211 protein-coding genes (2 of these 211 only partly in view) are annotated in these 229,803 nt (G+C 67.4%); 109 read left to right on the top strand and 102 right to left on the bottom strand.

The window, feature by feature from the left end; genetic code table 11:
* The 3 genes from purD to AC1REM_RS01870 form a co-directional block, all read left to right on the top strand.
* Positions 1-1,068, top strand: the 3' portion of a protein-coding gene (gene purD, locus AC1REM_RS01860) for a phosphoribosylamine--glycine ligase (RefSeq protein ID WP_492513050.1). 210 nt of this gene lie to the left of the window's left edge; the window shows 1,068 of its 1,278 coding nt (coding positions 211-1,278); its start codon lies off the left edge, out of view; it ends in the stop codon at positions 1,066-1,068.
* Between the two features lie 75 nt (positions 1,069-1,143).
* Positions 1,144-1,629, top strand: coding sequence for a winged helix-turn-helix transcriptional regulator (locus AC1REM_RS01865; protein WP_492513051.1), 486 nt, complete (start codon positions 1,144-1,146; stop codon positions 1,627-1,629).
* Positions 1,626-2,969: an MFS transporter gene (locus AC1REM_RS01870; protein ID WP_492513052.1), complete on the top strand. Its 1,344-nt coding sequence runs from the start codon at positions 1,626-1,628 to the stop codon at positions 2,967-2,969. Before AC1REM_RS01865 ends, AC1REM_RS01870 begins: the two co-directional genes overlap by 4 nt.
* On the opposite strand, the gene AC1REM_RS01875 is transcribed toward AC1REM_RS01870, so the two are convergent.
* The 3 genes from AC1REM_RS01875 to AC1REM_RS01885 form a co-directional block, all read right to left on the bottom strand.
* On the bottom strand, positions 2,933-4,819 hold the full coding sequence (locus AC1REM_RS01875) for a heavy metal translocating P-type ATPase (RefSeq protein ID WP_492513053.1): 1,887 nt from the start codon (positions 4,817-4,819) through the stop codon (positions 2,933-2,935). The genes AC1REM_RS01870 and AC1REM_RS01875 overlap by 37 nt on opposite strands.
* Before the next feature lie 22 nt (positions 4,820-4,841).
* Complete coding sequence (locus AC1REM_RS01880) at positions 4,842-6,380, bottom strand: APC family permease (protein WP_492513054.1); 1,539 nt, start codon at positions 6,378-6,380, stop codon at positions 4,842-4,844.
* A gap of 65 nt (positions 6,381-6,445) precedes the next feature.
* Positions 6,446-7,945, bottom strand: coding sequence for a DHA2 family efflux MFS transporter permease subunit (locus AC1REM_RS01885; RefSeq protein WP_492513055.1), 1,500 nt, complete (start codon positions 7,943-7,945; stop codon positions 6,446-6,448).
* A gap of 80 nt (positions 7,946-8,025) precedes the next feature.
* Here AC1REM_RS01885 and AC1REM_RS01890 point away from each other — a divergent pair, with 80 nt between their 5' ends.
* Entirely contained in the window at positions 8,026-8,889 is an 864-nt protein-coding gene (locus AC1REM_RS01890; protein WP_492513056.1) for a phosphoribosylaminoimidazolesuccinocarboxamide synthase, read from the top strand.
* Here the strand turns inward: AC1REM_RS01890 and AC1REM_RS01895 are convergent.
* Positions 8,879-10,567 carry an FAD-dependent oxidoreductase gene (locus AC1REM_RS01895; RefSeq protein ID WP_492513057.1) on the bottom strand — a complete coding sequence of 563 codons (1,689 nt, stop codon included), beginning with the start codon at positions 10,565-10,567 and terminating at the stop codon, positions 8,879-8,881. The genes AC1REM_RS01890 and AC1REM_RS01895 overlap by 11 nt on opposite strands.
* A 224-nt stretch (positions 10,568-10,791) precedes the next feature.
* On the opposite strand from AC1REM_RS01895, the gene AC1REM_RS01900 reads away from it, so the two are divergent.
* Together AC1REM_RS01900 and AC1REM_RS01905 are read left to right on the top strand one after the other, a co-directional pair.
* Positions 10,792-12,120, top strand: coding sequence for a uracil-xanthine permease family protein (locus tag AC1REM_RS01900; RefSeq protein WP_492513058.1), 1,329 nt, complete (start codon positions 10,792-10,794; stop codon positions 12,118-12,120).
* A gap of 178 nt (positions 12,121-12,298) precedes the next feature.
* Complete coding sequence (locus AC1REM_RS01905) at positions 12,299-13,123, top strand: VOC family protein (protein WP_492513059.1); 825 nt, start codon at positions 12,299-12,301, stop codon at positions 13,121-13,123.
* Between the two features lie 16 nt (positions 13,124-13,139).
* Here AC1REM_RS01905 and AC1REM_RS01910 read toward each other — a convergent pair whose 3' ends face one another.
* Genes AC1REM_RS01910 through AC1REM_RS01945 form a run of 8 tightly spaced genes read right to left on the bottom strand, consistent with a single transcriptional unit; the run spans position 13,140 to position 21,584 of the window.
* The gene (locus AC1REM_RS01910) at positions 13,140-14,714 is read right to left on the bottom strand and encodes a 5-oxoprolinase subunit B/C family protein (RefSeq protein WP_492513060.1); all 1,575 of its coding nucleotides are present in this window, start codon (positions 14,712-14,714) and stop codon (positions 13,140-13,142) included.
* A 5-nt stretch (positions 14,715-14,719) separates the two neighbouring features.
* On the bottom strand, positions 14,720-15,481 hold the full coding sequence (locus tag AC1REM_RS01915; protein WP_492513061.1) for a LamB/YcsF family protein: 762 nt from the start codon (positions 15,479-15,481) through the stop codon (positions 14,720-14,722).
* Between the two features lie 20 nt (positions 15,482-15,501).
* A complete protein-coding gene (locus tag AC1REM_RS01920; RefSeq protein WP_492513062.1) occupies positions 15,502-16,263 on the bottom strand; it encodes an ATP-binding cassette domain-containing protein in 762 nt (253 codons plus the stop codon).
* Entirely contained in the window at positions 16,260-17,504 is a 1,245-nt protein-coding gene (locus AC1REM_RS01925) for an alanine racemase (RefSeq protein ID WP_492513063.1), read from the bottom strand. Before AC1REM_RS01925 ends, AC1REM_RS01920 begins: the two co-directional genes overlap by 4 nt.
* Before the next feature lie 3 nt (positions 17,505-17,507).
* The gene (locus tag AC1REM_RS01930) at positions 17,508-18,479 is read right to left on the bottom strand and encodes an ABC transporter permease (RefSeq protein WP_492513064.1); all 972 of its coding nucleotides are present in this window, start codon (positions 18,477-18,479) and stop codon (positions 17,508-17,510) included.
* A complete protein-coding gene (locus AC1REM_RS01935) occupies positions 18,476-19,384 on the bottom strand; it encodes an ROK family protein (RefSeq protein ID WP_492513065.1) in 909 nt (302 codons plus the stop codon). Before AC1REM_RS01935 ends, AC1REM_RS01930 begins: the two co-directional genes overlap by 4 nt.
* The gene (locus AC1REM_RS01940) at positions 19,381-20,391 is read right to left on the bottom strand and encodes a phosphotriesterase family protein (protein ID WP_492513066.1); all 1,011 of its coding nucleotides are present in this window, start codon (positions 20,389-20,391) and stop codon (positions 19,381-19,383) included. Before AC1REM_RS01940 ends, AC1REM_RS01935 begins: the two co-directional genes overlap by 4 nt.
* A 59-nt stretch (positions 20,392-20,450) precedes the next feature.
* Positions 20,451-21,584, bottom strand: a complete 1,134-nt coding sequence (locus tag AC1REM_RS01945) for a substrate-binding domain-containing protein (RefSeq protein WP_492513067.1) — start codon at positions 21,582-21,584, stop codon at positions 20,451-20,453.
* A gap of 234 nt (positions 21,585-21,818) precedes the next feature.
* Here AC1REM_RS01945 and AC1REM_RS01950 point away from each other — a divergent pair, with 234 nt between their 5' ends.
* Positions 21,819-22,958 carry an ROK family transcriptional regulator gene (locus AC1REM_RS01950; protein WP_492513068.1) on the top strand — a complete coding sequence of 380 codons (1,140 nt, stop codon included), beginning with the start codon at positions 21,819-21,821 and terminating at the stop codon, positions 22,956-22,958.
* Between the two features lie 4 nt (positions 22,959-22,962).
* Here AC1REM_RS01950 and AC1REM_RS01955 read toward each other — a convergent pair whose 3' ends face one another.
* The 5 genes from AC1REM_RS01955 to AC1REM_RS01975 all read right to left on the bottom strand — a co-directional run bounded on the left by AC1REM_RS01955 (position 22,963) and on the right by AC1REM_RS01975 (position 28,763).
* Positions 22,963-23,958 (bottom strand): LacI family DNA-binding transcriptional regulator, encoded by a 996-nt coding sequence (locus AC1REM_RS01955; protein ID WP_492513069.1) that lies wholly within the window; start codon positions 23,956-23,958, stop codon positions 22,963-22,965.
* A gap of 27 nt (positions 23,959-23,985) precedes the next feature.
* Positions 23,986-25,416, bottom strand: coding sequence for a glycoside hydrolase family 1 protein (locus tag AC1REM_RS01960; protein ID WP_492513070.1), 1,431 nt, complete (start codon positions 25,414-25,416; stop codon positions 23,986-23,988).
* 5 nt (positions 25,417-25,421) lie between these two features.
* Positions 25,422-26,309 carry a carbohydrate ABC transporter permease gene (locus AC1REM_RS01965; protein ID WP_492513071.1) on the bottom strand — a complete coding sequence of 296 codons (888 nt, stop codon included), beginning with the start codon at positions 26,307-26,309 and terminating at the stop codon, positions 25,422-25,424.
* Complete coding sequence (locus AC1REM_RS01970; protein WP_492513072.1) at positions 26,306-27,340, bottom strand: carbohydrate ABC transporter permease; 1,035 nt, start codon at positions 27,338-27,340, stop codon at positions 26,306-26,308. Before AC1REM_RS01970 ends, AC1REM_RS01965 begins: the two co-directional genes overlap by 4 nt.
* A 112-nt stretch (positions 27,341-27,452) precedes the next feature.
* Positions 27,453-28,763: an ABC transporter substrate-binding protein gene (locus AC1REM_RS01975; RefSeq protein WP_492513073.1), complete on the bottom strand. Its 1,311-nt coding sequence runs from the start codon at positions 28,761-28,763 to the stop codon at positions 27,453-27,455.
* A 180-nt stretch (positions 28,764-28,943) separates the two neighbouring features.
* Between AC1REM_RS01975 and AC1REM_RS01980 the strand changes: the two genes are divergently transcribed.
* Positions 28,944-29,474 (top strand): adenine phosphoribosyltransferase, encoded by a 531-nt coding sequence (locus tag AC1REM_RS01980; protein ID WP_204938359.1) that lies wholly within the window; start codon positions 28,944-28,946, stop codon positions 29,472-29,474.
* Between the two features lie 6 nt (positions 29,475-29,480).
* Here the strand turns inward: AC1REM_RS01980 and AC1REM_RS01985 are convergent, their stop codons facing one another.
* A complete protein-coding gene (locus tag AC1REM_RS01985) occupies positions 29,481-31,469 on the bottom strand; it encodes a BCCT family transporter (RefSeq protein ID WP_492514464.1) in 1,989 nt (662 codons plus the stop codon).
* 173 nt (positions 31,470-31,642) lie between these two features.
* On the opposite strand from AC1REM_RS01985, the gene purS reads away from it, so the two are divergent.
* Both purS and purQ read left to right on the top strand, forming a co-directional pair.
* The gene (gene purS / locus AC1REM_RS01990) at positions 31,643-31,891 is read left to right on the top strand and encodes a phosphoribosylformylglycinamidine synthase subunit PurS (RefSeq protein WP_492513074.1); all 249 of its coding nucleotides are present in this window, start codon (positions 31,643-31,645) and stop codon (positions 31,889-31,891) included.
* A complete protein-coding gene (gene purQ / locus AC1REM_RS01995) occupies positions 31,888-32,595 on the top strand; it encodes a phosphoribosylformylglycinamidine synthase subunit PurQ (RefSeq protein WP_492513075.1) in 708 nt (235 codons plus the stop codon). The genes purS and purQ overlap by 4 nt, the downstream gene beginning before the upstream one ends.
* A gap of 53 nt (positions 32,596-32,648) precedes the next feature.
* Here the strand turns inward: purQ and AC1REM_RS02000 are convergent, their stop codons facing one another.
* The gene (locus AC1REM_RS02000; protein ID WP_492513076.1) at positions 32,649-33,077 is read right to left on the bottom strand and encodes a DUF1761 domain-containing protein; all 429 of its coding nucleotides are present in this window, start codon (positions 33,075-33,077) and stop codon (positions 32,649-32,651) included.
* 116 nt (positions 33,078-33,193) lie between these two features.
* Between AC1REM_RS02000 and AC1REM_RS02005 the strand changes: the two genes are divergently transcribed.
* From AC1REM_RS02005 to AC1REM_RS02015, 3 genes are all read left to right on the top strand, one after another.
* Positions 33,194-34,855: a glycoside hydrolase family 13 protein gene (locus tag AC1REM_RS02005; RefSeq protein WP_492513077.1), complete on the top strand. Its 1,662-nt coding sequence runs from the start codon at positions 33,194-33,196 to the stop codon at positions 34,853-34,855.
* Between the two features lie 50 nt (positions 34,856-34,905).
* Positions 34,906-35,922, top strand: a complete 1,017-nt coding sequence (locus tag AC1REM_RS02010) for a LacI family DNA-binding transcriptional regulator (RefSeq protein WP_492513078.1) — start codon at positions 34,906-34,908, stop codon at positions 35,920-35,922.
* 106 nt (positions 35,923-36,028) lie between these two features.
* Entirely contained in the window at positions 36,029-36,712 is a 684-nt protein-coding gene (locus tag AC1REM_RS02015) for a DsbA family protein (RefSeq protein WP_492513079.1), read from the top strand.
* Here AC1REM_RS02015 and AC1REM_RS02020 read toward each other — a convergent pair.
* Positions 36,709-37,233, bottom strand: coding sequence for a flavin reductase family protein (locus AC1REM_RS02020; protein ID WP_492513080.1), 525 nt, complete (start codon positions 37,231-37,233; stop codon positions 36,709-36,711). The genes AC1REM_RS02015 and AC1REM_RS02020 overlap by 4 nt on opposite strands.
* Positions 37,234-37,351: 118 nt before the next feature.
* On the bottom strand, positions 37,352-38,077 hold the full coding sequence (locus AC1REM_RS02025; protein WP_492513081.1) for an alpha/beta fold hydrolase: 726 nt from the start codon (positions 38,075-38,077) through the stop codon (positions 37,352-37,354).
* A gap of 73 nt (positions 38,078-38,150) precedes the next feature.
* Here AC1REM_RS02025 and AC1REM_RS02030 point away from each other — a divergent pair, with 73 nt between their 5' ends.
* Both AC1REM_RS02030 and AC1REM_RS02035 read left to right on the top strand, forming a co-directional pair.
* Entirely contained in the window at positions 38,151-38,849 is a 699-nt protein-coding gene (locus AC1REM_RS02030; protein WP_492513082.1) for a helix-turn-helix transcriptional regulator, read from the top strand.
* 33 nt (positions 38,850-38,882) lie between these two features.
* Positions 38,883-40,097: an amidohydrolase gene (locus tag AC1REM_RS02035; RefSeq protein ID WP_492513083.1), complete on the top strand. Its 1,215-nt coding sequence runs from the start codon at positions 38,883-38,885 to the stop codon at positions 40,095-40,097.
* Positions 40,098-40,105: 8 nt separating this feature from the next.
* On the opposite strand, the gene AC1REM_RS02040 is transcribed toward AC1REM_RS02035, so the two are convergent.
* Both AC1REM_RS02040 and AC1REM_RS02045 read right to left on the bottom strand, forming a co-directional pair.
* A complete protein-coding gene (locus AC1REM_RS02040) occupies positions 40,106-40,843 on the bottom strand; it encodes a GTP pyrophosphokinase (RefSeq protein ID WP_492513084.1) in 738 nt (245 codons plus the stop codon).
* A 54-nt stretch (positions 40,844-40,897) separates the two neighbouring features.
* Complete coding sequence (locus tag AC1REM_RS02045; protein WP_492513085.1) at positions 40,898-41,776, bottom strand: intradiol ring-cleavage dioxygenase; 879 nt, start codon at positions 41,774-41,776, stop codon at positions 40,898-40,900.
* A gap of 305 nt (positions 41,777-42,081) precedes the next feature.
* Between AC1REM_RS02045 and erm the strand changes: the two genes are divergently transcribed.
* Together erm and AC1REM_RS02055 are read left to right on the top strand one after the other, a co-directional pair.
* Complete coding sequence (gene erm / locus AC1REM_RS02050) at positions 42,082-42,843, top strand: 23S ribosomal RNA methyltransferase Erm (protein WP_492513086.1); 762 nt, start codon at positions 42,082-42,084, stop codon at positions 42,841-42,843.
* A gap of 71 nt (positions 42,844-42,914) precedes the next feature.
* On the top strand, positions 42,915-44,990 hold the full coding sequence (locus tag AC1REM_RS02055; RefSeq protein WP_492513087.1) for an APC family permease: 2,076 nt from the start codon (positions 42,915-42,917) through the stop codon (positions 44,988-44,990).
* A gap of 49 nt (positions 44,991-45,039) precedes the next feature.
* Here AC1REM_RS02055 and AC1REM_RS02060 read toward each other — a convergent pair whose 3' ends face one another.
* Positions 45,040-45,648 (bottom strand): hypothetical protein, encoded by a 609-nt coding sequence (locus AC1REM_RS02060; protein ID WP_492513088.1) that lies wholly within the window; start codon positions 45,646-45,648, stop codon positions 45,040-45,042.
* 148 nt (positions 45,649-45,796) lie between these two features.
* Between AC1REM_RS02060 and AC1REM_RS02065 the strand changes: the two genes are divergently transcribed.
* From AC1REM_RS02065 to AC1REM_RS02095, 7 genes are read left to right on the top strand one after another with little or no spacing between them, the layout of a single operon-like run.
* Positions 45,797-45,937, top strand: coding sequence for a hypothetical protein (locus tag AC1REM_RS02065; RefSeq protein ID WP_492513089.1), 141 nt, complete (start codon positions 45,797-45,799; stop codon positions 45,935-45,937).
* Entirely contained in the window at positions 45,934-46,023 is a 90-nt protein-coding gene (locus AC1REM_RS02070) for a potassium-transporting ATPase subunit F (RefSeq protein ID WP_492513090.1), read from the top strand. The genes AC1REM_RS02065 and AC1REM_RS02070 overlap by 4 nt, the downstream gene beginning before the upstream one ends.
* On the top strand, positions 46,023-47,702 hold the full coding sequence (kdpA, locus tag AC1REM_RS02075) for a potassium-transporting ATPase subunit KdpA (RefSeq protein WP_492513091.1): 1,680 nt from the start codon (positions 46,023-46,025) through the stop codon (positions 47,700-47,702). Before AC1REM_RS02070 ends, kdpA begins: the two co-directional genes overlap by 1 nt.
* A gap of 1 nt (position 47,703) precedes the next feature.
* Positions 47,704-49,836 (top strand): potassium-transporting ATPase subunit KdpB, encoded by a 2,133-nt coding sequence (kdpB, locus tag AC1REM_RS02080; RefSeq protein WP_492513092.1) that lies wholly within the window; start codon positions 47,704-47,706, stop codon positions 49,834-49,836.
* A 10-nt stretch (positions 49,837-49,846) separates the two neighbouring features.
* The gene (kdpC, locus tag AC1REM_RS02085) at positions 49,847-50,458 is read left to right on the top strand and encodes a potassium-transporting ATPase subunit KdpC (protein ID WP_492513093.1); all 612 of its coding nucleotides are present in this window, start codon (positions 49,847-49,849) and stop codon (positions 50,456-50,458) included.
* A 14-nt stretch (positions 50,459-50,472) separates the two neighbouring features.
* Entirely contained in the window at positions 50,473-53,007 is a 2,535-nt protein-coding gene (locus AC1REM_RS02090) for a DUF4118 domain-containing protein (protein WP_492514465.1), read from the top strand.
* A complete protein-coding gene (locus AC1REM_RS02095) occupies positions 53,004-53,675 on the top strand; it encodes a response regulator (RefSeq protein ID WP_492513094.1) in 672 nt (223 codons plus the stop codon). The genes AC1REM_RS02090 and AC1REM_RS02095 overlap by 4 nt, the downstream gene beginning before the upstream one ends.
* Positions 53,676-53,915: 240 nt before the next feature.
* Here AC1REM_RS02095 and AC1REM_RS02100 read toward each other — a convergent pair whose 3' ends face one another.
* The gene (locus AC1REM_RS02100) at positions 53,916-55,025 is read right to left on the bottom strand and encodes a fatty acid desaturase family protein (protein ID WP_492513095.1); all 1,110 of its coding nucleotides are present in this window, start codon (positions 55,023-55,025) and stop codon (positions 53,916-53,918) included.
* Positions 55,026-55,199: 174 nt separating this feature from the next.
* On the opposite strand from AC1REM_RS02100, the gene cmtR reads away from it, so the two are divergent.
* Both cmtR and AC1REM_RS02110 read left to right on the top strand, forming a co-directional pair.
* On the top strand, positions 55,200-55,559 hold the full coding sequence (cmtR, locus tag AC1REM_RS02105; RefSeq protein ID WP_492513096.1) for a Cd(II)/Pb(II)-sensing metalloregulatory transcriptional regulator CmtR: 360 nt from the start codon (positions 55,200-55,202) through the stop codon (positions 55,557-55,559).
* On the top strand, positions 55,556-56,239 hold the full coding sequence (locus AC1REM_RS02110) for a cation diffusion facilitator family transporter (protein ID WP_492513097.1): 684 nt from the start codon (positions 55,556-55,558) through the stop codon (positions 56,237-56,239). Before cmtR ends, AC1REM_RS02110 begins: the two co-directional genes overlap by 4 nt.
* Before the next feature lie 18 nt (positions 56,240-56,257).
* Here AC1REM_RS02110 and AC1REM_RS02115 read toward each other — a convergent pair whose 3' ends face one another.
* The 6 genes from AC1REM_RS02115 to AC1REM_RS02140 all read right to left on the bottom strand — a co-directional run bounded on the left by AC1REM_RS02115 (position 56,258) and on the right by AC1REM_RS02140 (position 61,519).
* Positions 56,258-57,199 (bottom strand): siderophore-interacting protein, encoded by a 942-nt coding sequence (locus AC1REM_RS02115; protein WP_492513098.1) that lies wholly within the window; start codon positions 57,197-57,199, stop codon positions 56,258-56,260.
* Positions 57,189-57,989 (bottom strand): ABC transporter ATP-binding protein, encoded by an 801-nt coding sequence (locus tag AC1REM_RS02120; protein WP_492513099.1) that lies wholly within the window; start codon positions 57,987-57,989, stop codon positions 57,189-57,191. Before AC1REM_RS02120 ends, AC1REM_RS02115 begins: the two co-directional genes overlap by 11 nt.
* Positions 57,986-59,056, bottom strand: coding sequence for a FecCD family ABC transporter permease (locus AC1REM_RS02125; protein ID WP_492513100.1), 1,071 nt, complete (start codon positions 59,054-59,056; stop codon positions 57,986-57,988). Before AC1REM_RS02125 ends, AC1REM_RS02120 begins: the two co-directional genes overlap by 4 nt.
* Positions 59,053-60,096 carry a FecCD family ABC transporter permease gene (locus AC1REM_RS02130; RefSeq protein ID WP_492513101.1) on the bottom strand — a complete coding sequence of 348 codons (1,044 nt, stop codon included), beginning with the start codon at positions 60,094-60,096 and terminating at the stop codon, positions 59,053-59,055. The genes AC1REM_RS02125 and AC1REM_RS02130 overlap by 4 nt, the downstream gene beginning before the upstream one ends.
* A complete protein-coding gene (locus AC1REM_RS02135; RefSeq protein ID WP_492513102.1) occupies positions 60,093-61,124 on the bottom strand; it encodes an iron-siderophore ABC transporter substrate-binding protein in 1,032 nt (343 codons plus the stop codon). The genes AC1REM_RS02130 and AC1REM_RS02135 overlap by 4 nt, the downstream gene beginning before the upstream one ends.
* A gap of 191 nt (positions 61,125-61,315) precedes the next feature.
* Positions 61,316-61,519: a cold-shock protein gene (locus AC1REM_RS02140; protein ID WP_204938382.1), complete on the bottom strand. Its 204-nt coding sequence runs from the start codon at positions 61,517-61,519 to the stop codon at positions 61,316-61,318.
* Between the two features lie 189 nt (positions 61,520-61,708).
* Between AC1REM_RS02140 and AC1REM_RS02145 the strand changes: the two genes are divergently transcribed.
* The 4 genes from AC1REM_RS02145 (at position 61,709) to AC1REM_RS02160 (ending at position 65,544) form a co-directional block, all read left to right on the top strand.
* On the top strand, positions 61,709-61,945 hold the full coding sequence (locus tag AC1REM_RS02145) for a hypothetical protein (protein WP_492513103.1): 237 nt from the start codon (positions 61,709-61,711) through the stop codon (positions 61,943-61,945).
* Between the two features lie 332 nt (positions 61,946-62,277).
* Positions 62,278-63,591 carry an ABC transporter substrate-binding protein gene (locus AC1REM_RS02150; RefSeq protein ID WP_492513104.1) on the top strand — a complete coding sequence of 438 codons (1,314 nt, stop codon included), beginning with the start codon at positions 62,278-62,280 and terminating at the stop codon, positions 63,589-63,591.
* Positions 63,592-63,742: 151 nt separating this feature from the next.
* Positions 63,743-64,618, top strand: a complete 876-nt coding sequence (locus AC1REM_RS02155; protein WP_492513105.1) for a carbohydrate ABC transporter permease — start codon at positions 63,743-63,745, stop codon at positions 64,616-64,618.
* On the top strand, positions 64,615-65,544 hold the full coding sequence (locus AC1REM_RS02160) for a carbohydrate ABC transporter permease (protein WP_492513106.1): 930 nt from the start codon (positions 64,615-64,617) through the stop codon (positions 65,542-65,544). The genes AC1REM_RS02155 and AC1REM_RS02160 overlap by 4 nt, the downstream gene beginning before the upstream one ends.
* Positions 65,545-65,600: 56 nt before the next feature.
* On the opposite strand, the gene AC1REM_RS02165 is transcribed toward AC1REM_RS02160, so the two are convergent.
* Entirely contained in the window at positions 65,601-67,403 is a 1,803-nt protein-coding gene (locus AC1REM_RS02165) for a glycoside hydrolase family 35 protein (protein ID WP_492513107.1), read from the bottom strand.
* 95 nt (positions 67,404-67,498) lie between these two features.
* Here AC1REM_RS02165 and AC1REM_RS02170 point away from each other — a divergent pair, with 95 nt between their 5' ends.
* Positions 67,499-68,527, top strand: coding sequence for a LacI family DNA-binding transcriptional regulator (locus tag AC1REM_RS02170; RefSeq protein WP_492513108.1), 1,029 nt, complete (start codon positions 67,499-67,501; stop codon positions 68,525-68,527).
* 32 nt (positions 68,528-68,559) lie between these two features.
* Here AC1REM_RS02170 and AC1REM_RS02175 read toward each other — a convergent pair whose 3' ends face one another.
* Positions 68,560-71,409: a helix-turn-helix transcriptional regulator gene (locus AC1REM_RS02175; protein WP_492513109.1), complete on the bottom strand. Its 2,850-nt coding sequence runs from the start codon at positions 71,407-71,409 to the stop codon at positions 68,560-68,562.
* A gap of 44 nt (positions 71,410-71,453) precedes the next feature.
* A complete protein-coding gene (locus tag AC1REM_RS02180; RefSeq protein ID WP_492513110.1) occupies positions 71,454-71,669 on the bottom strand; it encodes a hypothetical protein in 216 nt (71 codons plus the stop codon).
* 125 nt (positions 71,670-71,794) lie between these two features.
* On the opposite strand from AC1REM_RS02180, the gene AC1REM_RS02185 reads away from it, so the two are divergent.
* The gene (locus tag AC1REM_RS02185) at positions 71,795-72,202 is read left to right on the top strand and encodes an HNH endonuclease (protein WP_492513111.1); all 408 of its coding nucleotides are present in this window, start codon (positions 71,795-71,797) and stop codon (positions 72,200-72,202) included.
* On the opposite strand, the gene AC1REM_RS02190 is transcribed toward AC1REM_RS02185, so the two are convergent.
* Positions 72,203-73,258, bottom strand: coding sequence for a DUF998 domain-containing protein (locus AC1REM_RS02190; protein ID WP_492513112.1), 1,056 nt, complete (start codon positions 73,256-73,258; stop codon positions 72,203-72,205). It lies immediately after the preceding gene.
* A gap of 64 nt (positions 73,259-73,322) precedes the next feature.
* On the opposite strand from AC1REM_RS02190, the gene AC1REM_RS02195 reads away from it, so the two are divergent.
* From AC1REM_RS02195 to AC1REM_RS02205, 3 genes are read left to right on the top strand one after another with little or no spacing between them, the layout of a single operon-like run.
* Positions 73,323-74,360, top strand: coding sequence for an FUSC family protein (locus tag AC1REM_RS02195; RefSeq protein ID WP_492513113.1), 1,038 nt, complete (start codon positions 73,323-73,325; stop codon positions 74,358-74,360).
* A 32-nt stretch (positions 74,361-74,392) separates the two neighbouring features.
* Positions 74,393-74,743 carry a zinc ribbon domain-containing protein YjdM gene (locus AC1REM_RS02200; protein ID WP_492513114.1) on the top strand — a complete coding sequence of 117 codons (351 nt, stop codon included), beginning with the start codon at positions 74,393-74,395 and terminating at the stop codon, positions 74,741-74,743.
* Positions 74,744-74,745: 2 nt separating this feature from the next.
* A complete protein-coding gene (locus AC1REM_RS02205) occupies positions 74,746-75,414 on the top strand; it encodes a DNA alkylation repair protein (RefSeq protein WP_492513115.1) in 669 nt (222 codons plus the stop codon).
* Between the two features lie 3 nt (positions 75,415-75,417).
* Here AC1REM_RS02205 and AC1REM_RS02210 read toward each other — a convergent pair whose 3' ends face one another.
* Positions 75,418-76,425 carry a GGDEF domain-containing protein gene (locus AC1REM_RS02210; RefSeq protein WP_492513116.1) on the bottom strand — a complete coding sequence of 336 codons (1,008 nt, stop codon included), beginning with the start codon at positions 76,423-76,425 and terminating at the stop codon, positions 75,418-75,420.
* A 130-nt stretch (positions 76,426-76,555) separates the two neighbouring features.
* Between AC1REM_RS02210 and AC1REM_RS02215 the strand changes: the two genes are divergently transcribed.
* Positions 76,556-77,272, top strand: a complete 717-nt coding sequence (locus tag AC1REM_RS02215) for an EAL domain-containing protein (protein ID WP_492513117.1) — start codon at positions 76,556-76,558, stop codon at positions 77,270-77,272.
* Here the strand turns inward: AC1REM_RS02215 and AC1REM_RS02220 are convergent.
* Positions 77,234-77,455 (bottom strand): hypothetical protein, encoded by a 222-nt coding sequence (locus AC1REM_RS02220; RefSeq protein WP_492513118.1) that lies wholly within the window; start codon positions 77,453-77,455, stop codon positions 77,234-77,236. The two genes, AC1REM_RS02215 and AC1REM_RS02220, sit on opposite strands and share 39 nt — an antisense overlap.
* The gene (locus AC1REM_RS02225; protein ID WP_492513119.1) at positions 77,452-78,894 is read right to left on the bottom strand and encodes a glycosyltransferase family 2 protein; all 1,443 of its coding nucleotides are present in this window, start codon (positions 78,892-78,894) and stop codon (positions 77,452-77,454) included. Before AC1REM_RS02225 ends, AC1REM_RS02220 begins: the two co-directional genes overlap by 4 nt.
* A 171-nt stretch (positions 78,895-79,065) precedes the next feature.
* Here AC1REM_RS02225 and AC1REM_RS02230 point away from each other — a divergent pair, with 171 nt between their 5' ends.
* Positions 79,066-81,582 (top strand): DEAD/DEAH box helicase, encoded by a 2,517-nt coding sequence (locus tag AC1REM_RS02230; protein WP_492513120.1) that lies wholly within the window; start codon positions 79,066-79,068, stop codon positions 81,580-81,582.
* On the opposite strand, the gene AC1REM_RS02235 is transcribed toward AC1REM_RS02230, so the two are convergent.
* Positions 81,554-83,155: an ABC transporter ATP-binding protein gene (locus AC1REM_RS02235; RefSeq protein WP_492513121.1), complete on the bottom strand. Its 1,602-nt coding sequence runs from the start codon at positions 83,153-83,155 to the stop codon at positions 81,554-81,556. The genes AC1REM_RS02230 and AC1REM_RS02235 overlap by 29 nt on opposite strands.
* 68 nt (positions 83,156-83,223) lie before the next feature.
* Entirely contained in the window at positions 83,224-84,882 is a 1,659-nt protein-coding gene (locus tag AC1REM_RS02240) for an ATP-binding cassette domain-containing protein (protein ID WP_492513122.1), read from the bottom strand.
* 65 nt (positions 84,883-84,947) lie between these two features.
* Here AC1REM_RS02240 and AC1REM_RS02245 point away from each other — a divergent pair, with 65 nt between their 5' ends.
* The 3 genes from AC1REM_RS02245 to AC1REM_RS02255 are packed head-to-tail and all read left to right on the top strand — an operon-like array spanning position 84,948 to position 87,870.
* A complete protein-coding gene (locus AC1REM_RS02245; protein ID WP_492513123.1) occupies positions 84,948-86,057 on the top strand; it encodes a FecCD family ABC transporter permease in 1,110 nt (369 codons plus the stop codon).
* A complete protein-coding gene (locus tag AC1REM_RS02250; RefSeq protein WP_492513124.1) occupies positions 86,054-86,866 on the top strand; it encodes an ABC transporter ATP-binding protein in 813 nt (270 codons plus the stop codon). The genes AC1REM_RS02245 and AC1REM_RS02250 overlap by 4 nt, the downstream gene beginning before the upstream one ends.
* Positions 86,863-87,870, top strand: coding sequence for an ABC transporter substrate-binding protein (locus tag AC1REM_RS02255; protein ID WP_492513125.1), 1,008 nt, complete (start codon positions 86,863-86,865; stop codon positions 87,868-87,870). Before AC1REM_RS02250 ends, AC1REM_RS02255 begins: the two co-directional genes overlap by 4 nt.
* Here AC1REM_RS02255 and AC1REM_RS02260 read toward each other — a convergent pair.
* From AC1REM_RS02260 to AC1REM_RS02275, 4 genes are read right to left on the bottom strand one after another with little or no spacing between them, the layout of a single operon-like run.
* Positions 87,824-88,861 carry an acyltransferase family protein gene (locus tag AC1REM_RS02260; protein WP_492513126.1) on the bottom strand — a complete coding sequence of 346 codons (1,038 nt, stop codon included), beginning with the start codon at positions 88,859-88,861 and terminating at the stop codon, positions 87,824-87,826. The two genes, AC1REM_RS02255 and AC1REM_RS02260, sit on opposite strands and share 47 nt — an antisense overlap.
* Positions 88,858-89,859 carry a D-alanine--D-alanine ligase gene (locus AC1REM_RS02265; protein ID WP_492513127.1) on the bottom strand — a complete coding sequence of 334 codons (1,002 nt, stop codon included), beginning with the start codon at positions 89,857-89,859 and terminating at the stop codon, positions 88,858-88,860. The genes AC1REM_RS02260 and AC1REM_RS02265 overlap by 4 nt, the downstream gene beginning before the upstream one ends.
* Positions 89,856-90,992: an alanine racemase gene (gene alr / locus AC1REM_RS02270; RefSeq protein ID WP_492513128.1), complete on the bottom strand. Its 1,137-nt coding sequence runs from the start codon at positions 90,990-90,992 to the stop codon at positions 89,856-89,858. Before alr ends, AC1REM_RS02265 begins: the two co-directional genes overlap by 4 nt.
* Positions 90,989-91,612 (bottom strand): M15 family metallopeptidase, encoded by a 624-nt coding sequence (locus AC1REM_RS02275; protein WP_492513129.1) that lies wholly within the window; start codon positions 91,610-91,612, stop codon positions 90,989-90,991. Before AC1REM_RS02275 ends, alr begins: the two co-directional genes overlap by 4 nt.
* Before the next feature lie 86 nt (positions 91,613-91,698).
* Between AC1REM_RS02275 and AC1REM_RS02280 the strand changes: the two genes are divergently transcribed.
* A complete protein-coding gene (locus AC1REM_RS02280) occupies positions 91,699-92,373 on the top strand; it encodes a response regulator transcription factor (RefSeq protein ID WP_492513130.1) in 675 nt (224 codons plus the stop codon).
* A complete protein-coding gene (locus tag AC1REM_RS02285; protein WP_492513131.1) occupies positions 92,366-93,442 on the top strand; it encodes a sensor histidine kinase in 1,077 nt (358 codons plus the stop codon). The genes AC1REM_RS02280 and AC1REM_RS02285 overlap by 8 nt, the downstream gene beginning before the upstream one ends.
* A 7-nt stretch (positions 93,443-93,449) precedes the next feature.
* Here AC1REM_RS02285 and AC1REM_RS02290 read toward each other — a convergent pair whose 3' ends face one another.
* On the bottom strand, positions 93,450-94,967 hold the full coding sequence (locus AC1REM_RS02290; protein ID WP_492513132.1) for an SDR family NAD(P)-dependent oxidoreductase: 1,518 nt from the start codon (positions 94,965-94,967) through the stop codon (positions 93,450-93,452).
* 97 nt (positions 94,968-95,064) lie between these two features.
* Here AC1REM_RS02290 and AC1REM_RS02295 point away from each other — a divergent pair, with 97 nt between their 5' ends.
* From AC1REM_RS02295 to AC1REM_RS02365, 15 genes are all read left to right on the top strand, one after another.
* Positions 95,065-96,672, top strand: coding sequence for a PucR family transcriptional regulator (locus AC1REM_RS02295; RefSeq protein WP_492513133.1), 1,608 nt, complete (start codon positions 95,065-95,067; stop codon positions 96,670-96,672).
* 146 nt (positions 96,673-96,818) lie between these two features.
* The gene (locus tag AC1REM_RS02300; RefSeq protein ID WP_492513134.1) at positions 96,819-98,408 is read left to right on the top strand and encodes an ABC transporter substrate-binding protein; all 1,590 of its coding nucleotides are present in this window, start codon (positions 96,819-96,821) and stop codon (positions 98,406-98,408) included.
* Between the two features lie 24 nt (positions 98,409-98,432).
* On the top strand, positions 98,433-99,431 hold the full coding sequence (locus AC1REM_RS02305) for an ABC transporter permease (RefSeq protein WP_492513135.1): 999 nt from the start codon (positions 98,433-98,435) through the stop codon (positions 99,429-99,431).
* A gap of 3 nt (positions 99,432-99,434) precedes the next feature.
* On the top strand, positions 99,435-101,240 hold the full coding sequence (locus tag AC1REM_RS02310) for a dipeptide/oligopeptide/nickel ABC transporter permease/ATP-binding protein (RefSeq protein ID WP_492513136.1): 1,806 nt from the start codon (positions 99,435-99,437) through the stop codon (positions 101,238-101,240).
* Positions 101,237-102,031 carry an ABC transporter ATP-binding protein gene (locus AC1REM_RS02315; RefSeq protein ID WP_492513137.1) on the top strand — a complete coding sequence of 265 codons (795 nt, stop codon included), beginning with the start codon at positions 101,237-101,239 and terminating at the stop codon, positions 102,029-102,031. The genes AC1REM_RS02310 and AC1REM_RS02315 overlap by 4 nt, the downstream gene beginning before the upstream one ends.
* A gap of 11 nt (positions 102,032-102,042) precedes the next feature.
* On the top strand, positions 102,043-105,384 hold the full coding sequence (locus tag AC1REM_RS02320; RefSeq protein ID WP_492513138.1) for a serine hydrolase: 3,342 nt from the start codon (positions 102,043-102,045) through the stop codon (positions 105,382-105,384).
* A complete protein-coding gene (locus AC1REM_RS02325; RefSeq protein ID WP_492513139.1) occupies positions 105,377-106,528 on the top strand; it encodes a M20/M25/M40 family metallo-hydrolase in 1,152 nt (383 codons plus the stop codon). Before AC1REM_RS02320 ends, AC1REM_RS02325 begins: the two co-directional genes overlap by 8 nt.
* Complete coding sequence (locus AC1REM_RS02330; RefSeq protein ID WP_492513140.1) at positions 106,521-107,297, top strand: GNAT family N-acetyltransferase; 777 nt, start codon at positions 106,521-106,523, stop codon at positions 107,295-107,297. Before AC1REM_RS02325 ends, AC1REM_RS02330 begins: the two co-directional genes overlap by 8 nt.
* On the top strand, positions 107,297-108,448 hold the full coding sequence (menC, locus tag AC1REM_RS02335) for an o-succinylbenzoate synthase (protein ID WP_492513141.1): 1,152 nt from the start codon (positions 107,297-107,299) through the stop codon (positions 108,446-108,448). The genes AC1REM_RS02330 and menC overlap by 1 nt, the downstream gene beginning before the upstream one ends.
* Before the next feature lie 73 nt (positions 108,449-108,521).
* Positions 108,522-109,583 (top strand): M4 family metallopeptidase, encoded by a 1,062-nt coding sequence (locus AC1REM_RS02340; RefSeq protein ID WP_492513142.1) that lies wholly within the window; start codon positions 108,522-108,524, stop codon positions 109,581-109,583.
* Positions 109,576-109,893, top strand: coding sequence for a protealysin inhibitor emfourin (locus tag AC1REM_RS02345; protein ID WP_492513143.1), 318 nt, complete (start codon positions 109,576-109,578; stop codon positions 109,891-109,893). The genes AC1REM_RS02340 and AC1REM_RS02345 overlap by 8 nt, the downstream gene beginning before the upstream one ends.
* Before the next feature lie 68 nt (positions 109,894-109,961).
* Positions 109,962-110,681 (top strand): ribonuclease H family protein, encoded by a 720-nt coding sequence (locus AC1REM_RS02350; RefSeq protein WP_492513144.1) that lies wholly within the window; start codon positions 109,962-109,964, stop codon positions 110,679-110,681.
* A gap of 72 nt (positions 110,682-110,753) precedes the next feature.
* The gene (locus AC1REM_RS02355; protein WP_492513145.1) at positions 110,754-111,665 is read left to right on the top strand and encodes a VOC family protein; all 912 of its coding nucleotides are present in this window, start codon (positions 110,754-110,756) and stop codon (positions 111,663-111,665) included.
* 42 nt (positions 111,666-111,707) lie between these two features.
* Entirely contained in the window at positions 111,708-111,917 is a 210-nt protein-coding gene (locus AC1REM_RS02360) for a hypothetical protein (RefSeq protein ID WP_492513146.1), read from the top strand.
* Entirely contained in the window at positions 111,910-112,377 is a 468-nt protein-coding gene (locus AC1REM_RS02365; RefSeq protein ID WP_492513147.1) for a hypothetical protein, read from the top strand. The genes AC1REM_RS02360 and AC1REM_RS02365 overlap by 8 nt, the downstream gene beginning before the upstream one ends.
* A gap of 6 nt (positions 112,378-112,383) precedes the next feature.
* Here the strand turns inward: AC1REM_RS02365 and AC1REM_RS02370 are convergent, their stop codons facing one another.
* The 3 genes from AC1REM_RS02370 to AC1REM_RS02380 all read right to left on the bottom strand — a co-directional run bounded on the left by AC1REM_RS02370 (position 112,384) and on the right by AC1REM_RS02380 (position 114,623).
* Positions 112,384-113,082: a GntR family transcriptional regulator gene (locus AC1REM_RS02370; protein WP_492513148.1), complete on the bottom strand. Its 699-nt coding sequence runs from the start codon at positions 113,080-113,082 to the stop codon at positions 112,384-112,386.
* Between the two features lie 181 nt (positions 113,083-113,263).
* The gene (locus AC1REM_RS02375) at positions 113,264-114,241 is read right to left on the bottom strand and encodes an SRPBCC family protein (RefSeq protein ID WP_492513149.1); all 978 of its coding nucleotides are present in this window, start codon (positions 114,239-114,241) and stop codon (positions 113,264-113,266) included.
* A 1-nt stretch (position 114,242) separates the two neighbouring features.
* On the bottom strand, positions 114,243-114,623 hold the full coding sequence (locus tag AC1REM_RS02380; protein WP_492513150.1) for an ArsR/SmtB family transcription factor: 381 nt from the start codon (positions 114,621-114,623) through the stop codon (positions 114,243-114,245).
* Positions 114,624-114,774: 151 nt separating this feature from the next.
* On the opposite strand from AC1REM_RS02380, the gene AC1REM_RS02385 reads away from it, so the two are divergent.
* From AC1REM_RS02385 to AC1REM_RS02420, 8 genes are read left to right on the top strand one after another with little or no spacing between them, the layout of a single operon-like run.
* On the top strand, positions 114,775-115,866 hold the full coding sequence (locus AC1REM_RS02385) for an ABC transporter substrate-binding protein (RefSeq protein ID WP_492513151.1): 1,092 nt from the start codon (positions 114,775-114,777) through the stop codon (positions 115,864-115,866).
* A gap of 7 nt (positions 115,867-115,873) precedes the next feature.
* Positions 115,874-116,914 carry a FecCD family ABC transporter permease gene (locus AC1REM_RS02390; RefSeq protein WP_492513152.1) on the top strand — a complete coding sequence of 347 codons (1,041 nt, stop codon included), beginning with the start codon at positions 115,874-115,876 and terminating at the stop codon, positions 116,912-116,914.
* Complete coding sequence (locus AC1REM_RS02395) at positions 116,911-117,984, top strand: FecCD family ABC transporter permease (RefSeq protein WP_492513153.1); 1,074 nt, start codon at positions 116,911-116,913, stop codon at positions 117,982-117,984. The genes AC1REM_RS02390 and AC1REM_RS02395 overlap by 4 nt, the downstream gene beginning before the upstream one ends.
* Positions 117,981-118,814 (top strand): ABC transporter ATP-binding protein, encoded by an 834-nt coding sequence (locus tag AC1REM_RS02400; protein WP_492513154.1) that lies wholly within the window; start codon positions 117,981-117,983, stop codon positions 118,812-118,814. Before AC1REM_RS02395 ends, AC1REM_RS02400 begins: the two co-directional genes overlap by 4 nt.
* Entirely contained in the window at positions 118,811-120,115 is a 1,305-nt protein-coding gene (locus AC1REM_RS02405) for an enterochelin esterase domain-containing protein (protein ID WP_492513155.1), read from the top strand. Before AC1REM_RS02400 ends, AC1REM_RS02405 begins: the two co-directional genes overlap by 4 nt.
* Positions 120,116-120,128: 13 nt before the next feature.
* Positions 120,129-121,946: an SIP domain-containing protein gene (locus AC1REM_RS02410; RefSeq protein ID WP_492513156.1), complete on the top strand. Its 1,818-nt coding sequence runs from the start codon at positions 120,129-120,131 to the stop codon at positions 121,944-121,946.
* Positions 121,943-123,463 carry an ABC transporter transmembrane domain-containing protein gene (locus AC1REM_RS02415; protein ID WP_492513157.1) on the top strand — a complete coding sequence of 507 codons (1,521 nt, stop codon included), beginning with the start codon at positions 121,943-121,945 and terminating at the stop codon, positions 123,461-123,463. Before AC1REM_RS02410 ends, AC1REM_RS02415 begins: the two co-directional genes overlap by 4 nt.
* A 26-nt stretch (positions 123,464-123,489) precedes the next feature.
* A complete protein-coding gene (locus tag AC1REM_RS02420) occupies positions 123,490-125,196 on the top strand; it encodes an ABC transporter ATP-binding protein (protein ID WP_492513158.1) in 1,707 nt (568 codons plus the stop codon).
* Between the two features lie 12 nt (positions 125,197-125,208).
* Here the strand turns inward: AC1REM_RS02420 and AC1REM_RS02425 are convergent, their stop codons facing one another.
* Positions 125,209-126,150: a LysR family transcriptional regulator gene (locus tag AC1REM_RS02425; RefSeq protein WP_492513159.1), complete on the bottom strand. Its 942-nt coding sequence runs from the start codon at positions 126,148-126,150 to the stop codon at positions 125,209-125,211.
* A gap of 119 nt (positions 126,151-126,269) precedes the next feature.
* Between AC1REM_RS02425 and AC1REM_RS02430 the strand changes: the two genes are divergently transcribed.
* Genes AC1REM_RS02430 through AC1REM_RS02440 form a run of 3 tightly spaced genes read left to right on the top strand, consistent with a single transcriptional unit; the run spans position 126,270 to position 128,886 of the window.
* Positions 126,270-127,256: a putative oxygenase MesX gene (locus AC1REM_RS02430; RefSeq protein WP_492513160.1), complete on the top strand. Its 987-nt coding sequence runs from the start codon at positions 126,270-126,272 to the stop codon at positions 127,254-127,256.
* Positions 127,257-127,276: 20 nt separating this feature from the next.
* Positions 127,277-128,311, top strand: a complete 1,035-nt coding sequence (locus tag AC1REM_RS02435) for a methionine synthase (protein ID WP_492513161.1) — start codon at positions 127,277-127,279, stop codon at positions 128,309-128,311.
* A gap of 2 nt (positions 128,312-128,313) precedes the next feature.
* Positions 128,314-128,886: a flavin reductase family protein gene (locus AC1REM_RS02440; RefSeq protein WP_492513162.1), complete on the top strand. Its 573-nt coding sequence runs from the start codon at positions 128,314-128,316 to the stop codon at positions 128,884-128,886.
* A 20-nt stretch (positions 128,887-128,906) separates the two neighbouring features.
* On the opposite strand, the gene AC1REM_RS02445 is transcribed toward AC1REM_RS02440, so the two are convergent.
* Positions 128,907-129,443 (bottom strand): pyridoxamine 5'-phosphate oxidase family protein, encoded by a 537-nt coding sequence (locus tag AC1REM_RS02445; protein WP_492513163.1) that lies wholly within the window; start codon positions 129,441-129,443, stop codon positions 128,907-128,909.
* Positions 129,444-129,586: 143 nt separating this feature from the next.
* Here AC1REM_RS02445 and AC1REM_RS02450 point away from each other — a divergent pair, with 143 nt between their 5' ends.
* Positions 129,587-130,252: a hypothetical protein gene (locus AC1REM_RS02450; RefSeq protein ID WP_492513164.1), complete on the top strand. Its 666-nt coding sequence runs from the start codon at positions 129,587-129,589 to the stop codon at positions 130,250-130,252.
* A gap of 28 nt (positions 130,253-130,280) precedes the next feature.
* Here the strand turns inward: AC1REM_RS02450 and AC1REM_RS02455 are convergent, their stop codons facing one another.
* From AC1REM_RS02455 to AC1REM_RS02465, 3 genes are read right to left on the bottom strand one after another with little or no spacing between them, the layout of a single operon-like run.
* Positions 130,281-130,901, bottom strand: a complete 621-nt coding sequence (locus tag AC1REM_RS02455; protein WP_492513165.1) for an NADPH-dependent F420 reductase — start codon at positions 130,899-130,901, stop codon at positions 130,281-130,283.
* Positions 130,898-132,118, bottom strand: a complete 1,221-nt coding sequence (locus AC1REM_RS02460) for an FAD-dependent monooxygenase (protein WP_492513166.1) — start codon at positions 132,116-132,118, stop codon at positions 130,898-130,900. Before AC1REM_RS02460 ends, AC1REM_RS02455 begins: the two co-directional genes overlap by 4 nt.
* A 58-nt stretch (positions 132,119-132,176) precedes the next feature.
* Positions 132,177-133,550, bottom strand: coding sequence for an MFS transporter (locus AC1REM_RS02465; protein ID WP_492513167.1), 1,374 nt, complete (start codon positions 133,548-133,550; stop codon positions 132,177-132,179).
* A gap of 148 nt (positions 133,551-133,698) precedes the next feature.
* On the opposite strand from AC1REM_RS02465, the gene AC1REM_RS02470 reads away from it, so the two are divergent.
* Positions 133,699-134,631: a LysR family transcriptional regulator gene (locus AC1REM_RS02470; RefSeq protein ID WP_492513168.1), complete on the top strand. Its 933-nt coding sequence runs from the start codon at positions 133,699-133,701 to the stop codon at positions 134,629-134,631.
* A gap of 6 nt (positions 134,632-134,637) precedes the next feature.
* Here the strand turns inward: AC1REM_RS02470 and AC1REM_RS02475 are convergent, their stop codons facing one another.
* Positions 134,638-136,344: an ABC1 kinase family protein gene (locus AC1REM_RS02475; protein ID WP_492513169.1), complete on the bottom strand. Its 1,707-nt coding sequence runs from the start codon at positions 136,342-136,344 to the stop codon at positions 134,638-134,640.
* Between the two features lie 21 nt (positions 136,345-136,365).
* Entirely contained in the window at positions 136,366-136,950 is a 585-nt protein-coding gene (locus AC1REM_RS02480; RefSeq protein WP_492513170.1) for a PadR family transcriptional regulator, read from the bottom strand.
* A gap of 169 nt (positions 136,951-137,119) precedes the next feature.
* Here AC1REM_RS02480 and AC1REM_RS02485 point away from each other — a divergent pair, with 169 nt between their 5' ends.
* From AC1REM_RS02485 to AC1REM_RS02500, 4 genes are read left to right on the top strand one after another with little or no spacing between them, the layout of a single operon-like run.
* Positions 137,120-137,455, top strand: a complete 336-nt coding sequence (locus AC1REM_RS02485) for a PadR family transcriptional regulator (RefSeq protein WP_489968135.1) — start codon at positions 137,120-137,122, stop codon at positions 137,453-137,455.
* A gap of 1 nt (position 137,456) precedes the next feature.
* On the top strand, positions 137,457-137,822 hold the full coding sequence (locus tag AC1REM_RS02490) for a DUF1048 domain-containing protein (protein WP_204938436.1): 366 nt from the start codon (positions 137,457-137,459) through the stop codon (positions 137,820-137,822).
* Positions 137,819-138,592, top strand: a complete 774-nt coding sequence (locus tag AC1REM_RS02495; protein ID WP_492513171.1) for an ABC transporter ATP-binding protein — start codon at positions 137,819-137,821, stop codon at positions 138,590-138,592. Before AC1REM_RS02490 ends, AC1REM_RS02495 begins: the two co-directional genes overlap by 4 nt.
* Positions 138,589-139,356: an ABC transporter permease gene (locus AC1REM_RS02500; RefSeq protein WP_492513172.1), complete on the top strand. Its 768-nt coding sequence runs from the start codon at positions 138,589-138,591 to the stop codon at positions 139,354-139,356. Before AC1REM_RS02495 ends, AC1REM_RS02500 begins: the two co-directional genes overlap by 4 nt.
* 36 nt (positions 139,357-139,392) lie before the next feature.
* On the opposite strand, the gene AC1REM_RS02505 is transcribed toward AC1REM_RS02500, so the two are convergent.
* Positions 139,393-140,085, bottom strand: coding sequence for a DUF899 domain-containing protein (locus tag AC1REM_RS02505; protein ID WP_492513173.1), 693 nt, complete (start codon positions 140,083-140,085; stop codon positions 139,393-139,395).
* Between the two features lie 39 nt (positions 140,086-140,124).
* A complete protein-coding gene (locus AC1REM_RS02510) occupies positions 140,125-141,387 on the bottom strand; it encodes a class I SAM-dependent methyltransferase (RefSeq protein WP_492513174.1) in 1,263 nt (420 codons plus the stop codon).
* A gap of 93 nt (positions 141,388-141,480) precedes the next feature.
* Between AC1REM_RS02510 and AC1REM_RS02515 the strand changes: the two genes are divergently transcribed.
* Positions 141,481-142,425 (top strand): ABC transporter ATP-binding protein, encoded by a 945-nt coding sequence (locus AC1REM_RS02515; RefSeq protein ID WP_492513175.1) that lies wholly within the window; start codon positions 141,481-141,483, stop codon positions 142,423-142,425.
* Positions 142,418-143,215 (top strand): ABC transporter permease subunit, encoded by a 798-nt coding sequence (locus tag AC1REM_RS02520; RefSeq protein ID WP_492513176.1) that lies wholly within the window; start codon positions 142,418-142,420, stop codon positions 143,213-143,215. Before AC1REM_RS02515 ends, AC1REM_RS02520 begins: the two co-directional genes overlap by 8 nt.
* Positions 143,216-143,271: 56 nt before the next feature.
* On the opposite strand, the gene AC1REM_RS02525 is transcribed toward AC1REM_RS02520, so the two are convergent.
* Both AC1REM_RS02525 and AC1REM_RS02530 read right to left on the bottom strand, forming a co-directional pair.
* Positions 143,272-144,531 (bottom strand): TRAP transporter large permease, encoded by a 1,260-nt coding sequence (locus AC1REM_RS02525; protein WP_378786603.1) that lies wholly within the window; start codon positions 144,529-144,531, stop codon positions 143,272-143,274.
* A 2-nt stretch (positions 144,532-144,533) separates the two neighbouring features.
* On the bottom strand, positions 144,534-145,235 hold the full coding sequence (locus AC1REM_RS02530) for a TRAP transporter small permease (protein WP_492513177.1): 702 nt from the start codon (positions 145,233-145,235) through the stop codon (positions 144,534-144,536).
* A 195-nt stretch (positions 145,236-145,430) separates the two neighbouring features.
* Between AC1REM_RS02530 and AC1REM_RS02535 the strand changes: the two genes are divergently transcribed.
* From AC1REM_RS02535 to AC1REM_RS02575, 9 genes are all read left to right on the top strand, one after another.
* Positions 145,431-146,384: a 3-hydroxyacyl-CoA dehydrogenase family protein gene (locus tag AC1REM_RS02535; protein WP_492513178.1), complete on the top strand. Its 954-nt coding sequence runs from the start codon at positions 145,431-145,433 to the stop codon at positions 146,382-146,384.
* Positions 146,381-147,133 carry a FadR/GntR family transcriptional regulator gene (locus AC1REM_RS02540; protein ID WP_204938446.1) on the top strand — a complete coding sequence of 251 codons (753 nt, stop codon included), beginning with the start codon at positions 146,381-146,383 and terminating at the stop codon, positions 147,131-147,133. Before AC1REM_RS02535 ends, AC1REM_RS02540 begins: the two co-directional genes overlap by 4 nt.
* Before the next feature lie 125 nt (positions 147,134-147,258).
* Complete coding sequence (locus AC1REM_RS02545; protein ID WP_492513179.1) at positions 147,259-148,284, top strand: TRAP transporter substrate-binding protein; 1,026 nt, start codon at positions 147,259-147,261, stop codon at positions 148,282-148,284.
* A 79-nt stretch (positions 148,285-148,363) separates the two neighbouring features.
* On the top strand, positions 148,364-149,629 hold the full coding sequence (otnK, locus tag AC1REM_RS02550; RefSeq protein WP_492513180.1) for a 3-oxo-tetronate kinase: 1,266 nt from the start codon (positions 148,364-148,366) through the stop codon (positions 149,627-149,629).
* Complete coding sequence (locus AC1REM_RS02555) at positions 149,626-150,258, top strand: class II aldolase/adducin family protein (RefSeq protein WP_492513181.1); 633 nt, start codon at positions 149,626-149,628, stop codon at positions 150,256-150,258. The genes otnK and AC1REM_RS02555 overlap by 4 nt, the downstream gene beginning before the upstream one ends.
* A complete protein-coding gene (locus tag AC1REM_RS02560) occupies positions 150,255-151,061 on the top strand; it encodes a TIM barrel protein (RefSeq protein ID WP_492513182.1) in 807 nt (268 codons plus the stop codon). Before AC1REM_RS02555 ends, AC1REM_RS02560 begins: the two co-directional genes overlap by 4 nt.
* Before the next feature lie 117 nt (positions 151,062-151,178).
* Positions 151,179-151,559 carry a GntR family transcriptional regulator gene (locus AC1REM_RS02565; protein ID WP_378786590.1) on the top strand — a complete coding sequence of 127 codons (381 nt, stop codon included), beginning with the start codon at positions 151,179-151,181 and terminating at the stop codon, positions 151,557-151,559.
* Positions 151,556-152,452, top strand: a complete 897-nt coding sequence (locus tag AC1REM_RS02570) for an ABC transporter ATP-binding protein (protein WP_492513183.1) — start codon at positions 151,556-151,558, stop codon at positions 152,450-152,452. Before AC1REM_RS02565 ends, AC1REM_RS02570 begins: the two co-directional genes overlap by 4 nt.
* Positions 152,452-153,138, top strand: coding sequence for a hypothetical protein (locus AC1REM_RS02575; RefSeq protein ID WP_492513184.1), 687 nt, complete (start codon positions 152,452-152,454; stop codon positions 153,136-153,138). The genes AC1REM_RS02570 and AC1REM_RS02575 overlap by 1 nt, the downstream gene beginning before the upstream one ends.
* A 66-nt stretch (positions 153,139-153,204) precedes the next feature.
* Here AC1REM_RS02575 and AC1REM_RS02580 read toward each other — a convergent pair whose 3' ends face one another.
* Genes AC1REM_RS02580 through AC1REM_RS02600 form a run of 5 tightly spaced genes read right to left on the bottom strand, consistent with a single transcriptional unit; the run spans position 153,205 to position 157,708 of the window.
* Positions 153,205-153,981: a DeoR/GlpR family DNA-binding transcription regulator gene (locus tag AC1REM_RS02580; protein ID WP_492513185.1), complete on the bottom strand. Its 777-nt coding sequence runs from the start codon at positions 153,979-153,981 to the stop codon at positions 153,205-153,207.
* Positions 153,978-154,823 carry a class II fructose-bisphosphate aldolase gene (locus AC1REM_RS02585; RefSeq protein WP_492513186.1) on the bottom strand — a complete coding sequence of 282 codons (846 nt, stop codon included), beginning with the start codon at positions 154,821-154,823 and terminating at the stop codon, positions 153,978-153,980. The genes AC1REM_RS02580 and AC1REM_RS02585 overlap by 4 nt, the downstream gene beginning before the upstream one ends.
* Entirely contained in the window at positions 154,820-155,785 is a 966-nt protein-coding gene (locus tag AC1REM_RS02590) for a 1-phosphofructokinase family hexose kinase (RefSeq protein ID WP_492513187.1), read from the bottom strand. Before AC1REM_RS02590 ends, AC1REM_RS02585 begins: the two co-directional genes overlap by 4 nt.
* A complete protein-coding gene (locus AC1REM_RS02595) occupies positions 155,782-156,783 on the bottom strand; it encodes an ROK family protein (RefSeq protein ID WP_492513188.1) in 1,002 nt (333 codons plus the stop codon). The genes AC1REM_RS02590 and AC1REM_RS02595 overlap by 4 nt, the downstream gene beginning before the upstream one ends.
* Positions 156,784-156,811: 28 nt before the next feature.
* On the bottom strand, positions 156,812-157,708 hold the full coding sequence (locus AC1REM_RS02600; RefSeq protein ID WP_492513189.1) for an SIS domain-containing protein: 897 nt from the start codon (positions 157,706-157,708) through the stop codon (positions 156,812-156,814).
* 284 nt (positions 157,709-157,992) lie between these two features.
* On the opposite strand from AC1REM_RS02600, the gene AC1REM_RS02605 reads away from it, so the two are divergent.
* Genes AC1REM_RS02605 through AC1REM_RS02615 form a run of 3 tightly spaced genes read left to right on the top strand, consistent with a single transcriptional unit; the run spans position 157,993 to position 161,182 of the window.
* Positions 157,993-159,243, top strand: coding sequence for an extracellular solute-binding protein (locus AC1REM_RS02605; protein ID WP_492513190.1), 1,251 nt, complete (start codon positions 157,993-157,995; stop codon positions 159,241-159,243).
* A gap of 32 nt (positions 159,244-159,275) precedes the next feature.
* Positions 159,276-160,253: a carbohydrate ABC transporter permease gene (locus tag AC1REM_RS02610; protein ID WP_492513191.1), complete on the top strand. Its 978-nt coding sequence runs from the start codon at positions 159,276-159,278 to the stop codon at positions 160,251-160,253.
* Between the two features lie 2 nt (positions 160,254-160,255).
* Positions 160,256-161,182, top strand: coding sequence for a carbohydrate ABC transporter permease (locus AC1REM_RS02615; RefSeq protein ID WP_492513192.1), 927 nt, complete (start codon positions 160,256-160,258; stop codon positions 161,180-161,182).
* Positions 161,183-161,272: 90 nt separating this feature from the next.
* On the opposite strand, the gene AC1REM_RS02620 is transcribed toward AC1REM_RS02615, so the two are convergent.
* Complete coding sequence (locus tag AC1REM_RS02620; RefSeq protein WP_492513193.1) at positions 161,273-162,418, bottom strand: ROK family protein; 1,146 nt, start codon at positions 162,416-162,418, stop codon at positions 161,273-161,275.
* Between the two features lie 177 nt (positions 162,419-162,595).
* On the opposite strand from AC1REM_RS02620, the gene AC1REM_RS02625 reads away from it, so the two are divergent.
* Positions 162,596-163,714: an ROK family transcriptional regulator gene (locus AC1REM_RS02625; protein ID WP_492513194.1), complete on the top strand. Its 1,119-nt coding sequence runs from the start codon at positions 162,596-162,598 to the stop codon at positions 163,712-163,714.
* Positions 163,715-163,717: 3 nt separating this feature from the next.
* On the opposite strand, the gene AC1REM_RS02630 is transcribed toward AC1REM_RS02625, so the two are convergent.
* Complete coding sequence (locus tag AC1REM_RS02630) at positions 163,718-164,017, bottom strand: chorismate mutase (RefSeq protein WP_204938464.1); 300 nt, start codon at positions 164,015-164,017, stop codon at positions 163,718-163,720.
* Between the two features lie 93 nt (positions 164,018-164,110).
* Between AC1REM_RS02630 and AC1REM_RS02635 the strand changes: the two genes are divergently transcribed.
* From AC1REM_RS02635 to AC1REM_RS02650, 4 genes are all read left to right on the top strand, one after another.
* The gene (locus AC1REM_RS02635) at positions 164,111-165,316 is read left to right on the top strand and encodes an AI-2E family transporter (RefSeq protein WP_492513195.1); all 1,206 of its coding nucleotides are present in this window, start codon (positions 164,111-164,113) and stop codon (positions 165,314-165,316) included.
* A gap of 156 nt (positions 165,317-165,472) precedes the next feature.
* Entirely contained in the window at positions 165,473-166,045 is a 573-nt protein-coding gene (locus tag AC1REM_RS02640; RefSeq protein ID WP_492513196.1) for a hypothetical protein, read from the top strand.
* A gap of 494 nt (positions 166,046-166,539) precedes the next feature.
* Entirely contained in the window at positions 166,540-167,685 is a 1,146-nt protein-coding gene (locus tag AC1REM_RS02645) for an ROK family transcriptional regulator (RefSeq protein WP_492513197.1), read from the top strand.
* Positions 167,682-169,952 carry a glycoside hydrolase family 3 N-terminal domain-containing protein gene (locus tag AC1REM_RS02650; RefSeq protein ID WP_492513198.1) on the top strand — a complete coding sequence of 757 codons (2,271 nt, stop codon included), beginning with the start codon at positions 167,682-167,684 and terminating at the stop codon, positions 169,950-169,952. Before AC1REM_RS02645 ends, AC1REM_RS02650 begins: the two co-directional genes overlap by 4 nt.
* Before the next feature lie 55 nt (positions 169,953-170,007).
* On the opposite strand, the gene AC1REM_RS02655 is transcribed toward AC1REM_RS02650, so the two are convergent.
* The 9 genes from AC1REM_RS02655 to AC1REM_RS02695 form a co-directional block, all read right to left on the bottom strand.
* Entirely contained in the window at positions 170,008-172,518 is a 2,511-nt protein-coding gene (locus tag AC1REM_RS02655; RefSeq protein WP_492513199.1) for an NHL repeat-containing protein, read from the bottom strand.
* 93 nt (positions 172,519-172,611) lie between these two features.
* Complete coding sequence (locus tag AC1REM_RS02660) at positions 172,612-173,541, bottom strand: carbon-nitrogen hydrolase family protein (protein WP_492513200.1); 930 nt, start codon at positions 173,539-173,541, stop codon at positions 172,612-172,614.
* 2 nt (positions 173,542-173,543) lie between these two features.
* Positions 173,544-174,383 carry a carbohydrate ABC transporter permease gene (locus AC1REM_RS02665; protein WP_492513201.1) on the bottom strand — a complete coding sequence of 280 codons (840 nt, stop codon included), beginning with the start codon at positions 174,381-174,383 and terminating at the stop codon, positions 173,544-173,546.
* Between the two features lies 1 nt (position 174,384).
* Positions 174,385-175,314 (bottom strand): carbohydrate ABC transporter permease, encoded by a 930-nt coding sequence (locus AC1REM_RS02670; protein WP_492513202.1) that lies wholly within the window; start codon positions 175,312-175,314, stop codon positions 174,385-174,387.
* 79 nt (positions 175,315-175,393) lie between these two features.
* Positions 175,394-176,677 carry an ABC transporter substrate-binding protein gene (locus AC1REM_RS02675; protein ID WP_492513203.1) on the bottom strand — a complete coding sequence of 428 codons (1,284 nt, stop codon included), beginning with the start codon at positions 176,675-176,677 and terminating at the stop codon, positions 175,394-175,396.
* Between the two features lie 149 nt (positions 176,678-176,826).
* The gene (locus AC1REM_RS02680; RefSeq protein WP_492513204.1) at positions 176,827-177,843 is read right to left on the bottom strand and encodes a Gfo/Idh/MocA family oxidoreductase; all 1,017 of its coding nucleotides are present in this window, start codon (positions 177,841-177,843) and stop codon (positions 176,827-176,829) included.
* 2 nt (positions 177,844-177,845) lie between these two features.
* Positions 177,846-178,841 carry a hydroxyacid dehydrogenase gene (locus tag AC1REM_RS02685; protein ID WP_492513205.1) on the bottom strand — a complete coding sequence of 332 codons (996 nt, stop codon included), beginning with the start codon at positions 178,839-178,841 and terminating at the stop codon, positions 177,846-177,848.
* Positions 178,841-179,905: a dihydrodipicolinate synthase family protein gene (locus AC1REM_RS02690; RefSeq protein ID WP_492513206.1), complete on the bottom strand. Its 1,065-nt coding sequence runs from the start codon at positions 179,903-179,905 to the stop codon at positions 178,841-178,843. Before AC1REM_RS02690 ends, AC1REM_RS02685 begins: the two co-directional genes overlap by 1 nt.
* On the bottom strand, positions 179,905-180,939 hold the full coding sequence (locus tag AC1REM_RS02695; protein ID WP_492513207.1) for an NAD-dependent epimerase/dehydratase family protein: 1,035 nt from the start codon (positions 180,937-180,939) through the stop codon (positions 179,905-179,907). The genes AC1REM_RS02690 and AC1REM_RS02695 overlap by 1 nt, the downstream gene beginning before the upstream one ends.
* Positions 180,940-181,021: 82 nt before the next feature.
* Here AC1REM_RS02695 and AC1REM_RS02700 point away from each other — a divergent pair, with 82 nt between their 5' ends.
* On the top strand, positions 181,022-181,408 hold the full coding sequence (locus AC1REM_RS02700) for a helix-turn-helix domain-containing protein (RefSeq protein ID WP_492513208.1): 387 nt from the start codon (positions 181,022-181,024) through the stop codon (positions 181,406-181,408).
* A 1,276-nt stretch (positions 181,409-182,684) separates the two neighbouring features.
* Here the strand turns inward: AC1REM_RS02700 and AC1REM_RS02705 are convergent.
* The 17 genes from AC1REM_RS02705 to AC1REM_RS02785 all read right to left on the bottom strand — a co-directional run bounded on the left by AC1REM_RS02705 (position 182,685) and on the right by AC1REM_RS02785 (position 203,365).
* Positions 182,685-183,047 (bottom strand): cupin domain-containing protein, encoded by a 363-nt coding sequence (locus AC1REM_RS02705; RefSeq protein ID WP_492513209.1) that lies wholly within the window; start codon positions 183,045-183,047, stop codon positions 182,685-182,687.
* Positions 183,044-184,447, bottom strand: a complete 1,404-nt coding sequence (locus AC1REM_RS02710) for an NAD(P)/FAD-dependent oxidoreductase (protein ID WP_492513210.1) — start codon at positions 184,445-184,447, stop codon at positions 183,044-183,046. Before AC1REM_RS02710 ends, AC1REM_RS02705 begins: the two co-directional genes overlap by 4 nt.
* Positions 184,448-184,490: 43 nt before the next feature.
* Complete coding sequence (locus AC1REM_RS02715) at positions 184,491-184,862, bottom strand: hypothetical protein (RefSeq protein WP_492513211.1); 372 nt, start codon at positions 184,860-184,862, stop codon at positions 184,491-184,493.
* 95 nt (positions 184,863-184,957) lie between these two features.
* Positions 184,958-185,878, bottom strand: coding sequence for an ABC transporter substrate-binding protein (locus tag AC1REM_RS02720; RefSeq protein ID WP_492513212.1), 921 nt, complete (start codon positions 185,876-185,878; stop codon positions 184,958-184,960).
* Between the two features lie 30 nt (positions 185,879-185,908).
* Entirely contained in the window at positions 185,909-186,679 is a 771-nt protein-coding gene (locus AC1REM_RS02725; RefSeq protein ID WP_492513213.1) for an ABC transporter permease, read from the bottom strand.
* The gene (locus tag AC1REM_RS02730; protein ID WP_492513214.1) at positions 186,676-187,374 is read right to left on the bottom strand and encodes an ABC transporter permease; all 699 of its coding nucleotides are present in this window, start codon (positions 187,372-187,374) and stop codon (positions 186,676-186,678) included. Before AC1REM_RS02730 ends, AC1REM_RS02725 begins: the two co-directional genes overlap by 4 nt.
* A gap of 1 nt (position 187,375) precedes the next feature.
* Positions 187,376-188,194 (bottom strand): ABC transporter ATP-binding protein, encoded by an 819-nt coding sequence (locus AC1REM_RS02735; RefSeq protein WP_492513215.1) that lies wholly within the window; start codon positions 188,192-188,194, stop codon positions 187,376-187,378.
* A 40-nt stretch (positions 188,195-188,234) separates the two neighbouring features.
* Positions 188,235-189,656, bottom strand: a complete 1,422-nt coding sequence (locus AC1REM_RS02740; RefSeq protein WP_492513216.1) for a dihydrolipoyl dehydrogenase family protein — start codon at positions 189,654-189,656, stop codon at positions 188,235-188,237.
* A 125-nt stretch (positions 189,657-189,781) separates the two neighbouring features.
* Positions 189,782-190,882 carry a lactonase family protein gene (locus tag AC1REM_RS02745; protein ID WP_492513217.1) on the bottom strand — a complete coding sequence of 367 codons (1,101 nt, stop codon included), beginning with the start codon at positions 190,880-190,882 and terminating at the stop codon, positions 189,782-189,784.
* Positions 190,883-190,994: 112 nt separating this feature from the next.
* Complete coding sequence (locus AC1REM_RS02750; RefSeq protein ID WP_492513218.1) at positions 190,995-192,281, bottom strand: adenylosuccinate synthase; 1,287 nt, start codon at positions 192,279-192,281, stop codon at positions 190,995-190,997.
* Between the two features lie 230 nt (positions 192,282-192,511).
* Complete coding sequence (locus AC1REM_RS02755; protein ID WP_492513219.1) at positions 192,512-193,936, bottom strand: trimethylamine monooxygenase; 1,425 nt, start codon at positions 193,934-193,936, stop codon at positions 192,512-192,514.
* Positions 193,937-194,087: 151 nt separating this feature from the next.
* Positions 194,088-195,017: a class C sortase gene (locus tag AC1REM_RS02760; RefSeq protein ID WP_492513220.1), complete on the bottom strand. Its 930-nt coding sequence runs from the start codon at positions 195,015-195,017 to the stop codon at positions 194,088-194,090.
* 85 nt (positions 195,018-195,102) lie between these two features.
* Complete coding sequence (locus AC1REM_RS02765) at positions 195,103-196,641, bottom strand: SpaH/EbpB family LPXTG-anchored major pilin (protein WP_492513221.1); 1,539 nt, start codon at positions 196,639-196,641, stop codon at positions 195,103-195,105.
* A gap of 74 nt (positions 196,642-196,715) precedes the next feature.
* Positions 196,716-200,591 (bottom strand): SpaA isopeptide-forming pilin-related protein, encoded by a 3,876-nt coding sequence (locus tag AC1REM_RS02770; protein WP_492513222.1) that lies wholly within the window; start codon positions 200,589-200,591, stop codon positions 196,716-196,718.
* A 198-nt stretch (positions 200,592-200,789) separates the two neighbouring features.
* Positions 200,790-201,731, bottom strand: a complete 942-nt coding sequence (locus AC1REM_RS02775; protein ID WP_492513223.1) for a helix-turn-helix domain-containing protein — start codon at positions 201,729-201,731, stop codon at positions 200,790-200,792.
* A gap of 165 nt (positions 201,732-201,896) precedes the next feature.
* Positions 201,897-202,430 carry a hypothetical protein gene (locus AC1REM_RS02780; RefSeq protein WP_492513224.1) on the bottom strand — a complete coding sequence of 178 codons (534 nt, stop codon included), beginning with the start codon at positions 202,428-202,430 and terminating at the stop codon, positions 201,897-201,899.
* A gap of 53 nt (positions 202,431-202,483) precedes the next feature.
* Entirely contained in the window at positions 202,484-203,365 is an 882-nt protein-coding gene (locus tag AC1REM_RS02785; protein ID WP_492513225.1) for a sulfurtransferase, read from the bottom strand.
* A 163-nt stretch (positions 203,366-203,528) separates the two neighbouring features.
* On the opposite strand from AC1REM_RS02785, the gene AC1REM_RS02790 reads away from it, so the two are divergent.
* The 7 genes from AC1REM_RS02790 to AC1REM_RS02820 are packed head-to-tail and all read left to right on the top strand — an operon-like array spanning position 203,529 to position 209,924.
* Entirely contained in the window at positions 203,529-204,713 is a 1,185-nt protein-coding gene (locus AC1REM_RS02790; protein ID WP_492513226.1) for an AAA family ATPase, read from the top strand.
* A 6-nt stretch (positions 204,714-204,719) separates the two neighbouring features.
* A complete protein-coding gene (locus AC1REM_RS02795; RefSeq protein ID WP_492513227.1) occupies positions 204,720-205,607 on the top strand; it encodes a DUF58 domain-containing protein in 888 nt (295 codons plus the stop codon).
* The gene (locus tag AC1REM_RS02800; protein WP_492513228.1) at positions 205,591-206,076 is read left to right on the top strand and encodes a hypothetical protein; all 486 of its coding nucleotides are present in this window, start codon (positions 205,591-205,593) and stop codon (positions 206,074-206,076) included. Before AC1REM_RS02795 ends, AC1REM_RS02800 begins: the two co-directional genes overlap by 17 nt.
* Complete coding sequence (locus AC1REM_RS02805; RefSeq protein WP_492513229.1) at positions 206,067-207,059, top strand: VWA domain-containing protein; 993 nt, start codon at positions 206,067-206,069, stop codon at positions 207,057-207,059. Before AC1REM_RS02800 ends, AC1REM_RS02805 begins: the two co-directional genes overlap by 10 nt.
* Entirely contained in the window at positions 207,056-208,063 is a 1,008-nt protein-coding gene (locus AC1REM_RS02810) for a VWA domain-containing protein (RefSeq protein ID WP_492513230.1), read from the top strand. Before AC1REM_RS02805 ends, AC1REM_RS02810 begins: the two co-directional genes overlap by 4 nt.
* Entirely contained in the window at positions 208,060-208,833 is a 774-nt protein-coding gene (locus tag AC1REM_RS02815) for a hypothetical protein (protein WP_492513231.1), read from the top strand. Before AC1REM_RS02810 ends, AC1REM_RS02815 begins: the two co-directional genes overlap by 4 nt.
* Positions 208,827-209,924 (top strand): hypothetical protein, encoded by a 1,098-nt coding sequence (locus AC1REM_RS02820; protein ID WP_492513232.1) that lies wholly within the window; start codon positions 208,827-208,829, stop codon positions 209,922-209,924. Before AC1REM_RS02815 ends, AC1REM_RS02820 begins: the two co-directional genes overlap by 7 nt.
* Before the next feature lie 12 nt (positions 209,925-209,936).
* Here AC1REM_RS02820 and AC1REM_RS02825 read toward each other — a convergent pair whose 3' ends face one another.
* Positions 209,937-210,125 carry a hypothetical protein gene (locus tag AC1REM_RS02825; RefSeq protein ID WP_492513233.1) on the bottom strand — a complete coding sequence of 63 codons (189 nt, stop codon included), beginning with the start codon at positions 210,123-210,125 and terminating at the stop codon, positions 209,937-209,939.
* A gap of 38 nt (positions 210,126-210,163) precedes the next feature.
* Positions 210,164-210,352, bottom strand: coding sequence for a hypothetical protein (locus AC1REM_RS02830; protein ID WP_492513234.1), 189 nt, complete (start codon positions 210,350-210,352; stop codon positions 210,164-210,166).
* A gap of 167 nt (positions 210,353-210,519) precedes the next feature.
* On the opposite strand from AC1REM_RS02830, the gene AC1REM_RS02835 reads away from it, so the two are divergent.
* The 7 genes from AC1REM_RS02835 to AC1REM_RS02865 all read left to right on the top strand — a co-directional run bounded on the left by AC1REM_RS02835 (position 210,520) and on the right by AC1REM_RS02865 (position 221,711).
* A complete protein-coding gene (locus AC1REM_RS02835) occupies positions 210,520-210,777 on the top strand; it encodes a hypothetical protein (RefSeq protein ID WP_492513235.1) in 258 nt (85 codons plus the stop codon).
* 238 nt (positions 210,778-211,015) lie between these two features.
* Positions 211,016-211,756 (top strand): Pr6Pr family membrane protein, encoded by a 741-nt coding sequence (locus AC1REM_RS02840; protein ID WP_492513236.1) that lies wholly within the window; start codon positions 211,016-211,018, stop codon positions 211,754-211,756.
* A 47-nt stretch (positions 211,757-211,803) separates the two neighbouring features.
* Entirely contained in the window at positions 211,804-213,249 is a 1,446-nt protein-coding gene (gene argG, locus AC1REM_RS02845; protein WP_492513237.1) for an argininosuccinate synthase, read from the top strand.
* 153 nt (positions 213,250-213,402) lie between these two features.
* On the top strand, positions 213,403-214,017 hold the full coding sequence (locus AC1REM_RS02850) for a TetR/AcrR family transcriptional regulator (protein WP_492513238.1): 615 nt from the start codon (positions 213,403-213,405) through the stop codon (positions 214,015-214,017).
* On the top strand, positions 214,014-216,797 hold the full coding sequence (locus AC1REM_RS02855; RefSeq protein ID WP_492513239.1) for a YhgE/Pip domain-containing protein: 2,784 nt from the start codon (positions 214,014-214,016) through the stop codon (positions 216,795-216,797). Before AC1REM_RS02850 ends, AC1REM_RS02855 begins: the two co-directional genes overlap by 4 nt.
* The gene (locus AC1REM_RS02860; RefSeq protein WP_492513240.1) at positions 216,794-218,977 is read left to right on the top strand and encodes a YhgE/Pip domain-containing protein; all 2,184 of its coding nucleotides are present in this window, start codon (positions 216,794-216,796) and stop codon (positions 218,975-218,977) included. Before AC1REM_RS02855 ends, AC1REM_RS02860 begins: the two co-directional genes overlap by 4 nt.
* A 103-nt stretch (positions 218,978-219,080) precedes the next feature.
* Complete coding sequence (locus AC1REM_RS02865; RefSeq protein ID WP_492513241.1) at positions 219,081-221,711, top strand: penicillin acylase family protein; 2,631 nt, start codon at positions 219,081-219,083, stop codon at positions 221,709-221,711.
* Between the two features lie 114 nt (positions 221,712-221,825).
* Here the strand turns inward: AC1REM_RS02865 and AC1REM_RS02870 are convergent, their stop codons facing one another.
* Positions 221,826-223,406 carry a carbohydrate-binding protein gene (locus AC1REM_RS02870; RefSeq protein ID WP_492513242.1) on the bottom strand — a complete coding sequence of 527 codons (1,581 nt, stop codon included), beginning with the start codon at positions 223,404-223,406 and terminating at the stop codon, positions 221,826-221,828.
* A gap of 157 nt (positions 223,407-223,563) precedes the next feature.
* On the opposite strand from AC1REM_RS02870, the gene AC1REM_RS02875 reads away from it, so the two are divergent.
* Positions 223,564-224,325 carry an alpha/beta fold hydrolase gene (locus AC1REM_RS02875; protein ID WP_492513243.1) on the top strand — a complete coding sequence of 254 codons (762 nt, stop codon included), beginning with the start codon at positions 223,564-223,566 and terminating at the stop codon, positions 224,323-224,325.
* An 85-nt stretch (positions 224,326-224,410) separates the two neighbouring features.
* Here AC1REM_RS02875 and AC1REM_RS02880 read toward each other — a convergent pair whose 3' ends face one another.
* The 7 genes from AC1REM_RS02880 to AC1REM_RS02910 all read right to left on the bottom strand — a co-directional run.
* Positions 224,411-225,184, bottom strand: coding sequence for an endonuclease domain-containing protein (locus AC1REM_RS02880; protein ID WP_492513244.1), 774 nt, complete (start codon positions 225,182-225,184; stop codon positions 224,411-224,413).
* 340 nt (positions 225,185-225,524) lie between these two features.
* Positions 225,525-225,917: a monovalent cation/H(+) antiporter subunit G gene (mnhG, locus tag AC1REM_RS02885; protein WP_492513245.1), complete on the bottom strand. Its 393-nt coding sequence runs from the start codon at positions 225,915-225,917 to the stop codon at positions 225,525-225,527.
* Entirely contained in the window at positions 225,914-226,183 is a 270-nt protein-coding gene (locus AC1REM_RS02890) for an MrpF/PhaF family protein (protein ID WP_204938515.1), read from the bottom strand. Before AC1REM_RS02890 ends, mnhG begins: the two co-directional genes overlap by 4 nt.
* A gap of 1 nt (position 226,184) precedes the next feature.
* Positions 226,185-226,772, bottom strand: coding sequence for a Na+/H+ antiporter subunit E (locus AC1REM_RS02895; protein ID WP_204938516.1), 588 nt, complete (start codon positions 226,770-226,772; stop codon positions 226,185-226,187).
* Positions 226,769-228,328, bottom strand: a complete 1,560-nt coding sequence (locus tag AC1REM_RS02900; RefSeq protein WP_492513246.1) for a Na+/H+ antiporter subunit D — start codon at positions 228,326-228,328, stop codon at positions 226,769-226,771. The genes AC1REM_RS02895 and AC1REM_RS02900 overlap by 4 nt, the downstream gene beginning before the upstream one ends.
* Positions 228,325-228,939, bottom strand: a complete 615-nt coding sequence (locus AC1REM_RS02905; RefSeq protein ID WP_492513247.1) for a Na(+)/H(+) antiporter subunit C — start codon at positions 228,937-228,939, stop codon at positions 228,325-228,327. The genes AC1REM_RS02900 and AC1REM_RS02905 overlap by 4 nt, the downstream gene beginning before the upstream one ends.
* Positions 228,939-229,803: the 3' end of a Na+/H+ antiporter subunit A gene (locus AC1REM_RS02910; protein WP_492513248.1), read on the bottom strand. It continues 2,090 nt past the right edge of the window; only the last 865 of its 2,955 coding nucleotides appear in the window; its start codon lies off the right edge, out of view; the stop codon is at positions 228,939-228,941. Before AC1REM_RS02910 ends, AC1REM_RS02905 begins: the two co-directional genes overlap by 1 nt.

Genomic DNA, 229,803 nt, shown 5'->3' on the forward strand with positions numbered 1-229,803 from the left:
GAGGCTCCGCTGGTCGCGGGTGTCGCCGACCCGCTGCGTGAGCGCGGCATCCCGGTGTTCGGTCCGGGAAAGACCGCCGCCCAGCTCGAGGGCTCGAAGGCGTATGCGAAGCGGATCATGGATGCCGCAGGCGTGCCGACTGGCCGCGCCGTGCGGGCCACCTCGACGGCCGATGTCGAGGCCGCGTTCGAGGACTTCGGGGCGCCCTACGTCGTGAAGGCCGACGGGCTCGCCGCAGGCAAGGGTGTCATCGTCACGTCCGAGCGCGCGGACGCTCTCGCGCACGCCGAGCAGTACCTGCCGAACGGCCCCGTGCTCGTCGAGGAATTCCTCACGGGCCCGGAGGTCTCCCTCTTCTTCCTGAGCGACGGCGACACGGTGCGCGCGCTCAGCCCCGCACAGGACTTCAAGCGCGCATTCGACGGTGACGCCGGTCCGAACACGGGCGGGATGGGCGCCTACTCGCCCCTGCCCTGGCTCTCGGAACAGTTCGGCAGCGTCGAGGACTTCGTTGCCGAGGTGACACGCGATGTCGCCCTCCCGGTCATCCGCCAGATGGACTCCGAAGGCACCCCGTTCATCGGCCTGCTCTACGCCGGGCTCATCCTGACGCCCGCCGGCGTGCGCGTGATCGAATTCAACGCCCGCTTCGGCGACCCCGAGACCCAGGTCGTGCTGCCGCGCCTGCAGACGCCGCTGTCGCAGCTGCTGCTCGCCGCGGCATCCGGAAACCTGGAGGACCAGCCTGAGCCGGTCTTCAGCGACGATGTCGCGATCACGGTCGTCCTCGCGAGCGAGGGCTACCCGGAGGCTCCGCAGACCGGCCGTCAGATCGAGGGGCTGGCCGAAGCGGCCGCGGTCCCGGGCGTGCGCATCGTGCACGCGGCGACCGCAGGTCCGGATGCTCCGGGCGGTGCGCTCATCGCGACCGGTGGCCGTGTGCTCAGCGTCGTGGCGACCGGGCCCGACTTCCGCGAGGCGCGCGCCCGCGCGTACGAGGCGATCCGGCACATCTCGCTCGAGGGCTCGCACTTCCGCCACGACGTCGCCGCCCGCGTCGCCGAGTAGAACCACTTTCCGCTCAAGGAGCGGACGCCTCGCCCCAGCCTTGACAGCAGAGACTTTCTTTAAGAAAGTTAACGCATGCCGCTCCGCTCTGACTGGTCGTCTGCGACCTGCCCCATCGCGCGCTCCGCCGATGTGCTCGCCGATCCGTGGGTGCTGCTGATCCTGCGCGAGCTGTTCTCCGGCCGCACTCGCTTCGACGAGCTGCGAGAGGCGACCGGTGCCGCCGACTCGGTACTCGCACGACGGTTGAAGGGCATGGTCGAAGCGGGCCTCATCGACGCTGAACACAACGCCCGCGCCGGCTACCGCCTCACGAGCGCCGGGCGCGAGACCTTGCCGATCCTCCACGCCTACGCGCGCTTCTCCCACGCGACCGACCCCGACAACCCCTGGGGCCTCACGGTGACATGCGGCCGGTGTGGGGCGCCCGCGACATCCGTCGACTGGTGCGCGACCTGCGCTGCCCCACTTGATGCCGGCAGCACCCGCTGGGCGCGACGCAGCATGGGCAATGAGCCCTTCGCGCTTTCCCTGACGACCTCCGGCGAACGCAACGCATGACCACCGAATCCGTGCACGCGCGCCGCCGCATCCACCCCGCCTGGACTGTCGCGTTCGTCGCCCTCATCGCGTTGATCGGCGCGGCCGGCTTCCGCGCGGCCCCCGGCGTGCTCATGGTGCCACTCGAGGAGGAATTCGGCTGGACGACCGCCGACCTCTCGCTCGCAGTGTCGATCAACCTGCTGCTCTACGGGCTTGTGGCTCCGTTCGCCGCCGCACTCATGCAGCGTTTCGGCATCCGCCTGGTCACCGTGCTGGCACTCGTCGTGATCGGCGCGGGCTCCGCATTGAGCATCTTCGTGGCATCGCCCGGTCAGCTCATCCTCACGTGGGGCGTGCTGATCGGGGTCGGCACCGGATCTATGGCTCTCGTGTTCGCTGCGACCATCACCGACACCTGGTTCGCAACCCGACGCGGGCTCGTCTCGGGTGTGCTCACGGCCGGCAGCGCGACCGGGCAGCTGATCTTCCTGCCGATCATCGCCTCCGCGGCGCACGACCTGGGCTGGCGCACCGCCTCGCTCATCATCGCGGGCGGCGCGTTCACGGTCATCCCGCTCGTCCTGCTGTTCCTGCGCAACCGTCCCAGTGATCTGGGGGTGCGGCGCTATGGCGACGTCACCGAAGAAAATGCTCCGGATTCTGCCGAGCCGCTGCTCCCTACGGCAGCGGCGACTCCTGCCGAACGGCGCCGGTCCGATCCGTGGGCAGCCGCGCGGTTGGCACTCTCGACCCTGCGCGACGCCGCCCGACAGCGCACATTCTGGGCGCTGGCTGCAGGCTTCGCAATCTGCGGAGCGACGACGAACGGCCTGATCGGCACCCATTTCATCCCGAGCGCCCACGACCACGGCATGCCCACGACCACCGCCGCCGGGCTGCTCGCTGTCGTCGGCATCTTCGACATCGTCGGCACCGTGCTCTCAGGTTGGCTGACCGACCGGGTGAACCCGCGCATCCTGCTCGCCGCCTACTACGCCCTCCGCGGTGTGAGCCTGTTGTTCCTGCCGAGCCTGCTCGCCGCCGATGTGCGCCCGAGCATCGTCGTCTTCATCGTGATCTACGGGCTCGACTGGGTCGCCACGGTCCCGCCGACGATCGCCCTCTGTCGTGAACTCTTCGGCGACCGCGGCCCGCTCGTGTTCGGCTGGGTCTTCGCCGCGCACCAGGTGGGCGCGGCGATCGCCGCGATCGGCGCCGGCATCATTCGCGATGAGACCGGCCAGTACACGATCGCGTGGTTCGCGGCGGCAGGACTCTGCGCGGTCGCGGCGATCGTGAGCTTCACGATCCGTCGCTCGCACTACCGTGCAGACAGCACCTCCGGCGTCGCAGGCTGACGGTCACCGTCCCGCTTCGCCTTCGGCCCGGTGAGGGCGCGCAGCGCGTACAGGATCGTCGCGAGGTCGACGAGCTCCTGCGTGAACGCACCGACGACGGCCGGGATCACGCCCGTAGTCGCGATGAGCATGAGGCCGACGCTGAGTACGATGCCAATCCAGATCGCCGTGTAGGCGACCTGCAGCGTGTGCCGCCCGATCGCCGCGGCGCCCACGACCGGAGCGAGCGAATCCTTCAGCACGACGGCATCCGCGGCTTCGCCCGCCGCCGTCGATCCGCGTGCTCCCATAGCGATGCCGACGTCCGCCGCCGCGAGCACCGGGGCGTCGTTGACGCCGTCGCCCACCATCATCATCGGCCGGGGCGCCATCTCCACGGCGAGCGCGACCTTCTCCGCGGGCAGAAGCTCCGCGTGGACCTCGGTCACGCCGAGCTCAACGGCGACGGCGGATGCTGTGGCGTCGGCGTCTCCTGTGAGGATCGCGATGCGCTCGACGCCGTGGGCGCGGAGTGCGGTGATGACGTCCGCGGATTCGGGGCGCACGGCGTCCGCGAGCACGAGCGCTCCCGCGTATCGCCCGTCGATCGCGACGTACGCCGCCAGCTGGCCGGCCTGCAGGTCGGTGCGCGTGGCATCGGAAGCGAGCGCGGCGATGTAGGCAGGCTTCCCGACGACGACCGTACGGCCGTCGATGTGCGCGGTGACGCCATTCGTCGCAATCTCCTCGGCGTGCGCCGCCGGGGCGAGGGTCAGTCCGCGTTCGACGGCCGCGCGGCGGATGCCCTGGGCGAGCACGTGACTGGAGTACTGCTCCGCGGATGCGGCGAGGAGCAGCAGCTCATCCGCATCGACCCCGCCCGCGGGGCGCACCTCGACGAGGACCGGACGCCCCTGTGTGAGTGTTCCCGTCTTGTCGAACGCCACCGAGCGGATGCGCGCGAGCTGCTCGAGCACCGCACCGCCCTTGACCACGAGCCCTTCCTTCGCGGTGCGAGAGAGCCCGCCGAGGAAAGCGACGGGCGCCGCGATCAGCAGCGGACACGGCGTCGCGAGCACGAGCACCTGCGCGAAACGGACCGGGTCACCGGACACCGCCCACGCGATGCCGGCGATCGTGATCGACACGATCGTGAACGGCACAGCGAAGCGATCGGCCAGCCGCACGACCGGTGCTTTCGTCTGCTGCGCCTCATGCACAAGGGCCACGATCTGCTGGTACTGGCTGTCGGCGCTGCGACGCACCGTGCGGATTCGCACCGCCGCCGAGCCGTTCACCGCACCGGACATCACCTCATCGCCCGTCGTACGCGCCACGGGCACGCTCTCACCCGTCAGCGACGATTCGTCGAAGCTCGCCTCGGCGCTGAGCAGCGTGCCGTCGACCGGCACGATCTCGGCCGGTCGCACCAGCAGCACGGTGCCGGGTTCCACCTCGTCGACCGGCACATCGCGTGTCTGCGTCTCTTGACCGTCGACCATCACATGCGCAGTCTGCGGCGACCTGTCCAGCAGTGCGGTGAGATCACGTGCGGCCCGTCGCTGCGCGTAGTCCTCCAGTGCCTCCCCGCCGGAGAGCATCAGCACGATCACAAGCGCGGCGATGTACTCGCCGACCGCGAGAGTCGCCACCATCGCGACGACCGCGAGAATGTCGAGACCGTAGTGGCCGCGAAGGATGTCGCGCAGCATTCCCCATGCGGTCCACGCGATGACCGCGCCGACGGCGATCGTCGCGGTCCAGCGCGCAGCATCCGACATCCTCGCGATCTCAAGGACGATCACCGCGGCTGTCGCCAGCAGCCCTCCGCTGAGCAGTGGATAGCGACGCGCCAGAGCAAGGAGCTTCATATGCTCATGATGCCTCGGATGCTCAGATACCGCCGTCGATCGACCGGATGAACTCCGACGGGTCCTCCGGCACCATGACCTGCGTGTCACGGTTGAGGCTCTCACCGGCGAAGAAGCGCTTCGACCGCGGGAAGAAGTACCAGATCACCATGAGCACGACACCGACAGCCAGCGACCCGATGCCGACGACGAAGGTGCCGCCGATGCCGAAGAGCACCGTGTATCCATAGTCGGGATCCCACATGTCGATCGCCGACTGCACGAAGGCGTAGGTGAGCATGAGCGCACCCAGCAGCGGCAGCAGCCCCTTCGTGACGAACGCCTTGCCCGAGGTGAACAGCTCACGACGGAAATACCAGACGCACGCGTAGCCGGTGATCGCATAGTAGAACGCGATCGCGAGGCCCAGCGAGAGGATCGAGTCCTGCAGGATGTTGTCGCTGATCAGCGTCATCCCGATGTAGTACAGCGAGGCGACGACTCCCATGACGAGCGTCGAGAACGACGGGGTCTTGTAGCGCGGGTGCACCTCTTTGAACTTCGCGGGCAGCGCGCGGTAGACGCCCATGGCGAGGGTTCCGCGCGCCGTCGGAAGGATCGTCGTCTGTGTCGACGACACCGCAGAGATGAGAACTGCGACCACGAGAACCCATCCGAACGGGCCGAGGAGGCCGTCGCGGATCGCGAGGAAGAAGTCATCGGCGTTCGCCTCGTTGCCGAGACCCACGCCGTCTTCACCGAGGCCTGCGTACATCATCGCCGCGACCGTGACGCCGACGTAGGTGACGAGCAGCAGCACGCAGGTGAGCAGCGCTGCCGTGCCGGGGATGCGCTTGGGATCCTTCGTCTCCTCGTTGAGTGCGAGGCAGGTGTCCCAGCCCCAGTAGATGAAGAGGGCGAGCAGGACCGCCTGCGTGAATCCGGACCAGGACTCGAACGCGAACGGGTTGAGCCACTCCCACTCGAACGGCGTGGGGTTCGGGGCGCTGCCCGCGAAGAACTGCCAGAGCGCCGCGATGACGAAGACGGCCAGCGCGACGTACTGGATGCCGAGCAGAAGGTTCTGGATCTTCTCGCCGATCTCGACGCCCCGCCAGCTCACCCAGGTCATCGCCGCGATGAACACGACGGCCATGAGGATGATGCGCCAGTCGTTGTTCTCCAGAGAGAGGCCGAAGAGCGCCCAGAAGTAGATGCTGGCAATCTGGGCGAGGTTGGCGAGCACGACCATACCCGCGACCGCGACGCCCCATCCGCCCATCCATCCGACCCAGGGTCCGAACGCCTTCGTGCCCCAGGTGAACGTCGTACCGCAGTCGGGGATCTCTCTATTGAGCTCCCGGTAGGCGAACGCGATGAACAGCATCGGAACGAACGCGATGATGAACGCGATCGGCGCCTGGGCGCCGACGGCGAGCACGACCCAGCCGAGCGTTGCAACGAGCGAGTACACGGGCGCCGTCGAGGCGAGACCGATGACGGTCGAGCCCCACAGCCCCAGCGTTCCTGCTGCCAGCCCCTTGCCGTCGGGTCGGCCGAGGTGGATCGGAGTGGTGGTCATTGCTGCTCCTGACACCAAGTGCCGCAGCCGATGCGACTCTGCAGCGGAGGACACCTGGTGACGCGTCAGCCTATCGACGCGTCCGAGCGCTGTCTAGAGTCGTAGCGGCCGACGAAGAGCGCGGCGACGATGGCGATCACGAGCACCGCGGCGGGCAGCAGAATCGTCTGCGCCATTCCTGCCGAGAAGCCGCCGACGATCTCCGGTGGCAGGGCACCGCCCGAGCCGACGGAGCCGGATGCCTCGGAAAGCCCGGGAAGGTTCGCCTCCAGTCGCGCCTGCATGAACGCCGCGATGGCTGCGGAGCCGATGACCGACCCCATCGTGCGCATCGTGTTGTAGATGCCCGAGCCTGCGCCGGCCATGGCCGGAGGGAGGTTGCGGGTCGCCGTCGTGGCGAGCGGACCCCACATGCCCGCGTTGCCGACGCCCATCAGCGCCGACGGCAGGAGGAACATCCAGATCGGCGTCTCCGGCGTCATGAGCGCCGCGTACCAGAGCAGCGCGATGCCGTTCGCAAACAGCCCCGGAATCAGGATGAAGCGCGGATCGACGCGGTCGAGGAGCTGACCGGCGAGCGGCGCAAGAACACCCGACAGCACGGCCATCGGGATCAGCAGCATCGCCGACTGCGTCGGAGTGAGCCCCCGCCCGAGCTGGAGGAAGAACATCATCGGCAGCGACATGCTCGTCACCGCGAACCCGACCGCGGCGACACCGACGGTCGCACCGGCGAAGTTGCGGTCGCGGAAGAGCACGAGCGGCACGAGCGGCTCACTGCGCGTCCGGGCCTGCTGCCAGATGAACAGGGCCAGCAGCAGGATGCCGACGCCGATCATGCCCCACACCGTGATAGGTCCCCAGATGACGCCCCAGTTGTGAGCTTCACCCTCCTGCAGGCCGAACACGATGAGGAAGAGCGCGACGGCGCTGAGGACCACGCCGAGCACGTCGAAGCGGTGCGGGTGCGTTTCGAGCTTCGGCACGAGGACCCAGGCCATGACGAACGCGACGACGCCGACGGGCAGGTTGACGAAGAAGATCCACTCCCAGCCGAGGCCGTCGACGAGGATGCCTCCGAGCAGCGGTCCCACGAGGGTGGCGACGCCCGCCGTCGCACCCCACAGTCCCATCGCCGCGCCACGACGGGTCGGCGGGAAGGTGCGGGTGATCACGGCCATGGTCTGCGGGGTCATGCATGCCGCGCCGATGCCCTGCGCAGCACGAGCGGCGATCAGCCCTTCGAGAGAGGTCGACAGCCCGCACCACAGGGAGGCGAGGGTGAAGATCGCGAGCCCGACCAGGTAGATGTTCTTCGGCCCGAAGCGGTCGCCGAGGCGGCCCGTGATCAGCAGCGGCACCGCATAGGCGAGCAGGTAGGCGCTCGTGACCCACACGACGTTGTCGAGATTGTTCGTGTCGGGGTCGAGCGCGGCCTTGATCGCCGGGTTCGCGACCGACACGATCGTCGTGTCGACGAGGATCATGAAGAAGCCGATCACCAGCGCCCAGAGCGCAGGCCACGGGCTGTGCGCGGTCGAGTCCGCACGTGCGTCAGAGGTCACGAGGCAACGCTACTCCTGCGAACCCGCGACCTTCTCCTTGACGGGTCGGAGGAGTCCGGCACGGATGGGAAGATGTTCGTGTGAGCGAAGCACTGAACATCCCCGGCTGGCAGCACACCTATTCAGGCAAGGTGCGTGATCTGTACATGCCGGAAGACCCCGCCGACGCTCGACTGCTGGTGGTCGCATCCGACCGCGTGAGCGCGTTCGACTTCGTGCTGGAGCCGGGCATTCCTGAGAAGGGCGCGCTGCTCACACGCCTCAGCCGCTGGTGGTTCGCACAGCTGGATGACGTTCCGAATCATCTCGCCGAGGGCGAGATCCCGGATGTCGTCGCCGACCGCGCCATGCTCGCCATGTCACTCGACATGCTCCCGGTGGAGTGCGTCGTTCGCGGCTACCTCACCGGATCTGGATGGCTCGAGTATCAGGCATCCGGAACCGTCTGCGGCATTCCCCTTCCCGCGGGTCTGACCGACGGCGACCGCCTGCCCGAGCCGCTGTTCACCCCCGCCTACAAGGCCCCGATGGGCGAGCACGACGAGAACATCTCCTTCGAGAAGACGGTCGAACTGGTCGGCGCCGAGCGCGCTGCCCAGCTGCGCGACGCGTCGCTGGCGATCTACACGCGCGCCGCCGCGATCGCCGAGGCGAAGGGGCTCATCCTCGCCGATACGAAGTTCGAGTTCGGTCTCGACAGCGATGGCGTGCTGCGCCTGGCCGATGAGGTGCTCACGAGCGACTCATCGCGCTACTGGGATGCCGCGGCGTGGGCGACGGGCACGACGCCCGCCGAGCGCATGGCCTCCTTCGACAAGCAGATCGTGCGCAACTGGCTCGCCGCCCACTGGGACAAGCAGGGCACGCCACCCGCGCTGCCCGACGAGATCGTCGCGCAGACGGCGGCACGCTACCGCGAATTGATCGAACGCCTCACGGCGTAAGAACGGGCTCGCGAATGGCGGTGCCGGCACGCCACGTCAGGTAGCCGCCGTCGAGGTTGCGGGTATCGCGCCCCAGCTGGCGCAGGATGCGCACCGCGGTGTGGCCGCGCTGACCGACCTGGCAGTGCACGATGAGCTCGCCCTCAGGCAGCTCAGCAACGCGTGCACGCAGTTCATCCACCGAGATGTTCAGGCTGCCCGGGATGCCCCCGCGCTCGTACTCACCGGCGGATCGCACGTCGATCACGGTCGCTCCGGCGTCACGCGCAGCATCCAGCTCATGCCATTGGATGCTGTCGGTCGTGCCACTGGCGTGGTTGTCGGCGATGTAGCCGAGCATGTTGATCGGATCCTTCGCGGAGCCGTACTGGGGTGCGTAGGCGAGCTCGAGTCGTGAGAGCTGCGAGGCCGTGAGACCGGCCTGCATCGCGGTGGCGATCACGTCAATGCGCTTGTCCGCGCCCGCGCGTCCGATCACCTGCGCGCCCAGGATCAGGTCGGTCTCGGGATCGACGAGCAGCTTCATCGTGAGGCGCTCGGCTCCCGGGTAGTAGGCGGCGTGGTCGACCGGGTGGGCATGGATGACGCGGTGCGGCCGGCCTGCGGTGCGCAGCCGGGTCTCACTCCAGCCGGTCATCGCGACGGCGAGTCCGAAGACGCCGACGATCGCGGTGCCCGTTGCCGGCGTCGCATCCGCTGGCCGCTCATCGAGCAGACCCGCCTCCCAGGCGATCACGTCGGCGATCGTGCGGCCGTGCCGGTTGGCGAGCCCCGCCATCGTGACAAGCGTGGGCTCCTCGGAGATCTGGTCGATCTTCTCGACCGCGTCGCCGACAGCGAAGATGCGCGGGTCACTCGTGCGCTGATGCCCGTCGACGGCGATGCCGCCGGTGGGGCCGAGCCGCAGGCCACTGGCTGCCGCGACGGATGCTGCCGGCTGCACACCGCGCGCATCGATGACGAGGTCGGCGGCGAGCGTCGTGCCGTCGTCGAGGTGCACGCCGTCGGCATCGATTGCGGTGACGGTCGTGCGAGTGCGGAGATCGACGCCCTCGGCGCGAAGCGCGTCGACGACGACGCTGGCCATCTCAGGGTCGAGGGGGCTGAGCGGATACGCGCCGTGCTGCACGAGCGTGACCGCGAGTCCGCGGTGGGCGAGATTCTCGACCGCTTCCAGGCCGATGAATCCGCCGCCGACGACGACCGCGTGACCGGTGTCGGTGAGCCCTTCGAGCGCAGCGGTGATGCGGTCGACATCGTCGATCGTGCGCAGTGTCGCGATGGGGGCGGCGCCGTCGACATGCGGATAGATCTCGCGTGAGCTCGCCCCCGTCGCGAGGATCAGTGCGTCGTAGTACTCGACGGAGTCGACGCCCGTGCGCAGGTCACGGACCGTGACCGTCTGGGCGTCGCGATCGATCGCCGTGACCTCGTGGCCGACGCGCACATCGAGGGCGAAACGTGCCCTCAGCGACTGCGGCGTCTGCAACAGCAGAGACTCGCGCTCGGGGATCACGCCGCCGACGTAGTAGGGCAGGCCGCAGTTCGCGAAGCTGACGTAGTCGCCGCGTTCGATCACGACGATCTCGGCGTTCTCGTCGAGACGACGAAGGCGGGTGGCGGCCGACATCCCTCCGGCGACACCACCGACGATGATCACGCGCGTGCTCTTGCTCACTTCTGCGACTCCTCTTCCGGGTGGAACTTGAGCCTAACAGATACCCCTGGGGGTATCTGTTAGGGGCCTGGATGCGCCAGCCCTTGCCGCACGACCTCGCAGAGCGCGGATGAATCGCAGAAGCCGCACCGAACCGCATCCGAGCCGACGCATGCGCACAGGAAACGCTCAGGAATCGCTAGTGTTTTCCCAGCATCCTTCATCCCCGACTCTGAGGAGCCCCCATGCCCCTGTGGACCCTGCACGGAAACGGGCGCACGGTCGAACCCGGCGCCGTCGTGCGCCCCGAAGAACGCCTGAACTGGCCTGCGACGATCGCGATCGGCGTGCAGCACGTCATCGCGATGTTCGGCGCGACGTTCCTCGTTCCGATCCTGACCGGCTTCCCCGTGCCCACCACCCTGCTCTTCAGCGGTGTCGGTACGATCCTGTTCCTGCTCGTCACGCGCAACAAGCTCCCCAGCTACCTGGGCTCGTCGTTCGCCTTCATCGCCCCGGTGACGGCAGCGACCGCCTCGGCCGGCATGGGCTCAGCCCTCGCCGGCATCGTCGCTGTCGGCCTGCTGCTCGCGCTCATCGGTGTCGTCGTGCACACGGTCGGAGTCAAGTGGGTCGACCGCTTCCTGCCGCCCGTGCTCGCGGGCACGATCGTCGCGCTCATCGGCTTCAACCTCGCCGGGGCCGCACACGGCAACTTCGTCAAGGCCCCGGTCACGGCGACAGTCACGCTCGCCGTGACGATCCTCTTCGCGGTGCTGTTCCGTGGGTTCCTCGGGCGCATCTCGATCTTCCTCGGCGTGATCGCGGGCTACATCTTCGCCGCGTTCCGTGGCGAGCTCAACTTCGAGGCCGTCGAGAAGGCAGATTGGATCGGCCTGCCGACCTTCCAGCTTCCCGACTTCGCCTCCCCCGGCACCTGGACGGCGATGGCCATGTTCCTGCCCGTCGTGCTCGTGCTGATCGCCGAGAACGTGGGGCACGTGCGCGGCGTCGCGACGATGGTCGAAGACCCCGAGATCAACAAGCAGACCGGCAAGGCGCTCATCGCTGACGGTGTCTCAACCTCGCTCGCCGGCTTCTTCGGCGGATCCGGCACGACAACCTACGGTGAGAACATCGGCGTCATGGCGTCGACCCGCGTGTACTCGACGGCCGCCTACTGGGTTGCCGGCATCGCCGCGATCCTGCTCAGCATGTCGCCCAAGTTCGGCGCGATCATCAACTCGGTTCCGGCCGGTGTACTCGGCGGCATCACGACCGCTCTGTACGGCCTGATCGGTGTCATCGGCATCAAGATCTGGGTCGATGCGAAGGTCGACTTCTCGCGCCCGGTCAACCAGTACACGGCAGCGGTCGCGCTGATCATCGCCGTCGGCGGCTTCATGATCAAGGACGAGGGATCCGGCTTCGAGCTCGGCGGCATCGTGATCGCGACCCTCGCCGCCATCGTGATCTACCACGGCGGCAACCTGATCGCCCGCGCACGCAAGACCGGCGCCGACGACCCCAAGCCGCTGGAGGCTGTGGGCCCGCTGGGCGGCGACCCCGCGTAACCCCTGCGCACTGGCGCTACCCTGAGCGGTCCCAGAAACTCCCCCTCACGGCGTTCCCGTGGCGGGGTTTCTGGGACCGTTCGACGTTGCGCGGACACGGCGGGCTCGACAGAGGAATAGGCGCACCCTCCAAGACGTTGTGACGGTCATGCGCGAAAAACTTGCCGAGGCAACTTCCATGGGTGCGGTGACCCTTCTCGTCGCCGACCTCGACGCCATGACCGCGTTCTATCGCGAAGTTGTCACGCTGCAGGTGCTGCGTGCGGACGGCGATGCCGTCGCTCTGGGTCGCGCCGGGCGCGAGCTCGTCGTCCTGCAGCACAGTCCCGCGCTCCGCCACGCGCAGCCGGGTGCGGCCGGGCTCTTCCACACCGCGATCCTGTTCGAGTCGCAGGCGGCGCTCGCGTCCGCCCTGTTCTCGGTCGCACAGCACGCCCCGCGCACGTTCACGGGCAGCGCCGACCACCTCGTCAGCCAGGCGTTCTATCTGACCGACCCGGAGGGCAACGGCATCGAGCTGTACTGGGATCGCGCGCGCACCGACTGGTCCTGGACGCACGGCCAGGTCGAGATGGCGACCCTCTACCTTGACCCGAACATGTTCTTGAGCGAGCACCTGCGCGAGGATGCGCCCCCGACGACGGCCGACCCCGCCCAGATCGGCCATGTGCACCTGTCCGTCGGCGATATGGCGACTGCCCGCGCGTTCTATGTTGACCGGCTCGGCTTCGATGCCACGGCCTCGCTCGGCGATCAGGCACTGTTCGTCAGCGCGGGCGGGTATCACCACCACATGGCGATGAACGTGTGGAATTCTCGCGGCGCCGGACCCCGCATGCCGGCGCTCGGCCTCGGTCAGGTCGACCTGTTGCTGCCGAACAGCGATGCACTCGGCGAGCTCGGCGAACGACTGGCGCACTTCGGCACAGCCGTGCGCGACGACGGGCAGACCGTGCACTTCGAGGATCCCTGGAACAACGCCATCCGCGCGACCATCACCTGAGCGGAGAAGCAGGAGGCTAGGCGTCGCGGACGGTGAACCGCACGCGCGCGCCGGGCGGGAGCTGCGCAGCCAGGTCCAGGAACTCATCCGTCACGGCGCCGATGATCGGGTACCCGCCCGTGAGCGGATGGTCCGGCAGGAACAGCACGGGCTGTCCGTCGGGCGGCACCTGCAGCGCACCCGTCACCGCCCCCTCGCTCGGCAGTTCGCCCTGTACCGACCGCTGCAGTGGCACCGCGCCCGCCAGGCGGATGCCGACGCGATCGCCACGGGCCGTCACCTCCCAATCCTGACCTGTGAGCGCCTGAAGAGCATCGGCAGTGAACCAGTCATCGCGCGGCCCCAGGGTGATCTCCAGCGTGACGGTCTCGCCGGGTGTCGGAAGATCACGCGGCAGCGCTACGGGATCGACCAGATCCGGCGCGCTGCGCGGATCCCCCAATCCAATCGTGTCCCCCGCCCGCAGCGGCGCAGGACCGAGGCCCGCGAGAGTATCGGTCGCGAGGCTACCGAGGACCGGCACTGAGCGGATGCCTCCGCGTGCCGCGAGCACGGAACGAAGACCTCTTTCGGGCGCGCCGACGTGCAGCACGTCGCCGTCGAACACGGCGAAAGGTGCCCCGTGCGGGACGGGGCGCTCTTCGCCGGTGCGATCTGTGACGACGAGCTCGCCGACCGCACCGGTCACGGCGACGACCAGCGCGCCGGTGAGCTTCAGTGCGGCTCCACCGGCTGTGATCTCGAGCACCGCCGCATCCGGGGCATTGCCCACCGCGCGGTTCGCCGCCCGCATCGCCGTGCGATCCGCGACCCCCGAAGCCGAGACGCCAAGGGCCGCGTGGCCCGGGCGACCGAGGTCCTGAATCAGGATCGGGAAGGGTGCGGAGAGGATGTCGATACGGCGCTGCGCATCGTCACGGTGCAGCCGGCGCGGACGAGCAACGGGCGACTCGTCTCGGTGCGAGGCCGGGCCGGCGAGGAGGGACGCCCGCACGAACCGCACCTGCGTCCCGGGGGCGAGCAGTGCCGGCGGTTCGCGCTCCGCGTCCCACATCACCGCATCCGTGCGGCCGATGAGCTGCCACCCTCCGGGACTCTCACGCGGATAGATGCCACTGAAGCGTCCTGCGAGCCCGACGGCTCCGGCGGGAACCCGCGTACGCGGGGTCGCGCGGCGCGGCACGTCGAACAGCGGATCATCCCCGATCAGGTATCCGAATCCGGGAGCGAAGCCCGCGAATGCCACAGTCCACGACGCGGCCAGGTGCCGGACGATCACGTCCTCTGCGGAGATGCCCAGCAGGTCGGCGACGTCGGCCAGGTCGTCGCCGTCGTAGTGCACGGGAATCTCCACGAGCACAGCGTCGGCGGAGGCATCCGCGGACGCTTCGATCGTCCCGACGATCTCGGCCAGCGCCTCCGCGGTCACTCGTCGCGGATCGAATCGGACCAGCACCGTCCGCGCACCGGGCACGAGCTCCAGAAGCCCAGGCACGGCCGCGGCGGTGAGTGCCCGATTCAGCCGCATGGCCTCATCGAGGTCGGCGGTCTCGACGAGCAGCGCCCGATCCGAAGCTCGGAGGATGCGCATGGCCGTCACTTCGCGAAGGGGGCAATGCGGACTCCGGCTGCGTCGAGCCGTCGCCGCACCTCACGGGCCATGGCGATGGATCCCGGGCTGTCGCCGTGCACGCAGATCGACTCGGCGCGCACCGGCACCAGCGTCCCGTCGACAGCGTCGATCATTCCGGTGTCGACGAGGCGCAGCATCCGCTCGGCCACCGTCGCCGGGTCATGCAGCAGGGCACCGGGGTGCGTGCGAGGCACGAGACGACCGTCCGACAGATATCCGCGGTCGGCGAAGGCCTCTGCGGCGACCGCGAGTCCCGCTCGCTGCGCCCGCTCCAGGACAAGGCTTCCCGCGAGCCCCAGCAGCACGAGTCCGGGGTCCACAGCGCGCACCGCCGCGATGACCGCTGCCGCCTGCGCCTCGTCGTGGGCGATCGTGTTGTAGAGCGCACCGTGCGGCTTGACGTAGGCGACTCGGCCACCGGCCGCGGCGGCCCATGAGGAGAGCGTCGCGATCTGCTCTTCGACCTCGGCCTGGAGGACAGCCCCGGTGACGTCCATCGCGGTGCGCCCGAAGCCCTCGAAATCGCGGTAGCTCGGATGCGCACCGACCACGACACCGCGCGTGATCGCGTTCCTCAGGGTCGCCTGGATGCCCGCCGGCGTGCCGGCGTGGAACCCGCACGACACGTTCGCGCTCGACACGACCTCGAGCATGCCCTCGTCGTCGCTCACGATCCGACCTGGGGAGTTCTCCCCCAGGTCGGAGTTCAGATCGATGGATGCCATGCCCCCACCGTAGGCGACGTCTACCCGGCGAGGCCCGTGATCATCGAGACCAGCTCATTGTGCGAGGTGTCAGCCACGCGCATGGTGCCCACCTGGGTGCCGCGGCGCAGCACGGTGACACGGTCGGCGATGCGGAAAACCTGCTCCATGTTGTGGCTGACAATCACGACAGCGGTGCCGCGCTCGCGCAGACGCAGGATGAGCGACTCGACTTTCGCGGTCTCGGCCACGCCGAGTGCGGCGGTCGGCTCATCCATGAGCACGAGGTTGCTCGCCCAGTGCGTGGCGCGCGAGATCGCGATCGCCTGACGCTGACCACCCGAGAGGTCCGACAGGGTCGCCTTCGCACTCGGGATGCGCACGTCGAGGTCGTCAACGAGCTTCTGCGTCTGCCGTGCCATCTCGGCGCGGTCGAGCACGGTGAACGGCCACACGCCCCGAGTCAGCTCACGCCCCAGGAACAGGTTCATGTACACGGGCTGCTGATCGACGAGCGCGAGGTCCTGGTAGACGACCTCGATGCCCTGCGCCTGTGCGGCCGAGGCATCCGCCAGCGACACTTTCTGCCCGCGCAGCAGGATCTCACCGCCGCTGGGCTGATAGACACCCGCGATGATCTTCATGAGTGTCGACTTGCCTGCGCCGTTGTCACCGACGAGCGCGACGATCTCACCCGGTTCGACCCGCAGATCGAAGTTGTGGATCGCGGTCACCGCGCCGAAGCTCTTGGTGATCCCGCGCAGTTCGAGGGGCGCGTCGATGGCGGTGTCGTTGATGCTCATGCTCCGACCTCCTGCTGCGCGACCGCGACCGCGGCCGTCTCGGCGGTGGCGCGCAGCGGCGGCGCGCCGTTCGACGACCAGATGTCCGCGAGCTGCGGGGATCCGGTCGAAAGCCCGCGGATGCCGGCGGTGAGCCCGCGGCTCACGAACACCTGCGGTCGGAACCCGAAGATCACGGTGTCGCCCTCGGCGGCGTCGGCGGGAGCGTCAAGCGGAATGCGCGCGTAGTAGTCGATCGCCTCCGGCGCGGGCATCTCGACCGGACGAGCGGTGAGGATCGCGGGGTCTTCGCCATCGCGCACGATGAGCGCCGACGTCGCGGGGATCCCGTGTACGGGGTCGACATAGAGTCCGCCGCCGAAGACGTAGGCGCGGTCGTCCCAGAGGTGGGAGACCTCGGTCACGTAGGCGATTGCCGGCTCTTCGAGCAGGTCAACGCGTGCGTGCAGCGGGGTCGTGCCGGTGAGTCCATGCCCCGGCTCGACCTGCGTCGCGCCTGCCTCAGCGAGACGCGCCAGGGTCGCGGTCGATGTCGTGCCCGGGGCATTCATCTGCACGTCTTCGAACCCGGCATCCTGCAGTCGCCGCTTCGCCTGAGCCAGCGTCTGCAGGTTCGGAGTCGTCTGCGCCTCGCCGCTCTCGCCGTCGACGAGCGTCGCCGGGAAGGTCGTCACCCCGGCCACCCGCACACCGGGCAGTGCGTCGATCACCCGCGCGTGCTCAACGATGCGCTCGGCATCGAAGCCACCCTCGTGCCCCGTGTAGAAGCGGTCGCCGGGGGCGACGACGCGCAGCAGCACGTCTTGCACCCGTCCGTGTGCGAGGGCGGCAGCTCCCGCCTCGCGTGCCTTCTGCTCCGAGAAGACCGTCCAGTAGCGGGGGTGGAGAGCGGATGCCTCGGCGGCCCGATGCCGCGGAATCTGCACGAGGTGCCCCAGGTGGCCCGTGGCGAGTCCGCCCGTCGCGGCGGCGACCGCGCACTCAAGGTCGACGCCGACGGCCTCGCTGATTCCGCCGCGGCGGATCGCGCGCGACGCATCCGGATTGCGACCGATCTGCTTCGTCATCGCAAAAGGACGAAGGCCCAGCCGTGCCGCTTCGGCGCTGATCGTGCGCGCGTTGCGCTCCACCGCGTCGAGGTCGATCACGAAGGTGTTGGGAGGCAGCTCACCGCTGCGGTGGAACGCGGCCGCGGCCTGCAGCAGTGCGGCGTTGCGACGCTGAAGAAGCGAGAGGAACATCGGTCACTGACCTTTCTTGCCGCGCAGCGACAGGGTGACGGCGAGAAGGATGATGACACCGCGCACGATCATCTGCTGCGCCACAGTGAGGCCTCCCAGCAGAAGTCCGTAGTTGATCATGCTCATGAACAGGCTGCCGACGACGGCACCGATGATCGAGCCTCGACCTCCGGCGAGCGCCGTGCCGCCGACGATCACGGCGGCGAGGACGCTCATCAGGTCCGCGGTGCCGAGTGTGTAGGTGGCACCCGCGAGGCGTCCGGCGTAGAGGATGCCGGCGAGCGCCGCCGCGACACCCGAGAAGGTGAAGACCATGAGGCGCACCCGCGCCACCTTCACACCGCTGACGCGGGCGGCCTGCGCGTTGTTGCCGACCGCGAGCACGTGCGCACCGGCGCGACGCTGGCGCAGCACGTGCCAGCCGAGGACCGCGATCACGAGTGACCACCAGATGAGAATCGGCACCCCGGCGAGCGTTCCGCCGCCGAAGATCCAGACGAATGTGGCATCCGTCACCGGCACCGACTGCAGGTTGGTGATCTGCTGCGCGAGGCCTGCGACCAGGCCCATCGTGGCGAGGGTCACAAGGAACGACGGCAATCGGAACGCGGTGATGAAGACGCCGTTGACGAAGCCGACGAGCGCACCGACGAGGAGGCCCGCGAGCGCGCCAGCCCACCACCAGCCGGTGACCTGCAGGGCGACCGCCGCGGAGAGCGCCGAGAGCGCGACCGTCGACCCGATCGACAGGTCGATCTCGCCCAGGCTCAGCACGAACACCGTGCCGACAGCCATGATCGTGATCGGTGCCGCCTGCGTGGCGATGTTCACGAGCGTCGTGAGGTTGAGGAAGTTCGCGCCCTGCGTGATCGCGAAGAACACGAACACGAGCACGAAGCCGATGTAGACGACGTACTTCTGCCAGTCGTGTCGCATCCTCTGCAGCAGAGGGGCCGGGGTGGCAACGGTGGTCATGCGGATGCTCCTGTCAACGATGACATCGAACGACGAGCCAGCTCGATCGCTCCGAGGACGGCTCCGGCGGAGCCCAGGGTAGAGATGCGCAGCGGCACATCGGGGTGGCCGAGACGGGCGAGCCACTGCTGGATCGGGGCGCGCAGCTCTGCACGAGAGCCGATTCCGCCGCCGAGGACGAAAGCGCCGGGGTCGACAACGGCGATCACGGATGCGAGTGCGTACGCGATCCACTGAGCCTGTGCGTCCATAGCAGCCACCGCATCGGGCTGACCTGCTGCGGCGCGGTCGAATACTTCGCGCACGTTCCGGGCGCCCGGGTCGCGCGCGGCGAGAACATCACCGGCGACGGCCTCTTCCAGCGCCCCGCGCCGGTGATGGGCGGGATCCAGCGGGTCGGCGCCCAGGGGGAGGTAGCCGATCTCTCCGGCCGCACCCCGCGCACCACGGACGAGCTCCCCGCCGAGGACGAGCCCCATGCCGATGCCGGTTCCGACAGCGACGTAGGCGAAAGAGTCCGTCGTCGCCGCAGCGACGAGCTCTCCGATGGCAGCGACGTTGGCGTCGTTGTCGAGCGTGACGGGGCACGCGAAGTGGACTCCGAGTGCGGCAACGAGATCGAACTCGACGTCTCCCAGATTGGGAGCATCTGAGAAGCCGCCGTCTGCCTGCGGCACCCCGGCACCGCCCAGGCCGATCGCCACGATGGGCCCGGCGCCCACCTCATCCCGCAACGCCGAGACCGTCGTCACGAGAGCGTCGAGCAGACCCGCGCCGCCGCCGCTCGGCGTCGGAACCACGCGCTCCGCCTCCAGTGAGAGCCGCTGCGCGGTCGCATCCGCCCTCACCGCTCCGACGTGCATCTTCGTGCCGCCGAGATCGATGCCGATCAGCAAGCCGGTCATGCGATCACCTCCAGCATGCGGACGGGGGTCGTGCGTGTCATCGCATCGATCGCCGCCTCGTCGACGCCCCGCTCGCGCAGCATCGGCAGGAAGACGTCGGCGAGATACATGTAGCCGCGTTGTCCGTGGGTGTCGGGGTTCATCCAGACTTCCGCGCCGGTGAGGTCCTGCGCCAGCAGAATCCGCTCGCCGTAACCCTCTGCGACGAGCTGCGCGACCATGTCGGCCCGCCCCTCGTCGCTGCGTGCGAATGCGTGCTTCACGAACTCGCCATCCGGGCGCCGCGCAGGTGCGGGCTCTAGGAAGAAGTCCCAGGTCTCTTTGCCGATCGTGTCGACAGCGATGAGTGCGCCGCGATCCAACACGGCCCGGGCGACATCGAGGCTCAGCTGCGTATCGATGTGCCCGATCACGACACGATCGAGATCGGCGCCGTCGGACTGCAGGATGTCGAGCTGCTCCTGCGTCATCGTCCCGTGCGTCGTATGCGTGAAGATCGCCAGGCCGTTCTCGGCGTGCGCGCGAGCGACCGCGCGCAGCATCCGCTCCTCGAACGGGGTGATCTCGCCCAGACTCGTGGCCTGCTCGCCGTAGACACCGGCGCGCACGTCGGTGGTGCCGATACCAGTGGCCGCGTCGGCCACCAGTCGAGCCACGAGCTGACCGAGCGGAGCCTCACGCGCCCATTCCGGCGCATAGGCCTCCAAGTAGATCGAGGTTCCTGCGACGATGTCGACTCCGCTCTGCCGCGAGATCTCACGCAGCTGGGTCACATTCGCACCGTCGGCGCTGCGGCCCACGACTCCGTACGGCGACAGGTCGACGACCGCGCCGAAACCGGCGGAGTGCAGGCCATCGAGCGCCCCGATCGCCAGGTCGACCTGGTTGTCGACGCGACCCGCCGTCAGCCACGGACCCGGCACCAGCGACAAAAGGTGCTCATGGGGCATGACGCGACCGAGATCGGCCGACGGCACGGGTCCGAAGACCGTCATCACAGAGGACATGGGCTCTCTTTCGAGGAAGGAGGGAGCGGTGAGTGCACACCGCCCCCTGGCTGCTGAGGCTACTTTCCGGTGACGCTCGCCGGAGGCTCGACGCCGTAGTCGGCGAGCCATCCTGCGTCGAGATTGTCGGCGCTGACCTTGGTCGGGTCGCTCGCGACCAGCGCAGGTGCCGTCTTGCCCAGCACACCGTACGCGCCCGCGCGGGCGAGGCCGACACCGATGTCGATCGATCCGTTTCCGACCATGCCTGCGACGTTCGACCCGTTGAGCATCGCCGCGGCGACGGTCGTGTCGAGATCGTTGGTGACGACCTGGATGTCGGTGCGACCGGATGCCTTGATCGCCGCGAGCACGCCCTGCGCAGCCGTCGCCCACGAGACGTAGATGCCCTTGAGGTTCGGGTTCTTCGCGATCATCGCGGCAGCGATGGTCTGCGTATCGGTCTCCTGCGCGAAGCCCTGCTCCTCGACGATCGTGATGTCGGGGTACGAGTACGCCGTCCATGCCTTGAACGACTCGTCGCGCTGGTTCGTGAACCAGAAGTTCGCGTTGTAGCTCAGGTACCCGATCTCGCCCGTGCCGTCGAGCGCGTCACCGAGGATCTCCGCGTTCGCGCGACCCGCCTTGGCGAGGTCTTCCGTCACGATCGAGACGAAGTCGGTCCCGGCTTTCCACCCCGCGGGCGGCGTTGTCATGATGACGAGCTTCGCACCGGCATCCTTGATCGGCTGGAACGAGGTGGCCGCCGAGGTGGGGTCGACGGCGATCGCCACGACGATGTCGGGCTTGAGCGCCATCACGGTCTGCACGTTGTTCGCCTGGGTCGCGGCGTCGAAGCCCGCCTGGGTGCTCGCGACGACCTCGACGCCGAGGCGCTCGAACTCCTGGCGCGCGCCCTGTTCGACGGCGGCGACGAAGTCTCCGGAGGTGTGCCAGATGAAGGCTGCGGTGAGGTCGCCGTCGGCGATCTGCTTCTCTTCGTCCGCGGTGAGAACGACATCGGCCAGGGGACCGGGGGTCTCGCCGTTGGGGCCGGTGAACTCGAGGCTGGGCTCAGCGGCGGGAGTCTTCGGCTCGGCGGCGGAATCACCGGAGGTTGCTGCGGGGGCGGCGCAGCCGGTGAGCAGAAGTGCACCGGCAACGATGCCGGTGAGAGCTACGTGCGCGCCGCGGCGAGCGATTCGGGTAGTCATGAGAAAGCCTTTCAACCTGCACAGCGGGAGGGCTGACCCCTGGGTGGGGTGTCGCCGTTGACATGCCTATTTGATTGCATTGCGAAATCAAAGTCAAGCCGGAATCGCCAAGAAGTGGGAAATTCCCCAGGGGGAGCGCTGCCGACGACGCTCCGGCGCCCTTATTGCAATCTCGGTGACGCGAATATGGAAGTATGGTCGAACCAGTCGATTTCGCCGCGCAGAGGGGGTTCCGTGGTCCACGACACACGTGAGATCAACCGCAACACGGTGCTCGCACACCTGCTGCGTCACAGACCCGTCACGCGCAAGCACCTCGCCGACCTCACCGGCATCTCGGCCGCCACCGTCACCCGTGCGATCGATCAGCTCATCGCCGACGGCCTCGTGTACGAGGTGTCCGAGCTCGTCTCCGAGCAGCGGGGGCGCCGAGCTGTCCTCCTCGACATCCACACCCCGCACAGTGAAGTCATCGGAGTCGACCTCGGAGCATCCAACACCCGGCTCGTGACCGCCGACCTCGGAGGGGCGATCCGCGCGCAGACCAGTCTGCCGACACCACAGGGCGCCGACGCACACGAACTCGCGCGGTGGGTCGCGAACGAGATCCGCAGCCTCGCCGGCACCGAGCATTCGTACCTTCGGTGCGCTTTCGTCGGCCTGCCCGGGGCCGTGAGCAGCGACGGCCACACGATCACCAACGCCCCCAACATGCCGCAGCTCGAGCGCTCCGAGTTCATCGACCTGCTCACACAGGAACTCGGCTTCCCCGTGCGCGGCGACAACGACGCGAACCTCGCCCTCCTCGGCGAGCAGCACTTCGGTGCCGCTCGTGGCATCCCCACCGCCGTCATGCTGACGATCGGCGCCGGTCTCGGTGCGGGCGTCGCCGTCGATGGGCGCATCCTGCGCGGCAAGCAGGGCGTGGTCGGCGAGTTCGGCCAGCTTCCTGCCGGCCCGCTCGGTACGCGCCTCGAGCTCATGGTGACAGGCCCCGGCCTCACGCGCCTCGCCGCCGAATCCGGGATCGCCATCACCTCCCCCGCCGAGATCTTCGCCACAGATGCCCCCCAGCCGCTGCGCTCCCTCCGGGCGCACTTCGATCAGGCGCTGCTCATCGTCCTGACCGCCGCGACCGTCTCCTGCGAGCCCGAGGTCATCGTGCTCGGCGGCGGCGTCTCCGCATCGCTCGTCGACGACCTGCCGCGCTACGAGACGATGCTCACGCACCATCTCGGGCTCGCCCCTCGGCTGGTGTTCTCCGCACTCGGCGAGTACGCCGGCGCACACGGGGCGGCCGTGGCCGCCCTGCACGAGCGCTACCTCACGCTGGGCGTGCACGAGTCAGAGCTCGCCACCCTCCCGGCCTCCTGAACGACTACGCCGACTCGCGCACGACGAGTTCGGTCGACAGGATCGTCGTCTGCGGCGGTGTGCCTCCAGCGAGGCGCGCGAGCAGCACGTTCGCCATCTCCTCGCCCTGGGCGTACATCGGCTGCCGCACAGTCGTGAGCAGTGGCGTCGTCGTCAGCGCGATGGGCGAATCATCGAAGCCGATGAGCGCCACATCTTCCGGCACGCGAATCCCCGCCGCGTTCAGCACACTGAGCGCACCGCGCGCCATCAGGTCGCTCGCCACGAAGACCGCGTCCGGGCGTCCGACGGCGAGGATCTGTCGCATCGCGGCGGCGCCGCTGGCCTCCGTGTAGTCGCCCTCTGCTTCAGCGAAGGCCACGAGTCCTGCGTCCGCCAGCGTTGCGTGGAAGCCCTGCGCACGATCCGCCGCCGCAAGCATCGTGCGCGGCCCGTTGATCACCGCGATGCGCGAATGACCCGCCCGGACGAGGTGTGCGGTGGCCGTGCGACCGCCCGCGACGTTGTCGATGTCGACCACGTAGTCGTTGTCACCCACCGCCGCAGGACGGCCGCCGAAGACCACGGGAACGGCATCGGCGATCTGATCGATGAAGGCGTCGCTCGTGTGGTGCGACACGATGAGCGCACCGTCGACGCCGCCGTTGCGGATGAAGCTCGTCATCTTGTTGCCGGGGTCATTGCTGGCGATGAGCAGGTTGAGCAGATAGTCGGATCCGCCCAGCGCCCCGGTGATCCCCGCCACGATCGCGGCGAAGAACGGGTCGCCGAAGAACGTGGTGGTGTCTTCGGGAACGATCAGCGCGATCGCGTGGGTCTGCCGCGAGGCCAGCGATCGCGCCGCGCGGTTGGGTACGTAGTTGAGGCGCTGGATCGCCGCGTTCACCGCGTCCAGTGCCTCCGGGCTCACAGCAGTCGAGCCGTTGACCACCCGCGACACCGTCGACCGCGAGACCCCCGCAGCGGAGGCCACTTCTTCGATCGTCGCCCGAGACGGCACAGCTCCCCCTTCGTGCACCGCCGGGTGCTACAACGAGCGGGCGGTGATGATGCGAGCGTACTCCCGACCGCTGTCTTTCACCGAACGCTCCTGGGTCTCATAGTCGACGCGCACGATGCCGAAGCGCTTCGCGTAGCCCCACGACCATTCGTAGTTGTCGAACAGCGACCAGTAGAAGAACGCACGGACATCCACGCCGGCATCGAGCGCGTCGAGCGTGGCGCCGAGGTGTCCACGGAGGAAGTCGGTGCGCTCGACATCATGCACGCGGGTCTGTCCGTCTTCGATCACGACCGTGTCGTCGTAGGCGGCACCGTTCTCGGTGACGGCGAGCGCGACCCCAGCCGGTTGGGCGTATTCGGTCCAGAGGCGCTGCAGCAGGCGGGTCAGCCCCTCGGGCTGCACCTCCCAGCCCTGTGCCGTGCGAGCCAGCCCGCGCTCGACATTGTGCACGCTGTCGGCCGCCGGGAAGGGGTTGCGCCCCGGCCAGTCGGTCGCGGGAGCGACGTGCACCGGCGGGACCTCCTGCGCCTCGCCCGAGACGAGGTCGCCGTGGTAATAGTTGACGCCCTGAGTGTCGATGGGCTGCGAGATGAGCGCGAGGTCGCCGTCGTGCACGGCCGCCTCGAAGGCGTCGACAGCCGCAGCATCCACCGCGCGGATGTCGTCCACGACGTCGGCGGGGTACTCGCCCCGATAGATCGGGTCGAGGAACCAGCGGTTGAACTGTCCGTCGAGGCGACGCGCCGCATCCACGTCCCCCGGGTTCTGCGGGTCGGCCGGATCGGCGACCGTGTGGTTGAGGGTGATGCCGAGGTCGAGGGATGCGTCGCGCCCGCGGAGCTCCCGGATGGCGGCGCCGTGTGCGAGCAGCAGGTGGTGTGAGGCAAGCAGACCTTCTGCGACGCTGTTGTGACCGGGAGCGTGCTCTCCGCCGATGTACGAGAGGAACGACGAGCACCAGGGTTCGTTGAGGGTCGTCCACACGTTCACGCGGTCGCCGAGCGCGTCGTGCATCGTGCCGGTGTACTCGACGAAGCGCTCGACGACATCGCGGTTCGTCCATCCGCCCTGCTCCTGCAGCGCCTGCGGCAGGTCCCAGTGGTAGAGAGTGAGCCACGGAAGGATGTCGGCCGCGAGCAGTTCATCGACGAGGCGCTTGTAGAAGTCGACGCCCTTCTGATTCACCGCGCCGCCGTCGGGGCGCACGCGCGCCCACGACGTCGAAAAACGGTACGTCTGCAGGCCGAGCTGCTTCATGAGCGCCACGTCCTGCGGGTACCGGTGGTAGTGATCGCAGGCGATGTCGCCGTTGTCGGCGTTCTCGACAGCTCCGGGCATTCGCGCGAAGGCATCCCAGATCGATGCCGTGCGTCCGTCCTCGAAGGCCGCGCCCTCGATCTGGTACGCCGCGGTCGCGGCTCCGAAGAGAAAACCATCCGGGAAGGAACGTGTCATGCGAGTCATCCTTTCACTGCGCCTTGCATGATGCCACTGACCAGCTGCCTGCCTGCCACTGCGAAGAGGATAAGCAGCGGAAGTGTGGCGAGCACCGCTCCCGTGAGCACGATCGAGTAGTCGATGTAGTAGCCGGACTGCAGCTGGCTGAGCGCCGTCTGCAGAGTGGGGTTCTGGGGAGAGAGCACGATCAGCGGCCACAGGTAGTCGGTCCACGCCGTCATGAACGTGAACAGTCCGAGGATCGCCATGGCCGGCCGTGCGGCGGGAACGCCGACAGTGAGGAAGGTGCGGAACTGGTTCGCACCGTCCATCCGCGCGGCTTCGATCAGTTCGTCGGGGATGACGTCGACGAGGTACTGCCGCATGAAGAACACGCCGAACGCCGTCACAAGGGTCGGCACGATCACCGCCCCGATCGAGCCGGTCCAGCCGAGCTCGCGCATCACCATGAACAGGGGGATGATTCCGAGCTGCGTGGGGATGGCCATGGTCGCGATCACGAAGATCATCAGCCCGTCGCGTCCTCGGAAGCGGAGTTTGGCGAAGGCGTAGCCGGCGAGAGTCGAGAAGGTCACGACCGAGATCGTGATGATCGCGGAGATCAGGAACGAGTTGCCCAGCGCCAGCCAGAAGGGGATCGCGTCGAGCACGGTGGCGGCGTTCGCGAGGAAGTTTCCCCCTGGGATGAGCGGCAGGGTCTCGCCGCGTGTGGCGTTGGTGCCGCTGGCGACGACCACTGACCACCACAGCGGATAGACACTGCCGATGAGGAACGCGGCGAGGAGCCCGTAGGTGAGGAAGCCCGGGCGGCTGCCGATGCCGGCCGTTCCTCCTGAGCCGCCACGACGACGGACCTTCGCGGGCACGCTGAGAAGCTCGGTGGCGGTCATCGGCCCTCCTCCTTTGCAGCGGATCGGATGCGGCGGCGGGCCGCCCGGTTCTTCGGGGCGTCTCCGGTGGAGATCCGCCGTGAGAGCAGGAAGTTGATCACGCCGATCCCGACGATGAGCACGAAGAGCAGGATGGCGACGGCGGATGCTTCGCCGAGGTCTCTGCGGAAGAAGGCGAGCTCCCAGAGGAACAGCACCGTGGTCTGGAACTGGCGATCGCTGCCGCCGATGCCGCCCGCCGTGGATGCGTCGAACAGCTTCGGTTCGGCGAAGATCTGCAGCCCGCCGATCGTCGCGGTGATGATGACGAAGATGAGGGTGGGACGGATCGTGGGAATCGTGATCGAGAAGAAACGGCGCACGGGGCCCGCCCCGTCAAGCGCGGCCGACTCGTAGAGGTCGCGCGGCACCGCCTGCATGGCGGCGAGCAGGATGAGGGCGTTGTATCCCGTCCAACGGAAGTTGACCATGACGGCGATCGCCACGTGCGACAGGAAGGTGTTGTGCTTCCATTCCTGGTCGGCGATACCGATCAGATTCAGCAGGTTGTTGGCGAGGCCGTCGGCCTCGTTGAAGATGCTGGAGAAGATGAGAGCCACCGCAACCGGTGTGACGACGAACGGGATCAGCACGCTCATCCGCCAGAAGGTCGGCGCGCGCAGGCCGCGGTCGAGCAGGTACGCGACGACGAGAGCGACCGTCAGCTGCGGGATGGCAGAGAGCACGAAGATGCTGAGCGTGTTCCCGATCGAGTTCCAGAACATGTGATCGCCGAGGATCTCGACGAAGTTTCCGAGGCCCACGAACCCGCCTTCGCCCTTGAGCAGGTCCCACTCGTGCATCGCGACGTAGACCGTGTACACGAGGGGGAACAGGCCGACCAGGCCGAACAGGAGGAAGAACGGGGCGATGTAGAAGTACGGCGATGCGCTGTGGTCGAACCGCGAGAGGCGGTGACGACGACGGCGCGGAGCGGGTGCCGTGGGCGACGGGGCCGCAGGGGCGGATGCGCGGGGCGCGGTGAGCGTCATGGTGTGTCCTTGCAAGCGAGAGGGCGTTTCGCCTCGCCCGCGCTCACGCGCCGACCGGAGGCCGGCGCGTGAGCCCAGAGCGGGGCCGAGCGAGGCGAAACGCTCCGGCGGGTCAGCCGACGAGGTCCTTCAACAGGGTGAGGGCCTGGTCCCAGGCGCCCTGGGTGTTCGTCTCGCCGCGGTCGAGTGCGTTGAGGGCGGGGCCGAAGACGTTCTCCTGGATCACGGAGTCATCCGCGCCCTTGAACTGCGCGACGACACCCTTGGCTCGCTCGGCGAGGATGGCACCCGTGGGCGCGTCGTTGAAGAAGGCGTTCGGCGTCGCGTCCGCGGCGAGGGTCTCCTGCGCCTTGATGGTCGAGGGGAAGTTGCCGGCCGCGGCGGACTGCTTCACCTGCTGCTCGGGCTGCGTCAGCCAGTCGGCGAGCTTCGCGGCAGCCTCCTTGTTCTTCGAGGTCTCCGGGATGGAGAGGAACGCGCCGCCCCAGTTGGCTGCGCCACCGGGGAACACGTCAGCGAAGTCCCAGCCCGTCGATGCATCGCCGCCGCCGGCTTCCACCTGACCCTGCACGACGCCGAGCATCCACCCGGGGCAGACGAACGTCGCGAACGTGCCGTCGACGAACGACTTGCCGCCGTTCCAGTCCCAGGCCGCCTGCGCAGCGGACTGACCGCCCTCGGCGGCTGCGCCCAGCAGCTCGAAGCGCTTCTTGAGTTCGGCGTTGCCTTCGACGTTGAGCTCGCCGTCGGCGGTGTAGTACCCCTCGTCGAGCTGGTTGACCATGGCGTTCCAGACGAAGCCGGAGTGGTCGTACCAGGCCTTGCCGGTCTTGGCGGTGTAGTCGGCGCCGACGGCGAAGAAGTTCTCCCAGTCGCCGTTGAGAAGCTCGGCGACAGAGTCGCGATCCTTCGCGAGACCGGCGGCTTCGAACGCGGCACCGTTGTAGCAGATGCCCGCAGGCCCGATGTCGGTGCCGTAGCCGATGACGCGGCCTTCGGCATCCGTCGCCTGACCGTACTTCCAGTCGACCCAGTCGCCCTTGCGGTCTTCGATGCCGTAGTCGCGCAGGTCGGCGAAGGTGTCAGAGACGTCCATGATGGCGCCGAGCCATCCCTCTTCGATCGCGACGACATCGCTGAGGCCGGAGCCTGCGGCGATCTTCGTGAAGGCATCGGTGCGTGCGTTGCCGCCGGTGTCGATGTTGGTCGCCTCGATCGTGACGTTGGGGTTGAGCTTCTCGTACTCCTTGTAGAGGTCGTCGTAGCCGAAGGTGCCGAAGGTGGTCACGGTGAGTGTGACCTTCTCGTCGCCGGCGGCGGCGTCGTCGCCGGGCGCTGCGGGAGAGCAGCCGGCGATGGCGAGGGTGGAGACGGATGCGACGGCGGCGACAGCCAGGATCCGTCGGCGTGCAGGTGCGTTCACGGGATCACTCCTTTGTGTGGTGAATGGTGCGGGGTGTGGTGCTCGGGTCGTGCGCAGCGTCGTGGGAGCGCTCCCACGACGTGAGACCCCACTGTATGGGAGCGCTCCCACGATGTCAAGGCGTCAGGGACGACCTCACCGCAGGAAGAGCCCTCACCTCACCCGGCGTACCCTTAGGAGGTGCCCGAAGCCCCACTCAGCCCTGCCCTCACCCGCGCCGCGTCTCTGATCCGCGAGATCCCCGACTACCCCGAACCCGGGATCCTGTTCCGCGACATCACGCCGCTCCTCGCCGACGCTGAGGCTCTTCGCGTCACGACCGAGGCCCTGATGGAACCCTTCCTCGGAACCTTCGACGTCGTCGCCGGCATCGAGGCACGCGGCTTCATCCTCGCCGGTGCCGCCGCGATCTCCGCGGGCGTCGGCCTCGTGCCGATCCGCAAGGCCGGCAAGCTTCCGCGACCCGCCGCATCCGTCGACTACGCCCTCGAATACGGCACCGCGACCATCGAGATGCACGACGATCTGCCCCGCGGCACGCGGATGCTGCTGATCGACGACGTGCTCGCGACCGGCGGCACGCTCGCCGCCGGACGCCACCTCGTCGAGACCCTCGGTCACACCGTGGCCGGCGTCAGCGTGCTGTTCGAGATCGAGGGCCTCGGCGGGCGCGAGATCGTGGGCGACCTGCACACGGTCTTCCACTCCTGACGGACGCTACTCGGCGGAGGGCTTCTTCTTCCGCTCCTCGCCCACGGTGAGCGACGCCTCCCCCGATGCCGAGTGATCCGGACGCTCCGGCCCCTTGGGCTGGATGCGCCCGGGCTCGAGCGTGCGGTCGACATCGTCCGCGGTGATGACATCGATCTGTCCGGTAACGGCCTCGACGTACCACTCGGTGAGCGCGGGATCCTCGGTGTCGAGGAACGCCCCGGCACCTTCGCCCTCCTTGGTCGCCTGCGCCTCGAACACGAAGTCGTCGCCGTGCTCCTCGATGCCGCGGCGCACACCCTGCGCGATGGCCGCGCGCGCGAACTTCTGCCGCAGCACGTAGGGGTCGGTGCGCAGATCCTGCACCCACGCGAACATCATCCCGATGAGCACGAACGCGAACGGCAGCGCCGAGACGACCATGAGCGACTGCAGCCCGGACAGCGCATCCTGACCGCCCGCGAGCAGGAGCGAGACGGCGATCAGACCGAGCATCACACCCCACACGATCGTCACCCACGTGGCGGGTTCGGGGCGTCCGCGCTGACTCATCGAGGCCATCACGATCGAGGCGGAATCCGCGGATGTCACGAAGAAGATGACGATCGCCACCAGGGCGACGATCGAGGTGATGACCCCGAACGGCAGGTTGCCGAGCATGGTGAACAGCATCGCCTCGGGCGAGCCGGAATCGCTGATCCCCAGCCCCTCCGACTCCATCCACATCGACGTGCCGCCGAAGATCGCGAACCACGTGAAGCACACGGCCGACGGAACGATGATGACGACCGTGACGAACTCGCGCAGCGTGCGGCCGCGGGAGATCTTCGCGATGAACATGCCCACGAACGGCGACCACGACACCCACCACGCCCAGTAGTAGGTCGTCCAGGCCTGCATGAACTCCGCGGTCTCCTCGCCATGGATCGGGTTGCGTACGAGCATCGTGCCGAGTTCGTTGAAGAAGTCGATGGCGGCGGCCGGCAGGAAGTTCAGCAGCAGCATCGTGGGTCCGGCGACGAACACGAAGAGCGCAAGAACACCGGCGAGCACCATGTTGATGTTGGAAAGCAAGCGGATGCCGCGCTTGAGCCCCGACACGGCGGAGAGCACGAAGAGGGCCGTCAGAATCGACATCGTCGCGATGAGGAAGACGTTGCCGACTTCGCCGATGCCCGTGACGACCTCGACGCCGCGGCCGATCTGCAGTGCCCCGATCCCGAGGGAGATCGCGGTGCCGAACAGGGTGACGACGATCGCGAAGACGTCGATGACCCAGCCGATCGGTCCGTTCGTGCGTTCGCCGAAGATGGGCGTGAAGATCGCCGAGATCAGCGGTGCACGCCCGCGACGGTACGCGGAGTAGGCGATCGCCCCTCCGACGAGCGCGTAGAACGCCCAGGCGATGGGCCCCCAGTGCAGGGTGGTCTGCGCGAGCGCCGAGTGCATGGCGTCGGCGCTGCCCGGCGCATCGTCGAAGCCGTGCGGCGGGTTGAGGAAGTACGTGAGCGGCTCGAACGGTCCGTAGAAGAGCAGCCCGATGCCGATGCCGGCGGAGAACAGCATCGCCACCCAGGAGACTGTGGAGAACTCTGGTTCCTCGTCGTCGGCTCCCAGGCGGATTCCACCCGTACGGCCGTAGCCGATGATGAGCATGAACACGATGACGACGACCGCGAGAGCACCGAAGAGCCATCCGAAGTACTCGGTGGTCCATGAGAGAGATGCCGCCCCGACGGTGGAGACGCCGTCGGGATCGATGAACGCCCACACGATCACGCCGAGAGCCAGCGCGGCGGCGATCGCGAAGACGCCCCAGTTCATCGGGAAGATCTTGCCGGTGCGCTCCACACCGATGCCGGGGATGAGCGCAGGATGCACGAGTCCGGGCTTGGTGACCTCTTCGAGAAGCCGTTTCGCTGCGGTGCTGCGGCGCGACTTCGTCGTCGCTGTGGAGGCGGTTTCGGCTGGTTTCGGCTCAATCGGGCTGGTCATCGTCATCTCGCGTTTCGTAACGCCGTCGGATGCTTCAGCGACCCGGCGGTCCTTTCCACGGTAGTCAGGTGCACATCGCTGCGCGATTCCGTGGTGCGACGCATGCCCCGGGCGTGCCTCCCGCAGGCGGTAGACTGAACATACTCTTCCGCCCGCGACTTCCGGAGCCGTTCATGCCCAAAATCGTCGTTGACGTCATGCCCAAGCCCGAGCTCCTTGACCCGCAGGGCAAGGCCGTGACCGGAGCCTTCGGCCGCCTCGGCGTCACCTCCTTCAGCGAGGTGCGCATCGGCAAGCGCTTCGAGCTCACCGTCGAGGGCGAGGTCACCGACGAGCTTCTGGCCGAGGTCAAGAAGCTCGCGGACGATGTCCTGTCGAACTCGGTCATCGAAGATGTCGTGGGCATCGAGGTCGCACAGTGACCACCCGCATCGGGGTCATCACCTTCCCCGGCTCGCTGGATGACCGCGACGCGCAGCGCGCGATCCAGCTCGCGGGCGCCGAGCCCGTCGCGCTCTGGCACGGTTCGCACGACCTCGAGGGTGTCGACGCTCTGGTTCTCCCGGGCGGCTTCAGCTACGGCGACTACCTGCGCTCGGGTGCGATCGCCGCACTGTCGCCGATCATGACCGAGGTGAAGGAGGCTGCCTCCAAGGGCATGCCCATCCTCGGCATCTGCAACGGCTTCCAGATGCTCGTCGAGGCGCACCTGCTGCCCGGCGGCCTCATCCGCAACCACCACCAGCACTTCGTGCGCCGCGACCAGCGCCTGATCGTCGAGAACACGACGTCGGCCTGGACGAGCGAGTTCACGCAGGGTCAAGAGATCGTCATCCCTCTGAAGAACGCAGAGGGCGGCTACATCGCCGACACCGAGACGCTCGACCGCATCGAGGGCGAGGGCCTTGTCGCCTTCCGCTACGCGGGCGTGAACCCCAACGGTTCGCTGCGTGACATCGCCGGTCTCACGAACCCGGCGGGCAACGTCGTCGGCCTCATGCCACACCCCGAGCACGCCACCGAGCCGGGCTTCGGCCCCGACACCACGGCCGCCATGCGCTCGGGCGTCGACGGCCTGGCGTTCTTCACGAGCGCGATCGCCGCGGTCGCGCGCGTCGCCGCGTAGAACAGACAGACAGAGAGGGGCGGATGCTACGCAGCATCCGCCCCTCTCTTCGTCTAGCCGAGCGCCGGAGGCCAGACGCCGATGAGGACGGCCATCACGACGACCGTGACGAGCTCGTGCGCGATGTTCATGACCGTCAGCGACGTGGGGCGCCCTTCGAAGGCGTCGTGCGTGATGAAGCGGGCGGCGGTGAAGCCGGCCCACAGCACGATCGAGGTGACGAGCGCAGAGATCAGGAACGACCCTCCGTAGAAGTGCCAGGAGATCGCGGTCGCTCCTGCGAGCACCCACGCCGTCACGAAGCTCACGATGACCGTGGTGATGATCGCCATCGTGGCGCTGGCCGCGGGCTTGTCCATGTCGACGTTCGCGAGCTTCGACCAGCGTGTGCCGAAGACGCGCGGGGTGTACCAGATCGATCCGACGACCATGCTCGACGCCGTCGCCAGCAGTACCGCCCAGTAGTTGATCTCGGGAATCATGGCTCCTCCTCACGGCGCGGCCGGCCTGGTCGTCGCTCTGAGGCTGAGCGTAGACCTTCGGGTGGTTCGAATGCCGCCTCTGGTCAGAATGCAAGCGCTTGCAGTAGCCTGTTGGCATGACAGAGCTTGAGCAGTTCGCAGCGCCCGGTTCCGAGTGGTGGCGCAGTGCCGTCATCTACCAGATCTATCCCCGTTCCTTCGCGGACGCTTCCGGTGACGGCATCGGCGACCTGCCTGGCATCACGAGCCGCCTCGACGACCTGAAGACGCTCGGCATCGATGCGATCTGGCTCAGCCCGTTCATGACCAGCCCCCAGAAGGACGCCGGCTACGACGTCGCCGACTACCGCGACGTCGATCCGATCTTCGGCACCCTCGCCGACTTCGACGAGATGCTCGCGCAGGCGCACGCCCGAGGCATCCGCGTCATCGTCGACCTCGTCCCCAACCACTCCTCCGACCAGCACGAGTGGTTCCAGCAGGCCCTCGCCGCCGGCCCCGGCAGCCCCGAGCGCGCGCGCTACATCTTCCGCGATGGCAAGGGAGAGAACGGCGAGCTGCCGCCGAACAACTGGCAGTCCGTCTTCGGCGGCGGCATGTGGGAGCGTGTGACCGAGGCCGACGGCACTCCGGGCCAGTGGTACCTGCACATCTTCGACGCGACACAGCCCGACTTCGACTGGACCAACCCCGAGGTGCAGGAGGAGTTCCGCTCCATCCTGCGCTTCTGGCTCGACCGGGGTGTCGACGGCTTCCGCGTCGACGTCGCCCACGGCATGGTCAAGGCAGACGGCCTGCACGACTATCACGCGCCCACCGACGCCGACTCGATGGGCGGCGGCGAGCAGAACGTGCCGTACTGGGGCCAGGACGGTGTGCATGACATCTACCGCGACTGGCACACCGTGCTCGCGGAGTACGACGGCGACCGCGCGCTCTGTGGCGAGGCCTGGATGCCGACCCTCAAGCAGACCGCGCTCTGGGTGCGCCCCGACGAGATGCACCAGACGTTCAACTTCCCGTACCTGATGACCCCGTGGGATGCCACGCAGCTGCGCGAGGTCATCCGCGAGTCGCTCGACGAGTTCGGTGCGGTCGGCGCCCCCAGCACCTGGGTGCTGTCGAACCATGACGTCGTGCGCCACTTCTCGCGCCTCGCACTCACCGCCGACAACCCGCAGGGCGAGGGCATCGGACCGCTCTCGAAGGGCAAGCCCGACACGGCGGTCGGCCAGGCGCGCGGACGCGCAGCATCCACGGTGATGCTCGCACTGCCCGGCTCGACCTACCTGTACCAGGGCGAGGAGCTCGGCCTCCCCGAAGCGATGGAGCTGCCCGACGACGTGCGTCAGGACCCGACCTGGTTCCGCACGAACGGCGAGCGCTACGGACGCGACGGATGCCGGGTACCGCTTCCCTGGGAAGCGGATGCTCCTGCCTTCGGCTTCAACGAATCCGGAGCATCCTGGCTCCCGCAGCCCGCGGAATGGGCGACCTACGCGCGCGATGTCGAGCGGGCCGACCCGGACTCGACCCTCGCGCTGTACACACAGCTGCTGCACCTGCGTCGCGAGCACAACCTCGGCACCGGATCGCTCGTCTGGGAGGACCTAGGCGCTGATGCGGTGGCGTTCCGCCGTGGCGGGCTGCACGTCGCCGCCAACCTCGGCTCGGAGCCTGTGGAGCTCGGCGAGGGCGTGACGTTCCTCGTGCAGAGCCAGCCGTTCGAGGGCACGGCGCTGCCCGTCGACACGGCCGCCTGGTACGTGAAGGCATAGTCTGAGCAGAGGCGTACGAGACGGTCGAGCGCCGGGAAAGGGACACCGCATTGGTCAGCATCGATGAGGTGGCACGACTTGCCGGCGTCTCGACCGCCACGGTCTCGCGGGCGCTCAGCGGCCGCGGCACGGTCTCCGAGAAGACCCGCCGACGGGTGCAGGAGGCCACCGAAGCCCTCGGCTACGTGGTGTCGTCGCGTGCGTCGAGCCTGGCATCCGGTCGCACCCGCAACGTCGGGGTCGTCGTGCCGTTCCTCGACCGGTGGTTCTTCAGCACCGTACTGTCGGGGGTGTCGAGCGCGCTCATGCGTCGCGGCTACGACATCACCCTGTACAACATCACCGCGGATGCGGCGGTGCGCCGCGAGGTGTTCGCGGACTTCCTGCGGAGACAGCGCGTCGACGGCGTCATCGCCGTGTCGATCGAGCTCGACGAGGCCGAGACCGGTCAACTGCTGCAGCTGGGGCTGCCGGTCATCGCGATCGGCGGGCCCAACCCGCGGCTCGACACCCTCACGGTCGATGACCACGCGGTCGCACAGCTGGCGACGGAGCATCTGCTCGCGCTCGGCCACCGTGACATCGCGCACATCGGAGCGAGCCCGGAGTTCGACATGGACTTCCACATCCCCACGCAGCGCCGGGCAGGTTTCGAGAAGGTGCTCGCCGATGCCGGGATCACGCCGAACCCGCTGTACCTCGAACCCGCCGACTTCACGGTCGAGGGCGGATATCGCGCCGCGAAGCAGCTGCTGGGCCGGCCCGGCCCTCGCCCGACGGCGATCTTCGCCGCGTCCGACGAGATGGCGATCGGGGCGATCCTCGCCGCACGTGACCTCGGATACCGTGTGCCCGACGATCTGTCGGTGATCGGCATCGACGGACACGAACTCGGCGACTTCTTCCAGCTCACGACCGTCGATCAGTTCCCCCTCGGACAGGGCGAACGCGCGGCAGAGGCACTGCTCGCCCGGCTCGATGACGCGGCGGCAACGCAGCTCGACCACGCCGATCTGCCGTTCGAGCTCGTCGTGCGCGGCACGACCGCCCGGCCGACCCTCCCCTGATCGACGGACGCTGCGCGGAAACTTCCCACGCCACCCATAGCCTTCCTCTCCACAATGACGAGCGTGCGCACCCGGCGCAGGGTGCGGCAAGAGGAGAGCGGATCACATGGCGACCACGCAGAGCAGCAACCGTTTCGCACTGATCATCTCGGCGATCGTGGTCGTCGCGCTTCTCGCGGTGGGCGGCGTCGTCGTCTTCCTGAACAACCAGGCCACGGCGCCCGGCGCGGTGCCGCAGAGCGACACCATCGACACGGAGACAGGCGCGATCACGTTCGGTTCCGGCGATGAGATCATCGACACCTATCTCGACTTCATGTGCCCGGGATGCCTCGCGTTCGAGTCCCGCTACGGTCAGGCGCTGCAGGATGCAGCGTCCGCCGACACCATCACGCTCAACGTGCACCCCGTCGCGATCCTGAATCGCGCATCACAGGGCACCGAATACTCGACCAGGTCCGCAAGCGCGATGTACTGCGTGGCGGTCGAAGAGCCCGCGAGTGCGCTCGACTTCCTCAATCTGGTGTTCGCGAATCAGCCCCAGGAGGCCTCGCCGGGGTTGAGCGATGAGCAACTCGTCGCGATCGCCGAGAAGGTCGGCGCGGGGGCAGCATCCGGATGCATCACGCAGCACACCTACGCGGACTATGCCGACGAGCAGACGACGAGGATCCCCGCGAATGCGGCAGGCCAAGTCGGCACCCCGACGGTCCTGCGCGACGGCGAGTACATCGACAGCCCGAACAGCAACGCCGACTTCGCCGCGTTCGTCGCCGGCCTGGCCGACTAGGCCGTCGCGACCGAATGGAAGGCACGGTCGAGGTAGACGACCGGCTCGCCGCGGGTGCCCTCGATCACTTCGAGAACCTGAGCGATCACGACCACCGATGAGCCCACCGTGACGGTGTGCAGGGTCTGACAGCGCAGCGCGACGCGCGCCGCCGGAAGGTAGGGCTCGCCGGTCTCGCGCATCGTCCAGCCCTGCGCCTCGGTGAAGCGCTCTGCGCCGCTGACGGCGAAGTTCTGCGCGAGCTCCGCGTGCTCACCGTCGATCAGGTGCACGATGAAGCTGTCTGCGTCGAGGATCGCGCCTGCGCTTCCCGTTGCCCTGGTCACCGAGAACATGATCGCGGCGGGGTCGATCGCAACGGAGGACACGCTCGACGCCGTCAGCCCGGAGGGGCCGCGATCGGTCGTGGCCGTGATGATCGCCACACCCGCCGGGTGGAAGCGGAACGCCGCCTTGAGACCCTCTCCGACCGCATCACTCGGCACGGGAGGCGCAGGAGGAGTGGCGTTGGTCGCGGTCATCGGTGGGCTCCGGATCTCTGGCGGGCGGGTGCTTCTAGCCTCTCACCTCCCGGAGGCGCCGGCTCCGGATGCCGCGAAGCGGCGGCGCGGGATTCGCCCGCGCCGCCGCGCGTTCAACTCACGCCCGCCCGCCCAGTGAGATGACCGCGGCGAGCTCACGCGGTCGACTCCACATGGGCCAGTGCCCGGTGGGGAGATCGACGATCTCGACGTCGGTGAGGCTGCCGACCTCGACGAACATCGGATGGCCGGCCTCGACGAGCGCCTTCACCTGCTCTCCCGAGATCGAGCAGCAGACCAGGGCCGTCGGAACGCGGCGGCGCTCATCGTTCACGAGCTCGACGGGCTGACGGAGCACGGGGGCTGGCTGTGGAACAGCCCGCGCACGGAAGCACTCAAGGACGTCTGCACTCAGGCCCTCGAGGCTCGCCTGCTGCCCGAGGACGTCGAACGCCGGCAACGGAAGCTCTCTCGCGTCATCCGGAAAGTCGGGGGCGAAGGCGCTGCCCGCCGCCACAGGCCCCGAATCGACCCAGATCACGCGGGAGACGAGTTCGGGGCGCTGATCGAGCATCAGGCTGACCGGCGCGTTCGCACCACTGTGTGCCACAAGGATCACCGGCGCGCCGCCGCACTGCGCGACAGCCTCTCGGATCGCAGCCACCTGGTCCTCGAGAGTCCTCTCTGCACGATCGGGGTCGTGGGGGTCGAGGCCGGGCAGGGTCATCGCGACGGCACGAACGTCATCGGCTGCAAGGTGGTCCACGACGTCATCCCAGGCCCAGGCACCCAGCCAATGGCCTGCGATGAGAAAGATGGTCGGGGTGCTCGTCGTCGTTGTCATACGTCGAGCCTCCCAGCGCGGACGGACAAGGGCATGGCACTATTTATGTCATGAATTTTGGAATGCGCAGACGATGAGGCGAGCCGAACGCCTGCACGCCCTCTCTGAGATGCTGCGTCGGAGCGGCAGTCGCGGCGTCTCTGCCGAGCGCCTGTCGCGAGAGTTCGAAGTGTCCGTGCGCACGATCAAGCGTGACCTCGACGCGCTGGAGAGCAGCGGCGCACCGATCTGGTCACGTCCGGGCCCTGGGGGCGGATACGGCCTCGCCGAAGGCGCATCCCTCCCTCCCGTCAACCTGTCTCCGGCACAGGCCGTCGCGCTCATGGCGGCGGTGTCTGCCGCGCCCGATGCTCCCTATGCAGACCTGGCCACGGCCGGCATCCGGAAGATCATCGACGTGCTCGATCCCAGGACCCGGTCCCAGGCCAACGACCTCGCCCACCGCGTGTGGGTGAACACTCCGCCCGCGTCACCGCGCACCGTGAGGTCAGCACTCGAGCAGGCGATGGCCGAGCAACGTGTCGTTCGGATCCGGTACACCGCACAAGACGGCGCGGCAACCACTCGCGACGTCGAACCGGTGCTCTTCGCCTCCACGAACGGCCGGTGGTACCTGGTCGGATGGTGCCGCCTGCGTGATGCGATGCGCTGGTTCGCCGTGCAACGCATCGATCACGCCCGTGTCACAAAGGTCGCCTGCACCGGCCACACGGTTCACGAGGTCGGGGAGCCTCCCGTGAATGCCAGACCGGTGCACGGCCTGGACCGGTGACCCGTTCTCGCTCACCACGGCTAGGCTCAGGCCATGACGATCGACCTTGAGGCCCTGTACATCGATCTGCACCGCAACCCGGAGCTGTCATTCCAAGAGACGCGCACCGCGTCGATCGCGGCGGGGCACCTGCGCGACCTCGGCCTCGACGTCATCGAGGGGCTCGGCACGACCGGCGTCGCGGCTGTCCTGCGCAACGGGGATGGGCCCGTGGTCTGGCTACGCGCCGACATGGATGCGCTGCCGGTCGAGGAGCAGACCGGTCTCGCGTACGCCAGCACCGCGAAGGGCGTCGATCCCGCGGGCAACACCGTTCCGGTCATGCATGCCTGCGGTCACGACATGCACGTGACCGCGATGGTCGGCGCTGTCGAGAAGCTCGTCGCCGAGCGCGCGGAGTGGGCGGGCACGATCGTCGTGCTGATCCAGCCTGCGGAAGAGTACGGCGCAGGCGCCCGCGCGATGCTGGACGACGGACTGCTCGAGCGGGTTCCGCGCCCCGATGTCGTGCTGGGCCAGCACGTCACGCCCCTGCCGGCCGGCATCATCGGCGTGCGCCCCGGCACCCAGATGGCCGCGTCGGACGGACTCACCGTCACGCTGCACGGCCGCGGCGGACACGGTTCGCGTCCGCACGCCACGATCGACCCCGTGGTCATGGCGGCTGCGACCGTCATGCGCCTGCAGACCGTCGTCTCGCGAGAGACCGACCCGCGCGACGTCGCCGTCGTCACCGTGGGGTCGATCCACGCCGGCCTCAAGAACAACATCATCCCCGCGGAAGCGACTCTCGAACTGAGCCTGCGCTATCCCACGGACGAGCTGCGGACGATCACTCTCGAGAAGGTCGAGCGGATCGTGCGCGCCGAGGCGATGGCATCCGGCGCCGAGCAGGAGCCCACAATCCGCACCGACCACACACTCCCCGCGACGATCAACGACGACGAGGCCACCGCGCGCGCCGTCGGCGCGTTCCGGCGCACGTTCGGCGACGCCTCGGTCATCGACCCCGGCCTGTTCACCGGCAGCGAGGACGTCTCGTGGTTCGCACGCGACGCAGGAGTGCCCCTGGTGTTCTGGTTCTGGGGCGGCGCTGACCCGGAGCGCTTCGCCGCCGCCGAGGCCGCAGGCACGATAAACAGCGACATCCCCACGAACCACTCGCCGTTCTTCGCTCCCGAGATCCACCCGACCATCGAGGTCGGCGTGAGCGCGCTGCGCGCCGCAGCGCGCGAGTTCCTCGCCTGAGGCGGATGCTACGCGTTCATCACCCGCACGGTTGACGTCGGCGGCGGAGGCGGGGCGATCGCCCCGACGGTCGACGAACGCGCCTCGCGGTGCAGCTGCTCCATCCGCGAGTCGAGTTCCGTAGCCGCATCCGCCGCGGCCGTCAGGCTGTCGACGAGGTGCGCCGGAACCCGCTGCGAGAACTTGTAGTAGATCTTGTGCTCGAGGCTGGCCCAGAAGTCCATGGCGATCGTGCGGAACTGCACCTCGACCGGAACCACGAGCGCGCCGGTCGAGAGGTATACGGGCACCTCGACGATGGCGTGCAGGCTGCGGTAGCCGTTGTCCTTGGGCTGGGCGATGTAGTCCTTGACGATGCGCACCGTGACGTCGTCCTGCGCCGTGAGCAGGTCGAAGAGCCGGTAGACGTCGGCGACGAAACTGCAGGTGACCCGCACGCCGGCGATGTCGGTGATGTGCTCGCGGATCGACGCGAAGTCGGGTTCGACGCCGCGGCGGGCGACCTTCTCGACGATGCTGTCGGGAGTCTTCAGGCGGCTCTTGACGTGCTCGATCGGGTTGTAGTCGTGGTCGTGGGTGAACTCGTCTCGCAGGATGGAGATCTTCGTCTCGATCTCGCGCATCCCGAACTCGTATTCGCGCAGGAACCTCTGGAACTCGTCCCGCAGCTCGCGCGCTTCGCTGATCGCAGCTTCGGTGATGACGGAATCCGTGTTCGTGATGTCCGCGGGGGAGACGGTGGTCATGGACTCGACGTTACGCATTCGTGATCGGAATCGGCTGTGACTTTCGCGGGACCCTCAGACGCCGATCGTGAGTGCTGCGGTGTATCCGCTCGCAGCATCCCCCGACATCGAGGCGATCTGATGGATGCCGCCGTCGTCCCCGAACACGTTGTCGCTGGAGAGACTGACCTGCGCCACGTTTCGCACGCTGCTCTCATAGCCGCTCGTGGCGTAGACGGCGGCGTTCGCCTCTTCCGGGAGCGCGATCTGCGACGTCTTCACGATCGGACCCGTCGCCACCGCGGTCGCGACGTCGGAGTACACCTCGAAATGGATGTGCGGCCAGCGCCCCATGTAGCAGGCGGGATAGATCGACGTGAAACGCACTGTGCCCGTGGCGTCCGTCTCCTGCACCCCACGCAGATAGTTCTCGTTCTCGACCCCGCGCGAGTACAGCGAGTAGTTGCCGTCGCGGTCGCAGTGCCACAGGTAGACGCCCGCACCGACGACGGCACTGCCCGTCGCCGCATCGCGCACCGTCAACGCGATCTCCAGCGGAACACCCGGCGCGACAGTCGTCGATGCGCCGAAGCTGGAGCGAATGTCTCGACGGACGATGCCTGAGTCGTCCAAGACGTTCACGCCGTTCGAGCCGTCCGCGGGGTACGGGCCTCCCGTCTCGTCGGGAACCTCGGCCGTGGATGTCGCGGCCGCGTCGGGAGTGGCGGTCGGCGTCGCTCCGGCGCGGGGCGTTGCGGTCGTGGCGGTGGCCTGCGCGTCCGATACCGTCGGTGCGCAGGCGGCGAGCAGCGCCGTCGCCGTCAGCCCACCGAAGATGCCGAGCACGCGGCGACGGTCGATCAGCGTGCGCACGTCGTAGACGAGTCCGCGGTGGTCTTCGTCGATCTCCTCGCCCTGATCGTTCAGCCAGCGCGAGTCGGTGGGTGCGTTCATCGTGTCCTCCTCGGTAGGGCGTCAGTCGACCACGCGATCCTGCGCTTTTCCATTGCGGAGCACATGCGAATGCTATGAAAGTCGCCCTGGCGGACCACTGCTACCTTTGACGCGTGGGAACACTTTGCAACGCGCCCGTGACGGGGCGCTTCTTCACCTTCCGCGACCGCCGCGCCTGACGGCGCGCTCGCACTCGCTCGCATAAGCGCGCCGTCCTTCCGAGACGTCACTCGCACCTCGGACGGGCGCTTTCGCGTACCCACGCCGCCTCTCGAGGTGCTCCACATCATTCTTGGAGCGCACTCATGCCTCGTTCTCTGCACGGTGGCCGACACGAACTCGGCCAGAACTTCCTCACTCACTCCCCATCCATCCAGACCATCACCGCGCTCATCGCCGCAACCAACGGGCCCATCCTCGAGCTCGGTGCCGGCGACGGCGCACTCACACGGCCGCTGGCCGCACTCGGGCGACCCATGACCGCGATCGATATCGACGAGCACCGCGTGCGCCGACTCGCGCGCGCCCTGCCGCACGTCAGTGTGCTGCAAGCGGATGCGCTGCAGCATCCGCTCAGCACACCCACTGTCGTGGGCAACATCCCGTTTCACCTGACGACCCCGATCCTCCGTCGCCTGCTCAGCGATCCGCACTGGACGCGTGCGGTGCTCGTCACGCAGTGGGAAGTCGCAAGGAAACGAGCGGGCGTCGGCGGGCACACGATGATGACGGCGCAGAGCGCGCCCTGGTTCACGTTCGAACTGCACGGGAGGGTATCGCGCACGAGCTTTCGTCCTCAGCCCAGCGTCGACGGCGGCATCCTCGCGATCTCACGCCGCGACGCGCCACTCATTCCTCGCGCCGAGCGCCGCGCATACGAGACCTTCGTGCGCGCGGTCTTCTCCGGGCGAGGAGGCCGACTGGACCGCATCATCCAGGGAGCGACGCGCGTCAGCCTCGCCACCGCCCGCACCGCGCTGGCGCGGGCTTCCGTGCCCGCATCCGCTCTCCCCCGCGACCTCGATGCCCCGCAATGGACGACCCTCTGGCACGCGCTGCAGCGATGATGCGGTTGCCGCCGGAAGAGCCGCCAGAACTGTCCTCTCGCGCCCATTGCGCGGTGGCCGCACCAGGCGTAGTGTCACCGGTCGTGGCACACGACAGTCGCGAGAACGCAGACGCCCCTCCGCTCGCGAAACGCATCCTGCTGGGCGATCCGCTGACGTCGCACCAGGCCGACGAACAGCTCCTGCCCAAGCGCATGGCCCTGCCGATCTTCGCCTCCGACGCGCTGTCCTCTGTGGCCTACGCGCCGCAGGAGCTGCTGATGATCCTGATGATCGGCGGGCTCACGTTCCTGGCCTTCAGCCCGATGGTCGCGGCAGCCGTCGTCGTGCTGCTGATCGTCGTCGTGCTCAGCTACCGGCAGCTCATCAAGGCGTATCCCTCCGGCGGAGGAGACTACGAGGTCGCGTCGAAGAACCTCGGCGAGATTCCCGGCGTGATCGTCGCCTCCGCCCTTCTCGTCGACTATGTGCTCACGGTCGCCGTCTCGATCGCCTCGGGCGTGGACAACATCATCTCGGCGGTCCCCGAGCTCGACCCATGGCGCGTCGAGCTCGCGGTCGGCTTCGTCGTCCTGATCGTCATCGTGAACCTGCGGGGCGTGCGCGAAGCATCCCTCGTCTTCGCGATCCCCACGTACCTGTTCATCGGCTCGGTCGCGTTCATGATCGTGACAGGCATCGTGCGCACGCTGCTCGGCGATGCCCCGGTCGCCTCGAGCGCCGATTTCACGGTGCAGGCGGAGGATCTGAGCCAGGCGGCGGTGATCCTGCTGGTGCTGCGGGCGTTCTCCAGCGGATGCTCCGCTCTGACCGGCGTCGAGGCCGTGTCGAACGGCGTTCCGGCGTTCCGTGCGCCGAAGATCCGCAACGCGCAGGCGACCCTCACACTCATGGGCCTCATCGCGATCTGCCTCTTCGCGGGGCTCACCGCGGTCGCGCTCATCGCCGGCGTTCACTATGCGGAGAACCCCTGCGATCTGGTCGGCTTCGACTGCGCGAATCCACAGCCGAGCCTCATGGCGCAGGTCGCGGGTGCGACGTTCGGCCTGGGCAGCATCCCGTTCTATGTGATTCAGGCCGCGACGGCCTGCGTGCTGCTGCTCGCCGCCAACACCGCCTTCAACGGCTTCCCGCTTCTCGGGTCCGTGCTCGCGCGCGACGGCTACGCACCCAAGGCACTGAACACCCGCGGTGACCGCCTCGTGTTCTCCAACGGCATGATCCTGCTGGGCATCGGCGCGATCGTCGTGCTCGTCGTCTTCCAGGCGCGACTCACGACCCTGATCCAGCTGTACATCATCGGCGTCTTCGTATCGTTCTCGCTCGGCCAGATCGGGATGGTCCGGCATTGGAGGCGGATGCTCCGCAGCATCCGCTCTTCGGACGCGCACCCACCTGCGAAGGACCTGCGCGCGATCTACAACGGACTCGCGATCAACAGCGTCGGTGCGACGCTCACCGTGCTGGTGCTCATCATCGTGACGATCACCAAATTCACCCACGGTGCGTATCTCGTGTTTCTCGCGATCCCCGTTCTGGCGCTCCTCATGGTCGGCGTGAAGCGCTACTACCGCGATGTCGAACACGAGATCACGATCGACGACACGACACATTTCGGCTCGGCGGGCGATGTCGCGATCATCCTCGTCGGCCGCCTGCAGAAGCCGGTGATCAAGGCGATCGACTACGCCCTGGCTGCCCGCCACGAGAAGACGATCGCCCTCCACATCGCGCTCACCGCGGAGGACGGCGAGGAACTGCGCAAGGAGTGGGCGGCGCACAGGATTCCCGTGCCGCTCGTCATCGTCGATTCGCCGTACCGGACCTACGCGCAGCCCGTGGAGCACTTCATCCGGCAGTACCGCGAGCAGCACGGCTCCTCGGTCGTGACCGTCTACTTACCGCAGTACATCGTCGGTCACTGGTGGGAGTCGCTGCTGCACAACCGTCGGGCGCGACGCATCGCGAACCAGCTGATGCTCATCCACGGGGTGACGATCACGCTGGTGCCGTGGCTGCTCGACTCGTCGGAGCTCATCTACGGACGCCGATCGCGCCCGATCCCTGGCCAGGAGCGCGCCGGACGACCGGTCGTGACGGCGCAGGGCCGCCGTGCCCAGCGGCCCGCAGGCCCGCCCGACGCCTGAGGCGTCCACCCGCAGCAGACCACAGAACACTCCTGCCCGGGCGCGCGCGTCAGTGTGACCAGTAGGGTCGGGCGTTTTCCGCGAACTCTCGAATGCTGCTGCCGTCGATGACGACGCGCGTCTCGTCGATTCCGAGCGCCGGCCACTGCAGAACCAACTCGAGGGGCCCCGCCGGTGGCAGCGGCCACAGCCACAGGTGATCCGCAGAAGCATAGGTGCTTCCACCTCCTCCGCCTCCCCGCTCTCGGCGACTGAGCGAGTGCCCCTCGGGCTCGGCCATCGGATCAGCGCCGAAGAACCGATTCTCATCCGCGACCACTTTCTCACCGTCGGCGAGCACGACCCCGAATCGCAGCCGACCGGCGAGGTCAAGCGGTCCGCCGTATCGCATGTGCTCCATGAACGCCTCGCACAGCTCCTGCCACTCCGCCGCGGGAAGACCTCTGCGGCGCAGGCGTCGCTCTACTCGAAACAGCACGCCGTCGCGATGAACGGCGATCCCGTGGAGCGCGATCGCAACATGATCGGTGGCCGCGAGAAGCTCTGCGACGGGAAGCAGGGCAGGCAGTTCGTCCTCCGGAGCTTCCCACCACCTCGGCTGTGAGGATTCGGTCTCCTCGGGTTCAGGCATCTCTGGGTCAGGCGGAAAGAAGGTCATGCCGTCATCGAAGCATGCGCGCTTCAGGCTGCACAACGGCCGACGCCACGGCGTGCCTGTGAGCATCCCGCATGGTTCAGGACGGAGACCGTAGGGATTCCGTAAGGATCGCCGCGGCGCCCGGTGCGCAGGAGTTGTATCGAGTCTCGTGTTCGATCTCCTCTACATCGCGCTGACCCTCGCGCTCTTCGCTCTCGCCGGCCTTCTCGCAAAGGGGGTCGAGCAGATGCGCCCGCGCGCGCTCAGCGTCGACCCTCGCGACCGGACCACCGGGGAGGAGCGCGCATGATCGTCTTCGAGATCATCGCGGTAGCACTCGGACTCGCCGCCGTCGCCTATCTGGTCGTCGCCCTCGTCGCCCCGGAGAAGTTCTGATGGATGCCACGGTCTGGTTCGGCATCCTGCAGGCGGCCACGCTCGTCCTGGCACTCGTCCTTCTCTACCGCCCGCTCGGCGACTACATCGCGCGCGTCTACGCCTCGGGCCGTGACCTCGCGGTCGAACGAGGAATCTACCGGCTGATCGGCGTCGATGCCGGCACCGAGCAGACCTGGCGCGCGTATGCCCGCGGTGTGCTCGCGTTCTCGCTGGTCAGCGTGCTCGTCCTCTACGGTCTGCAGCGGCTCCAGGCGTTCCTGCCGCAGTCGCTCGGACTGCCGGCCGTTCCGGAGGGGCTCGCCTTCAACACGGCAGCGTCCTTCGTCGCCAACACCAACTGGCAGTCGTACTCCCCGGAACTCACGATGGGCTACCTCGTGCAGTTCGCGGGCCTCACGGTGCAGAACTTCGTGTCGGCCGCGGTCGGCATCGCCGTCGCGATCACGCTGATCCGCGGTCTCGCCCGTCGCGGCTCTGCGACGATCGGCAACTTCTGGGTCGACCTGACCCGTGGACTCGTCCGTCTGCTGCTTCCGATCGCCGCGATCGGAGCCCTCACCCTGCTCGCCGGCGGAGTGGTCCAGAACTTCGCTGGCTTCACCGACGTGCAGACGCTTACGGGGGCGACGCAGTCGATCCCCGGCGGCCCGGTCGCCTCGCAGGAGGCGATCAAGCTGCTCGGCACGAACGGAGGAGGGTTCTTCAACGCGAACTCCGCGCACCCGTTCGAGAACCCGAGCGCCTGGACCAACCTGGTCGAGATCCTGCTCATCCTGATGATCCCGTTCTCGCTGCCCCGCGCCTTCGGCCGCATGGTCGGCGACAACCGCCAGGGCTACGCGATCGTCGCCGTGATGGGAACGATCTTCCTCGTCTCGCTCTTCGCGCTCTCGGCATTGGAGCTGGCAGGTCGTGGCACGGCGCCTGAGCTAGCGGGAGCGGCCATGGAGGGCAAGGAGCAGCGCTTCGGCATTCTCGGTTCCGCGCTCTTCGGCACCGCGACCACCCTCACCTCCACGGGCGCGGTGAACTCGATGCACGACTCCTACACGGCGCTCGGCGGCATGATGCCGATGCTCAACATGATGCTCGGCGAGGTGGCACCGGGCGGTGTCGGCTCGGGCCTGTACGGGATGCTGGTGCTGGCGATCATCGCGGTGTTCGTCGGCGGGCTGCTCGTCGGCCGCACCCCCGAGTACCTCGGCAAGCGGATCGGCCCGCGCGAGATCAAGCTCGCGAGCCTGTACATCCTGGTCGTTCCGACGCTGATTCTGGCGGGCACGGCGCTGAGCTTCGCGATTCCCGGCGTCCGTGCCGATGTCGAGGCGACGAGCATCTGGAACCCGGGCGTGCACGGCATGAGCGAGGTGCTCTACGCCTTCACGTCCGCGGCGAACAACAACGGCTCGGCGTTCGCCGGTCTCACCGCTAACACCCCGTGGTTCAACACGGCACTGGGTGTCGCGATGCTGCTCGGACGCTTCCTGCCGATCGTGCTCGTCCTCGCTCTGGCTGGTTCGTTCGCCGCGCAGCAGCGCGTGCCCGAGACGACAGGCACCCTCCCCACTCACCGGCCGCAGTTCGTCGGCCTTCTCACCGCGGTGACGGTCATCGTCACCGCCCTCACCTACTTCCCGGTGCTCGCTCTGGGCCCGCTCGCAGAAGGACTCATCTGACATGACTCTGCTCACTGAGAACATTCCGGATGCCCCGGCATCCACTCCCCCCGCATCGACACCGCGCTCGTTCAGCGGCGCGCAGCTCGCGGCGGCGCTCCCCGGAGCGCTGCGCAAGCTCAACCCGGCCGCACTCGTGCGCAACCCCGTCATGCTGCTGGTGTGGGCGGGAGCGGCCCTGACGACCGTGCTCGCGATCGCCGAGCCGTTCCTCGGCGGCCCCGCCGAGTCAGGCGGGGCACCGGTTCCTGCCGCGTTCACATGGGGCATCGCCGCGTGGCTGTGGCTGACCGTGCTCTTTGCGAACCTCGCCGAGTCCGTCGCAGAGGGCCGCGGAAAGGCGCAGGCCGCGAGCCTGCGCAAGACCCGCACGAGCACGATGGCTCGTCGCGTGGTCGGCTATGACACCGCGGATGCTGCCGCCACACGCACCGAGATCGAAGAGGTCTCCTCGGCCGACCTGCGCCTCGGTGACGTCGTCGTCGTGACCGCAGGAGACCTGATCCCCGGCGACGGCGACATCGTCGCCGGCATCGCGACGGTCGATGAGTCGGCGATCACGGGCGAGAGCGCCCCCGTGATCCGCGAATCGGGCGGAGACCGCAGCGCTGTCACCGGCGGCACGCGCGTGCTGTCGGACCGGATCGTCGTGCGTATCACGTCGAAGCCCGGCGAGACCTTCGTCGATCGCATGATCGCCCTGGTTGAGGGGGCGAGCCGTCAGCGCACGCCGAACGAGATCGCGCTGAACATCCTGCTCGCAAGCCTGTCGATCATCTTCGTGGTCGTCGTGCTCGCCCTCAATCCGATCGCCTCGTATGCCGCCTCGCCAGTGAGCATCCCCGTGCTGATCGCCCTTCTCGTCTGCCTGATCCCGACCACGATCGGCGCCCTGCTCTCCGCGATCGGCATCGCCGGCATGGACCGTCTCGTGCAGCGCAACGTGCTCGCGATGTCGGGACGCGCAGTCGAGGCTGCCGGCGACGTGACGACCCTGCTGCTCGACAAGACCGGCACGATCACGTACGGAAACCGGCGTGCGCACGAGGTGCTCCCCCTCACGGGCGTCGGCGCCGGAGAACTCCTGCGCATCGCCGCTCTCTCCTCACTCGCCGACCCCACACCCGAGGGCGCGTCGATCGTCGAGCTGGCGACGACCCGGGGCATCCTCGTCACCGAGCCCGAGCGCGCTGTCGTCGTGCCGTTCACGGCACAGACTCGCATGAGCGGTCTCGACCTCATCGACGGCACGGAGATCCGAAAGGGTGCCGGTTCTGCCGTCGCCGCATGGCTCGGAGTGACCGCTGAGGGCGAGCTCGCCGCTCTCACCGACCGCATCGCCGAGAGTGGCGGAACCCCGCTCGTCGTGGCTGTGCGCACCCCCGAGGACGGCGGCCGTGTGCTCGGCGTCGTGCACCTGAAGGACATCGTGAAGGACGGCCTGCGCGAGCGCTTCGATGAGCTGCGCAGCATGGGCATCCGCACCGTCATGATCACAGGCGACAACCCGCTGACGGCCGCCGCGATCGCGAAGGAGGCGGGAGTCGACGACTTCCTCGCCGAAGCCACCCCGGAAGACAAGCTCGCGCTGATCCGCCGCGAGCAGGAGGGCGGTCGACTCGTCGCGATGACCGGTGACGGCACCAATGACGCACCCGCGCTTGCGCAGGCCGACGTGGGCGTCGCGATGAACACGGGCACGTCTGCCGCGAAAGAGGCCGGCAACATGGTCGACCTCGACTCCGACCCGACCAAGCTCATCGACATCGTGCGCATTGGAAAACAGCTGCTCATCACCCGCGGCGCGCTCACGACGTTCTCGCTCGCGAATGACATCGCGAAGTACTTCGCGATCATCCCGGCGATGTTCATGGGGGTCTTCCCCGGGCTGGCGGCGTTGAACATCATGCAGCTGCACTCCTCCGCCTCCGCGGTGACGAGCGCGATCATCTTCAACGCGATCGTGATCGTCTTCCTCATCCCGCTCGCTCTGCGCGGTGTGAAGTACCGTCCGGCGAGCGCCTCGCAGATCCTGCAGCGCAACCTGCTCGTCTACGGTCTGGGCGGCGTCATCGCCCCGTTCGTAGGCATCAAGCTCATCGACCTCGTCGTCAGCCTCATCCCGGGCTTCTGAAAGGCACCTCATGTCCACGCTTCGCACTTCCACCCGTACCGCCGGGGTCGCCCTGCGCGCGGTCCTCGTCTTCACCGCCATCTGCGGCGTCGCGTACACGCTCGTCATCACCGGCATCGGACAGGTCGTGATGCCTGCGCAGGCGAACGGCTCGGCCCTCACCGACGCACAGGGCGAACCGGTCGGCAGCGCGCTGATCGGCCAGTCATTCACAGACGCCGATGGCGACGCCATGCCCGAGTACTTCCAGCCGCGCCCCTCCGCCGCCGGCGACGGGTACGACGGCGGCGCGTCGAGCGGCAGCAACTACGGGCCCGAGAACGCCGACCTCATTGCGTCGATCACCGAGCGCAAGGCCGCGATCTCCGCTCGGGATGGCGTCTCCGAAGACGCCATCCCGGCGGATGCGGTGACGGCATCCGCATCCGGCCTGGACCCGCACATCAGCGTCGCCTACGCGCTGCTGCAGGTGCCCCGCGTCGCCGCCGAACGCGGCATCGATCCGGCGGACCTGCGCGGTTTCGTGGAGTCTAAGATTCAAGGGCGAGACCTGGGGATCCTGGGCGAAGAGCGCATCAACGTGCTCGAGCTGAACCTCGCACTCGACCAGCAGGAGGACTGATGCCCGGGGAGCGGATGCCACGACGCGGCCGCCTGCGCGTGCTGCTGGGCGCCGCTCCCGGTGTCGGCAAGACCTTCGAGATGCTCGGTGAGGGGCGCCGGCTGCGCGAGGAAGGTCGCGACGTGGTGATCGCGATCGTGGAGACGCATGAGCGCGCCGCGACCCTCGCGCAGACCGCCGGCCTCGAGCAGGTTCCCCGTCGGCGCGACCGGCATCGAGATGTCGAGCTGACCGAGCTCGACCTCGACGCGGTACTCGCCCGCGCGCCCGAGATCGCCCTGGTCGACGAACTCGCGCACACCAACGCACCAGGCTCACGCAACCCCAAACGCTGGCAGGACGTCGAGGAGCTGCTCGCGGCCGGCATCGACGTGATCACCACCGTCAACGTGCAGCACATCGACTCACTCAACGCCGTGGTCGAGAAGATCACGGGCATCGAGCAGCAGGAGACGGTTCCGGATGCGGTCGTGCGTGCCGCCGACGAGATCGAAGTCGTCGACCTCGCCCCGCAGTCACTGCGCGACCGGCTCACGGCGGGACTCGTCTACCCGGCGGAGCGGATCGACGCCGCGCTGTCGAACTACTTCCGTCTCGGCAACCTCACCGCGCTGCGGGAGCTCGCCTTGCTGTGGCTGGCCGACGAGGTCGACAGCGCCCTACGCAGCTACCGGGCCGAGCAGGGGATCGAAGGCACCTGGCAGGCGCGCGAACGCGTTGTCGTGACGCTCACCGGTGGCCCGGAGGGCGAGACGCTGATCCGCCGCGGCGCGCGCATCGCCGCGCGCTCGGCGGGCGGCGAACTGCTCGCGGTGCACGTGACCGCACAGGACGGCCTGCGCACCGCCGCGCCCGGAGCACTGAGCGCCCAGCGCGCGCTCGTCGAATCCCTCGGCGGTAGCTACCACCAGATCGTCGGCGATGAGATCCCGCAGACGCTCGTCGAGTTCGCCCAGTCGGTCGACGCGACGCAGCTGGTGATCGGCGTGAGCCGGCGCGGACGCCTGGCCTCGGCGCTCACCGGACCAGGGATCGGCGCCGAGATCATCCGCCTCTCCGGCGACATCGACGTGCACATCGTCACGCATGCCGCGGCAGGGCGCCGCGGGGCGCTGCCGCGCATCACCGGCGGCGCACTCGGCTGGAGGCGGCAGGTGCTCGGTTTCGTCGTCGCCCTGACCTGCGGCCCGCTGTTGTCCTGGCTGCTGTACTCGATGCGCTCTCCGGAATCGATCACCTCCGACGTGCTCGCGTACCAGCTGCTCGTCGTCGTGGTCGCGCTGATCGGCGGCATCCGCCCGGCGCTCTTCGCCGCCGTGCTCTCGGGGCTGACTCTCGACTTCCTCTTCGTAGCTCCCTTGTTCACCGTCACGATCGCGCATCCGCTGCATGCGATCGCGCTGTCGCTGTATGTCATCATCGCGGTGCTGGTGAGCCTGATCGTCGACCAGGCTGCGCGGCGCGCGCGGGCGGCGAAGCGAGCATCCGCCGAGGCAGAGCTTCTCGCCGCCGTCGCGGGCAACGTGCTGCGCGGCGACAACGCGCTGCTCGCGCTCGTCACCCGCACCCGCGAGGCGTTCGGCCTCGCCGGCGTTCGCCTGCTGTCACCCGCGGGCGAGGTCATCGCGATCGACGGCGAACCGGTGCAGGGGCGGCCGGCGGTCACGATTCCGGTGGGTCCGGATGCGGCACCGGCTGCACTGCTCGAACTGCACGGCAGCGAACTGGACGCCCCCGAGAGACGGCTGCTCGACACGATCGTCGCCCAGATCGCCGCGGCGATCGAGCACACCGATCTGCGCACGGCCGCACGCGAGGCCGAATCCCTGGCCGAAACAGATCAGGTGCGCACCGCGCTGCTCTCGGCGCTCAGCCACGACCTGCGCCGGCCCCTCGCCTCGGCGGTCGCCGCGATCGGCGGTCTGCGCACCGCAGGCACTCTGTCGAGCGCTGATCGTGACGAGCTTCTCGCCACGGCCGATGAGAGCCTGGCCTCTCTCTCGGCGCTGCTCACCGACCTGCTCGATGTGAGCCGGGTGCAGGCCGGGGTGCTCGCTGTCTCTCTGACCCCGACGGACGCGGATGACGTGGTTCTCGCAGCCCTCGATGAACTCGAGCTCGGCCCCTCGGATGTCGAGCTCGCCCTCGATCCCGCGCTTCCGGCACTGCAGGCTGACCCCGTGCTGCTGCGACGAGTCGTCGTGAACGTCCTCGCCAACGCCGTGCGGCACGCTCCCGCCGACGTGCCCGTGATCGTCTCGACCAGCCGTCTCGGCGAGCGCGCCGAGATCCGCATCGTCGACCGGGGTGCGGGGGTGGCCGTCGACCGCCAGGATGCGATCTTCCACCCCTTCCAGCGGCTCGGAGACACCGACAACTCCACCGGCCTCGGGCTCGGGCTCGCTCTCTCGCGCGGATTCACCGAGGGTATGGGCGGCACGCTGACCCCCGAAGACACCCCCGGCGGCGGACTCACGATGGTGATCGCCCTGCCGGTCACCACCGCCGCGAATGCCGGCGACAACACGGCTGATGAGAGGCACGTATGAGACTCCTCATCGCCGACGACGACCCGCAAATGGTGCGCGCCCTGCGCATCACCCTCGCCGCACACGGATACGAGGTCATCGCCGCCCCGGATGGCGCTGCCGCGATCACGATGGCCGCGCAGAAGCATCCCGACCTCATCCTGCTCGACCTCGGGATGCCGAAGCTCGACGGCATCGCCGTCATCCAGGCGCTGCGCGGCTGGACGAGCGTGCCGATCATCGTCGTGTCCGGCCGCACAGGCTCCGCCGACAAGGTGCAGGCGCTCGACGCGGGAGCGGATGACTTCGTCACCAAACCGTTCCAGATCGACGAACTCCTCGCCCGGCTGCGGGCGCTCTCGCGCAGGATCGTGCCCGAGGCATCCGAATCCAGCGTCGCCTTCGGCGACGTCGTCGTCGATCTCGCTGCGCGCGCCGTGACCCGCACCGGCGCCCGAGTGCACCTCACACCGACCGAGTGGCAGATGCTCGAGCATCTGTGCCGTCACCCGGGCGCGCTCGTGACCCGTCAGGAGCTGCTGAAGGAGATCTGGGGCAGCGAGCAGGTCTCAGACTCGGGCTACCTGCGGCTGTACATGTCGCAGCTGCGTAAGAAGCTCGAGGCCGTGCCCTCCGAGCCGGTGCATCTGCTCACCGAGCAGGGCATGGGCTATCGGCTCGTTCTCTGACCCGCGAGGGCGCGCACAGCGCGTTGCACGTTGTGGCGCACAGCGTGCAACGCACCCCACCCGGTAGGGCCGACAGCGTCAGACTGCCCGCAGGCGTGGCCGCTTTTAGCCGAGTGGTCCCAAAGACTCGGCAGAGCCCGAGGGTCGGGGCCGTGTTTCTGGGACCACCCGGCGTGACGCCCTGACGGGGCCGGGTACCCGGTCGCTGAGCGCAGAAGCGAAGCGACCGAGACAGAGCGACTAGGCGCGGCGCAGCTGCTGCGCGGCCGGGCAGTCGAAGGGGTCAGCCCCGGCCGCGAGTCCGACCCGGTTGAGGTAGTCGATCACGATCGCGTACGAGCGGAAGATCGTGGTCTCCGTGTAGGGGACGTTGTTCGCCTCGCAGTAGTCCTTGACGATCCTGCGCGCACGCGAAAGGTGGAAGCGCGACATGTTCGGGAACAGGTGGTGCTCGACCTGGTAGTTCAAGCCGCCCATGAACCAGGTGGCCCACCAGCCGCCGGACACGTTGCGTGAGGTGCGCACCTGCTTGCTGAAGAAGTCGAGGCGCGCATCAGGGGCGATGATCGGCATGCCCTTGTGGTTGGGAGCGAACGAGGCTCCCATGTACACGCCGAAGACAGCGAGCTGCACACCGATGAAAGCGAACGCCATGCCCACCGGCAGGAGGAGGAAGATCGGAGTGAGAACGACCGCGAAGCGCGCGGCGATCAACGCGAGTTCGGTCCAGCGCCCCTTGATCGGCTTCCGCGAGAACAGGTGCTTGAGCCCGAGGTAGTGCAGGTTGACCCCTTCGAGCGTGAGCAGCGGGAAGAACAGCCAGCCCTGTCGACGGGTGATCATCCGGATGATGCCGCGGGACTTTGCCGCATCCTCATCCAGGAAGGAGATCGTGTCGACCTCGATGTCGGGGTCGCTGCCCACCTTGTTCGGGTTGCCGTGGTGGCGCGTGTGCTTCGAGTCCCACCAGGCGTAGCTGATGCCCACGACACCCGCGGCCAGAATGCGGGCGAGGCGGAAGTTCGCCGGCCCCGTCGACAGAATCTGACGGTGGGCAGCCTCGTGTGCGAGAAAGGCGACCTGGGTGAACAGGATCCCGAGAGCTGCGGCCATCAGCAGCTGGAGCCAGCTGTCGCCGAGGAGGATCATCCCGGTGATCACACCAGCGAACCCCAACGCGATCCCGGTGGCGACGAGACTGTAGAAGACTGGCGTGCGACGAAGAAGTCCCAGTTCGCGAACGACATTGGACACGTCTTTGTATGCGCGCGCCATAGGCGGGAACTCCGCAGTTCCGGCATACGTCTGGCGAACTGCTCCGAGGCTCGGAGCGAGAGTAGAAGTCGACATTGCGACACCTGTTTCGATCGGGAGACCTAAAGGCCTGGACGAAGCCAAGGGCGGGTGCCGATCGCTGCTGTCAGCCTACGGCGCGCCGTATACGCGTCGCGGTATGTATCCACAGGTGCACATCTGCGGCGAACCCGGATTCAGATGCGTCAGCAATCGCTGTATAGTCAGCATATGCTGACCATTGCCTCGCGCCTCGACGTCATGAATCGCCTCGGCCGGGCGATGGCAGACCCGACCCGTTCCCGAATCTTGATGATGCTCCTGGACGGCGCAAGCTATCCCGCCGTCCTGTCGCGCACACTCGAGCTGACCCGCTCGAATGTCTCCAACCATCTGTCCTGTTTGCGCGACTGTGGCATCGTCGTCGCCGAGCCGGAAGGTCGACAGACCCGCTACGAGATCGCCGACCCGCACCTCACTGCGGCCCTCACCGCTCTCGTGGACGTGACGCTGGCGGTCGATGAGAGTGCACCGTGCGTCAATCCTGCGTGCGCCGTCCCAGGATGCTGCGAAGCGGGAGCTGCGCGATGACGCTCGCGACGCTGACGCCCACACGTCGCGACGTGCTGCGGCGGCGCATCCGCATCGTCGTCGCGATCACCATCACCTGGAACGTCATAGAAGCCGTGCTCGCCCTCGTCGCGGGAGGTATTGCCTCCTCCGCAGCCCTCATCGGCTTCGGTCTCGACTCCATCGTCGAAGTGCTCTCCGCCGCAGCCGTCGCGTGGCAGTTCTCCTCGCCCGATCACCAGAAGCGCGAAAAGGTCGCGCTTCGGGTCATCGCGGTGTCGTTCTTCGCTCTCGCCGCGTACGTCAGCGTCGACGCTGTGTTCTCTCTCCTGGGCGTGCGCGAACCTGAGCACTCTCCGGTCGGCATCGCGATCGCGGCACTCAGCCTGATCGTGATGCCGTTCCTCAGCTGGTTCGAGCGCCGCACCGGCCGCGAACTGGGCTCGGCATCCGCGATCGCCGACTCGAAGCAGACGTTGATCTGCACCTACCTCTCGGCGGCGCTGCTGGTCGGACTGCTGCTGAACAGCCTGCTCGGCTGGGCATGGGCCGACGCGGTTGCGGCGCTCGTGATCGCGGCCTTCGCGCTCCGCGAGGGGGTCGAAGCGTGGAAGGGTGACGCGTGCTGCGCAGTCCCTGTCGCGGCGCTCACGGGAGAGCAAGACCCTCAGCGATGCACAGACGCGTGCTGTGCGCACTGACGCCCGAGGTGGCTCGGTTCAGCCGCGCATCGCGACGCCGCGGCGCCAGTAGCCCATGAAGGCCACCTGGCCGCGGTCGATGCCGAGGTCCTTCACGAGGTGCCGGCGCAGAGTCGTCACGACACCGCTCTCGCCGGCGATCCAGAAGTAGCGGTCGGCGGCAGCATCCGCGACCGAGATCTCCTCGCCGAGACCCGAGTAGATCGGGGTCTCCCACACGAGATCCTCTCCGTCGAGATCACGCACCTCGACGGCGGCCTCGCTGTCGCCCAGGGAGTCGAGCACGGCAGGAATGAGAGATGCCCCGTGCAGAGCGCCGTCCGCGCGCGGCAGCCACGTCACCGCGACGCCCGTAGGCGCAGCGATGGAGAGGATGTCGTCGACGGACGGCACTTCGATGAAGGCTTGACCGCGCAGATCGGCCGGTGCGTCTTCGAGGATCCGAGCGATGGCGGGGGCTGCGGTCTCGTCTCCCGCGAGCAGGACAGTGGATGCGCCGCCCGGCGCGTACTCGATGCCGCTGCGATCCTCGCGCCCTCGACGCGGTCCGACGATCAGAAGCTCATCTCCGACAGAGGCAGCACTCGCCCAGCTGGAGGCAGGGCCGGTGAGTCCCGGCTGCAGGTGGAGCACGAAGTCGACGACGACCTCGGTCTCGCCATCGGCGACCTGCAGCGCGCGGACCGAGTATGTGCGCATGGATCCGCGCTCCTCCTCCGGGACGGCGAGGAAGGCACCCCACCAGTCCTCCGCGGCGCGATCCAACGGCGGGAGCACACCCGACGCGGGCGGGAAGATCACCTTGATGCGCACATCGAACATGTCGCCGGGGGTTCCGAACTCGGCGAGCTCGGGGCCGCCGAACGTAATGCGCACGAAGTTCGGCGACACTCTCTCGACAGCACGGACCTCGGCGAGCGCCAGCACGTACGGCGAGCGGGTCTGGGTGTCAGCGGACATGGTGCCTCCCGATGGGTGTGACCATCGGCGTTCCCGAGACGGGGTCGATGGTGATCTGGTTTGCGAGACCGAACACGTCGTTCACGAGATCGGCGGTGACGACGTCGCGGGGTGCGCCCACGGCGTGCACGCGGCCGTCCTTCATGGCGATGAGCTCGTCGGCGTAGCGGGCCGCGAGGTTGAGGTCGTGCAGCACCATGACGATCGTGGTGCCGCGGGCGATGCTGAGGTCGGTGAGCAGATCGAGCACTTCGACCTGGTGGGCGACGTCGAGGAACGTGGTGGGTTCGTCCAGAAGCAGGATGTCAGTCTCCTGCGCAAGCGCCATGGCGATCCACACCCGCTGCCGCTGGCCACCGGACAACTCGTCGACGCTGCGGTCCGCGAGATCCGTGGTGCCCGTCGCGGCGAGCGCATCCGCCACGACCTCGTAGTCGTGACGACTCCACCGGGCGAGAGCGCGCTGATGCGGGTGCCTCCCGCGACCAACCAGATCCGCGACGGCGATGCCCTCCGGCGCGGAGGGCGACTGCGGCAGCAGACCGAGAACCCGGGCGACCTCGCGCGTGGGCAGCGAGTGCATCGAGCGCCCGTCGAGCACGACCTGCCCCGCGCTCGGGGACATCAGCCGGGCCAGAGAGCGCAGCAGTGTGGACTTGCCACATCCGTTCGCGCCGACGATCGTCGTGATCTTGCCGGCCGCGATCTCGATGTCGAGGGCATCGATGACGGTGCGGTCGCCGTATGTGAGGGTGAGCCCCTCGGCGGCGAGAGTGTGCGCGGCGGTCACAGGGATCCTCCTGAGCGGTTGGTGCGGATAAGAAGGGCGATCAGATACGGAGCGCCCAGCACGCCCGTGATGACGCCCACGGGGTAGCGCTCACCGAATGCGAACTGCCCGAGCAGGTCTCCGGCGAGCACGAGCACGGCACCCACGAAGGCGCTCGGCAGGAGCGGACTCGCCCCCGGTCCGGTCAGTCGCGCGGCGATCGGACCCGCCATGAAGGCGACGAATGCGATGGGCCCTGTGGCCGACGTCGCCACCGCGAGCAGCGTGACAGCACCGAGGATGAACACGAGCCGGGTGCGAGTGACGCGCACGCCCAACCCCGCCGCGGAGTCATCCCCGAGATGCATCACGCCCAGTGCCCTCCCCTGCGACAGCAGCAGCGGAAGGAGGACGGCGGTCACGAGCGCGAGCGGGAGGACGCGATCCCAGGAGGCGTTGTTGAGGCTGCCGGTGAGCCACTGCATCGCTGTCTGGATGTCCCACTGCGCGGCCCGCGAGAGCACGTAGGAGATGATGCTCTGCAGCATTGCGGCGACGCCGATTCCGATGAGGATGAGACGCGTGCCCGCGAATCCGCCCTTGTTGGAGAGCAGGTAGATGGCTCCCGCAGTCAGGAGCGCACCGGCGACCGCGAGCAGCGAGACCGCGGGACCGCTCAGCGACAGCGTGACGATTCCGAGCACTGCGGCAGCGCCCGCCCCCTGGGTGATGCCGATGATGTCGGGGGAAGCGAGCGGGTTGCGCAGCAGGGTTTGGAATGAGACGCCTGCGATGCCGAAGGCGGCACCGGCGAGAATGGCCAGCACCGCACGTGGCAGCCGCAGCTCTCCGACCGTGAAGGATGCGCCAGGCACCGTCTCGCCGAAGAGCACTCGCAGCACCTCGACCGGACCGTAGAACGTGTTGCCGATCATGAGCGCTGTTGCGAAGAGAGCGAGCACGACAAGTGCGATCACAAGGGTGACGGATGCATGGCGTCGATGCCGCGCGCGTCGTCCGGCGGCGATCGCGGAGATGTCCGGGCGCGGCGGCGCGGGCGGCGGCGGAGCGGTCAGGGTCGTGGTCACAGTTCGCGCACCTTCTGTCGACGAACAATCCAGATGAAGAACGGCGCTCCGATGATCGCGGTCACGATGCCGACCTGGATCTCCTGCGCTGTCGGGGATGCCACGCGCCCGATGATGTCTGCCGCGACGAGCAGCCCTGCGCCCGCAAGCGCTGAGAAGGGCAGCAACCAGCGGTGGTCTGTGCCCACGAGCATCCGACACACATGCGGGATCACGAGCCCGACGAATCCGATCGGACCGGCGATGGCGGTCGCTGCTCCGGTGAGGATGACTGCGCCGACAGCGGCGATGATGCGGGTGCGCGCGACGTTCTCGCCCAGTCCGGCCGCCATGTCGTCGCCGAGCGCGAGGGAGTTCATCCCGCGCGCGGTCGCGAAGCAGATGAGCGCGCCGAGCGCGAGGGCCGGCGCCGTCAGCGCGATGCGTGACCAGTCTGCTCCGCCGACTCCACCGACCTGCCAGGACTGAAAGGACTGCAGAAGGTCGATACGCGGCAGCATCACGGCGCTCACGAGCGACGCGAACGCTGCGGATGTCGCGGCCCCCGCGAGCGCGAGCTTGAGCGGCGTCGCACCCCCACGTCCGAGCGAGCCGACCGTGTAGACGAAGACGGCGGCGAGCGCGGCGCCGACGACAGCGAAGGCCATCTGCCCGAGCGGCGCTGTGACCCCGAAGAAGGCCAGCCCCACGACGACAGACAGGGCGGCGCCATTGGTGACACCGAGGATGCCGGGATCCGCGACGGGGTTGCGCGTGATCGCTTGCATAGTCGCCCCCGCGACGGCGAGTGCCGCGCCGACCAGCAGCGCGAGGACGGTGCGCGGAAGGCGGGTGATGATGGCGGCCTGCGACACCGTGTCGTTGTGCCCGGCCAGGACCGCGACGAAGTCATCGAAGGTCACTGCGCGCGAACCGAAGGCGAGGGAGAGCCCACAGAAGACGATGACGACGAGGGCGACGACCAGCAGTCCGGTCAGACGCCCCGCCACCGGAGTGCGCGCACGCGCGACCTCCGGGGCGGGGGCGATGATCGCGGTCATTTCTTCAGCAGCGGCGCCTCGAGCACGGCGAAGTACTCGTCGATTCCCCACGGGATCGAGAGCGGCGAGGGGTTCGCGGATGCTGCCAGCGGCGTGGCATCCCCGAGCACCGCGATGCGCCCTGCGGCGATCGCGGGAATCTTCGACAGAAGCGGGTCGGCCTGGAGTACGGCCACGCTGGATTCGTCGCCGTACGTCACGAAGACGTCGACATCGTCGAACAGCTGCGCCTGCTCTGCGCTCGCCATCAGGTAGAACTCGGGATTGCCGATGGTGTCCTCGACGACCTTCGGGAACGGCAGGCCGATGCCGTGCAGGAATCCCGGACGTGTATCGGCCGCGGTGTAGTAGCCGACCTGGCTCAGGTCAGAGGGGTCGAGGTAGGAGAACAGCAGCTTCTTGCCCTCCAGCCCGCTGTGCGCTGTCAGCGCCTTCTCCGTCTCGGCGTGCAGTTCATCGATGAGGGCCGCACCTTCGTCGGCGAGACCGATGGCGGTGGAGTTGAGCGTGATCATGTCTTCCACGCTCGTGCCCCACGCGATGTCGGGGTACGCGACGACGGGGGCGATCTTCGAGAGCGTCTCGTACTCCTCCTTCGTGAGGCCGGAGTAGGACGCGAGGATCACATCTGGCGCCGTGTCTGCCACGGCCTCGAAGTCGATGCCGTCTGTCTCATCGAACAGCACCGGGGTCTCAGCGCCGAGCTCTTCGAGCTTCTCTTCGACCCACGGCAGAACGCCGTCGTTGTCGTCGTCGCCCCAGGCGGCCTTGCTCATGCCCACCGGAACCACGCCGAGCGCCAGCGGCACCTCGTGGTTCGACCAGGCGACGGTCGCGATGCGCTCGGGCTTCGATGCGATCGTGGTCTCGCCGTAGACGTGCTCGATCGTGACGGGGAATGCGTCGGCGGAAGCCGGGTTCGCGCCGACGACAGGGGCATCGCTTTCGGCGGTGGGCGTCGAGCAGCCGGCGATGCCGACGGCGAGCGCGGCGGTCGCGACGGCGGCGACGAGACGGGAAGTGCGCACAGCGGTTCCTTCAATCGGGTGTGGGAGGAGGCATCTGAGGATGCTGAGCTTCGGTAAGCCTGGCCTAACCTAGCAAAGGTAAGGCGAGCCTCACTACCGCGGAGGCCCGATCCGGTGCGATATCCCGTCATAAAAGAAAACCGGCCGGATCCTCGAGAGGATCCGACCGGCTCTGTGTGCGTCAGCGCGCTTTACAGCGGGCGAATGTTCGCAGCCTGCATGCCCTTCGGGCCACGCTCGGCGTCGAACTCGACCTTCTGGTTCTCGCGAAGCTCCTTGTAGCCCGACCCGGTGATCGCCGAGAAGTGCGCGAAGAGGTCGTCGGTGCCGTCATCGGGAGCGATGAAGCCGAAGCCCTTTTCGGAGTTGAACCATTTCACAGTGCCGGTAGCCATGTGTTTCTTCTTCCTGTTGTTCGGGCCGCTTGCGCAGCCAGGTGCGCCACGCCGGAACCTCCGGCGGGCACGATGAGGGGTGCTGTTCTGCGCGGGCGCGACAGCACGAGCGTCCGTGAGGACGCGAGCAGCAGCGGGAGCGGGAGGCTCGGACGCCTCCACAGCGGCCTCTGCTGCGGGAATCGAGGGGTGGATGCCGAGGTTCTCGCCGCGCGCGCCAAAGGCGGCGACGCCGTCGAGACCATCGGCGACATAGCCGGCGTACTCGCCGGAGCGAGTGGCGACGCGGACGTCGACGTCCGCGTCACGCCAGCGGACTTCTTGGCCGGGTGCACATGCACCACAGCCGACTGCATAAGACAAACAAAAGCTTTCGGTGATCCCGAGAACCTGATCGCTCGAAGCGACACGATTCTCGAGGGATGAAAGGCCGCACACGACGCATCAGCGCAGTCGCGGGCCGAAGTTGAGGGACCCATTTCAGTAGAAGAGGGGATGATCCAGGGTAGCACGCGCAGTCTCACTCACGCCGTGCGCGCTCTCAGCCGGCGTCACGCCTGTCCCCGAGCACCAGCCCCCCACCTATGGCAGCGCTACGCATCATCCGTGCGCGATTCTGCATATTTCTGACCAATTACACAGTTGTGAGCGCAAACATTTTCATGTTTAATGTGAGCACCGGACGCGTTCGCGCCTCGCGAAGACGCACCGGGACACCCGCACCAGGGTATGAACATGACCTCAAAGAGGAGCTCTCCATGGCATCCACGTCCCGAATCACCCGCACCACCGCGATCGTCGCGGTGGGTGCCTTCTCCGCTTTCGGACTCGCCGCCTGCGCGACCGCAGGCGAAGGCGACGCCGGCGCAGCCGACGGCCCGATCACGATCGAGTACACGCACCGACTGCCCGACGGCGAGGGCATGACCCCGGTTGCCGAGATCGTCGAACGCTGGAACGCCGAGAACCCGAACATCCAGGTCAAGGCAACGAAGTTCGACGGCAAGGCCGCCGACATGATCGTCAAGCTCGAGACCGACATCAAGGCAGGCAACGGCCCCTGCCTCGCACAGCTCGGATACTCCGAGGTGCCGCAGGTCTTCGTGAAGGGTCTCCTCGAGGACGTCACGACCGAGGCCGACAAGTACGCCGACAACTTCTCCGCCGGCGCATTCGCCGGGATGCGCGTAGGAGACGCAACCGTCGGTCTCCCGCAGGACACCGGGCCCCTCGTCTACTACTACAACGAAGCGGCATTCACGGCTCTCGGCCTCGAGGTCCCGACGACGATCGAAGAGCTCACCGCCTCGTCGGCCACTGCCGCAGCATCCGGCAAGTACCTCACCGCATTCACGCCCGACGAGGTCGTGAACTGGCTGTCCGGGCAGTCGGCCGCGGCCGGAGACACCTGGTTCTCAACAGAGGGAGACAAGTGGGTCGTCAACGCGGAGGGCAAGGGCTCGCAAGCCGTTGCCGGCTTCTGGCAGAACCTTCTCGACAACAACCAGACCCTCACGACCGAGCGCTGGGGCGAGGGTTTCCCGGCAGCCCTCAGCAACGGCAGCCTGATCGGCCACATCGGTGCCGCATGGGAAGCAGGGTTCTTCCTCGACCCGCTCGACGGGACGCCCGCGGAAGGTCAGTGGCGCGTCGCGCAGCTGCCCGACTTCGGGGCCGGCGCCATCACCGGTCCTGACGGCGGCTCCGGCGTCGCGGTCATGAAGGGCTGCGAGCACCCCGCGGAAGCGATGGAATTCAACAACTGGCTCAACACCCAGATCGACGATCTCGCCACGCAGGGTCTCGTCGTCGCGGCGAACGGATCCGCCAAGACCCCCGAGAAGATGCTGCGTCAGTTCGGCGGGCAGGACGTCCTTGCCGAACTCGCCACCGCAACCGGGAACCTGAACCCGGACTTCCCCTACGCACCCGGCTTCTCCACTCTCTCGACAATGAACGCGACGGCAGCGGCGACGGCAGCCGGCACGGCGAAGGTCGCCGAGATCTTCGCGACCGCGCAGAGCACCGCGGTCGCGGCCCTGACGGACCTCGGCCTCCCCGTCGCGAAGTAGTCCAGAACCGGCATCATCAGATGAGCATTCGGCGGGGAGCACGAGCACTCGTGCTCCCCGCCGATGTCTTCACCCGGAAAGGAACCTCATGGTCGCAATGACCGCACACACACCACCCCCGCGTCGGCATCGCAGCGTTCGGCGTGAGGGCGTGACCGGTTGGCTCTTCATGGCACCGTTCGCCGCACTCTTCGCGCTGGTCTTCCTGATTCCGGTGCTCGTCTCGGTCCGGGCCGCCTTCTTCGGGCAGGTGCCTTCCGGCGAGGGCCTCTACGGCGGCGGCGGCCTGGTCGACGTGTTCGTCGGTCTCGACAATTTCGTGCTCGCCGCCTCGAACAGCGCCTTCTGGGCGGGCATGGGGCGCGTCGTTCTCTACGCGGTCGTGCAGATTCCGACCATGATCCTGCTCGCACTCGCGCTTGCGCTGCTGCTGGACTCGTACATCGTGCGCCGCCCCGCGCTGTTCCGGCTGTCGTTCTTCCTCCCCTACGCGGTGCCCGGAATCATCGCCGCGATGATGTGGCTATATCTGTACACGCCGCAGGTGTCCCCGTTCATGCCGTATCTGCCCGAAGGCACCGACTTCATGGCGCCGAACACGATCCTGTTCTCGATGGCGAACATGACCACCTGGACGTACACGGGCTACAACATGCTGATCTTCCTGTCGGCGTTGCAGGCCATTCCGCGCGATCTCTACGAGGCGGCACGCCTCGACGGGGCATCCGGATTCCAGATCGCCACGCGCATCAAGGTGCCCCTTCTGCGAGGGGCCGCACTGCTGGCCGTGCTGCTGTCGATCATCGGCACGATCCAGCTCTTCAATGAGCCCGTGATCATGGAGGCGTCGAACTCGTGGATGGGCAAGGACTACACACCCATGATGCTCACCTACAACACCATGATGGGCGAGCTCTCGCCGGCGGGCGCAGGCCCCGCATCCGCCTACTCCCTGCTCATGGCGCTCATCGCCGGAGCGATGGCGATCGTCTATGCGCTGCTGCAGCGCCGCAAGGGGGACGCATGACCACCACCGCTCTCATCACCACGACCTCGGCGGATCCGAGACAAAACCGTCGTGCGCGGCGCCGCATCGACCCGGATGCTCCGCCCCCGTCGATCGCTCCCGGCGGCGCCGCCAAGGTCTTCGGCATCATCGCTCTCATCGTCGCGACGCTGTACTTCCTCGTTCCCGTGTTCTGGCTTCTCATCGCCTCGACCAAGAACAACGCGGATCTCACTTCGACATTCGGCTTCTGGTTCGCCAACTGGAATCTCGACACGAACTACGACAGCCTCATGAGCTGGACGCAGGGGCTGTTCTGGCGTTGGGTGGGCAACTCGCTGTTCTACTCGATCAGCGCCGGCGTGATCGGGACGCTCTTCGCCGTCATGGCCGGGTATGCGATCGCGAAGTTCCGCTTTCCGGGCAAGAAGCTCATGGTCGGCCTCATCATGGCGGGTCTGCTGATGCCGGTGGCCCTGTTGACCGTGCCGCTCTACATCGAGTTTCACGGCCTCGGTCTGACGAACACCGTGTGGGCGATCATCCTCCCTTCTGCCGTGTCACCGTTCGGCGTCTTCCTGGGCATGGTGTTCGCGCAGTCATCGGTTCCGACGGAACTGCTGGAGGCGGCACGAATCGACGGCGCCGGGGAGGCGCGGATCTTCTTCACGATCGTCCTGCGCCTGCTCACGCCCGCGATGGTCACGATCTTCCTCTTCATCTTCGTAGCCACCTGGAACAACTTCCTGCTGCCTCTCATGATGATCTCGAGCCAGGACCTCAAGCCCGTCACCCTCGGGCTCTACGGCATGATGAGCTACTTCGCGCCCGACAAGGGTGCGGTCATGCTCGGCGCCCTGCTCGGTGTCATCCCGCTCGTGATCCTCTTCTTCACCCTGCAGCGCTACTGGCGCTCGGGGCTTGCGGCTGGCGCCGTGAAGGGCTGAGCGCCCACAGAAAGGGGGCGGATGCTACACAGCATCCGCCCCCTTTCTACGTCATCTCAGGTGCCGATGAACTCCTCGACCTCGCCGAAGGCGGGCTGCTCACGAATCTCGACCGCGACGCCAAGCCCATCGCTGTCGAGTACGCGGATCTCATTGTGCCCTTCCCGCCACAGTGGAGCGGGCGCGTAAAGCGTCTCCTGCGGACCGACCTTCCAGTAACGGCCGAGGAGGAAGCCGTTGAGCCAGACCATCCCCTTGGTTCCGCCCGGGAACGCCAACCACGCGTCAGCGACCTCGGTGATATCGAGGTGCGCGACCGCGAGTCCGTCGGTGGACGGAGCGGCGGAGAGGGTCGGCGCATCCTGAGGGACGATCCGGTGCGCCCAGCCGTGAACGAAACGGTTGCCGATCGTGACACCGCGCATGATGCCCTTGCCCTCGCCGGTGTAGCGACCGAAGTTGATGCGCCCGAGGCTCTCGACCACGATCGTGAGCAGGCCGCCGCGCGAGTCGCTCGGAAGATTCATCGTCAGTGCACCGTCTCGTTCGAGAGTGCCGACGCGCCGATCGTCCAGGAAGACCGTCGCCCGGTCGTGGAGCCCGTCAATCACCAGCGTCGGGTTCTCCGAGAAGTGCACCGTCGACTCGTAGACGACGAAGCCATCCTCGGCGCCCAGCTCCTCGAACGTGAGCGGATGCGGAGAGAGCGGGCGGTCGACGAGTGGTGCCGCACGGACGACGTCGAGGAACGACGCGGTTGGGGTCAACGGGGCGGATGCTGCGCGCTGCCGCCGCGGAGCGTCGGGAACCGGGGGAAGCTCACCGTCGTGGAAGGGAGCGAACAGCTCGCGCAGGGCGAAGAACTTCTCACTGAGCGTGCCGTCTTCGCCGATCGGGGCATCGGAGTCGTAGCTCGTCACGGTGGGCTGCAGGACCCGGTCGTGGTTCGCTCCGTTCCAGAGCCCGAAATTGGTTCCACCGTGCGCCATGTACAGACTGATCGACCCGCCCGCGTCGAGCAGTTCGCGCACCGTGCCGCCCGTGCTGGCTCCCGCGCGGACGTGATGCTTCTCACCCCAGTGATCGAACCAGCCTCCCCAGAGTTCGCTGCACATGAGCGCCTCCCCGTCCCGGCGCATGCGCTGCGCGGTCGCGACACCTGTGCCGAAGGTGAAGGTCGCCATCGCGCCGGGCACACTGCCGTGCGCGATCATCTCATCCGTGATGCCGTCGGCGGTCGTGAGCATCTCGACAAGTCCTCGCTCGCGCATGCCATCACGCAGGTGTCGCATGTAGGCGGCATCGCTGCCGTAGGACCCGTACTCGTTCTCGATCTGAATCGCCACGATCGGCCCACCGTAGGCGGCCTGCAATGGGACGAGCCGGGGAATCAGTTCGTCGTACCAGGCATCGACGGCCGCCAGGTAGTCGGCATCGCTCGTACGCAGCGCGGAGACGCGACCGGAGAGCCAGAACGGGATACCGCCGTTCGACCATTCGGCGCAGATGTACGGGCTGGGGCGGATGAAGACATCGAGCCCCACCTCACCCGCCAGACGGATGAAGCTCTCGAGATCGCGCCAGCCGTCGAATCGCACATCACCTTCGACACGTTCGTGGAAGTTCCACGCCACGTAGGTGTCGACCGTGTTCGCGCCCATCGCAGCGAGGCGTCGGAGGCGGTCTTCCCATTGGTCCGGATGCACCCGGAAGTAGTGGATGGCCCCCGAGAGGATGCGATAGGGCACCCCGTCGCGAAGGATTTCACCATCACGCCACGTGAGCGCAGGGGCCACAGTGGCAGCACCCGTCGGCGGGGCATCCGCGGCGATGGATCCTGCGGCAAGAACGTCAGACATGGCACTCCCCATACAAGATTGTTTGCGCTCACATTATCGCATGCTTTCCGTCTTCTGGTACTGGATTCTCGCGGAATGATCGCTACCATTGACCCATGTCACCTCGACGCCCTCGCGAAGACCGCGCCCCCAGCCAGGTCGACGTCGCGCGCCTCGCCGGCGTCTCCACGCAGACGGTCTCCCGCGTCATGTCAGGGCAGGACAACGTGCGCCCTGAGACGACCCGCAGGGTGCTCGCTGCGGTCGAAGAACTCGGCTATCGCGTCCATGCGGCAGCCGCGTCGCTCGCTTCCGGCCGCACCCGTCTGCTCGGCGTGATCGTCGTCTCGAATGACCGTTACTCCACCGCCGCTCTCGGCGTCGGCATCGAGCAGGCCGCCGCTGCCAACGGCTACACCGTGACCACCGCGGCCGTCGCCGACCACTCCTCACCAGATGCCTTCTTCGAGGCGTTCGACCGCCTTGAGCGTCAGGGCGCCGAGGGAATCGTGCTGGGTGCACCCGTCGATCTCGACAGCGCTGCGATGAAGGCGCGCACCGCCCGCGTGCCTTCGATCCTCAGCGGTCGCGCTTCACTCGAAGACGACGCACCGCTCGCCGTGGATCAGAAGGTCATCGCCAAACTCGCCGTCGACCACCTTCTCGACCTCGGACACGCCACTGTCTGGCACGTCTCCGGAGACGAGTACTGGATCGAGACGCAGCTCCGCCAGCAGGCGTGGGAAGAGGCACTGCGGGATCGCGGTATCACGCCGCCGCCGATCATCCCCGCTGATTGGACCCCCGAATCTGGCTATCGCGCCGGCCGCACCATCGCAGCGATCCCCGATGTCACCGCCGTGTTCATCAGCAGTGACGAGATGGCCTTCGGGTTCATGCGCGCCCTCCACGAAGCCGGACGCAGCGTCCCCGAGGACATCTCCGTCGCCAGCGTCGACGACATCGCTCTCGCGGCCTATGCATCCCCCGCGCTCACGACGGTTCGCCAGCCCTTTGAAGCCCTGGGACGCGCAGCGGCACTGCGGCTCATCGCCGCGATCGAAGGGCACGACGCCGTCGGAGACATCCCCGAGACCCAACCGACGCTGGTGGTCCGTTCCTCCACGGCCGCACCGCGCGCCTGAGAGCGGCGCGAAAGGCCCGCGATCGGGGCACCTCAGTCCGCCCCGCGCCGCGCCGCGGCGACGGCCGCTTCTGTACGTGTCGTCACCCCGAGCTTGCGCAAGATGGCTGAGACGTGCACGCTGACCGTCTTCGCACTGATGAAGAGACGCTCGCCGATCTGACGATTGCTGAGACCCTCGATCAGCAGATCGAGCACCTGCGCCTCACGACCGGTGAGGTCTGGATCGTGCGGCAGATCGCCACCGCCGAGCCCCGACCGGGCCGCGAGCTCTTGTACGTCGGCGGTCAGGCGCACATGCGCCAGCCCCTCGGCGAGCACCTCCGCCTCGACGAGGACTGCCGTCGCGGCGGCGCGATCGCCGTCGGCCACGAGCATCCGCGCGCGTTCAAGCCGAGTGATCACCCGGAAGACCGCCGGCACCTCCTCGCTGGCAGACAGCGCGATCGCCTCGTCGAGAGCGGATGCCCCAGGCATGAGGAGCGCCTGCAGGATGCGCGACCAGCGATCACCGCGTAACACCTCTGGGATGCCCTGCCACGCGGAGTCGAGCGCGGCGACGTTCGCCGCGACATCGACACCGGACGCGCGGAGCGCCGTGATCACCCATGCCGCATCGAGCATCACGCGTCGCCTGTTGCCCAGGACCGGGCCGTCATCGTCGAGCATCGACTGCACGATCGCCCACGCCGCCAGCCAGTCTCCTCGAGCGATCTCCAATGCGATCGCCGACTCGAGGTCGTAGTACCAGACCTGGCGATCGATGCGCGCGGCCGCGGCGAACCGTGGCCGCCATTCGCGCAGCAGCGCTTCACCCTCGTCGACGTGACCGCGCCAGGCCAGCGCGCGAATGCGCGTCTTGGTCGTGTAGATACGGAAGACAGGGAGCGTCGGGATGACGAGATCGTGCGCCACCAGCGCTTCGACACGGTCGATCTCTCCGAGTTCGAGCAGAGGCTCGGCCATGTTCTGGGTCATGATCGCACCCGTCGTGCGTTCAACTCCGAGCTCGCGCGAACGCACGATGCCGGCCTGCGCCACATCGATCGCTTCGCGGTACCGGCCGAGCACGATCATGAGGTCGGAGAAGTTCACGCGATAGCGGAGCATCCCGTTGTCGTCGCCTCGCGCGTATTCGTAGGCATCGGCGTAGTCCACGAACGCGCGATCCAACTCGCCGAGGTGCGCGAGGCACCCGCCACGCAGATTGCGGGCGACGGACATCTCACGAAGAGAGCCGCACCGTTCAGCGAAGGCGAAGGCCTTGTCCGCCGCCATGAGGCCTTCGTGTGAGCGGCCCGCGACCATGTAGCGACTGGCGAGGCTGTTGAGCACCGAGGCGTGCAGCCGGTCATCGTGGACGCGCTCGGTCAGCACGGCGAGGGCGTCGACGAGGAGGTCGATCGCTCCGGGGCGTCCCAGATTGCCGAGGTAGTAGGCCTTGTCGCGCAGAAGGCGCACGTAGGTCGTGCCGTCGCCGGTCACCGGATCGATCTCGTCCAGCGCCAGATCGACCACGGTGAGGGCCCGTTCGCCGTCGCCCGCGTTGCGAAGAATCGAGCCGAGGCGCAGCAGCAGGGTCACGCGGTCGCGACCGGCCGCCTCCGGAGCATCCGGAACCTGATCCCACAGTTCGAGCGCGAGCTCACCGAAGCGCGCTGCCGTGGCGAAGGCGTAACTCTGCTTGGACTGCTCCATCGCACCGACTGCGGCGATCAGTGCGCGGCGGTGGTCGTTCGCGAGATGCCAGTGAAAGGCGAGGCCGGCGTGCATGCGCTCGCGCTCGTCCGGCGCCGCCGATGCGTCGAGCGCCTCGGCGATCGCCCGGTGCAGGCGTGCACGCTCCCCGGGAAGAAGGTCGTCGTGCACGGCCTCGCGCAGCAAGGCATGCCGGAATCCGTAGCCTTCACGATCGCGGACGACGAGGAATCCGGCCGCCACGGCCTCGCGCACGGCGTCGTCGAGTGCCTCGTCAGACAGGTGGGCCAGCGGGGCGAGCAGCGCATGCGAGATGCCGCTCTCACCGCCCGACACGAAGCGCGTGACACGCTTGGCCTCGTCGCTCATGCCGTCGAACCGCGCCAACAGCAGATCTCTCAGCGTGTCGGGCATCGGGGCGCTGGCGCAGCCGGCGAGCTCTTCGATGAAGAACGGAACACCCTCTGCACGCTCTTGCATCCGCAGCAGGGCGGCGTCGTCGTGCGTGCGTCCGAGCCCCTGCAGCAGCTGCCTGGTCGCCTCCGGGTCCAGACGCGAGATCGTGAGCCGCTCGAGCACCCGCGCACGCTCGGCACCCGCGAGGAACGAACTCACGGGACCGCCGCGGTGCACCTCGTCGGTACGGCAGCTCAGCACGAACAGCACTCGGCTGTGCGTGACGACGCGCAGGAGGAACGTCAACGTCGACAGGGTCGCCTCATCCGCCCAGTGCAGATCTTCGATCAGCAGCACGAGCGGTGACAGTTCGGCGGCCGTCTCGATGACCGTGGCGATCGCCTCACGCAGACGCTCGGGGCTCGTGGTCTCGCGCAGCCCCGGCGGCGTCTCGCCGAGCTCGGGCAGCAGGAGAGGGAGGATGTCGAGGCCGGGCACCAGGCGCTCGCTCTCGCCGATCGCCGAGATCAGCACACGCAGGATGCCCGGCAAGGGCCCGTACGCCGCCGGCGTCGCCCCGTAGTCGACGCACCACCCGGTCACGACCCGTGCCCTCGCGCCGACGCGCCCCTCGAACTCACGCAGCAGTCGAGTCTTTCCGATGCCCGCCTCACCCGCGACGAGCGTCGCCCCGGACTCGCCCTGCACCGCGCGCGCAAAGGCGTCGAGGAGCCGCTGCAGCTCGCCGTCGCGCCCCACCATCGGGGCAGAGGGCGCAGGGAAGAACATGTCCCCATCGTGCCACCTGCCTCCGACATCGAGGCCTGGTCGCGTCATCCGTGCGCCGACGCGATGCGCGGCTCGGTGCACTCCACTGTCGGTCGCTGTGGCCGGCGCAGCGACCGCAGCATCCGCCGCAGGCGGCCCTCGGGGCGTGCGATGATCTGACCGCGGTGCTCGCGGACGAACCGGACCCGCTCGACATCGCGATCTCGTTGCGCCATGTCGAGCACGACGACCCTGTGAACGAGGTCTGGATGCATGTACATGATGACTCCCTGGTGGATTCGTGGTGATTCCACACTCCGCGCTAAGGCACCCTCCGCACATCCGCAAGGTGCCCTATTTCTCCTCCGCTCCGCCTTAGATCGCCGCCCTCGCCTAGAGTGACCCCATGCCCGCAAGCAACACCCGCCGCGCCCGCCTGAATCGCAAGCGGCGTCGTCGGGTCGCCGCGGCAGACAACGACCTCACTCCCCTCGAGTGGGAACAGCTGCGCAATGCCTGGGGCGGGTGCGCGTACTGCGGAGCATCCGGCGTTCCCCTGCAGCGCGACTGCGTGCAGCCCATCTCCCGCGGCGGGCGCTACACGATCGCCAACGTCGTGCCGGCCTGCGCCTCGTGCAATGCCAGCAAGTCGAACGGCGAGGTCACGACGTGGATGCGCCGGAAGAAGCTCGACGAGCGGGCGTTCCTGCTGCGCCTGCGCGCGGTGCACGACGAACTGCTGGCCGTCACGACCGACGACCCGAAGGCGGATGCGGCCTCCGGCACGCTCGCCAGCCCCGAGCCGTCCGCCTGATCAGCCCCGCAGCAGCGACTTGCGCGACGACGGACGCGATTCGTCAGGCGCCAGGATCGACAGCGAGCGCACGAGGGTGGTGAGCCAGAGCATCCCGAGTCCGACCACGATCACCTCGAGCACCGTCGTCGTGAACACGTGCCAGAAGGAGGAGAGCGCGACCGCGACGACGATGAGCACCACGACGGCGGCTGTCGTGATCTGCAGCGCCCGCGGTGGTCCGGGCATCGCGAGCGTAGTCACGACCGCCGACGCCGTGAAGAGAACGAGCGTCGCGATCGCCGCGGCGTCATGCAACGCCACGATCTCGTTCAAGGGGAAGAACCCGACGGCGCCGAGCGCCACGCCGGTGGCAATCCAGAGTGCGACGACCCACACGATGCGAGGCAGGGCGCGGTCGCCGCGCAGACGGTGCAGGTCACGGCCGATGTAGGTGCCGACGGTCGCGACGAGGAGTCCGCCCACGATGACCGTGCCGTTGAACGCCCAGGCGTCGCTCCCGATGCCCAACTGAGAGAAGTTGAGTCGCCACCAGAACGGATCGGCCGCCGTGATCATCGCGAACAGCGTCCCGATCACGAGGTAGACCGACAGGAGTCGGGCGAGATCCTGTGTCTGCAGACCGATGCCGGCGGTGAACGCGAAGCGTCCACCTAACGCACTGGCGATGGCGGCCAGAATCGCCCCGCCGATCATCGGCAGCTCGAGGCCGTGCAGACCAACCGCCAGGATCTCTACCGTCAGCAGCGCACCGAGGCCTGTCACTCCCGCATAGGCGATCGTGAGCGCGACCGCCGAGAGATCAGAGATGGCGGTCTGCCACCACGGCATCTCTCGCGTCTCACCACTGCGGTGCAGGAACGTGCTCACGACGAAGCTCGCAGCGGCGATGATGCCCGCCACGAGCGCGACAGGGAGACCCACGCCGCCGAGCCCGGTCAACGGACGCGGCGCCCCCTGCATGACAAGCAGGCCGATGCCGAGCCCGAGCAGGAAGCAGATCACGCTCGCCCAGGTAGCACGGCTCTCTGCACGGAGCGGGTCGACATTCTGCATGCGTCCATGCAAGCACGGGCAACCGACGTCGGTGCGCCACAGGCGAGCGAGTAGCGTTGTCGCCATGCGGATGACGGCGGCGGTGCGGGCGGCGAAACGGGCGCCACTGCTGCAGGTGGTGAAGTCGGTGGTCGCGACCATCACGGCGTGGATCCTCGCGGGCCTTGTCGTGCCAGGACAGCTGCCAGTGTTCGCCGCGATCGCCGCCCTCCTGGTCGTGCAGCCGAGCGTGAACCAGTCGCTGTCGAAGGCGATCGAGCGCAGCATCGGCGTCATCGTCGGCGTCGTGATCGCCACGCTCCTGACGCTGCTGCTCGGCATGCACAGCTGGATTGTGCTGCTCGCGATCCTCGTCGCGCTCACGATCGCCTGGGCGTTCAAAGCCACCCCGGGCACGGCCAACCAGGTCGCGATCTCGGCGATGCTCGTGCTCGCGCTCGGCGCCTCCAGCCCCGACTACGCGTTCGCCCGCATCATCGAGACGCTCATCGGCGCAGCGATCGGACTTATCATCAACGTGCTGATCGTGCCGCCGGTGCTCGTCGCGCCGGCCCGCCGCGACATCGGACTGCTCGGCGTCGAGCTCGCCGCGACGCTCGACCGCCTCGCCGACGCCCTCCCAAAGACGAACTCTCCCGCGCGCGTGCTGGAGATCCTGCTGCAGGCGCGGCTGCTGCGTCCGATGCGCGACGCGGCCGAGGCATCCCTCATCGCGGGCGAGGAATCACTGGCGCTGAACCCGCGCGGCGGGGCACACCGCGCCGCGCTCGCCCACCTGCGCACCCTTCTCGACACCCTGACGCCGGTGGTCACGCAGGCGATCGGGATGACACGCGCCTACGTCGATCACTACGACGACACGATCAGCGACGAACCCGCCGCGCGCGCCATCGCCGAGCAGCTGCATCGCGCCGGGCATGACGTCCGCCTTGCGGTGCAGGTCGCGGAAGCATCCCCGGAACCCGAGGCCTTCACCTCCGCGATTCCCGCACTCACCGCCCCGCTCGCCGTCGTCGCCCCCTCGTCTGATCACTGGATCCTCATCGGCTCGCTCCTGGAGGACCTGCGCCGCATGCGCGCGACCCTCGTCGGCGAGGTCTGAGACACGGCACTCCGACGGCCTACCCTGGAGGCATGGCCGATTCTCTTCCCCTGTGCCCGGAGTGCGACAGCGAGCACGCCTACGAGATGGGCGCTCTGCTGGTCTGCCCGATGTGCGGCCACGAGTGGTCGCCCGCGTCCGACAGCGACGGCGCCCCCGCATCCGAAGCAGTGGTGAGGGATGCTGTCGGCAATCCCCTCGCCGATGGTGACACCGTCACGCTCGTGACGAGCCTCAAGGTCAAGGGCTCGCTCAGCATCAAGGCGGGCACCAAGGTCCGCAACATCCGACTGATCGATCCGGTCAACGGGCACGATATCGACTGCAAGATCGACGGCTTCGGCGCCATGCTGCTGAAGTCCAGCGTCGTCAAGAAGGCGTGACCATGCCGGGTTTCACGGTTCCGGAAGCGCTCGCAGAGCTCGCTGCTCTCGAAGATCCCAAGATGCGTGCAGCGAACGAGAAGCGCGGCGACGACCATGGCATGAACCTGAGTCGGCTGCGGGCACTCGCGAAGCAGATCAAGACCGACCACGCCCTCGCACAGGATCTCTGGGCGACCGGTGAGACCCCCGCGCGCCTGCTCGCGCTGCTGATCTGCACGCCGCGCTCGTTCACCGCGGATGAACTCGACGCGATGCTGCGCGAGACCGACGTGCCGAAGGTCAACGACTGGTTCGTCAACTACATCGCGAAGAAGACACCGCTCGCGGAGGAGATGCGGATCCGCTGGTTCGAGGACGCCGACCCCACGGTCGCCGCGGCCGCCTGGTCGCTCACCTCGGTGCGCGTCGCGAAGTCGCCAGACGGCCTCGACCTCGCGCACCTGCTCGATCTCATCGAGCGAGACATGAAGTCAGCTCCCGCACGCCTGCAGTGGTCGATGAACGAGACGCTCGCGCAGATCGGCATCTTCCACCCGTCACTGCGTGACCGCGCGCTGTCGATCGGCAACAGCCTGCAGGTGCTCGCCGACTATCCGACCTCACCCGGGTGCACATCGCCGTTCGCGCCGATCTGGATCAACGAGATGGTGCGCCGCAACGAGGGCTGACGCTCAGCGGTTGCGCTTCTGCTCGTACATCGCCTCATCGGCCCGACGAACCGCGTCGTCGATCGTCTCGCCGGAGGCGAACTCGGCCACGCCCCAGGACCAGGGGTGGATCGCGAGGTCGCGCATCCGCTGCAGTTGCCGCGTGGCGTCGGCCGCCGTGGTCGCCGGCAACAGCATGACGAACTCGTCGCCGCCCATGCGGCCCAGCACATCGTGCGGGCGCGAGAGTGAGATCCACTGGGCGACCAGGCTCTTGAGCACATCGTCGCCAGCGGCGTGACCCTCACCATCGTTGAGGGTCTTGAAATGGTCGAGGTCGAGAACGGCGATCGCGAGCGGATGCGTATTCCGCTGGGAACGACGGATCTCGCGCGCGGCCTGCTCGAAGAAACCGCGACGATTGAGTGCGCCGGTGAGAGCATCCGTATTGATCTGCAGCATCATCCGATGACGGACGAAGAGTCCCATCTCGAGACACAGCCAGGCGAAGAGAGCCAGACCGAGCACGTTGATCGGTCCGAGCATTCCGCCGGGCTGGCCGAACGGTCCCAGCAGGATCGCCAGACACACGGCGCCCACGATGATCGCGACAGTCACCCGCGCGAAGCGCGCACCGTAGAACCAGGCACAGTACATCGCCATGATCGGCAGCTGCTGGAGGCTTGCGATCGTGTTCTGCCGTTCATCGGAGAAGCCGATGTAGTAGACCGACACGAGGGCGTGCGCCAGGATGACGAGGATCCCCACCCACGCGGGAAAGCGCAGCCCCATCCAGAACACCTGCACGGCCACCAGAAGCGACGCGGCGAGCAGGCCCACCGACAGCCAGTACTCGAATACCGTGATGTCGTCTTCGAAGAGCTCGAAAACGAAGAGCACGCCCATGAACAGCACGATCGTGGCGGTGACGATCGAGTATGTGGTGGTGCGCCCACGCAGACGCGTGAGCCAGGCGGAGCCCAGCCAGGAGAGTCCGGCGCTGTCTTCCACCTCGATACGCTGGACGACCACTTCGCCACCTCCCCTTGTGCCGATGATCGGCGCCCCTTCCCGTGGCCGCCGCTCCAAGAATACTGGCCATCGTGTCGGGCGACGACTGAGCTATACACTTAGCCGTGATCGCCCGACGAGATGGATGCCGATGACGCACCTCGCAGATGACGCCCGCGCTTTCTACCAGCCGCTCGTCGACCTGCCCGCCCGCACGGTGGTGGGATTCGAGGCGCTGGCGCGCTTCGCCGACGGCACTCCGCCGCCCGAACGCCTTGCGCACGCCGAGGCTCTCGGCGAGCGCGACGAGCTGGAGATGCGTCTCATCGAACTGGCGGTCGGCACGTCGGTCACCCTTCCCGAAGACGCCTTCGTCACGCTCAATGCCTCTTCATCGACGATGCTCGCTGAGGGGCTCGACGCGATCCTCGCCGGAACGACCCGCGCCTGGGGTCTTGAGCTGTACGAAGGTTCCGCTGTCGAGGAGAGCCGGGCGGTCCGCGAGCGGATCTCCTCGCTCGGCGCGTTCCTGCTGATCGACGACGCCGGAGCGGGGCTCGCCGATGAGAAGCGCATCGTCGACCTGCGCCCGGACATCGTCAAGATCGACCGTCTGCTCTTCTGGGCGGCGCTCGATGACGAGGTGGAGCGCGAGCGAGTGGCGTCCCTCAGCCGCGCGGCGCGTTCCGTCGGAGCCCGCGTGCTGGTCGAGGGCATCGAGACGGCCGAGCAGGTGGATGCAGCGCGCGAGCTGGGTGCCGTCCTCGGCCAGGGCTATTACCTTGGCCGCCCCACCCCTCCCGAGGACATCCCCGCCGTGCTCGCCGAGCTACAGCGAACCATCGGGGTAGATACTCCGGGTCTCTGACCGACGACTGCGCCCCTTGTGCCCGGGTCGCTGCGGCAGCGGCACGATCTTGATGACACCGAGGATCACATAGATCACGGTGTTGATCGCGACGAACGTCGCCAGCGTCGAGAACCAGTCGCTCAGCAGGAATGACTCGGGCAGGAGCAGCCCCGCAGGAACCGCATTCAGCACACTCATCATCGCGCCACCTCCGCCTTCGTCCCGACTTTCACTCCGTGGTCCACGTGCTTCCAGGTCGCGCTGCGGCCGAAGGCGATCTCGAACACGCCCTTGAGGAATGCCAGGTTCAGGAAGCAGTCGTAGACGAGCTCAGGAAAGACCAGCACAGCCACGAGACGTGCTCGCCATCCGCCCCGCCAGACCGTGATCACCCGCTCGACCGCGAAGACAGCACCGATTCCCAACCAGAACGGGAACCAGATCCAGGTGTCCATGGCGACGAGCATCAGCCCGAACAGCAGGAAGTAGGCGAAGAGCGCGATCACCCCGTAGCCGATGCTGATCTGCTGCGCCCAGTACCGCAGCGTCTGTGGCGTGATCCCGTACGCGCCCAGATTCTCGAGCGCTCCGCGCTGCCAGCGCAGGCGCTGCGCCCACAGCATCCGCCAGTTCGGCATGAGCTCGGTGACGACCGTGCATTCCATCGGTGAGATCGTGAGTCCGCCGAGCGACTTGATCGCGATCGTCAACTCGTTGTCCTCGGTCAGGGCCGCCGTGTCGTAGACCTCGCCGGTCGTGCCGGGGATGAGCGTGCCTCGTGCATCCGCGATCGCGCGGAGCGCCGCAGAACGGAAGATCGACGCCGTGCCCGTGAGCACGAACACGCGACCGCGGCGCCTCTTGATCTCACGCATGTAGCGGAAATACTCGTTGCGCTGGAACTGACCGAGCAGGCCGTGCCCGTCCTCGCCCTCGAACAGTCCGCCGACGGCCATGAGTGCGCGGTCGGCGGTGAACCGCTGCGCAGCGACCTCGAGGAACTCGTCGCCGATCTGGCTGTCGGCGTCCATGATCATGACGGTGTCGTTGTCGCCGAGCGTGGGAAGCAGGTCGCGCAGCGCCTGATTGAGCGCGCCGCCCTTCTTGTGCGTGTTGCCGACAGTCTCGAAGACGTCTGCTCCGTGCGCGCGGGCGACTTCGACGGTGCCGTCCGTGCAGTTGTCGGCGACGACGAGCACACGCGACGGCGGGCGCGACTGTCGCTGCAGAGACGCCAGGGTGTGCCCGATGGATGCTTCTTCGTTGTGCGCCGGGATCAGGACCGTCACGGTGACCTCGCCCGCGAACTCGCCCCGCGTACGTTCCATGACCACGCGGGGAGCCAGGGGCAGGTTGACCGTCTCAGAGCCGGCGCGACGGTACCGGTTGGCCACGACCCGTTCACTGACCACCACGAAGACGACCATGATGAGCGCGAGAGTCAGAGCCATCCCGAGCACCCAGAGGTTGGGAAGCTCGGAGTTGTAGTAGACGGTCCAGATCCCGCCCAGGGTGAGTTGTCCGTAGTCCCAGATCGTCGGAGGGTGCGTGATCGCGACGCCCCACCACAGCAGGCCCGCCGCGGCGAGCACCACAACGATCACGATCAGCCCGACAGCGCGCTGAAAGAAAGTGTTCACGTCCGTCTCCGCCCTCATTCGAAGCATCCGTTCCTTGCGAGGCTACCGAAACATGAGTCGAGAGTGTTCGTGATCTCTCGCACCTGTGGGAAAAGGTCGCGGAGCGATGCTCGAGACGGCACCAGGATGTTCGGGGACGGGGATACCGGCTGCATGAGGGATGATCGAAGGATGCGTCTCGACCCCACCGCCCTCCGCGACTCCGGGGCCGCCACAGACCCGGACGCGATCTATCTGGCCTTCGTCGAATGGGCGGAGTCCACCGGCATCTCCCTCTATCCGGCGCAGGACGAGGCGATCATCGAGATCGTCTCCGGTCAGAACCTGATCCTCTCGACCCCGACCGGCACAGGGAAGTCGCTCGTCGCGATCGGCGCGCACTTCGCGGCTCTCGCCACGGGGCGCAGGACCTACTACACGGCACCGATCAAGGCCCTCGTCAGCGAGAAGTTCTTCGCGCTCGTCGACATCTTCGGACCGGAGAACGTCGGCATGGTGACGGGAGATTCCGCGGTGAACGCGGATGCGCCGATCATCTGCTGCACGGCGGAGATCCTCGCGAACCTCGCGCTGCGCGAGGGACCGGATGCCGACGTCGGCCAGGTCGTCATGGACGAGTTTCACTTCTACGCCGATCCCGACCGCGGATGGGCCTGGCAGGTGCCGCTGCTGACGCTGCCGCAGGCGCAGTTCGTGCTGATGTCGGCGACCCTCGGCGATGTCACCGAGCTCGCCGAGGACCTCACCCGCCGCACCGGGCGCCAGACCGCGACCGTCACCGGCGTCGAGCGCCCCGTGCCTCTGCACTTCTACTACGAGACGACACCGATCCACGAGACGATCGAAGAGCTGCTGTCCACCGGCCAGGCGCCGATCTACATCGTCCATTTCTCGCAGGCGGCCGCGATGGAGCGCGCACAGGCACTGTCGAGCACGAAGATCGCCAGCCGCGAGCAGCGGGATGAGATCGCGGAGCTCATCGGCGCATTCCGCTTCACGACCGCCTTCGGAAAGACGCTCTCACGCTTCCTGCGCGCGGGCATCGGCGTGCATCACGCTGGGATGCTTCCGAAGTACCGTCGCCTGGTCGAGCAGCTCGCCCAGCGCGGCCTCCTGCGCGTGATCTGCGGCACCGACACCCTCGGCGTCGGCATCAACGTGCCGATCCGCACGGTGCTGCTGACCGCCCTGACGAAGTTCGACGGCATAAGGATGCGCCAGCTCAACGCCCGCGAGTTCCACCAGATCGCGGGGCGCGCCGGCCGCGCGGGCTTCGACACCGCGGGCACTGTCGTCGCGCAGGCGCCCGAGCATGAGTCGGAGAACATCGCGGCGATCAAGAAGGCCGGCGACGACCCGAAGAAGAAGCGCAAGATCGTGCGCAAGAAGGCCCCCGACGGCTTCGTCTCGTGGGGGGAGCCCTCGTTCCAGAAGCTCATCGCCGCGGAGCCTGAGACGCTCACTTCGCACATGCAGGTCACGAGCGCGATGATCCTGAACGTGATCGGACGCGGCGGCGACGCCTTCGCGACGATGCGTCAGCTCATCTTCGACAACCACGAGCCGCGGGCACGCCAGCGCGAGCTCGCCCGGCGCGCGCTCGGCATCTACCGCACCTTGCGCGACTCCGGCATCGTCGAGCAGACGCCAGACGGAAGCATCCGCCTCACCGTCGACATGCCGCCGCACTTCGCGCTCAATCAGCCGCTCTCGCCCTTCGCCCTCGCCGCCTTCGAGCTGCTCGATCCCGAAAGCGCGACGTTTGCGCTCGACATGATCTCGATCGTCGAATCCACGCTCGATGATCCGCGTGCGGTGCTCGGGCAGCAGGAATTCCTCGCCCGAGGCGAAGCCGTCGCCGAGATGAAACGCGAGGGCATCGAGTACGAGGAGCGCATGGAGCTGCTCGAGCAGATCACGTACCCGAAGCCGCTCGACGAGCTGCTGGGGGCGGCGTTCGAGACCTACAGCGCGGCGCAGCCGTGGATCCGCGACTTCGAGGTGCGCCCGAAGTCGGTCGTCCGCGACATGTACGAGCGGGCGATGTCGTTCGGCGAGTACGTGGCCTTCTATAAGATCGCCCGGTCCGAGGGTGTGGTGCTGCGCTACCTCTCGGACGCCTACCGGGCGGCGTCGCAGACGATCCCCGAGCATCTCAAGAACGAGGATCTGCGCGATCTGATCGAGTGGCTCGGCGAGCTCGTGCGTCAGGTCGACTCGTCACTGCTCGACGAATGGGAGGAGCTGGTCACCGGTACCGACGACGGCATCGTCGATCTGCACCGCGCCGACGACGAGCCGATCGTTCCCCCGGCGCCGAAGCGCCTCACCACGAACGTGCGCGCCTTCCGCATCCTCGTGCGCAATGAGCTGTTCCGTCGGGTGCAGCTCGCCGCCCGAGAGGACGTCGAGGCGCTGGCCGCGCTCGACCCAGAGTTCGGAGTGGCGGGGTGGGATACCGCGTTGGACGCCTACTTCGCCGAGCACGACGAGATCCTCACGGGCCCGGATGCCCGCAGCTCGAAGCTGCTCATCCTTGAAGAGGGCGCCGCGGCCTGGACGGCACGACAGATCATCGATGATCCCGCGGGCGATCACGACTGGGGGATCTCGGCGACGATCGACCTTGCAGCATCTGACGAAGCTGGCGAGGCCGTCGTCACCGTGACGGCCGTGAACAGGCTGTAACCGGCACCGTCGTGACGACGGGGATCACCCGCGACAGTCGGTCGAGCGTCTCACGGCGGTGCGACGCCAACAGCACGGTGCCCTCGAACTGCGCGACCACGTCAGAGATGACCCGCTCGGTCACCGGGTCAAGGCTTGCCGTGATCTCATCGAGGAGGAGAATCCGCGGAGCACGACACAACGCACGTGCGAGGGCGAGTCGGGCCTGCTGGCCACCGGAGAGGCGCATACCGTGCTCTCCGAGACGGTCGTCGAGTGTGATCCAGGTGTCCGCTCCGACGCGAACGAGCGCCCGGTGCAGCTCCTCGTCACTGAGCGCCTCCGTTCCGCGTTGCAGTTCCTCCCGCACGGTACCGTGGAAGAGCCTCGGTTCCTGTTCGACCACCGCCACAACGCGCCGCAGGTCGCTGTCGCTGAGCGCTGACACCGGATACTCACGACCACTGTCGTCGAGGAGCGCAACCGTACCGGAGGTGGGGTCCCAGAGACGAGCAGCGAGGGCGATGGCGGTGCTCTTGCCCGCACCAGACGGACCGGTGATGCCCACATGCTCGCCTGGTTCAATGACGGCTGACCAGCGATCCAAGGCCGTCGAACCGTCACCATAAGCGAAGGTGACCTCACGAAAGCGCACACCGAGAGCGCCGGATGGCAGGGCCAGCGGCTGGGTGGCCGCCGTCACAGTCGCGGGACGCTCCAGGGCGTCGCCGACTCTCTGCGCCGCTGCCGCAAGCGGGTGCAGCGCGGACCCGATCCGCGCAGCCTCTGCCACGCTCGCCACCCCCGAGACCGCGAGCGCGAGCAGCGCAGGCAGCCACGCCAGCAGATCGTCGGCGACAGGAAAGACGATCCCCTGAGCGATGATCGCGACGACGACGACGCTCAGCAGCAGCTCTCTGAGCCCATCGACCCCCGCGCTGAGCACGGCACGACGCCTCGAGGTGCGCCCCGATCGGCGGGTGCTGTCGCGCACCTGTTCGATGATGCGCTGTTCCAGACCGTAGGCGAGGACCTCTCGCACTGCACCGAGCGCATCGACAATGCGCTCCGAGTGCGATTCTCGTTCACGCTGCTCCGCATGCCCGATCTCATGCGCTGTCGCCGCCGACCACCATACTGATGTCGCCACCGCGATACCGCCGATCAGCACGACGAGCGCTGCGCCCGGCATCACCGCCAGTGCGCCGAGGACGGCGACGAGAAAGACGGTGACGGCGGCACCCATCTGAGCGATGGTGTGCGCGTAGAAGAACTCCAGTCGCTCCAGATCGGTCATCACCACGCCTGCTGCTCGACCGCTGTGCTCGCGCCACCGCCCCGGCACGCTTCGAGCGTAGGCATCGAAGAGCGCCATACGCAGGCGAGCAAGCACTCGATAGGCGAGCGCGTGGGACGCATCCATCTCGTGCCAGGTCAGCACAACACGCAGCAGTACCAGGGCAACCATCGCGAACCACCACACCGATGACGGGAGGGTGCCGTCGATGACTGCTCGGCCCACGCCGAGTGCCGCGAGGACGCCGAGCGCGACCAGAGTGAGCATGCTCATCGTGGCGACAAGGTAGCCGGTCACGATGCGCGGCCATTCTGCCCGCAACGGAGGGAGTAGTCGCGCCAATGTCGAGAGTGTGCCCTGGCCGCTCATGGGTGCACTCGTTCCAGATGCCCGTCGCTCAGATGGTGCACCTCGCCGACACGGGCCAGCGCTTCTGACCGGTGGCTGATCATGAGCACGATCCTTTCCCGGGCCACCCTGTCGAGCGTGTCGGCGATGGTCTCAGCCCCCGTCTCGTCGAGTGCGCTTGTCGGCTCGTCCACGAGAAGCACCGGCCGGTCGGCGAGGAGCGCGCGCGCCAGGGCGAGGCGCTGACGCTGTCCGCCAGAAAGGCTCGACCCCGCCTCAGCGACGGGCGTGTCGAATCCGCCCGGCATGGCGAGGACCTCATCGAGGATGCCCGCGGCAGCGCACGCCGCACGAACGCTTTCGTCATCGGCACGGTCAAGAGCGATGTTCTCGCGGATGGTTCCTGCGAAGAGCACGGGCCGCTGTGAGAGCACGGCGATGTCGGCTGTGCGCAAAGGCCGCCCGTGGAGTTCGATGCTCCCGGCATCCGGGAGGAGGAACCCGAGGAGCAGATCGAACAGGGTGGATTTTCCGACGCCCGATCCTCCGGCGATCGCGTGCACCGCCCCAACGCGTGCCTGCAGATCGAGACCCCTGATGATCGCCTGATCCGCACCGGGGTACCGGTAGGTCAGCCCTGTCACGCACAGTCCGCCCTCCCCGGAGAGGCTGAGCACCGGGGGCGATGCGGTTGCGTCCGCCGCGACGGGGGCCTCCGCCCCCTGTTCTCGTTTGAAGGCTCCGAGTGCGGCGAGACCGGGCACGGCGCTCACCCCGAGGAAGCCCGCGTGCCACTGTCGAGACAGATCACGCACGGGGCGGAATGCTTCGGAAGAGAGGAGCAGCAGCGCGTAAACCTCGACGGTCGGGGTGCTTCCAGTGGCGGCCGCGCCCATCGCGAGCATCGCTGCGGCGACAACGCCGGCCTGCACGGCGAGGTCGATGATCGCGGTCTCTGCCAGAGAGGCCCGCATGACGCGTTCCGTCGCCTGACGCAGCTCTTCCGAGCGGCCATGCAGTTGCGCCCGCGTGGAGCCGACTGCCTCCAGCATCCTCAGTGTGGACATCCCCCGCAGCGCTTCGAGCAGGTCAGCGCTGAGCGCCTCATAGGAGTCCCAGTGTGCGAGGCCTCGTCGCGCCAGCATCCGCTTCCAACCCCACGGACCGAGGATCGCGAGGCCGATGCCACATGCGACGCAGGCCGCGGCGGCGGGCGAGAGCACGGCAAGAATCGCGACGGCGGTGGCACTTCCTGCCAGCAGCTGGATGACGGAGGGAATGTACTTCGAGACATAGGTGTCGACGCCGTCGATGCCGTCTGCGAGCGCGATATGGGTTGCACCGTCGCGCTGACTGAGATCGTGGAGGCTGTGCGGGACAAGAACCGCCCGCAACGCATCAGAGCGCAGTCGTTCTCGCACATCGGCGCCGTGCCGGGCGGCAGCACGCGCCTGCGCCATGGATAACAGGAGCCGGAGAATCCCGGCACTGAGCAAAGCGAGCACTCCGGCGAGCGCGCGCTCGATGTTCCCGGCCACGAGTGCCGCAAGCGCCACGGCGAGCGCTATGGCCTGCCCGAGGTGCGTGCCGTAGACGGCGAGTTGTAGCAGGGCGCTGGCGGCGAGACCGCGCGGCGCGCGTGCGGCGGCGCGCCAGAGGTCGGGAACGATCATCATGAGTTCTCCTCGGGTCGAGAACAGCGTAACTGAGAATGATTCTCATTATGTATAAGATAGCGGTCGTGCTTTCCGCTCTGACTCGCCCCCCACGCCGTGACGCGCCGCAGCGATCCCGCCTTCGCGAACACACCGATACCCCCCTTGCGCCCGCGATCCTTGCTCTCACCGCGCTGATCGTCGTCGTGCTGATCCTCTCGTCCGCAACGGGAACGATCGCCGTCTCCCCTCTCGAAGCGTCGAAGATCGTCACTGGACACCTCATGCCGGGAATGCCATGGATGTCCGATGGCACCCTCACCACGCTGCAAGACCAGGCCGTGTGGCAGTTCCGCCTCCCCCGCACCCTCCTCGCTGGCCTCACCGGAGCAGCTCTCGCCCTGGCTGGCGCCATCATGCAGGTCGTCGTACGCAACCCCCTAGCCGAGCCCTACATTCTCGGTGTCTCCTCCGGAGCCAGCGTGGGCGCAGTGCTGGTGATCGTTTCGGGAGGAGCTGCCTTTCTCGGCCTGTCGATGAGCGGAGCGGCCTTCCTCGGCGCTGTGCTCACCTGCCTCGCCGTCGCCGTCCTCGCGCAGAACCGCGGCGAGTTGTCACCCACGCGCATGATCCTCGCCGGGGTCGCGCTCGGCGCACTGCTGAGCGCGGTGACGAGCTACCTCACTATCACCACCGACGCCCAGAACGTCGTCAGCGTCATGTTCTTCCTGCTCGGCAGCGTTTCCGCCGCAACCCTGCCCTCTCTGCTCATCCCCGCGCTCGCCCTGCTTCTCGCCTGCATCGTCGTGTCCGGCCTGATCCGCCCCATGAACGCCCTGCTCGCCGGCGACGAATCCGCCCTCGCCGTCGGAGTCCGCACCACCCGGCTCCGGGCGGTGCTGCTGGTCGTCGCCTCGCTCCTGACGGGCGCCGTGGTCGCCGTCAGCGGGGGGATCGGCTTCGTCGGCCTCGTGATACCGCACATCGCCCGGCTTCTCGTCGGCTCGGATCACCGCCGGATGCTGCCGATCACCGTACTCGGCGGCGCGCTCTTCCTCATGGTCGCCGACCTCCTCGCCCGCACCGTCGCCGCTCCCGCAGAGATCCCTCTCGGCATCCTCACTGCCTTCGTCGGCGCCCCCTTCTTCCTCTGGCTCCTGCGCCAGAGCGGTGAGCGCGCAGGGTTCGACCGATGAGCGTGTCCTTCCACCGCGTCTCGGTGACGCTCGGGAGCCAGCCCGTGCTGCACGAGATCGATCTGCACATCGGCACCGGTCGCATCGTCGGGCTCGTCGGCCCGAACGGCAGCGGCAAATCGACACTGCTGCGCACCCTCTTCGCCGGGCGCCGCCCGCACAGCGGGCACGTATCCATCGACGGCACGGACATCACACGCATGTCGGCGCGCACGCTCGCCCGCACAGTCTCGGTCATGCTGCAGGACGCCCCCTCGGATTTCGACCTGACCGTGCGCGAGACCGTCGCCGTCGGCCGCGCACCTCATCGCCCGCCGTTCAGCCGGGACACCGCGAACGATCGCCGCATCGTCGACGATGCGCTGCGCACCGCCGACGTACTCGACCTCGGCGACCGTCTCGTGCGCCGCCTCTCCGGCGGCCAGCGACAGCGCGTGATGCTCGCGCGCGCCCTTGCCCAAGACGGCGCAGTACTCGTGCTCGACGAACCCACGAATCACCTCGACATCGCCCACCAGCTCGACCTCATGCGGGTCATCAGCGGCCTGGGCAAGACGGTGATCGCCGCCCTCCACGACCTGAACATCGCCGCAGCCTTCTGCGACGACATCGCCGTACTCAGAGAAGGACGACTCGTCGCATCCGGAATCCCCGAGCACGTCCTCACCCCCGCCCTGGTCGGCGACGTGTTCGCCGTCGATGCTCGCATCGCTCTCGAAAACGACACAGGCAACCGATCAATGACCTTCCATCCTCGATCCCCCTCCGACGGGCAGCGCCCGTCCTCACCCGCAAGGAGAACCGCATGACCACCTGGCACCGCTCATCCCGTATCGCCCTGACGGCCGCACTCAGCGGCGCAGGCCTTCTCGCGTTGACCGCCTGCGGCAGCGGCGTGACCGCCGCTGAGGCTCCCCGCGCGGAAGAGACCATCACGCTGGAGAACTGCGGTCGCACGATCGACGTCACCGCGTCGCCACGCGCTGTGGTCGGGATGCACCCCTCGCAGACGGAACTCCTTCTTCGCCTGGGGCTCTCTGATCGGCTCGTCGGACAGGCTCAGGCATCCGTCCAACCGCTGCCCGCAGACGTGGCACCCCTTGCCGCTGATGTGCCGGTGATCGGCGGAGAAGCACCACCGAGCCGGGAGGATCTGCTGGCCGCTGAACCCGACTTCGTCTACTCGCCGACAACGTACGAGTTCACCGCTGAGCAAGGGTTCGCGAGCATCGAACAACTCACGCAGGCTGGCGTGGCTGCGTACACAGCAACCGGCGGATGCTTCGACCGCCGGATGTCGGGCACCGTGGCTGATCTGTTCATCGACCTCAAGAACCTCGGCGCGATCTTCGACGTGGAGGAGAAAGCGGCCGCGCTCATCGACGAGTCCGCGGCTGAACTCGCCGCGGTCGAAGAGGCAGTGTCAACGCAGGAGAAGCTCCGCGTCGCGCAGGTCTACGTGGACGGCACCACCCTGTCTGCCATCGGCGCAGGTATCGAGTACGACATCCTCCGCCTCGCCGGAGCCGACAACGTGTACTCCCCCGACGACGCTGCCTTCGCGAGCTTCTTCGCCGCCGAGATCACCCCCGAATCGCTCGCCGCCGAAGCACCGGACGCACTCGTCTTCGCCGTGCGCAATCCCGAGCATGAAGCAGCGGTGCGCGACTACCTCACCGCGACGTTCCCTGACATGCCCGCGGTGCGCGATGGTCGCCTCATTTCGATCCCGACGTCCGACACGTTCCCCGGAACCCTCGGCAACGTCACCGTGGTGCGCGAGATCGCCGAGGCGCTCTACCCCGGAGTGTGATCCCGGTGGGGAGCGGGTCGAAGAGCACTCCGAGGCGCGCCCCCCGCAGCAGCGCATGGGTGCCGAGAGAAGCCGCGATCACAATGACGGTGAGCACCGGAGGCATGACCGCTTCGATCCACGGAGCGGTCTGCCCCGGCACCGCGCGCACCCACTGGTCGAGCAGCGCGAGCGGGATCATGTGGATCACATAGATCGGCAGAGTGCGCTGACCGAGCCAGCGCAGCGGCGCGGCCAGCGACGGCATCCGCCTGTCGATGAGGGCGCAGGCCGAGACGCCACCCAGAACCGCGAGCAGCGCGAGCACCGGCCAGACGCCGAAGACCTGCCGCGCACCAAGAAGGGCGACGGCGGCGAGCGCCCCTGCGTAGAGCACGATCCACACCAGCATCCGTGAGAACCGCGCACGCTCCGCCACGCGCATCACGAGAGCGCGACAGCGCAGCCCGATCAAGAAGAAGAGGAGATTCTGCGCCACCTGCCAGAGGTTGCCGCTGTCGGGGATCACTCCGGTCGCGATGGTCGCCGTCAGTATGAAGGCCGCCGGCAGCACCACGAACGTCGGCACGGCCCGCACGGCTCGGCCGATGACCAGATACGCGGCGAGCGCGAGGAGGAACCAGAGGTTCGTCGGACTGAACGTGAGCTGCGCGAGCAGCTCCCACCCCGTGCGTGCTCGCGCGGTGTCGAACTGCGGTGTCAACGCGAGGGCGGAGGTCTGAATCAGTACCCACAGGACGTAGATCAGGGAGAGCTGGGATGCGCGGCGCCAGAGAGCCTGCGCCTCGTTCGCCGCCACGACGCGGGCAGCGAACAGTCCGGCGACAACGAAGAACAGCGGCATCCGCAGTGGCAGCAGCTGGGTGTTGAGCGTGATCCAGAAATCCGAGATCGGATCGCCCGCCTGCACATGCTTGGTCGCAACGTGCCAGAAGACGACCAGCACGATGCACACGCCCTTGGCGACGTCGGCCCAGCCGAGCCGTGTCACGTCGTGCCCCGCAGCGCCTCCTGCCGCACCGGGCCGGGCACCGCCGCCCCCTGGACGAGACGGGTGATGAGCTCGGGATAGTCGACCCCCGCGGCGGCGAACATGCGCGGCACCTGCGAGAACGCGGTCATCCCGGGCATCGTGTTGACCTCGTTGAGCACGGGGCCGTCCGCGGTGAGGAAGAAGTCCATGCGCGCCACCCCGCGACATCCGAGGGCGTCGAACATGGTGCGCGCGGCACGAATGAGAGCCGTGCGTTCGTCCGTCGTGAGCACGGCGGGCACGGTGAACTGCGCGGTGCCGTCGTACTTCATGTCGGTGTCGAAGACGCCGCTCGCGTGGATCTCCAACGGCGGCGGCGCCCAGCAGCTGCCGTCGGCTTCGCGGATCACCGCGACGTCGATCTCCCGCGCCCGCACCACGCTCTCGATCAGGATGCGCCGGTCGAACCGGGCCGCCGTGCGCAGCGCATCGCTCAGCTGCGCGGCATCCTGCACCAGGCTCACCCCGTAGCTCGACCCCGACGACACCGGCTTCACGACGACGTCACCCTCGAACTCGATCTCGCCGATCTCTGCGGCCGCGATGACCCGGCCGGGTGCCGTGCGCACCCCGACGGATTCGGCCAGCAGCTTCGTGAGCCCCTTGTCCATGCCGATCGCACCCGCCCGCAGGTCGGATCCGACGAGGCGCGTGTGCGTCAGGGCGCAGAGCGCCGCAAGCGTGCCGTCCTCGCCGAGCGGCCCGTGTACGGCAGGGAAGAGGACATCCGCATGCCCGAGCGCCGGAAGCACGGCTGTGAGGGAGTCGGCCGGAGTCTGCCCCAGCACCTGCTCCCCCAGCCTCCAGATGCCATCGCGGCCGATCGTCACGGGATCGACGAGATATCCCGCGCCCTGAAGCGCCTCGGCCACCGCAGCCGCGGAGGCGAGCGACACCTCGTGCTCCTCGTTCTCGCCCCCGCCGACGACGATGACGGATTCCGGGATGCTGCTCACAGTGTGCTCCTTTGGACGCGCGGCCCGATGCCGCAGACGATGGTGTGGGGAATCGTGCCCGCCCAGCGGGCCCAGTCATAGATCGTGGGCGTCGCGTCGCCCTCGGGGCCGAAGATCGTGGCAACCGTGCCGCGGGCGAAGGTCTGCGGCCCGGTGTCGACGACGATCTGATCCATGGAGACGCGTCCGACGATCCGGAACGGCTGTCCGAGAATCTGGACGGATGCCGCGGGCGAGAGCTCGCGCGGAATCCCGTCGGCGTAGCCGACGCCGATCACGCTCACCCGCGTCGGCCCGTCCGTGACATGAAGGCCGCCGTAGCCAACCGGAGTGCGCGCGTCGAGCGAAGCGGAATGCACGATCGGGGCCGTGAACCGGGATGCGCCATAGAGTCCAACGGTCTGCGAGGGGTCGATGCCGACGAGTCCCGCCCCTGCACGAACGAGATCGAAGTGGGTGGCAGGATCCGTCAACGCACCGGCGGTCGCGGCGAGGTGCACGATCACCGGTCCGAGACCTGCGCGAAGCACGGCATCGCGGGCCGCGCGCATGCGGCGCACCGCCGGAGCATTCGCGGCCGGATCCGCTCGGTCTGCATGCGGCAGGTGCCCCATGATCCCGACGACGCGGATGCTGCCCTGATCCTGCCCGAATCGTGCAACCCGCAGGAGTTCCGCCCATGCGGCCACAGGGGCACCACCGCGTGCCATCCCGGTATCCATGTGCAGATGCACGCGCACCGCTGGTGTGCCCGCGTCGCGGACGTCGACGATCAGATCGCGCAGCTCCTCGCAGGACCCCACCGCCACATCGATGCCGTAGGTCGCGGCGACGGAACCGTCGATGCCGGCCGGGTGCAGCCAGGTGAGAATCGGCACAGTGAACCCGGCATGGCGAAGCATCACCGCCTCCGACACATCCGTCACTCCCAACCAGGTCGCGCCCGCGGCAAGCGCTGCCCGCGCGACGGCCACCGCGCCGTGCCCATAGCCGTCCGCCTTCACGACCGCCATGACCGGACCGTTTGTCGCCGCCTGGATCGCGCGCACGTTGCCGGCGACAGCCCCCGTGATCGTCTGCAGAGTGGGGGCGCCCAGACGCACCGTAGGAGAGGTGAGAAGCGGCGCGCTCATCGGGTCATCCGCGGGTCGGTCGTCGGGTCGCTGAACATCTCGGGGCAGCCGTTGTGCGCGGCATCCGCGCGCAGCTCGTAGTGCCACGGCTCGTTCTGATAGATCTGGCAGAGTCCGTAGTCGGCGCCGAACTGGGCGAGCCAGTCGAGCGCAGGCCAGGGGCCGAGGTCCACCGCCTCACCCGTCACGTGCTCCGACGCCGAGGGTTCCGCGACCCAGCGCGCCGCTTCTTCCGCGCCGCGCTCGGCGACAGCGTCCCGCAGCAGCAGCGCCTGGTAGTCGGGCGAACGCCAGCCGCTGTTGACGCGGACCTCGACGCCATCGGCGAGGGCATCTGTCGCGGCACGCTGCAGTGCGTCGGCGAGCGCCGGATCCAGGTTCGCAACGGCGGGCAGGTGCGCATCGAAGACGCCCACGGAGTCGCCGTCCGCGATGAATCCGTCCGCCTCGGACGTGCCGCCCGCAGAACCCTGGGCGACCACATCTCCCGTGGCGCCCAAGGCGGGAACCGCCCACTGCTGCACCGCGAGCGCCAGCAGCAGGAGGGTGGCGATCAGCGCACCGAGCACGATGGCCGGACGCCGATGCGAAACGGACGAGGACGAGGAAGAACTGCTCATGCCCCCAGCACAGTGGGTCGCGCGTTGCGAGAGCGTATGCGGTTTTCCATACGCTCCCGATACATGCGGATGCGTACGATGCAAGCATGCGTGTGTTGATCGTCGAGGACGAGCCTGAGCTCGCCGAGGCGATTCACGTCGGGCTGAGGCTGGAGGCGATCGCCTCGGACGTCGCCGGCGATGGAGACACCGCTCTGGAGCTGCTGGATATCAACAGCTACGACGTCGCCGTGCTCGACCGCGACATTCCGGGGCCCTCCGGTGACGAGATCGCGCGTCAGATCGTGGCATCCGGCAGCGGAATGCCCTTCCTCATGCTCACTGCGGCCGACCGCCTCGACGACAAGGCCAGCGGCTTCGAACTCGGCGCGGACGATTACCTCACCAAGCCCTTCGAGATGCGCGAGCTCGTGCTGCGGCTGCGCGCGCTCCAACGCCGACGCGCACACACCCGCCCGCCGGTGCACGAGATCGCCGGCCTGCGACTCGATCCCTTCCGCCGTGAGGTGTACCGCGACGATCGCTACATCGCGCTCACCCGCAAGCAGTTCGCCGTGCTGGAGGTGCTCGTCGAGGCCGCGGGTGGTGTGGTCAGCGCGGAAGCGCTACTCGAACGGGCCTGGGATGAGAACGCCGACCCCTTCACGAACGCAGTGCGCATCACGGTGTCGTCGCTGCGCAAACGTCTGGGTGAGCCCTGGCTGATCCGCACCGTCCCGGGCGTCGGCTACCGCATCGAGGCGGAGTCCTCAGATGGCTAGAGATCGCGGTCTCAGCGCACGGTGGAAGCTCACGCTCAGCTACGCCGCCGTCGTGGTCATCGTCGGGTTCGTGCTGCTCGCCGTGGTCTTCCTCTACCTGCTGCGCTACGTGCCCGACGAGAACATCACGGTTCCCAACCGCACCGACCTGGTACGCGCGTTCACCCCGCCCGCCACGTGGGCGCTCCTGTTCCTCGTCGGCTTCGGACTCGCCGGCGGGTGGCTGCTCGCGGGCCGGATGCTGACGCCCCTGACCCGCATCAGCGCGGTCGCCGAGCGGGTGGCCACCGGATCCCTCTCACATCGTGTGGCGCTGGAGGGCAGGGCCGACGAGTTCCGCGATCTCGCCGATGTCTTCGACTCGATGCTCGATCGGCTGGAGGCACAGGTCGCTGAGCAGAAGCGCTTCGCCGCGAACGCCTCGCACGAGCTGCGCACCCCGCTCGCGATCTCGCAGAGTCTGCTCGACGTCGCCCGCACCGATCCGCAACGCGATGTGGATGCGCTCATCGAGCGGCTCGACGCGGTCAACCGCCGGGCGATCGAGCTGACCGAGGCGCTGCTCACGCTCAGTCGCGCGGATGCGGGGGCCTTCTCCCGCGAGACGGTGGACCTGTCGCTGCTCGTCGAGGAGGCGGTCGAGACGCTCATCGTGCTGGCTGAGCGGCGCGGGGTGACGATCAAGGCATCCGGCGTGCCCGCGCTCGTGTCGGGGTCACCCGCACTCCTCCAGCAGCTCGTGATGAATCTCGTGCACAACGCGATCGTGCACAACCTCCCCACCGGTGGCCGGGTCGCCGTGCGGACGTCGGTGAGCTCTGAGGCCGCCGTGCTGGAGGTGGCGAACACCGGCCCGGCGCTGTCGCAGGAGCTCGTCTCAACGCTCGTCGAGCCCTTTCAACGGGGGGCCGCACGCACCGCGTCCACCGGCCAGGACCACGCGGGGGTCGGCCTCGGTCTCGCCATCGCGCATCGCATCGCGCAGGCGCACGATGGCGTCTTCGCGCTCCAGTCGCGCACGGACGGCGGTCTGTGTGTGACAGTCCGGATCCCACTCTCCGAGGCGTGACGCCTGCTCACCAGGGGTGCGGCTCGTAGTCCTTCAGGAAGACGCCGTAGATGTCATCGCCGGCTTCGCCGCGCACGATCGGGTCGTACACGCGGGCCGCACCGTCGACGAGGTCGAGCGGGGCGTGGAAGCCCTCCTCGGCCAGACGCACCTTCGTGAAGTGCGGACGCTCGTCCGTGATCCATCCGGTGTCCACCGCCGTCATGAGGATGCCGTCGGTCTCGAACATCTCACCCGCGCTCGTGCGCGTGAGCATGTTGAGCGCCGCCTTCGCCATGTTGGTGTGCGGATGCCCCGGACCCTTGTAGCGGCGGGCGAACTGCCCTTCCATCGCCGAGACGTTCACGATGTACTTGCGACGCGCCTGCGAGGCGACCATCGCGGGGCGCAGACGGCTGATGAGCAGGAAGGGCGCCGTGGTGTTGCACAACTGCACTTCGAGCATCTCGAGCGGATCGACCTGGTCGACCGACTGCACCCAGCTGTTGACGCGGTTCACGTCGGGGACGAGCCCTCCGGCGTCGATCGCGGTGCCATCCGCGTGCTTTGCGAGTGATGAGGATCCGGGAGCCATCGCGAGACGTGCCAGATCTTCTGCCGTGAGCGCCTGACCGCCCTGCTCGGCGACCGTGCCGCCGAGGGCGGCGACCGACAGCAGCGGGTGCGCGTCGACCGAGGCCTGGAGTGCCTGCGGGTGCGGATCGACGGTGTGGCCGAAGGTCTCCATCTCGGGCAGCGGACCATCCGGCAGCGGCTGCAGCTCGGCATCCGCGAGCAGCGAGTACGCACCCGGCGAGCGCCGCACGGTCTGGGCCGCGTTGTTGATGAGGATGTCGAGTGGGCCTTGCGCTGCGACCGAGTCGGCGAGGCCGATCACCTGCGCCGGGTCACGCAGGTCGATGCCGACGACCCGGAGGCGGTGCAGCCAGTCGCCCGAATCAGGCAGCGCAGAGAAGCGGCGCACGGCGTCACGCGGGAACCGCGTCGTGATCGTGAGGTGCGCGCCGTCCCGCAGCAGGCGCAGCGCGATGTGCATGCCGATCTTCGCGCGGCCGCCGGTGAGCAGCGCACGCTTTCCGGTGAGGTCGGTGCGGGCGTTGCGCTTGCCGTGGCTGGAGCGCGCGCACTGCGGGCAGAGCTGGTGATAGAACGCGTCGACGATCGTGTACGGCTGCTTGCAGATGTAGCAGTTGCGCGGCTTGAGCAGCTCGCCGGCGATCGGGGCATCCGTGACACTCGTCTCGAGATCGAGACCGCGGGTCTCGTCGTCGATGCGGTCAGGGGCGCCGGTGGCGGTGCGGGCGACGACGGCTTTGTCGGCGTTCGCGATCTCATCGCGGATCTGCCGACGGCGCACGCGCTTGACGGCCTTGAACATCGCCGCGGTCGCGTGGCGCACCGCGATGTAGTCGGGGTGCTCTTCGTTGATCGTGTCGAGCTGCTTCAGAACGCGCAGCGTCGTCGCGAGATCTTCGGGATCGAGGCCGTCGCCAAGGTCGTCGGGCACGGCAGGCGAGTCGGTCATTGGGCTGATTTTACGCGAGTGGGCTGGGAGGGGCGCCGACGCCGATCACTCGGGCGAGAACGTACGCTGGAGTCAGCCGAGAAGGAGGGGCGCCGCGATGTCCGCAGCACGCATCCGCCAGCAGACCGTCGGTGACGGCGCTGCTCGCCTCAGCCTGGTGCCGGTGCTGATGAGTGCCCAGAGCGCGAGCCGCGTCTTCACTCGCACGATGCTTCACGAGGACGGCGAGCTCGCGAACGCGCAGGACGCGCTCATCCTCGGCGTGGGGGTGCACACCGCAGCTGACGTGGCGGATGCGGCACGCGAAGCCGTTCGCGCCGGAGCCGCGGCCCTCGTCGTGCGTGAGCCCGTCCCTCTCGACGACGAGACCAGGGCGCTGGCGGAGCAGGGCGCACTGGCGATCCTCGGTGCACCGATCGGCGTCGACTGGCTGCGCCTGGCCTCCTACCTGGCGGAGGAGCCGACGACCGCGAGATACGGCATCGACGACGACGGGGATGCGGCGGCGGCATCCGATCTCTTCGACCTCGCCAACTCGCTCTCATCGGTTCTCGGGGGCCCCGTGACGATCGAGAACAATGCGCACCGCATCCTCGCGTTCTCTGCCGACCAGGCCAAGGGCGACGAGGCCCGCAAGCACAGTGTGCTCGGTCATCAGGTGCCCCAGTACTACACCGAGATCCTCGCCCGATCAGGAGCGTTACGCCGTATCGATTCCTCGGCCACGCCCGTGTTCCTGGGCTCCATCGGCGAGGGCATCCTCCCGCGCGTCGCGATGCGTGTGCGAGCAGGAGGCGAATCCCTGGGTTCGATCTGGGCCATCGTCGACGACGAGCTGACGCCCCTCCAGACCGGGGCGCTGACGGAGGCGGCGGCGGTGGCATCGATCACGCTGTTCCGGCAGCGAGCCAGTTCGGATGCGGCACGCCGCCTGCGCGCCAACGAGGTTCTCGACCTGATCGCCGGTGGAGTGCAGGCACGTGAGGCGGCGGAGCGCCTCGGGTACGGCAGCGCACCGACGTCGATCCTCGCGGCGGCGCCCGCGGGTCGCTCCGGCAGCCCGAGCGATGAGGCAGCGAACCTGCAGCGTCTCGCCGATGCGCTCGGCCTCTACCTTCACCAGCTTCACCCCCTGTCGGTGGCCGCCCCCGTGGGCGGCACGGTCTACGCCGTGCTGCCGCACCTGCAGGAGCATCCGTCCACCGACTTCGCACGGCAGGTGGCGTTGACGTTCTCGGAGCGCTTCCGGCACGGGCGCGCGGTCGTGGTCGGCGTCGGCGGTCCTGCCGCGCAGGTGACCGAGCTGCAGCATGCGCGCGCCGCAGCCGACCGCGCCCTGCGCGTGCTGGCGCACTCCTATCGCGATGCGCAGTCGCGTCGCGTCGCGACCGACGACGAGGTGCAGATCGAGTCGTTGCTGCTACGCCTGTCGGATCAGCTCACCGCCGACGGCGTCACCGCGACAGGACCGCTCGTCGACCTGCGCGCGCACGACGCCGCGCACGGAACGGAGTACGTCGTGACGCTCGCCGCCTGGCTGGACGCCTTCGGCGACGTCGGTGTGGCGGCAGAGGCGTTGCACGTGCACCCGAACACCTTCCGCTACCGCCTGCGCAAGCTCAACGCGATCGTCGGCACGGAGCTCTATGACCCGGAGCGCCGCTTCGGACTGATGTTGCAGCTGCGACTCTTCGGCATGATCTGAGGTTTTCCTCGTCGAGCACCCTCCCGTGATTTGTCCATTCGGACAATGGATGGAGCAAAGTCTGTCTCTATCGACAATGCTGTGCGCGCGCGATCATGTTGGGTAGAGGGAACGCACTCACAGCATCCACCCGATCCGGAGGCAACATGCGATCCCGAATCCTCGCGCCCCTCGCTCTCGCAGCCACGGCCGCGCTCACCCTCACCGCGTGCGCGGGCGGCGCTGCCCCCGCAGGCTCGGGCGAGCCCGCCGTCGACGGCACCTTCACGATGGCGCTGAACGCCGACCCCGGCAACCTCAACCCGCTGCTCACCGCGGGCAGCCCGACGCACCAGCTCGCGCAGCTCAGCTACGACTTCCTCGTCTACGTCGACCCGGCGACCAGCGAGGTCAGCCCATGGCTCGCCGAGTCCTGGGACGAGACGCCGTCCTCCGCGACATTCACGCTGCGTGACGGCATCGTCTGCTCGGACGGCACCCCCCTGACCGCCCAGACCGTCGCCGACAACATCACGTTCGTCACCACGGAGGACAACAAGTCCGCCCTGCGCGGCGTCTACGTCCCCGCGACGGCCAGCGCTGTCGCAGACGGCAACACCGTCACGATCTCGACGCCCGCCGCATCCCCCTTCCTCCTGCTCAATCTGTCGCGTCTGCCCATCCTCTGCGACGCCGCGCTCACCGACCCGGAGTCGGCCAGCACGGGCACTGTCGGCTCGGGCATGTACGAGCTGACCGCCTCGGTCGCAAACGACAGCTACACCTACACCCGCCGCGACGACTACGCCTGGGGACCGAACGACGCCACCGCCAAGACGGAAGGCACCCCCAAGACGGTCGAGGTGAAGATCATCACGAACGAGTCGACGGCCGCCAACCAACTGCTGTCCGGCGAGATCAACGCCGCCGTCATCACCGGCGCCGACCAGGAGCGTCTCGACGCTTCCGGCTTCGCCGCCGCAGAAAGTCGGGCGATCGCCGGCGAGATGTACTTCAACCACGGAACGGACCGACCGACCTCCGATGTCGCCGTGCGCACCGCGCTCGTGCAGGCCGTCAACCTGCAGGATCTCGCCGCGGTGATCACCGGCGGCCGCGGCGTGCCTTCCACGAGCCTCGTCTCGACCGACCCGCGCGCCTGCGTCGATGACACCGTGACCGGCAACCTGCCGGCCTTCGACCCCCAGGCCGCCGCCAAGACGCTCGAAAGCGCTGGGTGGGCAAAGGGCGCGGATGGCATCTATGCGAAGGACGGCCAGCCGCTGAGCCTGAACTTCTTCTACGACTCGATGGGCGACACCTATGACGCCGCCGCCGATGTCGCGCTGCAGGCGTGGACCGAGCTCGGTGCCGACGTCGAGGTCACCTCCGGCGACTCGAACAAGACCGTCGAGGTGCTGCTGAGCGGCACCGACAACTCCGGCTGGGACATCGCGTGGGAGCCCATCTACGTGAATCTTCCCAGCATGCTGGTGCCGTTCTTCAGCGGTCCTGCACCGGCCGAGGGTCTGAACTTCCTGCAGGTCAGCAACCCCGAGTACGACGCCGCCGTGGCCGCAGCCACCGAGCTCGTCGGCGCCGAGGCCTGCGCCGCATGGGCTGATGCCGAGAAGGCGCTGTTCGCGCAGACCTCGGTCGTGCCGTTCGCCGACTCGATCAAGAAGACCTACTTCAACGGTGCGGAGCTCGAGTTCGGAACCAGGATCTCGGGCCCGGCCCTGCGGGTCACCAAGTAAGAGAATCCCCACGTTAGCGACACGATGACTTCGATCGACGCGACCCTTCGCCCGCGGCGGACCTCCTGGTTCGCCGCGGGCGGCTGGCCATCCTTCCTCCTTCGCCGCCTGGGGCTGTTCGCTCTGTCGCTCTGGGGGCTCGTGACGGCGGCGTTCCTGATGCTGCAGCTCATCCCCGGCGACCCGGTGCGGATGGTGGTCGGGATGAACGCGTCGGTCGAGGTCGTGGAAGACATGCGCCGCCAGCTGGGGCTCGACCTTCCGCTGCATGAGCAGTACTTCCGCTTCCTGGGCGGTCTGCTCACGGGAAACCCGGGGAACTCGCTGAGCCTGCAGCAGCCGGTCTTCGACGTCATCGCGGCTCGCCTGCCCGCGACGCTCGAGCTCGCGTTGCTCACGATCGTGGTCGTGCTCGTGGTCGCAGTTCCCCTCGGCATCCTCTTCGCCGCCCTCACCCGCGGCGGACGCCGACGCGGCCTGGAGGTCGGCTACACCTCGGTCACCGGCATCTTCGCCGTGGTGCCGGAATTCCTCTTCGGCGTCGGACTCGTCTACATCTTCGCCGTCGCGACGCACCTGCTGCCGGTCGCCGGACGCACGGGGCCGGCGAGCTACGTGCTTCCGGTCGCCGCTCTCGCGCTCGGCGCGACCGCTTCCCTCTCTCGGATCGTGCGCATCGAAGCGCTGAATGTCCTCGACACCGACTACATCCGCACGGCACGCGCGAAGCGCATGCCGGCAGCTCTCCTCTACCTGCGTCACGCCCTGCCGAATCTGCTCACACCGACGCTGACGCTGGCGGGCATCATGCTCGGCTCCCTGATCGCGGGCACGATCCTGGTGGAGAGCATCTTCGCCTGGCCGGGTCTGGGGCAGACTCTCGTCGCCTCGATCACGGGCAAGGACTACCCACTCGCCCAGACTCTCGTGGTCGTCTATGGCGGGATGGTGCTGCTGATCAACCTGATCGTCGACATCGTGCTCGCCCTCATCGATCCCCGCTCCACGATCACGGAGGCGTGAGACATGACCATCGAACTCGCCCCTCCTGCCGTGCGACGCCCGCACTGGATCCGCACCACGCTGCGCACGCCGCTCGGCATCCTCGCCGCACTCGGCTTGCTCGTGCTGACGACGTTCGCGATCATCGGCCCCATCGTCTGGGGTGAGCAGGCGGTCACACCGAACCCGATGGCACTGTCGCAGGGACCGAGCGCGGAGCACATCTTCGGAACGGATGCCGCGGGCCGCGACGTCTTCGCGCGCACCATGGCGGCCACCCGACTGAGCGTGTTGATGGCTCTCGGCGCAGTCGGCCTCGGCGTCGGCATGGGCGTCGTCCTTGGCACCCTGCCCGCCCTGCTTCCGCGGTGGGCCGGTCGCATCCTCGTCGCGATCCTGAACTTCGCGATTGCCTTCCCGGCGCTGCTGCTGGCGATCTTCCTGCTGATCATCTTCGGCAAGGGCAGCGGCTCCGCGGTCCTCGCCGTCGGCATCGCGCTCGCCCCGGCGTATGCGCGCCTCACCCACACGCTGACGTCGTCGATCGCCGGGCGCGAGTTCATCGACGCCGCCCGGGTGCTCGGCGTGAGCCGTGCCGGGCTGCTCTTCCGCCACATCCTGCCAAACGTGCGCGAGCCGCTGATCGTGAACGCCTCGATCTCGCTCGGCAATGGCCTCATCGCGTTCGCTGGCCTGTCGTTCCTCGGGCTCGGCATCCAGCCGCCTGAGTTCGACTGGGGGCGGATGCTGAACGAGGGCCTGTCCAAGATCTTCGTGAACCCGGCCACGGCGCTCGCTCCTGGCATCGCCGTCGTGCTCGCGGGGCTCATCTTCACGCTCACCGGCGAGGCGATCGCGCGCGGCACAGGTGTGCAGCGCAGCCTGCCCCGCCGTCGTCCGGCGCTGCGCCTGCCCGCAGCATCCGCTCCTCAGCCGCCCGTCGCCACGGACGCCATACTCGACGTGCAGAACCTCACGGTCACAGTTCCCACAGGAGACGGCTGGAGCCGCGCCGTCGACGGCGTCAGCTTCCGCGTCGCCGCGGGGGAAGCCGTGGGCATCGTGGGCGAGTCGGGATCAGGCAAGAGCCTCACGTGCCTGTCCGTCGCCCAGCTCACGCAGGAGCCTGTGCAGGTCGACGCGGGCAGCATCCGCTTCGCCGGCACCCAGATCGCGGGCGCAGGACGCGCAGGAGCCCGACAGATCTCGAAGCTGCTCGGCACCCGCATGGCGATGGTGTTCCAGGACCCGATGTCGTCGCTCAACCCCGCGTTGCGCGTGGGCGCCCAGGTCGCGGAGATCGGCTGGCTGCACGAGGGGCTGAGCCGCAGCGAGGCCGCCCGCAAGGCGGTGCAGCGACTCCAGGACGTGAAGATTCCGGATGCCGCACGCCGAGCGAAGCAGCTTCCACATGAGTTCTCGGGCGGTATGCGCCAGCGCGCCATGATCGCGATGGGACTCATGGGCAGCCCGTCGCTCATCATCGCCGATGAGCCGACCACCGCACTCGACGTCACGGTGCAGCATGAGGTGCTACGCCTGCTGCACGACGTACGCGCAGAGACGGGCGCCGCGCTGCTGCTCATCTCCCACGACATGGCCGTGGTCACCGGCGTCTGCACGCGCGTGCTCGTCATGTACCAGGGCCACCTGGTCGAGGACATCACGACGGACGACCTGCTCGCCGGCCGCGCCACCCACCCGTACACGCGCGCCCTGCTCGCCGCAGTGCCGACCATGACTACCGATCGCGACGCCCCGCTCGCGACGATCGATGACGAGGCACGTGTCCGCTTCGCCGCCGAGACGGAGACGGAGGCCGTGCGATGACCGCGCTGCGCTTCGAGAACGTGCACGTGCATTTCGGCCGCGGTGGCCGCGCCTTCCACGCGGTGCGCGGTGTCGACCTCGAGGTCGCCTCAGGTCGCATCATGGGCCTCGTCGGAGAGTCCGGCTCCGGCAAGTCCACCCTCGCGCGTGCCGCCGTGGGACTCGTCGAACCGTCGTCGGGACGCATCACGGCCGACGGCGTCGACCTCGTGCACGCCAAGGGTGAAGCGCGGGCGCTGCGCCGTCGCATCCAGATGATCTTCCAGGATCCCTCGGCGTGCCTCGACCCCCGCATGACGATCAGCGACTCGATCGCCGAGGCGCTCACGGCGGCCGCGCGCCGCGACGGGAAGCCCCGACCGCGTCGCACCGAGATCGCCGCGCAGGTCGAGCGCCTGCTGCAGACCGTGCACCTCGACCCCCGCAAAGCGCACGATCTGCCGACGGCGTTCTCGGGCGGACAGCGCCAGCGCATCGCGATCGCACGCGCATTGGCCGCCTCCCCGACCGTTCTGCTGGCCGACGAGATCACCTCGGCGCTCGATGTCTCGGTGCAGGGCGCCGTGCTCAATCTGCTCCTCGAACTGCAGCGCGAACTTCAGCTCACGATGCTCTTCGTCAGCCACAACCTCGCCGTCGTGCGCTACGTGTGCGATGACGTCGCGGTCATGCGCCACGGCGAACTGGTCGAGACGGGGCCCGTGCTCGACGTGATCGACAACCCCCAGCATGAGTACACGCGCGGACTGATGGCCGCGATTCCCCAGCTCGGCGAAACCCTGTTCCGATGAAGGATGATGCGATGAACGACACCCAGAGCCCTTCGACGCGCCCCGCGCAGATCGACGACTACCTCGATGTCGTGGTCCCCACGGCGCCGGTGACGAACTCTGCCGGACGCACGGTCTTCGTGCGCTCGGCCGTCGACCGGGCGGCTGACGGCAACGACTTCTCCCTCTGGCTGATCGAGGATGGCACAGTTCGCCGTCTCACCGAGGGTCCGTCGGATGCGGCCCCGGCCTGGAACGAGAGCACGGGCGACATCGTCTTCGTGCGTCCGGATGCGGCGGGCCTGCCGCAGCTGTGGGCGATCCACCCTGACGGCGGCGCCCCGCGCGCTCTGACGCACGCGGATCCGCGCCTCCCGCAGGGTGTCGGCGCGCCTGCCATGTCGCCCGATGGCACGCGTATCGCCTTCGCCGCCTCCGTCTCGCGGCGCGCTGATGACAGCGGCGTCCTCGTCGCACCGGATCGCCGCTACAAGATCGACGGTGTCGGTGTGCGTGCGGACGCGCGCAGTCATCTGTTCCAGCTCTCACTCGCCACGGGCCGCATCACCCGACTCACCGACGGCGACTTCGACGCGACGGCACCGGCATATTCCCCGGACGGCATGTCTCTCGCGTTTGCCGCGGACAACGACGCGGATGCTGTGGAGCAGCGCTCCTCGCAGGTGCATGTGCTCGACCTCTCGCTGCTCAGCTACCCGACGCGCGCGATCGGCACCGCGACGGCCGTTCACGGCCCGCTGCTCTGGACTCCCAGCGGCGACGCCGTCATCGCGGTCGGAGCCACAGCCCCCGCCGTGGGACACGCACACCTGCTGGTGCTGAGCCTCGACCCGGCGGTCGCCGACCGCTCGCTCACCGCTGCACTCGACCGCAACGTCATGCCCGGCGGCCCCGGCTACCCCGGCGGACGCCCCGCGCTCACCGCTGACGGCGAGGTTGCCTTCTGCCTGCGGGAAGGCGGATCCACCGAGATCTGGGCCGTGCCGCTCGCCGGCGGCGAGGCGCGTCCGATCCTCACCGGAACGCAGCGGGTCGTCTCCGGAATCGCCGTGGGCGCGACCTCGGTGCGCGCCGTTCTCGCGACGCCCACGAGCTTCGGCGAGATCGTCGAGGTGCCCCTCGCTGCAGCATCCGAAGGGGACCCAGCGGTCCTGACCTCGTTCGGAGCCGCACTCGACGGCGTGGAGTTCCCTGCTGCGCAGTGCAGGACCTTTACGATCTCGGATGGCACGACGGTCGAGGCGTTCCTCCTTCGCGACCCCGCGCTCACTGTCGCAGGGCCTCTCGTGCTGGACGTGCACGGCGGCCCGCACAACGCGTGGACGGGAACACAGTCGGTCATGCAGCCGCACCACGCCGACCTCGTCTCCCGTGGCTACACCGTGCTCATGGTGAACCCGCGCGGCAGCGACGGTTACGGCGAGGACTTCTTCACCGCCGTCTACGACGCCTGGGGTGAGGCCGACCTGCAGGACTTTCTGGAGCCGATCGACCAGCTCGTCGCGGAGGGAATCGCCGACCCGGCGCAGCTCGTCGTCACCGGCTACAGCTACGGCGGCTTCATGACCTGCGCGCTGACGGCGTGGACCGATCGCTTCGTCGCCGCCGTCACGGGCGGACTCGTCGCCGATCTGGGACAGTTCGCCGGGGCATCCACCGACGGCATCCTGCTCGACCGCCTCGAGTTCGATCCCCAGAGCGGCCGTGCCAGCGTGCTCTCACCGCTCGCCCGCGTCAGCGAGGTCACGGCGCCGACGCTCATCCTGCACGGCGGCGCCGATCTGCTGTGTCCGGTGCTCCAGGCCGAACAGTGGCACGCGGGCCTCGCACTCGCCGGCGTCGAGTCCGAGCTCGTCGTCTACCCCGGGGGCGCGCACGCGTTCGTGCTCAACGGCACGCCCTCGCACCGGGTGGACTACAGCCGCCGCCTCGTCGCCTGGTTCGAGCGTCAGCTGTCCCCGCTGCCCGCGAAGGCCACCGTCGACCGGGCGCTCTGGCAGCGCCGCCTGGAGACCGTGCTCGACAAGTACGGCATCCCCGGTGCCAGCTTCGGCATCCTCACGACGACCCGCTCGGGCGTGGAGGTCGACGTCGTCTCGGCCGGAGTCCTGAATGCGACGACCGGTGCCCCCGCGACGCCCGATGCACTGTTCCAGATCGGCTCGATCACGAAGACCTGGACGGGCGTGCTCGTCATGCAGCTCGTCGAGGAGGGGCTGCTCGACCTGGATGCCCCGGTGCGGGCCGTTCTGCCGCAGTTCGCCGTTGCCGACGAAGCGGTCTCGGTGAGTGTGACCGCGCGCCAGCTGCTCACGCACACGAGCGGCATCGACGGCGATGTCTTCCTCGACACGGGCCGCGGCGACGACAACGTGGCACGGTATCTCGAGGCGCTCGGCGACGTCGTGCAGAACTTCGCTCCCGGCGCGGACTGGTCGTACTGCAACACCGCCTTCGGCATCCTCGGGCGCATGATCGAGGTGCTCCGCGGGGCGACCTGGGACGAGGTGCTGCGCGAGCGCATCCTCGAACCGCTCGGCCTCACGCACACCACGACACTGCCCGAGGACACGCTGCGCTTCGCCTCCGCCGTCGGCCACACCGGTGATATCCGCGACGGCTCCGCGGCGCCGGTGTCGCACGTCATGATCACGCGCTCGGCGGGACCCGCGGGTCTCATCAGCGCCCGCGCCGAGGACGTCCTGCGCTTCGCTGCGGACTCCCTCGCCGAGAACCCTGTGCTGCTGTCGCGGGCATCGCACGCCGCCATGATCGAAGACCAGAAGGTCGTCGGCATGACCGGCTTCGCCGACGTGCAGGGCCTTGCATGGATCCAGCATGTGTGGAGCGGCCACCGCATCCACGGCCACGATGGCGGCACGCTGGGACAGCAGGCGTTCCTGCGGATCTCCGCAGATGCCGGCATCGCGGTGGTCCTGCTCGCGAACGGCGGCCTGATGGGCGCTGCGGCGAATGAGCTGATGCGCGATGCCTTCCGCAGCATCGCGGGCATCGAGGCATCCGCCCCCTTCGGCCCCGATCCGGCCGGTGCCCCGATCACCGCGGAAGAGGCTGCCGAACTCGTCGGCACCTACGGCGACGCGGCCGCGAGCATCACGATCAGCTGGGACGGCGAGACGCTGAGCGCCGAGCGCACCGACAGCGCCAACCCGTCGGGCCGCGAGCTCATGGAGTGGACGACGTCATTCCAGATCATCAGAGCAGCGGATGGCGCCTACGCCGCGACCGTTCCCGGCATGCCCCTGTACCCCCGTGTGTGGCGGCACGACCACCCGGGTGGCACCGTGCTGCACTTCGGTACACGGGCATTCCGAAAGGCACAGGATGCCTGAGGCCCGCCTTCTCACCACAGCCCAGACCCGGCTCGACGCGCTCGTCGCCGATGCGATCGATCTCATGCGGGTCGAGTCGCCGTCCGCGGATCATGCTGCCGTCGCGCAGAGCGCCGATGCTGTCAGCGCCCTCGTGCGCAGGCGGCTCGGGAGCGAACCGGAGCGCATCGTCATCGACGGCGTGACGCACCTGCGCTGGCACGGGGGCGCATCGACACGTGTCGTGATCGTCGCGCACCACGACACGGTGTGGCCGGTCGGCACACTGCAGCGCATCCCCGCAGAGGTGCACGACGGGATCCTGCGCGGCCCTGGGTCGGTCGACATGAAGACCGGCATCGCGATGGCCGTGCATGCACTCGCGATCCTGAAGGAGCAGGATGCGAGTGCACTCGACGGCGTCACCCTGCTGGTGACCGGCGATGAAGAGGTGGGATCGCCGAGCTCGCGCGCCCTCATCGAAGAGACCGCGGCCGGAGCATCCGCCGCCCTCGTCCTGGAAGCAGGCGGCGACGCCGGCGAACTCAAGACGCAGCGCAAGGGCACGTCGATGTACCGCTTCACGGTGCATGGGCTGGCCGCGCACGCCGGGCTCGAACCCGACCGTGGTGTGAACGCCGTCGTCGGTCTCGCCGAGGTGATCCTGGCGGTCAACGCGCTGCACGCGAGCGAGCCCGGTCTCAGCGTCGTGCCGAGTGTGATCTCCGGTGGGACCACCACGAACACCGTGCCGGCCGAGGCTGTGCTCGACGTGGACGTGCGGGTGACCTCCGTCGCCTCGCAGCAGCGCGTCGATCAGGCGATGCGTGCGATCGCGCCGCAGCTCTCCGGCGCGAGAGTGACAGTGACCGGCGGTCCGAACCGCGCCCCGCTGGAGTCCGCGATGTCCGCGGATCTCTTCGCATTGGCCGGTCGTGTCGCGTCCGCCGAGGGACTCGACGTACCAGCACCGTTGCATGTCGGCGGCGCCTCCGATGGCAACTTCACCGCAGGCATCGGAGTGCCCACTCTCGATGGGCTGGGCGCGTGGGGCGGAGGCGCGCACGCGGAGAGCGAGCACGCCGTCGTCGCGGGTATCCCGTCTCGCGTCGCACTGCTCGCAGGCCTCGTGCGCGCGCTGATCGAGGGCGGCGCGGATGTCTGAGCAGTTCACGGTCCGCGAGATCGACGGCCATGAGAACCTCGCCGCGCTCGTCACTGTCCTCGATCGCATCTGGGGCACGAGCCCCGGCAAGACGATGCTCGACCTGGCGATGCTCATCGCGCTGCGCTCGGGTGGCCACTACACGGCGGCCGCCTTCGTCGGCGACGAGATCGTCGGCGGATGCATCGGATTCCACGTCGAACCGCTCGGCGAGGCTCTGCACTCGCACATCGCAGGAGTCATCCCGCAATATGCCTCGATGGGCATAGGTCGCGCTCTGAAGGAGCACCAACGCGAATGGTGCCTCGCCCGAGGCATCCGCGAAGTGCGCTGGACCTTCGATCCGCTCGTCTCACGCAACGCGCATTTCAATCTGCGCTCTCTCGGCGCCGCCCCCGTGAAGTACCACGCGAACTACTACGGCGAGATGACCGACGGTGTCAACCAGGGCGATGAGAGCGACCGAATGCTCGTCGCCTGGCAGCTCCAGGGCGCCGGGCGCCTCCCCGAACCCCTGCAGGCCGCGGACGCGGCACCGCTGCTGGCCATGGCCGCGGACGGGCGTCCTGTCATCGACACCGGCGCGCTCGGCGCCGATGTCGTCGCCGTGCAGACGCCCGCCGACATCGAGCGGATGCGCCTGGAGGACCCGGCCGCCGCGCGCACCTGGCGTCTCGCGTTGCGTGAGGCTCTGCCGGAGGTCGTCGAGAACTGGGAGTCACTCGGATTCGACTCCGCCCACCGCTACATCTTCCGCAGGAGGAACTAATGCTCATCGAATCGATCCAGCTCCGCGAGCTCTCGCTGCCGATCGTCTCGCCCTTCACGACCTCGTTCGGAACCCAGACGGTGCGCAACACCTACCTGCTGCGAATCGCAGGCGCCGTGCGCACCGCGCAGGGCACCGAGTCGGTCGTCGGCTGGGGTGAGTGCGTCAGCCTCTCCGATCCGGTCTACTCGTCGGAGTACCTGCGCGGCGCCCGCGAAGTCACCGAGCGCTACCTCGTCCCCGCGCTGTTCGCGGCGCAGGAGTCGGGTCGCGAGATCACGGCCGAGACCGTCGCATCCGTCCTCGAGCACATCGTCGGACACCGCATGGCGAAGTCGGCTCTGGAGATGGCCGTCCTCGACGCGCAGCTGCGCGGACACGGCATCTCGTTCGCGTCGTATTTCGGGGCGACGCGCACCGCGGTGCCGTCGGGCGTCTCGGTCGGCATCCAGGACTCGATCGACGACCTGCTCGGTGCGGTCGGCGGCTACCTCGAAGAGGGCTACGTCCGCATCAAGCTGAAGATCCAGCCCGGATGGGACATCGAGCCGGTCGCTGCCGTGCGACGCGCCTTCGGCGATGATGTGTCGCTGCAGGTCGATGCGAACGCCGCCTACACGCTGGTGGATGCCCGCCAGCTGCGTCGCCTCGACGACTACGGCCTGCTGCTGATCGAGCAGCCGCTCGCGGAGGACGATCTCGTCCAGCACGCGAAGCTCGCGCAGATGATGCACACGCCGATCTGCCTGGACGAGTCGATCGAGTCGGCGAAGGACACCGCGGATGCGATCAGCCTCGGTGCCGCATCCGTCATCAACGTCAAGCCCGGCCGGGTCGGCGGCTACCTCGAAGCGCGTCGCATCCACGACCTCGCGCGTGCGCACGGCGTCGCCGTCTGGTGCGGCGGAATGCTGGAGACGGGGCTCGGCCGCGCGGCGAACACCGCGCTCGCCGCTCTCGACGGCTTCACCCTGCCCGGCGACATCTCCGCCTCCGATCGCTTCTACCGTCAGGACATCACCGAGCCCTTCGTGCTGCGCGATGGCATGATCGACGTCCCGCAGGGTCCAGGACTCGGCGTCGCCCCGATCCCGGAGGTGCTCGATGCACTCGCCGCACCCCCTGTAGAGCTCTGGTCCGCCGCGCGCTGACCCGCTCCTCCGTTCGGAGGTCGCGCGGCGTCCCACCCGTGACTTTGTCGGACGCCGCGCGTAGGGTCGCTGCATGAGCGGCGACGGGAGTGCGATGACAGACAGGTGCAGCAGAGGCGTCGTTCCGGGATACTTGCTCGCCAAGCTGGCGCAGTCAGAGCGCTTTCCGAAGGCAGCGGCGGCGGCACGACAGACGCTGGTCGCCGGACGCCCGCCGTTCCGTGCGCGCATCGACCTGTCCATCGATGAGTCCGGTGCGCTGGTCGCCGAGCTCACGGATGCTCCCAACCGCACGGTCTCGGATGCCGCGAACACCGACACGCTGCCGGGCCTGATCGTCCGGGAAGAGGATGATCCGCCCGTCGACGACGAGACCGTCAACGAGGCTTTCGACGGGCTCGGTGCGACGTTCGACCTGCTGCTGGCGGCGTTCACGCGCAACTCGCTCAACGACGCGGGGGCTCCGCTGGACGCGACCGTGCACTACGGGGTCGACTACGACAACGCGTTCTGGGATGGCACGCGCATGGTCTTCGGCGACGGCGATGGCGAGGTCTTCGCCGGGTTCACCCGTTCCGTGTCGGTGATCGGCCACGAACTCGGCCACGGCGTGATCCAGCACACCGCGAATCTCGAGTACCGTAACCAGCCGGGCGCGCTGAACGAGTCGATCGCCGATGTCCTCGGTGCCCTCACCGAGCAGTTCCTCAACGGCCAGACGGCGGAGGAGGCGACCTGGCTGATCGGCGAGGGAATCTTCACCGATGCCGTGCAAGGCCAGGCTCTGCGGTCCATGATCGCTCCCGGAACGGCGTACGATGATGACGAGCTGGGCAAAGACCCGCAGCCGGCGCACATGCGCGATTTCGTCTCGACGACGGAAGACAGCGGTGGCGTGCACATCAACTCCGGCATCCCGAACCGCGCTTTCGCCCTGGCGGCGCGGGAGCTGGGCGGACATGCCTGGGAGCGTGCAGGCCTCGCCTGGTACCGAGCCCTCACCGGCGATCTGAGCGCGACGGCGAAGTTCGCCGATTTCGCTGCGGCGACGATCACCGCCGCAGCAACCATCGATGCCGACACCGAGCGCGCGGTGCGCGCGGCCTGGGCGGAGGTGGGCGTGATCGATGCGTGAGATCGATCCTCCCGATGACGACGCTCCCGTCGTCATCGCGGTGGTGCGCACCGGCGGGATCGCCGGTCGCCGCCGCCAGTGGCGGGTTGCCCCCGACCCCGCAGATGCCACCGACTGGATCGCCCTCATCGACCGCTGTCCCTGGGACGAGCCCCCGGCTGACCCCCGCGGCGCTGATCGCTTCGTGTGGTTGATTCGCGCACGCACCCCCGAGTTCGAACACGAACGCGAGGTCGCCGACACCGAGATCGAGGGGGCCTGGAAGGCCCTCATCGCGGCCGTGCAGGAAGCGCACGCGCACGACCGCTGAGCGGCATCCGCCCCCTTCCCACCCTCGCCGCGCCCGGCAGTGTCGCCCTCGCCCCCTACGGTTAAGGCATGACGATCACCGCCGCCGCAGACGGCTCCGCACTCGGCAACCCTGGCCCGAACGGCTGGGCCTGGTACATCGACGAGTCGAACTGGGCGGCCGGTGGATCGCCGCACGGCACGAACAACCAGGGTGAGCTGCAGGCCGTCATGGAACTGCTGCGCGCGACAGCGGGCGTCGACGAGCCGCTCATCATCGAGTGCGACAGCAAGTATGTGATCGACTCCGTGACCAAGTGGATGCCCGGCTGGAAGCGCAAGGGCTGGAAGAAGGCCGACGGCAAGCCCGTCCTCAACCGTGAACTGCTTGAGGGGATCGACGAGGCGATGCGCGGTCGCCACGTGACATTCGAATGGGTGAAGGGGCACGCGGGGCATCCGTTGAACGAAGCTGCCGACGAGCGTGCGAACGGGGCAGCGAAGGCGTACCAGCAGGAGCGCGAGCCCGCACGCGGTCCGGGATTCACCGCCGGCGGAAGCGCCGCATCCGCGGCCGGGTCCGAGATCGCACCCGCGGAGATCGCCGAGCCAGAGGCGTCGCCCGCTCCCGCCGTCCAGGCGCTGTGGGCCGAACCGTCCGATCTGCTCGCCGACCTCGATGTTGCGCCCGCCGCGGTCGGGCCGATCACTCTTCAGCTCTCCCTCACCGCGGATGAGCACGCGCGTCTTCTGGATCTTGCCGAGGTGCAGGGCGTCGGCGTCGAGGATGCGCTGCGACGACTCATCTGACACGTGCACCCCCTTGTGATCGGCGGCGGATGAGCGCACGCTGAGACGACGTCTGACCGATCGGAGTAGGCAATGTCTCACGCAACGCAGAAGATCGTCCCCAACGTCTGGTTCGACCATGATGCCGAGGAGGCGGGTGCGTTCTACGCGGATGCTCTGCCCTGGACGACATCCGAGATCACGTACCGTTACCCGGCGGAGGCGCCTGACTGGCAGCAGGTTCTCGTCGGCACACCGCTCACGATCGATGTGACGATCGACGGCTACGTCATCACCCTGATCAACGGCGGTCCGATGTTCCGCCCGACACCTTCGCTGTCGTTCATGCTCGGCTTCGACGCCCGGAAGTTCGGGGACGACAGTGAGGCGATGCACGCACAATTCGACAGCACGTGGGCGAAGCTTGTCGAGGGCGGACGGGTTCTGATGGAGGTCGGCGAGTACCCGTTCAGCCCTCGCTACGGATGGGTCGAGGATCGCTACGGCGTCAGCTGGCAGTTGCTTGTCGTCGGGGCGGACTCGGATGCGGGTCCCTTCGTGGTTCCGGAACTGATGTTCTCTGGCGCGATGCAGAACCGCGCCCGGGAAGCGGCGGAGTTCTACGCATCCGTATTCCCCGACAGCAAGGTGGGCTTCCTCGCGGAGTATCCGGAGCAGACGGGGCCGGCGACGGCCGGTGCGGTGATGTTCGGCGAGGTGAAGCTCTCGGGGGGCTGGCTGGCGATCATGGACTCTGCCGTCGAGCAGGATCTGCCGTTCACGCCCGCGGTCTCGCTCGAAGTGAGCTGCGCCGACCAGGCCGAGATCGACCGCCTCTGGGACGCTCTGTCGGCGGTGCCGGAGGCCGAGCAGTGCGGCTGGCTGGTCGACCGGTTCGGTGTGAGCTGGCAGATCGTGCCCGAGAACATGGGCGAGCTCATCCAGCGCGAAGGTGCCTACGCCGCGATGATGCCGATGAAGAAGATCATCATCGCGGATCTCTGATTCTCCCCCTCGGATGCGCCCCGCCGGGCGCACAATGGAGGCATGGCACAGTTCCAGCAGAAGCCCGAAGACCAGCAGAAGCCCTGGGCCGGGTTGCCGGCCGAGCCCTACGACGAGTCGGGGCGGGTCGATGTGCTCCCCGCAGATCTCCTCGTCGACCCGTTCAGCCTGCCCGGAAGCACGGTCGCGTCCACCTCGGTGCCGCTGGTGGTCGAGCTGCCGGATGTCGCGTCCGGACCCGAGGATGCCTGAGTCCGACCCGCACGTGCTCGGGCCGGACTTCTGGCCGACGCCGTTCACTGCGTCCGAGATCCGCGAGGCCAGTCACGGAGGCAAGACCATCCGCCTGCTCGTCGAGCACCCCGACGGCACTCGCACGGAGCGCGTCAACAGCTTCTCCGACGGTGACGATGACGGCGCGCTGCTCACGCAATGGCGGGTCGACGACGACGCGCCAGCCACCGCGCGCCGGGTCACCTGGGTCGAGCTGCAGGGCCACGCAGCATTCCCCCGCGACCGCTCCCAGCGCTCGACGGAGACGATCGACCATCCGCTCGGTCACCTGGAGTGCATCCGCTTCGATGTGCGCTCGCATCCGGATGCTGCACCCGCGACCTTCTGGTTCGCGCTGGCCTTCCCTGGGATGCCCGTGCGCTACGAGACTCCCGTCAGCGGCGGCATCGAGCGCACGATCGTCACCTCGATCGAGTAGCGCACGTCATTCGTGCGAGGACGCCTCTGCCTCGATGACGGCGGTGAGCGTGCGGATCGCATTGTCGCGGTGATCGTCGTGGAGCTGCACGATGCGCTCGGCGTCCTTCGCGCGCGCGGCCTGCAGGATCTGCTCGTGTTCTTCTCGGATGTGCACGCGGTTCGTCTCGCCCGCGTAGTAGAGGGAGCGGTACGCGTCCGTCGCATCCCAGAGATTACGGATCAGCCTGCTGAGGCGCGGCATCTCGGCGAGATCGAAGATGAGGAAGTGAAAGCGACGGTTCGCCGCGGTCATGGCGAGGACGTCGCCGACTTCGCCCGCGACGTCGATGTCGATGCGCAGCTCGTCGAGTTCATCGAGGTCTGCCTTGCCAAGCGAGGGCACACCGAGACGGATGGCCTCTGTTTCGAGGATGCGACGCAGGTGGTAGACCTCGATGAGGTCATCGATGGAGAGCTCGACGACCTGGTAGCCGCGGTGCGGCTGGTAGAGCACCTGGCCTTCGCCCTCAAGGATCTTCAGCGCTTCGCGGATCGGCACCCGGCTGACGCCGAGACGCTCGGCGAGCGCGTCTTGCCGGATGGCTTCGCCCGGGGCGATCTCACGCCGCTCGATGACGCGGCGCAGCTCGTCGAGAACGAACTGCTGAGTGGTCTTCGGACGGCGAGTCGTGGGCTGTTCTGCACCGGGAATGTCGCTGGGCATCAGGACACGCTACGGCGTGATTCCGGAGCAGTCAATATTGGATCCAATGTGTGACGGGAGGACACAACTCGGAGTGCTGGTGGACCGCCTCCCGTTCATAACTCCTCCAATTTTGGGCTCCCTCGCAACAGAATCGACCAACCCCCGAGGGGCCGGCCGATTCTGAAGGAGCTGGTTGCCGCTAGGGCGTCAGCACCGCGCTCTCGAGGCGGGCGTACGACGCCTCCATGCCGTCGGCCATGCCGGTGGCGAGGATCATGTCGCGCGTCTCCTTATCGGGGTACTCGATGAGCACCGTGACAAGCGTGGCCCCGTCCTCTTCGTACAGGTTGAGGTCGTTGAGCGTTTCGACCGGCATGCCCTGCATGCGCTCGGTCGTCACCGCGCGGCGCGGGGCGTCGAACAGCAGCACCTCCCCCTCGAAGCCGAACGGCTCGCCCTCGGTGTCACCCACGGGCGCCCACGAGTTGCGGTAACTCTGGCCGACCTCTGTCGCGGCGATGCACTCCGTCATCTCCCAGCCGTCGGGGCCGAGCATCCACTGCCGCACCAGCTCGGGATCATGGTGTGCACGCCAGACCAGTTCGCGCGGCCCGTCGATGAGGCGGGTGATGCGCACGTGAGTATCGTCGAGCAGTTCGACGCGCGTGCCCTTGCCCTGGGCGTAGTCGCGCAGATCCTGCAGCACGGCGTCGATCTGCGCCATCGCCATCTTCGTTCCCTCGATCGCGCCCATCGCGACCGTCTGCTCCAGCGCTTCGAGCGAGTCGAAGTAGGTCGTGGATGACATGCGCGTCGAGTCACCGTTGGGCGTGAACTCGAACATCATGCGCATGGAGGGGAAGCCCTCCATCGGGGTTCCATCCTCGTTCGCGAAGGCGTCGAGCACCTCGAAGCGGTGCGGGGCGTCGATGGAGAGGAACTCCCACGTTCCCGTCGACTTCTCGCCGCGCGGGCCATTCATCGTGTACTGCGCCTTGCCGCCGGGCGTGTGCTCCCAGGAGGTGAAGGTCGCCGGCCATCCGGGAGGGCCCCAGAAGCGCTCGAGCTGACGCGGATCGCTGTACGCCGCCCAGACGCGTTCCACCGGGGCAGCGAACTCGGCGGTCACCGTCATGGTGAGGTTCTCTTCGTCGGTGACGAAATCGATCACGGGCATGTCACTCTCCTTGCTTGTCGTCGTTGTCGTGCTGTGCCGCTGAGTCGTGGGGCTCGGCGAGCAGGTCATCGAGCCGGGCGATACGGGATCGCCACAGCTCTTCGTATCGGGCGAGAAGCGCCCTGGCGCGGGCGATCATCTCGGGGTTCGCGCGGACGAGCCGCTCGCGTCCCTCGGCGCGCTTGACGATGAGGCTCGCGGCTTCCAGCACGGCGACGTGCTTCTGGACCGCCGCGAACGACATGTCGTAGTCAGCGGCGAGAGTCGAGACGGACTGCTCCTGCTCGATCGTCCGGCGCAGGATGTCACGCCGGGTCGACGCCGCCAGTGCGTGGAACACACGGTCGACCTCCGCTTCGCTGAGTTCTGTTTGTGCAACCATTTGGTTGTACGTTATGCCCGCGTGAACGCCGTGTCAAGAGCCACTTTCCCTCGCCATCGATTTGGCAAGCTTAGCCTTACCTAACTACTCTGAATCCTCGGGTGCCTCCGCATCCTTAGCGCCGCATTCGGCTACACCGAGGAAGAGAATCATGACCCGTACTCGCAGAAAGATGCGCGGAGCTCTCGTGCTCACGGGAACGCTCGCGCTCGCTAGCGCTCTCGTGCTCACCGCCTGCTCATCCCCCGCCCCCGCAACCACGGAGAAGCCGACCGACACGTCCGCCGGCAGCCTCGTCCCCGCCGCGGAAGGCAAGACGACCTACCCCCTCGAGCTCGAATCGCCGTGGGGAACCACGACGCTCGAAGAGCGGCCGGTCCGCATCGCCGCCGTGACCCCGTCGCAGGACGACGTCGAAGCCCTTGTCGCGATCGGTGTCACACCGGCACTTGCCAGCGAGTTCGCGACGGACGCCTGGGTCGAAGAGGCCCTCACCCAGGAGATCCCCGAGCGCTTCAGCTCGGGTGATACGAAGTTCCCGATCGAGCAGATCGCCGCTGCCGATCCGGATCTCATCATCGTCCTCGGTGCCGACGTCAGCGCCGAGTATGACCGCCTGTCCGACATCGCCCCGGTTCTGAGCACTTCGGGAGACAAGGGCGGCGAGTCGACCGTCGCGAACGAGTGGAAGACCAGCCTCACCGCCATCGGCGAGGCCCTCGACCTGCAGGATGCCGCCGCAGCGGCCCTCGCGACGCAAGAGAAGTTCTTCAAGGACTTCCGCGCCGAGCATCCCGAATTCAATGGACTGGCCGCGTCGTACCTCGTCTACTACGGCGCAGAGACGGGTCTGCAGTACCACTCGTCGGAAGGCAGCCCGGCCGGCCTCACGTTTGAGCACATGGGCTTCGCACCCAATCAGAACGCGGCTGATCTCGAGTACCGTGCGACCGTCAGCAACGAAATGCTGTCGACCATCGACGGTGACGTCATCGTCTTCTCCGACAACTCGGACGGCGCATACGGAGAAGTGACGGACTCGCCGCTGTTCCAGGGGCTGGGAGCTGTACGGGACGACCGCCTCATCCTGATCGACAACAAGGCCGACAAGGGAACCTTCGTCATCGAAGGGACCACATACGAAGGCAACCTGCCGTGGGCCCTCGCCCGTAGCGGCCCCCTCTCGTCGACGTGGGCGGCCAAGCAGCTCGCTCCTGCGTTGTCTGCAAAGCTCGGCAAGTGACACTCCGGTGACAACCACGACTCCGACCGCCTCGGCGACCAGAGCGGCGGTGCCCGCGCACAGCCGAAGGCTGGTCGGGGTCGTGCTTCTCCTCGGCGGCCTCGTGATCGCGTGCGCACTCAGCATCGGCGTCGGCGCGAACCCACTGACGCCCTCCCAGGTCTGGGAAGGGCTCATCCACCCCGACCAGAGCGAAGCCTCGATGATCGTGTGGACGGAGCGGATGCCGCGCACGCTGCTGGGCATCCTCGTCGGCATGGCGTTCGGCGTCGCGGGCGCGCTGATCCAGGCGATGACTCGCAACCCCCTTGCCGATCCCGGCATCCTCGGCGTCAACGCCGGTGCCGGGTTCGCGGTGACGGTGGGCGTGGGCCTGTTCGGCCTGTCAGGGGTGTCGGGCTACATCTGGTGGGCGTTCGCCGGGGCCGCTGGCGCCACCGTCCTGGTCTACCTGATCGGATCGCTCGGCGGCAGCACATCCCCCGTCACGATGGTTCTCGCCGGCATTGCGCTGGGCGCCGTCCTCGGCGGGATCACCACCTTTCTAACGCTCCTCGACGAGGACACCTTCCGCTCCATCCGATCCTGGGGCGTCGGCTCTATCGCCCGAACCAATGTGGACGACATCCTCACCGTCGCGCCCTTCATCGCCATCGGCCTCCTGCTCGCTCTCGCGATCTCGGGCTCGCTGAATGCGGTCGCTCTCGGCGACGACCTGGCTGCGTCGCTCGGCACGAGCGTCACCCGCGTGCGTGTCATCGGCGTGATCGCCGTCACACTGCTCGCCGGCGGCGCGACCGCACTGACCGGAGGCATCGCATTCGTCGGACTGATGGTGCCCCACATCGTCCGGTGGTTCACGGGTCCCGATCAGCGTCGCATCATCGTCGGAAGCGCCATCGGCTCTGTCGTCCTTCTGCTCATCGCCGATGTCGTCGGCCGCGTGGTCGCACGACCGAGTGAGATCGAAGTCGGCATCATCACGGCTCTCATTGGCGCCCCGGTTCTCATCGCCCTGGTGCGCCGCCGAAGGGTCAGCGGGCTATGACGGCCTCATCCGTGGATTTCGGCTACCGCACACGACAGGTCCGCACGCGCGTGCTGTCCGGTCGCGTCGGCGTGCAGCTCGCGGTCACGAGCGCCGTCCTGTTCGTGACCGCGGCGGGACTTGCGTTCGCCGCCCTGTTCCTGGGTGACTATCCACTCACGCTCGCCGACGTCACAGCCGCACTGAGTGGGCACGCCGACAAGCTCATCACGATGATCGTCATGGAGTGGCGGATGCCGATCGTGATCGCCGCGGTGCTGTTCGGCACCCTGCTCGGCATTGGCGGCGCCATCTTCCAGTCCCTCACTCGCAACCCCCTCGGCTCACCCGATGTGATCGGATTCGACGCCGGCTCGTACACGGCCGTTGTTCTCGTGATGCTCGTGTTCGGCTCACAGGGCTCCTGGTCCGTCGCCGGCGCATCGATTGCGGGAGGCCTCATCACCGCCCTCCTGGTGTACGTACTCGCCTGGCGCCGGGGGATGCATGGCTTCCGGTTGATCATTGTCGGTATCGCCGTCTCCGCCATGCTCGGTTCGCTCAACGGGTACCTCATCACGCGCGCCGACATCGACGACGCCATGCAGGTCGGTTTCTGGGGCGCGGGGACGCTGAGCCGGGTCTCATGGCCGGTCCTCATCCCCACACTCGCGATCGCCACGGTCGTCGTCGTCGCCACCGTCCTGCTCGCACCCGCGCTGAAATCGCTCGAACTCGGCGAGGACGTCTCGACCGCGCAGGGCACACGGGTCGGACGGTCTCGTCTGGCGCTGCTCGTCGTCGGTGTCGCGACGACGGCGATCGTGACCGCAGCCGCAGGCCCCATCGGTTTCATCGCTCTCGTCGCGCCGCAGATCGCGCAACGCGTCACCCGCACACCGGGGGTGAGCGTGCTGAGCGCCGCAGCCATGGGCGCCGCCCTCCTCAGCGCAGCACATCTGGTCTCCCAGATCCTCACTGTGCTCTATCGCCCCGTTCCCGTCGGACTCCTCACGGTCTGTCTCGGCGGCATCTATCTCATCGTCCTCCTCATCCGCGAGACCCGCGCCCAGACAGGAGCCCTCCGTTGACAGTCGCAGAACCCCCGACGCTCTTCGCCGACGACGTGACCGTCGGCTACGAGAAGAGGACCATCTCGGAGCACCTCACCGTGGGCATCCCAGCCGGGTCGTTCACCGCGATCATCGGCCCCAATGGATGCGGCAAGTCGACGCTCCTGCGCGCGTTCGCCCGAGTGCTTAAGCCGACAGCGGGCGAGGTCCTGCTCGACGGCGAGTCCATCCATGCGGTGCCCACCAAGCATCTCGCCCGTCGCATCGGCCTGCTGCCTCAGAGCTCGATCGCCCCCGACGGCATCCGGGTCGCCGATCTGATCGCACGCGGGCGCTCGCCATACCAGTCGCTGATCCAGCAGTGGCGCGCATCCGACGAGGATGCTGTGCACGACGCCCTCGCCGCGACGCGACTGACCGAGCTTTCGGGACGCCTGGTCGACGAGCTCTCGGGTGGGCAACGCCAGCGGGTGTGGGTCGCCATGCTGCTCGCGCAGCAGACGCCGATCATGCTGCTCGACGAACCGACCACCTTCCTCGACATCGCGCACCAGTACGAGCTCATGGAGCTTCTACGTACCTTGCACCTCAACGGCAAGACCGTCGTCACAGTGCTGCACGATCTGAACCAGGCGGCCCGCTACGCCTCTCACGTGATCGTGATGCACGAAGGTGAGGTGATCGCCGCAGGCCCCCCGAAGGACATCATCACGGCCGAGCTCGTGAACGACGTCTTCGGACTGCCCTGCGTCGTCATCGCCGATCCGGTGACCGGGACGCCGATGGTCGTGCCGCTCGACCCTCACGCCCCGAGCATCGTCTCGATCGACGCGGAGGCGGGCGCATGACCAAGGCATCCCGGTTTCCCGGCGACGAGAAGAGCCTGCGGCTCGTACGCGATCGCGTCGGCCGCGATCACCAGGAGCGCCGACCGGAAGCGCATCGAGTCAACGAGCCGCGCATGGACAGGGTTGTCGGCCCTCTCGAGCGGGCCTGGGGCGATGCTGATGCCAGGCCGACACTGCGCGCTGACGCTCTCGACGGCGCGCAACCGCGCGTCGAGCCACTCACGGACGAACCCGCCATGAGCGTGTGGACGTGGACCATCGCCGACGCCGATGCCAGGTCTGTGCTGCTGTGGACGAATCCCGTGTTCGACCACGCCGACGTCGCCCGCGCCGAGTTCACCCGACTGGAGGAGTCCGATCTCTGGACCATCAGCCTGCGGCTGCCGAGCGCTCTGCGGGCGTCCTATCGGATCGCGGTATGGCGCGAAGAAGGACTCGCACCCTGGCGTCTCACCCAGGGTCGACGACCCGTGATCCTGGCGGCGATGAGCGCGGCGATCGCCGATCCACGGTCTGCAGAGACGATCACCGGTTCACGCGACGAGTGCTCGTCCGTCGCCGCCGGCCCGACCGCTCCGACGCAACCATGGGCATCTCCTGCGAGATCCGGCCGACCGACTGACCAGATCGATCTCCCTACCGGCGATACGGCCTGGATCTATTCCCCCGCGCAGTCGGTTTCCGCCACTCCTCTGCTCGTGCTGTTCGACGGTGCGGTGTGGAACAGCAATCTTCCCGGCATCCTGGACGAGCTGATCGCGGGCGGGGTCCTCCCGCCGGTGCACGTCGCGATGCTCGACGCACGCGACCTCGACCACCGCTGGGATCACGTCGGAGTACCCGCCGGTCAGGTCGACGTGGTCCTCGACCATCTGTTGCCCGCCGTGCGCGCCGGCTGGAACGTCAGCCCGCGCGGCGCCGACACGATCGTGTCTGGCCAGAGCCTCGGCGGTATCGGCGCGCTCTGGACCGTCGCGCTTTCGGCGGGCGAGGCGGGGCACGCGATCGCACAGTCGCCGTCGCTCTGGCGATTCGATGTCTCCGAGGCTCTGCTCGACGCCCCCGAGTGGCATTCGATCGATCTGCAGGCCGGCACATTCGAAAGCGAGATGCTCGCGGATGCCGCGGATCTGACCACCCGACTGCGCAGCGATGCTCGCAGCGCCGAGCGTGACGTCATGCTGTCACCGTTCGAAGCGGGCCACGACTGGGCGGCCTGGCGAGTGAATCTCCTCACCGCACTCCGTCGCATCCTGGCCGCGCCCGACCGCACATCGCGAATGACCGAATCCGCATTCTGAAAGGAACCGCCCCATGGCACGCTCCCTCCGCCCCGAAGCGATGTTCGGCATCACCACCCGTCGGCTGTCCGTGCTCCGTGTCGCAGACGTGACGCCCGGCATGCGACGGGTCACGATCGGCGGCGAGAAGCTCGACGCGCATGTCGCAGAGAACGGCTTCCCCGTCGACGCGTTCCGCTCCACAGGCTGGGACGACGAGTTCAAGCTCATCCTCCCCGACCCGGCGACCGGCGAGTTCACCCCGCCCGCGCAGGCCGAAGGCACGCTCGATTGGCCAGCGGGAACGTTTTCGGACACCCGCACGTACACGGTCAGGCGGTGGGACGAGACCTCGGGCGAAATCGACGTGGACATCGTCAAGCACGGCTCGGGCCCAGCGACGACGTGGGGGTACTCTTGCGCTGTCGGCGACCCGATCCACATCGCCGGCCCCAAGAAGTCGTTCGGAATCCCGGATGTCGAATGGCTGCTCATCGCGGGCGACGAGACCGCGCTGCCGGCGATCGGGCGTCTGCTCGAAGAGCTGCCCGCGGGACGCAAGGCCGATGTCGTGATCGAGGTCGGCGAACGATCTCACATCCAGGATCTGAACACCGACGGCGATGTCTCGATCACCTGGCTGAGCCGCGACGGCAAGCCCGCTGGCACGACGACTCTCATGTTCGATGCGCTGCGCGCGTTGGAGTGGCGCAGTGACGACGTCTTTGCGTGGGTCGCGGGCGAGACACTCACACTCACGCCGATCCGCCGCTGGCTGCGAAACGAGAAGGGCCTGACGAAGGACCGCGTTGAAGTCGCCGGATACTGGCGTCGCGCGGGCGCCGGGGCAGAGGGCACAGCCGAGGGTGCCGCACCCGACGACGACACGCGCGAGCGTCTGCACGAGCTGCTCGAGATCGTTCCGGGCATGGCAATCCGCGTGGCGGCGACTCTCGGGATCTTCGGCATCCTCGGCGAGCGTCCCCGCGTCGCGGACGAAGTGGCGATCGCGGCGAGCGCCGACGCGAATGCCACCGCCCGCCTGCTGCGATACCTGGGCGCACTCGATCTCGTGCGTGCGGATGCCGCCGGTGTCTGGTCGCTCACTCCGCTCGGCTCGGAGCTCGACGACGAGGACGAAGTGCGTCACGTCGATCTGCGTGTCGCCGCTGTCCGGCGCGAGTTGTCCATCGTGGGGTTGCTCGATGCCGTCCGCACCGGTCGCGCCTCGCACGCGGCGACCTTCGGCGCGCCGTTCGACGAGACGGTGTCACGCGACGCGGGTCTCGCAGCGAGCCGCCTGTCGTCGTTCTTCACGGAATGGACCGCGACGCCGTTCGCGCAGGCGTCTCTGCTCGACGACCACACGGACCTGCGGCTGGCCGGTCCCGGTGCTGCCGAGCTCGCCCGGGCTGTCGTCGCGCACCGCCCGCACACGCGCGTTCGCGTGTTGCTGAGCCCGGCGGAAGCCGCTGCCGCCGCAGCCGAGCCCTGGGCCTCCTCTCTTGCTATCGAGGCCGGGGGTCTGCTGGATCGGCGACCCGAGAAGTCTGCCGGTTACGTCCTGGTTTCGGCAGTCAAAGAGCTTCCCGACGCCGACGCCGTGCATGCCCTCGCCGAAGCCTCGGCCTCGACCGTGGACGGCTCCGTGCTGGTGTTCGAACAACTCATCATGCCCGGCGAGCCCGACGAGCATGATCTGGAAGAAGATCTGATCCTGTTGTCGGCGTCCGGCGGCGCGATGCGCACGGCCGAAGAGATCGATGCGCTCGCGGCAGCGGCAGGGCTGCGGTTCGACAGGGCTGTGAACGTGGGCTGGGGCGACGGGCTACGCCGCTACGTGCTCGCATGAACGGCCGCGCCGTCACGCACCTGGGCCGGGGCGAGATCTCCGAGACCCCCATCCCGGTGCGCGACCCGGCTCGCCCGGGTCTTCGCGACGGGCGCCACCTCGTGACGCGTGTCATGTTCGGCGCGCGCAGGTTCGTCTTCCCGGCATCCGCCTCCGTCATCACACACCAGATCGGCGAGGCGCTCGTGCCGGTCATCATGGGACTCGCGATCGACGCGGCGCTGTTGCGGCAAGACCTCGGAGCGCTGCTGTTCTGGCTCGCTCTGCTCGCCGCCGACTTTGCGATGCTGTCGATGTCGTATCGGTTCGGCGCATGGTTCGGCCAGGTTGGCGCGGAGTCCGTGCAGCACCACATGCGCGTGGATGCCGCGGCGCGCCTGCTGCGCGACCCTGCGGCCGCCCCGCCCGGAGCCGCACTTTCGCTCGCCACGTACGACGTTCGACAGGTCGGCATGTCGATCGCCTTGCTCGTCTATCCGATCGGGGCGCTCGCGGCGCTCGTGTTCGGCGGCGTGCTGCTCCTCCTGCAGTCGTGGTGGCTCGGGCTCGCCGTGCTCATCGGCATACCGGTTCTGCTTGTCGCACTCGACCTGCTCGCGAAGCCGCTGCGCCGGCGGGCGGAACGGGAGTCCAAGGCTCTGGGGCAGGCGTCCGCGCAGGCCGCAGACCTCGTCGCCGGCTACCGGGTTCTCGCGGGACTGCATGCACAGCGGGTCGCGGCCGCCCGCTACGTCGGCACCTCCGCGGCGGCACTCGCCTCAGCGCTGCGCGCACGGACTGCCGAAGCATGGATCACAGCACTGATCGAGGCCGGCACAGGGCTGTTCATCGGCGCGGTCGGCGTCGCGGCCGGCATCGCCGCGCTCACCGGCGAACTCACCGTCGGACAGCTCATCATCGTCGTGGGGCTCGCGCAGTTCCTCATCGGTCCGATGCAGGCCGTCGGCACGTTCGCCGCCCCCATCTGGGCGGGCGCCCATGCGAGTGCCGGCAGACTGCACCCCCTGTTCGCGCGTCCGTCCTCTGCGTCGGCACCTGCGGCTGCGGAGAAGCCCTCCAACGCGGCAGAGCTCGTCGTGGTGCGAGGTGCACGCGACGGCACGGCACCGGCCGCGGCGGTGGACGTCCCGCACGATGCGGCGCTCTTCGACGGCACGGTCGGTGAGAATCTGCGCATCGACGACATCCCCGCCGATCGGGTTCGCGCGGCACTCGCTGCCGCCGCATGCGACGACGTCATCGGTGCAGCCGGACTCGATACACCGGTCGGCGCTGGCGGCAGCCTGCTCTCCGGTGGGCAGCGTCAGCGAGTGGCGCTCGCCCGCGCACTCGTCGCCGCGCCACAGGTGCTGGTACTGCGCGAGCCGACGACGGCCGTCGACTCCGTCACCGAGGCACGCATCGCCTCCGCGATACGCGAACTACGCCAGGGACTCACCACGATCGTCCATTCCGACTCCCCTGCCTACACCGCCGTTGCGGATCGGGTCGTCGATGCGTCGGAGTCGGCACGGTGAGCGGGGTGACCGGAGGTTCGGCTACCTTGCCGCTCGCCACGTCCCGCGATGTGCGCCGCCTGATCCTGCCCCTGCTCGGTCGTCGCGGTACGGCCACCTTGGTGTTGTCGTTCGCCGCGATCCTCGCAGCTTCCGCCTTCGCACTGGTGCTCCCGGCGACGCTCGGTCGGCTCGTCGACATCGCCCAGAGGGGATCCGACCCCGAGGCGGCGACCATCGCTGTCGCGTGGGCGGCCGCCTCGATCGGCGGTGCCGTGATCATCGGGGCTGCAGCCTCCGCCCTGGGCTTCTTCGGCGTGAGCCGCATCGTCGAGCCCGTCCTCGCGCGCCTGCGCGAGCAGGTCGTCTCGGCGACACTGACTCTGCCGCAACGCGTCGTCGACCGCGTCGGCGGCGGTGACCTCGTCGCCCGAGCGACCGATGACGTCGCTCTCGCTGCCGACACACTCCCGGGCACGATCCCCATCGTCGCGCGCTCCGGCTTTGCGATCGTGCTCACCCTCATCGGGCTCGCGGTCATCGATCCTTGGTTCCTGCTGATCGTCGTGATCGTCGCCCCGATCCATGTCTACGCCGTGCGGCGTTACCTGCGCGAGGCGCCACCCGTGTACGCCGCCGAGCGGGCGGCAAGCGCGCAGCGCGGGCACTACCTGCTCGACGGGCTCCGCGGCGCATCGACTGTTCGTGCTTTCGGCCTCGAGACGTGGCAGCTCTCCCGGATCGGTGCCGCGTCATGGTCGGCCGTGCGCTCGCAGATGCGCGCACGCGCCATTCAGAACGGGTTCTTCTCACGACTCAACGCCGCCGAGTTCGCCGGCATGGCAAGCATCCTCGTGATCGGTTTCGTGCGGATGGGCGACGGCGCCGTGAGTGCGGGCGCGGTGACGGTGGCGACCCTGTTCTTCCTCGCACTGTTCGGCCCGATCGGTGAACTGCTGTTCGTGATCGACGACGTACAGCTTGCCCTCGCGGCACTCGGCCGTTCCGTGGCGGTGCTCGTCGTCGACGATGACCCCGACCCGCGGCAGACGATCGATCACGGCGTTTCGCTGCGCGACGTGCGCTTCGCCTACCGTGAGCGCGAGGTCATCCGCGGTGTCGACCTCGAGATCGCCCCCGGGGAGCGCATCGCCCTCGTCGGCGCATCAGGCGCGGGCAAGTCGACGGTCGCGGCACTCGTGCACGGTTCTCTGCCCGCGTCTTCCGGGACGGTCGGCGTGTCAGGGGCGGCCGCGCGTGCAGTGCTCGTCTCGCAGGAGATGCATGTGTTCTCCGGCAGCGTGCGCGACAATCTGACGCTTGTGGCGCCAGACGCCACCGACGTGCAGCTGCGCGCCGCGCTCGATGCGGTCGGTGCCGGGCGCGTCGTCGACGCGCTCCCTGAGGGTCTCGACACAGAGGTCGGCGCAGGCGGCACGACATTGCCCGCCGCAGACGCGCAACTGCTGGCCCTGGCGCGGGCACTGCTCGCCGAGCCCGGGCTCGTGATCCTCGACGAGCCGACCGCCGAGGCCGGCTCATCGTCGGCGGCTGTCCTCGATCAGGCGACCGCACGCGTGCTGGAGGGTCGGTCTGCGCTTGTGATCGCCCACCGACTCGATCAGGCACAGGTGGCCGACCGCATCATCGTGATGCGCGAGGGTGAGATCGTCGAATCGGGGGCGCATACGGCACTCGTCGAGGCCGGCGGCGAGTACGCGCGACTCTGGGATGCGTGGTCGCGCGGCCGCTGAACGATCCCGAGGTCACCCGAGGACTTCAACTCCGAACTCCGCGACGACTGCGCGCACTTCTTCGAGGTAGCGCTGTGCCTGCTCGGTGAGCGGGATCGCGGCGTGGTCGATCCAGCCGATCTCGATGCGCTCGTCGACAGCGAGCGGGATGGCGACGATCTCGGGGTCGAGTTCGTCACTGATGATGCCCGTCGAGATCGTGTAGCCGTTGAGGCCGATCATGAGGTTGAAGATCGTCGCGCGGTCTGAGACCCGGATTTCCTGTTTGCTCGACAGCGTGGAGAGGATCTCTTCGGAGAGGTAGAAGGAGTTGTTCGCCCCCTGGTCGAAGGTGAGCCGCGGCAGGTCTGCGAGATCGTCGAGCGTGACGTGCGCGCGCGAAGCGAGAGGGTTGCCCCGCGAGATGAAGATGTGCGGCTCGGCGAGAAAGAGTGGATGGAAGACAAGCCCAGAGTCGCGCAGCAGCTTGTCGATCACCCTGCCGTTGAACTCGTTGCGGTAGAGGATGCCGATCTCGCTGCGAAGCGTGCGCACATCCTCGATGATGTCCCAGGTGCGCGTCTCCCGCAGTGAGAACTCATACTCGGCCGCGCCGATGGCTTTGACGACGCGCACGAACGCATCCACCGCGAACGAGTAGTGCTGCGCCGACACTCCCAGCAGACGCCGGGACGGCGGGCGCCCGAGATAGCGCTGCTCCAGAAGTGCGACCTGCTCGACGACCTGCCTCGCGTACCCGAGGAACTCCGTGCCGTCGACGGTGAGCGTGACACCGCGGGCAGAGCGGACGAGAAGCGACCGACCCACGCGCGCCTCAAGATCCTTCATCGCGGCGGACATCGTCGGCTGCGCGACATAGAGAAGGTCGGCGGCCGCCGAGATCGAGCCCTCCGCGGCCACCTCGATGAAGTAGCGGAGCTGCTGCAGCGTGAGTCCACTCGATCCCTGAGCCATAGGACGAGGCTATATGAACGCACATGAAGTTCTAGTTACTCGATATCGAACGATTCCCCTCACCATTGAGATATCTGTTTCCCCGGCCGTCCCGGCCACCACCCACGGATTGGCCACTCATGGCGGACGAATTCGCGTTCAGCATCACCACCACTCGCTTCGACGAGAACTACACGCCGTCGGAGAACTCCCGCGCCACGACGAACTTCGCCAACCTGGCGCGCGGCGAGCACCGTCAGGAGAACCTCCGCAACACCCTGACGATGATCACCCAGCGCTTCAATGACCTGGCCGACTGGGACAACCCGAACGGCGACCGCTACGCGGTTGAGCTCGAGATCATCTCGGTGCAACTGGAGTTCGCCGCAGAAGGCGCCGACCAGCAGTTCCCCCTGCTCGAAGTCCTCGACATCTGGGTCGTCGACCGGCAGACGGGCGAGCGCCACCACGGCATCGTGGGCAACAACTTCTCCTCCTACGTCCGCGACTACGACTTCAGCGTGGTGCTGCCTGCAGCGAAGGCCAGTGGAGGCGCGATCCCTGAGGACTTCGGCGACCTGCACGGCAAGCTGTTCGAGCACTTCCTCGACTCCGACGCCTACCGCGAGCGGTTCACAGCGGCACCCGTCATCTGCATCAGCGTCTCGACGAGCAGAACCTACCGCCGCACCGGCAACCACCACCCGATCCTGGGCATCGAGTACCAGCAGGACGCACCCGCCCTGACGGATGAGTACTTCGGGAAGATGGGCCTGCGCGCCCGGTACTTCATGCCCCGCGGCAGCGCAGCACCCTTCGCCTTCTACTTCCGCGGAGATCTGCTGGGCGACTACACCCCGCTGCAGCTCATCGGCACGATCAGCGCGATGGAGACGTTCCAGAAGATCTACCGTCCCGAGATCTACAACGCGAACTCGGCGGCGCCCGCCGTCTACCAGCCGACGCTGGAGCAGAACGACTACTCCCGCACGCAGATCGCCTACGACCGGGTCGAGCGCAGCCAGCTCGCGGTCATCCAGGGCAAGTTCACCGAGGAGCACTTCATCACGCCGCACAAGGACACCCTTGAGCGGTGGGCATCCAACTACGCCGTTTCCATCGCATGACCAGCGGAAAGTCCTCTCTCGTGAACACACTCCTGCCCACTTCCACCGTCGGAAGCCTGCCGAAGCCGTCCTGGCTCGCCGAACCGGAGACCCTCTGGTCGCCGTGGAAGCTGCAGGGCGACGAATTGGTGGAGGGCAAGCAGGATGCGCTGCGCGCCGCCGTTCAGGAGCAGACGTCGCGCGGCATCGACATCGTCAGCGACGGCGAGCAGACACGACAGCACTTCGTCACGACATTCATCGAGCACCTCAGCGGTGTGGATTTCGAGAAGCGCGAGACCGTCCGCATCCGCGATCGCTACGACGCGAGCGTGCCGACCGTCGTCGGCGCGGTCACGCGTGAGCGGCCCGTGTTCGTCGAGGATGCAAAGTTCCTCCGGGGTGCGACTGATCGTCCGATCAAGTGGGCCCTTCCCGGGCCGATGACGATGGTCGACACGCTCTACGACGCGCACTACAAGAGCCGCGAGAAGCTGGCGTGGGAGTTCGCGACGATCCTCAACCAGGAGGCGCGCGAGCTCGAGGCGGCCGGGGTCGACATCATCCAGTTCGATGAGCCCGCGTTCAACGTCTTCTTCGATGACGTCAAAGACTGGGGTGTCGCAGCTCTCGAGCGCGCCGCAGAGGGACTGCGCGCCGAGACCGTCGTGCACATCTGTTACGGCTACGGCATCAAGGCGAACAACGACTGGAAGGCGACGCTCGGGTCGCAGTGGCGGCAGTACGAGGAGTCCTTCCCGCTGCTCCAGCAGTCCAGCATCGACACCATCTCGCTGGAGTCGCACCACTCGCACGTGCCCACCGACCTGGTGGAACTCCTCCGCGGCAAGAAGGTCATGCTCGGGGCGATCGACGTGGCGAGCTCCGAGATCGAGACGCCCGAAGAAGTCGCCGAAACCCTGCGGAAGGCCCTCGCCTTCGTCGATGCAGACAAGCTGATCCCCAGCACGAACTGCGGCATGGCACCGCTGGGCCGTGACGTCGCGCTGGCGAAGCTGAGTGCCCTCAGCGCGGGTGCCCGCATCCTTCGCGAAGAACTCAGCGACGGCGCATAAGCATGTTTCACGCCTACCCCGCCGCCTCCTGGACCGAGACGCCGAAGCACGCCTTCTCGTCCTCGCTCTCGCCGGACGAGTTCAAGGCGCTGTTTCGCGGGCACCCCGGCGGTGTCGCCGTCATCACGGCGGATGCCGGCGAGGGGCCGGTCGCACTGACCGCGACGTCGGTCGTATCGGTGAGCGCCGAGCCTCCGCTGCTGATCTTCTCCATCTCGACGCTGTCTTCGGCATCCGCCGTGCTCTCGCGTGCGGAGACCGTTGTGGTGCACCTTCTGGACGCACACGATGTGGGCCTCGCCCAACTCGGCGCTACCCCCGGAATCGACCGCTTCGCGCAGGGTCACCCGTGGTCTCGGCTGAGCACCGGAGAGCCGGTGTTCGACGACGCACGAGCCTGGGTGCGCTGCGCGGTCATCGACCGTATGGACGCGGGCACGTCGACCGTGATCGCCGCCCACGCTCTGGAGTCCCACTTCACGCGCGACGTCGCCCCGGGTGAGCCCGGCGACGCCCTGGTCTATCACAACCGGTCGTGGCACCGCCTCGGCGAGCACTCGCGTATCGAGGGGTGAGGCGAGGCTCCCGAACCGCCTCAGGACGGCGTCGGCGGGAAAGAAGGAATGTGATCCGGTCGAGAGTCGCGGTTCGTCGTTCCTTCGGTCCGCGACTCAGGCTGCGCACCCGACTCAGGAGTCGCGGGCGCGGATGACGCAGACGCAGCCCGATCGCGAACAAAACGGCGCCCCGTCACGGTCTGAGCGCTCAGCTTCAGGACATGAGGCTTGAAGCGCGGGCTCCACGTGGAGAGGCGCCGAACGGCGGAGCGCTCGATCTCGACATCATCGCGGAGATGGGCCAGAGGACCTCGAACGACGACGCTCCACCGTTCTTCGTCGTCCCCGCCGTCCACTTCGAAAGCGCCGACGGTGTCGCTTCTGCTCTTGACGCTGACGAGCTTCAGGTCGGCGGCCGTGCGAATGTAGACCGCCCCCTCGTAGACCACATAGTTGACCGGGAAGATCTGCGGCAGGTCATCCGCGTCCACGACGACCAGGCGTCCCATGTCATGCCCTTCCAGCAGCTGCCAGGACTCCGCGGTGTTCAGGTGGCCGTCGCGCGCGATGGTCATATGTTCCCCCTGTCGTCCATCCCAGTACACCAGGCGAAGCGGGGAAGGGAAAGGCCGAAGGCCCCACGAGCGCGAGCGCACGCGGAACTCTTCCGAGTGACGCAGGAGCGGCGCAGCGAAGCGCCGGCGGGCAGACTGTGAGTATGGATGCCACCCTCGCCGCGCTCCCCGCAGACGCCGACCATCGCACCGCCGAGCGGGCCTTCACTGATGCCGGATGGACGAGTGCCGGCGCGGGCGACTGGGCGATCGCGCTCCGTGCACCCGACGGATCGGCCGCTGTGCGGATCAGCCCGTTCGATCCGACGGGTCCGTACACGGCGGAGCTCTACCGCGCCGCGGCACACACTCGGCTGATGCCGGAGCTCTTCGCGCACCGCAGGCTGTCGGGCGGCGGTGATCTGCAGCTCATGGAGTGGCTGACTCCGGTCGACCCCGCCGACGCCCACGCCTTCCACGGGCTGATCGCCACGCGCGACGAATCCGTGGCCGAGCTGGTGGACCTCATCGAGAGCATCCACACCAGAGCGCAGCGCGAGTTGCCCTGGTGCGGGCCACTCGACACGAACCCGTCCAACGTGATGCGCGGCGCCGACGGGCGCCTGGTCGTGATGGATCTGTTCTACGCCGACGGCCCCGCGCTGTACGCGACGGCAGGCAGCGATCCCGACATCCTCGTCGCGCGCATCCCGGAATCGGAACGACGTCACCTCACCGAGATCCCGCTCGCCGGATCCGGCCCGTGGGACGAGGCGTCCCGCGAGGAGATGCGGCGCGCGATCGCCGCGGCGGACGCCCGGCGCGGGTAGTCCGGCCGAGCGTCCGTCGCATCCGCCGCTATGGCAGCAGGGTGAAGCCGGACTCGTATCGCGTCTTACCCAGCGACGCCATGAGGACCTGCAGAAACCCCATCGCCTCCAGTTCGCGCGCGCGGGTCAGCGGACCCACATCCACGGCCCGCATCCCCGCCGCCTCCACGAGTGCCGCGACCTGCACCTTCGCGTCGGCGTAGTCACCGGCGTAGAGCACCGTCGTGGGGGTCGTGCCGTTCGTGCCGCTCGCGAGCGTGTCGCCGAGATTGACGTTGAACGCCTTCACGACTGCCGCTCCCACCGGAAGCAGAGCGGCGAGCTCTGCGGCCGTCGATGAGTCGGGAGGCGACTTCAGGGCATCATTGGTCGAGAAGTCGATCGGGTTGCTGATGTCGATCGTGACCTTGTCACGGAGCTGGTCGCGATAGTGCTCCAGCACGCTCGGATACGCCCCGTAGGGCACGGCGAGCACGACGAGATCGCCGGTGATGTCGTCTCCCATGACGCTGTACTCGAACCGCGACCGCGCCGCCGAGGGGCTCTGCGCACTGCGCTTGATCATCTGAACACTCGCGCCCGCACGAAGCGCGACCTCGGCGATCGCCGCGCCCATCTTTCCGCTGCCGATGATGCTGATCGAGGTCATGCGAACTGAACCTTCCGAAATCGGGTGAGTGCCTGCTCGGCCACCTTCTGCGCGTCGTAGTCGAACACCGTGCTGCGGCGGAAGTCACGACCGACGCGGATGTCGGCGTCGCGCTTGTCCAGGTCGGCGAACTCGTACTGCGCATCGAACATGGCGCCGGCGCGACGCGAGCCGTGCTGCAGGATCGCCGTGCGCTGCATCCGCACGGAGGTGTAGCGCCGGAACGCCTCCGGGATGTCCGCGATCTCGTCCGCGGCGGCGAGGAAGGTGGCCAGCGCCATGCTGTCTTCGATCGCTTGATTTACTCCCTGTCCCTGATGCGGCAGCATCGTGTGCGCCGCATCGCCGAGCAGTGTGATGGCTCCGCGCGACCAGTTGGTGAGCGGGTCGTGATCGAACAGCCCCCACCAGAAGGTCTTGTCGATCTGTCGGATGAAGTGCTGCAGCTTCGGATCCCACTGTTCGCCTGCGAACTCGGCGGCCAGCTCGCTCACCTCTGCGGGTCCCGACCACGGCCCGTTGAGGGGGCGGTCGCTGGGGATTCCGGCGACGAAATTGAAGAGCTTGCGCTGTTGCAGCGGGTAGGCCATGAAGTGCCGTCGATTGCCCATCCACACCTGGCTGATCATCGGCCAGTCCTCGGGCAGCAGCGCGGCGTCGACCACGCCGCGGTAGACGATGTATCCGGAGTACACCGGCTCCGGATGCTGTCCCACGGCCTGACGCACCACCGAGTGGATGCCATCCGCGCCGATCACCGCGTCGAAGACGTCTTCGACACCGTTCTCGAACTCGACCCGCACACCGGAGTCGACGGTCTCCACCGACGTCAGCCGATGACCGAGGCGCACGACGTCGTCCGGCACATTGTCGGCCAAGGCGTTGATGAGGTCGGGTCGATACATGCCGATGTTCTGGTAGTTCTTCGCCGAATCCTCCCAGGCCGCATCGGTGACGATCTCGCCCAGAGCGTTCTGATAGACGCCGTGCCCGTCCGGCACCGCCCCCACGCTGCGGATCCCCTCGAGCACCCCGAGCCGGTCGAGCACACGTGCCGCGTTCGGGGCGACCGTGACTCCGGCACCGACCTCCCCCAATTGGCTGGCCTGTTCGAAGACCGTGACCTGCACCCCTGCGATCTTCGTCAGCGCGATGGCGGCGGTGAGCCCGCCCATCCCTCCGCCGATGATCGCCACTCTGGCGTTCTGACTTACCATTTCCTACTCCTTGACTGAGCCGCAGGTCGCGACGGGGTCGTGCGATGCGCGAAGGGCGCTACTTCGTTTCCGCGAGTTGCGCGACGGGTGTGCGGGACGCGAAGATCGTGGCTCCCGTCGCCTGTTCCGCTTCGTGATCCGGGCCGAGCGGGATGCCGGAGCGATCACGCAGGCACAGGGTCGCGCCCGCTCCGAGCAGGGTGGCGAGAAGCAGGTAACCGGAGACGGCGGCGGTCGTGCCGGTCGCTCCCAGCAGCATCTGCGCGATCATGGGCGCGAATGCGCCGCCGAGGACGGCACCGATCGCGTAGGTGATCGATACACCGGAGAAGCGGATGGATGCCGGGAAGATCTCCGAGTACCACGCAGCCAACGGCCCGTAGGTGAGGCCGAGGCCGGTCGAGATGAGCAGCAGCGCGAGGTAGAGCCCGGGCAGCGCGCCCTCATCGACGAGCCAGAAGACGGGGAAGACGACGATCGCCTGGATGCCGAAGCCGATCAGGAAGGTGTTCCTCCGGCCGATCCGGTCAGCCAGGTATCCCGCGATGAGCGTCGAGAAGAACCAGACGGTAGCCGCGAACACGGCGGCCACGAGCACCGCTGTGGTGTCGATGCTCTGCACGTTGATCGCGTAGTTGTTGAGGAAGCCACCTGTGGTCATGTAGCCGAGCGTGCCGTTTCCGACGAAGACGAGCGCCGCGAGGATCACGAGGTGCCAGTAGCGCTTGAAGAGCGTCACGATCGGCAGGCGGGACTGCTTGCCGCGCTTCGCGATCTCCTCGAACACCGGGCTCTCCGAGACCGAACGGCGGATGACGAAGCCGATCACGATCAGCACGGCGCTGAGGAGGAAGGGCACGCGCCACCCCCACTCGAGGTAGGCCGCACCGGGAGAGATGACGCCGGTCATGAGCGCGGTCATCCCCGACGCCAGCAGGAATCCGAGCGGCACTCCGAGCTGAGGCCAGGAGCCTGCGCGGCCGCGGCGATCCGCGGGCGCGTGCTCGACGGCCATCAGCACTGCGCCGCCCCACTCGCCACCGGCGGAGAGGCCCTGCAGGATTCGCAGCAGCAAGAGCAGCACGGGTGCCAGGATGCCGATCTGCGCGTACGTGGGCAGCACGCCGATCAGGGTGGTCGCCGCGCCCATCAGCACGAGCGTTGCGACCAGCATCGCCTTGCGCCCGATGATGTCACCGAAGTGACCGGCGAGGAAGGCACCGAGCGGGCGGAACAGGAAGGAGATTCCGACGGTGGCGAAGGAAAGCAGGAGCGCGATCTCTTTGCCGGCGGGCTGGAAGAACAACTGAGCGAACACGAGCCCTGCGGTCGTGGCGTAGATGAAGAAGTCGTACCACTCGATCGTGGTGCCGATGATCGTCGCGAAGGCGATCCGGCGCAAAGATGCTGGCGCAGCAGCGGAAGAGGTCATCTGTGTCCCTAACGTCATTGTTTTCCCTGCGGGAGCGGGGTGTGGGAATCGGGTGTTCTTATCGTCCTCGACAGCACTCTGCGTGTAAATCACGGTTATCCGCAGATATAGTTCGATCAGACAGAAGAACTTTGCCCGGAGGAGAGCAATGGCGGATGTCAGCCTGCGACAGTTGGAGCTGTTCGCCGCCCTCCCCGACTTCACCACCCTCAGCGCGGCCGCCGCGCACCTGCACATCTCGGAGTCCGCGCTTTCGCAGGCGGTCACGAGCCTCGAGAAGGCCGTCGGCGAGCAGTTGTGTGTGCGCCGCAAGGCGCGCGGCCTTACTCTGACTCCCGCGGGGCAGCGCTTCGCCGAGCAGGCCCGGAAGATCATCGCCGACACCCAGGAGCTCGTCCTGGGTGCAGGCGACGGGAACGAACTCCGCGGGCCTGTGAAGCTCGGCTGCTATTCCAGTTTCGCGACGAACGTCGTGCCCGAGCTTCTCGAGGGGTTCCCGAAGAAGCATCCGGGAGTGCGTATCGAGATCACCGTGGGCACGAATGAAGAACTGCTCGCGGCCCTCGACGCCGGGCACCTCGATGTGGCGCTCGTCTTCGACGTGTCACTGCCTGTCGGATACCGCCGCCGCAAGATCTACGCGACCGAACTCGAAGTGCATCTGCACCCCGACCACCCGCTGGCCACGTCCCGCACGGTGGACCTCGCAGAGCTCGCGGACGAGCCGTGCATTCTGTATGACGCGACCCCGGGCACCCGAAACGTCACGGACGCCTTCGCCGCGCGCGGTCTGGAGCCACGCATCGTGACGAAGGTGCCGCAGATCAGTCTCGTTCAGGCCCTGGTCGGACGCGGCGTGGGCTACGGATTGCTGATGTCCCGGCCGAACATCCTCCCGATGAGCACGGAGGGCCGACCGGTCGTCATCCTGCCGCTCGATCCACCGGTCACCCTGTCGCATGTGGTGGGGCTCTGGCCGGCAGACATGTCACTCACCCCGCGCGCATCCGCCCTGCTCGACTTCGCGGTCGAGAAGCTCGGCGGGTACGGGCGCGCCGACGTCCAGGCGCTCGCACCGTAGCCCCGCCTACCTCCGCCCGACCCCCGCGAACAGCACGTATCCGAGCGGCACGACGGATCCGACCATGAGCAGCGTTCCCACGACAGGGTTCACGCCCACCAGGAGCGCCCCGCCGACCAGCAGACCCGCGAACACGACGGCGCCGACAGCCCGCCGCACGAGGCGGATCAGCCAGTCCATCCGCCTCTCCAAGCGTGAGAGATCGAACGTGAGCGTGCCCTCTTCGAGCCGATCGACGACGCCATCGATCCTCTGCGGCAGCCGCCACGCGACCCCGGCGGTGGCCATCGCCTCCTGCGCAAAGTCACGCACCATGTTGCCGCTCTCGTCGCGCAGCAGCTGCGCCGCGTAGGGCTCGACGGCATCCCAGACATTGAAGTCAGGATCCAGCGAGCTGCACAGACCGGACGTCAGCGAGACGGCTCGCATGAGCAGGAGGAATCCCTCCGGGAACTGGAACGGCAGACTGCGGATCACGTCGCCGAACTCGTTGCCGAAGTCGCGGAACTCGCGCGGATCGACCGCACTCATCTCGGCGAACCCCATGCCGCCAAAGCGCGCGAAGAGCTGCGTCACCGCCTTCTCGAACTCGCGGGTATCGGCGGTCGGCAGCAGTGCACCCACACCCTTGACGCCCTCGATGAGACGACGGCTGTCGCGTGCGGCGAGCGCGATCACGATCGTGCGCAACCCCTCGCGGATGCCGGAGGGAACCTCGCCCATCATCCCGAAGTCGATGAAGGTGAGGCGCCAGCCTGCAGCATCCGCCGTCACGAAGACATTTCCCGGGTGCGGATCGGCATGGAAGAAGCCGTGCCGGAAGATCTGCTCGAACATGGCCTCAGCGAACGCCGTCGCGACCTCCGCGGGGTCGATGCCAGCGGCTCGCAACGCCACAGCGTCGTTGACCTTGATCGCCGTCACGTCCGAAAGCGTGAGCACGCGGCGCGTGCTGCGCTCCCAGGCGATCTGCGGCGCGGCCACGCGCGGATCGGCGGCGAAGTTCTCGGCGAAGCGCTCGGCGCTGGTCGCCTCGTGCAGGTAGTCGATCTCTTCGCGAGTGGTCTGCGCGAACTCCTCCATGAGAGCCGGTGCGTCGACCTTGTCGGACACGGTTCGGATGCGACTCAGCCATCGCCCAACGCGCCGCAGCGCGTCCAGGTCGACCTCGACGATCTCCTCGATTCCGGGGCGCTGCACCTTGACCACGACGTCTTCGAAGCCAGCATCCGTGGCGACGTCGGCAGAGAGCCGCGCGCGATGCGCCTGACCGAGGGATGCTGCGGCGAGCGGCACCTCCTCGAAGAAGGCGTACGCCTGCGACAGGGGCATGCCGAGTTCTTCCTCCGCGCGTTGTCGAATGGCGGCGAAGGGCTCAGCGGGCACCTCGTCCTGCAGATCCTCCAGCGTGCGGGTGACCTCGGGCGGCAGCACGTCGAGGCGTGAGGACAGGAACTGCCCGACCTTGATCATGAGTCCGCCGAGGTCGACGGCCAGCACACGAAAGCGCTCGGCCATCCGCTGCAGGCGCTCGGGTCGCGAGCGCTCCGCGATTCCCGCCATCCCGAAGCGAGGCAGCACGATCTCGAACCACCACAGCTGCGCGAGCTGACGCGATGCGAAGCGCAGGATCCTTCGGTAGCGGGCACGGTGAGGGCGGATGCTGCGCGCAGCGTCGTTCACGCGGACAGCCCTCCCCTCACCGGCCGACATCCGCGGATCGTCGAGACCGGTTCACGCGTCGGCCAGGATGGCGTACAGCTTACGGCGCGCGTCGTCGAGCACAGCGGCGGCCTTCTCGATCTGCTCGGGGGTGCCGGTGCGGGCGACCTGCGCGGCTGCGCCGGCGAGGTCGGCACCCGACTTCGCCAGCGCGCTGTGCTTGAAGGAGGTGCGGGAGCCGGATGCCTCCCAGGGTGCGGGCTCTTCCGCGGCAGCATCCGCGGTCTCCTGCCCCGCCTCGGTGAGCGAGTACGTCTTGCGACCTCCGCGTTCTTCTGCCGTGATCAGCCCTTCGTCGGCGAGGAGCTGCAAGGTCGGATAGACGGAGCCGGCACTGGGCTTCCAGGTGCCGCCACTGCGCTCTTCGATCTCGTGGATGATCTGGTAGCCGTGCATCGGTCCTTCGGCGAGCAGGCTGAGCACCGCCGTGCGCACATCACCACGCGCCATCCGCGTGGGTCCGGTGCGCTGCTCGAACGCGGAGCGCAACTGATCCATGACCTCGAAGATCGCCGCCGCCGGGCGTCGGAAGTCGGGACCGCCGGTGGGCCCGCCGCTCGATCCGCCGAACGGATTGCCGGGCATTGATGTGTTCATGATGACCTCCCAGTGGTCGTCGAAACGATAGTTAACGATATGTCGTTGACTATCGTTCGACAAGCCCCCTCGGCATTCTCGAAGACTCAGTATTCACTCTTGCTAAGTACCGGTACTCGGTGTTACTTTGTACCGGTACTCGGCAACACCGAGTAGTGAGGAGGCCCTGATGGGCAAGCAGATGACCGAGATGCTCAAGGGCACCCTGGAGGGGATCGTCCTGGCATTGCTGGCCGAACAGCCCGCCTACGGATACGAGATCACCGCGCGACTGCGCGACCGCGGCTTCACCGACATTGCCGAGGGCACGATCTACGCCCTGCTCGTGCGCATCGAGCAGAAGAACCTCGTCGACGTCGAGAAGGTCCCCAGCGAGAAAGGACCACCGCGCAAGGTCTACTCCCTCAACGCGCACGGCACCGCCGAGCTTGAGGAGTTCTGGAAGACCTGGAACTTCCTCGCCACACACATCGAAGAACTGCACACGAACACCAAGGAGAACTGACATGGCCGCCAAATGGATCGAAGCGCTCACCGGATCGCTCGAGCAGAAGAAGCAGTACAAGCAGGCCAAGGCACGCATTGAGTCGCTGCCCGAGCCCTACCGCCAGGTCGCCGAGGCGCAGCACCGCTACTACATGTACTACGGCGGTGTGACCGACGGGGACACCCTGGTGCAGATGTTCACCGACCTCGCCGATCTCTGGGAGCGCGCCGCGATCGACGGCACCCCCGTGAGCGCGATCGTCGGCGACGACGCCGTGGAGTTCGCCGAGAACTTCGCTCAGGCCTACGCCGGCACCCGCTGGATCGACAAAGAACGCGCGCGCCTGATCGAGGCCGTCGACAAGGCCAGGGAGACGGAGAAATGACGACAGCACCCGCCATCGAGGTGCGCGGGATCGAGAAGTCGCACAAGGACCTGCATGTGCTGCGCGGTGTCGACTTCGAGGTCGCGCCCGGGTCCATCTTCGCCCTGCTCGGCTCGAACGGCGCCGGCAAGACCACGATGGTCCGCATCCTCTCGACGCTGCTCACCGCGGATGCCGGCGCAGCCGTCGTCCAGGGGCTTGACGTGGCATCCGCGCCGCAGAAGGTCCGCGAGAAGATCTCTCTGACCGGCCAGTTCGCGGCCGTCGATGAGATCCTCACCGGGCGTGAGAACCTCGTGCTCGTCGCGAAGCTTCGTCACCTCGCAGCCCCGGGCCAAATCGCCGACGACCTGCTTGCGACGTTCCGGCTGACGGATGCCGGAGGCCGCCGCGTCGGCACCTACTCCGGCGGCATGCGGCGACGGCTCGACATCGCGATGAGCCTCATCGGCAACCCCGAGGTCATCTACCTCGACGAGCCCACCACGGGACTCGATCCCGAGGCGCGCATCGAGGTGTGGGAGGTCGTCAAGAACCTCGCGAACACGGGCACGACGGTGCTGCTCACGACGCAGTACCTCGATGAGGCCGAGCACCTGGCCGACCGCATCGCGATCCTCCATGAGGGCCGGATCATCGCGAACGGCACCCTCGCAGAGCTGAAGGCCCTACTGCCTCCGGCGAAGGTCGAATACGTCGAGAAGCAGCCGACGCTGGAGGAGATCTTCCTCTCGCTCGTCGGCACGAAGACCGGAAAGGATGTCGCATGACCACGCACTTCGTCGCCGACACCGCGACGCTCACCGGGCGCTCGATGCGCCACATCTTCCGCAGCGCTGACACGATCATCACGACGGCGGTCACCCCGATCGCGCTCATGCTGCTCTTCGTCTTCGTGTTCGGCGGCGCGCTGCGTCAGAGCACGGGAGTCGACAACTACGTCAACTACCTGCTCCCCGGCATCCTGCTGATCGCGATCGCCTCCGGTATCGCCTACACGGCGTTCCGCCTGTTCACCGATCTGCAGAGCGGCATCTTCGAGCGATTCCACTCGATGCCGATCGCCCGCTCCAGCGTGCTGTGGGCGCATGTGCTCACGTCGCTCGTCGCCAACGGCATCACGCTCGCGATCATCTTCGGCGTGGGGCTTCTCATGGGCTTCCGCACGAGTGCGAGCCCCCTGGCCTGGCTCGCAGTCATCGGCATCCTGGGCCTGTTCACCCTCGCGCTCACCTGGCTGGCCGTGATCGCCGGACTCAGCGCGAAGACGGTTGACGGCGCGAGTGCGTTCTCGTACCCGCTGATCTTCCTGCCGTTCATCAGCTCGGCCTTCGTGCCCACCGAGACGATGCCGGGCCCGGTGCGCTGGTTCGCCGAGAACCAGCCGGTCACCTCGATCGTCAACTCGATCCAGGCCCTGTTCGACGGGCAGCCCGTCGGCACCGACCTCTGGGTCGCGCTGGCCTGGTGCGTGGGCATCCTGGTCGTCGCCTACGCGGGAGCGATGCTCGTCTACCGCCGGCGGATCGCCTGACCGCGGGTCGCCGGCGCGGGAACCCGCTGGTGGCCGTCAGGCGCTGTCGTCCTCGTACCGATCGTGCAGACGCATCCACGAGTACGGTGGCTCCTGCGGCCACCCATCCGGGGAGTTCTCCCAGGACTCCTGACGACCATACGGCGTGAGATCGAGCAGATCGAACACGAGCATGAACGGCTCTTCTCCCCGCGCGAACGTCGACCAGGAGTGGAAGATCCGCTCGCCCCGACGAACGAAGACGCTGATCGCCTGGCGCTCCTCGCCCTCGTGCGTCGCACCGAAGTCCTCGTTGAACGAAGTGCCACCGGACGACACCCACGGCAGATCCCACCCCATCCGCTCACGGAAGGGGATCAGCTTCGCCAGCGGCGCGCGCGACACCATCGCGAACGACGTGCGCCGGGCCCGCAGGTGGCTCAGCGGACCGATGTGGTCGGCCACCATCGAGCATCCGTCGCAGCCCTCCACCCAGTCCTCACCGAACATGAAGTGCTGGATGATGAGCTGCGGCTGATCCCCGAACAGATCGAGCAGCCGCACGGGGCCATCCGCCCCCTCGAACACGTAGTCCGTCGTGATCTCGACGACCGGCATGCGACGGCGCAGCGCGGCGACGGAGTCCTTCATGCGTGTCAGCGCCTTCTCCTGCTGCAGCAGCACGCGGCGTGCGTCTGCCCATTCCTCGGCGTCGACGATGCGGGGCAGGGGCAGTTCTGAGGCGGCCATCTGAGCATTATGCCCACGGCCTCCGACGCGGCGGAAGTCTCAGGAGCGGCGGATGCTGCGCGTCACCGTGAACTTCGGGGTGCGGGTGACCTGCTGCGTCTCGCCGATCAGACGGGTGAGCTCGCCGCGATAGGCGAGCGACGAATTGAAGACCGTCCACAGCTCGCCACCGGGGCGGAGGATGCGCGCGGCGGCCTCGAAGAGACGCGTCGCCGCGCCGGTGTGCACGCTCGCGCCCAGGTGGAACGGCGGATTCAGCAGCACGACATCGACCGAGGCATCCACGATCTCGGATCCCGCGTCGTCGTGCGTGACGGTGACGCGGTCTTCGACCCCGTTCGCCAGGACGGTCTGACGGGCAGATGCCACCGCCGCGGCCGAGCGGTCGGTCGCGATCACCCGGACCTCCGGGTGCGCGAGTGCGTACGAGACGGCGAGCGCCCCGGTGCCGCAGCCCAGGTCGACAACCGTGCGGGCACTAACTCCTCCAGAATCTTCGGCGAAGCCCCCGTTTCGGGCAGTTTCGGCCTCTTCGACACCGTTTTGGAGGAGTTGTGAACGCCCCACCCCCAGTGCCTCCAGGAGAACCCGCGTTCCGATGTCGAGTCGTGCGCCGGCGAACGCGCCGCCGTGCGCCACGAGTGTCAGCCCGTCATGCGTCTCTACGACCGGAAACGGCGGCGTCCCCGCGACGGGCCGAGGGCCGGATGCGATGACCAGGCGGGACTTCCGCTGCGCGCGCTGCGCCTGCACGCTCTCGAAGTAGCGTCCGAGCACCTCGTTCTGACCGAGAGTCATGTGCTTGACGCGTCCGCCCGCGATCACGACGACATCCGGCGCCGCCCAGCGTGCGATGGCATCCGCGATCTCCTCCAGCTCCGCGAGCGCCTTCGGCAGCTGCAGCAGCACCAGGCGGACGCCCGAAAGAAGCTCCGGTGCGAGCTCGTGCGATGTGAAGGCCGTGTCTTCCTGCGGGAGGTCTGCGACGCCGTCGGCGTGTCCGCCCTCGACACGCCCCCCGGCGGACGAAGCATCCGCAGAAAGCAACGCCCGCGCGTTGTTCGCAAGCGCTCGACGCCCCGTCGCCAGATCTTGATGCACCCGCATGCCGCGCAGACCGGCTGCGGCGAGCGCGAGCGTGATCGCCCCGTACTCGTCGCCGATAACCGCGATCGTCGTGCCCGGAGCATCCGCCCTCAGCGCCTCCGCGACCAGCAGCTCGTCGGTGGCATCCCAGGCCTGCAGGTTCTCGGCCTCGACATCAGGGAAGCGTCGCAGGCGGGAGTAGGGGAAGTCGGACACCGTTTTACTGTACGCGGCAGCCTCTCTTGACGACCGCGGACGACGGGCATATGGTGCCCAACGTGGGGCCCGTCGACCCCGTGAGGGGGAATCGTGAGCGCCGCCATCGAGATCTCGCACCTGCACAAGAAGTTCGGCCAGCACACCGCTCTGCATGATCTGGATCTGCGCGTGTCGCCGGGCACGATCTTCGGCCTGATCGGCCCGAACGGTGCCGGAAAATCGACCACGCTGCGCGTACTGCTCGACATCATCCGACCGACGTCCGGCGTCGCCCGCGTGCTCGGCGAAGACCCGCGGCAGGGCGGGGCGGCACTGCGCCGCCGCATCGGATACATGCCGGGCGAACTGCGACTGGAAGGGCGCGTCACCGGTCGCCGACTGCTCTCCTTCTATGAAGAGGTCTCCGGGCCCGTCGCTCCGGGCACGGCCGAGAGCCTGGCAGAGCGTCTCGGCCTCGATCTGAGTCGCCCGGTGCGCACCCTGTCGAAGGGCAACAAGCAGAAGCTCGGCCTCGTTCAAGCGTTCATGCATGCGCCCGAACTGCTCATCCTCGACGAGCCGACCAGCGGGCTGGACCCGCTCGTGCAGCGCGAGTTCCTGCAGATGGTGCGGGAGGCGCGCGATGCCGGCCAGACGGTGCTGCTCAGTTCCCACGTGCTGAGCGAGATCCAGCAGACCGCCGACGAGGTGGCAGTGCTCGCCGATGGCAGAGTCGTCGCGGACGGTGCCGTGTCGGCACTGCGGCTCGCGTCGATCCGACGGGTGCAGGCCGTGATCCAGACGACGGATGCTGCCGCCACGCGCACCCTGTTCGAGGGCGTTCCCGGACTCACATCGGTGGAGGTCGCCGAAGACGGTGGCCTCGTGCGCATGCGCGGCACCGTCGAGGGGCCGATCGATCCCTTCGTGAAGGCACTCGCCCGCTGCGAGGTGCATGACCTCACGATCGAGGAGCCGGATCTGGCCGAGTCCGTGCTGCGACTCTACGGAGCGGATGCTGCCCCCGCCCCGACGCGACGGAGTCTTCGTGACTAGCGTGCCGGTGCTGCGTCGCAGCATCCGCGAGTCCTGGCGAGGACTGATCGGCTGGAGCCTCGGCATCACGGCCCTGCTGTTTCTCTACCTGCCGCTCTTCAAGAGCTTCGGCACCGGCGGACAGCTGCAGGCAGTGATCGACGCGCTCCCGAAAGAGCTGACGAAGACGATCGGCTACGACCAGATCGCGACCGGTGCGGGCTACGCGCAGAGCACGTTCTACGGACTGACCGGTTTCGTGCTGTTCACGATCGCCGCGGTCATCTGGAGTTCGGCGGCGATCAGCGGCGCCGAGGAATCGGGGCGGCTCGAGCTCGACCTCGCTCACCCGATCGCGCGCGTCCAGTACGCGCTGGAGCAGGCCGCGGCCATCGTCGTGAAGCTGCTCTGGCTCGGAGTTCTCGCCGGACTCATCGTATGGGGGATGAACGAGCCGGTCGGCCTCGGCATCGATCCGCCGCACATCATCGGCGCGTCGGCGGCGCTGGCGGGGCTCGGCTTCCTCACGGCGGCCATCGGCCTGCTGGTCGGCGCGCTCACGGGACGGCGGTCGTGGGCGAGCGGAGCCGCCGCCGGCGTCGCCGTGCTCAGCTACGTCTTCCAGGCGGTCGCGAAGCAGAGCAGCGGCCTGGAATGGCTCAACACCTTCTCCCCGTATGCGTGGGTCTACCACCAGTCGCCCCTGAGCGACGGAGTTGATCTCGGCGGACTCGCACTCGTCTGGGGATTCGCGATCGTCTTCGCTGTGGCATCCGCCGTCGCCCTGCAGCGGCGCGACGTCACCGGCTGAGACGAACGGATGCCGCATCGTCCGAGAGACGATGCGGCATCCGCAGGTCACTTCACCTAGAACCAGCCGAAGATCACCGGCAGGTAGGTCACGCCGAACAGGAACGCGAGGCAGAGACCGAACCACGGCAGCATCGCGGGGATCGCCTGCGAGACCGAGATCTTGCCGATCTTGCACGAGACCAGCAGACACAGACCGACCGGCGGTGTGAGCAGTCCGATGCCGAGGTTGACCACCATGATCAGACCCAGGTGCACCGGATCGATACCGACGGCGGTCGCCACGGGCAGCAGCAGCGGCACGAACACGATCAGTGCCGCGTTGCCCTCCATCACCGTTCCGATCACGAGGATCAGGATGTTGATGAGGAGCAGGATCAGCAGCGGGTTGTCCGTGAGGTTGAGCATCCACGTCGAGATGGCCTGCGGGATCTGACCGCTCACCAGCGCCCAGGAGTAGATCTGCGCGGCGGCGATCACGAGCATGATCACACCGACGAGGACGGAGGACTCCGTCATCGAGCGGAACAGCTTCTTGAGCGTCAGCTCCTTGTGCACGAAGAAACCGATGATCACGGCGAGCAGCACGGCGACCGCACCGCCCTCGGTCGGCGTGAAGGCGCCGATGCGGATGCCACCGATGATCACGACGGGCAGGATGAGGGCCCATACGGCGCGCCCCAGAGCGGTCGTGATCTCCTTCGCCGTCGCGCGACGCTCGGCTGGCTGCTTCTTCACTACGGCGACGATGTAGCCGACGATGAGCAGCGACGCGACGAATGCGAGTCCGATGATCAGACCGTAGAAGAACAGGTCGGCGATCGAGGCCTGGGCCAGCACGCCGTAGACGATGAGGTTGATCGAGGGCGGGATCGTGACGAACATCGCGCCTGCCGTCGCCATGAGCGAGACGGCGTATCGCGGCGAATAGCCCCGCTGCACCATCTGCGGGATCATGATGCGGCCGACGCTGGAGGTGTCAGCGACCTGCGACCCGGAGATTCCACCGAAGATCGCTGTGGTGACCACGGTCACGTGGCCCAGGCCTCCGCGGATGCTGCCGACGAGGACGTACGCGAAGTCGATGAGACGCTGGGTGATGCCTGAGGCGTTCATGAGCGCACCCGCGATGACATACAGCGGAATCGCGAGCAGCGGGAAGTTGCGGATGCCCGCGACCATGCGCTGGGCGGCGATCTCCAGCGGCACGTTGCTGAAGAACTCCAGTCCGATCATCGAACTGAGCGCGAGGGCGATACCGATCGGGAGCCCGACGACGAGCAGTGCGCCGAAGCCGAAAGCCAATGCGTAACCCATCGTCACGCCTCCTTCGAAGAGTCGTCAGCGGCGCGGCGCTGGGCGGGAGATGACCCGGTTTCCTGGCCTCCGGTCGTACCGTCGAGAAGCCCGTGCCCTTCGCGGGTCGCCTCCTCGACGTCGCCCACCTCGGAGTCGAGAACGTCGATGACGGCCTGGTCCGCATCGGCGTTGAGAACGGTGAGGCGACCGCGGAAGAAAGCGACCGCGCGCTCGATGGTGAAGATCGCGCTGAGTGCAGCACCGACGGGAACGGCCATGTAGACCCACGACACCTTCGCCTGGATGCCGAGGCCGCCTGCGATGCCCGCGAGGAGCTGACGGTCACCGGCGGGGATCAGGCCGAAGGTGAGCCAGCCGAGGATGAGCAGTGTCACGGTGGTCGTCACGGCAACGGCGAGGCCCAGCCAGCGTTCCATCTTTGCCGGGATGAACTTGGACACGAGGTCGAGTGTGAGGTGCTCGCCGCGACGCAGTCCGAGCGGGATCGCCAGCATCGTGGACCAGACGAAGAGGCTGATCGCCAGCTCCTCCGACCAGACGGTCGGGCTGTTCGCGACGTATCGTGCGGCGACCTGGATCACGATCGTGATGGTCATGACGCTGAAGCCGATCACCACGAGAGCGGCGACCACGCGGTCCAGGACGGCCAGCGGACCCCGGTTCAGAGCGGGGGGCTGAGGAACCCAGTCCTCTTCGGACATGCTGTCTCCTTTGAGAGCGGGTAGTGAGAGAACGAGCGAAGTGGTTAACCACTTTTCGACTCAGTGTGCAATCCTGACCGTATTCGCCTTGAAATGTCAAGGCGAAATGAATGAAGTGGTTGACCACTTGCCGAAGAGTATGCAAACATCGTGCTCAGACAGCGGGGTCGACCAGCACCCCATCGAAGGAGAGAAGTGTCTGAAATCACGCGCGTTGCGATCGTCGGAGCCGGCTACATGGGCGGCGGCATCGCACAGGTGCTTGCCCAGTCCGGAGTGGCCTGCGTGCTGCTCGATGCTGTGGCAGGGCGCGCACAGACCCGCCGTGATGAGGTGCTCGCCGAAGCAGACTCGCACCTCGCCCGGGGCTTCATCACCGCCGCCGAGCGCGAGACCCTCACGGCCAATCTCTCCGCCAGCGAAGACCTCCCCGCGACGGTCGGGAGCGCCGACCTCATCATGGAGGTGGTCTTCGAGGAGATCTCCCTCAAGCATGAGGTGCTCCGCACGATCGAGAAGCACGCACGTCCCGACGCCATCATCGGCTCCAACACCTCCGCGATTCCGATCGGAGAGCTGGCGGAGGTCCTGGAGAAGCCAGAGCGCTTTGCCGGCATCCACTGGTTCAACCCCGCCCCGCTCCTGCCCGGAGTGGAGGTCATCGCCCACGCGACGACCGATCGCTCCCTGCTCTCGGGCATCGTGACCATGCTCGAGAACGCTGGCAAGGAGCCCGCCATCGTCGCGGACACCCCGGGTTTCGTCTGCAACCGCCTGCAGTTCGCCCTCTACAAGGAGGCGGTCCAGATGGTGCAGGACGGCGCTGCGACGCCGGAGGAGATCGACACCGTGGTGCGGGCATCCTTCGGATTCCGCCTCGCCCTCTACGGTCCTTTCGCGGTCGGCGACATGGCCGGACTCGACGTCTACGCGAACTCGTACGTCTCGCTGGAGCGCGCTTTCGGCGAGCGCTTCACAGTTCCTGCCATGCTCAAGGAGCGCGTCGATTCCGGAGATCTCGGCATCAAGACCGGCGGAGGATTCCTCGGACTGGAGGCAGACGAGGCTCGTCGGATGATCGAAGCGCGTGACAACGCCTACGCGCAGCTCCTGAAGCTCCGTCGCCAGCTCCGAGAGGAATCCCGATGACACCGGCCGCCAACGCACCCGTCTCGCTCCCGCCGATCGACCCGACAGCCGAGCTCTCCTCTGAGATCATCCGCGCGCTCACCGAGTACTTCTTCTCCGGAGACCTGCTCGGAGGCAGCCGCATCCCGAGTGAGCGCCAGCTGGCCGAGTCCCTCGGCGTGAGCCGTGGCGCGGTGCGCGAAGCCATCCAATCACTGGGACTGCTGGGGGTGCTGGAGATCCGCCAGGGTGCAGGCACCTATCTTCGCTCGACCGGATCGACGCTGCTGCCGCGCGTCATCGAATGGGGGCTCTTCCTCGGCGAGCGCCGCGTGATGGATCTCGTGGAGGCGCGTCAGGAGATCGAGTTCGCCCTTGCGGGCCTCGCAGCACGTCGACGCACCGAGGAACAGGCCGCGGAGCTCGTCGCCCTCGTCGAGCAGATGGACGACCTCGGCCCCGGCGAGGCGTTCGTGGCCGCCGACATCGCCTTCCACTCGGCGATCGCTCGCGCCGCCCGCAACCTCGCCCTCGCCGATGTGCTGTCGAACATCACGTCACTTCTCGAAGTGTGGATGACCCGTTCCATCCAGTCCGCCGGAGAGACCCACAGCTCCAACCAGGAGCACCGTCGAGTCGTCGAAGCGATCGTCGCGCGCGACCCCCGCAAAGCGCAGGCAGCGATGCGCGCGCACCTCCGCAGCGCCGAGAAGCGCCTGCGCCGCACCCTGGGCGACCTGCCCGAGGGCATCGAGAACGTCACCACCTGATCCACCGCCGACCAGTCCGGTCGGCGCAGACCCCACACAGTAACCGCCAGCAAGAACGGCACACATGAGGACCTCCTCTCCTCATGCGATCACGCGCGCCGTCGCGCGTAGAAAGGCACGTCACCATGCGCACCAACACCACCTTCCGCCGGCTCTTCGCCGCCGGATCCGCCCTCGTGCTCGCAGCGGGCATCGCGGGATGCTCCTCGTCTCCCGCGACCGGCAGCACCGAGGACGGTGCCATCGAGTCAATGAGCCTCACCCTCGGTCATGCCTACGCCCCGGACAGCCTGCAGCACCGGGCCGCCGAGCAGCTCTCCGAGCTCGTCGCAGAGAAGAGCGATGGCGCGATCACGATCGATCTGTTCCCCTCCGCGCAGCTCGGCAGCTGGGAGGAGATGCAGGAGGGCCTCGAGATCGGCAGCGTCGACATCGTCATCGAGAGCCTGGGCTCGCTCGAGCGCTACACCGACCTGGCTGCGATCGAGGGCCTGCCCTTCCTTTACGAGGACGCCGATCACTTCTTCGAGGTCTGGGACGGCGACATGTCCGCAGAGATCCTCGACGCCGTGCGCGAGGACTCCGGGTTCAAGCTCATCGGCGCGCTCTACCGCGGAGGACGTCAGCTCAACTCGATCCGCGAGGTCGACGGCCTCGACGACCTCTCCGGCCTGAAGCTGCGTGTTCCGAACCAGCAGACGTACATCTCGACCTGGCAGGCGCTGGGCGCGAGCCCCACGCCGATGGCGCTCAACGAGGTCTTCTCCGCAATGGAACAGGGTGCGATCGAGGGTCAGGAGAACCCGATCGACGTCGTGCGCTTCAGCTCGTTCTACGAGGTGGCGCCGTTCGTCGCGGAGACGAACCACCTGTTCGGCAACTTCCACTTCCAGATGTGGGGCGACTCCTTCGACCAGTTCCCGGCAGAGGTGCAGGAGATCCTGCTCGCCGCCGCGGACGAGGTGTCGGCCGACTACCGCGCCACGTCGATCTCCGAAGCCGCGGAGAACAAGAAGTTCCTCGAGGACGCCGGCGTCGCGTTCACCACGATCGACCTGGCCGAGTGGCGCAAGCCCGTCGCGTCGCTGATCGACGCCGCCAACCCGCAGGTCAAGACCTGGGCCGAGGCCATCCTCGCCCTGCGCGACTGACCCTCGCAACCACTGATCGCCGGGTGCGAGCGCACATCGCTCCGCCCGGCGATCGCCGCATCACCCAAGGAGACACCCCATGAGCACCCCGCCCATCACGCCGTGGCTCGGCGTCATCGCCGATGACTACACCGGCGCGACCGACCTCGCAGGAATGATCGCCCGTACGGGCATGCGCGTCGTGCAGCTGCTGGGTGTTCCCGAAGAAGGTACTGCGGCCGTCGATGCCGATTGTGTCGTCGTCGCACTCAAGAGCCGGAGCATCCCCGCAGAGGATGCCGTCGCACAGAGCGTCGAGTCGGCGCGTTGGCTGCTCTCGCTCGGAGTGGAACAGCTCTACTTCAAGTACTGCTCGACCTTCGACTCGACCGACAAGGGCAACATCGGGCCGGTGGCGGATGCTCTCGCCGCGCTCGTCTCCGCACGTTCCGTCGTCTTCGCGCCCGCCGTTCCCGAGCACGGCCGGACCACCTATCTCGGCCATCTCTTCGTCGGAGACCGCCTGCTGTCGGACTCGCCGCTGCGGGACCACCCCATCAATCCGATGACGGACAGCGACCTTCGCCGCGTCCTCGGCCGCCAGACCACAACTCCGGTCGGTCTGCTCGACCTGTCGACGGTGCGCTCCGGCGCCGCGGCGCTGGAGGCGATGCGCGCGCAGACCGACGAGCGCGTCTTCCACATCGCCGACATCGTCTCGGACGACGACGTCGTCGCGATCGCCGAGGTCACACGCCTCGATCCGCTCGTCACCGGCGGGGCAGCGCTCGGTGCTGCCCTCGCCGCGCTCCGTTCCTCGGCGCAGACCGGCGCCGCCCTCACGGTGCCCCCGGGACCGGCACTCGTTCTCGCGGGGAGCTGCTCGGCGGCCACGCGGGGGCAGATCGCCGAGCACCGTATCGAGCACCCTGTCTTCACCGTCGATGTCTACGCGCTGGATCGCGGAGAGGATGTCGTCACGCAGGCACTCGTGTTCCTCGCGGAGAACGCGGATGCCGTTCCCGCGGTGGTCGCCTCCACCGACCCCGACGCCGTCCGCCAGATCCAGGAGGATCTCGGCGTCGAACGCTCCTCCCTGCTCGTCGAGACCGCTCTCGGCGAGATCGCGCGGGGTGCGGTCGCCCAGGGCTTCGGCCGGATCCTCGTCGCCGGCGGCGAGACATCCGGCTCGGTCGTGAACAGCCTCGGAGTCCGCGCGCTGCGCATCGGCCAGGAGGTTGCTCCAGGTGTGCCGTGGACGGTCGCCGAGGGTGCGCAGCCTGTGGCCCTGCTGCTGAAGTCCGGCAACTTCGGCGGACCCCGCATCTTCGCGGACGCACTCGCGGTCGCGGAGGGGTCGCGATGAAGGAGGCGGATGCGTTCGCGGCACTCATCTCCACAGGTCGCGCACTCGCCAGCGCGGGGCTCTCGCCGGGCACCACGGGCAACATCTCGACAAGAGTCGGCGACCGCATCCTGGTCTCCGGAACCGGCGCACGCCTGGGTGCATTGAGCAACGACGACATCGCCATTCTCACGCTCGACGGCGAACGGATCCTCGGTGCGGCTCCCACGAAGGAAGCCATGCTGCACGTGCGGGCCTACTCAGTGCGCCCCGAAGCGACGGCTGTCGTGCATCTGCACTCTCCGGCCGCTCTCGCCGTGTCGTGTCTCGCCGGCCTGCAGGAGACCTCACCTCTGCCCTGCTACACGCCGTACTACGCGATGAAGGCAGGACGCGTCGCCCTCGTCGACTACTTCCCTCCCGGCGATGAACGCCTCGCCGAAGCATCCGGGAGGGCACTGCGGTCGGCGGACAGCCTGCTTCTGCGCCGTCACGGACTCGTCACGATCGGGCCGGAACTCGCCACGGCCGTAGCCGCAGCGGAGGAGCTCGAAGCGAACGCAGACATCCACCTGCGCCTCGCGGGACGCGCCGCCGATCCACTCTCCCCCGACGACGTCGCCGCGCTCCCGCACTGGAGGAACAGATGAGCACGCACGCCTACTCGATCATCAACCCATCGATCCTGATCGGTGACCTCCCGCTCGAGGAGCAGCTGCGCCTCGTGCGCAATCGCGGATTCCGCGGAGTCGAGCTGTGGTGGCCGTTCGAGACAGCGACTCCGTCCGGTTCGGACGTCGACGCTGTGCTGACGACCATCGCGGACTCTCGTCTGCGCCTGGTCGGCATGAACCTGTATGAGGGCGGGATGGCGCTGGGCAACCGCGGCATCACCTGCTGGCCGGGGGTGGACGCCGAGTTCGACGCATCGATCGAGGTCGGCCTGCGCTTTCATGAGGCCACGGGCGTGCAGAACTTCAACGTTCTGCATGGAACCCTCAACGATCACGAAACCCGGGACGCGCAGAACGACCGTGCGGCGGTGCGTACCGCCCGCGCGGCGGACGCCTTCTCGGACGTCGGCGGAATCGTCACGATCGAGCAGCTCTCGCACATTCCCGGCTACGGTCTGCGCACGATGGCGGAGGTCACGGAGGCGGTCGCGCGGGCTCGGGAACGGGCGACGACCGGGACCATCCTGGTGCAGGTCGACCTGTTCCACATGTTCAACATGGGCGACGACGTCGCCGCGTACTTCCGCGACCACTGGCGCGAGATCGGTCACGTTCAGGTTGCCGACTTCCCCGGGCGCGGGGCACCGGGAACCGGCGAGCAGCCCATCGATGAGCTGCTCGCCCTGTTGCGAGCCCAGGGATATCGACGCGAGATCGCGCTGGAGTACTCGCATTACGAGAACAACGACCCTTTCGCGCACGTCACCGTCGCCTGCTGACCACACCACGAGTGGCCCCTCCTTCGGGAGGGGCCACTTCTTTTTTGGGCTTGACATCTCCGCGCGTTCATGGGTTACTTAGTCAAGTAACTAACCAACCTACCGAGCGGAGGACCTGTGATCGAAGAAGGCAAAGCGCTCTTCCTCCAGATCGCCGAGCAGATCGAAGACTCGATCCTCGACGGGTCACTGGCCGAAGAGGCCCAGGCGCCGTCGACGAATGAGCTCGCGGCGTTCTACCGCATCAACCCCGCCACCGCAGCCAAGGGAGTCGCCATGCTCACCGAAAAGGGAGTGCTGTACAAGCGCCGCGGCATCGGAATGTTCGTCGCCGATGGCGCCCGCGATCTTCTCCTCGGCGAACGCCGCACCGCATTCGCCGACCGCTACATCGATCCGCTGCTCGCCGAGGCCCGCACCATCGGCCTCAGCCCCGCCGACCTCGCCGCGCTCATCCAGGCGCGCGCGACCGCAGCCCCCGAAGGGACCAACACATGACCGCCGTCATCGAGGTGAAGAACCTCACGAAGCGCTACAAGGACAAGCGCGCTCTCGACAACGTCTCGCTCACCCTCGAGGGAGGCACGATCTACGGCCTGCTCGGACGCAACGGCGCCGGCAAGACCACGCTCATGTCGATCCTGACCGCGCAGAACTTCGCCTCGGCCGGCGATGTGAAGGTGTTCGGCGAGCACCCTTACGAGAACGCGCACGTCCTCAACCGCATGTGCTTCGTTCGCGAGAGCCAGAAGTACCCGGATGACGCGTATCCGCGGCACGCCTTCAAGGCGGCGAGCCTGTTCTTCAAGAACTGGGACCAGGAGTACGCAGAGCGCCTCATCGCCGACTTCCAGCTGCCGATGAAGCAGACCATCAAGAAGCTCTCCCGCGGGCAGCTCTCGGCGGTCGGCGTGATCATCGGCCTCGCGGCACGTGCCGAGATCACCTTCTTCGATGAGCCCTACCTCGGACTCGACGCCGTCGCCCGGCAGATCTTCTATGACCGCCTGATCGAGGACTACGCCGAGCACCCGCGCACGGTCATCCTCTCGTCACACCTGATCGACGAGGTCTCCAACCTCATCGAGCGGGTCATCGTGATCGACCAGGGAGAGATCCTCCTGCACGAGGAGACGGATGCGCTGCGTGACCGCGCGGTGACCGTCGTGGGCGATGCGGCGAAGGTGGATGCCTGGGCCGAAGGCCGCGACATCCTGCACCGCGAGGAGCTCGGCCGCGTGGCATCCGTCACCGCGCTCGGAAGCCTGAACGCAGCCGAACGTGCGGAGATCCATGACAACGGGCTCGATCTCGCGCCCGTCTCCCTGCAGCAGCTGATCGTGCGTCTGACTCAGAAGAACGGCGCGCCCGTGAACGAGGAGGTGCGCTGATGCGACGCGTACTCAATGTCATCCGCCTGCAGATGATCAACCGGCAGACCTTCATCTGGGTGCCGCTGATCGTGCTCGCCGGCGCCACCGTGATCTCGGTGTTGATCTACGCCATGATCCCGGTCGACACCCCCAAGTACGGCGGCGGCGGGCAGGCACCGCTCTGGTACTTCTTCGCGATCGGCATCTCGGCCATGTCGCTGACGTTCCCGTTCTCTCAGGCCATGAGCATCACGCGGCGCGACTTCTTCCTCGGCACGATGCTGACGGCCGTGCTCGCCAGCGCCTTCATGGGCGCACTGTTCCTGATCGGCGGAGGCATCGAGATGGCCACCAACGGATGGGGTGTCAACGGCTACGTCTTCTACCTGCCATGGCTGTGGGAGGCCGGCCCGCTCGGCGCGTGGACGGTCTACTTCGCACTGGCGCTGTTCCTGTTCGTCCTCGGCTTCACCGGCGCGACGATCTACAAGAGCTGGGGGCTGACCGTTCTGACGATCGTCTGGGTCGCACTCGCACTGATCATCGTCGGCCTCGTCTTCCTGACGACGCGCCTGAACCTCTGGGAGCAGGTCTGGCAGTCGATCGGCGATCTCGGCGCACTCGGTCTCGCGCTGTGGGGACTCGTCGTCACCGCCGTGTGCATGGCGGTGTCGTTCATCGCCTTCCGGCGCACGGTGCCGTAGGCACGGAGACGGTGGGGCCCGGCCTGCGATCAGGCCGGGCCCCGCACTGCGTCCTGTTGCAGCGTCTCAGCGTGCGACGACGACCTCGAACCCGGCTTCCACGAGCGCGGCCCGGTCATCGGGCGAGATCTCATCGTCGGTGAGCAGCTTGGGAAACAGCTCCGGACCGCCGATCGCAGCGAACGCGGAGACGCCCACCTTGGTGGAGTCCGCGACGATGGCCGCGTGGCGGGCGCGCGACGCCATCATGCGATTGACGGCCGCCTCGCGCTCATCATGCGTTGTCGCGCCAGAGTCGGCCGCGATGCCATTGACGCCGATGAAGGCGAAATCCAGGCGGATGCCGCTGAGCAGCTGTTCCACGAAAGGTCCGACGAGCTCGTAACTGCGGGCGTGGATCACCCCGCCGGTCACGACCACCTTGATATCGGGTCGGGTGGCGAGCTGCGCGGCGATGTTGACCGCGTTCGTCACGACCGTGATGCCCCGCTCGGAGAGGTCATCGCGCGCGGCGAGGGCTGCGGCGATCGCCGTCGTGGTGGTGCCACCCGACAGTCCGATGACCGCGCCAGGGGGCACCAGCGCTGCGGCGGCACGAGCGATGCGTTCTTTCGCATCGGCGCGCTGATGGCTCTTGTACCGAATGGGCAGTTCATAGGCGACGGACTGCGCCACCGCGCCGCCGTGGGTGCGCGTCAGAAGCCGCCGCTCGGCGAGGCTGTCGAGATCGCGGCGGGTGGTGGCGGCGGATGCACCGAACTGGTCGACGAGCTCCTCGACCGTGACCTCACCCTGCGTTGCGAGGAGATCGAGGATCGCGGTGAGACGGGCAGCGCGTTTCATGCGGCCGGCGCCAGGGCGAACAGACGCAGCATCCGTGCCGCCTCTGCGGCGACAGCGTCGCGTCCGAGCTTCACGTACTTGCGCGAGTCGACGAGGCTCTCGTCACTCGCGAGCTTCGCGCGGACGGCGCGCGTGAAGAAGCCGTTCAGGTGCGTCGAGACGTTGATCTTCGTCATGCCTGCGCGCACCGCGTCGGCGATCACCGCATCCGCGACGCCGGACGACCCATGCAGGACGAGCGGCACATCGAGGGCATCGCGCAGGCGCCCGATGAGTTCGATGTCGAGTGAGGCGGAGCGATCGAGCATCGCGTGCGACGAACCGACCGCGACGGCGAGTGCGTCGACGCCTGTCGCGGCCACGAAGGCGGCCGCTTCTGCGGGGTCTGTGCGCACGCCCGGCGCGTGGGCGCCGTCTTTGCCGCCGACCTCTCCCAGCTCGCCTTCGACGAAGACACCGGCGGCTCTGGCGCGTGCCACAACTTCAGCGGTCAGCGCGACGTTTTCGTCGTAGGGCAGCGCACCGCCGTCGAACATGACCGAGCCGAAGCCGAGGGCGATGGCCTCGTCGACCAGCTCCACCCGCTCGGCGTGATCGAGGTGCACCGCGACGGGCATGTCGGCGCGGCGGGCGACGGCGAGCGTCGCCAGCGCGATCGGTTCAAGGCCGCCGTGGTAGTCCGCGCAGTTCTGCGAGATCTGCAGGATGACCGGGAGTTCTGCGAGGGATGCCGCGGCGACGAGCGCCTCCGCGGTCTCAAGGTGCAGCACGTTGAATGCGCCGACACCGGTGCCGCGGGCCGCAGCATCGCGGACGAGATCAGCCGCAGAGACGAGGGTCATCGAGGGTCCTTCTGTTCGGGAGCGAAGTCGTGCGTCTCGACAAGGAGCGCATCGGCCAGGGACGGCCAGGAGTCGTGGATCTCACCCGCGAGCGGCATGAGCACCGCCGCGGCGGACCAGGCGGTCGCGCGACGCAGGATGGCCTCAGGATCGCGGATACCCTCAGCCCAGAGCGCGGCGCAGGCGGCCACGGCCGCATCGCCCGCACCTGTGGGGTTGCCCGCGAGCGGGGCCTGCAGTCGGGCCCGAACGACAGCATCGGCGGTGACGGCCAGCATCCCGTCGGCGCCCATCGACAACAGCACGAGTTCCGCACCGCGACGCAGCAGTTCAGCGGCACCCGCGAGCGGGTCGCTGATCCCCGTCGCTTCGGCGAGCTCGGCGGCGTTCGGCTTGAGAACGGATGCGCCCGCATCCGCGGCGTGCAGCAGCGCGGGGCCCGAGGTGTCGACGATCACGGCCGCACCGGCGGCGCGGCCCGCGATGATGAGCGAGGGCAGCAGCTCCGCAGGAGCGCCGGGAGGCAGGCTGCCCGAGATCACGAGGACAGGGGCGTTGTCACCCGCTTCGGCGGCGTCGACGAGGCTCTCGCCGACAGCATCGAGAAGCGCACGCCACTCGTCATCCGACGGATTGATGCCCCGCTCGTTCACGATCGTCGTGTCACCGAGATGCTCGTCAACGAGGGCGATGCTGCGACGCGTCTCTGCGACGACGGGGATGAGCAGGTGCGGCACGCCGCTTGAGCGCAGTTCGAGGGCGAATTCCCCACCGGCGGCACCGCCGACCGTCGTGAGAGCCCGCACCGCCGCACCCTGCGCGTGCGCGACGCGCGCGACGTTGAGGCCCTTGCCGCCTGCCCGCGCGCGACCGGTGTCGGCGCGGTGCACCCCACCGGGGATGATCCGGTCGACGTGCCAGGTGAGATCGAGCGCCGGATTCGGCGTCACGGTGATGATCATGCGACTTCCCTCGCACGCAGCGCGGCACCCAGGATTCCGGCGTTGCCGAGGAGTTCGGCGGGCACCAGGGCGGGGATGCGGTGAAAGCTCAACCGCGCCGCGAGTCGCTGATGCAGCTCATCGAACAGCGCACCGCCGGCCCGCGAGAGACCTCCGCCGATCACGACGGCTTCCGGTGCGACGACGGCGGTCAGCTGCGCGATCGCGAGGGTCAGCGCGTCGAGCGCCTCATTCCAGATGCGCGCTGCGACGTCATCTCCCGCGTTCGCACGGGCGATGACCTCTTTCGCTCCGTCCACCACGACGCCCGTCGCCTCGGTGTAGCGGCGAGCGATCGCTCCGGCGGATGCCACGGTCTCCAGGCATCCGCGCGCCCCGCAGGGGCATTGCGGCCCTTCCGCGATCGGAGAGTGCCCGATCTCCCCGGCGTAGCCGCCTGCCGTGTACGGTCGCCCCCCTACGAGAATCGCCCCGGCGATTCCGGTGCCGATGATGAGCACCACGGCGTTCGAATAGGCGCGCGCACCGCCGAGGACGTGCTCAGCCCAACTCGCGGAGCGGACATCGTGATCGAAGGCGACAGGCAACCCGAACGCTTCGCCTGCGAGGTCGCGCAGCGGCGCATCGTGCCACCCGAGATTGCTCGCAAACACGCCGATCCCGGCATCCGCGTCGACGATTCCGGGAACCACGAGACCGACAGCGCGTGGCACGATCTGCGGATGCTGCTCCTGCAGCTCTGCGGCGAGGTCATGCAACCGTGCGACGAGGCGCCCCGGCATGTCTGGTCCCGCAGGAGGCGTAGGCGTGCGCCGCAGCCCGATGGCCGTGCCGTTCTCATCGAAGAGCGCCGATTTGATGTCGGTGCCGCCGACATCGAAGGCGAGCACCGCCGCGCCGCGTCCGATCGAGGCGGCGCGGGCGAGACGATCACCTGACGCGTCCTGCACCACATCCGGCACAGCACGGGCCGCGTCGGCGCCCTCAGGGCTGCTCATGTCGGATCCTCTCGTCACGCGCTCTCGACTACGCGTCGAGGATAACGGCGCGCGTGAGGTTGCGCGGCTGATCAGGGTCGAGACCCGCAGCCAGCGAACGGTCGAGTGCCACCTGGTGCAGGCGCGCGAGATCGGCCATCGGGTCGATCGCGTGCTCGACGAAGCGGGCGCCTGTCGCCTCGACCTGTCCGCGCAGGCCCTCGGGGGCGGCGCCGAACTGCCAGGTGATGCGACCGGGAGCCGCGATCGCGATCGGGCCGTGGCGGTATTCCATCGAGGGGTATGACTCGGTCCACGACTGCGAGGACTCGCGCATCTTGAGCGCGGCCTCGTGTGCGAGTCCGACCGTCCACCCGCGACCGAGGAAGCTGTACTGCTCCGCCGTGGCGAGGGTCGGATCCACATCGGCGAGCGCCGTGCGAGCGTCGGCGATCGCACCGCTGAGGTCTTCACCGAGCGACGCGCGGAACAGTGCGAGCGCCGTGGTGGCGAAGCGGGTCTGCACGACCGACTGCTCATCCGCGAAAGGAAGCACGACGGCATCGTCGACCATGTTCACGAGCGGAGAGTCCGGGTCGCCGATCACGCCGATCGTGTGCACGGAGGAGTCGAGACCCGAGATGAGCTCGAGCACCTCTGAGGTCGTCCCCGAACGGGTCAGTGCGACGACGGCGTCATAGCCACGGTTCACGAAGTTCTCCGATGCGGCGAACGCATCCGTGACGCCGAACCCACCGGACTCGCGCAGGACGGCGTACGACTGCGCCATGAACCACGAAGTGCCGCAGCCGACGACGGCAACACGCGCACCGGTCGCCGGAAGAAGCTGCTGCTCAGCGCGCATGCTGAATGCGCGCTCCCAGGTGTCGGGCTGCGAGGCGAGTTCAGCCTGCATGTGAGCACCGGCTGCGTGGGCGTTCGTCATCGTCGGAACCTCTCGAGAGTAAAAGTCACCAATTGTGCACTTTCATGATTGCTTTGTGCACGATTCGATCATAGTATCGCGTCAGTATCAATTCAATGACAAGAACTCTTGATTTGTTCGTATGCCGGACAAATAATCAGATGGCTGTCTCTCTCGGTCGCAACGCGGCTACCGAGACGGCGTCGGGCACCCCCGAAGCCAGCCTCGAGATTTGAGTCTGAATCACGCACTGTCGCGTGCAGTAGTTGCGACTGTGCACCACCAACACAGTGAGGATGCAACACATGAAGAAGTCCCTGCGGTTTGGCGCTGTCGCCCTCGCGGCGACCGCCACTCTCACGCTCGCCTCGTGCGGCTTCGGCGGCAACGCCGGCGGCGACTCCGGCGGCGATGCCGGCGGCGCGACGACCATCGACCTGCTCGTTCCCAGCTACTCCGACCAGACCAAGTCGCTCTGGGAGGACGTCATCAAGGGCTTCGAGGCCGAGAACTCGGACATCAAGGTCAACCTCGAGGTGCAGTCGTGGGACAACCTCGAGAAGGTCGTCACCACCAAGGTGCAGGCGGGCGAGGCACCCGACATCTACAACGGCGGCCCCTTCGCCGGCTTCGCCGCCGATGACCTGCTCTACGACGTCGAGGAGGTCACGAGCCCCGAGACCTTCGCCGACTTCCAGGAGTCGTTCATCAAGAACGAGCAGCTCAACGGCACCACGTACGCCCTGCCTTTCATCGCGTCGGCGCGTGCGCTGTTCGTGAACAACGCACTGCTCTCCCAGGCCGGCGTCGAGGCTCCGACCAACTGGGACGAACTGCTCGATGCGGCGACCAAGGTCTCCGGGCTCGGTGGCGGCATCGCTGGTTACGGCATGCCCCTGGGCTCGGAAGAGGCGCAGGCCGAGGCCGCTGTCTGGATCTGGGGCGGCGGCGGCACGTTCGGCGATGAGTCCGAGATCACGATCGACATCCCCGAGAACCTCCCGGGTGCCGAGCAGATCAAGAAGATGATCGACGCGGGCGCCACCCAGGCGGACCCGGGCTCCACGCAGCGTTCGCCGCTCATGGACATCTTCATCCAGGGCAAGATCGGCATGCAGGTGGGCCTGCCCCCGACAGTCGGCCAGATCGCGGAGAACAACCCCGACCTCGACTACTCGATCGTTCCGATTCCCACGAAGGACGGCTCGCCGTTCACGCTCGGCGTGGCTGACCAGCTCATGGCATTCCAGAACGACGGCGACAAGGCCGAGGCCATCACGAAGTTCTTCGACTACTTCTACTCGGCAGACGTGTACGTGCCGTGGGTGCAGGCCGAAGGCTTCCTCCCCGTCACGAAGTCGGGTGCCGAGCAGCTCTCCGGCGAGGAGGCCCTCAAGCCGTTCCTCGACGTGCTGCCGGATGCACAGTTCTACCCGAGCACCAACGCCAAGTGGTCGGCCGCCGACGGTGCCTTCAAGTCGCTGTTCGGTCAGCTTCAGACGCAGCCTGCTGCGGACGTCCTGAAGCAGATCCAGGCACAGGTCGACGCGGGCTAAAGCTCGCAACGGAAAGGGGTTCGGGTACTTCCATGAGCCAGAGCACACAGTCCTCGAACCTCGCGGGGGCGGCCAGCGTCCGCCCCCGCTCCCCGGGCTCGGCAGAGTCCGGAGCGTCCCGCGGCAAGCCCGGCGGACGCGATCTCGTCCGGGCCCTCCCCTGGATCGCCCCGGCGCTCGTCCTGATCATCGGCGTGGTGCTGTTCCCCGCCGGGGTGATGTTCTACAACTCCACCCGCAAGATCTCACTCTCGGGTCTCGACAAGGGCTCCGTTGGATTCGACAACTTCGTGACGGTGTTCACCTTCTCGGAGTTCTGGCCGATCTTCGGTCGCACGATCATCTGGGTCGTCTCCGTCGTCGCGTTCACGGTGATCATCTCGCTGGGCCTCGCGCAGATTCTCAACAAGGCCTTCCCTGGACGACAGATCGTCCGCATGGCCGTGATCATCCCGTGGGCCGCCTCCGTCGTCATGACGACGATGGTCTTCTACTACGGCCTGGAGCCGTACTTCGGCATCATCAACAAGTTCCTCGTCGACGTTGGGCTCGTATCGACACCCGAGGGCTTCGGCTGGACCCGCAATCCCGAGACCGCGTTCATCTGGTCGATTGTGATCGCGATCTTCGTCTCGCTGCCGTTCACGACGTACACGATCCTCGCGGGGCTCGCGACGGTCCCGGCTGACGCGCTCGAAGCCGCGAAGATGGACGGCGCCGGGCCCGTGCGCACCTACTGGACGATCGTGCTTCCGCAGCTGCGCGGGGCACTCAGCGTCGCCGTGCTCATCAACATCATCAACGTCTTCAACTCGCTGCCGATCCTGAAGGTCATGACCGGATCGATACCGGGCTACGGCGCGGACACCATCATGACGATGATCTTCAAATACATCGAGCTGCAGAAGAAGGTCGATGTGGCCAGCGCCCTGTCGGTCGTGGCCTTCCTCATCGTCATCGTGATCGTCGCGGCGTACGTGAAGATCGTCAAGCCCATGAAGGAGGTCTGAGCGTGAGCGTCGTCACCGAGACCCGTGTCGTCACGACCGCCGGCCGCGGCGGAGCCCGCCCGCCGGGGTCCGGCCGGAAGCGCCGCTACACCGCCGACCAGGTGTCGCTGCCGCGCGTCATCCTGCGCATGGCCGCCGGCCTCATCGTGCTGGGCGTGTTCATCCTGCCGTACCTGATCATGTTCTTCGGCTCGGTGAAGTCCAAGCCCGAGATCCGCTCGGTCAACCCCACCTACTTCCCCACAGAGTGGCACTGGGACAACTTCATCAAGATGTGGGATACGCCCGAGACTCCGCTCGTGCAGAACATGATCTCGACGATCGTGATCGCCGTCTTCGCGACGCTGCTCGTGCTGCTCGTCGCGATGCCGGCCGCCTACTACACGGCGCGGTTCAAGTTCCCGGGCCGCATGGTGTTCCTGTTCCTCGTGATCGTCACGCAGATGCTGCAGCCCGCGGTGCTGACCTCGGGTCTGTTCCGCCAGTTCGCGGCGATGGGCCTGATCGACACCTGGGCGGCGATGATCTTCATCAACGCGGCGTTCAACCTGTCGTTCGCGGTGTGGATCATGCACTCGTTCTTCGCCGGCATCCCCAAAGAGGTCGACGAGGCCGCGCAGATCGACGGCGCAGGTCGTCTCACCGTGCTGTTCAAGATCAACCTGCCGCTGGTGTGGCCGGGTATCGTCACGGCGATCGTGTTCACGTTCGTCGCCTGCTGGAACGAGTTCGCGGCGTCGCTCGTGATCCTCTCGACCGCGGGCAACCAGCCGATGTCGGTGGCGCTGACGAAGTTCGTCGGCCAGTACGAGACCAGCTGGCAGTACGTCTTCGGCGTCTCGCTCGTTGCGATCGTGCCGGTGATCATCCTCTTCATGCTGATCGAGAAGCGACTCGTCGGCGGCTTGACCGCTGGCAGCGTGAAGTAGGCACCCCAGAGAATCGGGATGCCACGGGTCTCGGGAGCTGCACCCCGAGGCCCCGTCCGGGCGCTGCGTGGGCCGCTGTGAGGGGCGGACCTACGCGCGCTCGGGTGCGAGAATCGCGCGCTCGGGTGTGAGCGTCAGCTGCGCGGGGCTCCACCGCACGCCGAGTGCGGTGGACAGCGCGAACTGCGCGGCTCCCGCGAAGGCGGGAACGTTCGTGCTGGCATAGCGGACGGCGAGAGGATTCGTTCCTCGGGCGTCGTAGGCGAGCGCTTCGCGGACGGCCTCCAGGAAGTCGTCGCCGAGAATCACGGCGGGTCCGCCGATGATGACCTCGCTGGGGTCGAGCATCGCGCCGACGAGCTTGATCACGCGAGCAAGCGCATCCGCGCCGAGGCGAAGGGTCTCGGGATCGACGGCGGCGAGCAGCGGCGCGACCTCCGCGTCGTCGAGGCTCTCGTCGTATTCGGGCCCGAGGATGGCGGTGAGTGAGGCGGATGCTTCGACACAGCCGTACCGGCCGCAGCGACAGAGCTGCGCCTTGGGCCCGAAGACCACCTGCACATGGCCGATCTCCCCGGCGCGCGTGCTGGGGCCGGGAGCGATGTCACCGTCGAGGGTGACGGCGCCGCCGACGCCGGTGCCGAGGTGTACGAAGAGGCGCAGCCCCTCGTGCTGCTCCTCTGTGACGACCTCGGCGATCGCTTCGGCGTCGACGTCGTTGATGAGCGCGACGCGCACACCGAGGATCGCCTCGTACTGATCGGCGAGCGGGACGTTCGACATGTCGAGCTGCACGCTCTCGAGCACCGTGCGACCGTCGGTGGCACCGGTGAGTTGAACGCTGGCGAACAGCATCCGCCCACCGAAGCGATCCGCGATGCGCGTGAGCATTTCGCGCACGGCACGGTCACGAGTCGTGGCCGAGTAGGCGATGCGCTCTTCGTAGACGGTGGTGCCGTCGAGGCTGACGAGCGCGGCGAGGGCATCCACGGGGCGCAGCACCATGGCGAACAGCAGATGGTGTCCGGCGTCGATCGAGAGGGTGGTGGCACGTTTCCCGCCGGTGCTGCGCGCCTGGCCACCCTCGACGACGAGGCGCGACTCGATCAGCTCTGCCACGAGGGACGAGGCGGTCGCGGCGGTGAGTCCGGTGGCGCGGGCGATGCCGGCGCGAGTTTCTTCACCCGGGTGACGGAAAACCAGCTGCAGTGCACGTCGGAGGTTGGTTCGTCGCACCGCAGCTTGGGAATCCAGACCTTCTTCACTGTGGGCCACGCCGCGTTTTCCGTTCTGTGTGGGGATCTTCGTTGAGCCTCATTGACTTGTCGTCAGCGCCAGCCTACGCTCGGAGCAATTAGTTTAGTGACTATACTAAGACGGTCGGCATCGACGCCTATACGAAGGGGGTTCGCGATGACCATCGCACCCACGCTCAGCAGCCGCGACGCGCAGTTCGTTCCCACCTCCCCTCAGCGGATGTCTCAGAGCATCCGCCGCCACAACCGCGCCGTCGTCCTGCGCACCCTCCTGCGGGAGAAGGTTGCGAGCCGCGCCGACCTCGCGCGCCTCACCGGCCTCACCCGCCCGACGATCTCCGAGGTCGTGCGCGGACTCATCGGCGACGACCTCGTGCTCGAATCCGGCCAGCGCCACAACTCCCGCCCCGGCAAGCCCGCGACACTGCTTGAGTTCAACCACGAGGCGATCCGCATCCTCGCCATCGACCTCTCCGACCGCGCGCAGGCCACCGCCGCGCTCGTCGGCGTCGACGGACAGGTCATCGAGCGCAGCACCCGCGCCGGTGTGAAGACCGAGGGTGAGATGAGCGAGGCGACCGTCGCGTTCATCCAGGAGCTCACCGCGGCCCTCGACCACCCCCTGCTCGGAGTGGGGATCGCCGTTCCCGTCGACAGCGTCGCCGCCTACGATCCTTCACGCCTGACCGCTTCTGTGAGCGGTGTGCTCGACGCTCCTGTCCACATCGCGATCGACGCCGACCTCGCCGCCAACGCAGAGTCGCGCTACGGAGCGACCGATGGCGAGTTCCTGCTCGTCCGCCTCGGCGAGAGCACGAGCACCGCGATCTACACGGGCGCACCGAGCGCGGATGACGTTCCACCGACGGCGCGCGAACTCGCGCACATGCTCGTCGACGGTGACGCCGGCGCCGTTTGCCGCTGCGAACGTCCGGGCTGCGTGCACGCCTGGATCTCGACGCCACTGCTCACGGCACGCCTGGACGCCGCTCGGGATGCCGATGCCCGTCGCCACATCCGCTCCGAAGCGGGTCGTCGCCTGGGCACGTCACTCGCCGTGATCAGTTCGGCGCTGGACCTTCCGCGCGTCGTCATCAGCGGCCCGGAAGGTGTGATCGACGACGACTTCGCGGCGGCCGCCGGTGAGGCGATGGCTGCTGTCGCTCAGACGCTGTTCCAGCCGATTCCGGGAGTGGTCACCGCGTCGACGGTCAGCGACGCGGTGCTGCGCGGAGCGGCTGCGCACGTCGCCGCATCCGAGCTGCAGCGCGTCTGAGTCTCAGCGCCCCTCGGCCGCGGCCGTGTGATGCCGGATGACCTCGGCGACGACGAAGTTGAACCACTTCTCGGCGAACTCGGGATCGAGGTGCGCCTCTTCGGCGAGCGCACGCAGACGTCCGATCTGCTGCTCTTCGCGATTCGGGTCGGTGGCGGGCATGTCGTGCGTGGCCTTGAGGTGCCCGACCTGCTGCGTGCAACGGAAACGCTCGGCGAGCATGAACACGAGCGCAGCGTCGATGTTGTCGATGCTGGCGCGCAGGCGCAGCAGTTCGGCCCTGGGGTCATCTCCAGCGGTCATCAGCACTCCCTCATCGATGTGACGTCTTTGACGATAGCGCGTCGCAGCAGGCAGATGCTCGCGAGGCATCCGGGAGAGCCCTAGTGTGAAGTCATGACTGACGACGCGCGCACCGACCTCGACGAGACGTCCACGGTCGAAGGCGGTGAGGGCGGAGCATCCGCGGAACAGAGTTCGGAAGCCCCGGCTCCGCAGAGGGCGATCGAGCCGCTGCCACCGCGCGCCTCTTTCTGGACGCGCATCGACCGACCTTTCGTCTTCGGTTTCCTTGTGACGCTGGGTGGCCTCGCCGCATTCCTGCTGGGGCTCGCTCTCTCGAACCTCTCGACGGTCCTGATCTACATCGCCTTCGCTCTGTTCGCGGCTCTCGGACTCGATCCGGCCGTCCGCTGGTTCGAGCGCCGCGGGCTCTCCCGCTCGTGGTCCGTACTCCTCGTGATCGTCGCCTTCGCCGTCGTGCTGGCTGTCATCATCACCGCCATCGTGCCGATCATCGTCGATCAGATCGCCTCGTTCTTCGAGTCGATCCCGGTCATGATCCAGAGATTCCTCGCGAGCGACTTCTACCACGGCCTCGAAGACCAGTTCGGCGTCGGCCTCAACGACCTCATGGCCGAGGTGCAGAAGTTCTTCAGTGACCCTGGCCGACTGCTGCAGCTCGGCGGCGGCGCCCTGCAGGTGGGCGGGGTGGCTCTGCAGGTCGGCGGTGCGATCGCCGGGGGCATCTCGGGCGCGATCATCGTGATCGTGCTGACGCTGTACTTCCTGGCGACCCTGCCCACGATGCAGCAGAACCTGACGCGACTGGCCCCGGCTCGCGACCGCCGTCGCATCTCGGAGATCACGATGCAGATCACCGACTCCGTCGGCGGGTACGTCATGGGCATGGTGACGCTCGCCTTCATCAACGCGATGCTCGTGCTCGTGCTCTACCTGCTGCTCGGACTGCCGTTCCCGCCCCTCATGGCAACCGTGGCGTTCCTGATCACTCTGATCCCGCTCGTCGGATCCGTGCTGTTCTGGGTGATCGGAACGTCCATCGCACTGTTCTCCAGCCCGGTCTCGGCCCTGATCTTCGCGCTCGTCTACGTGGTCTACATGCAGGTGGAGGCGTACGTCGTCACACCGCGGGTGATGAACAGGGCCATCTCGATCCCCGGTTCTCTCGTCGTGATCGGCGCCCTCGTCGGCGGCACCCTGCTCGGTCTGCTCGGCGCCCTCGTCGCCGTGCCGGTGACCGCGTCGATCCTGATCATCATCCAGCAGGTGTGGATTCCGCGTCAGGATTCGCGGGTCTGAGTCAGCCCACCCGATAGGCGCGGTCGACCGCTGCCGGCCTGCGGAGGGGCCGTGGCGCTGAGCTCACGAGCCCTGGCGGCGGCGCGCTCACGATCGCATCGGCGGAGCATCCGCCGTCAACATGGAGACGGTCAGGCGGTGCGCCACGGTCACACCATGAGCATTGCTCGTCACCTACGCCACAGCAGCGCAGCGGCCACCACGGCCACCCTCGCGGCACTCGCCCTCACCGCGTGCACGCCCAACGTGACAGACACCCTTCAGCGGTCGACCGCGTCGTCCATCGAACACATCCAGGACGACCTCTGGCCGCACCGCGATGAAATTGCCGCGGATCCTGAAACAATCATCGCGCTCGGAACCGTCGCGGACGCCCGTCAGGGCATACCGCCGGAGTACAACCGCGACAGAACGCTCCTCTTGGATCTGAGTGACGCCAGCGACGGTCCCGCTCTTACATTGCTCACATCAGGCGGAACGGAGACCGGGGGCGGTTGGACCTACGACCAACAGTCCGCAGCGGTCTGCTTCACCCTGACGTTCCCTACGAGTCACGATCGCATCGTCACTACTCCCGCAACATGCCCTGACATCCCCCAGCTCGAGCACTTCGACCGCGTCTACTCCCTCGACGAGCTCAATGTGCGACGGGAGACCACCATCGCCGATTACCCCGCCCCCATCTGCCAGTGCTCTAGCGGAGGTGATTGCGACTGCCCCGGCGGCTAGGGATGCGCGCAGTAGGAGATCCTGCGCCAGACCAGGACGAGCCCCACTCGTTCAGCCGTCTCCCTCCCCGCCCGCCGGCCGGTCCCAGAAACCCCGCCCCGCAGGCACTCCAACCCCGCGCTACTGGGACAGCCCGCGACGACGCCCCTCTCCCCCCCCTATCCCGCGTACCCGTCCGCCACGGTCAGCGCCTCATCAAGCACACTCAACCCCCCATGCTTGCAATGATCAAGGTCGCGGAAGCCACCCAGATCGTCAGAAGATTCGCTGGAATCAGACAGATCGTCCCATCTCGGCCAGCCCTCTCCTCCAGCGAACGAGTACCAGTGCGCCATTAGGATTATGAAACTTCATTTGGATAAGATCGTTCGCATAGTGATCGATTCACTTTTCGCCACACTGCCGCCGAGAAGCGTCATCAGACAGGCGAGCGGAACATCGATATTTCGGATTCGGTGGCGTAATCGATGCCGGCAGACATGAGGATGGACGCGATGAAACCCACACGAGAGTCTGTCGCGGCTCGGATTGCGATCCGCCTGCGCGACGGCGAAAGCACAACAGTGACCGACCTCGCCCAGGCGCTCGATCTGTCGCGCACCTCGATCGAGAGCGCTGTCACCCAACTGCAGGCAACAGGCCTCGTTCGTGAGCTCGCCGCTCAGAACAATCGCGGGGCAGGTCGCCCCGCGCGCCGCTACGAGCTCAACCCGGAAAACGCCTTTGTCGGCGGTGTGGACATCGGGCCCCACAGTGTGCGCGTGGTGATCGCCGACAGCGCAGGACGCGTGATCGCACACAAGGCATTCGGTGGCGTCGAAGACAGCGAAGGCGGCGCACGCAAGCTCGACCAGGTGGTCGATGCCGTCTCGCAGACCCTTCGCTCGGCAGGCGTCCCCTCCCGACGGCTGCGCGCACTGGGAGTCTCACTTCCGGGAATCGTCGATGACACCGGTCGCGTGGTCAACTCCGTCGTGATCCCCGAATGGTCGGGGGTAGACATCAGTGGCCTGCTGACGAGCGCTCTCCACTGCCCGGTCACGATCGACAACGGCGTTCGTCTTGCCGCGGTTGCTGAGCATCACCTGGGTGATGCTCAGCTCGTCGACGATGTGCTGTACGTCTCGGTCGGAAACCGCGTCGCCCTCGGGCTGATCATCGACGGCGCTCCTCGTCGTGGCGCCCACCATGTCGCAGGAGACGTCGGACGCCTAGCGCTGCGCGGGCTCGATCATCCCTCGGGACAGATCGAGTGGTCGAGCGCTGCAACTGCCGCTGAGGTCTTCGCCCTCGCCTCCACCGGCTCCGCAGACGCTCAGCGAGAGATCGACACCTTTGTGCGCGAACTCGCATCTTTCATCGCTCTGGTCGCTATGACCGTCGATCCAGAGATGATCTTGATCGGCGGAGGACTCTCGCTCGCTGAGGAAGCCCTCCTCGTGCCCCTGCGCGCAGAAGTCACTCGACTGATCGGAGAATCTGTCGGCATCCCGCTGCGCCCGGCCCGACTGGGACCGGACGCGGCCACGTATGGCGCGCTCGTGCACGCCTTCGCCGATCATTCGGAATCGGTCTACGGTCTGCACCTCTCGCCGGTGCCCACAATCGTTCCGCTCACTGCTCCGTGGAGGACGTCATGACCCTCGACGCACACCTTGATGTGACGAAGACGCCCGCAGAACGCGTCGAGGCGCTGCTCTCGATCATGACGATCGAGGAGAAGGTCGGTCAGATGCTGCAGCTTGACGCGCGCACCGACCTCGAAGACGGCGTGCTCGGGCTGCAGGCGGGGTCGATTCTGCACACCTCCCCCGAACTCATCTACGAGGCGCACGCGCACACCGAGAAGACGCGGCTGCGCATCCCGCTCCTGATCGGCGAAGACTGCATCCACGGTCATTCGTTCTGGCCGGGCGCCACAATCTTCCCCACCCAGCTTGCGATGGCAGCATCGTGGGACGCGGAACTGATCGAACGCGTCGCACGAGCGACCGCCGTCGAAGCATCGGCCACGGGAGTGCACTGGACCTTCTCGCCCGTGCTCTGCATCGCACGCGACCTGCGTTGGGGCCGTGTGGGCGAGACCTTCGGCGAAGACCCGCATCTGATCGGCGAACTGAGCTCTGCGATGGTGCGCGGCTACCAGGGTGCAGGCCTTGCGGACCGCACAGCAGTGCTGGCGACGGCGAAGCACTTCGCCGGCTACTCCGAGACGCAGGGCGGCCGCGACGCGAGCGAAGCCGACATCTCACAGCGCAAGCTGCGCTCGTGGTTCCTCCCGCCCTTCGAGCGCATGGCGCGCGAAGGTTGCCGGACGTTCATGCTCGGTTACCAGACCATGGATGGCGTACCGATCACGACCAACGACTGGCTGCTCAGCGATGTGCTCCGAGACGAATGGGGCTACACCGGAACTCTTGTGACCGACTGGGACAACGTGGGCCGCATGGTCTGGGAGCAGAAGGTGCAGCCCGACTACGCGCATGCCGCTGCAGCCGCAGTGGTCGCAGGCAACGACCTGGTCATGAACACCCCGAAGTTCTACCAGGGTGCGCTTGACGCAATCGCGGAGGGTCTGCTCGATCCGGCTGCTCTCGATGCGCCCGTCCGTCGCATCCTCACCCTGAAGTTCGAGCTCGGTCTCTTCGAGAACCCGCGCCTTCCTGATCCTGCCGTGCAGGAGAAGGTGATCGGCACCCAGACCCACACCGCACTGAACCTGGAGATCGCCCGACGCTCTGTGGTGTTGCTTCGCAATGACGGCTCGCTGCCTCTGACGGACAGTCTGGCTCCGGATGCCACCGGCCGAGCCATCGCCGCGCAACCACGGCGACTCGCGGTCATCGGCCCGATCGCCGATGACGCGCAGACGCAGCTGGGCGACTGGGCGGCAGGCTCTGGACAGGTGGGATGGATCACAGAGGCCCCGCGCACGATGATCTCGACGGTGCTCGACGGCCTCAGAGACCTGGCACCGGCAGCCTGGTCCGTCTCGTATGCGCGCGGCGCCGACATCCTCACGCTTGCTCCCGACCCGGCCGGAGACTTCTTCCCGGATGGCCAGCCACGGCCTCCCATCGTGGTGCCCGCTGCGGTTGACCCCGCGCTTCGAGAAGAAGCCGTGGCTCTCGCGACACAGTCAGATGTGGCGATCGTGGTCGTGGGCGACCGCATCGAGCTTGTCGGAGAGGGACGCTCTTCGGCCACCCTCGACCTCATCGGCGGGCAGGCCGATCTGCTCGACGCCGTGATCGCCACGGGCACACCGACCGTCGTCGTGCTGCTCGCGTCAAAGCCGCTGATCCTGCCGCCCTCTGCCGAGAAGGCATCTTTGCTCTGGGTCGCCAGCCCCGGCATGGCCGGAGGTACCGCGGTCGCCGAGATTCTGCTGGGGCTGACCGAGCCATCCGGCCGTCTGCCGATCACGTTTGCTCGCCATGCGGGCCAGCTCCCGGTGTACTACAACCAGATCCGCGGTCAGCATGGCGACCGCTACGCCGACCTCACTCAAGAGCCCGCTTTCGCCTTCGGCGATGGGCTGAGCTACACGACCGTCACCTACGGCGCGCCGACCCTTGAGAGCGATGCGCTGTCGCGCGCCGACATACTGCGCGCTCGGATCACTCTGCGGAACACGGGCTCGCGCCGCAGCACTGAGGTCGTGCAGGCGTATGTGCGTGACCTGGTGACCTCTGCCAGTTGGGCCGACACTGAACTCAAGACCTTCGCGGTCGTTGACATCGACGCCGGCGAGACCGTTGAGGTCGAACTGGAGATTCCGGTCGCCGATCTCACGATCGTGAATGCCTCAGGCACGCGTGTCGTCGAGCCCGGCGAGTTCGAGCTGCTCGTGGGCGACTCTTCGCGGGCGAGTCGGCTGCAATCGGTGGCCTTCACCGTCGCCTAGCGACCAGGTAGAAAGAGGGGCATCCGCGAACGGATGCCCCTCTTCCGTTTCTCAACTAGGGCTGGCAGACTGCGGGTCGCGCGACGTTCAAGTCGATCGAACGCAGTTCAGAACCGACGTGCGGGCCGTCGTTGAAGTACAGACGGCAGTCCGATCCCAACGCGAGGTGGAATCCACCGTCGTAGAGGCGGGTCGGCGCGAGCGTGCTCTGGTCGACGATCCAGATCGATCCTGCCGCGTAGGCGTACAGGTCACCATTGGGCAGGAAGCCGATCGTGGTTCCCGAATCGTTCCAGGTGGGAACCGTCGAGCCCGTGCCCAGAGGCACCGTGGCGGTGACCGTGCGTGTCACGGGATCGAACTGGAAGAGCCGGTTCTGAGCGACGCCCCAGACCGTCCCGTCATCCGCCGAGGCGAGTGCCGTGATCGAGGTCACGCCGGGGAAGGGAGCACCATCCCAGACGGCCGTATCAGTCACGGTGTCCCAGACGAACAGCTTCGCCGTGCTCTGTGTGGGCGTTGTTCCGAGACCGCCTGCGGTCGTCGTTCCACCCACGATGAGCGAGCCGGATGCCGCGAGCGAGACGACACCCTGGTCGGGGACGATGTCATCATGCACCGTGGCGGTGCCGGTGACGGTGTCGATGAGGGTGAGCGCCCCCTGCAGCATCCCGTACCCGGCGATCGTGCCGACGGCGAGCGTATCGCCCACTTTCGCCAGGCCCGAGGGGCGATCCTGACCCTGCGCACCAAGCTGCGCCAGGCTTCGCGGGTTCACGCCGTAGTCGAAGGGCTGAGCGGGGTCGAACTCGAGGATGTCGGCGTGCGGATAGATGCCGAGGTAGAGCTTGCCGTCGGCCATGAGCATTCCCTCGGCCTGCCCCACTGTCCCCTTCGGATACTGAGTGGCTGTCTGGGTTGCGGTGTCGAACACGCTCAGACCACCGGACTGGTAGCCGGTCGCATAGAGTTTTCCGTCATCCGTGCCCAGCAGCGATCGGATCGCTGCCGCGGCGCCGTCGACCTCGGGCGTGAGCTGCCACACCGCGTCGTCGCCGGGCGAGTAGTTGCTCATCGTGCCGCCGTAGAAGACCGTCGAGAGGCTGCGGCCGTGTACGGGATCAGTGAACCAGCCCGAGCCCTTCGAACTGGGCACGATCGTGGTCGAGGCGATCTGCACATCTGACGCGTCGCGGGTAGAGGGGTCGTAGGAGCGGAAATGCAGATCCTCCCCGATCCAGTACACGCGCCCATCCGGGCCGAGAGGAGACACGTTGACCATGAGCGACTGCGTACCGAGATCGGTCCACACGCCTGTGGTCGTCGAGTAGTGCATGAGCACATCGTCGGTCAGCCGCAGGAAGAGGTCGTTTCCGACCGACTGCATGTCGTCGATCGAGAGGGCTCCGCTGCGGTTCGAGGGAAGCGGGATCTGTGTCGTCGCCCCTGTCGAGAGGTTTCGCCGCAGAAGCTTGGCACCGTCCATCCCCAGCCCGAGATAGGCGTAGGAGCCGACAACCTCGACCGCGCGCAGGTAGGCGGAGTTCGCATCCGGGCGACCGCGGTCAGTGAACGAACCGGTCGCCGGGTTGAACTCGACGAGTCGGCCACCCGGGTACGTGCCGATGAGCACGGTGCCGGACGGCGTGACATCCATTCCGAAGAGCGCAGAAGTGCCGGGGTAGGGCACACCCAGGTCGTCGAGTCCGTCGACACCCGGTGCCATTCGGTACAGGTGGCCGTTCAGAGCGCCGCCGATGTATGCCGTGCCGTCGGGCATCGTCGTCCCACCATAGAAGGCTCCTGCGCCAGTGGCTTCCCCAATGGCGATGCGCTCTCCCGTTGCGGCATCCACCTGCGCGATCTGTGCGACAGGGTCGCCGTTCATCGGCAGGTACGCGATCGTACGCGGGCCGACCTCTGCGTAGACCGGATAGTTGAGACCGATGTTGTGGATGATCGATCCATGCGAATCCACGGCGGGCGAGTCGTCGACGCGCACGCTCACATCATCGATGTAGCCCTTCACGCTGTAACCGTTCGGGGCGAAGTAGAACACGGCCGCGGCCACCGCACCAGCGGGCGCCATCGCCGACCACTGAGCCTGGGTCCACCACGACGAGGTGTCGAGGATCTGCATCGAACGGTCGAGAAGAGTCCCGGACGAGTCGAAGAAGTCGAGGTACACATGCGGCGGTCCGGTGAGCCACGACGAGACACTCGTGACGTAGCTGGTGCCAGCGGTCACAGGGAAGCGGTCGCTCTGCAGCCCGAAACCGCCCGTGGTGGTGTCGATCCACAGCGAGTGCGGCGCCGAGGTGTACTGGTTCAAAGAAAGCGGTATCTGATTCGGCGTCGTCCACATCACGTTCCACCCGGGAACGGGATCCGAAGACGTCGGGGTCTCGTCGAATCCGCCGTTGGCGACGAGATTCGGACCCTGAGCCGCGGCGATCGACGGCGCCGTGAGCGCCGTCGCCAACAGGCCGATCGCCACCGCCATCGTCGCGACGACTCTGCGTCGTCGTCGCGGACGAGTCTTGAATTCGGGACTGAAAATGGTCATCCCTGCTCTCCTTCGAACTGATGACGCGCTTCGCAGTGCGAAGCGCCGGGAGGCACGGTGCCTCCACGCCCTGCTGCCCTTCCCGGCGCGTGGTCAGCCGCCGGAGGCCTCGTCTCGGGCACGCTCGGACGCCGAGAGGTATTCGCGCGCACGAACGAAATCGAACTCGGCGAGCATCTGCTCAAGCGGCACCGCACCGGTCGCTGAGAGGAGAACCACACCGATGAGACCCGGGTCTGCGATCTCGACCGCGGCCCCATAACGGCGCTTGAGTTCGACCAGACGAGCGAAGTTGTCATCCAGGTGCACCACTGCCGTATCGAGAGACACGTGGGCTACGGCCATCGCTGCGTAGTTCGTGCTGCTCGCGATGACTCGACCGACGGGGTCCACGAGCGCCGAAGGCGCGGGTTGCGCGATCGCCGAGAGCACGAATGCCTCTGCTTCGTACGCGAGTTGCTGTTGCAGGAACCCTCCGTGGAAGTTGGAGGGGAAGACGATGATGTCAGGACGCTCCGCCGCAACCCGCGCGCGCTCGGTCGCGAAGTTCAGATCGAAGCACACCAGGGCGCTCACCCGGCCGATGTCGAGGACGAAGACAGTCGATTGCTGTCCGTACGACAGGCCGAGCCTCTCTGCTTCGTCGAGCGTGACGACGCGCTTTTCGTGACGACCTGCGATGTCGCCGGCGCGATTGATCGCGGTCACCGTGTTGAAAAGCAGACCCTCTCTTTCGCGCACGGCATCGAAGATGATGTTCGTGCCGATCTCGACAGCGAGCTCTTGCAGAGCACGCTCAAAGCGGTCACCCCGTGCGGCGAAGTAGTCGGCGCGGTGTGCCAGGAACCAGCTGTCTTCGGGCTGATCGGCGTATTCGGGCAGCAGCACGAGGTCTGGCGAGTGCAGCGCAGCTTCCTGCAAGCGATCCCGCCAGTGAGCGATCATCGCGACCACAGCTTCATCCGCCGATGCCTGTGCCGACACGGTTCGCGGGGTCGAACCCAGCGCGATCAGAACGACCATGCTCACTTCATCCCACTCGTCATGGTGCCTCGCTCGAAGTACTTCTGCAGAATCAGGTACACGATCACGATCGGCACGAAGGTGATGACGGCACCCGCCATGGTCTGCGCCATCGACGCGTCCTTGGCGAACATCGACAGCAGCCCCACGGTGACGAGGTAGTTGTCGGGCGTCCGGGTGACCACGAGCGGCCAGAGGAAGTCATTCCAGTGCCAGAGGAAGACGAACACCGACAGGGTCGCCATGACCGGCTTCAGCTGCGGGAGGAGGATACGGAAGAAGATGCGCCACTCACCTGCGCCATCCATTCGCGCCGCCTCGAAAAGCTCGTCGGGTACACCCGCGATGAATTGACGCATCAGGAACAGAGCGAACATGTTCACGAGCGTCGGTGCGATGAGACCCCAGAGCGTGTCGACGCCGCCCATCTTCGAGATCATCAAGAACTGGGGAATGAGCGTCAGGTGGTACGGCACCATCATGGTCGACATGATGAGCCAGAAGAGGACCGCGCGCCCGGGGAACTGCTTCTTCGCGAAGACGTAGGCCGCAGTTGTCGAGATGAGCAGCACGAGCACGACCGAGATCACGGAGTAGAGCAGCGTGTTGAGCATCCAGCGCCCCAGGTCGGGGTTGCTGAGCATCGCCTCATAGGCGTCGAAGCTGAGGCCTGCCGGCACGAGTGCATCGGGGAGCGTGATCTGCTGCCCGCCACGCATCGAGAGCATGACCATGACGTAGAACGGGAAGATCGTTCCGACGGCGACGAGCGCGAGCGGAAGGTGGGGCATGAACGCCCGCAGGCGACGCCGCAATGGGCGGCGGGAGGTCACAACAGTCACGTCAATCCACATCCTTGAAGAAGCGGCGCTGAACCAGGCTCACGACGAGGGTGATCGCCAGCAGGATGACACCGATCGCACTGGCGTAGCCGAAGTCGAAGGAGCGGAAGGCGGTGTCATAGATGAAGTACGTGAGCGTGTAGCTCGAGCGCACGGGTCCACCGCCTGTCATCACATAGATGAGGTCGAAGACCTGAAAGGACTGGATGATCTCCAGGATCACCACGAAGAACAGCTGCGGGCGGATCTGCGGCAGAGTGATGTGCCAGAAGGTGTGCCAGGCGTTCGCCCCGTCCATGCGCGCCGCCTCGTAGTACTCAGCGGGCACCGCGAGCAGGCCCGCGAGAATGATGAGCATGTCATAGCCGAATCGCGTCCACACAGATACCAGCGACAGCGAGGGCAGAACAAGCGAATCCGAGCTGAGAAAGCCCACCGGGTCGAGACCGAACATCGTGAGCACACCGTTGAGTGGGCCTTCGGTGGAGTAGATCCAACGCCACACCAGACCGGTGGTCACGAAACTGGTGAGCACCGGGAGGAAGTAGAGCGCTCGATAGACGCGGATGCCTCGCATCGAACGGTTCGCCATCATCGCCATGACGACCGATACCGCGACCGTGGCGGGAACAGCGATCGCGACGTAGAGGAATGTCACGCGCAGCGATTCCCAGAAGACCGCGTCTGCGAACAGACGCTGGAAGTTGTCGAAACCGATCCAGGTCATCGACCCGGTGATCTGGTACTTGAACAGACTCAGCACCATCCCCCACAGAGTCGGGGCAAGGCGGAACACCACGAACAGAACCACGAACGGGGCCGCGAACAGCACGAGGGTCCATGCGGTTCCCAGACGTCGGCTCGGGCGCTTCTTCTGGGGAGCGGGGGTCACGCTCGGCGGCGTCGGCGGGGCGACAAGAGTCTGAGTCATCTGCTTCTCCTGGGCGGGAGGGGTGACCGGGAGCGGCGGGGTCCGCTCCCGGTCGATAAAGGCCTGGGTGGCCCGGTGGTCAGCCGCGAGCGATCGTCGCGGAGACCTCATCGGCTGCGGTGTTCAGCGCTTCCTCAACGGAGGACCGCCCCAGCAGCGCAGCCTGCAGCTGCGGAATCAGTGATGTCTCGATCGCTGCGGTGAACGGCGAGAGCACGCCGGCATGCATCCGGTCGATGTACTGCCCCTGCTGTCCCATCAAGGTGCCCGCTTCGTAGATGTCACCCTGATCAGCGCGCGGCGAGTAGTAGCCGCGGTCGAGGTTGAAGGTCGCCAGGTTCTCAGGCTGCGTCACCCACTGAATCCACTTCTTGGTGGCGTCGACGTTCTTCGAGCCCTCCAGCATCGCCAGCGTGCCGACCGTGCCGAAGCCAACGCCCTCGCCCTTCTGGCCCAGAGGCGCCTTGATCACGAGGTCTTCCTCGGGAATGCCCCACTGTGTCAGCAGCGATGCCTCAGTGGCGAAGGTGAAAGCGACCTTGCCCTGTGCGACAGGGTTGAGGTCTTCCGACGCCTGCACGGTGATCGCCTCGGTCGGCGCGTATCCGCCGTCGACCATCGCCTTGATGAAATCAAGCGCCTCAACGCCCTCCGGGCCGTTGAAAGTGGGCTCGGTCCCGTCTGCGGAGAGTACCTCACCACCGGCCGACCAGAGGAAGGGGTAGAAGTTGAGGTTGGCGGCGGCCGTCGTCGCCGTCTCGACCTGCATGACCCAGTAGCCCGCTTCCTTGATCTTGGGGGCGACTTCAAGGACTTCTGCCCAGGTCGTCGGGTAGTCAGCCTCGGCGATACCCGCCGCGTCCATGACCTTCTTGTTGAAGATCGTCGTGTTGACCGAAGTCAGCACGGGTGCGCCATAGAGCTTGCCGTCAACCGTGGCAGCAGCGAGCGTGTGCGGCGCGAAGTTCGCCTCTTCTTTGCCGAGAACACCGGTGAGGTCTGCGAGTGCTCCCTGTGCCTGGTAGCCGGGAATCTGGAAGTCGTTCATGTAGAGCACGTCCGGACCGCTGCCACCGGCGATTGCCGCGGTGAGCTGCTGGTCGCGGTTCGCCCACGGCTGCACGACGATGTCGATGTTGATGTCCGGGTTCTCCGCCGTGAAGGCGTCGACGATGGGCTCCCATGTCGCGGCCTCACGGTCACCGGCGATGGGGTTGACCCACATCGTCACGGTTCCCCCCGACTCGGTCCCCTCATTGCCAGCACCACCGGCGCACGAAGTGAGTACGAGCGCTCCGGCCGCCACTACCGCGGCTCCGATCGCCATCCGGCGCACGAATCCGTTCTCTCCTGCAAACATCATTGTCCTCATCTCGGGTGAGCAAATTGCTGCGTTCGATCCCTCTCCGCGTTCCGTCGTGAAGCTGAAGCACGGAGAGGGATCGGTTCGGGCTTGGTTTCAGAATGTCACGGCGCGAAACATTATGCAACACAAGTTTGATAACTCTTGCTTCACGTTTCGTTACGTATTTTCCGTTGCGAAACCGAAGCATCGCCGTGTTTCCATATCCAGGTTTCGGAAGGCTCCTTCTCATTCCGACCTGCCGCCCCGGCGCGTATGGCGTTGATCACCACAGTTCGCGACTTCTCCCACGGAGCGGGCACGGCTCGCGCGCGCGCAGCGGCCTGAAGCTCCTGCGCCAAGCCGAGGAAGCCCAGAGACAGATTCGGCTGCTCTCCATCGAGGTCGACCGAGAGCGTGCCATCGGCAGTCACGACGTCAATCGCGTAGGCGTCCGGTCCCGGCGAACCCGTGACCAGAGCGTGCACGGGCACGCGCTGCTCACAGCCGGGAAGACGCAAGAGACCACTCACGCCCGCAGCATCCTCAGACCGAGTGCGCGAGCCGAGTCGCCGACGAGTCCACCCCCCTGCCGCTTCGAGTTCAGCACCGGGCAGTACCCGATCAACCATCTCCCAGGCGTGGATCCCCACCGTGAGCATCGTGCCGCCGCCCCGGTCGGGGTCGTCCTGCCACGATCGCTCGGGGGTTTGGAACGCGGCATTGTCGTGCTGAGCGCGCACTCGAATTGCGAGGACCTCGCGACCGAGCACCCGCTCCGCCAGATCTTCGAGGGCGGGGGCGAACCGCAGCACTGAGCTCGTGCCGACGGGCACAGCGGCGAGAGAGATGGCCTGCTCCCAGTTCCACAGCTGCCGCGGAGTCGCCGCGATCACCTTGTTGAAGAAGACAGGCATCGTCGCGATGCTCGAGGTGAGAGATCGCGCCAACGGGACAACATGGTGCGGAAGCGGTGTTGCGACGCAGATATCGGCATCCAGCGACTGCAGCTGCGCAGCATCCGGCACCGCTCGACCGCCGAACCTGCTCGCAAACTCCGCCGACAGCGTCCTGTCGTGATCGAACACCCCGACGATCTCAGCGCCCAGAGTGAGGAGATTCGCGGCATCAGTGAAAGGATGCGAATGCGCGAGCCCCGCGAACGCGACTCGAATCGGCGAAGCCATTGCTACGCCATGAACTGCAGGTCATCGCGGGCGACCGCATGGCGAAGCGGTGCGCCCTGGGCGAAAGCAGCGACCTCGTCCACCACGATGCCGCCCTGTCGCCTGCGCCCTTCGTGCGTGCCCGCAGCGCGATGCGGGGTGAGCAGCACCCCAGGGACCGAGCGAAACGGGCTCGAGCTCGAAAGAGGTTCTTCATCGAAGACATCGATTGCAGCGCTCAGCCGACCGCTTCGCAGCTCGTCGAGCAAAGCGACCTCATCGACAAGCCACGACCTGGCCGTGTTGACGACTCCCGCGCCATCGCGCAGAAGGGCGAGCTCTCGGTGGCCGAGCAGATGATGAGTCTGGGGAAGCGACGGAGCATGCAACGCCACGACCCGCGCGCGAGCGAGTGCCTCTGTCAGAGGTACAAGTTCTGCGCCCAACTGCGATGCCTCATCGATGCTCAGGGTCGGATCCACCAGCAACGGCACTGCACCCAGAGCCTTGATCATCTCGAGGTAGCAGCGCCCCGTGCGTGACGCGCCGACCACGCCGATTGACGTACCCAGGATCTCGTGCTGCACGCCTGCCGATTCGTCGTACCACCTGCCCGTCTCACGCAGAGCATTGTGCATCTGCGGCATCCGGTGCAACAGGCCGAGAGTGAAGGTGAGCGACACTTCCGCAACGGAACGCGCCATGCCTGCGCCCGCCTGGGTGACCACAACCCCACGGTCGTCCAGAGCATCGGTCACGAACGGCTTCACGCTGGCACCTGTGTGCGCGACAACACGCAGCGCAGGCAGCGCATCGAGCATCGCCCTGTCGAAAGGACGAGCTCCCCAGCTCGTGATGACGACCTGCGCGTTCGCAGTATCGCCTTCGTCGAGGGCGTTCAGACGCGCGAACCTGCCGCCCAGGGCGGCGGCCGATGCCTCCAGCCGCGCAACGTCATCTTCGGAGAAGAACTCCTCGAAAAGACCAGCAGACACGGCGGCGACGATCGTAGCGCCCATCAACGCATCCATTCCTCAAGGTGCTCTTGGATGAATGCGTCATCGTTCAACTGGGGATATGCCAGTCGCACACGCGAGATCTCCTCGGCCTGCCCTACCGAGAGCCCCTCATCGGGATCAAGGCACCACACACCTTCCAGAATGCCCTGCTGGCGAAGCATCTCATGCACGCCGGCGATGACACCGCGGAAGTCGTTGCCTGGGTCGAAGACAGCCTGATTGAGATCGACGAGATCTGCAGAAAGGCGAGCGAGCTCGCGCGAGGCGGTGAGGTCTCCTCCCGTTGCGCGGCGCGACAGATCCAGCATCGAGACCGCGGCGCGAGTACCCACAGCCCACTGCCCCAGCAGCCCGCCGACGAAGCGCAGAGTGCGCGCACCCCCCGGCGCATCCACGTGGTACTCCGACATCAGATCCGCGACGATCGCGTCGTCATTGCCCGTGTAGAGGGCGACGTCGTCGGCGCGACCCGACGCGGCGACGCCGCGCACCAGTTCGAGTGTGCGGTAGCGATCGAAAGGCGCCGCCTTCACTGCGACGACCGAGGGAATGGTCGCAAACTCGCGCCAGAAGTCGCGGTCCAGGACAGGGCCGCCAATCGCGGTCTGCAGGTAGAAGCCGATCAGTGGCAACACCTCTCCGACTGCACGTGCACGATCAAGGAGATCTCTCTGATCCGCCCCGGGCACACGCGGACTGATCAGTACCGCGTCGTAGCCCAGTTCTCGGGCAACCTCGGCCTCTGCCACTGCTTGCGCTGTAGGTCCGGCGACGCCGGCAATGCGCACGACGGCGGTGTCACCGTGCGCATTGAGCTCTTCTGCTGCGAGCGCGAGGATCGGTTCGAACAAGGCGTGCTCGGGATCGCGGATCTCGAACTGGGTGGTGTGCACACCGACCGCGATCCCGCCGGCGCCCGCCGCGAGGTAGTAGCGCGAGAGCGCGCGCTGGCGACGCTCGTCAAGCACGCGGTGCGCGTTCAGCGCGAGAGGGTGTGCGGGAATCACAGCACCGCGAGCGAGGGTCTGAGCCGCTTCAGGACGCAGAGCAGGTACAGCAGACATCAGAACTTCCCATCGCGCACAGACCATTTGGTCGGCTTGGCTGTCATCGGCAGCCCCGACTGCATCCACGCGGCCTGCCACTGGATCAGTGTCTCCGCAGACACGGCCGGGTAGCCGAACAGGGCCATGCACCGACGCGCGTCGCTGAGCAGCGCGGTCGGCTGCGGCTCATCGACGATGGTCACTTCGCGGTTGAACGCAGCGCCGAACCGGCGCGCGATCGACTCGACGTTGAGCAACTCGGGCCCCGTGAGGTTGATGGTGAATCCGTCCGACGACGCGTGCAGCAGACTGCGCAGAACGACTTCGTTGGCATAGCCCTGCCAGACCACGTTGACGTTCGCGGTCGCGATCGACACCGGTTCCCCTGCGTAGACGGCGCTGCCGATGTCAGCGAGCACGCCGTAGCGCAGGTCGACAGCGTAGTTGAGGCGGATGATCGCGATCTTGGTGCCGCGCTCTTGGGCGCTGAACTCGAAGATCCGTTCACGCCCAAGGCATGACTGGGCATACTCGCCGATTGGTGAAGGGGGGAGTTCTTCGTCCGCTCCGCCCGAGCCTGGGGAGACGAAGGGGTAGACGTTTCCCGTAGAGAGCACTGAGATCGCGCTGTCGCGATAGCGCCGTGCGACACGGTCAGGCAGGGCGGCGTTGACTTCCCATGCCCAGGATGCGTTCGTGGCCGCCCCGAACTTCGCCCCCACCATGAAGACGACGTTGGGAGCATCAGGCAGCGTGCTGAGATCGTCGTTCTCGATCAGGTCGAAGGGCACGACCTTGACGCCTGCCTCTTGCAGACGTGCGCGCACGGCCGCATCGCCGAATCGCGAGACGGCGAAGACCTGGTCGTCCACTCGACCTGCGGCATCGAAGGCGTTTCGCGCGAGCATCGCGAGCGTCGGCCCCATCTTGCCGCCAGCTCCCAGGATGACGAGATCGCCTGCCCCATTCGACATGTCGTCGATGAGAGCGGAGCTGGGAGTCGCCAGTGCCTGCTCAAGGTCGTTCTCAGAGGCGAAAGCGTGCGATTTCACGTCATGCAGTCCTGTTCTTCTCGGCCCGAGTTTCCGGTGCCTCATGCCCGTCGTTGCGCTGTCACCAGGTGACGAGCCTATTATGACACATAGATTGGATAATTATCGTTCGCCCTCCTTCTTCTGTCCGAAAGAAGAGCTCCGACCTGGTGGCAGATTTTTGACTTTGCACTGGGGCTATTTTCGAGACGCCGGTCACCGCCAAACGCACCCCAGAAGCAGGTACGACACGTGCCAAGACACTCTGACCGGGGCATCCGGTCGTGCAGGGCGGCACCCCGCCACGAACGCGAGAAGACGCCCATGGACTCAACGAAGAAGCCCATCGACGGCGGCAGCATCCGCCTCACACCTGTCGCGCTCGGTGTACTATCGGCGCCTCGCGCTCATCAGCGAGCTGCTCGGGGTTGAGCTGGAGGACGGGGAGACGCTCACAAGGCTGCGCCTGGCGATACTGGCGCGAGGATGACAAGCATGAGCCTCGGTCTCATCGCTCCTCAGATTTCAAACTCTGCATCGACGACGAAATCACGCGACCCCACGTCGAGCAAGTAGTCTGCCGCGTCACGACGCCACAGAATGTTCCTGATGCACATGAGGCCAGCCCCAAACCACTCGGGACTCGCCACCACCGGAGGCTGCCCTTCGAACGCTTGGATATGGGGGCCGGTAAGAGGTCATGCTCCACCGGCATCCAGCGCAACACTCCACAGGCCTCGCAAGTCTCGGAACCCACGCCATGAAGAGGCACCAGGAGTCGTTCGAGATCCCCTACATCAAACCACTCGTGGGCAGTTGATTCGATAACGATCTGCGACGCACCAAGATCCTCTCCCTCGGGGGTGAGCACCGGCCGGAACTCAAGTCCGAGTCGCGGCCGGCCTCCACCGCTGATTTCTCCACACAGTGGAAGTCATAGAGCCAGTTCGGCACCCATGCGCCAGCTACTGTCAGGCCGCGCTTCTGCAAACGCAATGCTCCTACCTGCGGCACCTGCGGGACTCATCCGGCCACGGCCACCCGCGCGGGCGCCGAACAGAAAGCAGCACGTACTTTGTCATCCCAGCCCCAATGCGTGAAGAACATCTGAATAGCCGCGATACATGAACTGCATCACGTCTCTTTGAGAAGATCAGCTCGGGCGCGAGCGAGCTGCTCGGCGTAGTCAGCGTCGAACGGTGCCACCAGCTTCGATTCGAGCTGCGCCTCGAGATCCCAGAGAACGCGCATCTTCGCAGGATCGCCTCGGAGAGAACCCGTTTCGTTGTTTGACGCCAGCCATTCGAACAGAACCAGCGCTTCGCTCATTCGCAGCGAAAGAGGGACAACTTCATCCATAGTCCAGGTCAGTCACTTCCGTTCGCGCGCACCGCGCACTAGGAGTCCGTGAGAACGGCGACGATGATCCGAAAAACTCCGAATGCGATGATGCCGACGCCACCGATGACGACGCCTTTGACTCCAACGTGTGCGTACATGTCTGCCATTGGCTGACCGTAAAAACGCTTGATACCTCGAATGATCAACCTATAGAAGGGCCGCCGCACCAGAATGCCGACGACTCCTAAGCAAACGATCGCAATTCCGATCAGTATCCCGACGAGCATGTCCACTCCATCTGCTGTCATCTCCGCCCTTCGCGGCAGAACACCCCACCTAGCGAAAAGATTGCGGAAGGTTGAGTCTCTCCACCCGGTCACTTCGCAGCCCCGTCAATACCGAGACGACCGTCCCACACGTGCGGCTTACGCCACGTACACCTTCCGCAGCGTCTCCGTGACGGTCCACTCCGTGCGCATCCCCGCCGTCAGCCGCACGACCGACCCCGGGCCCACGTCGATCGCCTCACGCTCAGGCTCCACGAACGCGATCCGCGCCCTTCCGGAGAGCACAACGAAGATCTCGTCCGCCTCGGTATCGGTCGCGACGCCCGGCGTCATCTCCCACACGCCGATCTCCGTCCCGCCGAAGGTTCCGAGCTCGTACACTCCCGCGCGGGGCGCTCCTTCCACGACCGCCTCGGCAGACAACGCCTCGTGTTCCACCCCGACTGCGAGCGCATCCACACCCGTGAACAGGTCGACGCCGGGGGCATCCGTCCCGCTCACGAATCGAACCCCATGCCGACGGCGTCGAGCGCCTTGAGCAGCAGGTTGCGCTTGCCGTCGTTGTGGTCGGCGCGGTCCATGGACGCGCGCACAAGGTTCACGCCAATGGATGCGGCGGGCTCAGGCGGGAACGGGATCGGCCGCGAGCGCACCATCTCGTTCTCTGTGCGCTCGGTCTTCAGCCCTTCGAGCTTGTCGAGCATCACATCGGCGGCGAAGCGGGTCGCCCCGACGCCGAGGCCGGTGAAGCCTGTCGCGTAGGCGACGCGTCCGCCGCGGGCGGTGCCGAAGAACGCGCAGAAGCGGCTGCAGCTGTCGATCGCGCCGGCCCACTTGTGCGTGAACTGCAGACCCTCCAGCTGCGGGAACGTCGTGAAGAAGTGCGATCCGAGGCGCTGGAACGTCTGCGGGCGATCCTCGTACGCTGCGCGCACCTTGCCGCCGTAGTGGTAGATCGCGTCGTATCCACCGAAGAGGATGCGGTTGTCGGCGCTCAGCCGGTAGTAGTGGAACTGATTCGCCGAGTCACTGATGCCCTGCCGGTTCTGCCAGCCGATCGCCGTCAGCTGCGCATCGCTCAACGGCTCGGTCATGAGCACGTAGTCGTAGACGGGCACCGTCATGAGACGGTTGCGTTTGAGCAGCGACGGGAAGACATTCGTGGCCAGAGCGACGTGCGCGGCCTCCACCGAGCCATCCGCGGTGAACACCGTCTGCCGACCACCGCGGTCGCTTTCGATACCGCGCACACGAGAGCGCTCGAAGATCTCCACGCCGAGTTCCGTCGCCACGCGGGCCAGCTCCGCGGCGAGCTTCGCCGGATGCAGGATCGCCGCGCCGTCCTTGTCCCAGGCACCTGCGAGGTAGGTCTCCGAGCGGACCTCTGCACGGATCTGCTCCGCATTGAGGAAGTTCTCTGCCTCCGCCAACCACTCGATCTGGTGGGGCTCGGTCGCCACCGACAGCGTGCCCGTGCGCTCCCAATCGACATCCATGTCGTACTTCGCGACGGTCTCCTGCATCTCGTCGAGGTTCTGCAGACCGAGCCGTTCGTACAGGTCCATCTCGTCCGGCCAGCGGCTCGCACCGTTGTCGTAGCCGTGCGTGAGGCTCGACTCGCAGAAGCCGCCGTTACGACCGGACGCCGCCCAGCCGATCCGCGATGCCTCGATCAGGATGACGCGACGCTGCGGATCCCGTTCCTTCGCCCGCACTGCCGTCCAGAGCCCCGCGTACCCACCGCCGACGATGACCAGATCCGCGTGACGGTGGCCGCGCAGCACCGGATAGTCGGGCCGCGCGATGTCATCCAGCCAGAACACGCTCTGCTGCGTGCTCTCCAGCGCATGCGCGACAACGGATGCCGCCGGCTGACGTCGTTCGAAAACAGTCGTTCCCATGGTTCACTCCGATGTGAGGGAGGGAGTCTACGCACGACTGAGGCTAGAGACCGTCCACCTCGTCGTCAACGATTCCCACGAAACGGCTTCCGACGCCGTCGAACTCCGCGCGGTGCCTGCCGTGCGCCGGGGCGGGAAGATCGGCGGGCGAGTGCTCGCGACAGCTCAGGTAGGTGAACGTCGGCCACCACTTCTTCGGCCGCACCGTCTCGGTGTATCCGCAGATGTCGCAGGTGAGCGTCGCCCACACCGGGCGGGCACCCTTCTTGCGATTCGCGCGCGATTGCACGAGCCACGCGGGCGGGTCGTTCTCGAGCTCCGTGAGCTCGTCCTCGGTCATCTCGATGAGCCCATGCCTCACGGCCATCTCCACAGGGATGTCGAGCCGCTGGGCGACGTCACGCTTCGAGATCATGCTCCTATTGTCCCAGGCGTCGCACACAGACGACGCCCCTCGCAGCTCCGCGAACATCATTCGCGGAGACCACGAGGGGCGTCCTGTCGTATCGGCTACAGCAGACCGTTCTCCGTCAGCCAGGCCTTGGCGATGTCGACGCTCGACTTCTGGTCGACCGTGCTCTGCACGTTGAGTGCCACGAGCTGCTCGACCGTCAGCTTCGCACTCACCGCGTTGATCACGTCGGCGATCGAATCGGCGATGTCGCTCGACGCGATGGGAACGACGTTAGAGGCGAGGATCATGTTCTCGGGGTCTTCCAGAGCCACGATCTCTTTCGTCTCGAATGCCGGGTCTGCCGAGTAGATGTCGGCCACCTGCACGGCCCCCTCGAGGAGGGCATCGAGCGTCGTCGGTCCGGTCGCGGAGAACGCCAGGTCGACGCCGTAGACCGCCTTGGCCGCGGCCGGGCCGTACGGACGCTGCTCGAACTCGGGCGCGGCGCCGATCGTGAGCGGCACGCCCGCCTTCGCAAGGTCGGCGATCGTCGTCAGCGAGTGCTGCGCAGCGAACTCCTTCGTGACCGTGTAGGTGTCCTGGTCGCTCGCCTCGGCGTAGTCGAGAGCCGTGAGATTCTCTGGCAGCGCTTCGACGAGCGCCGCGTAGACGTCTTCCGAACTGGTCGCGGTCGCCGAGTCATCCAAGAACTCCAGCAGGTTGCCGGTGTACTCAGGGAACAGGTCGATCGCGCCCGATTCGATCTCGGGCATGTAGGCGTCACGCTGGCCGATGTTGAACTGCCGATCGACCGTGTGCCCCGCGGCCTCCAACGCCTGCGCGTAGATCTCGGCGATGATCTCATTCGAGTAGTAGGCCTGCGAGCCGATCACGATCGTGTCGGATGCCTCGCCCCCACCGCTGCTCTCGGTGGGGGTGTCGAGCGGGTTGCCCCCACCGCAGGCGGTGAGTGCGAGGGTTGCGGCGGCGAGGGCGCCGATGAAGAGACCGGATCGTCTGGTTCGTGCTGTGAACATCATCTTTCCTCTCTGGGGGACTGCATGCTGTCAGTTCGACAGCGCCGCCGCGGGGGCGGGGTCTGTGGGTGCGTCGGTGGACGAGAACGCACGGGATGCGGTGCCGCGCGCAGGGCCATCGCGCTCGGAACGCGCGGCGCGCAGACCACGTGGCACCGCGGCGCGCTGGGCAGCGGCGAAGAGCAGATCGAGGATCAGCGCCAGAAGCGCGACCAGGATCGCACCGCCGAGCACCTGATCGAAACGACGCAGTGGAATCCCCTGGATGATCGGCCAGCCGAGGCCGCCGAGATTGACGTACGCCGCGATCGTGACGGTCGCGACGACCTGCAGCACGGCGGCACGCAGGCCGCCGATCAGCAGGGGCATCCCAAGCGGCACCTCTACGCGCCACAGGATCTGCCATTCGGTCATCCCTGTCGCACGGGCCGCATCGATCACACGCCGATCGATGGCCTCGAAGCCCGTGTACGCCCCGGCAAGGATCGACGGGATCGCCAGAAGCACGAACGTGATCACCGCGGCCTCCGGGGTGCGCAGCACGCCCATCACGAGCACGAGCAGGATCAGCAGACCGAAGGAGGGCAGTGCACGGGCGGCGCCCGACAGCGCCACGGCGAACTCGCGCCCACGCCCTGTGTGCCCGATCAGCCAACCCAGCGGCACGGCGACGAGTGCCGCGATGAAGACCGAGATCGCCGTGAACCACAGGTGCTGGCCGAGCAGAATCGGCAGCGCGTAGGCACCCTGCAGCCGCTCAGGAGAGAAGAGCCAGTCGAGCGCGTCGGCGAAGAGGTTCATGCGGCACCTCCGACGGCGATGGGGGTGCGCACGGCGCGGCGTTCGCGGCGAGGGCCCGCCGGCACCTTGCGGCTCCACGGCATGAGCATCCGACCCAGAAGTACGAGCAGCACGTCCAGGACGAGAGCGATCACGACCACCGCGACCACGCCGGCGAGAACCTCCGGGATGATGCGGCGCTGGTGTCCGTTCGTGAACAGGTACCCGAGATTCGTGACGCCGATCAGCACGCCGACCGTCGCCAGAGAGATCGTGCTCACGACCGCGACACGCAACCCCGCGAGGATCACGGGGCCGGCGAGCGGCAGCTCGACCGTCCAGAAGCGCCGCGGCGCACCGAAGCCCATCGCCGTCGCGGACTGGCGCACACCGGGATCGACGGAGTCGAGACCATCGGCCACGGCACGCACGAGGATCGCGATCGCGTAGATCGTGAGCGCGACGACGAGGTTGAACTCGCTGATCGCCGAGTAGCCGAGCACGGCGGGCATGATGATGAGGAGCGCAAGCGAGGGGATCGTGTAGAGCAGCCCCGTCGCGACGATGATCCACCCTCGCAGTAACTGGTATCGCCATGCCACCCATCCGAGAGGGAGCGAGATGGCGAAGCCGATCACGATCGCGATGAGGCTCTGGCGCAGGTGCACGACGCTGAGCTCGCCGATGAGGGCGAGGTTGTCGATGACCCAGTCCACGTCAGTGTCCCTCGACCAGGCTGCCCTGCGTGCGGCCCTGCGCGTCGACGACGACGGTGCCGCGGGGGGTCTGCTTCAGGCTCAGCGCTCGGCGTCCGCGTTCGGCACCGATGAACGCCTCGACGAACTCGTCGGCCGGGTTCTCGATGATCTCGCTCGGCGAGCCGACCTGCACGATGCGCGCGCCGACGTCGAGGATCACGACCTGGTCGCCGAGCAGGAAGGCCTCGTCGATGTCGTGGGTGACGAAGACGACGGTCTTGTCGAGCTCGTGCTGGAGACGGATGAGCTCCTGCTGCAAGTCGGCGCGGACGATCGGATCGACGGCGCCGAAGGGCTCATCCATCAGCAGGATGTTGGGGTCGGCGGCGAGCCCGCGGGCGACGCCAACACGCTGCTGCTGCCCACCCGAGAGCTGTGCGGGGTAGCGATCCGCGAGCGCCTGATCCAGACCGACGGTGTCGAGCAGTTCACGGCTGCGCGCGGCAGCATCCGCCTTCGACACCCCGTTCAGCCGCAGCACCGTGGCGACATTCGCCAGCACCGTGAAGTGCGGCATGAGCCCGGAGTTCTGCATGACGTAGCCGATGCTGCGGCGCAGCTTCACGGGGTCGCGCCCCAGTACGCTCTCGCCGTCGATCGCGACATCGCCGGACGTCGGCTCGACCATGCGGTTGATCATGCGCAGGAGGGTCGTCTTGCCGCAGCCGGAAGAGCCGACGAACACCGTCGTCTTGCGCGACGGCAGCACCAGGCTGAAGTCATCGACGGCGAGCGCACCGTTGTCGAACCGCTTCGTCACCGAGCGGAATTCGATCATGTGGGTGTCTCCCTCGTTCGTTGCGTCCGCGCGGCAGGACTCATGCGGACTCTCGTCCGTACTCTTCGCAAAGCCGCAGCCAGACTTCACTGACCGTCGGATACGACGGTACGGCGTGCCACAGACGTTTGACTGGCACTTCGCCGACAATCGCGATGGTCGCCGCGTGCAGCAGCTCGGCGACGTCTGGGCCGACGAACGTCGCCCCCACGAGCACATCCCGGCTCTTGTCGATGATCGCGCGCGCGTGTCCGGAATAGCGGTCAGCATGCAGCTTCGCGCCCGCCACCGCGCCCAGGTCATAGTCCACGACGGCGATATCGATCCCCGCATCACGTGCGGCGGCTTCTGTAAATCCGACGGCCGCGACCTCCGGATCACCGAACACGACCTGCGGCACCGCGCTGTGGTCAGCGGTCGCGACATGGCGACCCCACGGCGCATCATCTACCGGCGCACCCGTCGCCCGTGCCGCGATCACATCGCCCGCAGCCCGCGCCTCGTACTTGCCCTGGTGGGTCATCAGCACACGGCCGGTCACGTCGCCGGCGGCGTAGAGCCAGTCGACTCCAGGCACGCGCATCGTGTCATCCGTCGTGATCGACCGCCCCGGTTCGAGCCCGGCCGTCTCGATCCCGATGTCGTCGCTGCGCGGCACGCGCCCCGTCGCGACGAGCACCTCGTCGGCATGCACTTCGGAACCATCGCCCGTCGTGATCGTCACGCCAGCGATGTCGCGCTGCACCCGTACCGTCTCCGTGTCGAGACGCACATCCACACCCTGCTCGCGCAGCGCCGCCACGACGCGCTCACCCGCGAAAGACTCGAAGCCACCGAGCACGCCGGTGCGCGCGAGTACGGTCACCGCCGCACCGAGTCCGGCGAAGACCGTCGCCATCTCCACCGCGACGACGCCACCCCCGATGATCGCGAGGCTGCTCGGGATCTCATTCGCACTGGTCGCATCGCGGCTCGTCCACGGCTCTGCCTCCGCAAGCCCGTCGATCGGTGGAATCGCCGCGCGCGAGCCGGTCGCGATCGCCACGGCATGGCGGGCCCGCAGGGTTCGTTCGGCACCATCATCCTCGGTGACCGTCACCTCGCGGATGCCGCTGAGGCGACCGTGCCCACGGATCAGGGCGATGTCGGCGCTCTCGAGCCAGCTCACCTGGCCCTCATCCGACCAGTCGCCCACGAACCAGTTGCGACGCGCGAGAACCTCGGCGACATCGACGTCGCCCGTCACCGCCTCGCGCGCGCCGCGCACGGCCTTCGCCGCCCGTCTCACCGCCAACGGTCGCAGCAGCGCCTTCGACGGAGTGCACGCCCAGTAGGAACATTCGCCGCCCACGAGCTCGTGCTCCACGATCGCGACGGATAACCCGCCCTGCACGGCCCGATCAGCGATGTTCTCGCCCACCGTGCCCGCGCCCAGGACGATGAGGTCGTACTCGTCAGACATGTCTGCGCCTTCCTCCGGGGTGGCCAGTCTTGCTCATGTGCAACGTCATGTCACGGGTGGGATGTTCCGCGGAATGCAGATCAGCCCCGTTCCAGTCGAGGAAAGGGGCCGATCAGAGGCTGATTTCAGCGCACCGGGAGGAAGTGCGTCGGCGCGGGCGCGGGGGCGTGATGGCGGATGCTGCCTGCCGCGCCCGTGCGCTCATCGAGGTCGACGACGGTGATGTCGTCCGAGCGCTGGCCCGCGACAAGCAGCAGGCCCTCGTGCACGAGGATGTGCCGCGGCCAGTCGACGCCCGAGTCGGTGACGGAGAGCGGCTCAACGGTCTCGCCGGAGCCCTTCACGCGCAGGGCGGCGATCGTATTGCTGCCCCGAAGCGCGGTGTAGAGCGTCTCACCGTCACGCGAGCGCGCGAGCTCGGACGGGAAGTCCGCGCCGACGTTCGCGATCAGCGAGCTGGTCGTCGACGACACGATCCCCCACGTGCCATCGCGCCCTGCGGCGAGGGTGAAGACCTCGGCAGACAGTTCGGTCACGACATGCAGGTGTCCGCTGGGGTGCACGACCATGTGGCGCGGGCCGGTGCCGCGCGGCAGCACGACCTCGTGGTCGATCCGCAGTCCCTCAGCGCCGACGCGCCAGATGCGCACGAGGTCGAAGCCGAGGTCGGTCGTGGCGATGCGCCCATCCGGCAGGAAGGCCGCGGCGTGCGCGTGGGAGGAGCGTGGCTCGCCGTCGAGAGCATAGGGGTCGGATGCGGCCGCGCCGACACCCGCGGGGGTCTGAGCCTCCACGGTCTCACCCAGCAGCGCCGCGCGCAGCGCAGCCGCCTTGTGCGCAGCATCCGGAACCGGCACACCGGCGGGATCCAGCAGAATCCGCACGACGCGGCCGTCACCGAAGCAGCTGGCGATGAGCGAGCGAGCGTCGGGCGCGACGGCGATGTGGCAGACATCAGAGCCCGCCTCGACAGGCTCGCCGAGCGGAGCGAGCGTCGATTCACCGGAGCGGGCATAGGCCTGCACCGTACCTGCGCCTTCGAGCGCCGCGTAGACGACATCGAGCGTCGGATGCTGCGCCAACCACGACGGCGAGAGCGCCGCCGCAACCGCGCCACGATAGGCAAGCGTCGTAGGCGCACGGCCTTCGTCACCGGCGAGCAGGCCGATGCCGTCTGCCGTCCCACCCATGTCGCTGCCGTAACCGCCGAGCCAGAACCGCGTCATCCACAGACCTTTCGCCTACCGAGCACCCGCCGCACGAATGCATGCCGCAGACGGCACGCGCAGTCGTCTCCGCGTCGACGGGGGAATCCCGCGGAGAGAACCGAAAGTGCGGTCAGTCGATCAGGTCGTGACGCACGATGATCTCGTCGCGGGCGGGGCCCACGCCGATCACCGAGATGCGGGTGTCGCTCATCTTCTCGAGCGCCAGCACGTAGTCCTGCGCGTTCTGCGGCAGCTCGTCGAACGTGCGCGCCTTCGAGATGTCTTCGGTCCAGCCCGGGAAGTACTCCAGGATCGGCTTCGCGTGGTGGAAGTCGGTCTGGTTGACCGGCACGTCGTCGAAGCGCACACCGTCGACGTCGTAAGCCACGCAGACAGGGATCTGCTCGAGGCCGGTGAGGATGTCGAGCTTGGTCAGCACCAGGTCGGTGATGCCGTTGATGCGTGTCGCGTAGCGCGTGATCGGGGCGTCGTACCAGCCGACGCGGCGCGGACGGCCCGTCGTGGTGCCGAACTCGAAGCCGCGTGAACGCAGCCAGTCACCCTGCGCGTCGAACAGCTCGGTCGGGAACGGCCCCGAGCCGACGCGGGTCGTGTACGCCTTGACGATGCCGACGACGCGGTTGAGACGACCGGGGCCCACTCCGGACCCGGCGGCCGCGCCCGCGGCAGTCGCCGTCGACGAGGTCACGAACGGGTAGGTGCCGTGGTCGATGTCGAGCATCGTGGCCTGGCCGCCCTCGAAGACGACGACCTCGTCGTTGCGCAGCGCCTGCTCCAGCAGCAGACCGGTGTCGGCGACCATCGGGCGCAGGCGGTCGGCGTACGACAGCAGCTCTTCCACGATCTCGTCGACCGTGACCGCACGACGGTTGAAGACCTTCACCAGCAGGTGGTTCTTCTGGTCGAGAGCCCCCTCGACCTTCTGGCGCAGGATGTTCTCGTCGAACAGATCCTGCACGCGGATGCCCACGCGGTTGATCTTGTCGGCGTAGGCCGGGCCGATGCCGCGGCCGGTCGTGCCGATGTTGCGCTTGCCGAGGAAGCGCTCGGTGACCTTGTCGAGTGTGCGGTGGTACTGCGTGATGATGTGCGCGTTCGCGCTGACGCGCAGACGCGAGACGTCGATGCCGCGCGAGCCCAGAGCCTCGAGCTCGTGGAACAGCACCTCGAGGTCGATGACCACGCCGTTGCCGATGACCGGTGTGACACCGGGGGAGAGAATGCCAGACGGGAGAAGGTGAAGGGCGTACTTCTCGTTGCCGACGACGACGGTGTGCCCGGCGTTGTTGCCGCCGTTGAACTTCACCACCCAGTCGGTGCGCTCACCGAGAAGATCGGTGGCCTTGCCTTTTCCTTCGTCGCCCCACTGAACGCCGACGATCACAATTCCTGGCATGGGTGTACCCCCTGGTACTGCACGCTGTTCGCCGGGGTTGCACCGGCAGATGAGCTGGCCCGAACGGGCGAGTCCATCCTACCGGAGCACCCTCGACGCCCTCCTGACGTGACGCCAGGAGACGGATGCCACGCCCCGACGCCCCCTGTTCGGAGGAGAAGTCCCGCGTCGGAGGAGGATCCAGCCAGAATCCTCCTCCGATCAGCGAGAACTCCTCCCGAGAGGCGGGCTCAGCGCGCGAGAATCTCCGCACGCGCAGCATCCGCCGCCACCGCCTCCGCACCCTCGACGACCGCAGCCGCTGCGGGCTCCTCGGCGAGGTAGCGCTCCAGCGAGTCGTCGAGCTCGTCGATCCACGGGGTGTGGTGCACGATCGCGATCGTGCCGGTGATGACCGACTCGTACACGCGATCGCGGTAGCCCATGATGTCTTCCTTCTTGTCGCGCTTCCACGCGAGGAAGATCTCGACGACCCGGTCGATGTCGAACTCCGGGTAGTCCGTGAGCTGCAGCAGGTCGCGCACGTAGTCCCCCTGGAAGCGGATCTCATCGGCTGCGGATGCGATCGCCTCGAAGCGCGCGCGCCAGTCGGTGATGGATGCCGCGCGCTCCGCCTCATCCGGCATCGCGAGACGGCCGAGGATCAGATCGCGCACGTACCAGGCCTGCACGTCGAACATGTTGAATGTGAACCACTGATCCTGCGCGCCGAGGTAGGCCAGGCGCGGATTGCTCTGCCAGACCACACCGCGGTACAGGCCGTCGGGGTACACGTTGTTCGGCGACGACAGCGCGAGGTCGTCGGGCAGGAACGGGTACTTGTGCAGATATCCGGTGCACATCAGGACCACGTCGACGTGCTTCGAGGTGCCGTCGGCGAAGTGCGCGATGCTGCCGTCGAAGCGCTCCACGACCGGGCGCTCCTCGATCCCGTCCGGCCAGTCGTAGCCCATGGGCTGTGAGCGGAAGCTCGCCGTCACCGAACGGGCGCCCATCTTGAAGGCCTGGCTGCCGATGTCCTCAGCGGAGTAGCTCGCGCCGATCACGAGCACATCGCGACCCTCGAAGCCCTCCGCGCCGCGGAAGTCGTGCGCGTGGCTGATCTGACCGGGGAACGTCTCGATGCCCTCGAACTCGGGGGTGTTCGGGAATGAGAAGTGGCCTGCGGCCACGACCACGCGGTCGAACTCCTCCGTCACCGATTCTCCGGTGGGAAGGTTCTCGCTCGTGAGGGTGAAGACCTCGCGTTCTGCATCGAACTCGATCCAGCGCACGACCGTCTGGAAGCGGATCCAGTCGCGCACGTTCGTCTTCTCCAGGCGTCCGGCGATGTAGTCCCACAGCACGGGGCGCGGCGGGTACGACGAGATCGGCTTCCCGAAGTGCTCGTCGAAGCTGTAGTCCGCGAACTCCAGCGCCTCCTTGGGGCCGTTCGACCACAGATTGCGGTACATGCTGGAGTGCACGGGCTCACCGTGCTCGTCCAGGCCGGTGCGCCAGGTGTAGTTCCACTGGCCGCCCCAGTCTGCCTGCTTCTCGAAGCAGACCACTTCGGGGATCTCCGCCCCCGCGCGGGCTGCGGATTCGAAGGCCCGCAGCTGCGCCATGCCCGAGGGGCCGGCGCCGATGATTGCTACTCGTTCTCGATTCGTCACGTATCTGTCCTCATACTCTTCAGTCATGTAGTAAGAACAGTCGCGATCTCGGCCGGAACAGGGTTTTTTCCGGGTGCCGGGAGCGACGAGCTCGACCGACCCAGAGAAAGCGACTGCTCTTCGACGGTATCAGTGGACGTACGACGTCAGCTCAACGGCCGGTCAGGTCATCACGCTCTGGGCGCGAGGTGACCGGTCGGCTCATCCACATCAGATACAGAACGGCGACGAGAACAGCTCCAGCAAACTGCACTGCCCACCAGGGGAAGTACGGAACGGTGGACGCTGAGCCCGCCGCCGCGACGACGTCGGGCGGGGTCGGAGTGACACGTTCGCCTGTGACGAGAATGCGGTGGGTGTTCACACCGAGCGGTGTGCACGTGATGAGGGTCACCAGGTCTTCTCCTGCGGCCTGGTGCAGCGTCTCGGTCTCGTGCGGGGCGACGACCTGGATGTCGGTGACACGGTAGGTGAGCACCTCGCCGAAGGTCTCGAGCGTGAACGTGTAGCCCTGCTTCATGCGATCGAGATCGGTGAACATGCGCGCGCTGGCGAGGCCCCGATGCCCCGTGATGACCGAACGCGTGCTCTCGCCGCCGACCGGGAGCGAGGTGCCTTCCAGATGACCGAGCCCTTTGAGCAGCGTGTCGTCATCGGTGCCGTGGAAGATCGGCAGGTCGAGGTCGATCGCGGGGATGCGCAGGCGCGACATCATCCCGCTCGGCGTCGCGAGCTGTTCGCCGTACGGCACGGCGCCCGCTTCGCGCATCTCACCGGCGGCGACGGGGACGTTCGCGTCGGCGGCGACGAGCACACCCGACGAGAGCGCCTCGTTGTACGAGCGGGCGTTCTGGATCTGCTGGGCGCGGTCCGGCGTCACGTCGTCGATCTGCTCGTCGTAGAAGCCGAGCAGGCTCGCCTGGTTGTACTGGTAGATCCACGCTGCTGCCGTCGGATAGAGCAGCACGCCGACGCCGAGCAGCCAACACAGCACCGTGATCCACGGCACAACGCCCAACGGGCGCCGTGCACTCCGCTTCTCGCGCAGCGATCGCCGCGTCTCCACGGAGGTGATGCTCATGTCGGGACTCTCTCGATGCGTGGCAGAGGATGGAGACCGGCTCGGCGCGTCAGCGCCGGGCCGGTCTCCGGGTGGGGGTGGGGGATCAGGCGCGCTGCTTCTTGCGGCGCGTCGCGAGCACAGAGCCGCCTGCGATCGCCATCAGCGCGAATCCGCCGATGACCATCGCCAGCTGGCCGTCTGCACCCGTCATCGGCAGCTCGGGAACACCCTGCTGCTTGTTCTCGATGTCGATGGCGAGGTTGGCCGTCTCACCGGGCTTGACGATCACGTCGAACTTCGCCGCGTCGCCCGCCGGAAGGATGAAGCCGGCCGGAGCCTTGGTCTCGACGAGCTGGTAGCAGCGCTCGGCCAGACCGATCGTCGCGGCACCCGTCGAGCTGATCGAGTCGCTGCCGATCCACAGACCGGGGATCGCGACGGTGCCGTTGGCACCCGACGACACGACGAGCTTCTGCGTGGGGGTGGCGGGGTTCATCACGGGAGTGAAGGTGATGTCGGTCGCGGCGCAGTCGGCGCGGTCGCCCATGAGCACCTCGAACTCGGCACCGGTCAGGCCGTTGCCCGACGGGTCGACCTTGACGATCTTCGCCTGGCCCCAGCGGTTCACGACCGTGTTGGTCGGGTTCTCCGGGTCGCCGGGGTGACCGGGGGTCAGCTCGAGGTCATTGAGGTTCACGTAAGCCGTGTTGAGCAGCACGCCGTCGCCGATGGCGTTGATCGTCGCGGCGAACTCCACGCGCAGCGTCGCGCCGGCGGTGAGCTTGTCGAGGCCGCCCTGGTTGAGCACGACCGTGAGCTTCTGTCCCACGACGGTGGCCGTGAAGTCGCCCGCGGCGAGCGCGGTGCCGTCGATCAGCACCTCGACGGTCGCGGCCTTCGGGGTGAGGCGACTGTCGAGCGTGTCGTTGAGGGTCAGCTTGTCGTAGGTCTCGCCGACGGCGAGGGCAGGGATGACCTGTTCGATCGAGAAGTTCACGTCAGATCCGACGGCAGCCGATGCGCCGTTCTGGTCTTCGATCCGCTTGACCGGGCCGTTGCCCACGGTGTTCTTGGGGTAGACGTGCACGTTGTAGACCCAGGAGCCGTCGGCGCCGACGCCGTTGATGCTGGGGGTCGGCACGGTCACGATGAACGGGTCGGCCTTCTTCACGACGTTCTCGGGAGCCTTGATCTCGCGCACGAGATAGGCGCCCAGGGCGAGCGAACCGGTAGCCGCGGTGCCTTGCGCGTCGGTGTCGGCCAGCGTCTGGCATCCACTGAGCGCGTAGGTGCCCAGCTGCGAACCCTGCTGGGCGGCGAGGAGCGCGGGGGCGGTGATCGCGTTGATCTGCTCCCAGCCCGTGGTGCCGGCCGTTGTGAGGTCGATACCGTCGATGTGGCAGACCTCGAAGCCGACGCCCGCGAGGGGCTTCGACGGGCTCGTGCCCGTGCCATCGGGGTTCATCGCGCCGTTGCCGGGGTTCTCGTACTTGTGAACCGTGATGGATCCGGTCTCGGTGGTGTCGATGTCGGCAGCGTATGCGGCCGAACCGCCGGCAAGCAGCCCCAGGGCGCCGACGGCGATGACCGTCGCAGCCGCAAGGCCACGCCGCGCGATGCGCGGTGAAGTGCTCCGTGACATAGTCGTTTCCTTTCGATGTGCCGATGGTTCGGCGTCTGTGTCCCCGTCGCTGTCGCGCGGGATAGTCGGGGGCCTCAGGCGAGGCGGGAGCGGCGCAGCGAGCGCACCAGGAGAAGTGCGGTGAGGCCGATGAGCGAGCCTCCGCCGATCAGGAAGAGGAACGATCCGATCCCGCCGGTCATAGGCAGCGGCGGAACCGCGATCTGCGTGTTCTCGATCTCGCCGATCGTGACGGTCGTGGTTCCGGTCACGGGCACCACGATCGGATCGGTACGCTTCACGAATCCGGGAGGCGCCTGCGTCTCGATCAGGTGGTACGTGCCTTCCTGTACCTGTGTGATGCCGAACTTCCCCGCAGCGGGGTCTTGGTCGGCGCCGGCGCAGAGGTCGGAGCTGGCCGCGACGCAGTCGCTCACATTGAGGGGGGTCGCGCCGGGCAGCGGGGTTCCCGCCTGGTCGACGGCGATCAGCTGCCACTGCGACCCGGCAAGGAGGTTCGACGCGGGGTCGACCTTAAGCCAGCTCAGGGTCGCGCCGGGCTTGTAGTTCTTCACGGCGCCGGCGTTGTAGACCCAGGCGTCTGTGTCGAGGTTTCCGGTGCCGACGACGATCTGCACTGGTGAGTCCGGCAGCTCATAGCCGACCGGAGCGGTCGTCTCGGTGAGCATATAGGTGCCCCACGGGATGCCGGTGAGCTCGAACCGACCCGCAGCGGGGTCCTGGTCTTCGCCGGTGCAGCCGCTGGCGGTGCAGTCCACGATCGTGCGCGGCCAGGTGCCGGTGGGCGGCTGGGCTCCCGCCGCGACAACGGGCTCGAGCAGCCACTCCGATCCACCGAGCAGCAGGCTTCCGTCGGTGCCGTCGACCTTGCTCCACGTCAGGTTGGGCGCAAGCTGGAGGCCGACGCGGGGCGCCTCGCTCGGCAGGAGCGGGATGCCGCTGGAGTTGCGGTTCGCCGCGATCGCGACGTTGTTCCAGGCGATGCCGGTGAGGTCACCGCCCTGTCCTGCGACGGCGGGGAACGCGGCCGTGTGTATCTCGGCGGGTCCCCAGACGCGCGGGCCGAAGTCGATGCGGATGCCGATGATCGTCGACCAGTCAGCGGGAGCGGCCGTGGTCCAGTCGTTCACGCAGCCGGCCGGCGCGCTCGTCAGGGTCCCGCCGCCGTTGCCTGCGAGCTCTCCGCGGCAGGGGTTCGCCGAGGTGGAGTACTGCACGATCGCATCGGCGGGAAGACCGGTGACGGGTCCCGTCATGAAGACGTCGAACTTCGAGCCACGGGCTTCCGCCCCGGGACGCACACCCGTGTCGCCTACGCGCGGCAGCAGGTCGTAGACGACCACGTCGCGGGTGTCGACGTTGCCCGTGTTGCGCACGGGGATCAGGTAGTCGGCGACACCGGTCTTGTCGGTCGAGCCGATGCCAGGAGAGGCGATGAACGCCTGATCCCAGACGCCCTTCACCTGCTTGGCCGAGCCCATGCCCGGACCCTCGACGACCGTGTAGGGCTTCTGCGCGCGGCATCCGGTGTCGGCGTCCGGCCCTTCCACCCCGCCGGTGAAGCTCAGGTCACCCCAGGTGGTCGAGGCAGTCAGCACCTCGGGGTCCGCGTAGCGGGTGGGCGATGCGCAGACGAGATAGCCGGTCGCCGCCTCCGCGGCCTGCACGAGCGTGTAGTTGCGGGAGGTGCCGGCCGGGGTGGCGTCCTTGACGCGCACGTCGAACCCGACCGTGATCGCGTCGCGTTCACCGGTCGCCGCGTCGATGATGCGCAGGCCCCCGCCCGCCGGGACGTTCGGGAAGTCGACGACGATCTTGGTACGCGTGACGCCGTCGATCTGCACCTCGCTCAGTGTGAGTCGCGGCTCGCCGAGCTTGTCGATGATGGCCGACGCGGGGCGCGAGGAACTCTCCCAGTCGAGGTAGACAGGCGCTGAGGGGTCATCCGGATCGAAGGCGAGGTTCTCCGGCAGGATCTCGGTGATCGTGGGAGTGAATGCGCGGTTCACGTCGTCCGCGTACTCGGAGTACCAGGTGTCACGCTGCGTCATGACCTCGACCCGCAGCGAGTCGCCCGGCACCAGGTTCGGCTGCCCGTCCTTGCTCGCGCCGCCGGCGACCAGCTCGGGAACGTACATGCGCTTCTCGGAGTAGATGTTCACCGGGTCGCGGACGATGCGGGTGTACCCGCATCGTCCCTCCTTGTTCGAGTCGACGAGCGCGCCGTTCGTCGACATCGATCCGCCGTTCCAGGTCACGGTGTTGTCGGCCGTGCAGTTCTCGATCGTCACCCAGAGCGGATGCTCCGATGCCGGCGTGACTCCGCGGACGGGCGTCGGCTGGGCCGTACCACCGGTAAGGAAGTGGGGTTGGTACACACCGTCGGCGACGGCCTGCGAATTGTCGAGCGGGATGTCGTCGCTCACGCTTCCGAAGAGGAAGAGCTTGCCCTTCGTGCCGGCCTTGACCGGGTTGTCGTCGAGCCAGAACTTCGTGATCCACTCACCCGTCTGCATGGGGATCGGCTCACCAGCGGTTGTTCCGGCGCATGCGCGAACCACGCTGTCGCCGACGGTCGACCCCTGCGGGATCGTGCAGACGCCGGTGCGGCCGAGGTTCGTGCTCCAGTTCACGTCGAGCGCCGACATGCTGCCGTTGGCCCCGAAGGAGATGTCACTGTAGGCGGGTGTCGCGCAGTCCGTCGACGTCGTGTCGGCGGGCGAGGTCCATTCGCACGGCAGCATGTCGGTGAGCGACCAGCTTCCCGACGCGTTGCCGGTGCCCTCGATGCTGTAGCTGTGCAGGTAGCCGCGCACCCAATCGCCACCGGCGCCTTCCGCACCGCGCCAGAACTGTCGGCTGTTTCCGTTCGATGCAGCGTACGAGATGCCCTTCTGCACGGTGAACGCGCCATCGGCCCCGATCTGCAGATAGTGCGAGGCCTCGTCCTGTGCAGTCAGGTCGGTCTGCGGTCGCGACCACGGGTTCGCGGTCGCCTCTGCCCGGTTCGTCTGGAGGGTGTGGTTGTTCGCATCGTCGGTGAACTCCGCTTCGGGGTAGTTCACGGTGACCAGCAGTTCCTGGCCGAACGTCGTCGAATCGCATCGCGCCGTGCCGTCGGGGTTGATGGCCGCCGAGCTGCCAACGTTCCAGGTGACGGTGTGGGTCGATGCGTCATAGACACCCCCGCGCGTCGCCGAGACGAACACGGTGTCCGCCGGCAGACGGTCGACGACGACCACATCCTGCAGTGCCCACAACCCATCGGACTGACACATGTTGCCGTACGGGGTGTAACCGCCGGCCGCGTTCCACTGCTGCGGGTAGCCGGCGCGAATCAGGTAGGTCACATCGTTGCCGACATAGGGGTCCTCGACGAGATCCGGGTAGCGGATCTTCTCGACCTTGAGCGCAGCTTCCGAGGTCACGGTCGCCGGAGCCGACGTCGCCGTTGCCGTCCCGAGGCTCGTCGTGAAGGTGCCGCTCGGTGTGATCGTCGTGCCGTTCGGGGTGATCCAGTTCTGGGTGCCCAGGGTGAACGTCACGGTGCCCGCGTTCGCACCGCTCATGCTCGGAGGCAGGCTCCACACGATCGTGCGGTTTGCGCCTGTTCCGACGACCTGCACGGGATAGGCGACACCGCTGATGGTCACGGCGGTGAACGTCTCGACCGAGAGCGTCAGGACGTCGGGCTGCCCCGCGGGCACCGGCACCTCGATCGTTCCGCCACTGCAGTCCGGCGACGTGGTCGTACCGCACTGCCAGGAAAGCTCGAACGTGACGTTCTGGCCCGAGAGCACTGAGGCATCGATGGGGCGGATGCTGACAGAGACGTCATTGTCGGCCGCGAAGGCCGGCATCGCCACACCGCCCATCAGCACCAGCACCGCGGTGGTCACCACCGCCAGCGCCGTCTGCGCAGCACGAATCACGCGCCGTTTTTCCATCATGCTCCCTCATCGCATATCGGTTCTCTCTGGTCATCCAGGGAGCGGCCAATAAGTACCTCTACGAGATAGAGATGGCGAGAAGACAGCCTGATTACACGAATCCGCGATACTTGCGCGAATCGGCATCGCTTATGCGTTTTACGGCAGAGAACGCACGTCAGGCCGCCCGACGCGAATCAGCGACACGACGCCCGCGGATCACTCCACCGAGGGCAGCCCGTTCAGACGGGGCGCCTCGTCGCGGAACTCCCGCACCGCCCGGAACATCGCCGACTCAGAACCGAAACCGACCGAAGCCGCCACGCTCGACATGCTGGCCTCAGGACGTGCGGCTCTGGCCTGATGAGCAGCCAGAGCGCGCACACGACGCAGTTGCGCAGCGAGCGTCTGACCCTCCTTCTGGAAGGCGAGCTGAAGGGTGCGCGGTGCCACGTCGAGCTGTGTGGCGATCCGACCGGCGTTGAGGGCACGATCGGCGAAGTCCCGACTGATCACCTGCATGGCCCGTGCGTGGAGTCCGGAGCTTTTCGGCACGTTCTTCGTGATCATCAGTGCGAGCGTGCGCACGATCTCATTGACGGCGCCCGGCAGTTGCGCGAGGTCATCGGAGTCGCCGCCGCTCGTGCGGCACAGGTGCACGAGGAACGCGACCATCGGCATGAGCACGGAGGCATCGACAGGGTCGTCGACGTGGACGGACGAAGAAGGGAACGGAAGGTCCGCGAGCATGCCGCTCGGAACGGTGAGATACAGCAGCTCGCCAGGCTGCCGCATCGTGATCCGCACATCCTCCGTGCCCGGTGCCACGAGAGCAAGACGCGGATCACGCGTCACGACGACGCACTCATCCTCGCCCTCGATCTGGATGCCGGCACTGATCCCGACGAGCAACAGGACGCGGTCAGCCGACTGTGCATCGCGCGTCCACAGCGCCTCCACCTCAGGACCGGAGAAGTACACGATCGAGGCGTGCGGAAACTGGGCGACCATGGCCACGAGTTCTCGGCCAGAGCCCACCGAGGTCAGGCGGAAGTTCGCCAGCGCCAGATATTCGGCAACGCGCCGCGATTCGGCGAGCTCCTTCGCGGACCCGAGTTTCAGATCGATCCTGCGGAGAGCACGTGTTCGAAACAGCTTCATGCGCGACCCGCGCCGGTCATCGGCCAATACAGTGACCCTCTCGGTGAGACGCGCCTCGGGTCCCTCAACCCGTGCTGTTCGTCAGACTACGAGGGTCGGCACATGCGTGCAAAATCCTGGTATGACCGGATGCGTCGCGCCCGGATGGACACCGAAAGCCCCCTGTCAGCCGTGGGCGGCGCAGGCCGCGGCCGTCGTGCCGCCGACCTGATTGCCGTGCATCTCTGCGGCGGCAGCGCAGTTGAGATCGCCGCCGATCCTGTTCTCGACGAGCGTCGCGTGACGTCCCTCGGCCAGGCTGAGGCTCCCGCCGATCGTCGACAGCTTCACGACCGTGCCGGGGGCGTTGACGTCGAGGTCGGCGTCGAACAGGGCTTCGGTGATGACGATCTGCTCGTCGGCCGCGATCGACACCGCGCCGGAGTATGCCCCGCCGATGATCTTCACGACCTGATAGCCACTGAACACGAGGTCGCCACTCGCGTTGACGTCCTCCAGCACGCACACCTGCGCGTTGCCCTCGGGCTTGTCGGCGCAGAGCGCGTTCGCGGCGTCCTGCGCCGCCTGCGACGGCGACTCGACCGGGGTGGCTTCTGCGGGGGCATCCACCCCTGGCTCCACCGGAGCCGCCGTCGGCGCGCATGCCGTGAGGGCGAAGCCGAGGATCGTCACGAGCAGAAGCGGAGCGGTGCGGCGCATCTCCCCAGCCTCAACGGCGCGGGCGTAGGAGTCAAATGGACGACGGATGCCACTCAGTCGGCGCCGAGGGCGATCGGAACGCGCACGAGGTTGCCCCACTCCGCCCAGGAGCCGTCGTAGTTGCGCACGTTCTGGAAGCCGAGGAGGTGCGTGAGCACAAACCAGGTGTGCGCAGATCGTTCACCGATGCGGCAGTACACGATGATGTCGTCGTCGTCCGTGAGCTCTCGCTGGTCTCCGTAGAGGGCGTCGAGCTCGGCACGGGGACGGAAGCGACCGTCAGGGCGTGCCGCGGTCGCCCACGGCACGTTGACCGCACCCGGGACGTGCCCGCCGCGCAGGGTTCCCTCCAGCGGGTGGTCGGGGATGAAGGTCGTCTCTCCGGAGAACTCGGCGGGAGTGCGGACGTCGATCAGCGGACGGTCGCCGTGCCGGAGCACATCGTTCGCGAAGGCGCGGACGGTGCGATCGTCGCGGTCCGGTGCCACGTAGTCACTCGGGGTCGGCGTCGGCGGAACCTCGCGCGTCAGTTCACGGCCCTCGGCGATCCAGTAGTCGCGTCCGCCGTCGAGCAGGCGCACATCACGCAGCCCGTAGAGAGTGAACACCCAGAGCGCGTAGGCAGCCCACCAGTTGTTGCGGTCGCCGTAGAGGACGATCGTGCTGTCCGCGGTGATCCCGAGTCGCCGCGCGAGCGCGGTGAAGGCATCAGGACCGATGAAGTCGCGGGTCACGGGGTCGTTCAGGTCGGTGTACCAGTCGATCTTGTGCGCACCGCGGATGTGTCCGGTCGTATAGAGCAGCACGTCTTCGTTCGACTCGAGCAGCACGAGCGCCGGGTCATCGCGGTGAGCGTCGATCCACTCCTGCGTCACGAGACGCTCGGGGTGCGCGTAGGCCTGCAGGTCGGTGGCGGGGTCGTAGGGCAGCGTCATGGCGATCCTTTCCGAGAACATGATTAGCGTACCAATAGTTCGTGCACTAAGAGCATGGGGATGCGCTTCCGGAACTGTGAGCGGCGGTGGGGTCGTGCCGGGCTCGGGCGTTACGCTGTTGCCGGGGGCGCGGCAGCATCCCCTACGCACGCGAGGAGATGTGATGACAGAGTCCGAACCTGCCTTCCCCCACGCCGCCCCGGCGCCACCTCCCCCGCCTGCCCCCGCACCGCCGTCTGCTCCCCCGGCAGCGACGTCCGCGTCGCTCATCGAGAGCGTGCCCTCCGCCGCGAGCGCCCCTCCTGCCGCTCCGGCCACTCCGACGCCTCCCGCGCCTGTCCTCGCCGCGGCGTCACAGCCCGAGACGCCGACCGCCGCAGAGCTCTCCCGTGCGACGGCGATCCTGAAGACGATCTCCGACTCGTACTCGGCGAAGATGGTCGGCCAGGAGCGTCTGCGGGCGAGCCTGCTGATCACCCTGATGGCGAACGGCCACATCCTGCTGGAGAGCGTTCCCGGGCTTGCGAAGACGACAGCCGCGAGCACGCTCGCCGACACCGTGACGGCCGAATTCAAGCGCATCCAGTGCACGCCTGACCTGCTGCCGAGCGACATCACCGGCACGCAGATCTACGAGGCGTCGACCGGCGCGTTCCGCACGATCCTGGGCCCGGTGCACGCGAACTTCGTGCTGCTCGACGAGATCAACCGCTCCAGCGCGAAGACGCAGAGCGCGATGCTCGAGTCGATGCAGGAGCGCCAGACGACGATCGGCGGCGAGATCCACAAGGTACCGCGTCCGTTCCTCGTGATCGCGACGCAGAACCCGATCGAGCAGGAGGGCACGTATGAATTGCCCGAAGCGCAGATGGATCGCTTCCTGCTGAAGGAGATCGTCGACTATCCGAGCCCCGCAGAGGAGCTCGAGATCCTGGATCGCCTGGATTCCGGCGCCCTCGATCCGGAGAACCATGTGCACACCGCGGTGACGCTCGCCGACGTGGAACTGCTGCAGGATGTGACCCGACGCGTCTACGTCGACCCAGCGCTGCGCAATTACATCGTGTCGCTCATCTATGTCACGCGGAACCCGGTGCCCTACATCGGCGAGAAGCTCGGCGGATACATCAAGTACGGCGCGAGCCCCCGCGGCACGATCGCGTTCCTGCAGGCGGCTCGCGCGCTCGCGCTGCTGCAGGGCCGCACGCACGTCCTCCCCGAGGATGTGCGTGAGTTGCGTCACCTCGTTCTGCGTCACCGCGTGCTCGTCACCTTCGAGGCGGAGGCCGACGGCGTGCGCAGCGAAGACATCATCGACGCCGTCTTCGCCGCGGTGCCGACCCCCTGAGCATCCATGTCGAGTCTGCTGACCCCGGTGAAGAGCAAGCTCTTCATCGCTTCGTCGCGTAAGTCGACGCATGCGCTGGATGGCGCCTACGCGTCGCTGCTGCGCGGGCGCAGCCTCGACTTCGAAGACCTGCGCGCCTACGAATACGGCGATCAGGTGCGCGACATCGACTGGCGTGCGACGGCACGTCTCGGTTCGCCGATGATCAAGCGGTCGCGGGCAACGCGGATGCACACGGTGCTGTTCGCGGTCGACACAGGCCTCGGGATGCGCGGGTTGGCGCGGGATGAGCGGCCGAAGAAGGATCTCGCGATCCTGACGATCGGCGCACTCGGGATGCTGTCGCTGCGCCACGGCGACGACTTCACGCTCGTGCACGGCGATGCCGCGCGCGTGCAGCGCACGGAGATCGGTCGCAGTGAGGCCGCGCTGGAGCACACGCTGCGCCGCATCGACGGCGCACTCACGAATCCCGCGCCGAGCGATCGTGACGCACTGCTGGGCTTCATCGCGCGCACGATCTCCCGCCGCATGATCGTAGTGATCGTGACCGACGGCACGCCGCTCACGGCGGAGACCGAGCGGTTGATCCGCCGTCTTCGTGTGCAGCACGACGTGCTCTGGGTCACCCTCGACGACGCCGATCCGGTTCTCGACCGTACAAGCCGCCGCGGGCGCCTCGACGCGCACAGCTCCTGGGCGGTGCCGTCTTTCCTGCACGGTGATCACAGTGTCGTCGGTGAGCTCACGGCACGCGATGCCGAGGCGGCGGCGCGCCGCGACGCCCTTCTCGATCGGCTCGAGATCTCGCACACCGTGCTCCGCTCACAGGACACGGCCGTCAGCGATCTGCTGCACCTGCTCAACAGGAGGCGTCATGTCGGGCGCCGATGAACTGTACCCACCGGGGCAGTACGGGTGGGGATGGATGCTGCTCGCCTTCGGCGTGCTGGCGCTTCTGATCCTGGTCGCGTGGCTCGTGCTGCTGCTCACCCGGGAGAAGCGCGAACGCCCGCCGGAAGCCGTCGACCCCCCGATGTCTCTCGCCGAGGTGCGTCTCGCCCTGCGGGAAGAGAACATGCGCAGCATCCAGCAGATCGAAGACGACTATCGGTCGGGCGCGATCGACGCACGCCGTGCGCATCTGGAGTACAGCAGGGTGGTGCGTCGATTCGTGAACGAGTACAGCGGTTTGGAGGCCCCTGTGCTCGCACTGGATGATCTCGTCCGCCTCGGGGTCCACCCGAGCCTGGTCGAGGCGATGCAGCGCAGCTACTATCCGAGCATCTTCCGCAGGGCCGACCCCTTGGATCCGTACGTCGGCGCGGCCGCTGCACGCCAGGTGGTGCAGTCATGGCACTGACGTTGGCGATGCCGTGGATGCTGGTCGCCGTCGGCATCCTGATCCTGATCGCAATCATCGTTGGCCTGTTGCTGGGTCTGCGCCGCGGTCCTGAGGCGCGTGGCGACAGCGGCGCACTCGTGGCCCGGGCCGAGCGGGTTCGCGCCCTCCCCTCCTTCGCCCGTGCCGTGCGCCGGCGCCGTGCCGCCCTCGCCGGCGTCATCGTGCTCGGGCTCGCGGCGTCCGCTCTTGCCGCTGTCATCGCCGCACGTCCCGTGACGGCGCAGACGATCCAGCCCGAGAACAACAGTCGTGACGTGATGCTGTGCCTGGATGTGTCGGGCTCGATGAGCGACGTCGACGTCGAGGTCCTGGCCGTGTTCGAAGAGCTCGTCGAGGGTTTCGAGGGCGAGCGGATCGGACTGACGATCTTCAACAGCTCACCCGTGCAGGTGTTCCCCCTCACCGACGACTACGCATTCGTGCAGGCGCAGCTGCAGCGCATCCGCGAGAGCTTCGACTATCTCGAGGAGATCCCCGAGCACTGGATCGGCACGCTCAACGGACCGGGGGCCTCCCTCATCGGCGATGGTCTCGCCTCGTGCGCGATGCGCTTCGATCACGTCGACGAGGAGCGGGCGCGGTCGATCATCCTCGCGACCGACAACGAGCTCAACGGCGAATCGGTCATCACACTCGACGAGGCGGCGGCGTTCACGGCCAGCCGCGGCATCCGTCTCTACACGATCAACCCGGTCGACGGCATCGCCGAGGCCGAGAGCACCGCCCTCAGCGAAGCCGCAGCGATGACCGGCGGGATCGGCTTCGGGCTGCGTGACGCGACGACGGTCGACGAGATCATCGACGAGGTGCAGAAGCAGGAGGCGTCGACGCTGCGCGGGGAGGCGACCGTCATCCAGATCGACACCCCTCAGCTCTGGATCGTCGCGCTCATGATCGTCGTGCTCGGTTTCCTCCTGGTGCTGTGGAGGGTGCGACTGTGATCCTGCAACCCGTTCTTCACCCGATCCTGCTCGCGGTGCTGCTCGTGCCCGCGCTCGGAGTGGTGATGTGGATGCTCGTGCGCAGCCGATCCGCGGCCGCGCGCACCCTCTGGGTCGTGCGCGTCCTGCTCGTGCTCGCCTGCGCCGCACTGCTGCTGCGCCCCGGCATCCCCGGCGGATCGACGCTGACGCTCGCGACCGACACCGATGTCGTGATCGTCGTGGATACGACTTCCAGCATCGTCGCGGAGGACTGGGGTGACGGCGAACGCCGCCTCGACGGTGTGCGCGCCGATGTCGACGCTCTCGTCGACGCATACCCGGGTGCGCGCTTCGCGCTCATCACCTTCGACGCCTCAGCGCAGCTGCGTCTGCCGTTGACGACGGATGCGACGGCGCTCACGACCTCGATGAGCGTGCTGCAGCCCGAGGTGACCGCGCAGTCGCGCGGAAGCTCCATCGGCATCGCGCACGATCTGCTCGCAGAGACGCTCGCGGCGGCGGCGGAGCTCTCTCCGGAGCGGGCCCGCCTGGTCTTCTACTTCGGTGACGGCGAGCAGACCGCGAGCGGCGAGCCCGAGTCGTTCGCGGCGAGCGCGCCGTACATCGTCGGCGGCGGCGTCTTCGGCTACGGCACGAGCTCCGGTGGCCCGATGCGGCTCACGACGGGCGGCCTGGACGCGTCCCGCGAATACATCCAACACGAAGGCGAGCGGGCACTGTCGGTCATCGACGAGGCCGCACTGGAGACGATCGCCACGCAGCTGGGCGTCCCCTACCAGCACCGCACAGCCGACACCCCACCTGACTTCCCGCCCGCGCCCACCACGACGACCGCCTACGACGACGCTCGTACGGTGGGGGCGATCATCGACCTCTCGTGGATCGTCGCCCTCGTCGTCGCGGCGCTTCTCGCGTTCGAGATCGCACGCGCCACAATGCTCGTGACACGCATGCGGACACTCTCGCTGCGTACGCCCCGTGACGAGGACGGTGCCGCATGACGCTCACGCCTCGCCGCCGCATCCGCCGCTGGATCTTCTGGTGCACCCTGCCGCTGACGCTGGCCGCGCTGCTTCTGGTGGGAAAGATCGCGAGCATGTACGCCTTCGCGCACCACTCCGTCAGCGCCTATGTCACGGGCGACTACGCCGGGTCGACACAGGCCGCGCAGGGGCAGCAGTTCTGGAACTGGTTCGAGCCGCACCTGGCTCCGTTCAACGAGGGCACGGGGCTCGCCGCATCCGGAAACCTGCCGCAGGCGGAGGTGAAGTTCGAGGAGGCGCTGTCGCTGGCGAGCGGGATGGAGGTCTGCGACATCCGAGTGAACCTCGCGCTCGTGCTGGAGTGGCAGGGGGACGCGGCGACATCCGCCCGTGAGCCGGCGCGTGCGGCGGAGTTCTACAACCGCGCGATGACCGTGACCGTCGAGACCCCCGAAGAGTGCGGTGACCCCGAGGCGCAGGAGCAGACGAGCGACCCGCAGCGTGATCTCGCCGATGCGCTCGAGCAGCTCAAGGATCGTCTGCAGACGAAGCAGAAGCCCGAGGAGCAGCAGCCTCCACCGGGACAGCCTCAGCAGCCCGACGATCAGCAGACGCCCCCGTCACCCCTGCCCGACCAGCAGAAGCTCGACGATCTGCAGGAGAAGCTCGAGGACGGCGCGCGTGAGCGCGAAGAGATGCAGCAGGACGGACCCGGCGGCGACCAGCCCGACGGACCCGGCGACCAGCCCGGTGATGGCGGATCGAACGGGACGGACAAGCCATGGTGACCGACCGACCACTCACCGAGGGCGGCGCGCGATACGTGTCGAACTCCGAGGGCGCGCCTCCCCTGCCCCCTCCTGGCGGGTACCGCGCAGCACAGCGCCGCGGCATCGATGATCCGCAGGTCGCGGATCATCGCGCCGCCAACGGGGGTCCGCACCGCACGAACGCGATCGGCTGGGTCTCCCTCTGCGCCGCGATCCTCTTCGCATTCACGTTGCTGGTGCTGCTCGGCATCGGTCTCACCGACGTCATCTACGGCCCCACGATTCTCGCCCTGCAGCTCGCGCTCATCGGCGCGGTGGTCGCCGCGCTCATCACCGCGCGCGGGCGATTGCTCGGCATCATCGCCCTCGCCGTGGTGCTGCTCTTCAACGTGGCCACGGTCGGCGGCCTCGCGGCGCTGCGCACCTCGGCGACCGGCGCCTATGACGGCGGCAAGACCGACGAGCAGCGTCTCTGGGAGGCGTATCCCGGCATCAAGGATCGCGACCCACGCAGCATCCTGAACTCCCCCTCTCTGGAGGAGGTACGCGCGCTCTCGGAGGACGTGCTCGCCGAGGTGCGCGCACGTCTGACCGCCGAGTACGGCTTCGAGTGGGTGGAGGTCACCGATGAGGTTCTGCGCCCCGAGCGCAACGGCTACGGCGGCGAGTCGATGCTCGTGCAGTACACATCACCACAGTGGATGACCACGACCCCGGTCACCGGCTACGACCACAAACGCGCGGTCATGACGACGATCAGCGAGGTACTGCTGGAGCAGGGGTTCTGGGAGATGTTCGCCTTCAACGAGCCGACCTCGGGCATCTCGCCGGACGTCATCGAGAAGATGTACGGGGCAGCCGACCCGCGCGAGCAGGTCGTCTGGGAGTGGTACTCGGACAACTACCCCGACCCGACCCGCTTCTATGCCGACATCACCGACCTCGCCAACGACCGCACGGGTGACTACCGAGCCGCACGCGAAGCGCAATCCGCACGCACCGGCGAGCCGCTCGAGGGCCTCAGTCTCACCGTGCTGGCCGACGAACTGCTCAGCGCCGAGAAGCGGGACGCGTTCGAAAGCGCCCTGGGGGCATACGACGGCGGCTGAGACGCCGCGGGTTCAGCGCCGCCGCGCCATCAGTCTGTAGGTGACGAATGCGGCGATCGCCGCGAGCACGAGCGACACGAGCACGCGGACGACGCCGTGCACCCCGGTTGCGGCCAGCACGACGCTGACCGTGACGAGCACGACGAAGAGAGCGATGAATGCGGCACCTCGTGCGCGCTTCCCTCGGCTCCTGTCGACCACTCACCCATCGTATTTCGTCATGGATGCTCTCCCCGCGCCTACCTGCGGTTGCTCACGACCGCATGGGTGACCGCGGCCGCGATCACGCCCACGACGATCGAGAGCACCGCCCGCAGGATGATGTGCAGATCGGTGGCGAGTGCCAGCGCGATGCTCACCACCAGGATCGTCCCGAACAGGGCGACCATCGCCGCCGTATCCGCAGCCTTCTTCTCGGTCTTCGTCACCGGGGCGTCCTCTTCTCGTGGGATGGTCTTGTTTCTCAGGCAGAGATCCGGGCATCGCCTGCGAAGCCAGATGTCCGCCAAGATCGCGGTGAGGAGAACGAGCAGCACGAGGTCACCGTGGACGGCCTCTGCTTTTCTCGTTGCGAAATGCGATCGGGAGTCAAGTCATGAATTGGCGCCCATTCGGCACATCGAACTTTTGCCTCTTCTTGCGCGCAGTATGTATTGTCGATGAGCCGATTTCCTATCTGCGCCTCGACAATGGCCGAAAGACGAATGTCGATCATGATCGCGTCACCACCTCGTCGACGGCAGAGGTGCGCCACGACGAGTACCGGCACCCTGGATTCGGCGAGGGCACCGACCTCGGCGGCGGCCGCGCCCTCTCGCGAAAGAATCACAACGGAATGCTGAACGATTTCTGACATTTATCTGGGCGCACCTAAATGGCGATGATTGACCTGCACACTCGTCATTTCCGGCACGAAGAAGTCGAGGTCTGGACGCGACGCGTTGAAGCTAGCATCCCCCCGTTCTTCGCCGACAGGTTTGTTACGGACTTTTCCGAAACTCTTTCCACTTGTCCCCCGTTCGGCGGACAGATTCGCGCAGTTTTGCGACGAAATCCCACCAGAACCGGATCTGAGTCCCTAAAGTGATTTCGTGACCTCACCCGCCCACATCGCGAGCCCGCAGCGCGCCCGCACATCAGCCCTCACGCCGTCGGCGTGGGCTGTGGTGCGCCTTCTCGGCGCCGCCGCGATCATCGCCGCAGTCCTCGGCCAGCTCTCCGTCACCCTCGGCAACGCACTGTCCGATCCCACGCCGCACGGATCGCACCTGCCGACCGTGGCAGCGAACTTCCTGAGCTTCTTCACGATCGAGTCGAACATCCTGGGCGCCCTGGCACTCCTGATCGCCGCGATCTGGGCGCTGTCCGTCGGCCGTGGCGCCGACGTCGAACCGCGCTGGCTGGGTGTGCTGATCGCGAGCACCGCGACCTACATGATCGTCACGGGCGTCGTCTACAACGTGCTGCTACGCGGCGTCGAGCTGCCGCAGGGACAGACCGTGGCCTGGGCGAATGAGATCCTGCACGTCGTCGGGCCGCTGATCCTGCTCGCGGAAGTGCTGTTCGCGCCACAGCGCCGCCGGCTCGGCTGGGGAACGCTCGGAGTCATCGTCGCGTTCCCGATCGTGTGGTGCGCATACACGCTGATCCGCGCGAACTTCATCATCGCCCCCGCCACGGGACTGCCGTACTGGTACCCCTACCCCTTCCTCAACCCGCACAATTTCGACGCCGGATACGGCGTGGTCGTGCTGTACATCATCGGCATCGCCGCCGCGATCATCGCGATCCGCGCCGGTGTCGTCTGGGTGAGCCGCAAGCGCGGACGCTGACGCGTTCGAGGAATTGCGACACGCCGACCGCGGATAGACTGGGAACCATGTCTAAGGTCCTCCAGTCCCTCCCCGTCGGCGAGCGCGTCGGCATCGCTTTCTCCGGAGGACTCGACACCTCCGTCGCGGTCGCGTGGATGCGCGACAAGGGCGCTGTGCCCTTCACCTACACGGGCGACCTCGGCCAGTACGACGAAGACGACATCGCCTCGATCCCCGGCCGTGCGCTCGAGTACGGCGCCGAGGCCGCACGTCTCATCGATGCGAAGACCGCCCTGGTCGAAGAGGGCTTCGTCGCCCTCTCCTGCGGCGCATTCCACATCCGCTCCGGCGGCAAGACCTACTTCAACACGACGCCCCTCGGCCGCGCTGTGACCGGCACGATGCTCGTGCGCGCCATGAAGGAAGACGGCGTCGACATCTGGGGCGACGGATCCACCTACAAGGGCAACGACATCGAGCGCTTCTACCGCTACGGTCTGCTCGCGAACCCGCGCCTGCGCATCTACAAGCCGTGGCTGGATGCCGACTTCGTCACCGAACTCGGCGGACGCCAGGAGATGAGCGAGTGGCTCGTCGCGCACGGGTTCCCCTACCGCGACTCGGCCGAAAAGGCGTACTCGACTGACGCGAACATCTGGGGCGCGACGCACGAGGCGAAGACTCTCGAGCACCTCGACGTCTCGCTCGAGACCGTCGACCCGATCATGGGCGTGAAGTTCTGGGACCCCGCGGTCGCGATCGAGACCGAAGACGTCACGGTCACCTTCGAGGCCGGTCGCCCCGTCGCGATCAACGGCACCGAATTCACCGACCCGGTCGCCCTCGTCATGGAGGCGAACACGATCGGCGGCCGCCACGGCCTCGGCATGAGCGACCAGATCGAGAACCGCATCATCGAGGCGAAGTCGCGCGGCATCTATGAGGCTCCCGGCATGGCGCTGCTCTTCATCGCGTACGAGCGTCTCGTCAACGGCATCCTCAACGAAGACACCCTCGCGACCTACCACGAGCAGGGCCGCCGCCTCGGCCGCCTCATGTACGAGGGACGCTGGCTGGAGCCGCAGTCGCTCATGCTTCGCGAGTCGATCCAGCGCTGGGTGGGTCTCACGATCTCGGGCACCGTCACGATCCGCCTCCGCCGCGGTGATGATTGGACGATCCTCGACACCGTCTCGCCGAACCTGTCGTACGGTCCCGAGAAGCTCTCGATGGAGCGCGTCGGCGACGCAGCCTTCGGGCCGGTCGACCGCATCGGCCAGCTCACCATGCGCAACCTCGACATCGCCGACTCGCGTGCGCGTCTCGAGCAGTACGCAGGTCTGGGTCTTGTCGGCGGCGCAACGGGCGAGCTCGTCGGCCGCGTGACCGCGGGTGAGTCCGCCGAGATCACCGGCGCCGTCGAAGGCTCGGTCTCCGAGGCCGACGAAGCCCTGACGGATGCCGTCGACACCGCATCGGAGGGCGCCGCGTTCGACTTCGGCACCGACTGAACTGACTTCTGAAGAACGGGCCGGATGCTGCGCAGCATCCGGCCCGTTCTCTGTACGCTCCGGGCTCGGGCGCGCCTTCCTGTGGCCCACTTCCACGCGTTGTGCTCACGAACGATGTTGCACACTTATGTGCAACATAACTATCATTGACGGATGACCTCCCGCCCTGCCCGCTCGGATGCCCGCGCCAACCGCGCCGGAATCCTCGACGCTGCACGCAGCACGCTGGCCTCCGACCCGTACGCGAGCGTCGACGTGATCGCCCGCAGCGCGGGACTCAGCCGACGCACGCTCTACGGCCACTTCGATGACCGCGATGCCCTGATCCGCGAGCTCATCGTCACCGGTGCACAGCGCTTCAACGTGATCGCCGAGTCGATCAGCGACTCCGACTCCCGCATTGCCCTCGCCCGACTCGCCGCACGCCTGTGGCAGGAGGCCGCGCATGTGCAGTTCGCCGCAGCACTCGCTCTGGACGAGGCACACGTCGAGCACACGGCCGATGCTCTCGCGCCGTTGCGCCGCGCCGTGGCACGGCTCGTGCAGCGCGGGCAGCAGGATGGATCCTTCCGCACCGACATCGCCGCCCCCACGCTGGCGCGGCTCATCGAAGAGGTCGCGCGCACGGTCGTCGCTCGCACCGACGCATCGAGCAGCGGAGCGGCCGACATCGCTGTGCGCACCGTCCTGAGCATCGCTGGACTGTCGTGGCGCGAAGCCGATGAGCTTCTCACCGCTCATCCGGACATCGCGGAGCCCACCCCATGAGCGCCGCTCGCCCCAACGCCTGGAGCGTCTACCTCCGCGATCTCAAACGACTGGCCCGCGTCAGCAAGGCGTGGATCATCATCATCGGCGTCATCGTCACCCCTTCGCTCTACGCCTGGTTCAACATCGTCGCGTTCTGGGACCCGTACTCGAACACCGAGCAGGTCAGCGTCGCGATCGTCAATCAGGACACGGGGGCGTCATCTGAACTCACCGGTCGGATCGACGTCGGCGGCGAACTCGTCGAACAGCTGAAGCAGAACGACCAACTGGGATGGACCTTCGTCGACGAGGACGAGGCCATGGACGCCGTGCGCAGCGGACGCAGCTACGCGGCGATCATCATCCCGCCCGATTTCAGCCGTGCCTTCACGAGCATCACAACCGGGGAGATCACCCATCCGGAACTGACGTACTACGTCAACGAGAAGGCCAACGCGATCGCGCCAAAGATCACCGACGTCGGCGCCTCGACGATCGACGGCCAGATCAACAGCACCTTCGTATCCACGGTCGCCGAGGCCATCAGCGCGCAGCTGAAGAAGGCAGGGGTGGATGTCGAAGATCGCCTCGGCGACGCCCGCGACTCGACGGTCAGCGCTCTCGACAAGGCGACCGGAGAGGTCGCGGCAGCGCGGAAGGGCGTGACCGAGCTCCGATCGGGGCTCGAGGATGCCGGAACCGGCATAGACCGCGCATCCGACGCCCTGAACACGGTCGATCGCACGTTCGCCGAGGTGCAGACTGCCGTGACACAGGCGCGGGGAATCGCGGACGAGGCGCAGCAGGGACTGCTCACCCTCACCGACAGCATCACCTCGGCCTACGTCTCGGGTTCGACTCTCATTGCCGATGCCGCCGCCACGATGAACGGCTCGATCGCGACCCTGGCATCCGGCCTGCAGCAGGCGAATGTCGCCGTCGGCACCTCGATCGCCGATCTGACCGCCGTAACCGAGACGAACGCCAGAGCGCTCGATGAACTGCAGACGGTCCTCGACGACGCCCCGCCGGGGTCCGAGGCCGCACAACGGCTGAGCACGGCGATCGACGCTCTGAAAGCACGCAATGCCGCCGACCAGCAGGTTCTCGACCAGCTCACGCAGTTGAACGCCGACGTCTCGAGTACCATCGCCGCGGTCACCGGCGCCGCCGAGAGTGTGAACGGCGCCGTCGGCCGTGCCGCCGCATCGGCCACCGCCATCCGCGATGCACTCACCACGAGCGTGCCGCAGCTGAACCGCGCCATGTCGCAGCTCTCGGCGAGCGCCGACGCATTCTCAGCCGCCCTCGGCGCCCAGCGCACCCAGGTCGCGCAGGCGCAGAACCTGCTGTCCGGGCTGAAGACGCAGCTCGCCGGGACCTCCGATGCTCTCGCCGCGCTCGACGGCAACCTCGCCGCCGCCGAGTCGGGCCTCGGCACCGTGCGCACCGACGTGCTTGCGCTGGGGTCGGCCGAGATCTGGAACAAGCTCAGCATCGTCACCGGCCTCGATCCCGACGAGATCGCGCGCTTCATGGCATCTCCCGTCGAGGTGAGCACGAAAGTGATGTTCCCGACGGCCGCGTACGGCTCCGCCATGGCCGCACTGTTCACCAACCTGTCACTGTGGATCGGCGCCTTCGTGCTGATGGTGATCATGCGGGTCGAGGTCGACACCGAGGGCGTCGAGGGCATCACCGTGCGGCAGGCATACATCGGCAGATGGCTGCTGTTCGCGACGATCGTCGTGTTCCAGGCCGCGCTGGTCTGCATCGGCAACCTCGTGATCGGCGTCCAGACGGCGAATGCCCTCGCGTATGTCGGCACAGGCATACTCATCGGTCTCGCGTACCTCAGCATCATCTACGCCCTGTCGGTGTGCTTCGGCATCGTCGGCAAGGGTCTGTGCATCGTGCTGGTAATCCTCCAGATCCCCGGGGCCTCGGGCCTGTACCCGATCGAGATGATGCCCGACTTCTTCCGCGGGCTGTATCCGTTCCTTCCCTTCACCTATGGCATCGATGCGATGCGCGAGACCATCAGCGGGTTCTACGGCGACCACTGGTGGCGGTTCATGGGAGTGCTGGCGATCTTCACCGGGCTGGCCTGGATCCTGGGACTCTTCCTGCGGGGGCGCCTGGGCGGCTTCGCCCTGCTCTTCAACCGGCGCCTCGCCGAGACGGAGCTGATGGTCAGCGAAGACGTGCAGATCACCGGCCGGCGACGCATCCCCGAGATCATCCGCGCACTGACGGACGGAGACGGGTTCCGCGCCGACGTTGCGCGTCGCACGCGGCGCTTCGACGAACGGTATGCGACCCGGCTGCGCCTGACGCTGCTCGTCGGCGCCGGTGTGCTGGTCGTGCTCGCGCTCTGCGGGTGGCTGATCCCTGGCGCGAAGGCCGTCGTGCTCGGTCTCGGCGCGCTCTGGTGCCTGCTGCTCATCGCCTTCCTCGTCACGCTCGAGTACCTGAGACAGAGCATCGAGCGGGCGGCCGAGGTTGCGGAGATGCCGGATGCTGACCTGCGCCGCGCTCTCGCCGTCGAGAGCTCCGGGGAGCGCGAGCTGCTCACCGCACCCGTCGACGCGCATCCCGATCGTGTTGACGTTCCCGCACCGGAGCCCGATCCAGGGCCAGAGCCCGAGCCCGAGCCAGAGCCCGAGCCCGAGCCCGAGCCCGACGATGACACCGTCGTCTTGGATGAGCTGTTCCCTGAGGTGCCGGATGTGGACGAGGGCGCCGACCTCGACGCAGACAGCCCCGCACTTCCGGACGAGAAGGAGGACGAGAAGTGAACAACGTCCTTGCCGTCATCCGACACGACATCCGGCGCGCGATGAGCAGCGTCATGGCCCTCATCGTGCTGTTCGGACTCGTCGTCATCCCGTCGCTGTTCACCTGGTTCAACGTGATCGCGAGCTGGAATCCCTTCGACAACACCCGCAACCTCACCGTCGCGGTCGCGAACACCGACGACGGCTACCAGAGCGATCTGGTGCCGATTCGCCTCAACGTCGGCGAGCAGGTCGTGTCGGCGCTGCGCGCCAACGACGATCTCAACTGGGTCATCACCTCGGAGGAAGCCGCGATCGACGGCACCCGCTCCGGCGAGTACTACGCCGCGATCGTGCTGCCGCCGACGTTCAGCGCCGACATGATGACCTTCTACACGAGCGGTGCCGACCGCACGCGCATCGACTACTACCTCAACGAGAAGAAGAACGCGCTCGCTCCCAAGATCACCGGTCAGGGCGCAAGCGAGGTGTCGGCGAGCATCAACGAGGTCTTCACCGAGACCCTCGGCGAAGCGGGGATGAACATCATCAGCTCGCTGTCGTCGTACCTGGACGACGCCGACACGCAGGCGGCACTGTCGAAGCTGCACGCGCGCGTCGAGTCCGTCGGGGCGCAGCTGCGCGCCGGTGCTGCGACGGCGGACATGTTCACGTCGCTGATCGCCTCCAGCACGCCGCTGGTCGACAGTGCGTCCGGTCTTGTCACGGCATCCGGTGACGCCCTGCGCGACGCGAGCGGCGCGCTCATCGGCGGAAAGGATGCCGCCGCATCACTGAAGGCCGTGCTGTCCTCGACCACCGCATCCATCGACGAGGCGCTCAAGGGCACCTCGGACAGCTACCAGTCGCTGTCCGACAGCATCGACGGCGTGTTCGCCGCGATGGACTCGCAGTCGAGCAGCGCGGCAAGCAGCATCCAGGCCCTCGCCGACCGCGTGCAGGTGCAGGTCGATCAGCAGCAGACGCTGCGCGACGGACTCGTGAACGACGTGCGCCCACTTCTTCCCGACAGCGCCCTCGCCGCCTTCGACGCATCCGTGTCGCGGATCGACGCCGCGATCGCCAGGCAGCAGGCGCTGCAGGATCGCCTCGACGAGGCGGCAACGCGCATCACGGACGCGAATGCCACCAGCCAGGCGACCCGCGACGAGATCACGGCGTTGACCTCCGAGGCCAAGGCCGCCGTCGACGCCGCTCGCCGGTCGTACACCGACAGCCTGCGTCCCCAGCTCGACGCGCTCGCCTCGACCCTCGCGAGCATCAGCGGCGGGGTGGACTCCATCGGCGACGAACTGTCGTCCGCCGCGGGAGCTCTGCGCGGATCCTCGTCGACGGAATCGGCGCTGGCGCGTGCAGAGTCCCTGACATCCGGCATCTCGGATTCGCTCACCGCAACGGCCGCCCGCTTCGACGAACTCGCCGCCGCCCTCACGACTGCGATCGACACCGGTGATCTCAGCGACCTCACCGCGCTGATCGGCGCCGACCCGAGGGCCCTCGCGACGCAACTCGCCGAGCCCGTCGAGCTCACTAGGGTTCCGGTGTACTCGGTCACAAGCTTCGGCGCCGCGATGACGCCGCTGTACACGGTGCTCGCGCTGTGGGTGGGAGCGCTGCTCACCTCGGTGGCGATCCGAGTCGATCCGCCGCGCGACGGCTCGACCGGGCTCCCCGATCTGTCTCCGACCGAGACCTACCTCGGACGCTTCGGCATCTTCGCACTCATCGGCTTCCTGCAGAGCTCGCTCGTCAATCTCGGCAGCGTGTTCTTCACGCAGGTGCAGCCGCAGCATCCCTTCCTGCTGATCCTCGCCGGATGGGTGACCTCGCTGGTCTTCACGCTGATCATCTACACGTTCGTCGTCACCTTCGGCAACGCCGGCAAAGCGCTCGCGGTGCTCATGCTGGTGATCCAGATATCGGGATCGGGCGGGGCCTACCCGCTGCAGGTGCTGCCGCAGTGGTTCCAGAGCATCAGTCCGTTCCTGCCGGCGACGCACGCCGTCAACGCGATGCGCTCGGCGATCGCCGGGGTGTACGAGAACGACTACTGGGTGTCGCTGGGATGGCTGGCATCGTTCGCGGTGCCGGCGCTGCTGCTGGGACTGGTGCTGCGACGCCCGTTCATCCGCAGCAACCAGAAGATGCTCGCGGCACTGCGGTCGACAAAGCTCATGTAATCAGCGACGGTGGCGGATATGATGCCAGGGCGCGCGCTGTCCCGAGACGCGCACCCGGACTCCGCGATACCCGGTCCCACCGAGACTTGAGGACTTTCCGCCGATGTCGACTGATATCCCCATCGCAGCACCGTCCCGGAGCATCGCCGCGCGCATCGGCCGGATTGCGTTCCTCGTCATCGCGGGGCTCCTCGTCGTCGCCACCGGCGCGGCATTCTTCGTGGTGTGGACGATCCAGCGCTCCTTCCCGCAGACGACGGGCGAGATCCCGCTCACGGGCCTCACTTCCGAGGTCATGGTGCAGCGCGATGCGCGCGGGGTGCCGACGATCACCGCCCAGAATTCCTACGACCTCTTCTACGCACAGGGCTTCGTGCACGCGCAGGACCGCTTCTTCGAGATGGACTTCCGGCGCCATGTCACGAGCGGTCGGGTCGCGGAGATGTTCGGCGAATCGCAGGTGGCCACGGATGCCTTCCTGCGCACCCTGGGCTGGCGGGTCGTGGCCGAGCAGGAGGTCGCCGCGATGGACGAGACGACCCTCGGCTACTACCAGGCGTATGCGGACGGCGTGAACGCCTACCTGGCGGATCACTCCGGCGCGGAGCTCTCCCTCGAATATGCCGTGATCGGAATGCAGAATCCAGACTATGCTCCGGAGCCCTGGGTTCCTGCGGACTCGGTGGCCTGGCTGAAGGCGATGGCCTGGGATCTGCGTGGCAACGTCGAAAGCGAGACGGAGCGAGCGCTGCTCGCCGCGACCGTCGATTCCGACACGATCAGACAGATCTATCCGGAGTATCCGTTTGACCGCAACCCGGTGATCGTGCCGACGCTGTCGGTGTTGCCACTCTCCGCATCCGGAGAGAGCGCTGCCGGCGGAGGGGGCTCGGCGGTCGGGGCGGTGACCTGGACGGAAGCGACCGACGTCATCGAAGCGGTGAGTCTGCTCGTCGGCGACACGGGCGAGGGGATCGGGTCGAACTCCTGGGCGGTCTCGGGCGAGCTGACAGACACCGGGATGCCTCTGCTGGCGAACGATCCGCACCTGGGCGCCTCGCTGCCGTCCGTCTGGTACCAGATCCAGCTGCGCTGCGAGACAGCGACGACCGACTGTCCGTTCGACCTGGCCGGGTTCTCCTTCGCCGGGCTTCCGAGCATCGTGATCGGCCACAACGGCACGGTGGCATGGGGTTTCACGAACCTCACGACCGATGTCACCGACCTCTACATAGAGAAGGTCGATGGCGACAGCTACTGGCGCGACGGTGCGCTGACCCCGCTGGAGGTTCGCGAGGAGACAATCTCCGTTGCAGGCGGAGACGACATTCCACTCACGATTCGCAGCACCGTGCACGGCCCGATCATCTCCGGACTCACGGATGACTTCACGGCGATCGCGGAGGATCCGCAGCTGGTTCCGACGCAGCCCTCCGCACCGGATGCGGCGGGGTCCGCACCTCCCGTCGTAGGCCCGCCCGACGCATCCGCCGACGCTCTCTCGGGCGAGTACGCGGTGAGCCTGCGCTGGACCGCTCTCGATCCGGGCACCACCGCCGTCGCCCTCTTCGCGCTGGGCACCGCCACGACCTTCGACGAGTTCCGCGCAGCAGCATCCGGCTTCGACGTTCCCGCACAGAACCTCATCTACGCCGACACGGCCGGCAACATCGGCTACCAGGCACCCGGGAGGCTCCCGGTTCGAGGAGCGGGTGACGGCTGGGTGCCGCAACCCGGGTGGTTCAGCGCCTTCGACTGGACGGGATACATTCCGTTTGAGGAACTGCCCGCCTCGTACAACCCGAGCGAGGGGTACATCGTCACCGCCAACAACGCGATCGTGACGGACGACTACGCCTACTTCCTTTCACGCGATTGGGATGCGGGCTACCGCGCGGGGCGCATCGTGGACCTCCTGGAACAGGCGATCGCGGAGGGTCCGGTGACGGCGGACGACATGCGACGGATCCAGATGGACAGTGAGATGTGGATCGGCACGCGCTTCGTAGATGCGCTGGACGGAGTCCCGATCGACCGCCCCGAAGTGGAGCAGGCGATCGAGCTCCTGCGCGCGTGGGACGCCCAGAACGACGCATCATCTCCGGCGGCCGCCTACGCGAACGTCCTGTGGTCGCGCCTGGCGCAGAACCTGTTCTCCGAGCGGGAGAACCCGCTGCCGACCACCGGCCAGGCGCGCATGTTCACCGTCGTGTCGGCACTGCTGGATGAGCCGACCGCGGCGCTGTGGACCAACGAGTCCATCGGTGTGGACGGGCGCAACGCGATGCTCGCGCTCTCGGCAGAACAGGCCTACGACGAACTGGTGAGTCTGCAGGGCGATGCACCCGCGCTGTGGAACTGGGGTTCGCTGCACGCGATCACGCTGACGCATCAGACGTTGGGCACGTCCGGCATCGCTCCGATCGAGATGCTCTTCAACCGCGGGCCATATCCGGTGAGCGGCGGGTCATCGGTCGTGAACGCGACAGGCTGGAGCCTCGGGGAGTCGTACGCCACGACGACCGTCCCGTCCATGCGGATGGTCATCGACCTGTCCGACTTCGACGCGTCCACCTGGAATCACCTGACCGGCGCGAGCGGGCATGCCTTCCACCCGCACTACACAGACCAGACCGAGGCCTGGATGAAGGGGGAGCAGTCGCCCTGGCCGTTCAGCCCTGAGGCGGTGACGAAGGCGACCGTCGACACGTTGAAACTGACACCGGCCCCATAGATGACGGCGGAGAGTTCGTGCGCGGCATCCGCCCTTAACGTCCGGATGCCCCGGAGAGGCGACTCCGGGGCATCCGCTGTCAGACCGCGCGAGGCGCTGACTTCTATCGACCGATCAGCTGCAGGCGGCAACCAGCTGCCATGCACCCCAGGTGGCGGAGCCCGGAGTCTCACCCTGCGTCCACCAGCGAGCCTTGTAGTCGGAGCCCTGGTAGCTGACCGTCGCGCCGCCGACGTAGGCGCTGCCGGCGACCCATGCGGGCGCGCACGTGGTGCCCGTCGGCTCGGTCGTGCCCGGATCCGTGGTGCCAGGATCCGTCGGGCCTGTGCCGGGGTCACACGCACCCACGAGGTTCCACACGGCGTTGGTGCCGGGGGTGTCACCCTGCGTCCACCACTTGGCCGTGTACTCGGAACCGTTGTGGCTGACCTTGTTGCCACCCGTGTAGACCTTCGACGACGACCAGGCGGGCGAGACGCAGTTCACGCTGCCGGGATCGGTCGTGCCGTCCGTCGTGCCGTCCGTCGTGCCATCGGTCGTGCCGTCCGTCGGGTCGGTCGTTCCCGGGTCCGTCGTTCCCGGGTCGGTGGTGGTGCCGTCGGTGGTGCCGTCGGTCGTGCCATCCGTCGGCTCGGTCGGACCGGGGGTGCCGGAGCCACTGCCCAGACGCTGCCCGATGACGTTCGCCAGCTCGTAGTTGTTGGTCTTGTCCCAGTTGACCGACCACGTCATGACGCCGCCGATCTTGCCGTACTGCTTGGCCGGCTTGAAGCTGCCGCAGTTCGTGCCGGTCTCCAGGCAGTCGACGGCCTTCACGACGTTCGCAATCGGCTGGTAGCCACCACCGGCGGCCTTCGGCACCGCCGGCACACCGATGCCAACCTGGTCGGGGCGCAGGCCCATCTCGAGCTTGATCACGCTGAGCGCGGTCAGGAAGTCGACCGAACCCTGCGAGTACACCTTGCCGTCTGCACCGAGCATCGCGCCCGAGTTGTAGTACTGGGTGTTCGTGACGGTCAGGATGTCTTTGATGTTGAGGGTGAGCTGGTAGTAGCCCATCGACGTCGCCTGATAGTCGATCGTCTGCGGCGCCATCGTGAGGATCAGGCTCGGGCCGACCTTCGCCGAGAGCTGACGGAGCGCCGACGTCATGTACTGCGCGTTGATGCCGTGCTCGAGGTCGATGTCGACACCGTCGAAGCCGAACTCCTGCATCGTCGCGTACACGGTGTCGGCGAAGTTCTTCGCCTCAGTCGCGTTCGAGACGATGACGTTGCCCTTCTCGCCGCCGACCGAGAGCACGACCTTGCGTCCCTCAGCCCGGACCGCCGCGACATCTGCCTTGAACTGCGCGTTCGTATAGCCACCCAGTTCGGCGCTCGCGACATCGAACTTCACACCGCCCGGCGTGCCGGCCAGGTTCTCGGCGAAGGCGATCGCGACGAGGTTGTACGCCTTGGGAATCTCGCTCACACGCATGGTCACGGACTTGTTGTCGAAGTTGTGCCAGTAGCCCGTGAGCCACTGCGCCGTGCCCGCGGTCGCCGCAGCAGGCGCGGGCTGCGCGCCCGGCTCCGCAGCCGCCACGGGGGCCGAAATGAAGATCGCGCTGGCCGCGACCGCCGCAGCCGTCGCCACCGTGGCAACAGCGCCGACGATGCCGCGACGACGGCGGGATGGGGAATTCAGTCTCACAGGAGTCTCCTTGGTTCTCCGCGCCGACATTCAGGGGGAGCCATACCGTCGACACTGGTTCGGCCCACGCTAGAGACGGGCTCCGCTGCGGCGCATCCGTGGTTTCCACATTCCTGTCTTCAGGCGTTCGCAAACCCGCCCGTACTAGCGTGGAGACATGCCGGAACGACTGCTCGCGCCCGCTGGAGCGCCCGCCTCAATCGTCGAGTTCGCACACGCAGGAGCCACCCTCATCGCAGAGGACTTCGGCACGGGTCGCAACACGTTCGTGCTGCTGCACGGAATCGGCATGGGACGCAGCGTCTACCTCGACCTCGTGCAGCGGTTGGAGGGGCGCGTCATCGCCCTCGACCTCCCCGGGTTCGGCGAAGCCCCCGAGCCGATCCGCACCCTCACGATGGAACGCCACGCCGACCTCGTCGCCGCCTACCTCGACGAATCCGAGGCGGAGGACGTCATCGTCATCGGCCACTCGATGGGCGCACAGATCGCCGCGGAGCTCGCCGGCCGCCATCGTGCCCTCGTCTCCGGCGTCGTGCTCGCCGGGCCTACCGTGAACACCGCCGCCCGCAGCATCCGCGCACAGGCGACCTACCTGCTCCGTGATCTCATGGGCGAGCGTCCGCTCGTGATCTGGCGCGGCGCACGCGAGTATCTGCGCGGCGGGCCGCACCTGATCCGCAAGATGCGCGCGACGATCGTGCACGAAGCCGAGCGCGCCTACGCGCGGATCACGCAGCCCACCCTCGTCCTGCGCGGCGAGAGTGACCCGCTCGCCCCGATGAGCTGGTGCCGCGAGATCGTCGATGCGATCCCCGGAGCGCAGCTCGAGGTCATCCCGGATCACGGGCACGGAACGCTGATCAGCGATGCCGAACCTGCCACGCGGCTCATCCTGGAGTTCGCCGAGCGGGTGTGACTCCTTCAATTTGCGGTGACAGCCACGGCAGTGTCGCGTCTTTTCGCGAGTTGGGCACTCCGGGGGCAGAAACTGAAGGAGTTGGTTACCGGACAGCGGCACGTGCATCAAGGATGTCGATCAGCGCCAGGCGGAGTCGATCTGGGTGATCCATGATGTCCGCAGCAAGCGGTCGCACCGTCGTGTATCCCAGACGCGCGGCCGCCAGATCACGCCCACGATCCGCCACCTGCTGCTCCCACCCCGCATGGAACTCCCGGCTGTCGCACTCGATGATCAACCACCCGTCAACCACGAAGTCCACCCGTCCCACACCGGGAATCCTTACCTGCGTCTCGAACGGCACGCTCAAGGCACGAAGAATCAGACGCACGAAGGTCTCCGGACCGGACTCCGCCGACCCGTCGGCGAGCGCGAGCAGGGAACGGAACCGGCGCGGGACGGTGGTGAAGACCTCGATGAGGTCTTCACGCGTCATGAGCCCCAGAAAGAGCAGACTGTCCAACGTCGCCAACGCCGCACGCGGCTCCTGACAGCGCACGGCGTGACGGACCACGTCGATGAGCGACGCCACATGCAGAAGTCCAGCCTGTTCAATGGCGGGATGCCAGTGCAGAGTCGTCGAACGTGCCCGCGGAGTCCGCAACCGCGACCCGCCCCGAACGATATGCACGTGCAGCCCTCGTGAGCGGTGCACGAAAACGCCGAGCTGCTGCAGTACAGAGAGACACGAGAGGCGGCCGCCGATACGAACGGCCTCACGCACATGCGCGTCAAGGTCCGCGGACGCATATCGATCGCGGCGGATCCGGATCAGCGCACCCGCGCGCACAGCGTTCGCGATGCGCCTCGGGGTCATTCCCTGCGCCCTCAGGTCGGCTCGACTGTAGACCATCGGCCGGTACAGGGCGAGGAAGTGTTGTTGGTGTGACTGACGCATAGGCGCAGTCTCTGTGCGGTGGGCGGGTGCCGAAGTGGCCAACTCCGCGAACTGGGGACGAGGCGGGGAGGACGACCGTTGTGCAGAACACCCCAGGCGGACACAACTCCTTCAATTTGTGGCCTGCACAGGTGTGAGCTGACGGAAAACCGCGGGTGGCCCGCGCGGCGTCGACAGAACTGAAGGAGTTGTTTGCCGCGCGGGCAACGGGCCTCAACACAACCACCCCCGGGGCCCACCCGTCCCGCGAGACGGCGCGTCAGCCGCCTGCGGCAGGCGGCGTCTCGCGCGACTCTGCAAGCTCGTCGACCACGAGCGAGCGCTCGTCGATCGTGCCGTTGCGGTAGGCCTGCCGCCCGACCATGTGCGCCGACAGGGGTGCGGTCGCGAACTGCATGAGCACCACGGGCACCACGAGCGCGATGCCCGTGACGATTCCGACGAGCGAGCGCTGCGACAGCGCGATCGCCAGACAGATCAGCAGCAGCCCGAGCACCTGAGGCTTCGTTGCGGCATGCAGTCGCGTCGGCACGTCGGAGAAGCGCAGCAGGCCGATCGCGGCCGTCAGGCAGAGCAGTGCGCCCGCGAGGATGAGCACAAGCACCGCGACATCGATCACGGGATCAGGGATGACCAGGTCGAACACGTTCATGAGGTCGTGTTGTCCCTTCGTGCGACGTACCGTGCGACGGAGATCGATCCGAAGACGCCGACCGCGGCGACGATCAGCAGCACCGGAAGCGTGCGGATGTGCTGGTTGATCGCCATCTCGGCTCCGAGCACGCAGATCACTTCGGTGAGCAGCACATCGGATGCCACGGCGCGGTCGAGGATCGACGGACCGATGACGATCCGCACCACGGTGAGGATCGCGGCGATGCCGAAGACGATCATGATGATGAGCAGGAGGGTGTTCATGTCAGACGCTCTCCTTTCGTGCGGCTCGAGCCGCGCTCTCATCCGCGCGCAGAGCGCGATACTGCGCAGGGGAGCCCAGTGCCCGCACGATGCGGCGCTCCCAGCGCAGCACATCGTCGCGTTGCCGGTCGGCGTCCGCCCGTGAGTTCACGCCGATGATGTGCAGATAGAGGATGCGCCGGTCGCGATCGGCTTCGACGACGAGCGACCCGGGGATGAGTGACGACGTCACGGAGACGTGCGTCATGATCATGTCATCGGCGTACCGCAGCGGCACCGCGATGATCGCGGTGCCCGGGTGGCGGCGCAGATTCAGCGCCTGCGCGGCGACCGTGATCGAACCGCGCACGACCGCGGCGAGGAACTGCACGATGAACAGTGCCGTGTACCAGAGGTTGACGCGCCCGGACAGTTCGATCGTCGGCAGTCGGAACACGCGGGTCACGAACAGTGCGACGATGATTCCCGTCAGGAACGACAGCACCGTGAACTGCCCCCACAGCAGCATCCACAGCAGCACCAGCCAGAGGAGGAACGGCACCTGCAGCCAGATGTCGCGCCAGAAGGGCGAGCGCATCTCGGGGCTCATTCGCCGACCTCCTCGTCTGCGAAGACGAGCTGAACGGGCTGAAGCAGGGCATCGCCGATCCGGTCACAGAGGGCGTAGAGCGGCCCGGCGAAGATCGTCAGCGCGAGGGTCACCGCGACCATGCCGCCCGTGGCGACGGTCATGATGACAGGGATGCGGCGGCGCTGAGATTCGTCATCGGCGGCCGGGGCCGTGCCGAGGAACGCCGTGTGGCCCCCGGCTTCCGCGTCGGAGGTGTCGTCATCCTCGCGCCAGAACGCGAGGTTCCATGCGCGCATGAGCGCGTAGAGCGTGAGCAGCGACGTGATAATGCCGCCGAAGATCAGCACGATCATGAGCGGGGTGCCGACGGAGGCGGCCGCTTCGAAGAGGGCGAACTTTCCGATGAATCCGGAGAACGGCGGCAGGCCGCCGAGGTTGATCGCCGGCACGAAGTAGAGCACGGCGATGAGAGGCGCGGCACGCATGAGCCCCTTGACCCTCAGGATCGAGGTGCTGCCCGCCCTGCGCTCGACCAGGCCCACCGCGAGGAAGAGCGTCGTCTGCACGACGATGTGGTGCACGATGTAGTACACCGTGGCGCCGATCGCGGCAGGTGTCGCAATCGCGAGACCGAAGATCATGTACCCGACGTGACTCACGAGCGTGAACGACAGGATCCGCTTGAGCTCGGCTTGCGCGACCGCGCCGAGCACCCCGACGATCATCGTCGCCAGGGCGATGATCAGCAGCAGCGTGTCGATGCTGTTGGAGGCGAACAGCTGCGTCTCGGTGCGGATCAGCGCGTAGACACCGACCTTCGTCAGCAAGCCGGCGAAGACGGCGGTGACGGGCGCGGGCGCCGTCGGATAGGAGTCCGGCAGCCAGAACGACACCGGGAAGATCGCGGCCTTGATGCCGAAGGCTGCGACGAGCAGCAGGTGCAGCACAAGCTGCGTCTCCTGCGGCAGCTCACTCATCCGCTGTGCGATCTGCGCCATGTTCACCGTGCCGAGCGCGCCGTAGATCACGGCGATCGCGGCGAGGAACAGGATCGACGACACCAGCGAGACGACGATGTACACGGCGCCTGTGCGGATGCGCGACTCGGTGCTGCCGAGGGTGATCAGCACGTATGAGGCGACCAGCAGGATCTCGAAGCCGACATAGAGGTTGAACAGATCACCCGCGATGAAGGCGTTGAAGATTCCCGCTGCGAGGATCAGGTACGACGGGTTGAAGATCGAAATCGGGGTCTCTTCGGCGCCGTCGGCGGCACCTTGACCGATCGAGAAGAGCAGAACGGCCAGGAGCACGATGCTCGAGATGAGGACGAGCAGTGCGGCGAGTCGGTCGACGTAGAGCACGATGCCGAACGGGGCAGGCCACCCGCCGACGGAGACGGCGATCGCACCGTGAGCGTCGACCGTAACCAGCAGCACCGCGGCGATCACCGAGACCACGGCGAGCGTGACGATCGAGACCGTCGCCTGCAGGCGCAGTCGCTTGCCGAAGATGAGAGTCGCCGCCGCACCGAGCAGCGGGATCGTGACGAGGAGGGGAACCAGGGCGCTCATCGCGCGTCCTCCTCGGGGGTGTCAGGGGCGGATGCCTCGGGCTCGGCGGGTTCAGGAGCGGATGCGTCCGCCGGTGAGGGTTCCGCCTCGCGGGCCGCGACGGGCGCCGCATCCGCGGAATCGACCGGAGCATCGTCGACGATCCACGGAAGATCCCGACTGTGCAGCACGCGGATCGGCGCCGTGTCGACACCCACGAAGTCGGTGGTCGCGTCGTCGTCGTCGGTGTCGATCTCGTCATCCATGAGGTCTTCTTCGGCGTCCGTGCGCTCACGCAGCGCGAGGTCGTCCGCGTCGTCCTCGACCGTGTCCGCCTGGCCGAGCTGCCAGGAGCGGTAGATGAGGGCGAGCAGGAACGCCGAGACCGCGAAGGTGATGACGATGGCCGTGAGCGTGAGCGCCTGAGGCAGCGGATCACTGACCGTGCCTTCGGCGCCGTAGAACGGTGCGACGCCGGGGACGCCCATGACGATCAGCAGAAGCAGATTCGTGGCGTTGCCCAGCAGCAGGAAGCCGATGAGCACGCGCGTGAGGCTGCGTTCGAGCATCGCGTAGACACCGCAGGCGAACAGCACCGCCATGATGACGATGAGCGTGAGCGAGACATCCATCAGGCACCCACCCCTCGCGTGCGCTGCGCGTGCGCCTGGCGATCGACCTCAGCGCCGAGGCTGCGCAGCACGTCGAGCACGAGGCCGATGACGACGAGGTAGACACCGATGTCGAAGATCGTCGACGTGACGAACTCGACGTGCCCGATGACCGGAAGCGTCGCCTCCCAGAACGTGCTCGTGAGGGGCGCTTCGCCGAAGAAGAGCGGCACGACCGCGGCTCCCACGGCAAGGATGAGGCCTGCGCCGAGCAGACGTCCGGCGTCTGTGGGAGCGGCAGCACCGAGCTCCCAGCGCCCGCCCGCCACGTAGCGCATGACGAGCGCCATGCCCGCGACGAGACCGCCGGCGAAGCCGCCGCCCGGCAGGTTGTGTCCGGCGAAGAGCAGGAAGATCGACACCACGATGATGGTGTGGAAGAGCACGCGCACGATGACTTCCAGCAGGATCGAGCGATTCTGCGGGTCGACGTGCTGACTGCTCACGAGCCAGGCGCGCGGGGCGTCGCGGTTCTCCGCCGTGCGGAAGCGCAGACCCTCAGTCGTCTCGACCAGCGGGATGCGCGCCTGGACGCGCCGCGAGGCGTCCGGCAGGTTCTTGGTGCTGGAGAGCAGATCGTCACGATGTGTGACGAAGACGAGGGATGCGACACCTGTCGCCGCGAGCACGAGAACGGAGAGCTCACCCATGGTGTCCCACCCGCGGAGGTCGACGAGTGCGACGTTGACGACGTTCTTCCCGTGTCCGAGCTCATAGGCCAGCTCGGTGAAGGCGACGGAGATGGGCTCGGCGATGCGCGCGCTCGTCGCGACGATCGCGACCAGCGCCATCGTGACGCCGACGGATGCGCCGAGCACGGCGCGA

The sequence above is a fragment of the Microbacterium sp. GW823-FHT02G05 genome (genome assembly GCF_058797175.1).

Coding starts and splice junctions, on each gene's coding strand:
- AC1REM_RS01865 (WP_492513051.1), top strand. CDS start 1,144: ATGCCGCTCCGCTCTGACTGGTCGTCTGCGACCTGCCCCATCGCGCGC.
- AC1REM_RS01870 (WP_492513052.1), top strand. CDS start 1,626: ATGACCACCGAATCCGTGCACGCGCGCCGCCGCATCCACCCCGCCTGG.
- AC1REM_RS01875 (WP_492513053.1), bottom strand. CDS start 4,819: ATGAAGCTCCTTGCTCTGGCGCGTCGCTATCCACTGCTCAGCGGAGGG.
- AC1REM_RS01880 (WP_492513054.1), bottom strand. CDS start 6,380: ATGACCACCACTCCGATCCACCTCGGCCGACCCGACGGCAAGGGGCTG.
- AC1REM_RS01900 (WP_492513058.1), top strand. CDS start 10,792: ATGCCCCTGTGGACCCTGCACGGAAACGGGCGCACGGTCGAACCCGGC.
- AC1REM_RS01905 (WP_492513059.1), top strand. CDS start 12,299: ATGGGTGCGGTGACCCTTCTCGTCGCCGACCTCGACGCCATGACCGCG.
- AC1REM_RS01910 (WP_492513060.1), bottom strand. CDS start 14,714: ATGCGCATCCTCCGAGCTTCGGATCGGGCGCTGCTCGTCGAGACCGCC.
- AC1REM_RS01915 (WP_492513061.1), bottom strand. CDS start 15,481: ATGGCATCCATCGATCTGAACTCCGACCTGGGGGAGAACTCCCCAGGT.
- AC1REM_RS01920 (WP_492513062.1), bottom strand. CDS start 16,263: ATGAGCATCAACGACACCGCCATCGACGCGCCCCTCGAACTGCGCGGG.
- AC1REM_RS01925 (WP_492513063.1), bottom strand. CDS start 17,504: ATGTTCCTCTCGCTTCTTCAGCGTCGCAACGCCGCACTGCTGCAGGCC.
- AC1REM_RS01930 (WP_492513064.1), bottom strand. CDS start 18,479: ATGACCACCGTTGCCACCCCGGCCCCTCTGCTGCAGAGGATGCGACAC.
- AC1REM_RS01935 (WP_492513065.1), bottom strand. CDS start 19,384: ATGACCGGCTTGCTGATCGGCATCGATCTCGGCGGCACGAAGATGCAC.
- AC1REM_RS01940 (WP_492513066.1), bottom strand. CDS start 20,391: ATGTCCTCTGTGATGACGGTCTTCGGACCCGTGCCGTCGGCCGATCTC.
- AC1REM_RS01945 (WP_492513067.1), bottom strand. CDS start 21,584: ATGACTACCCGAATCGCTCGCCGCGGCGCGCACGTAGCTCTCACCGGC.
- AC1REM_RS01960 (WP_492513070.1), bottom strand. CDS start 25,416: ATGACACGTTCCTTCCCGGATGGTTTTCTCTTCGGAGCCGCGACCGCG.
- AC1REM_RS01965 (WP_492513071.1), bottom strand. CDS start 26,309: ATGACCGCCACCGAGCTTCTCAGCGTGCCCGCGAAGGTCCGTCGTCGT.
- AC1REM_RS01970 (WP_492513072.1), bottom strand. CDS start 27,340: ATGACGCTCACCGCGCCCCGCGCATCCGCCCCTGCGGCCCCGTCGCCC.
- AC1REM_RS01985 (WP_492514464.1), bottom strand. CDS start 31,469: ATGACCAGCCCGATTGAGCCGAAACCAGCCGAAACCGCCTCCACAGCG.
- purS (WP_492513074.1), top strand. CDS start 31,643: ATGCCCAAAATCGTCGTTGACGTCATGCCCAAGCCCGAGCTCCTTGAC.
- AC1REM_RS02000 (WP_492513076.1), bottom strand. CDS start 33,077: ATGATTCCCGAGATCAACTACTGGGCGGTACTGCTGGCGACGGCGTCG.
- AC1REM_RS02005 (WP_492513077.1), top strand. CDS start 33,194: ATGACAGAGCTTGAGCAGTTCGCAGCGCCCGGTTCCGAGTGGTGGCGC.
- AC1REM_RS02015 (WP_492513079.1), top strand. CDS start 36,029: ATGGCGACCACGCAGAGCAGCAACCGTTTCGCACTGATCATCTCGGCG.
- AC1REM_RS02020 (WP_492513080.1), bottom strand. CDS start 37,233: ATGACCGCGACCAACGCCACTCCTCCTGCGCCTCCCGTGCCGAGTGAT.
- AC1REM_RS02025 (WP_492513081.1), bottom strand. CDS start 38,077: ATGACAACGACGACGAGCACCCCGACCATCTTTCTCATCGCAGGCCAT.
- AC1REM_RS02030 (WP_492513082.1), top strand. CDS start 38,151: ATGAGGCGAGCCGAACGCCTGCACGCCCTCTCTGAGATGCTGCGTCGG.
- AC1REM_RS02035 (WP_492513083.1), top strand. CDS start 38,883: ATGACGATCGACCTTGAGGCCCTGTACATCGATCTGCACCGCAACCCG.
- AC1REM_RS02040 (WP_492513084.1), bottom strand. CDS start 40,843: ATGACCACCGTCTCCCCCGCGGACATCACGAACACGGATTCCGTCATC.
- AC1REM_RS02045 (WP_492513085.1), bottom strand. CDS start 41,776: ATGAACGCACCCACCGACTCGCGCTGGCTGAACGATCAGGGCGAGGAG.
- erm (WP_492513086.1), top strand. CDS start 42,082: ATGCCTCGTTCTCTGCACGGTGGCCGACACGAACTCGGCCAGAACTTC.
- AC1REM_RS02060 (WP_492513088.1), bottom strand. CDS start 45,648: ATGACCTTCTTTCCGCCTGACCCAGAGATGCCTGAACCCGAGGAGACC.
- AC1REM_RS02070 (WP_492513090.1), top strand. CDS start 45,934: ATGATCGTCTTCGAGATCATCGCGGTAGCACTCGGACTCGCCGCCGTC.
- kdpA (WP_492513091.1), top strand. CDS start 46,023: ATGGATGCCACGGTCTGGTTCGGCATCCTGCAGGCGGCCACGCTCGTC.
- kdpB (WP_492513092.1), top strand. CDS start 47,704: ATGACTCTGCTCACTGAGAACATTCCGGATGCCCCGGCATCCACTCCC.
- kdpC (WP_492513093.1), top strand. CDS start 49,847: ATGTCCACGCTTCGCACTTCCACCCGTACCGCCGGGGTCGCCCTGCGC.
- AC1REM_RS02090 (WP_492514465.1), top strand. CDS start 50,473: ATGCCACGACGCGGCCGCCTGCGCGTGCTGCTGGGCGCCGCTCCCGGT.
- AC1REM_RS02095 (WP_492513094.1), top strand. CDS start 53,004: ATGAGACTCCTCATCGCCGACGACGACCCGCAAATGGTGCGCGCCCTG.
- AC1REM_RS02100 (WP_492513095.1), bottom strand. CDS start 55,025: ATGTCGACTTCTACTCTCGCTCCGAGCCTCGGAGCAGTTCGCCAGACG.
- cmtR (WP_492513096.1), top strand. CDS start 55,200: ATGCTGACCATTGCCTCGCGCCTCGACGTCATGAATCGCCTCGGCCGG.
- AC1REM_RS02110 (WP_492513097.1), top strand. CDS start 55,556: ATGACGCTCGCGACGCTGACGCCCACACGTCGCGACGTGCTGCGGCGG.
- AC1REM_RS02115 (WP_492513098.1), bottom strand. CDS start 57,199: ATGTCCGCTGACACCCAGACCCGCTCGCCGTACGTGCTGGCGCTCGCC.
- AC1REM_RS02130 (WP_492513101.1), bottom strand. CDS start 60,096: ATGACCGCGATCATCGCCCCCGCCCCGGAGGTCGCGCGTGCGCGCACT.
- AC1REM_RS02140 (WP_204938382.1), bottom strand. CDS start 61,519: ATGGCTACCGGCACTGTGAAATGGTTCAACTCCGAAAAGGGCTTCGGC.
- AC1REM_RS02150 (WP_492513104.1), top strand. CDS start 62,278: ATGGCATCCACGTCCCGAATCACCCGCACCACCGCGATCGTCGCGGTG.
- AC1REM_RS02160 (WP_492513106.1), top strand. CDS start 64,615: ATGACCACCACCGCTCTCATCACCACGACCTCGGCGGATCCGAGACAA.
- AC1REM_RS02165 (WP_492513107.1), bottom strand. CDS start 67,403: ATGTCTGACGTTCTTGCCGCAGGATCCATCGCCGCGGATGCCCCGCCG.
- AC1REM_RS02170 (WP_492513108.1), top strand. CDS start 67,499: ATGTCACCTCGACGCCCTCGCGAAGACCGCGCCCCCAGCCAGGTCGAC.
- AC1REM_RS02175 (WP_492513109.1), bottom strand. CDS start 71,409: ATGTTCTTCCCTGCGCCCTCTGCCCCGATGGTGGGGCGCGACGGCGAG.
- AC1REM_RS02180 (WP_492513110.1), bottom strand. CDS start 71,669: ATGTACATGCATCCAGACCTCGTTCACAGGGTCGTCGTGCTCGACATG.
- AC1REM_RS02185 (WP_492513111.1), top strand. CDS start 71,795: ATGCCCGCAAGCAACACCCGCCGCGCCCGCCTGAATCGCAAGCGGCGT.
- AC1REM_RS02190 (WP_492513112.1), bottom strand. CDS start 73,258: ATGCAGAATGTCGACCCGCTCCGTGCAGAGAGCCGTGCTACCTGGGCG.
- AC1REM_RS02195 (WP_492513113.1), top strand. CDS start 73,323: ATGCGGATGACGGCGGCGGTGCGGGCGGCGAAACGGGCGCCACTGCTG.
- AC1REM_RS02200 (WP_492513114.1), top strand. CDS start 74,393: ATGGCCGATTCTCTTCCCCTGTGCCCGGAGTGCGACAGCGAGCACGCC.
- AC1REM_RS02205 (WP_492513115.1), top strand. CDS start 74,746: ATGCCGGGTTTCACGGTTCCGGAAGCGCTCGCAGAGCTCGCTGCTCTC.
- AC1REM_RS02215 (WP_492513117.1), top strand. CDS start 76,556: ATGACGCACCTCGCAGATGACGCCCGCGCTTTCTACCAGCCGCTCGTC.
- AC1REM_RS02220 (WP_492513118.1), bottom strand. CDS start 77,455: ATGATGAGTGTGCTGAATGCGGTTCCTGCGGGGCTGCTCCTGCCCGAG.
- AC1REM_RS02230 (WP_492513120.1), top strand. CDS start 79,066: ATGCGTCTCGACCCCACCGCCCTCCGCGACTCCGGGGCCGCCACAGAC.
- AC1REM_RS02240 (WP_492513122.1), bottom strand. CDS start 84,882: ATGATGATCGTTCCCGACCTCTGGCGCGCCGCCGCACGCGCGCCGCGC.
- AC1REM_RS02250 (WP_492513124.1), top strand. CDS start 86,054: ATGAGCGTGTCCTTCCACCGCGTCTCGGTGACGCTCGGGAGCCAGCCC.
- AC1REM_RS02255 (WP_492513125.1), top strand. CDS start 86,863: ATGACCACCTGGCACCGCTCATCCCGTATCGCCCTGACGGCCGCACTC.
- alr (WP_492513128.1), bottom strand. CDS start 90,992: ATGAGCGCGCCGCTTCTCACCTCTCCTACGGTGCGTCTGGGCGCCCCC.
- AC1REM_RS02275 (WP_492513129.1), bottom strand. CDS start 91,612: ATGAGCAGTTCTTCCTCGTCCTCGTCCGTTTCGCATCGGCGTCCGGCC.
- AC1REM_RS02280 (WP_492513130.1), top strand. CDS start 91,699: ATGCGTGTGTTGATCGTCGAGGACGAGCCTGAGCTCGCCGAGGCGATT.
- AC1REM_RS02285 (WP_492513131.1), top strand. CDS start 92,366: ATGGCTAGAGATCGCGGTCTCAGCGCACGGTGGAAGCTCACGCTCAGC.
- AC1REM_RS02290 (WP_492513132.1), bottom strand. CDS start 94,967: ATGACCGACTCGCCTGCCGTGCCCGACGACCTTGGCGACGGCCTCGAT.
- AC1REM_RS02295 (WP_492513133.1), top strand. CDS start 95,065: ATGTCCGCAGCACGCATCCGCCAGCAGACCGTCGGTGACGGCGCTGCT.
- AC1REM_RS02300 (WP_492513134.1), top strand. CDS start 96,819: ATGCGATCCCGAATCCTCGCGCCCCTCGCTCTCGCAGCCACGGCCGCG.
- AC1REM_RS02305 (WP_492513135.1), top strand. CDS start 98,433: ATGACTTCGATCGACGCGACCCTTCGCCCGCGGCGGACCTCCTGGTTC.
- AC1REM_RS02310 (WP_492513136.1), top strand. CDS start 99,435: ATGACCATCGAACTCGCCCCTCCTGCCGTGCGACGCCCGCACTGGATC.
- AC1REM_RS02315 (WP_492513137.1), top strand. CDS start 101,237: ATGACCGCGCTGCGCTTCGAGAACGTGCACGTGCATTTCGGCCGCGGT.
- AC1REM_RS02320 (WP_492513138.1), top strand. CDS start 102,043: ATGAACGACACCCAGAGCCCTTCGACGCGCCCCGCGCAGATCGACGAC.
- AC1REM_RS02325 (WP_492513139.1), top strand. CDS start 105,377: ATGCCTGAGGCCCGCCTTCTCACCACAGCCCAGACCCGGCTCGACGCG.
- AC1REM_RS02330 (WP_492513140.1), top strand. CDS start 106,521: ATGTCTGAGCAGTTCACGGTCCGCGAGATCGACGGCCATGAGAACCTC.
- menC (WP_492513141.1), top strand. CDS start 107,297: ATGCTCATCGAATCGATCCAGCTCCGCGAGCTCTCGCTGCCGATCGTC.
- AC1REM_RS02340 (WP_492513142.1), top strand. CDS start 108,522: ATGAGCGGCGACGGGAGTGCGATGACAGACAGGTGCAGCAGAGGCGTC.
- AC1REM_RS02345 (WP_492513143.1), top strand. CDS start 109,576: ATGCGTGAGATCGATCCTCCCGATGACGACGCTCCCGTCGTCATCGCG.
- AC1REM_RS02350 (WP_492513144.1), top strand. CDS start 109,962: ATGACGATCACCGCCGCCGCAGACGGCTCCGCACTCGGCAACCCTGGC.
- AC1REM_RS02355 (WP_492513145.1), top strand. CDS start 110,754: ATGTCTCACGCAACGCAGAAGATCGTCCCCAACGTCTGGTTCGACCAT.
- AC1REM_RS02360 (WP_492513146.1), top strand. CDS start 111,708: ATGGCACAGTTCCAGCAGAAGCCCGAAGACCAGCAGAAGCCCTGGGCC.
- AC1REM_RS02365 (WP_492513147.1), top strand. CDS start 111,910: ATGCCTGAGTCCGACCCGCACGTGCTCGGGCCGGACTTCTGGCCGACG.
- AC1REM_RS02370 (WP_492513148.1), bottom strand. CDS start 113,082: ATGCCCAGCGACATTCCCGGTGCAGAACAGCCCACGACTCGCCGTCCG.
- AC1REM_RS02375 (WP_492513149.1), bottom strand. CDS start 114,241: ATGCCCGTGATCGATTTCGTCACCGACGAAGAGAACCTCACCATGACG.
- AC1REM_RS02380 (WP_492513150.1), bottom strand. CDS start 114,623: ATGGTTGCACAAACAGAACTCAGCGAAGCGGAGGTCGACCGTGTGTTC.
- AC1REM_RS02385 (WP_492513151.1), top strand. CDS start 114,775: ATGACCCGTACTCGCAGAAAGATGCGCGGAGCTCTCGTGCTCACGGGA.
- AC1REM_RS02395 (WP_492513153.1), top strand. CDS start 116,911: ATGACGGCCTCATCCGTGGATTTCGGCTACCGCACACGACAGGTCCGC.
- AC1REM_RS02405 (WP_492513155.1), top strand. CDS start 118,811: ATGACCAAGGCATCCCGGTTTCCCGGCGACGAGAAGAGCCTGCGGCTC.
- AC1REM_RS02410 (WP_492513156.1), top strand. CDS start 120,129: ATGGCACGCTCCCTCCGCCCCGAAGCGATGTTCGGCATCACCACCCGT.
- AC1REM_RS02415 (WP_492513157.1), top strand. CDS start 121,943: ATGAACGGCCGCGCCGTCACGCACCTGGGCCGGGGCGAGATCTCCGAG.
- AC1REM_RS02425 (WP_492513159.1), bottom strand. CDS start 126,150: ATGGCTCAGGGATCGAGTGGACTCACGCTGCAGCAGCTCCGCTACTTC.
- AC1REM_RS02430 (WP_492513160.1), top strand. CDS start 126,270: ATGGCGGACGAATTCGCGTTCAGCATCACCACCACTCGCTTCGACGAG.
- AC1REM_RS02440 (WP_492513162.1), top strand. CDS start 128,314: ATGTTTCACGCCTACCCCGCCGCCTCCTGGACCGAGACGCCGAAGCAC.
- AC1REM_RS02445 (WP_492513163.1), bottom strand. CDS start 129,443: ATGACCATCGCGCGCGACGGCCACCTGAACACCGCGGAGTCCTGGCAG.
- AC1REM_RS02450 (WP_492513164.1), top strand. CDS start 129,587: ATGGATGCCACCCTCGCCGCGCTCCCCGCAGACGCCGACCATCGCACC.
- AC1REM_RS02455 (WP_492513165.1), bottom strand. CDS start 130,901: ATGACCTCGATCAGCATCATCGGCAGCGGAAAGATGGGCGCGGCGATC.
- AC1REM_RS02460 (WP_492513166.1), bottom strand. CDS start 132,118: ATGGTAAGTCAGAACGCCAGAGTGGCGATCATCGGCGGAGGGATGGGC.
- AC1REM_RS02465 (WP_492513167.1), bottom strand. CDS start 133,550: ATGACCTCTTCCGCTGCTGCGCCAGCATCTTTGCGCCGGATCGCCTTC.
- AC1REM_RS02470 (WP_492513168.1), top strand. CDS start 133,699: ATGGCGGATGTCAGCCTGCGACAGTTGGAGCTGTTCGCCGCCCTCCCC.
- AC1REM_RS02475 (WP_492513169.1), bottom strand. CDS start 136,344: ATGTCGGCCGGTGAGGGGAGGGCTGTCCGCGTGAACGACGCTGCGCGC.
- AC1REM_RS02480 (WP_492513170.1), bottom strand. CDS start 136,950: ATGAACACATCAATGCCCGGCAATCCGTTCGGCGGATCGAGCGGCGGG.
- AC1REM_RS02485 (WP_489968135.1), top strand. CDS start 137,120: ATGGGCAAGCAGATGACCGAGATGCTCAAGGGCACCCTGGAGGGGATC.
- AC1REM_RS02490 (WP_204938436.1), top strand. CDS start 137,457: ATGGCCGCCAAATGGATCGAAGCGCTCACCGGATCGCTCGAGCAGAAG.
- AC1REM_RS02495 (WP_492513171.1), top strand. CDS start 137,819: ATGACGACAGCACCCGCCATCGAGGTGCGCGGGATCGAGAAGTCGCAC.
- AC1REM_RS02500 (WP_492513172.1), top strand. CDS start 138,589: ATGACCACGCACTTCGTCGCCGACACCGCGACGCTCACCGGGCGCTCG.
- AC1REM_RS02505 (WP_492513173.1), bottom strand. CDS start 140,085: ATGGCCGCCTCAGAACTGCCCCTGCCCCGCATCGTCGACGCCGAGGAA.
- AC1REM_RS02525 (WP_378786603.1), bottom strand. CDS start 144,531: ATGGGTTACGCATTGGCTTTCGGCTTCGGCGCACTGCTCGTCGTCGGG.
- AC1REM_RS02530 (WP_492513177.1), bottom strand. CDS start 145,235: ATGTCCGAAGAGGACTGGGTTCCTCAGCCCCCCGCTCTGAACCGGGGT.
- AC1REM_RS02540 (WP_204938446.1), top strand. CDS start 146,381: ATGACACCGGCCGCCAACGCACCCGTCTCGCTCCCGCCGATCGACCCG.
- AC1REM_RS02545 (WP_492513179.1), top strand. CDS start 147,259: ATGCGCACCAACACCACCTTCCGCCGGCTCTTCGCCGCCGGATCCGCC.
- otnK (WP_492513180.1), top strand. CDS start 148,364: ATGAGCACCCCGCCCATCACGCCGTGGCTCGGCGTCATCGCCGATGAC.
- AC1REM_RS02555 (WP_492513181.1), top strand. CDS start 149,626: ATGAAGGAGGCGGATGCGTTCGCGGCACTCATCTCCACAGGTCGCGCA.
- AC1REM_RS02560 (WP_492513182.1), top strand. CDS start 150,255: ATGAGCACGCACGCCTACTCGATCATCAACCCATCGATCCTGATCGGT.
- AC1REM_RS02570 (WP_492513183.1), top strand. CDS start 151,556: ATGACCGCCGTCATCGAGGTGAAGAACCTCACGAAGCGCTACAAGGAC.
- AC1REM_RS02575 (WP_492513184.1), top strand. CDS start 152,452: ATGCGACGCGTACTCAATGTCATCCGCCTGCAGATGATCAACCGGCAG.
- AC1REM_RS02580 (WP_492513185.1), bottom strand. CDS start 153,981: ATGAAACGCGCTGCCCGTCTCACCGCGATCCTCGATCTCCTCGCAACG.
- AC1REM_RS02585 (WP_492513186.1), bottom strand. CDS start 154,823: ATGACCCTCGTCTCTGCGGCTGATCTCGTCCGCGATGCTGCGGCCCGC.
- AC1REM_RS02590 (WP_492513187.1), bottom strand. CDS start 155,785: ATGATCATCACCGTGACGCCGAATCCGGCGCTCGATCTCACCTGGCAC.
- AC1REM_RS02595 (WP_492513188.1), bottom strand. CDS start 156,783: ATGAGCAGCCCTGAGGGCGCCGACGCGGCCCGTGCTGTGCCGGATGTG.
- AC1REM_RS02600 (WP_492513189.1), bottom strand. CDS start 157,708: ATGACGAACGCCCACGCAGCCGGTGCTCACATGCAGGCTGAACTCGCC.
- AC1REM_RS02605 (WP_492513190.1), top strand. CDS start 157,993: ATGAAGAAGTCCCTGCGGTTTGGCGCTGTCGCCCTCGCGGCGACCGCC.
- AC1REM_RS02610 (WP_492513191.1), top strand. CDS start 159,276: ATGAGCCAGAGCACACAGTCCTCGAACCTCGCGGGGGCGGCCAGCGTC.
- AC1REM_RS02625 (WP_492513194.1), top strand. CDS start 162,596: ATGACCATCGCACCCACGCTCAGCAGCCGCGACGCGCAGTTCGTTCCC.
- AC1REM_RS02630 (WP_204938464.1), bottom strand. CDS start 164,017: ATGACCGCTGGAGATGACCCCAGGGCCGAACTGCTGCGCCTGCGCGCC.
- AC1REM_RS02635 (WP_492513195.1), top strand. CDS start 164,111: ATGACTGACGACGCGCGCACCGACCTCGACGAGACGTCCACGGTCGAA.
- AC1REM_RS02640 (WP_492513196.1), top strand. CDS start 165,473: ATGAGCATTGCTCGTCACCTACGCCACAGCAGCGCAGCGGCCACCACG.
- AC1REM_RS02645 (WP_492513197.1), top strand. CDS start 166,540: ATGAAACCCACACGAGAGTCTGTCGCGGCTCGGATTGCGATCCGCCTG.
- AC1REM_RS02650 (WP_492513198.1), top strand. CDS start 167,682: ATGACCCTCGACGCACACCTTGATGTGACGAAGACGCCCGCAGAACGC.
- AC1REM_RS02655 (WP_492513199.1), bottom strand. CDS start 172,518: ATGACCATTTTCAGTCCCGAATTCAAGACTCGTCCGCGACGACGACGC.
- AC1REM_RS02660 (WP_492513200.1), bottom strand. CDS start 173,541: ATGGTCGTTCTGATCGCGCTGGGTTCGACCCCGCGAACCGTGTCGGCA.
- AC1REM_RS02670 (WP_492513202.1), bottom strand. CDS start 175,314: ATGACTCAGACTCTTGTCGCCCCGCCGACGCCGCCGAGCGTGACCCCC.
- AC1REM_RS02675 (WP_492513203.1), bottom strand. CDS start 176,677: ATGATGTTTGCAGGAGAGAACGGATTCGTGCGCCGGATGGCGATCGGA.
- AC1REM_RS02680 (WP_492513204.1), bottom strand. CDS start 177,843: ATGGCTTCGCCGATTCGAGTCGCGTTCGCGGGGCTCGCGCATTCGCAT.
- AC1REM_RS02685 (WP_492513205.1), bottom strand. CDS start 178,841: ATGGGCGCTACGATCGTCGCCGCCGTGTCTGCTGGTCTTTTCGAGGAG.
- AC1REM_RS02690 (WP_492513206.1), bottom strand. CDS start 179,905: ATGTCTGCTGTACCTGCTCTGCGTCCTGAAGCGGCTCAGACCCTCGCT.
- AC1REM_RS02700 (WP_492513208.1), top strand. CDS start 181,022: ATGACACATAGATTGGATAATTATCGTTCGCCCTCCTTCTTCTGTCCG.
- AC1REM_RS02710 (WP_492513210.1), bottom strand. CDS start 184,447: ATGGGAACGACTGTTTTCGAACGACGTCAGCCGGCGGCATCCGTTGTC.
- AC1REM_RS02715 (WP_492513211.1), bottom strand. CDS start 184,862: ATGATCTCGAAGCGTGACGTCGCCCAGCGGCTCGACATCCCTGTGGAG.
- AC1REM_RS02720 (WP_492513212.1), bottom strand. CDS start 185,878: ATGTTCACAGCACGAACCAGACGATCCGGTCTCTTCATCGGCGCCCTC.
- AC1REM_RS02725 (WP_492513213.1), bottom strand. CDS start 186,679: ATGAACCTCTTCGCCGACGCGCTCGACTGGCTCTTCTCTCCTGAGCGG.
- AC1REM_RS02735 (WP_492513215.1), bottom strand. CDS start 188,194: ATGATCGAATTCCGCTCGGTGACGAAGCGGTTCGACAACGGTGCGCTC.
- AC1REM_RS02740 (WP_492513216.1), bottom strand. CDS start 189,656: ATGTCTGACGAGTACGACCTCATCGTCCTGGGCGCGGGCACGGTGGGC.
- AC1REM_RS02745 (WP_492513217.1), bottom strand. CDS start 190,882: ATGACGCGGTTCTGGCTCGGCGGTTACGGCAGCGACATGGGTGGGACG.
- AC1REM_RS02750 (WP_492513218.1), bottom strand. CDS start 192,281: ATGCCAGGAATTGTGATCGTCGGCGTTCAGTGGGGCGACGAAGGAAAA.
- AC1REM_RS02760 (WP_492513220.1), bottom strand. CDS start 195,017: ATGAGCATCACCTCCGTGGAGACGCGGCGATCGCTGCGCGAGAAGCGG.
- AC1REM_RS02765 (WP_492513221.1), bottom strand. CDS start 196,641: ATGTCACGGAGCACTTCACCGCGCATCGCGCGGCGTGGCCTTGCGGCT.
- AC1REM_RS02770 (WP_492513222.1), bottom strand. CDS start 200,591: ATGATGGAAAAACGGCGCGTGATTCGTGCTGCGCAGACGGCGCTGGCG.
- AC1REM_RS02775 (WP_492513223.1), bottom strand. CDS start 201,731: ATGAAGCTGTTTCGAACACGTGCTCTCCGCAGGATCGATCTGAAACTC.
- AC1REM_RS02780 (WP_492513224.1), bottom strand. CDS start 202,430: ATGCGCCGCACCGCTCCGCTTCTGCTCGTGACGATCCTCGGCTTCGCC.
- AC1REM_RS02785 (WP_492513225.1), bottom strand. CDS start 203,365: ATGACGCTGCCCTACGACCCCGCCACCGACCTGCAGGCCTACGCGCAC.
- AC1REM_RS02790 (WP_492513226.1), top strand. CDS start 203,529: ATGACAGAGTCCGAACCTGCCTTCCCCCACGCCGCCCCGGCGCCACCT.
- AC1REM_RS02795 (WP_492513227.1), top strand. CDS start 204,720: ATGTCGAGTCTGCTGACCCCGGTGAAGAGCAAGCTCTTCATCGCTTCG.
- AC1REM_RS02800 (WP_492513228.1), top strand. CDS start 205,591: ATGTCGGGCGCCGATGAACTGTACCCACCGGGGCAGTACGGGTGGGGA.
- AC1REM_RS02805 (WP_492513229.1), top strand. CDS start 206,067: ATGGCACTGACGTTGGCGATGCCGTGGATGCTGGTCGCCGTCGGCATC.
- AC1REM_RS02815 (WP_492513231.1), top strand. CDS start 208,060: ATGACGCTCACGCCTCGCCGCCGCATCCGCCGCTGGATCTTCTGGTGC.
- AC1REM_RS02820 (WP_492513232.1), top strand. CDS start 208,827: ATGGTGACCGACCGACCACTCACCGAGGGCGGCGCGCGATACGTGTCG.
- AC1REM_RS02835 (WP_492513235.1), top strand. CDS start 210,520: ATGAATTGGCGCCCATTCGGCACATCGAACTTTTGCCTCTTCTTGCGC.
- argG (WP_492513237.1), top strand. CDS start 211,804: ATGTCTAAGGTCCTCCAGTCCCTCCCCGTCGGCGAGCGCGTCGGCATC.
- AC1REM_RS02850 (WP_492513238.1), top strand. CDS start 213,403: ATGACCTCCCGCCCTGCCCGCTCGGATGCCCGCGCCAACCGCGCCGGA.
- AC1REM_RS02855 (WP_492513239.1), top strand. CDS start 214,014: ATGAGCGCCGCTCGCCCCAACGCCTGGAGCGTCTACCTCCGCGATCTC.
- AC1REM_RS02865 (WP_492513241.1), top strand. CDS start 219,081: ATGTCGACTGATATCCCCATCGCAGCACCGTCCCGGAGCATCGCCGCG.
- AC1REM_RS02875 (WP_492513243.1), top strand. CDS start 223,564: ATGCCGGAACGACTGCTCGCGCCCGCTGGAGCGCCCGCCTCAATCGTC.
- AC1REM_RS02880 (WP_492513244.1), bottom strand. CDS start 225,184: ATGACCCCGAGGCGCATCGCGAACGCTGTGCGCGCGGGTGCGCTGATC.
- mnhG (WP_492513245.1), bottom strand. CDS start 225,917: ATGAACGTGTTCGACCTGGTCATCCCTGATCCCGTGATCGATGTCGCG.
- AC1REM_RS02890 (WP_204938515.1), bottom strand. CDS start 226,183: ATGAACACCCTCCTGCTCATCATCATGATCGTCTTCGGCATCGCCGCG.
- AC1REM_RS02895 (WP_204938516.1), bottom strand. CDS start 226,772: ATGAGCCCCGAGATGCGCTCGCCCTTCTGGCGCGACATCTGGCTGCAG.
- AC1REM_RS02900 (WP_492513246.1), bottom strand. CDS start 228,328: ATGAGCGCCCTGGTTCCCCTCCTCGTCACGATCCCGCTGCTCGGTGCG.
- AC1REM_RS02905 (WP_492513247.1), bottom strand. CDS start 228,939: ATGGATGTCTCGCTCACGCTCATCGTCATCATGGCGGTGCTGTTCGCC.